The following is a 230,686-nucleotide window of genomic DNA, read 5'->3' as shown; positions in this document are numbered from 1 at the left end:
AAGAACATCCACGTTGAGGTCTACTCCTCTAAAAAGAATCTACACCCAACTGTCTTTAGAATAACTAAGGAGGTGGAGGTCAGACCTGCTGACCGTTACTATGCAAAAGAGAAATGAAAAGCATACGCAAACTAATAACTTTCGGAATTATCACACAACAGAACACGATAGCTGCGGAATTATCTGTATTATTGAGAAAACAGGAAAACCTACAAGAAAAAACGTAGATGAAACCATTCGTTCCCTCGTTCAAATGGAGCATCGCTCTGGATTTATTGATGGAGAAGGTGATGGATGTGGTGTTTTAACCGATATCCCACGCAATATTTGGGAAAAATATTTGGAAAAATCAATATTTGAAAGCGATCTGGCGTATGATCCTACCTTTGCTGTTGCCCATATTTTCGTTCCACGCAAAGGATATGAAGTAGAAAAAGTCCAAGAAGGAATTGGTTTGCTTATTAAAAAGCATGGACTAACCATTCTAACTGAGCGTGAAAATCAAGTCCATTCGGACGTATTAGGAAAAAACGGAAGGCAAGATGAGCCACTTTTTTGGCAAATCGCCTTAATGCCAAACCAAGCTACCCAGACGATTACTCTAACTCCAGAACAGTATGCTAGCAAATTATTTGACCTACACATTGAAATTGAAGATACCTATCATGTACATGTTGCTTCCCTCAGCAGTCGCACCGCTTCTTACAAACTAATGGGCGCAGCAAACATCTTGCCCCGCTATTTCGTAGATTTGGCTGATTCATCCTTCACCTCCACTGTTACGATCGGTCATAATCGCTACTCAACCAACACATTATCTAACTTTTTCCGAGTCCAGCCTTTTTCTTTATTAGGGCACAATGGTGAAATTAATACCATTAGTAAACTAGAAGAAGAGGCCAGTATGCTACAAGTTCCGTTAGTGGAAGGCGGTAGTGACTCTCAAAATCTAAACCGTACCATTGAAACCTTTATTCATCGCTATGGATTAACCCTGTTTGAGTCCTTAGAAGTTATTTTCCCACCAATACACAATGAAATGAAATTGTTATCTCATGATTTACAGGATTTATACACTTATTTACGACAGGCTTGGGGGCACTTTGCTCAGGGTCCTGCGGGAATCGTCTCTCGCTACGCGGATCAATGCGTATTTAGTGTAGACTCCTTGGGATTGCGCCCCGTCTGGATGGTAGAAAGCGAACAATCACTCTATTTCTCCTCCGAACAAGGCATTATTCCTGTCTCAGAGATGGTTAGCGAACCAAAATCATTAGCACCTGGGGAAAAAATTGGTGTCCAACTAAACCAACAAGGCATCACAATTCATAGTCATTCTTCATTACGAGAGCTTGTCGTAGCTAGCTTCCAGACAAAGATTGCCTGTCAACACTTCCGTCAGCACTTACATTATGCTTATCACAGTGAATCAGTCCCTGCCTCCTATGATTATGAGGCCCCCACCGCTCAAATATTCAGTGCTTTTGGCTGGGATCGGGAACAAATCCAACTGATTGAGCAAATGGCTTCTAATGGTGCGGAACCGATTCGCTCCCTTGGTTATGATGGACCACTCGCATCCCTTTCAAAAGAACGTCAGAATATCAGCGATTATATCAAAGAAAGTGTAGCGGTTGTAACCAATCCGGCTATTGACAGAGACCGTGAAATAGAGCATTTTTCAACCCGTGTGGTCTTAGGAAAACGCTCATTACTCTCACAGAAAGAGACAACACCACACACTCGTATGGAGATCGCTTCACCCTTACTAGTAGAAGGACAATCGTTTCAAGAGCTTGCTTCTCCTCAAGGAATGATGACCTTAGAACAAATTATTTCTACTTTTCATAAAAATCCACACAGTGTAGTCGTCTTGCCAACCGTATTCCGAGAAGCAGAACGTTTGTCAGAAGCATTGGAACGACTTGCACAAGAAGCCTGTCAAGCTGTCGAAAAAGGGGCATCCTTGCTGATTCTTGATGACTCAATGGCCCATCTAGACAACCAATATTTTATCGATCCTTTGCTAGTAACAGCCCAAATAGACAGAGCACTCAAACAAACGGAAGCACCTACCAAGAACCTGCGACGCCAAGTAAGTATCATCGTTCGCTCTGGTGCTATTCGTTCCTTGCATGATATCGCTCTTCTGTTGGGAAGCGGTGCAGAGGCAGTGGCTCCACATGTGTTGTTTGCCACTGTATATGCAAAAGGTGGCACAGCATCTGTTAGTAATCTATTTACAGCTTTAACCAAAGGTCTAGAAAAAGTAACGTCAACAATCGGTATTCACGAGCTACGTGGCTATGGACGCCTCTTCTCTGCCATAGGTATTAGTACAGAGGTTGCAAACATCTTAGAGATTCCAACCTTCTGTGGCTCGGATAAAGCTGGCTTGTCACTTGAGCAGTTAGAAATGGAAAGTCGTCAACGCTACGAATTGTATAGGGACGAAAAAGCGCGTGAGGCACGAACATTTCATTTATTCCCGCGTTTATGGAAAGCTATTGGTCAAATTGCCAGTGCCGAAATTCCTTATGCAGATTACGCGTTAAAGCTAGAAGAAAACGAACAGGAAAACCCCATTTCTATTCGTCATTTAACTGATATTGCTTATGAAAAAGGACATAGTCAGCAAGATTCGGCTCACATTCAGCCTAATCAAGTGGACAACAGCGTGGGTGAGCATTCGTTACCATTTATGATTTCTTCCATGTCATTTGGTTCACAGAATGAAACAGCCTTCCGAGCTTATGCAGAAGCAGCCGATCGCCTAAATATGATTTCCATGAACGGTGAGGGCGGAGAGATTAAAGACATGCTTGGTAAATATCCACGCACACGCGGTCAACAAATTGCATCGGGACGTTTTGGTGTAAATGTAGAATTGGCTAATTCTTCAAACTTATTGGAAATCAAGATTGGGCAAGGTGCTAAACCAGGAGAAGGCGGGCATTTGCCTGGCTCTAAAGTTACAGAAAAAATTGCAGCTGCCCGTAATGCTACTGTAGGGTCCGATCTAATTTCACCTTCCAACAACCATGACATCTACTCAATTGAAGATTTGGCTCAAATGATTACAGAACTAAAAACAGCCAATCATCAAGCAAAGGTATGCGTAAAAGTGCCAATCGTACCAAATATCGGGACCATTGCTGTCGGAGTAGCCAAAGCCGGTGCTGATTATATTACCTTATCAGGGTTTGACGGAGGTACAGGAGCTGCCCGTGTGCATGCCCTACAACACGTTGGACTGCCTGCCGAGATTGGTGTAAAAGCAGCTCATAATGCCTTATTGGAGGCTGGTCTACGCGACAAAGTAGAGTTATGGGCAGATGGTGGTGTCAAAAGTGCGCTGGATGTGGCTAAATTAATGATGTTAGGAGCCAATCGCATTGGATTTGCTACATTGGCCATGATCGCTGTAGGTTGTACCACCTGCCGAGGCTGTCATTTAGATACCTGTCATGTAGGAATAGCCACTCAAATTGACAATATGGAAGAAGCACATGAAAAAGGCTTACGTCGTTTTGTCCCTCGTCAATTAGATTTGGCAGTAGCTGGACTTACCAATCTGTTCACCCAATTGGGTCAGGAATTACAACGAATTACGGCTGTGCTTGGATTTACACATACACAAGATTTGGTTGGTCGATCCGATTTGTTGGTGCAAGCTCGCGGATTAAAACAAATGGATTTGGAGTCACTACTCTTAGTCCATCCTTTGTTTACTCCCAATCAACATCGTGAAGCTATTTATGAATCTACCGTTGCTAAGGTACTGGTAGCAGCAGGGTTAACGGAAAAAGCACAACAAAACCATGAAAAAGATCGTTATTTTAGTCCAGATCAACCCATTCTGGAAAAATTCTCTGCGATTTTGTCAGGAGAACGAGTACTTGGGAGTCGTTGGTCGGGGGCACGAGTCAAACCTTATTTGGACGGAAGCTATACGTCCTTGCCAGAAGTCTCTCTGCACCTTGATCAAGGTAGTGTTCCAGGAAACGGACTTGCAGCCTACAATGCGGAAGGAGTGCGAATTCGAGTGCAGGGTGGTGCGCAAGACGGCGTAGGTAAAACTAGCTTTGGAGGCATTGTTTCTATCCTCAAATCTAGGGGAGCCCACGGGCAGTATATAAACGGTTCTGTCGGTAAAAGCTTTTGCTACGGTGCGCAAAAAGGGCTATTCATCGTTCAAGGGAATGCCGACTCACGTGCCTGCATTCGTCTTTCCGGTGCAGATGTCGTGTTTGGAGGTGCCATTACTGAGCCCCTTCAGGATCAATTAGGAGGTTTAGGTGCTCGCTCCAATCTTAAAGGATTCGCTTTTGAATACATGACAAATGGGCGAGCAATCGTACTAGGTGATCCAGGTCCGTGGATTTGTGCCGGGATGACAGGTGGTACCGTATATGTCCGACTACAACCAGAATTAGGCTTTGATCAAGACGCCTTGGAACGCCGTATCGCCAAAGGAGCCAAAGTATTCATCTACAAGCTAGATTCCAAAGGTATCTCTGATGTGTCGGAGCTGTTAGGAAAATATAAAGAAGAGCTATTAGCCACAGAGCAATACGAGGAAGCAGTGCTTATTCAAAAATTATTGGAACAACCAGAAGCCCATTTTGTGCAAATTACACCAAAAAGAGAGCAAGCTGATCCGTCTGTGTCAACAGAGTAAGAAAAGAGGAGAGAAGAAGCAAGCCCTGTTCGCGGGCTTGCTTTTCTGGTTTCATCTTCTTTTTTTATGGTATTATCAAAATAAATGAAACCTTTCTTGATCTAATTCGTATGTAAATTAACGGATAAGACTGTATGACGCAACACAAGCAATTTCTTTAAATGTAAGATGTATTTTTGTGTCTTCTCACCATGTTTAGTGCACAATGAACATAGGATGAGAAAAGGACAAGAATTGATCATCATAGATAGGAGTGAATATACATGTTTTTTACCCCATGGACGCTATTAATTCTGGCAGCATTCGGTCTCACGATGTGGGCACAATTCCGTGTAAAAGGAACGTTTAGCAAATATTCGGAGGTACCTGTTTCCTCTGGAATGACCGGCGCAGAAGCCGCTCGACACATGCTCGATTCTAACGGCTTGTCTCATATTCCAGTCGAACATATACCAGGTACTCTTACAGACCACTATGACCCTATTTCTAAAACGGTACGCTTGTCGGACCCAGTGTATTTTAATGACTCCATCTCAGCAGTATCTGTAGCCTGCCATGAGGTAGGTCACGCGATTCAGCACAAGGTTGATTATCCGATGCTAGTTGCGAGACATCGCATTTTCCCGCTGGTAAATCTTACTTCTGGGATCGCTCCTTTCTTGCTACTGGGTGGTATCTTCTTGAAGGTTAGCGGTCTCTTCCTACTTGGGATCATTGCTTTTAGCGTGGCCGTTCTCTTCCAAGTCATTACATTGCCAGTTGAATTTAATGCTAGTAGCCGCGCCAAAGATCTTATGATTAAAATGGGCTATATCCGAAATTCAGAAGAGAGAGGAGTAAAGGCCGTACTTGGTGCTGCAGCTCTTACTTATGTAGCAGCAGCTCTCATGTCTGTGTTACAGTTGCTAGAGTATGTCTGGTTGTTTAGACGAGACAGCGACGACTAAATTGTACTTTGGTTGAATACACAAAAAGGCGTCCCATCAGGGGCGCCTTTTTTGTGTATTGGATGCATGTACTCTACTTCACACCAGGAATCGTATCAAGCTTCCATACGCCATTCTCTTGTTTAATACGTACAGAATAACCTTTAAAATCGACTTGATCGCCTTCTCCAGAAGGAACTTTAATCTCATACTCCCTGCCGTTTTGATTCTCTGTAATCATTTCTGCCTGTCCATTTGCCCATTGAAGCATACTACCTTTATCTGCGTTTGGTTGAGCAAGCTTTCCATCTTTTTCAATCAACTGAAGATTGGTCATTAGTTTATCACTTGTTGCTTTTGTATAGATATTCTCCAGATATTTCATCAATTTTTCTTTCGTATCAAGATCACTTCCTACATAACGATACTCCTTACCATCATGAGTAAAACTCTTGATTTCACCTGGTTCCATTTTACCACCTTGCAACACATACGCATATGCGTATGCTCCCTCTGCCGCCAACGCGACAGCTTCTTTTTCATCCATATTGGCATGCTTACTTCCAGCTGGTTTTGTAGGGTCAGTAGCTGGTTGAGTAGTCTCTGTCGATGTTGTTGGAGTTGTAGGCTTCTGGTCTGGCTGATTACCACTACAACCTGCCAAAGCTACTACTAGAGCTGATAAAAGTAGAAAGCCTGTCCATTTTTTCATGTTTGTTCACTCCTTTATCAGTAGGACGACGAAACGTATTAGCACGTTACGCCTTATCGCTCGACACCGCTTGAAATCCGTGTCGAACCACATATAAGAACCACAAAAAATTTAAAAAGAGGAGAATACTTGTCATTAAGAATACACCGTTCAGCCCTACATAGCCAGCCAAAAAGCCCCCCGTCATCGGTCCAAGCATATTGCCGAGACACAGAAAGCTATTATTATAGCCAAATACTCGACTAACCATATGACTTGGAGTAGCTTGTCGTAGCAACGAATTCACAGCTGGTAATAGACCACCTACGCATAATCCTGCCAGGAAACGTAAGATGAGCAACTGCCAGAACGATTGCACCATCGCCGTCGGAATATATACGATAGCAGATGCGAGTAAGCAGCCAAGCAATACCTTATGCGAACCAATGCGATCTCCCAGCTTTCCTAATTGAGGAGAGGCTAGCACATTAGCTACACCTGTCATAGCTGTAACCATCCCTGCAAAAAAAGCTACCTTATCACCACTGCCAATCAGCTCTTTAACAAAGATAGGCAAAATCGGAACAATTCCATTCAAAGCAAACTGAATGATTACAGTCACAGCAAACAGGACCGGCAACGTTTTGCTTGTAAACACCATCTTGAAGTCATCTCGCAGGCTTGTCTGTTCCGTTTTTGGCAAGGGTGTAAAATCTTCCTTTACAGTAAACGTAATGATGAGAGTAGCTATAAACAATAAACCACCTGTTACCATGAACACAGCACGGTACCCAACTAGATCGGCAAGCAAGCCCCCAAAGAAGGGCCCCATAATCGAACCAGATACAACGCAAGATTGCAAAATACCTAATGCCCAGCCTGAGCGCTCTTTAGGCACGCTAGAAGCTACTAAAGCATTACTGGCTGGGATGATTCCGCTAATCGTTCCGTTTAATAAACGCAGTAATAACAAATGCCACACATTACCTGCTAATCCGGTTAGACCAATTGTAATTGACATTAAAAAACCAGAGCGGAGTATCATAATTTTACGCCCATACTTATCTGCCAAGTTCCCCCATATCGGTGAAACTAGTCCAGCCGTCAAAAAGTTTGCACCAAATATGATCCCAGACCACAACGTTGCATCATTTGTGTCCGTGATATGTAATTCTTCTTGAATAAAGAGCGGGAGAAATGGCATAACCATACTCATTCCCACCATAACGATAAACAAAGCACCACAGAGAACAAACAAATTACGTTTCCAGATCTCCATACCCTCACTCCTTGCTTTAAGCCAGTGAAAAAGTCAGAGGCTGTTTTTTCTTTGTTGGATATAACTGGTCATGCTTTCATCGATATAGCTTCCTGATCCACATTGCCAAAATCCTGCACGTTCCACAAGGTATGATAAGCCCCTTGCTGCTGAAGTAATTCTTCATGTCTGCCCATCTCCACAATTCGACCATCTTTTAACACCACAATTTTGTCTGCATGGGTAATGGTAGATAAACGATGAGCCACAATAATAGTCGTTCTACCTTTTGCCAGATGAGCTAAGGATTCTTGAATCATGTGCTCTGATTCCAAATCTAATGCGGAAGTGGCTTCATCTAAAATTAAAATAGCAGGGTCCTTCAAAAAGACGCGGGCAATAGCAATACGTTGTTTCTGCCCACCAGAAAGCTTGACTCCTCTCTCACCTAATTCAGTGTCGTAGCCTTCCGATAGCTCACTAATAAAGTCATGCGCATTCGCCGCTTTAGCTGCTGCCAGCATCTCCTCTTCTGTTGCATCTGGATTCCCCATCGTAATATTGGTCCTAGCTGACTCACTAAACAGAATATTGTCCTGCATAACAATCCCAATCTGCTCTCGCAAGCTGTTTTGGGTAACGTCCCTTACATCTATGCCATCAATGAGGATACGTCCATGCGTCACATCCCAAAATCGTGGAATTAAACTAATAAGAGACGACTTTCCACCACCCGACATACCGACTAGCGCTACCGTTTCACCCGGTTCAATTCGTAAATGTACATCATGTAAAACCGGTTCATCTCCTTTGTTATAAGCAAATGTAACCTGTTCAAACTCTACACGCCCGCTAATCCGTTTGGTTTCAGAGTTCACGGGCAATGTACAAGCTCCAGGTCGATCTACGACATCATACTTTTCATCAATAAATTCAAACATGCGATCCATAGAAGCGATCGCTTGTGTCAATGTGGTCGATGAATTAACAACTCGTCTAAGTGGTGTATATAGACGCTCCAGATAAGCGTAAAAAGCCATTAGCGTTCCAATAGTCAATGCGTCTTGGATGACTTGATAACCTGCAAATCCAATAACTAAAAGCGGCGCAATATCAGTTATAGAGTTGACCACAGAAAACGTATAGGCATTCCAGCTAGTTTGCTCTAAGGCTTTATCAAGGAATCTTTGATTTTTCTTTTCAAATTGTTTGGCTTCATACTCTTCCAAAGCAAAACTACGAGTAACGGAAATTCCATTAACTCGTTCATGCAAATGCCCCTGTAATTCTGCTAGCCTCTGCGAACGATCTCTGGTTAATTGGCGCAATCTCTTGTAAAAATACTTAATCGAGAATCCATACAAAGGAAATACAACAATAGCAATCATAGTTAGTTTTACGTCCATAAATAACATAATGGAAAGCGTAATAAGAATAGTCACCAAATCTAGCCAAATGTTCATAAGACCCGTTTCAATAAAACTTTTGGTCTGCTCTACGTCATTTACCACTCGTGATATAATCTCGCCCACTTTATGATTGTTATAAAAACGCATGGATAATTTCTGTAGGTGGCTAAATAATTGATTACGAATATCAAACAAAACACGACTAGATATCCATTGTGCGTAATATTGGCGATAATACTCTACCGGAGCTCGCACGATTGTAAACAGAAAGAAAGCTGCACCCATTAACCAAAACAGTTGATTTAGCTTATCTTCCTTGGGCATTGTACCAGTAACTAAAGTGTCTATCACGTATTTGAGAATTAATGGCATTAGTAATGGGATTCCAAATTTTACAATACCGATGCCAATAGTTACAAAAATTTTCCCTTTGTAAGGTCCCACATAATGTAGATATCTGCGTATGCTACTCATAGCATCCCCCCTGCTGTCAGTGTGAAAGATGGATGCGCCTCTTTTTCCCGAAGCCTAAGTCTCTGTGACCCGATTTTACACTAGATAAAGGGTATTGTCTTGTTGCCAAGTATATGGTAACAGCCCTTTTACCCGGTTTCTTCCGTTTTCTAACTATTGTAGGCGTGTTTGATTGAAAAATACCCCTGTTATCGTTGCCAAATTTCGCTTGACCGATAACAGGGGTGTGTCCGTTACATATAATTGCTCAATCTTCATCATGGTGTTTCAACAGCTGGTAACGTTCATACCACCTCTGAACAAACCCGTTCTGGAAAGGCCCACGTCTCGCTTTGATCCATTCCAAAACCTCATCCAACGCCAAATGAACCCGTTCTTTCACATATGGCGGGTAATTCATTTGTCCGCTATGTAGGGCATATTCTTCTTCATCCAATACCGTATAGGTCATATCTGGGTAGATTTTCACATCCAGATCATAGTCAATGTAGCTGAGTAAATTTCCTTTTAAGCTGAAAGGAGAACCGATATTACAGTAATAGTAAATCCCGTCATCCCGCATCATGGCTAGAATATTAAACCATTGACCACGTCCAAATGTACAGATTGCAGGCTCTCTGGTACGCCATTCACGCCCATCAGACTCTGTGACTTTGACACGATCATTACCGGCTATCACCACTGCATCGCTTGTATGAATAAGCGTAGTGCGATCCCAAGTACGATGTAAGGACTGATTATGTTTGAAGCTTTCAATGCGTATAATGGATCCTGGTACTTGCGACGACATGACTCTCCCCTTTCTCAAATTTTGTACCCTCCAGAAATATTTCCTTAGAAAGAAATCTTTTTGGAAAGCGTAATATACTGTTGTAACTCATATCCCATAGTTTGGTAAAAGGGCAACACGCGTTCATTTGCCTGATTTACCATGATAAGAATCTGATTGACGCCACGTTGATGAAAACGATTCTCTAGAGCTTCCACTAGCTTACGACCTATGCCCAATCCTTGGGAAGAAAGCGAAACAGCTAAACGATAAAAATAAGCACGCGTTCCATCTATCGTGCCGACAATAACACCTACAACTTCTCCATCTTCCTCAGCCACCATAACCAAGTCGCTGTCCCAAGCCAATTGTTTGGCAAGAGAATCCATCGTTTCCATATCAGTCCGATCTAATTCTGTTTCTTGCCAAATACGAGTAATTGCCGCATAATCGCCCAGACGAAACGTCCGAATAATCATAATAGGCGCCTCCCTTAGACGGGCTTCATTTTTCTATTGTACACTACCGAGGAAAGTTTGTCCCCTTAAACACACCTAACATTGTAGCAGTTTTCTAACAGGAACTAAACCAGTAAAGAAATACCGCCATCAACAATAATTGTCTGTCCGCAAATCATTTTAGCTTGGTCTGATAACAAGAAAATCGCCGCATTTGCAAGATCCTCTTCTTCTACCATGCGACCTACTGGAGTGCGGTTAGCGGATGCTTCTAATAACTCTTCTCGGTTTGGGAAATGCTTTAATGCACCTGTATCAACAACGCCACCGGAAACAGCATTTACAGAGATATTATAAGGTGCTAGTTCTACAGCAAGATAACGCGTTAAAGCCTCTACAGCAGCCTTGGAGACCCCCACAGTTGTATAGTTTTCAATAACACGAATAGAGCCCAGACTGGACAAGCTCACAATTTTACCACCATCATTTGTCTTTTGCATCAATTTCGCTGCCTCTTGCGCACAGAATAATAAAGCTTTACTGTTAATTTCCATAGTCCAATCCCAGTGACTCTCTTCTAGTTCCATTAAAGGTCGTAGTACACCGGACGCTGCATTGTTAACGAGAATATCCAAACGACCAAATACCTCATCTATCTCTTTAAACATTTCTTTGATTTTTGCAACATCTCCAACATTGGTTTTCACCAAATGAACGCGAACACCTTTCGCTTCCAGTTCTGCTGCTGTTTCTCTAGCTGCTGTACGATTGCGTAAATAGTTAATCACTAAATCATAGCCTTGATCTGCTAACTGATGAGCAATTGCCTTCCCAATGCCCCTTGTTCCACCTGTAACTAACGCGACTTTACCATTTCGACTCATATATTTCTTCCCTTCCCTCTAGAAAAATAAAAAATGAACGTTCCATCTACCAGCTATTAACATCTGGTACTAATTGACTTCTATATTATACAGGCTATGTCAGCCTATCGCTACGTGCAAATGCAGGTGAGGTGTAGCCTCCATAACCCAATTATTGTAAACTATTTTATATTTTTTTCGGAATTTAATTTTTTTTCATAAATGATTGATTTTATACTTTACAAATTGAAAATAATACCATACTATTAAGAAATAACAGCAACCATTTGGAAAGGAGGTACAGAAAATGATGATTATGGGAATCTTAACACAATTAGTTGGCAACAATAGTGCTATGCATAATTTCATAACATCTTCTCTCCTTGCTTCCCGACAGGTGATGGTTGTTTAGCCATTCTTTATACCTGATAAGTAGATCGTAGGAGAGGTATCTCTTGCGGTGCTTATTCACTTTACACGCCCAGACCGTGAGATACCCATATCTTACGGTCTTTTTATGTTCTTATTTCGTACCTATTGAAAGGGGGTGACATGAATCATGGTATTTCATTTTTTAATGTTTTCCGTTCAGATTAAGCGCAACAAGCAACCTGTTGAACGACAAACAGAACTTCATTTTCAAGAGCAATGGATTAAGGAACGCGATGAAAAACGATACATGTTAGACGCTCAAACGCCGTATATTATGTAAGTATTCTTAATTTGAATGGGGGAATGTTGGGATGAGAAATGTTAAACGTAAACAACGCATGAAATTTGTAGGTGTAAAGGCGCTAGATGGGACCTGACTGGATGAACAAAAAATAAAAGGAGGATGTGCACTGTGCATATTCCAATGATCTTTTTTACTATTATCATTGAACGTAAAAAGAAATCACCAGAGAAAACATACCGAGATTATATCCAACTTAAACGTATTGAAAAAATTCGTGAAGATAACCAACAACGTTGCATGGAGCATCATTATTTAATGAATCGATTCTAAAAAATCAGAGTAGGCATGTAAAGCCCCCTTTTTTGTGAAGGGGGCTTTACCATTTATCAATTTTCTTACTTCTCCAATACCTCGGCTATTATCTTATTGTGTAATACTGGGAATGCGTATTGCTCCATTTCCACTGAGGTAACAAACACAGCATTCTCTTTTAGCAGCTCACCTGACATGTGCTCCATCACATAGACATCCACATTCCAATGCAAATGTGAGAAGGTATGCTGTACATTCATCAGATAATCCCCCAAAGCTACTTCAAGACCATACTCTTTTTCCAAGAAACGTAGCAATTGCTCCTCGTCATCGTTTGTACCTGCATGCTCTATCATTGGAAATTCCCATAATCCAGCTAATAATCCCTGTTCAGGGCGCTTTTGTATGAGGAATTGGGCTCCTCGTTTAACCACCACTGTTAGTAATTGGACCGGACGCGGCGGCTTTGCTTTTCCTTTGACAGGCAACGTATCCTGCACGCCTTCCCTTCTAGCCAGACAATAATCAAATACGGGACAGGTTAGGCATTGTGGATTCTTAGGTAGACAAACGAGTGCACCTAATTCCATAATTGCTTGGTTGAAATCACCTGCTCGTCCAATTGGAATCGTTTGTTTCACTAGTTGTTCCATTTTCACACGTGTTGCTGGTTTAGCAATATCATCATCCATAAGTAAAAGTCTGGAAAATACACGCATTACATTTCCGTCCACTGCTGGCACAGGCACTTCGTAAGCTATACTTAAAATAGCTCCCGCTGTGTATGGTCCCACACCCTTTAATTTAGAAATTTTTTCAGGTGTGTCAGGAACAACGCCTCCATAGGAAACTGTGACTTCACGAGCTGCGGCTTGTAAGTTCCTTGCTCGGGAATAATACCCTAGTCCCTCCCATGCTTTTAGAACATCTTCTTCAGGAGCGACAGCTAATGCTTCCACTGTAGGGAATTTTTGCATAAAATTTTGATAGTAGGGTTTAACGGTTTCTACACGGGTCTGCTGTAGCATAATTTCTGATACCCAGACACGATATGGATCTCGATTTATTCGCCATGGTAAGTCGCGCTTTTGGGCATCATACCAGTATAAGAGATCTTGAGCAAAATCAAATGCTTGAAATTCATCGGGCAGCGTATAAATGGTTGGTTGTTTTTTTCTTGTCATGCTTTTTCTCTGTTTCCCCTTTGCTCATTCAGGTTACATCTAATCAATATATTGCAATTCGTGCAAAGATCATCTATTCCCATCTTGCCAAAAAAAAGAGATTTGAACAAGCGATCTCCTACATTTGCCATCCTAAACGTATTGTTTATGCTATATGTAGAAAGAAAGTATAGCTTTTTTCTCGAAAGCATTGAAGAATCACGTTAGTTGTGCCATAATTTTTCCACCATCCCCGTGCGAAAGGAGAAATCTTCTAGTGGATACTGCCACGCATTTTGCCATCGGTTTTGGTTTAGCTGCTCTTGCTCACTTAGATCCTGTTGTAGCAAACGATCCTGGTTTAGCTGAAGCGGTAATGATTGGAACAGTCATTGGTCAACAAGCACCCGATTTTGACGGTTTTACTCGTCTACTCGGTAATGCAACATATATTCGCAACCATCGGGGAGCCTCTCATTCGATCCCCGCTATTTTTATCTGGACACTTTCCATTTGTGGACTTATCCAATTCTTTATGCCGCAACAACATTGGGGGCATTTACTTGGTTGGACATTCTTTGCTGTCTTTCTACATGTATTTGTCGATATATTTAATGCCTACGGAACGCAGGCACTGCGACCCTTTAATCGAAAATGGGTTGCTCTTTGTACTATGTTTATCTTTGATCCACTAATTTTTGCCTTGCATATCATCGGTCTGTTATTATGGGCTGCTGGTGCTGAGCCTGGGAAGCTGTTCCTGGTTATTTACCTGTTTATTGCCTTGTATTATGTAAAAAGATATCGGGTCCACGCACGCGAGGTAACCTATCTTCAATCCTCTTTGGGGCTAGAAGGAGAGTACACACTGATTCCTACTTATTCATGGAGTCAGTGGACGTTCGTAGTAAAAACGTCTCAGCAATGGTATGTAGGGGAGATGCATCAAGATTCAGAACCACTGGTGCTTGATATTTTTCCAATTCCAAAAGTGGAGCCAGATCTTATTACCATCACTAGACAGGATAAAAAAGTGCAGGCTTTTCTTTCCTTTACCCACCATGTGCATGCTGAAGTGATTCAACGTTCATTTGGCTATGAAGTAAAATGGAAAGATTTACGCTATCGTGCTAAGCATATGGGTAAATCCCACTACATGCTGGTAGCCGTGGTTTATCTAGATCAAGATAAGCAAATTCGTGATTCGTTTGTAGGCTGGATTCACCACAGTGAAGACCAATTAACAAAAAAATTAAACCCTAAAAAAGAGATTCAAGTTAATTAAGATGGAAAAAGCTCCTCGTCAATGAGGAGCTTTTTCTCTTTGTTCCTTCTATGGTCAGGATTTATTTTGTCTGCTCGTAGCTGGTTCTACATGAATCAACATACGTTCAATACCATTAAAACCTTTCAGATAATCTTCAATTTTATCCGTGACATCATGACTCTCTGCTACTGTCAGTGATGAAGGTACCTCTATGATACAATCAACATGAACAGCACTTCCGTGATAGCGTGCCCGTAAATCAGTCACTCGGCTAACACCATTCACTTCCAGGATTCGATCATGTATCTCTTGCCATTTATCTTCCTCAAAGGCATCCATCAAGCTGTCAACTGCTTGTTTTCCAACCACATATGCCGTCTTAATAATTAGTAAGCCCACAATGAGCGCCACCAAGGCGTCCGCCCATAACCACCCCAGTCGAGCTGCACCAATACCAATCAAAGTCCCTATACTGATGATCGCGTCGCTTCGATTATCATAAGCGGCAGTCATGACTGCCAAATTATCTGTTTCTTTTGCGATAGCCATATTGTAGCGAGATAAGAGATATAAAATGAGGGCACCACCCAAAGCTACATACATGGATAAAGAATCGGGAGCTATTACTTGCGCTTCTGGCCTCCATAATTTCATGAAAGCATCTCGTAACACTTCTATTCCTACCACTGCCATCATAAAAGCCGCTAATAGAGCTGCTGTCGTTTCTGCACGAAAATGTCCATATCGATGATTGTGATCGGCTGGCTTTTGGGAAATATACATACCGATCATCAGAGCAATTGACGCCAGTACATCTGAGACGTTATTCCATCCATCTGCTGTCAACGCCTCAGATTGTGCAAACATACCCGCCAAGATCTTACTGACAGACAGGATTAAATAAAGGAAGATGCTAATTTTAATGGCTTTGCTTCCCTTTTTGTATTTCAGGAGTTTGGTGCCCCCTTCTAAACTTTCCACAGTCAATCCTCCTCATACCAAACTTTCTATCTTTATGGTAACGACTGAAAACCGTGTTAGTCTAGAGAAACGTTTTTGCAAAAAGGCAGGATTGCATCTGTAAGGAAAAAAAATTGCCTGAGGGAAACTTTATATAAAAAATGAAATCGGATCATGCCTGAAAATCTCATACAGAGAGAAGTGGAAACGAAACCCTTCCTCCTTAGATTTATTTATATCTAGGAGGTAAGAAAAACGTGAGAAGAACAGTAGAAAATGATGGGTTCCATATGTGAATTTGTGCTGGATTCGTTTTATGGACGAACTCTCGCGTCTCTTATAACCTAGCCTTTTGAAGACATACGCTTACTTGTTATTACTTTACAAATCAAAAAAGGTAAGCATTCCTACTAGACATGTCTAATAGGAGGCTTACCTTTTGATTTTTTTACATGTATTAGCGAGCCGCTTGGAAGCGTTTGTTTACTTCTTCCCAGTTAATCAGGTTCCAGAAAGCACCGATGTAGTCTGGGCGTTTGTTTTGGTAATTCAAGTAATAAGCATGCTCCCATACATCTAGACCAAGAACAGGCTTTTTGCCTTCCATGATTGGGCTATCTTGGTTAGGTGTGGAAGTGATTGCTACTTTATCGCCGTCTACAATTAGCCAAGCCCAGCCAGAACCGAAACGGCCTGTAGCTGCTTTTGCAAATTCAGCTTTAAAGTTATCGTAGCTACCGAAAGCTGCATTAATCGCATTAGCAATAGCACCTGTTGGGTTTCCGCCGCCATTTGGACTTAGAATTTCCCAGAATAAGCTGTGGTTCGCATGTCCACCGCCATTGTTACGTACAGCTGTACGAATGCCTTCTGGAAGAGCATCCAGATTGGAAATCAATTCTTCAATGCTTTTTTCTTGAAGATCAGCATGAGCTTCTAAAGCAACATTTAAATTGTTAACGTATGTAGCGTGATGACGATCGTGGTGAATTTCCATTGTTAGTGCATCAAAATGTGGTTCCAATGCATTGTTTGCATATGGTAGTGCAGGTAGTTGATGTGCCATTACAAAAACTCCTCCTTTATGTAGGTAAAAAGTTTATTTACTCTTCTTTTTCTGTTTAATTATAGCGCAAACGACTGACTAATGCAACAAAAATGTTTTGAAAGTATAGTAAGGTGTTTAGTCCTACATTACCGAATGTTCAACCCTTGCAAACCCGATCGCTCATGTTAAACTGTACATTATCAAATATTTCACAATTGCATAAAGGAGTCTGACTGTCATATGGAACTCGACATATCCACCATTGTTTTACTTTCGTTATTAGGATTTTTAGCTGCATTCATTGATAGTTGTGTTGGAGGAGGAGGATTGATTTCCCTGCCTGCCTTGTTGGGTTTAGGTCTCCCTCCTCATTTAGCATTGGGTACAAACAAACTGGCAGGTACTATCTCTTCCCTAACCAGCTCCATCACCTTCATTAGCATGGGTAAATATGATAAAAAGCTAATGTTAATCCTTATGCCCTTTTCATTTATCGGTGCATGGATAGGTGCCCTGACTGTTTTAGATGTTCCTCAAGGCTTTCTTAACACGCTAGTAATTATTATGATGGGTCTTATCTTTGTTTATACTCTTTTAAACAAAAAGTTTGGCCATGAAGCAAACTTTAAAGGGTACACGACCTTTACTATTCCTTGGGGGATTTTGTTTGCTTTTTTGATCGGGTTCTACGATGGTTTTTTTGGTCCTGGCACAGGCTCCTTCTTTGTCTTTCTCATGGTATTATTGTTTGGTTATGATTTTGTAATCGCTGCTGGAAACGGTCGTATCCTTAATCTAGCCAGCAACATTGCTGCGCTTACTGTATTTACCTGGAATGGAAAGGTCTTCTTTTCAACTGGTTTAGTTATGGGGATTGCGATGATTATAGGTGCTACTTTAGGTGCCCGCGTAGCTGTCAAAACAGGTGTCCGTTATGTGCGCCCGCTATTTCTTATTATATCAGTCTCTCTCATTACAAAAATGGTGTATGAACTATTAATCAAATAAAAATAAGCAAAACGGCGTGCAACACCTGATGGTTGCACGCCGTTACTTTTTTACTAATAACAGGCGACTTACTCCTGTTTGGTTGCTGACACGTTTTTACCCGATCGGCACCTGTCTCCCCGTTATTTGCCATCTCTCTGTTGCTTTACACGGGCAATGATTCCGTCGGTTAATAAGCCGATGCCTGCCCCGTAAAAGGGAGCTGCCATTCGAAATCCCGTTGGTAAATCTTTAAGAAAGAACAGTATGACTCCAATGATAAAGCCTAACATCATAAAGCGAATACGCGAGGAGCTCAAGTTGCTTCCCTCCTATTTTGACTTAGGTTTAGGGAGTTTTGTGTTCGGCATTTTCATGTTTTTCATGTTGCGACTCATTTGCTTTAGCTGCTTTTGATTTAAATTCATACCCATAGAACGTGCCATGGTTTGAATTTGTTTTTCATCCATTTGCATGTTGGCTACTTGCTTTTTAAGATAGTGAACTCCACCATAGAACCCACCAGCTAAACCTGCGAGAAGCGTAACAATTGGAATAACCCAGTTGTACCACATGTTCCATTACCATCCTTTTTTAATATCTTATCCCGTCCATTTTACCATAAGAAGCTTCCCTGTCCATGCTGATTTGTGTCGTAAGGTATGAAATGAGGCTAACTTTTTGTGATAGGATCTGCATATACTGTGACGAGGTGAAGAAAAATGACTCCTTTCGTCATGATCGACCCTGGACATGGTGGCATTGATCCAGGAGGAGGGACCAACAACTTGTTTAAAGAAAAAGACCTCGTACTAAAAATGTCCCTTTATCAATACCAGCGTTTTTTAGAATTAAATATTCCGACTTTGCTTACCCGTTCTACAGACATGACGCTTGGAAGCGACCAGCGTGCATCACTAGTTCGTAACAGCGGCGCACGTTATTGTCTTTGCAATCATGTTAATTCGGGTGGCGGACACGGGGCAGAAGGAATCTACTCCATTCATGCTTCCTCAGCCATGGCTCGTTCTCTTTTTGAGGAAATCGAGACAGTTGGCATGCCCGTGAGACGTACCTATACGCGTACTCTTCCTAATAATCCCCAGCTTGATTACTATTTTATGCATCGGGACACTGGAAACGTAGAAACAGTCATCATCGAATATGGATTTGCAGACAATCCGACAGATGCACAGCTCTTAAATACAAAGTGGGAAAATCTTGCAGAAGCCGTTGTTCGTGGTTTTGCTGAGTTTACCAATCGTCCTTATACTCCCCACAAACCACTACACCTGATCCTGATCCTGATCCAAATCCTGATCCGCCAGCTGACTGGAAGCAGGAAGCAGTTAGCTGGCTTTACCAAGAAGGCATTTTAACTAATGAGGATTGGCGGCACAATTACGATAACCCCTTGCCGTTATGGGCAGAAGCCGTCGTGTTACGCCGATTATACGAAAAATTGACGAAAAAATAGGCCATTTATTACACAAGCACGGCTAAACAAAGGAGACGTTCCCATGAGCTTAGACATTGGTGCTATTGTGGCGATCGCCATGGCGGCCACCTCTACCCTATCTAGCTGGCTAGGTATTCCTACGAAGCTACGGGCCTGGACAACATTGGGATTTATTTTGCTATTAAAGATAGGTTACGATTGGTTATATGGCCCCGTACCTTTCATCTGGAAAGATTCCCTCATGCATGGAATCACAGCAGGCCTTGCAGCCGTAGGAATTTACTCTACTACAAAAAATACCCAACAGCATATGCGTTCGATTACCTTTCAACCTTCTGTGCAATCCCTAGAGCAAGAGCAATCCTCTACACAGATTCCTATACCATCCCAAACACAGTCACAAGCGCATACACAGCAGACAGCAATTGAAATCGCATTGAATCAATCCTTATCTCCTCCCACAGCTACCCCTTCTGCCCCTAATACCGATCCAGAACAACTGCCTCCTACTACCGACACACCGACTAGTGAAGCTCCCTTAGAATCACCTTCTCAGTTACCTAATGATTCCTCTCAAAAAAAGAATTTCTCATCCTACGAAGATTATGTCTAAAAGCGAGCCTATGTAATCTGGCTCGCTTTTTTCTGACAAAGCTATTTCCTTTTTACATAACGGGTGAGTGGTGTATCATCCAAGCCGGAATAATTAGCTTTAGCCATCACGCTGACTAGCTCATCCTCTGGGTAACGATAAGCGGATAGCTTACCTCCAAACACACACCCCTGGTCAATATTAATAGCATTCTGCTTTTCACTGCGTTCTGGTTCAGGTCGAGGGTCATGCCCCCAGATGATTAACATATTGGATAAATGCTCTACCGTCCAATCCTTGCGAATGGGCCTACCATCTGGCCCCAAACCTGCCACATCTCCATATCGACAAAAATTTTGGATGGCGGGTGAATCCGTCCCAATATAACTGTCTTTAATCCCAGCATGCACGGCAACTAGAACTTTTTCACCTCGGTATTTCACAATAATATGTGAAGGTGCCGACATGAGCAGTTGCAAACTCGCATAACGAAATTGAGCAGCAGGACGCGCTCCGCGTTCTGCCTCATAACGCGCAAACTGATGTTCCACCAACTCATCCCCATGCGCCAGCATTACACGTCTTCCATCTAGCCAACGTGCAATTTTCCAGCCATGATTGCTGTCTACCATCTCAGCTAGCCCCTCTTTAACATGCCTAATAAAAAAATCAAGTAACTTGAGGGACTCTGGTCCTCTGCTCGTAATATCTCCCAGTGACAGAAGCTTTCTTCCCCTAGGATGTTTATATAGCTGATCCTTTGCATCGAACGTGTAGCCGAGCACCGACAACAGTTCAATAAATTCTTCATAGCAACCATGTATATCTCCGACGACATCTACTCCATTATTTGCTGTGAAGAATTGGGATCGCTTCGGCATAAACTTTTTCATGCGACCAACTCCACTATATTCCATATTCTTTTAGTATTGCCCTAGTAAGCCGGTTTGATAAGCCATAAGCAGAAAAACCCGAAGAATAGCTCCGGGTTTTGGCGTTTCATCTATTTTTCTTAATGTAGCTGATGCTTATGTACATAAATAGCAGCTTGCGTCCGATCTTCTACACCTAATTTCGATAAAACATTACTTACATGCGTCTTAACCGTTTTAATTCCAATAATTAATTCATCCGCAATCTCTTGATTGGATTTTCCCTGCCCGATCAACAGCAGTACCTCCAGCTCACGAGGCGTCAACTGTTGATGCGCTGGTGTCTGTGCACCTGTACGGAAACGAGCCATGATTTTGCTCGCCACTTGCGATTCCAGTACAGGCTCACCTTCTACAGCGGCACGAATGGCTTTCACGATTTCAGAGGCACGGGAGGTTTTTAACAGATAACTGAATGCACCTGCTTCAATAACTGGGTACACTTTTTCATCATCAATAAAGCTGGTAAGTACAATCACCTTGGTGTGCGGCAACACTTCCCGCACTTTTCTTGTTGCCTCAATACCTCCCATACCTTCCATGACCAAATCCATTAGCACCACGTCTGGCTGCATTTCCTCTACCAGACGTACTCCATCTTCCCCACTTGAAGCCTCTCCTACTACTTCTATATCATCCTCTGTGGACAAATAAGAAGCGAGCCCCATACGCACCATCTCATGATCATCTACTAGTAATACCCGGATCATTTTCTCCATCTACTCCTTTTGGGTGAACGTCCAGCAGTAACGGGACGCGTATTTCGATCTGTGTGCCATTGCCCGGTGATGAATAAATCTCCATTGCTCCACCGATTTCATCAACCCTCTCACGCATGGACACCAACCCATATGAGGTCATTTTTTCTCCATCTGGATCAAAGCCAATTCCATCATCCGCAATGCGGAAACGTACATGTCCCTGTAGCGTAAACAATTTTATTGTAATGCTATGTGCTCTGGAATGACGCAAGGAGTTGGATAACGCTTCTTGCAAAATCCGAAATAATTGATCCTCAATACCACTCGGGATGTTGGCAATGTTACTAATTTCCCAGTTAATATCTAATGTATGCTTGATCTTCAACTCTTCTAAAAGCTCTTCAACCGCTTCACCTAGCGATTTATTTTGTAACGTAGCGGGACGCAAGTGTAACAGTAATGCTCTCATTTCTGCTTGAGCTCCTGCTGCCATCTCCTCTACCAGTTCAATCTGTTGAGCTGCTCGACTTGGGTTTTTATCAATCAATCGCTTGATAGCAGCTGTGGTCATCGCGATAGCAAACAATTGCTGACTGACCGCATCATGCAATTCACGTGCAAGTCGTTGTCGTTCTTCTGTCACGGCAGCAACCTTAACCTGATCATGCAATTCCGCATTGTGCGTGGAGAGTCGTTGTAATGATGCTACTTGACCTTCCCATTTAGCTGCAAGCCGATTCAACTGCCAGCCCAGTTCGCCAATTTCGTCTGATCCTAACTCAGGCACCCTATAAGATAGCATTCCGCGTTCTAGATTCATCGTCGCTTCCCACAGAGAATAGAGACGCTTTTTCAATAGATTACCAGCGATATAACCACTGACTAAGCCAACAGCTGTAGCTACTAATAATCCCACGAATAATTGAAAAAAGAAGACACGCCAGCTTAACTCAAAGTGCATGGATACATGTAGATATGTGGACAACCACTCATTAACCTCAGGACGATCCTTGCTATAATGACCGATCCATAAGAAAATACCGAACATCGTCAACACCGTGCTGTTTGTCCAGAACAGCGCTTGTTGAACCGCCTGCCATTGAATGCTTTTTAATGTCGAATAGGATTGTTTCATACGTTAGTACACCCTTTCATCAGATGTACTTTACATCAATATCGCCCACCCAGAGCGAAATGATGATTTTTACTTTTTCAGTAGCTTCTGCGTAGTTATGAGTGGACAACATCACCTTACGCGTAATGCCATTTTGACGATGGCCTAGTACTTCCAATTCTCCAATCGTTACTTCTGCCATCACCTGTACTGGCATGTCGACTGGTACATAGATCGTAACGTCTCCGATCCAGCCGTTGATAACCAGCGTCCCTTCTCTTTCAGGAATCACAGCACGAGAAAGATCAATAACCACATCACCGATGCCTTGCCATATCCGCATATTTTTCAGCTCAAAGCGACCCGAAATCAGTCGATAATCGCCGATCAGGGAACTGCGTGTGTCTTGTGGATTGTGAATATGCACATGATCATAGAACGTTTCATCAAAGCCTTTATTAAAGGTTTTATTTCTGGATTTCCGTTGTTCTCTTTGAGAGCCTTCTTTTGAAGTAAAAGGTTCATCAGGACCATCCGAAAAATAAGAGCCAGAATAGCGTTCGCCTTCAATCCTAGGTCCAAACTGTGTAAAAGGTTCTTTCTTCGCCTTTTGATCGTTCTGCTCGTTTGCAAAGGTTTCCTGTCTTGTCTGTTCTGCTTGGATACCATCTTCTATTTTTACTTGTGCTTCCTGCCATTGTTTCTCTTTTACCAACGCATCCATTGCAAGATCCAACTCATCTTGTTTTGTTGTTGGTTGTTGATATGGTGATGCCTCTCGTACCTTCTCTTCTGTATAAGTTAAGTCTTGGTCAAAGTCATTCTTATTTCGACCTTTGCGACGTATTAATCGAATGCCATAGTAGATAAAGAATAGCGAAAAGATAAAGCCAAACAAATTATGGATCGCAATGCCAAACCATTCTTGAAAAATATTAAGAACGCCAATGGTTAACAAGATACCCCCGGCAATTTTTCTTCCTCGTTTCCAGAATCGGTACCCCCAAAAGATAAGTAGCAGAGGCCATAAGGAAAAAATGCTGAAAAAAACCAGCCCTAAATTATTGAGGAAGAGGCCTAAACCAACAAAGATGATAATGGTACCTGCTACCATTTTTTCTACCCGAGAAAATTTCAAACGGAGCCTACTCCTCTCTCAACTGATTTTTTATCCTTTTTTACATACATATACAAAAGCTGGTGGAATATTGAGTGGGGTAAATTTAATATCCACCTTTGAAAAGCGAAATTCAAGTTCATTTTTAAGTTGCAAAGAGTACTGAAAGGTAACAAATACCCCACCTGGTTCAAGAGACTCTACCACAGAATCCAAGATGTCACTACGTAATTGTTCTGGGAAAACCGCAAAGGGTAGTCCAGAGATAATGGCGTCAAGTGAGGGAATGTTTAATTCATTCATATACTTCGATAATCTAACCGCCTCCGAGCAAATCGGAACTTTAGGGAAGCGATGATGCAGCATCTGTTGAAATTGCGGATCGCGCTCAACGATAAAAAACTGTGCATCTTCCTTCATCTGTGTAAGAATAGCACGTGTAAACACACCGGTTCCTGGCCCCAATTCGGCAATATGCCCCACTTGTTCCCATGGTACATTTTTCATCATTAAATTGCTTAAATAACGCGAACTGGGGATAACGCTCCCTACTTGTCCCGGCCGTGAGACAAAGCGTCTCAGAAACACAAGTAAATCTGACATCTAGTAAACCCTCCTAGGGGAAAAGCAGCCCTAAACAGGGCTGCTGTAATTGATAGTATCTAGTTCTTTATTGCTGACTCTACTTCTTCCCTATTTTCAACAGATTTTCCTGCCAGTTTCTCCTTTAATTTTGCTAATTCATTATCTAATTCATCTTTTTTATCCAGATTTTTCAATGAACGATGGTATTCAGAATCCTCATACATGCCGCTCATGCTTGCTTCTGCTTCCATTTGCATCACTTTTTCCTCCATGCGATGGAAACCGCGAGCTGCGTTTTCAACACCCATGCCTGTTACATAAGAATTGACTTGTTTTTGTGTACGAGCGACTTGAGCTCGGGACATTAACATGTATTTTTTAGCACGCATTTTATAAAACTCTTCTTTTAGCTCAGCCAATTTCTCACGCATTTGTTGAGCGGCATGACTGGATGAATCTAATAGTTCTTTTAATTCAACCGCACGTGATTCATATGTTTTTTGATCCAATAGGGCGCGTCTTGCCAATTCGTCTTCGCCTTCAGATAAAGCAAGCATCACTTGACGTTCACGTTTACCTGCTAGAGTATTAGCCTCTTCATATTGTTGACGGAACTTCTTCTCTTGCGCCACTTGGCGAGCAACCGCAATTTCTACTCGACCAATCTCAGCTTCCATATCACGCATGTATTGAGTAAGCATTACTACCGGATCTTCCATGGAATCAATCGCATTATTTACTGAAGCCACCGTTACATCACGCAGTCTTTTAAAAATACTCATCTTAAAATTCCTCCCTAGAGTTTATCATTTTTTGGTTTTTGTAATCAAAACAAATCCTTTTGTTGACGTTTCTTTAGTTCGTGTTCCCAACGATCTAGCTTATCTTCTCGTAGTACACTTTTTGCCCAGTCTCTTTCCCAAATCGGTGGAGCTTCATGCTGAGAAGTATGTCGTTGGCTTTTCATTACTTTAAAGCCAAAGTAGATGATCGCAATGGCTAACATGCAACCAAAAAGCAAGCTCAATTTATCTAAGAGCATTAATAGCCCGAAGAGGAAAACGAAGATTCCCCATCCCTTATTTCCTGTTGAGCCAGCGCTTAACACCTTTTTGCAACCATAAATCATTAATAGCCCTGCGATAAACATGGGGATTAACCTGTCGATTCCTAGCCCTAGTTTGTCAAGCAACACCAGTACCCCTACGACAATCAGCGTAAGCCCCAGAAATATTTTTCCGGATTGCCCTTGCAAATGTTTTCCCTCCTTTTTTTCAATCGCTTGTTGTTCATGACCTTATTGTAGTCGACCCGGAAACAATCTATAACGGGCGAGCGGATGGTTTTCGCCTCAGCCCTGAGTCGGAGAGAATGTCCATCCTTAAAAGGAACAATAGATTTTAAGGGAAAGTAGGTAAGAAATACGGTAAATCAATAGGAAATGATTGGAGGGTTTCAGAGGTGTTTCTACTATAAATATATAAAGGAAGTGACGTTGTTATCAGAATTAGATAAGACGGGTATTATCTAAAAAGATTACTTAGAAATATGTCGAAAATGTGAACTTTAATAAAAAAAAAAGGGGAATGGCGACGAAAGTAGAATTTAATTTCTCTGTAAAAAAAATCGAAAAATAGCCGAGTTCCAGACAATGGAAACGGGGGAACCATACTTTGGGGTGAATAGCTGTGTTATACCAAACAGCTTAGGGAAACCTTTCGACCGAACCCATCAGCTAACCTCGGAGGCTTAAAGGGAAGGGGCTCATTCGTTGCGTAAGTTTGTGTGTTCCATACTAATGACTGCATTACTAGCCGTGGGTGGAGGTTCTGTATTCGCATCTTCCAACTCACTAGGCGACACTATCAATTCTTTGTATGGCGTACCTTACAAAGCAGCCGGTAAATCTACTTCCGGTTTTGATTGTTCCGGTTTTACCGGGTACGTGTTTAGTTCCTTAGGAACAAAACTTCCAGCTTCTTCTGCTTCTCAGTTTGATATGGGCGAGTCAGTAGATCGAGAAGACCTAAAGCCAGGTGATTTGGTGTTTTTTAACACGAATGGTACAAACATTTCTCACGTAGGCATCTATATTGGAAACAATATGTTCGCTCACTCCGAAACAGGAATTGGGGTAACGAAGACAAGCCTAGACGATCCCTACTATTGGAGCAAGAGATACGTAGGTGCTAAACGTGTAGCAATCGCAGACCTGGAAGACTAAACATCTTTTTCAAATAAGATGAAAAAGAAGAATGACCTTTTTATACAAAAGCCAGGGACAAAAGTCTCTGGCTTTTTCTGACTACAATTAGTACCAGCTCACATGATAAGACTATATCTTTCCTTATATTTAGTTGTGCCAGACGCACTTATCCATGATATGATGAGACTAATTGCATTTCGTAGAAACTAGGAGGGTCTCCCTTGAAAGATCATATTTTTGTTGTGGACGACAACCAAGAGATTGTCGATCTGCTCCAAGACATCCTTGAGAATGAAGGTTTTGACGTTTCTCATGCTAATAACGGAGAAGAAGCACTTGCAAAACTAGACAGCGGGTTAAGCCCAAATCTCATTCTACTTGATATTATGATGCCACAAATGAGTGGCTATGAACTCTGTGCCCAAATTCGTCGCGAACGGGAAATGCCTATCATTTTCCTCAGTGCAAAAGGCAAACCAGTTGATAAAGTTGTAGGATTAGAGATTGGTGCTGATGATTATATCACCAAGCCTTTTGATACAGAAGAATTACTGGCTCGCATCCGCGCACACCTACGTCGCTATGATCGGTTGCGAAAATTAACTGCTCACACTGAACAACTAGATAAGGAAGCAGGAAATTCACCTCTTACTATCTTAAAATTTAAAGGCCTGGAAATTCATAAGGAAACCTACTCTGTTTATGTAGGTGAAAATAAAATTGATTTGTCCACAAAAGAATTTCAATTATTAACCTTCCTAGCAGAGAATCCAGGGATTGTTTTTACCCGAGAACAAATCTATGATCGCGTATGGGGCTATGGTTATGGCTCGCTTAATACTGTTACGGTACATATTAAGAACCTACGTGAAAAACTAGAAATAGAACGCACATTTATTAAGACGCAATGGGGAACTGGTTACGTCTTTATTGGGGAGCGTATCTAATTCGTGAAAATCAGCAATAAAATACTGCTCGCCTTTTTAGCTGTCATCGTGATTCATATTTTGGCATACCGCTTTGTCTTTCAAAACATTATTGTGGATCAGCTTAAAACAGATCGCCATGAGCAGTTCTTGCTGGGAAAGGAAGTCGCCGAGCGAGTCAGCTTTAATGAGGTGATTCGTCGTTCCTTGTTTAAAGATCCCAATGAATTAAAAGAATTGACTAAACAGTTGCCAGAAGACTTGATGTACACCATTGTAGTGGAAGATGAGAATGGCAATGCAATTACCACAAAAACTTCAGAAGCCTTTGAAACAAAAGGCAAAGGATTAAAAATGGTGGTAGCCGAGTATTTCATTGATCGTAGTGCTCCTGTTGAAGGTAGGACTGTTGTTCGATTTTATACTGATGATTATGATATTCTCGCTTCCAAAGGGGTCTCCATGACCATTATGTACATTTATGTCAGCCTGATTTTCATAGGTATTATCTTATTTATTGTTGTCATTCGCTGGATACTACGTCCTGTTGATGAACTTTCTCGCGTTACCCAGGAAATTAAGGCTGGTAAACGAGATGTTGCCTTTTCTTATCAATCGACGGATGAATTTGGGCAACTATTCCACTATTTCGATGACATGGTGGAAGAACTCAATTTTGTAGAAGATCGCCAACAAGAATTGATGGCAGCCATTGCTCATGATTTCCGTACACCATTAACCACCATTAAAGGTTATGCCTCTTATATTGCCTCGGGTCGTGTCACCGATCTTGAACGCATTCAGAAACAGATGGGGAAAATTGAGGAAAAGGCTCTTGATTTGGAAAATTTGTTGGATGAGTTGCAGGACCACAATCAATGGATGGGACGCTTTCCACTTAACTTAACTCGCATTCATATACGCACGTTCGCTATCAACATCGCTGAAGAGTACGCTACTCGTCTGGAACATAGTCCAATTAGCTTCTCTAGTAAATTCCGCATTTCTGATTCATTACATATGGAAGCAGATGAGCAAAAACTACGTCGTGTTCTAGAGAACCTACTAAATAACGCCATTCATTATAATAAACCAAATGGAAGTATCCTGTTCACCTGTGATATGGGGAATAATGAAGTTAGCTTCTCTGTCATCGATAAAGGGGAAGGCATCGCAGAAGAAGATCTATCCAAAATCTTCACCAAATTTTATCGAGCTGAAAAATCACGTAATCGCAACAATGGTGGTACTGGGCTCGGACTGACAATCTGCCAACGACTAGTTGAGCGACATGAGGGTAAAATTATTGTTAGCAGTCAGTTAGGAATAGGCAGTGCCTTTACGGTAGCCATTCCTCTTAAACAGAAAAACACATCTCTAGATAAACCTTTACCAAAGGATTAGGAGAATCATCCGGCCTTAGTAAAGAATACTGATCTAAAAGTAGATATAGAAATACCGCATCGGAGCGAGCTTCCAACTCTGACGCGGTATTTTTTGCTTGTCTCCTACTGTATCATCGTATTCATACTATCCTGTGGTGCAGGTTACATTTCTCGTTGCGCTAGTAATCGCAATGATTCAATACAGCATTCTACAATTTCATTCAAATCAGGAATATTCCCTTCGTCAATCTTACGATGGAAATCTAGTTGTATTCGAACCTTGAACTGTTCAGGTGGCCAGCTCCATTCTTGATGCTCATCTACTGTAAACATCACCTGTTGTGTAATATGCGGGCGATGTCCCCAAATTTCATTTAAAATATGTATCACTTGTGCAGATTCGTGAGGTACATCCCTCATAGATAAATCAAAATGAATACATATACGACAGCCCATCGGTACCGCAAGAGTTTGTTCTAACTGTTCACTTGCAATATCAGATAGTTCCGTCGAGAGCTGAATTTCAGCAGTAACCTTGTGTTTGTTGTTGTTCTCCTCGGGAGAAAGTAAGTGAAATTGAATATGAAAATAACGTCCAAATTTGGCTAAATCAACAGCATCTACTCGATTTGTAACCAAAATGTCGCCATCTAAATCATGGTCATAAACAGCGCCTTCCAGTACAACTTTAATATTGTCATAAATAATAGGATGAAACATCGAAAAGCTCCTCTCCATATTCTGTTCTTAGAATGCCCTGTTTTCTTTGCTGGTGCAAGTAAAACGTAAAGAAAAATTGGCGCTTGCACAACCTTACTGGTATGTAGTAGATGCAGCACTCATACATTTTTATCTCAAGAAAAAGAAGCCATTCTGCTCGATTTGCAGAATGACTTATCAAGGGTATCTATAGGGAGAAAAGAAAGGTTCCAACAAAAGGTAATTTATTACCTATACATTAAGCTTTCACGATCATGTATTTCTTTTCGGAGCAATCCAAGCATTCGGACATATAGGATTCCGCTTGTTCTGTAATTGGTTGACCACAGCATTCACATTGTTTTGGTCCTAATGTAGCAAAGAAATGACTCATTTTCTCCATGTTAATCGCCTCCGTATGTTTTTCCTGCTTCAAACTGTTACACCCATTGTACTACAACAGTTAATTAATAAAAAATGTTGTTATAGCACATTTTACGGCGATTATCCGTTATCTGGTTACCCTATCTCTAGAATGCTCTTTCTTTCTCTGTATTAATACTATTTTCACTAAATAACCCTGTTATAACACAAGAAATATTATCCAGTGATGAAAATGACTGGCGAAAATCCTTATGAACAGTAACAGATTACTCTATTCTTCATAAAGAAAACCCCGCAGTTATGACTGCGAGGCTACTCTAGACAACGTATTTCCATTTGTTTTTATGATAATTTTTTGTTTCAAAAATTCCTGCTCCTGCTTATTCGTGATATAGCCAAGCTTTTTCATTCTGCTTAGTACCACATGCTGACGCGTCATTGCCTTATCTGGATATTTAATTGGTGAATAGTTTTCAGGTGCTTTTGGTAAAGCCGCCAGCATGGCTGCTTCGCTCTCGTTAATCGTTTTGAACTTTGGATCATGTAGTCGTACAGTTTTACCAAAATAATGCTGTGCAGCTGCTTCAATTCCGTATTTTCCATGACCAAAATAAATATTGTTTAAATACATCTCTACTATCTCATCTTTAGTAAATTGACGTTCTAAATTCATCGCAATGAATGCTTCCTTCAACTTACGTGTATAGGTTTTTTCATTTGTTAAAAATAAGTTTCTAGCTAATTGCATGCTAATCGTACTGCCACCTTGACGCTTGCTCTCTGACATGGTGTTGATCCATAATGCACGTCCAAATGCAATATAATCAATTCCTTTATGGTTATAGTAGCGATGGTCCTCAATAGCTATAAAAGCATCCTTCAAGTAAGTAGGCATTTCGTCTGCTGCAACATACGTCCCTTGGCCTCCTAGACTGCTACCTACAGTCTTCGTTAAGATCTGTTGGTCAATCAAATAAGTACCCGCTATCGTTATAGTAGAATACACAATAACTTGTAAGAAAAGCGCAGCAACCAAAAAAATCACTAACCATTTTGGTACTTTGGTACGCCAGGTGTTATGTTTGCTTTGTTCTAACGGTTGTGCTGTTCCTTGTAAGACATGGTTCATGATTGCTGCCTCCCTTCCTACTTTATTGGACGTTGTTTTCTTTGACATGTTTCGACTTTTTTCACGTTGTGTATCTTATTGTAGTACAAGAACCTTTCCGTTACCTATTTAAAAGTCTTACAGAAACCTTAAATTTTTGTAAGGTTTCCTCATCAAAAGTGGGGCTTACAACAGAAAAAAGCCTGATTCCCTTAGGGAATCAGACCTCAACCACCCAGGCTTACATGCCGGTTTGGTTGGTAAGCTGTGTTTACCTACACTGCTTCGTAAATTGCTTCGTAACGCTTGCCGATCTCTTCGTCGTTTACACCGAATTCTTTCATGCGTTTAATCATTACTTGAGCCCAAATATTTGTACGCTCAGCAATTTTAGCGAATTTCTTGGCTTCTTTACCTTTGCGCTTAGAACGATCTTCGCTGTTCGCTTTTAAGTTATCCAGAATGAAGATCATACGCATGGTATCTTCTTCAGTCATGTTTGTCCATTCACTATCTAAAAATACCAATACTTCTTTATAATACTTATCAAACTCAGGTAAAGAGATTTCTGTATCCATATTTAGATATTCTTTCAATTGGTCAAACAATGCATCCATCGTTCGTAACACTCCCTTAATTGGCTTAAGCACCATTATAACAAAAATGAAGAAGACAGGGGAAGAAAAAAGCTGACTGTTAATAAGTAGTAACAATTTGTAAACAGAAGCTTCTTTATGTAGGAAGGCTTTTTTCAAGTATAACCTGTTTGCTAGTAGCATTGGTCCTTTCATTCCTCACATGTGAAGACCTACCTGTTATACTTGGTGGATCGTTTGTTATTTGTTAGTATAGAGACTATCGGTTACATTTCCTTGTAGCTCGTAACGTAGTTTCCAAGAAAGAGGTTTATCTCATGAATAAAAGAAGGAACCATCCCAACAAGCAAAACACCAAACACTTTACAAAAAACAATAACAAATCTACTAGCAAAAATCAGGCCCCAGCCAAACAATATACGGTGAAAGAACCGTCTGAGTTACTGCCTTTTTTATTACAGCATATTACAAATCTCAGCCGTAACTCTATTAAATCCCTGTTAACGCGTGGACAAGTATTAGTAAACGATCGAGTTGTGACAACCCACAATCATGCGTTGCATCCTGGACAAACCGTCTCCCTTCAGAACAAAAAGGTTTCTGAAACACCACCTATGATCGGAATCAAAATTTTACATGAAGATGATGATGTCATTGTTATTCAAAAAGAAGCTGGATTGCTATCAATTGCCTCTCCGCAAGAGAAAGAGTTGACGGTCTATCGTCAATTGACAGCCCATGTGCGTCTTGATAATTCTAACAATAGAATTTTTGTCGTGCACCGTCTAGATCGAGACACATCTGGTGTTATGATGTTTGCTAAAAGCGAGAGAGTTCAACAAGCACTCCAAAACTCTTGGAAGGACAGCGTCAAAGAGCGCCTATACATTGCCCTTGTGGAAGGAACCGTAAAAAAACAAGAGGGCACCATTTCATCGTGGCTAAAAGAAAGTAGTACATTAAAAATGTATTCCAGTCACTATCCAAATGACGGGCAACATGCTGTTACTCACTACAAAGTGCTTCAATCAGATCGAAATTTCTCAATGCTGGAGGTCCATCTCGAAACAGGCCGAAAAAATCAAATCCGTGTACACATGGAAGACATTGGACACCCAATTGTAGGTGATAAGAAATACAGTGCTAAGTCCAAACCAATTGGGCGATTAGGACTACACGCAAGAGTCTTATCGTTTATACATCCTAGTACGGGAGAATTATTACGCTTTGAATCAGAAATTCCTAAGACGTTTTTTCATCCATTTAAAAAGGATGAGGAATAAGGAAAGGAACGAAAAAATTGTAAGACTGAGGCTAATGTCAGGTGCGACGACTTCAGGTGTTCATAGTGCGTTTATCTTTACAATTGCCATAGTAAGCATAGCCAAAAACAAGAAAGGATTTTATAAGTAAAGTTGTTACTTTACCTTTTAGACAAGCTACATGTGTATATTTTTATCTGCCTACTATCTTGACATAACAACAGGTATTTACATATACTGTTAGCGTATAACGATACTAAGTGATAATGAGGTGTAGAAAAGGATATGATGATTTTATCGACTGTTCTTATCAGAGATTTGGCTTAATACGGGAGAAGTCTGCCCATTTTTCGTTAGCCAATCTGAGGACAGTAGATAAAGAATCTTATTCCTTTCTTACTAACATTATTTTGTAGTGGGTAAGGTACATTCGCCTTACCCATTTTTATGTTCAGCTAATTGAATATTATTTTTATCATGCTGTTCTCTCGTTTGGCTTTCCATGTGAAACAAAAAGGAGAGAGTGGAATGAGTATGTTAACAGTTGAAAATGTTACGCATATGTATGGAGATAAAATAATTTTTCAAAATATAGGTTTCCGATTACTTCGAGGGGAACACGCTGGTCTTGTTGGAAGTAATGGAGCAGGAAAATCAACACTCCTACGCATTTTAGCAGGCGAACTTCTTCCCGATGCAGGAAAAATCGAATGGTTTTCCCATCTAAATGTCGGTTACTTACAGCAACATATTGATTTACAGGCTGGTACAACCATTATGCAATACTTGCAAGGCGCTTTTGCTTATTTGTATGAGACAGAAAAAATGATGCTGCAAATAACAGAGCAAATGGCTAGTTCGGGTAATCACCTTGAACAATTGCTAGTACGCTATGGTGAGTTGCAAAGTATTCTAGATCACTCTGATTTTTATCATATAGAAGCTAAAATAGAAGAAATTGCTTCCGGATTAGGCATTTTAGAACTTGGTATGGATCGTGATGTCGAAAAGCTAAGCGGTGGCCAACGAACAAAACTATTGTTAGGAAAGCTTTTATTAGAAGAACCACATGTTTTATTACTTGATGAACCAACAAACTATCTTGATGATGTGCATATAGAATGGCTCATCAACTATTTGAAAAGCTATGAGCATGCCTATCTTGTAGTCTCACATAATGAAAGGTTTCTAAATCAAATAACAACTACCATTTATCATTTAGAACATCAGACAATCAAACGGTATACGGGTAACTATGAGAATTTCGTAAAAGGCTATGAGCAAAGTAGGCAACAACTACAAGAGACATATGAAAGACAACAAAGAGAAATTATCAGGTTAGAGAATTTCATTGATAAGAATCGAGTTCGTAAAGCCAAACAAGCAAAGAGTCGTGAGAAAGCACTAGAAAGGATCACCCGCGTTGGCAAACCAACCTCTGCGTCAAAGCCACGCTTTATATTTCATGTTCATTTGGAACCAGTCAACCAAATTTTGGAGGCAACTCATATTCAAATTGGCTATACAGAACCTTTATTGGGGCCGATTGATTTACAAGTAAAACGCGGTGAAAAAATTGCAATCGTAGGCCATAACGGCATTGGAAAATCCACCATGCTAAAAACACTACTGGGACATTTGCAACCGTTACGGGGTATTGTACAAGTTGGGGAACGAGTAAAGCCAGCCTATTTTTCACAGGAAGGATTTGCTTCGAATCAGACACCCCTTGAGCAAGTATGGTCATTACGACCTGATTTGACACAAAAAGAAATTAGACAGGAGCTAGCAAGGTCTGGTCTAAATGAACAACATATCAGGCAACCACTCTGCTCATTGAGCGGTGGAGAACAAGCCAAGGTCCGGTTATGCGAGCTCATGTTAACAAACAGCAACGTACTTGTCTTAGATGAACCTACAAATCATTTAGATGTTGGCTCAAAACAAGCGTTTAAAGAAGCACTCAAGCAATATAAAGGAACAATACTACTTGTTTCTCATGAACCTGCCTTTTATGAAGAATGGGTAACGCAAGTGTGGCAAGTACAGGATTGGTGTCAAAAGTAAAATAAAAGGTTTCAACAGGAGTTTGAACTCCGTTGAAACCTTTTTCGTTGTTTATTACAGCATTCCCAATCATTTGATATTATCAAGTCATTACACTACACAAGGATTGGCCATTTTAATCATGAAAGTTCTCGGCTTCGGACAAAGCGTGTCTTCTGACACGTTAATTGACCGACTACTTCTTTGAATAACTAACAAGAACAGGTATACTAATCTTGTACAGATTGCTCATTGAAAACGGAATGTATGGGGTTGCCATAAGGAATGCTTTGTGGCGTAAAACATTCAAGCACCTTCGTCCTCTCTGACCGAAAAGCGAAAACCAAGCAGTAGGTCAGAGAGAAGAGTCCAACGTACACTTTTTTTCAATAACCGTAGGGACTACGGGGATAGCCTGCTAATTCTCACTTCGTTGGATGTGATAGCGCAGGAATCTCGTGGCTTTAGCCATGAGAGGTTCAATTATTTACTTATTGAGCCAAGCTATGATAACCGGCCTCTCCATACGGTTGTAACTTTACCAACCACTTTTCGTGCATCTTGCTTAGTTCATCCGCAGGGTCAAAATACCCCTCTGTCTTTTCTTTTAGCTCTTCCAAAACTTCAAAAATAAAAGCTTCCTCCCCATATTCATTCCATTCCTGTTGTAGCTGTTTGTTTTGATGAGAACCAGTTTTTAATTGAAATAACCGACCGTTCATCATCTTTAGATTGAGGGTACTTCCTACAAATACCTTTTGGTTACGGATGTTTTTAATTTGATACACCCCACCTACTCGTTTTGTTTCTTTGTATTGTCGTTTTAATTCCGCTTTCCTGTTCGTAGACATTGTGATTTTCCTTTCTGTTGTAAGATTGTCTTCTCGGGACTATACAGCCAATAAAACTAAACGTTATTTTTATTTGTTTATATAATAATAGACAATAATCCTTTTTGTCTATACTTAAATATAAATCCCGATTTCTTTATTCCATTTTATAGCTTTATTACCCTTCGTCCTCTTCACAAGCTTATTGTTGTTTTACATGTTGACCGTTCCCCGGATTGGTAGTGGTGAAGACAAAAAACATTTTCCCGCCTTTCTAGCTGTAATTTTCGTTTTCCCCTTAACATGTAGGAGATATAATGGTATGGATGGACAGAATATCACCTAACGTAACAGGAGGTAGCATATGAAGCCGATTGTGGAAGTTGCAAAACACGTAGGTATTACAGAAGATGATTTGGAATTTTATGGGAAATACAAAGCCAAGCTCTCATTAGACACATGGGAAAAACGAAAGGATCAACCAGATGGTAAATTAGTGTTGGTAACTGCCATGAATCCTACACCAGCTGGAGAGGGCAAAACACTAACGACTATCGGACTCTCTCAAGCACTGAATCATATCGGTAAAAAAACGATTGCCGCATTACGTGAACCCTCGCTAGGTCCTTGCATGGGTATGAAAGGCGGAGCTACAGGGAGTGGCAATGCTCAGATATTACCAGCAGAAGAAATCAATCTGCATTTCACAGGTGATATTCATGCCATTACAGCAGCTCATAATCTGTTGTCTGCCCTTATTGATAATCACCTTTTTCAACATAATTCCCTTCGCCTTAACCCGAGCAAAATCGTCTGGAAACGGGCACTCGATATGAACGATCGTTCACTGCGCCACATTGTAGTTGGACTAGGTGATGCGAATGGTGTCGTTCGTGAAGATGGCTTCATGATTACTACAGCATCTGAGATCATGGCTATCCTTTGTTTAAGCGAAGGTTTGGAAGATTTAAAAGAGCGCCTAGGTAGAATCATCGTCGGTTATGACATGGATGATCAGCCAGTCACAGCTAAACAACTAGAAGCTATTGACGCTATGACCGTTCTTTTAAAAGAAGCGATCAAGCCCAACTTAGTACAAACTATTGAAGGAACTCCCGTCATAGTGCATGGTGGACCTTTTGCCAATATCGCTCACGGTTGCAGTAGCGTAATTGGCACGAAACTAGCTCTAAAACTTGCCGATTATGTAGTGACAGAAGCTGGGTTTGGGGCAGATCTTGGTGCTGAGAAATTCTTTGACATCAAATGTAGGAAAGCAGGGCTTACACCGCAAGCGGCTGTTTTGGTCGTCACTGTAAAAGCTCTCAAACATAACGGTGGTGTAAAAAAAGACGAATTGCAGGCTGCCAACCTTTCTGCTCTGGAAGCTGGCTTCTCGAACGTACAACGTCACATTGAGAACTTGCAAAAATTTGGTGTACCTGTGGTGGTAGCGATTAATCATTTTGCAACCGATTTACCTGAGGAGATCGCTTTTGTCAAAGAGAAATGTCAAACTCTCGGTGTAGAAGCGGCAGTATCCAATGTATGGGCAGATGGTGGCGCTGGTGGTGTGGAACTAGCTGAGAAGCTCGTCAGCGTACTGGAGGGAATCCCTTCTGAATATAAGCCATTGTATGAATTAAACAAACCCATAACAGATAAAATCAAGACGATTGTGGGAGAAATCTATCGTGGCTCTGATGTCGCTTTCTCACCAACGGCCTTACAGACATTACGTAAAATTGAAGAATTAGGCTTTTCTGACTTACCTGTTTGCATGGCTAAAACTCCTTATTCTTTCTCAGATCAAGCGAACTTATTAGGAGCTCCTACGGATTTCGTAGTGAATGTAAGTGAAATTCGTCTTTCCGCCGGAGCTGGATTTATCGTTGTTCTTACAGGAAATGTATTGACCATGCCAGGTTTGCCAAAAGTACCTGCCGCTCAGCATATTCGTCTAGACAAGAACGGACAAGTAACTGGACTGATGTAGTTTTAGGATGGCTTCGGTGGATAAAGAAATTCCTTACATACTTGCCTACACTCAGACAGATAATTGGAGACATACGAGTAAATGTACCTGTTATAAGCCACACTTGATTACTAACTTGTAATCCCTTATACAAATCCTCTCCTGCATGTAGGAGAGGGTTTTACTCTGTGTCCAGCACCAAGCTCTGTGTTATCATAAAGACCATCAAGATAGGAGTCTAGATAAAAGGAGATTACACAGATGAAACCTATATATGTCGCTCTGTTACTTTTCACAAGTTTTCTATGGAGTGGCAATTTTGTAGTGGGTAAATTTTTGGTGAATCATGCTTCATCAATGACCTTAACCAATTTACGCTATATGATTGCCGTGGTCGTATTAATTCCTATGGTGTACCTAGCGGAGAAACGTCTGCTACCTCCTCGGAGAGCTATCGTGCCGCTTATTCTGATGGGAGCAACTGGCGTTGTCTCTTTTAATTTATTTATGTTTTGGGCCTTAGAACACACTGCTGCCACTAATGTAGGCTTACTCTCTACACTTAATCCAATATCAATTGCTATTTTTTCATTTCTTTTATTGCGTGAGAAAATGAAGTTCTTGCAGATAGGCTCTATGATTCTTTGTTTTACAGGTGTGCTACTGGTACTTTCAAAAGGAGATTGGCATACTCTGTTGTCACTTCGCTTTAATGTGGGAGACCTTTGGATGCTAGCAGCTGTTGCTACATGGGGGCTTTATTCCGTGGCAGGTAGATGGGCCATGCGTGATGTCTCTCCATTGATGTCCACTTTGTACTCTGGATTCTTTGGAGTCATGATGCTGTTGCCCTTTAATCTCAGCAGCTTCACTATAACTAATTTTAATGCTGAGTTTATCTGGGGCATATTGTATATCAGTGTTTTTGCAACCGTTATTAGCATGGTGCTATGGAACATGGGGGTTAAACAGCTTGGTGGCACCACTGCGGGGATGTTTCTTAATTTTAATCCAGTTTTTACAGCGATCTTAGCCTTATTGTTGTTAAACGAACAGATGACCTGGCTACAGGTATGCGGAAGCTTGATTGTCATTCTTGGTTGTTTTTTATTCGCTCGCTTTCGAGATACAACTTTGTCTTTGGGAAAAAATATGCCCAAGCAAGATAGATAAGGCTCATAGATAGAACGCGGATGCCCCTTCAAATAACTAAGTGCAGAACAGACCTCCCCGATTTTCTGGATTAAGGGAGGTCTATTTTTTAAATCTTTACTTCCGATTAGCGTGGAAGCAACCCGTTTAACAAAATATCTAACGTATACCTTATATGCTCTTCGTCGCTATGCAAACGATATTCTTCTGGATCAATTGTGTTCTTAAATAACAAAATGCTTGCTACGCTTGCGATTAAAACGCGCACCACGATTTCTGGTGGTAAATCTCGCAATTCTCCTGTAGCAATACGCTGTTCCACAGCGATTTTAGCAAAACCTTTTAGTTCTCTGACAATCGATTGCAACAAAACCTCACGTAATTCTTCATGAAAAAAAGCTTCCTGAAGCAAAATTCGAAAGGTCTTCTGATTCATCTCCAGCAACTCAAACCGATTCTTAATGAGCTCCGTTAATAATTCGGCAATCGGTTTTTCAGCTCCATTCCCCACTATTTTATAAACATCTTTAAAAATATAGGGTTTAGCAAACTTGATAATGATCGGTGCTACGACAGCAATTAAGATATCTTTTTTTGATTTATAATGACGAAAGATCGTGCCTTCCGCTACTCCTGCTTCTTTGGCGATTTCCGCTGTGGAGCTTGCATGAAAACCTTTGGAGGCAAATAACTTGACCGCTGCTTGCATAATGCTGCGTTGTTTCTCCGTCATTTGATCATCCGTTTTATTCTCTTCCAAAAAGACTTGCAATACCTCATCAAATGACTGTTGTTCCAAGAACGTTTCCCTCCTCATCCAACATTAATCCATTCTTTTCCGAAACCGTAGCATCGCAATGCTGATAATGAGCATAAAAAATACGAGTAACCCCATCACATTCATCCATAATGCTTCTAAGCCAATTCCTTTTAAGAAAATGCCCCTCAATATTTCCAAAAAATAGGTTAGTGGGACAATCGATCCAATCCATTGTATCACGAGCGGCATCGTATCTCGAGGAAACATAAACCCAGATAACAGCACACTAGGTAAAATAAAAGCAAACGAAAGCTGCATCGCCTGCAATTGCGTCTTGGAGATGGTAGAAATCATGATGCCAAGAGTAAGTGTAGCGATCAAAAATAGCAAAGAGAGACAGACTAAAAGTAAAAAACTGCCTTTGACTGGTACCCCAAACCAAAACACCCCTAACGACAAGACGATCGTAAAAGAAAACAGACCTATAAAGATGTAGGGAGTTATTTTGCCTAGTAATAGTTCCAGTGTTTGGATCGGAGTGACGATTAATTGCTCCATCGTTCCGCGTTCTTTTTCCCTGACCATAGAGAACGCTGTTAAAATCATGATGACGTTTTGCATAATGAGCCCAATTAAACCTGGAATATTAAACACAATACTCTCCATATTGGGGTTAAACAAGACTCGTGTTTCCAACTGAAGTGGTAACTCCATTTTGCCCATACCCTGTTTTTGCAATAGTTGCTCCTGAATGTTCATCGCTTTATTTTGCACGATCAGAATGGCATTGGTGTACGCTGTACGAGCAACGTTTGGATCAGATCCGTTGATTAGCATTTGAATGGAAACTGCTTCATTGTTATCACGTTTATTGGCGTAATCTGGTGGAATGACAACTGCCACATCGGCTTCACCTTTGTCTATCACTGTTTCCAGTTCCTGATAGCTGTTAGCATAAGAATTCACTTGATAGATTTCTGTATTCTCTAGGTTAGCTATGATTTCACGGCTTTCTGCTGAATGACTTTGATCCCAAATGACAGTCTTCAAATGGGAAACGTCAGTATTCATCGCATACCCAAATAGAAAAATCATCATAATAGGCATCCCAAGCGCAATGGCAAAGCTGGCTTTATCTCGCCTAATCTGAATAATTTCTTTTTTTACGATCGCCCAATATCTGTTTAGCGAGAAACGTTTCATCGACGATCCCTCGCTTCCTCTTCATTATTAGAACTAACTGCTAGCCTATCTTCTTCTTGTTTTACTAGCTGGATAAACACATCCTCCAAATTGTCTTCACCTAGCTCCTCCATCAGCTGTTGTGGTGTGCCCTGAGCCAGTAAGTTGCCAAAAAAGATAAATCCAATCCAATCACATGTCTGAGCTTCATCCATATAGTGAGTGGTTACCAAAATGGTAATACCCTGTTCCGCCAACTCATGGATAACCTCCCAGAATATCCGCCGCGATACTGGGTCCACGCCAGCAGTAGGTTCATCTAATATCAACAATTCCGGCTCATGTAATAATGCACATGAGAGAGCCAGACGTTGTTTCCAACCACCCGATAAAGAACCTGCTAACTGTTTTTCCCTGCCAGCTAATCCCGCCATTTCTATCAGTTCTTGTTTTCGTTGTTTTTTTCGGTCTCCTTTGATTCCATAAATCCCTGCATAAAATTCTAGATTTTCATCCACCGTTAAATCTTCATACAAGCTAAACCTTTGTGACATATACCCGATCCGTTGCTTAATCTCTTCACTTTGGGTCATTACGTCATAACCAAGAACCTCCCCTGTCCCCGAAGATGGAGTTAACAGACCGCACAGCATGCGGATTGTCGTTGATTTACCTGATCCGTTTGGTCCCAAAAATCCATAAATGGAGCCTTTCTTAATGGAGATAGACAACTGATTAACTGCAACTCGATCTTTAAACCGCTTGGTCAATTGCTTGCAATGAATGGCAAATGTATGAGGGGTCATGGTTTTTTCACCTCTTTACTCACACTTGCCATCAGCACATCTGCTGGCATCCCCGGTTTTAAACGATCCAGCCCTTCCTCAGCGTATATAGTAACCGCAAATACTAGCTTCGTACGTTCATTTTTGGTTTGCACATTTCTGGGAGTAAACTCAGCCTTTTCTGAGATTGTATGAATTCGCCCTGCAAAAGTCTCATCAGGATACGCGTCTACTTTTATAGCTACCTGATCATTCACTTTCACTTTGCCAATCTCGGCCTCCGGAATAAACACTTTTACCTTTAGTTGATTTTGTTTCATCATTGTAAATAAACTTGCACCTGTCTTAGCCACTTCTCCCTCCGTCACATTTTTTCGAAGAATGATGCCATCTGCTGGTGCAACAAGCTTTGTTTTCTCTCTCTGTAATTGGGTACTCGCTAATTTTGTTTTAGCTTGCTTTTCTATTGCAAACAAGTTACGAAGTGTATAGTTGGTAGTACCTTCTTGTAGTAAATCTAAATCGGCATAAGCACCCTCTCGCTGTGCCTGAGCAGTAGCAATCTGCGCTCTAGCCGCAGCCTGGTCCTCCACCGCAGTAGCTATTTGTGTTTTTACCATAGCCACTTGTGTGTTCAACTGCTCTACCTGTGCCTTCGCTTTATTTGCTACTTCTTTTTGCACATCATATTCCCGCTTCGTGATGGCTCCTTTGTTGAAGAGTGCTTCCGATTCTTGCAGACGTCTTTGTTCAAAAGTAAGTGTATCCTTGGCCCCTGATAATTGTTGCTCCACCTGCTTTACCTGTTCTTCGACGCGGGCTACATTCGTTGTAGCTTGTCTTGAGCGAGTTTCGGCAAGGAACAAATTAGCATCTGCGGAGGCAACTGTAGAAGCTCCTTTTTTCACTGTTTGACTACGATTTCCTGCTTTTGCTTCATCTAGTTTCGCAGTAGCTTGCTGTACGACCGCCTCTGCTTCTAGAACAGCTAATTCGTAGCTTCTCGGATCTATTTGCGCCAAAATTTGTCCCTTTTGGATCGTAGCGCCCTCTGCTACTGAAATGCTCAAGATACTGCCACTCACCTCCGCAATGATAGGCAGTTCTTCCGCTTCCAACATCCCTGACATGACTTGTTCCTCTTTATTTGCAGAGCAAGCTGTTAATGAAAAGCCTAGACCTACACATAGGAGAACATACCCAATACGTTTGCGCATCAGATCGACACCCTCTTCTTTTTAAAGTGAGTACTCACTCATTTTATGTGTAGTATATGCCTTTTTTCTGTAACTGTCAGTACATTTTTTAGATTACTAGGCTCGAATATATCTTCGAGCCTAGTAATCAAGTGAAGAAACCATTCTGATAAAAATAAAAATGTTTATTCTAACGCAAAATCAACTGCTTTTGCCGCATGTATCCGCGTGGTGTCAAACAGTGGAACAGTTGCATCATTTGGGTCAACCAATAATGTAATTTCCGTACAGCCAAGAATAATACCCTCTGCTCCCGCCTTAACCAAGCCATCCATAATTTGCTGGTAGGCATGTCGTGATGCTTGTGTAATGACCCCTTTGCAAAGCTCATCAAAAATAACCTGATGAACAAGATCGCGATCTTTCTCTGCTGGTACAATAATCTCAATGCCGTGCTCTTTCATTTTTTCAATAAAGAAATCCTGCTCCATCGTAAACTTTGTGCCTAACAATCCTACTTTTTGAAGCCTTTTCTCCCGAATTTTTTCTGCTGTTGCATCTGCAATATGTAAAAAGGGTAATGTGCTGTGAGCAGATATTTGATTGGCAATCTTATGCATGGTATTGGTGCAAACAAGCAGACAATCAGCCCCCGCCTTCTCTATACGTTCTGCTGCTTCACCCAATATCTTGGCGGCATCGTCCCAGCGACCTTCTTTTTGACACTGAACAATCTCTTCAAAATTAACGGAGTATACAACACATGTAGCTGATGCAAGTGCTCCGACTCGTTGATTCACCATCTGATTGATGTGTTTGTAATATTCAGTAGTAGATTCCCAGCTCATACCACCTAACAGACCGATTGTTTTCATGCTGTATCCTCCTTATTACACTGTTTAATAGATTTTGCCCATCGTACCATGAACGTAGTGAGAGTAACAAGATAATCTTACATGTGATAAAGCAAAATACAGGGTTGAATGAAAACTAATACACGAGCATCTGAACAGTACCAAAGAGTCGGTATGTTTACATAGAAAAAAAGCAAGATCGCTAGGGGCTTGTAATCACCTATCAGTCGATCTTGCTTGTTACTATTAGTGCCCTTCTTCCACCTGCTCAGCTTTTTTCGGCAACAGAATGGTTACAAATATCCCAATAATCGCCGTTACAAATAAGGCATGGAATACCTTAAGCAATCCCGTTTCCATTTGTCCTTGCATCAAATACATATTAAATACGGCACCGAACATCGTAATCCCAACGGTTTGTCCCATAGTTCTCATGAATTGTACTGAACTAGTCGCTACACCGCGCTGACGCCAGCCGACGCTGCTTTGTACCGCAATCGTGATAGCAGTCATAGTAAGACCGAATCCTAGACCGAGAATAAACATCAAGAAGCCGATATAGAAAACGGACGTTGCTGGTGTGAGAAACGATAGTAATAGTTGACCAACCAAAAAGAAAAATCCACCAATCACGACCAACCATTTATACCCCAGACGACTGTAGTAACGTCCCCCTACAGAAGCTGCTAATGGCCAGCCTAGAGATAATGGCAGAACGACGATTCCCGCAAGCGTTGCGGATAGTCCGACAATGTTGATAAGCCAATTTGGCATATAAACCGATACACCAATTAACAAAGCCCCATGCAAAGCAGAAATAACTTGAGAAGTTGCAATCAAGCGTCGTTTAAATAAGGGTAACGGTAGCATCGGTTCAGGTGTACGCTTTTCAATAGCAATAAAGATACAAAATAAAATGAAACTGACAATAAGTAAGGAAATCGTTGTTGTATTTAAGTTGATTCCTTGTCCCTCTCCCTCTGCTAACAGCGTGTACAAGAATGTAACCAAACTACCGGTAAAGAACAACGCACCCCAATAATCTATGTGAACCTTTTTCGGAGTAAGCTCTTCTTGGAAGTGTTTTGAAATCATAAAAATACTAACAAGTCCGATTGGAATATTAATATAAAAAATCCATTCCCAAGCTACATAATCTACAAAAAATCCACCGACTACAGGTCCTACAATCGCTGCTACTCCCCATACGGCACTAAATAACCCCATCAATTTAGCGCGCTCTTCCTGCGTATACAAATCCCCAATAATTGTCATTGTGATAGGTTGAACAGCACCCGCTCCCAATCCTTGAATACCTCGGTACAGCATGAGCTGCGTCATCGAGCTAGACAAGCCGCATAAAAATGAACCTATCAAAAAAACTGTCGTACCAAATAAGAAGATTTTTTTCCGTCCAAACAAATCGGCAAGCTTACCATAAATAGGAGTCGTAACAGCCGTTGTCAGTAAATAAATGGAGAAAACCCATGAAATGAGCGTCGTTTGACCCAGATCATTTGCGATGGCAGGCATTGCTGTTGTGACTACCGTCGTATCAATGGCTGTTAAAAATGTTGTTACCATCAAGGCAGTCAAAATGCTTTTTTTAGAACGTACCATGTTCGTACCCCTTTTTTCTTCCTACTTAAATTCATATTTTCTATACATAATAGTTGATTATGTTTTACAAAAAAGGAATTGTCAACCTTTCTTTCTAAATCCTCTCCTCCTCCATTTTCCCTTATTAAAAGAAATAACCCCCCGCTAGCGGAGGGTAGGGAGCATGCATTATTATTCCCAAAAAGAGTACATTCTTTTACAAAAGCAATCGCTTAGGGAATCAGTTCTTCTTTCTGTACAGAAAGAAATAACTCTTTCAACTCGTCAGGTAGTTCAACAGCACGACGCTCCGTCTGATCAATCATGACCATCGTAACCAAGCCGTCTGCGACCAAGCCCTTTTTCTCATGATACAATTCATGCTTGATCACAAAGCTACGTTTGCCTACATTAACCAAGGTTGTTTGAATACTAATCTCATCGCCCATGATTAGTTCACTACGATAATTAACATTCATATTCACAACAACCGGGAAAATATGCCGTTTCTGTAGCTCTTCTATAGTATAGCCTTCAGTGATTAACCAGTCAAAGCGAGCCCATTCCATATATTCCAGATATTTGGCATTGTTCACATGACCAATGAAATCTACTTCGGTAGAACGAACCGTAAAGGCAAAGATATGTGCCATGTCTGTAGCCTCCTTATTTTCCCTTTTTTTGATTATATACGATTCTAATAGAACGTGAACATTTTTCTTTTTTTCTTGCGTGAAATTTCAAAAATTTTCCCCTATAATAAATGACAAGGCTTATGCATCATATGTTAAGAAAGGGTGTGTCTTATGATTGTACAAGAATTACTACCGCAGTACCATTCCGCTCATCAGAAACGATATCTAGCTTTATTGCAAGGAATCAATGAAGAGCAGCTATCGTGGAAGATTCCCCCTGCTACCAACTCAATTGGTTTTCTCATCAGACATATAGCTGAGGTGGAATATGCCTTTTCTCAGATGTTTTTTAACCAGACACCTACCAAAGAGGAAGGCATATACACCCTAGGAAAAGTCATAGACACAGGCGTCTGGACAAATCTGAACGATTTGATGGATTACACCGAGCGTGCCAGTCAATTTGTCCTAAAGTCAATGGAATTATTGCCTGAAGAAAGCTGGGATCAACCAGTCGAATCTCGTATTGGTGTCATAACCCCACGTGATGCTTTTGGCATGTTGATTTATCACAAAGGCTATCACGCTGGTCAAATTGGCTGGATCAAAAAATACGGAGCTCAAGCCTAATATGATCCTTACTTTTCTTAACGATGACTTACTCATCAATCCATTAGAACAGCAGGAACTTTCTCTCGCAGTTGATATATATAACAGCAATCCAAACTACAATGTAATAACAAACGGAGAGCCTATCTTGACTCTGGCTGAACTAAACCAAGAATATTCGGACACGAACAAATATGCATCCGGTCATTGGCTTGCCATTCGGCATTTAGGCAAGATAATTGGAATCTCTCATATCCTAATAGAAAATCCAAACGATCAAAAACCTTGGATTGGCTTGTTGTTAATAGATTCGAGCTACCAAGGAAAAGGCTACGGGAAAAAAGCCTATCTTATGCTAGAAGAATACTTTCGTTCATTGAAAAAAAACACTATACACATTGGTGTCATTGCCTCCAATCAATCCGCTCTAAACTTTTGGGGGAGATTAGGTTTCGAACAGTATCGACAAGTAACTGCCTCTGTAGGCAAACTGACGCAACCGATTATGTGTATGGCGAAATTCTTGTAAAGGAGATCTATGCATGCAACATTCTCGATTTGACCAAATAAATGAGTGATTCCTGTGATTTTCTGGGTAATCTCATTCTGTTTGGAGTGTAGGTAGAACGATAGAACAAGAAGTAAGCTACCATTGAAAAACCGACTTATCCGTTAAGAGGAGAAGTCGGTTTTTTGCCTGTTTTTTTTATTTTATTTACGAAGTTTGATTACCGTTTCTCTTAATTGTTCCGTATCAATCGGTAAAATTTCTACTTCATCTAAGGTTTTTACTTTGTTAATTAATTCATTCACAGACTTATCTGGAATGTCACGTCCTCTAATTTGACGCAGAAAATCAAGTTGAGAAAAGGTTCTCCATAATACGAACAAGCGTTGACCAGTAAGCTCCATTTCGTTTCTCTCCCCACAACTAGAATAATTATAATTATACTACATACATACCCCATTTTTCCTGCTTTAAAAAACTTCAATTTGCTTGTTTTAAAAAATTTTTCTGAACATTTTTATGTGCGTCTTCTGATTCCTTTTCCCCACAAGCTTTTGTATCATAGGAAAACAAAATAACTGAATTTTCACTCTTCATCTAAAAAGGGAGAGGAATGGTTCCTAATGGCACACACACCTTTGCGTCAAGAACCTTTTTATTGCTGTAGGGAGCACAAATTGCCTCCAATTATGGGCGATCAATTTTATCAATCGCGCTCCTTTGGTATTTATTAATAGCTACCCAATCACCTTCTACGTTAGTTAGATTAGTATGTCATTCAACTTCAACACGAAAAATAAAACAAGCCGAGTTCTCCAGCATAGACACAGGTTGATAGTACGTTCGTTTTGTGTGTATGCTATCCCTCGGCTTCAATAATTATATCCCTACGACATCATGTACCTGACTAGAATTTAGCGGCTAAACATTCCTTTAATTACAAAAGCTACATTGGCTGGACGCTCCGCTAGACGGCGCATGAAGTATCCGTACCAATCATTACCATATGGGACATACACGCGCATTTTATAACCCTCTTTCGCCAAATCTAGTTGAGATTGAGTACGAATGCCATATAGCATTTGAAATTCAAATTGATCGCGTGCAATTCCAAGCTCCTTCTCTAATTGCCTCACGTATTCAATAATAGAATCATCATGTGTTGCAACTGCTGCATAATTACCATTCTGAAGATGCTGCTTTATAATTTTTTTGTAATTCTCATCGACATCTGTTTTCGCCGGGTAAGCCACATCTGGAGATTCTTTATAAGCACCTTTTACTAAACGCAGATTGACCTGTTTGTCCTTCACACCTTCTACATCATTCTCTGATTTATAGAGATAAGCTTGGATAACCGTACCTACATTATCATAATCTTGTAACAGTTCATGTAGGATCTCCAAGGTTACTTGGTTATGGGCATAATCCTCCATATCAATACGAACAAAAATATTTCCACACTGCTTCGCTGTGTCTAAAATACGGCGCATGTTGCTTACACAGAGGTCACGACTAATGTCCAAGCCTAACTGCGTCATTTTAAGCGAAAGATTACAATCTACTTTGGACTCATAGATTGCTTCGATCGTTTTGATACAATAATCGGCTGATTCATTTGCTTCTTCCACGCTAAACACGAATTCTCCAAGGTGATCCAGCGTGCAAACCAGCCCTTTTTGATTCAGTTCACGTACACCACGAATAGCTTCTGCGATGGTTTCTCCAGCGACTACACGGCTGGCTCCAAAACGAAGTCCCCATTTTTTGGCGGCTTTATTTAATCCCTGGTTTTTAGAAAGGAATAAGAAAAAGTTCTTTAATATTTGTTCCATCGTTACATCCCCCTCAAGCTACTTTACCTGTACATTTGCTTTCTGCATTATAGTCAAAGCAAGTATTATGCCAACTTATCAAAATCAGAAAAAATCTCATGAAATCGTCAATTTCTAACCTTTCAGATGATCCATCGTATGAAAACACATAGTATTTTGACATTTATGTACACTTTTGTTCAAAATCATGTACACTAATGATTAAAGAGTGTCTTTTTTGTGAAATTATCATTCTAATGTCAAACAACACAGGTGATCTCATGAAATCCTTTTTTTCCTTACAAATGAAAGTAACAGCATGCATGTTGCCACTCTCGGACTCCGAGCTTTTACAGAACCAACTCGGAGCCGTGGAGGAAGTAACACGTTCTTACTTGCCTGAATATTGCGCCATCCCTAGTTCACATACACTTTGGCAAGCTTTTTTGTGTGTATCTAGCTTTCTTGCACAATCAGGAGATTCATCTTTTCATACAAAGCTGCTTGTACTGGATTCCCCTGATGGACACCCTATCGGCTTCCTACCTTTTGAGCAGTTATTTGAGATCATCGGTACAGTGGCTAACAATCAGGAAGCCCTCCTCCATACATTGCTAGCGACCATGAGTGAGGCCACTACAATTGTAGACTCCTCCAATCAGGTTGTTTACTGGAATCAGGCAGCAGAAGAGATGTATCAAATTAAAAAGGAAAATGTCGTGGGTACCTCGTTGGATAACCATTTTGCGAGTGAATCCATTCGTCTAAAAGTGGCTTTATCAGAAGGATCGGCCGTCCAAAGGCTGTACCATATCCCGCGCCCTAATCAGCACGTGTTAATTAACTCTGCGCCTATCACTCAATCAACTGAGATTATTGGAGCCATCTCGATTGAGCAGGACATTACTGAATTAGTCAAACTGCATGAGGAATTAACTCATACGACGGAGCACCTGCACAATTTGCAACAAGAGATGACACGCTATCAAGCACCTACTGATCCATTTTTCCCAATAAAGGGGTATTCGCCTGCTTTACAAACAGCTATGCAGACGGCGCGGAAAGTCGCAGTAACTGATGCTACTGTCCTCATATATGGAGAGAGCGGTGTGGGCAAGGAACTATTTGCTCAAGCCATTCATCAAGTAAGCAAACGTAGTAAAAAACCTTTTGTAGCGATCAACTGCGCAGCTATTCCAGCCGCCTTATTTGAAAGCGAGCTATTTGGATATCAAGGGGGAGCTTTTACGGGAGCTGAACGAAAAGGCAAACCTGGCAAGATCGAGCTGGCTCATGAGGGCACGCTCTTTTTGGACGAGATTGGAGAACTACCACTAGAATTGCAGGCTAAGTTACTACGTGCATTGCAGGAACGACAATTTTATCGTGTAGGTGGAACAGAACCCATTTTCGTGAATACCCGAATCATTGCGGCTACTAATAAAAATCTGGAGAAAATGGTGGCAGAGGGACGTTTCCGTGAGGATTTATATTATCGGTTAAATGTTTTTTCTCTTGAACTACCCTCGTTGCGGGAACGTTCAGAAGATATTTTAGAATTGGTACCAATCTTTTTACATGAATACTCCCTCGCGAACGACCAAGCAGTGCCTCGAATTATGCCAGATGTGATGCAGGCACTCATTGATTATCATTGGCCTGGAAACATTCGTCAGCTTCGTAACATCATCGAACGTTTATCTATTTTGCAGGAGAATGGAGTCATTACATGGGAACATTTGCCTGCCGCATTAAAGATCGCTCATGAACGCTCTGTAGATAAACAGACTCAATCAGGTAGCTTCTTATCATCGACAGAGATGTCCTCGACGTATGTAACGTCCACTGTCTCTCCCGTTGCTGTTCACCAGACAAAGCCTGACACGTATGGCGTACACAACGAATATGCTCCCCCTCGGTTTGGAAGGGAAGGCGATGTGGAAAAAACAAAGATAATCCAAGTCTTAGAACGCACATATGGAAATAAAAAAGCGGCCGCGCAACTATTAGGAATGTCACGCGGCACACTTTATAACAAAATGAGAAAGTATGGACTTGCAGAAGAGCCGAATAACCAATAAACGTAGCAACCTTTCTAAGACACATTTATGTCTCGTGCATACTCCTGCTTTCTTTGAGGCCATAGTCGTCGCTGCAACATAATAGCACCTATCCCTAAAAGGGTTAACACAAGACCACTGAGCTGGAAAGCGAGGTTTGGTCCCACCAAGGTCACCAAGCCTCCTCCCAACAACGGAGCAATCACCCAAACTATGCTACTCATGGATTGCACGATACCCATAACCCTTCCCACTGCCTCTTTTGGTGCTTCATTCATAAACAAATAATTAGAGGTTACCGACCAGAGTCCAGTACCAGCTCCTCCAATTAAACAGGGGAGGATCAGAAATACAAAACTTAATCCTCCGTCCAGACTACCCAGCCAAAAAAAGCAGCCGCCTATGAACATAGCGCTCATTCCAATTGCTAGACCATACCTTGTCACTGCTTTCCAACGCTGAAGAAGCCCTATCATCGTAATTGCACCTAAACCAAACAACGCGATGCCCCACCCCATCCATTCAGGGTGAAGAGGTGCTACTTCCCTGATTAGCACAGACATTTGCGAATCAACAAACTGAATTGTCATAGAAACAAGCAGCATAAAGCAAAGACTTACTAGAAGCACTTTGTTTCCTAATACGATGCTCCACCCATCCTTCCAAGCATAAATGAATGGTTGCTTTTTTGTTTCCTGATTGGTTTCTGATTTAGCATCTTGTATTTTAGGCTCACACATACTCTTTTTCTCTACAGAGCCTACCCAGCTTAGCAAAAAACAAGCAATCAACAGGCAGCTTCCATTCACAAGTAAACAAATTTTACTTGAGGTAACCGATAGTAGAGAAGCTCCTAGAAGTGGGCCAATGATTTTGGCTAATTGAAAAACCAGCGTATTAAGACTGGTTGCCTGCAATAGCTGGTCATCACTAACAACATGACGCGTCATGGCTTGTTCTGCTGGTAAATTAATCACCTCCAATACAGCCCTCATAAGTAAGATGCCATATAGAATCCATACCCCTGAAGCAAATAAAAGACTGAAGGTGAACATGGCTCGCAACAAGTTGCTTACGATCATTACCTTTCGTTTATCCCAACGATCAGCTAATACACCTGCTACTTGTCCTAATAATATACCTGGCAGGGCATAACTAATTGGCAACAAAGCAATTAAGAGCGGAGAAGATTTCCATTCAAATGTCACGATTGCTAAGATCGCAATGTAGTCAAACCATCCACCAAAGCTGGATATTCCGTATGCTGAAAATAGTTTCATAAAAGTGTGGTTCTTCCACACCGAACTTGTTTTTCCTGGTTTTATTTCCAAGCACTTCGCCTCCTCTTATACTTCACCATGTTATTCTTGGTTTATCAGAGGAGTATCAGAAGAAGATTTTTTAAGAATAGTGTTGAGCCAACTGAGCCTCTACTTGATCCAGGTATTGCTCCCAGCCTAATTTGTTCTGTAGCTGGCTCCACCATTGTTCTGCCAATTTACTAACTGTCTTCAAGGACGCTTGCTTAGTTCCCATGTATCTGGTGAATTGCAAAGCTATCAAAAGCGCAGGTAGGAATTGAGAGCGCTGTAGATCCTCTACTCCTTTCGTCCAACTAAGTGTTCCCTCACGCTCATTGCCGCTAATAGAAGTAAGCAATCCCTTCTGAATTTGCCACAGTCCCCTCTCGCGTAATCCTGGAAAATAAGGTAACAAATCTGCTAGCTCATTCAAGGTTTTTTCTGCTCGTACCCATTCAGATTGGTCTGTATAAATATTTACTTCTTCCATCACGAGTATGAAATAAAGCCACTCATTCCCTTCCTCTCTCGCCACTTTCCAGCAGTTTTTCAAATTTTGCGAAGCCTTCTCTATTTGATTTGTTTTTATATAGAAAGATAGCAGATTAATCGGTAATTCGGTTTGTCGAAATGGGGGAAGATACCCTGAGCGTAATGCTTGTTCACAGAAACCTAAGGCTTTCATTGTGTCTTTCGTTAAACTGATATACAAAAGTAGCAAAAAATAGGCACGTTGTTGAAATGATTGTTCACTTCCTTCTAACAATCGCTGTACATCTATTTTGGCAAAATAAGAAAGGTACTCGTAATCTTCATCAACTAGCAAACCCCATTTTTGTTGTTGAGTAATCGTAGCAACTAGCTGTTCTCCCAATCCTAGAAAGTGATAGGTATGTAAAAGCTCTCTGGTTTTCTGCTGAAGCATGGGATTTTCGGCAAACGAAGTAACTCTCATTCTCTTTTCCTTTACAAAAAATCGATAGCCTCTACCGCGAATTGTTTCTATTTCATATAAGTGAACATACTTCCCCAGCTTTTTTCTAAGACGATAAATATGGTCGTCTACTGTTCGATCAATAGGGGTTTCCCGAGGCCAGACATGATCCAAGAGTTGTTCTCGTGAAAAGCTTTGATTCTGATTTCGATATAAAAATTGCAAAAGAGCGTATTCTTTTGGTAAAAATGAGATAGAGTCTGATAATATTTCTACTGTGAAAGTATCATCATGGAACAGCAAGTAATCAGCCCCTAGTAGACGGAATGTTTCATTTATTATAATCAATAAGCTGTACTTTGCCGATCCCTCTTGTTAAAAAAAGACTTGGAATGGTTAATCTCCTGACACTACCAAGGCCTAAAAAAATAACCTTGTTGCAAAGCTTGGTTGTGGTATCTTCCACTCGTACCAGCCTATTATGCAACAAGGTATATCCTTTTACATGGGAATGCGGGCATTACGTAAATAATAAGATCCGATCGCTGCTAAAGCTCCTAGTGAGATGAATCCTGCGTAGTACGTAAATAAATCCTTCTCAATTACAAACGCGGAAAAAAGGCCACCAAGCAAGGCAAAACACAGAATAGCACCTCCATAAAAAACAGGTTCTAAAGCTGGGAACATAATAACCTTACCATTATTCTCCAATCGATTGCGTTGATATAAGAAGATCCCAAGTCCTAATGTAACAAGCAGATGTATGATCGGAATTAATAAAGGTGAAGATAGCTTTCCGAACATGTTTGCCATGACTATTGGACTTGTCAACAAAACGAGATTTATAGGAAATATATCAAAATCCAAATTTATACCAAAATTTATCGTTAAAAATCCATTAAGTAGCACTGCAATTCCGATGGGAAAGATACAAAAGATTAACGACAGCAAAGCTTGAACCATTGTTCCACCTGCTATGGTCCCGATCATCAGCACAAAGCTGTAAAAAGCGATTAGACCTAATGATGACTGAAGCAATGGATAAAGATGCTCTTTCAAAATGAAAAATTCTCTAAATGGAGATACCAAAATGACTGTCATATCAATCAAAGTATTTAACGTCAAGCTGATAACAATTGCTCCTGCTCCTAGCAACCATTTGGTCAAATAAATGTCTCTGCGTGTAAAAGGCATGGAGAAAGTAAAATCGTTTACTAGGCTTCTTCTCTCTGATCCTATCAAAGTCAAAGCAATTAATAAAAGTAATGGGAAGCTAGTAAGTATATACAAAGAAGAATTGCTGGTAAAGAGATAAAACATCTCTGCCCCTTCCTTCTTAAACCGAGCTACATCCATAATTACCTGATTTTCGCTCAAAAATAAGACATGCTGCATGCGGGAGAAACCCATACACAGAAAGGTGATAATTGGTAATAACCATAACATCGATTTTCCCTGTTTCCATTCCTTTAGCCACAACGCTTTATGAAACATAATTGTCACCACCTAGCTTAGTAATAAATAAATCTTCTAAACCCACAGGCAATTTTTCTAGTAACAACGGTTGTTCTGCTTGTAATCTAGCCCATGTTGAGCCTGTAGGGTCCTCCAGTAGCAAAGTATGTACACGTCCTACCTGATTAAGAAGATATACCTGTGGTAAGCCTAGCAGTGTCTGCGGAGCCTCTCCGTTAAAGACCACTTGAACCTTCCTAAATCGTTCTTCTGTATCGGATAGCGAAGTCGTTGCTTCAACACTTCCCTCTTTAATCATAATAATCATGTCAGCTATTCTTTCTAACTCTTCTAGCTGGTGCGAAGAGATGATAAAGCTTACTTCCCGTTCAGCCACTTCTTCTACAATCATGCCTAGTACCTGTTTTTTCACAATCGGGTCAATTCCGTTTGTCGGTTCATCTAGCAGAATGACGGAAACCTTTGACGAAAAAGCCAGGATTAGAGATACCAGTGCTTTCATTCCTTTAGAAAACTGACGTATTTTTTTTCGTCTCGGAAGCTTAAAGCGCTCCATCAACGTTACATAGTGACTATGATCAAAGTGAGGATACATAGCTCTGTACAGCTTTGCACATTCATCTGGTGTATACAAATGGATGGCTTCCGGAGAATCTGGAACAAAAAGCATGTCGCTTTTACACTCTGGGTATTTATGTATGGATCGACCATCTAGCTCTATGCTTCCTCCATCAGTATCCAAGATTCCCATGATCGTGCGTAGCAGCGTTGTTTTACCCGATCCGTTACGTCCAACAAGCCCGACAATTACACCCTTAGGGACTTCAAAGCTGATGTTGTGTAAAATCTCTTCTGCATCTATCACTTTGTTTACATTATACAAATTAAGCATTCGAATCACCTCGTAACTCTAACATGTACTTCTCAATCCATTCTTGTACTTGTTGTGTGCTGACTCCAAGATAACTAGCTTCAATAACGATTTGTTTTAACGATTGCTGGAATTTATCCAAACGTTCAGTTTCCATCCTAGGCACCTGTTGTTTAGCAACGAAGGTTCCTTTTCCACGCAATGTCTCGATTACACCTTGTCTCTCAAGTTCTTGATATGCCTTACTCACTGTATTTGGATTTACGACAATCATGCCAGACAACTCTCGTACTGATGGCAATTTTTCTCCCTCCTGTAATACCCCTTTTAGAATCAGCTCTTTCAGCTGTTGAATGATCTGCTCATAAATGGGCGAGGGACTTCGTTCATTAATCAGTATCATGGCAATCAACCACCTTTTACCGTTCGGTGTGTACTATATCATCTAGTACACTCAATACACTACTTCATTTTTTTATTGATGTCAATACCTTCCACATATGCTTTGATCTATCCATTTTTTTATTTTCCCATCATTCAAAAAAGCCTTTACCAACTTGATTAGATTGGCAAAGGCTTATATGAAATATAGTTTCCAGTTAAAACTGCTTTCAACGACACTTTCCATATTCAGAAAATGTAAAACAAACCGAAAAAATAAGGTATAATAGGAACACCGTCAACAAAGGAGGTATTCCCTAATGAATCAATATAAATTGGTAACTTTTTGTCTTGCGGTATTAGTTGCCTTCTGCTTGGTAGGAGTAGGTATCTTTATTGGATTACAGAGCGCGCTTGGCATCATTGGCTGCCTAGTATTGGCAACCTGTTTGATGGGCTTTGGCTTCTCCTACAAAAAGAAACATCTTCGCCCATAGGTTATGTTTCTTTCCGGCGAACAAATAGGCTGTTTACGTAAAATAAAAAAGACGTGAAACTACTTGCCTTTTTTAACAAACGCTTGGAAATCGTATATATTTGCGGCTGTCCCCGATTCACTTTCTGATCGGCCAAATAAAAAGCAAGCAACCCTTCAACGATCATGCGATGAAACGCAGGATGAGGCAATTGTTCAATGCTTAGTTTGGCCCGTTCGATAAAGTATTGCAGCCGCTCATACGCTTCTTCGTCAGACTGATAATAGCTGACAAAGTTCAAATCTCCACCTTCCCGATCCTCTTCCAGATCGATTAGATAATCTAGCAGAATATGTACACCGCCAATCCAAGGCAAATAGGCGCGATGTAATGCCTCAATTTCCCTCTGATCGACCACAGGCTCCGTTGCCAGGCAAAACAACGCAAAAATACCAATTGTAGAGCCAGTCGCTGCTGCAAATTCCTGCCATTTTATCTCTGGATAGTTCGCCTTATGCTGATCCCACCATGTTAATAAAGCTTCTTCCCGTTTCTCTTTGGCAATATGTTTATATACCTGCAAATCGCTATAGAGCGTAGATAAATTCACAATATGCTGTTGTACATCTCCGTAAGAAGGTAGCTTTTTCACCATCTCCTGACATCGCAAAACCAATCCGGACAAGAATCCTCCGTCGTCCTTTTCCTCACGAAATTCGTAGTAGTCTCTTAGTGGTGCATCAGGAGTTAGTGCATCCTGCATTGAATAATGCAACTGACGAAAATCAACTGGATCAAGTGATGTACTTCGATCACACAAATTATCTAGATAGTCACTGATAGTCTGATAAGCCACGATTAGCTTGACCAGCGTGTCTTTATAATCAATAACTTGAGAGGCATAAACAGAGCCACCCTGACAATGAAATTTCTTGGAATCCATACTAGCCATGGCCTGTTTGCGTAGTTCCATATCTGGAATGTTTTTTGCACGTTCGTACCAATAAGCGAACTCTTGCTCTAGCAAGGGCAAAATATGGCGATAAACACGAAAAAGTAGTTGCCAAGGCTTATGAATCGGTTTCGCTTGCAAGCTAAAGTCCCCCCTTTGGTTTTTTGCTATAAAACATCTTATCATATCTCGGAAGGAAAAATCCGCTTTATCCCAGTGTGTAACGAATTTGATATATCTAGAAGTAAATTCGCTTAAAAAATATGGCAGATTCTCAAGCTTTAGGAAGCTTGGTGATCTTACTATATAATCCTCAATTGATTACTATAGAAGAAATCGTTTTTTCCATATACTTGTGCATAGCATCTATCAGTGAATACTGTCCATTATGGATACACCAGTCAAAAATAATTCCTCTAGAAATGATAATTAAATATTCTAGTATTTCTTCCTCTTTTAAATCAGTCATTAATTCTTTTCTATCTTGCCCCTGACTAATAATTTCCTGAAGCTTTGTCCATGTAGAGGAATTTTTCAAAGTAAAAAGCCGATTATTTCCATGATATAGTTGCTTGTTAATGTGCAAACCCAATTCGGAAGTATGCGTTGCCAATTTCACAAAAAAATGCAAGAGCTGATCTTTTGTTGATTCTTTCTTTTCATAAGCTTGTATATCAAGAGCAAAGCGTTTATCAATTTCTTGAAATAAACAAAGATAAATTTCATCCTTCGAACCAAAATAGTAATAAAACGTTCCAACTGATACGCTTGCTTTTTTACTAATTTCCTCGATAGAGATACTCTCAAAATTCTTTTCCTTTATCAAATCCAGAGCTACACGATAAATGGTACGTTTTGTTTCAATTGCTTTTTCTTGCCGCTTAGTTAATTTTCTTTCCTGCATAGTTTTATTCTCCTAGCTAACTTGTATGTATTGGAAGAAAGCACAAAGGACACTCTGGGAACGCATTTGCCACCCCTAGAAAATATTGTATCAATTTTTTCCAATATACAGCGCTCAATTTTTAAAAGTTAAAAATTTACATTTATTCATTCATGATTTATACTTGCTTTATAAACTGAATGACATTCAGTGAATTATATTCAGTTTAACAATTTTCGACAATTTTAAAGGAGGAAACAGTTCATGAATGAATACAAACAATCTTTTATTATGATTCCTAACAATCATATTAGAGACGAAAAAGTTCAACGAAATCCTTATGATCCTTTTCTATGGTACGAAGAAATGAGGCAACAATCTCCCGTTTTTTATAATGAAAAAGCAGATATGTGGAATGTTTTTTTATATCATGATGTCAAACGTGTAATGGAAGACAAGAATTATTTTTCTAGTGTAATGCCAGAAAAAAGAGCATCTCCATTTAAGCGAAGTATAATCGGTATGGATCAGCCTATGCACACAGATATTCGTTCTATTGTCATGCATTCTTTTACTCCAAAAATGATGAGAACATGGGCACCACGTATTGAAGAAATCACGAAACAACTTCTGGATGCTATAAAAGATAAGCAAGAATTTGATCTTGTACAAGACTTTTCATATCCGTTGCCTGTCATTGTCATTGCAGAGATGTTGGGAGTTCCTTCGTCAGAGATGTCAAAGTTTAAAGAATGGTCAGACATCGTTGTGAGTTCCCCAGATACTGATGATCCAGAACACCTTGCACAATTCCTATCTGTTCGTACGCAAGCTGACAAAGATTTAACTATCTTTTTTACAGAGATTGTCGAACAAAAACGAAGAAATTCTCATTCAGAAAATGATATTATATCCATTCTCATTCAGGCTGAAAGAGAAGAAAGTAAGATTTCCATAGAAGAACTTGTTGCCTTCTGTAAATTACTATTAGTGGCAGGAAATGAGACGACAACAAACTTTATTTCTAACGCGATGTATAGTTTATTGGAATATCCAGAAGCTTATAGTCAAGTCAAACAGGATTTATCACTTGTTCCCCAAGCATTGGAGGAAACACTACGTTATCGTTCGCCAGCTCAACGAATCGTTCGTAGAGTAAAAGAAGACATACAAATCGGAACCCATACATTAAAACAAGATGAGATCGTGATTGCATGGGTGGGGTCAGCTAATCGAGATGAGACGGTATTCGAACACGCTTCTACATTTGATGTCGGGCGAAAACTAAATCCTCATCTTGCTTTTGGACACGGTATTCATTTTTGCTTAGGAGCACCTTTATCCAGATTAGAAGCAAAAATTTCTTTGACAGAATTATTAAAAAAATACAAGCGAATTTCATTTAACGAGCAGAATCGTCCTGTATCTATTGAAAATAGCTCTGCCATGTATGGATTGAAGAGTTTCCCAGTTATTGTTAGCTAAAATATGTACATGTTTTAACCTGTGTTACATGCTAAAACCCTCCACAGGGAGGGTTTTAGTTACTGCTATGTCTAAGCTTCCAGATTCTCTTCTAATTCCTTCTGGTAGCTCATATAAGCTTCTTTATTAAGATGGGTCCAGCCATCAGATTGCTCCACCAGACCTTCTTTTATGAGTTTACCCATAGCACGTTTAAAGGAAGCCTTGCTCATTTGAAAGCGATCTTTAATCTCTTCTGGCGTAGATTTGTCTGTGTATGGCATTGCTCCGCGTTCTTTTAACACGCTCAAAAGTACCTCGGCGTCAATTCCATAACGTACTTCTTTACGTTCCAGCATGGACCCGTTCAGGCGGCCATCATCGCGTACAAAGCTGATCCGTGCACGTACTCTTTGTCCCATGCGTAAGGTTTCTGTCATTTCATCTTGATGGATAAATAAGATATGCTTATCGTCAGTGAACACAAATACACCTTCCATAAACACACGGTATACGATACCTTCCACCCATTTATTTTTCATTTCACTAGATGCATTGCGGGACAGGTCCCAAATAATGTCTTCTGAGGCAGGTAGCCCTAAAAGGCGGCCGCGTTTATCTCGTTTCAAGGTAACCAACAGTTGATCACCAACTTGTGGCCACTCTTCCCATTCCTTTGGCAAATCATCTTTAAATACAAGCAGATCTTTCTGTATACCATTATGTAAAAAGACACCTACACGAGTAGAAACATCCACAACATCTAACCATTGATACTCGCCCTCTCTCACTAAAGGCATTTGCATGGTTGCTGCTAAGCGATTCTCATGGTCGTGATACAAAAATACTTTAACCGTATCGCCTGACTCCAGTTGATCTGTCGCTTCATTTTGATGCAACAAGATATCTACTTCGCCATCTGTTAAAAAGTATCCGTACTCTTCTACTCGGGACACGGGCAAAGAAACAATCATCCCTGCCTTATACTTGGTAGACTGAGCTGGCAGGGTCTTCTCAGAAAAGTTGGCGCCTCTGCTATCTCCTCTGTACCCGCCACGTGATGAGCCAAAGCGGCTTCCTTGTTGGCTGTATCCACTACCTCCGCCACTTCTTCCACCGCGTCCTCCTCTTCCTTGTCCATCTCTATTACCAAACTGTCGTTTATCTCTCATTTCGTCACTTCCTACTCTATTTCACGCTCAATATATTCGTAAGGTTATCCCTTCGTCCCCTCATTATACACAATCTGTAGGTGCGTTCCACGTGAGACTTTAAAGCTTGTATGGATTTCGTTAAAATTTGATTAGAAAACTTAGCTTTGTCAAGCCTCCAGCTCAGGCATTGCTCTAGTTGCACATAAATTTTTATCCATGAAAAAACAGCAAGTCCGTCTCCTTCTTCGCATACACTTGTCTTATCAAATAATAATCATGCTAAGAGGAGAGAAGGGCATGTTAGCGTATATCGAATCGATTATCCTTGGCATCATTCAAGGTTTTACTGAATTTTTGCCTATATCAAGTACGGGACATCTCGTCTTATTTGGCAAACTGTTTGGATTACGTGAAGCTGGTCTGTTATTTGATACCTTGCTTCATCTAGGGACACTTGTTGCTGTTGTCATTGTCTTTTGGACTGAAATCATCTATGTGATACGTCATCCATGTAGCAGATTAACTCGTTTATTGATTGTAGGTACTATTCCAACGGGATTTATAGGCCTTACTTTCAAAGATTATTTCGAGGAAATCTCACAGACTGGTCAAACGATCGGGGTAGAGTTTATCGCTACAGGGCTAATTTTATGGGCTGTGGAGTCCATGCGCAAAGGTACACGAAATTTTGAACAAATCAATTACATAGATGCCTTGTTCATCGGTACCTTGCAAGGAGCCGCTATTCTACCCGCTATTTCCCGCTCTGGTCTCACAATCGCTGGTGCGCTGCTTAGAGGTATTGATCGCAATGATGCCGCTCGTTTCTCCTTTTTGCTGTCTCTGCCAGCCATCTTAGGAGCTTGCGTTTTGCAGGTCAAAGATTTGGTGGAACAACCTGTGCTACCAAGCGGTATTGTTCCCATGTTGATCGGGGCCATCTTTGCTGCTATAACAGGGTATATCGCCATTCGCTGGATGATAAAACTACTCAGCAGAGGATCAATGAAAATCTTTGCCTACTATGTATTCGCTCTAGGTGCCTGCATTCTGGTGTTACAATTTTTAGGGAAATGGTAGCCTTCTCAACCCTGAACATAAGAGAAAAAGCGTACGCGAGCTATCCACTCATCTCATGTACGCTTTCTTATATTTACGAAACGTTGCTATCGAACGCAAGGATACGAAGCCTATTGGTTCCCTTCCCGTTCCCTCTCTATATAACGCTGGGCGACCATTTTCATCACCATAAAAAATACTGCATAAACAGATACTGCTAATAAAGAGGTAGCAAACCAAGTCGGGGTACCTAAGCTTACATACATCACAAGATGGGCAACAAATAGTCCAATAATCCACGCTAGCAAATTGACTCGCAGAAAAAAGTTCATTAGTGAACGCATCAATTATTCCTCCATCCTAGTGTTCCTAGGATTGGTATTGCCCAACAAATTAGTAAATATTCGTTGTAATTACTTCGAACTAGCAAACTCATCCTTATTTAGTAGAGATGTTAATTAATCAGGCCACCTGTGGAAATTTATTTTGTTTAAGGTTTTACTCTGGGAGTAGGTACAATCTCTCTCTGTAACTCATCACGTACAAAGCTCTTAATTTTTCCTTCTTCATCCACAGCAATACGTATAACATCTAGTTCAGATGGTATTTTGTTAATCAAACGCTGATACTTGATCACTCTCGTCCCCTGTAGTGCGCTATCAAATCCAATAGAAGCTTGGCTAACAGGTACACTATACGGTACATTAGATGCTAACTGGTATTCATTAGCATCTTTGCCCAGCATGCTCTCAAGAAATACGGTAGCCTGTTTCACAGCTTCCCCTTCTGAAGGCGAATGAATAAGTTTTCTTTTTTCATTTGTGGATAGTGCTCGCAACAGGTGCCCATTTTTCCCATTAATGGTAAGCGACAGCTTTTCATCTGTTCCACTCACCAGTTGGACGTCCCAATACTCCCGACTTTCTTCTCGGCGAAATTTCCCCACTACGATCTGATACTGACTCCATGGCTCATAGCTAGTTATCAGATGATCAATTCTTTCACGCCATTCTTTAGGTAAAGCTTTCTGGGGATTTTGCTGTTTCAATGGATTGGGTGCTGACTTCTCTCCACTTTTGCTTGTCGTTTTAGTAAACGGTACAGACGGTTTTACCATGTCAGTATGCGCCCAGGCCGGGGTCAGAACCAGTACATTTGTCATACAAGCAGCATATATCATTCCTACAATCTTACGTCGCGTTATCTTTATCTTCATAAAAAGCCTCCTCTCCAGTTGTAATTGATGTAAATTTCAGATAACAATTCCTTTATTAGACGTCTTGTAACTTCATTTGTTTCAACAATAAATTAGATATCATTCAAAGAAAGGCTGTTCGATCTTTGAAATAGAAATGTCTTTCTAACATGATGTCTAGATAAATAACTTGCCCATTTTTATCTAAATATTTACAATTAAAATACTATTTATCACCTGCTAAGAATACTCTATTTATTCCAAAATGAAGGAGGTTATCGCTATGAAATTACCAACGTGGGCCGAGTCTTATCTACACCAAATACACCTGAAACAAGAGAAGCCTTCATACGAATTCCTACAAAAAATCTGTCGTAATCACCTATCGACGATACCTTTTGAAAATATCAGTAAACTGATTTACTATCGTGAATATAACCGAAACAATTTCTACATTCCCCCACTTGATATTGTCACTCTCCACCTGCACACCATGCAGTTTGGTGGAACATGCTACGTGCTTAATTCAACGCTACAGCAACTGTTCGTAGAGCTTGGATTCAAAGCCAAATTGCTCCCGGTTGGCAAAACACACATTGCCATTCTGGTTGATCACCCTGAGATACCAGGCGCACCTTTATTTGTAGACTGTGCCTCGGCTGCTCCCTTTTTTGAACCAGTTGATTTTACACGTAACCCAGAAAATTGCAGTAAATACGCAGATACTGCAGTCCGTTTAGTTCCGGATACGGAAAAATCGGGACACTATGTCTACAACCGATACGTTAATGGTAAATTAATTACTCAAGATTGGACGTTTGACCCAACAGCCACGAAAAATCTGATCTATTTTAACGATACGATTGCTAAATCTTTTGAACTAAATGAGAGATTTATGTCTCGCTTGTTCATTCAATTATTTCAACTAGATCAACACCGGAAGCTAACGATTCACAATAATGAATTTAGTATCGCAGATGAAAGTGGGAGTGAACAGCTTATTCCTCTTTCCAATAGTAAAGAGATAGAAGAGGTAATACAAGAAGAATTCAAGATGCCGAAATTGCCTGTAAGAGAAGCTATCGAGGTACTTGCTGGATTAGGAATTAACATCTTTGAAACGGTAGAAAAAGTATGAAAATAATCTCGATTAAACATTTCCACACTATTTATCTTAGAGAAAACGATCGAATAGTTGTGTCCATAGGAGGAATATATGTCTAAACCACAATTTATTGATTTAAGTGTAACCCTTAGTCCTAACATAAAAGAGCCGTTACCAGCGAAAATTGATTACTCTTCACATGAAGAAGGCGCAATTCAGGGAGCACATATCCTAGGTCTTAAACCAGAAGACTTTCCTGAGAAAAAAGCCTGGGCAACTGAGACAGTCACGGCAAACACGCACTCAGGAACCCATATTGATGCCCCATGGCACTACTGGCCGACTTCAGAAGGAACCCCCTCAAAAACCATTGATGAGCTACCGCTAGAATGGTTTTTTGCTGATGGTGTTGTATTTGATTTCAGTGACAAGAAATCTGGTTATGAAATTACGACAAACGACCTGATTCAAAAACTAAAAGAGATGAACTATGAGCTAAAACCATATGATATTGTTCTGATCCGTTCCGATGCCTATAAAAAAATTGACGACGAGAATTATGCCTATATTCATGTTGGCGTTTCAGAAGAAGCAACTCGCTGGCTCATTGATCAAGGAATCAAGGTCATGGGTACTGACGGCTGGGGCTGGGATATCCCGCTCAATATTCAAGCGGCTAACTACAAACAAAACCCACGGGAAGGCCTCCTATGGGCTGCTCATTACGTGGGGAGAGATAAAGAATACTGTCAGATCGAAAAGCTTGCTAACTTAGATAAAATCCCTTTATCACACGGCTTCAAAGTTAGTTGCTTTCCCATTAAAATCGACAAAGCAAGTGGAGCTTGGACAAGACCTGTAGCAATTCTTATGGACTAGGTTTAACTAATTTACTCATGAAAAATCCCCTTTACGTAAACCATAGTGTTGTTTCTAAACACTGGCTACTTAAAGGGGATCAGATCACTATAGATGGTGTTTTTCGGCTACACCAGCTACATTTTCATTTTTTCGTAGGCACTCTTCTTAGTATACGTTAACCGTAATGTTTACGCTTTTGTTACCGAACTTGACGTTGACAGTTGCTTTACCAGCTTTGTGTGGCGTAATTTTTCCGTTTCTTACTGTCACGATATCCTTATTATTGCTGGTCCATGTTGCTTTGGAGGTAACATCTTCATTTAATCCTGCCTTGTATACGGCAGTGGCTTTTATCTCTAACTCATCATCACCTTTGAAAAAGTGAAGCTGCTGCGTCGTAACCACTAATTTATTCATCAGGTCAACTTGCACGCTTACAGTAGTCTTTTTATTGCCAAAGCTTGCTGTTACTGTAGCTGCACCCGCTTCTTTAGGCTTAATCAGACCCTTATCGACGGTTACTGCATTCCCTTTTACCTGCCAAGTTACTTTATCTGTGACATTTTCCTTAGATGAATCAGTATAAACAGCCGTCACGGTAACTTTCTTTGTATCATCTCGTAGCAAGTCTACTTTTTTCGAGCTTACTTCCAATGCTTTTAGCTTTTTGGTTACCGTTACAGTTGTGGTAACCGATTTGCCCATATAGTTGGCTGTAATATCTGCTGTTCCAACTCCTACAGCTTTTACTCTCCCATTCGTAACGGTTGCTACCGAGCTGTTTGAAGTGTTCCAAGCAGCTTTTGGAGTAACAGAAGTAGGTTTTCCTTCGGTGTATTGTGCGCTTAACGTAAGTGATTTTGCATCTCCAGCTTCAAGTGCCAAAGTATTGGCGGAAATCTTCAAAGAAGACAGAACCTTTTCAACAGGCTTGGTCGCAGACTTAGAAGCAGCTTCCAAAACGGAAGTAGTCGGCATACCGAAAGCCATACAAATGGCTAATCCCAATCCTAATACTTTGTATAGCCTATTTTTTTTCATTACGTTCACCCATCCTCTGATCATTTTTACATAAAATAGATCTCACATATACTATATCGGCGAAGAGGGAGAACCTGTAAAGGCAAAAAACCTTTTTTTGAAATATTACCCATTAATAAAAGCCTTGCGCACACGATCCCAAAATGTTAATCGCTTGTATCGAGCAAATTTGATCTTCTGTAGCCCCACACGACAGGTAATTGAATCAATATTTTTCCATACGCCTTGCTCTCGATCCATGCCAACCATAATTTCAGGATTCATGATAATAAGCTCTACTTGATGATGCTTAGGTAAAACTAGTGCGCTGTTAATCGTCCGATAGGATTGGTTATTGATTGAGGCAATTTCTGCTAATTGTATGGCCTCCAGCGAAGGATGTAACAAAGCCCCATCCACCGCTTTATTATAAGCCGTGCTACCTGAAGGTGATGAAATAATAAGGCCGTCCCCACGAAAATGTTCAAATTCTTCTCCGTTAATAAACACGGAGACCACCAAGGAAGAGAGGCTCGCATTGCGAATGACCAACTCATTTAGTGCCCACTTCTCCAAAAGCTGACCATCCTTGGTACGGATTTGACAGGAGACGATTGGGTATTCGGCTATTAAAGGGTCTACCTGTTCCATAGCCTCCACAAATTCATCCAATTGATCAGGATGCCAGTCCGCATAAAACCCCAAATGCCCCGTATGAATTCCGATATAATGTGGCTCAAATCCGTATTGATGAACAGCCTCCAGCATGGTGCCATCGCCTCCGATAGACAATACCATATCCGGTTTTTCCACACTGCTGGTGTTCAAAAATTGATAGGTACGCAAGGTGGAAGCAGTTAGCTTTTCACGCAACCGTATGTCCACCTCGCGCGTATGATCATCATCACGTAAAACCGTAGCGATTTTCATTTCTTTAAAATCCTTTCTCTTTTGCGATAACCTTGATCTATTATTTATCATACTATTGCAAGTAGCTATCAGCAAATGAGTTGGAGTCTATTTTAAGAAAGTCAGAGAATTTTTTGTCCTTCATTCTCCCGCAAATATCGTCTGCTCCAGTCTGTTCAACAATTCTTCTGCCTGTGTGATATATGGCGATTCAATATCAGCATCTTTATTAATCGGTTCTTGAAACTGATTAAACATCGAAGAAACGACTGGACCAGCTGCATATTCAATATCAGCATCAGTACCAGTTTGATAGATATGCTTTAACACAAACGGTTTCTCAAAACGTAAAACAGCATGCGGATGATCTAGTTCCCCACTCACCACCTGTACAGGTAAACGTAAGAAAACCATTCCTTTATCGTCTAGCTTTCGATCTAAAAAACCATTCGTATATTCCCAGTTTGACAGAGTGAAGCCCTCTACACCCAACGTCTCCATAACATCTCCGTATATCGCTTGTTTACCTTCAATTTGACTTGATATCAGTTTCATGGTAGGTGCCCCTTTCCATTTTGCTTATCCGTTTAGCCTTCTCCAAATGAACTAGATTTAGTTAACAACCATCATTTACCATCACTAACTTTTAAAGGAATCGGATGTTCTGTGTCGAAAGGGGAGTACAGGTAGAAATCTATCTAGAAAACATCATGTACCTACTCGGAAAGGAACTACATTCTGTGAAACGAATCCTGCTAACACTGTCACTACTTACGATTTCCCTAGGGGGAAGCCAAATAGATGCAGCACTTGTCTCAAAAGCATCAACAAATACAAAGATAACAGCTAAACCAAAAGTTCTTAGTTATTACGCCGAGAATTATCCGGGTGATCTAGCAGCATATACGTCCTTACATAATTACCAAGATAAAATATCTGACGTCGCCTTCTTTAACTATAATGCTACCAGGGACGGCTATCTGGTAGGAACGTTACCTCAAACAGCTCTACAGCTAGCCAAGAGCACAAAAAAAGGTAGCTTTTTAGTCATTACCAATCATGGAACAAAATTGTTCGATAAAGAAATAGCCCATTCCATCTTAACCAACGAGGATTATAAAAAACGATTTGTGCAACAAGTCCTCACTACCGTGCAAAAAAATGAATTGTCGGGAGCTAATCTTGACTTTGAAAATGTACCTGCTGGGGATCGCGAAGCTTTCTCTGCACTCGTTGGAAACTTAGCGGACCAGCTCCACGCTATCAAAAAGCAACTAATCGTCTCTGTACCAGCCAAAACAAATGATGACCCCGCTGTGTTTTGGGTATACGGCTTTGATTTAAAAGCATTGGGTAGCAAAGCCGATTATCTGCAATTGATGACTTATGATGAGCATGGTACTTGGTCGGAGGAGGGTCCTGTCGCTTCCTACAATTGGGTTGAAGATGTCATACGCTATAGTGTCTCTCAAGTGCCTTCTTCTAAGCTTTTAATGGGTATCCCAAGCTATGGCTACGAATGGAGTACAGAGAAAAAAAGGGCTATCAGCTTCCGCAATATCCCCGCCATCCTAAAAGAAAATCAGGCAGTCCCTGTTTGGCATGATACGTACAAATCACCCTATTTGCATTATAGTAAAAACGGTGTTTGGCACACCCTGTGGTATGAGAATGAATATAGTATCGCCGCCAAGCGTGGATTGGCTGAAAAATACAAGCTTGCTGGCTTCGCTGTTTGGCGGCTTGGCTATGAAAATGATACGTTCTGGACGGCGCTTTTCCCTAAGAAGTCGTAAATATAGTCGGTTTGCACATGATAATAGCCGTGAGCATTTTGCTGACGGCTTTTTATCCTTATATGGAAGTAAATGTAAACAAAATTACGAGATACCCTTGCTAGGCACATGCTTCATCTTGCTCAATTTCCAGCTCCCTAGCTCTTTAAGTAGAAAATAGACAATCTGACTTCCGTCTGATCTCTTATACAAGATATATCCGTCCCGTTTACCAAGAAAGGTCATCGGTAAAAGATACGATTGCTTTTGAATAGCCTCTTTTTGTGAAATTAATTCCTGATTAAACAAGAACAAAGCATTGTCAGGATCGTCTCGATATCGGTGAGCAATTTGGTAGTAACTCATTTGCTGATAGCCAGCCAGTTGGATATGAAAGTAATCTTCAAATTCTTTTTGTACTTGTTGCTCCTCCACCTTGCGTTTTGCCTCCCACTCGTCTCCTTGATGCGAGTAACCCGTCAATTGTACTCCATCTGGATGTACTGCTAGCTTGATCGTTTCAGTAGAAAAAGGTGGCGCATGATTTCCTTCATACGTTCTCACTTGAAAAACAGCTTCATAGGAGTGAGGCTGATTCATTGAACGCGATACACCTACGACTCTCACCGAGGATAAATCATACGCACGTGGATAGCCATAATAGTGAGTGATTGCTTTGATTACATGGGGATTCATCGTCAAGATAAGAGCACCTTGTATCGGTTCAGATGGTATGGGGGATGGTGGTTGAGCCCATGAGCTTTCTGAAGAGGTGGACACAGTAAAAAGAAGCACAGCAAAAGCAATTACCGCCATATGACCCCATCTATTTTTCCATTGCTTCATCTGCGATCATCTCCTTTTCTGTTAACCTGCCTCAAACCTCCTTGCTTTATGAAAAGAGTGAAAATCTCTTGCTCTCTTGCATGTTCTTTTTATCTAATCGTATGAAACAAGGCTAAATCTTTCAGGCAAAAAAGCACTCATATGCTTTGTTTCACCTGATCTAACATACTCTACTATCCACTTTGCTGTCAGAGGTGCTAAGAGAATCCCATTCCGATAATGTCCACAAGCTACCGTCAATCCAGTCCAGTCAGGCACAGGGCCCAAAATGGGGTGCCCATCAGCCGTAGCAGGTCGCAATCCAGCCCATGCTTGTAAAAATGGGGCTTGAGAGATTGCTGGTACGATTGACATTGCACCTTTCAATACTGTCGAGACACCATACACGGTTGTAGATCGCTCAAAGCCAGCCAAATCCTCCGTGGCACCAACAATGATACGACCATCTTGTTTAGGCACCAGATAACCATTTTTTCCAAAGACCACATGGGAAAGAGGCAAATTACTGGAGCCAACTGCTGCGATCTGCCCCCTCACTGGATAAACTGGTACATCCACTCCTACTTGACCCAAGATATCAGCAGCCCACGCTCCAGATGCTACAATAACGTGATTAGCTACCATCTCACCTTTGTTTGTCACTACACCAGTAATTTTATGTCCCGTCTGTTTTAATCCAATGACCGCTGTATTTTGTAGCAAATGAACATTTCGTTTTTCTGCTTGTATCACTAATGCTTCTAGTAACAAACAATTATTAATGTCTGCTTCGTGTGGGGAATAAATCGCCTGTCGTATCTTTTTTGATAAATGTGGTTCTCGTTCATGTACTTCTCTAGTGGATAACAATCGGATTTCATAACCTTCTGTCTTTTGCCACTGGTAGCGCTCTTGTAACCAATCCTCTTCCATTTCAGTCATGGCCACTGTCAGAATCCCTGCCGTAGATAGCTGGCAATCAATGCCCGTGGCTTCCCTCAGCTCTGAAACCCAATTATCATACAACTGCAAAGAACGTATACCCATATCAAGAAGCGGGCCCGGCTTAGTAAATTCTTTTAAAGGAGCAAGCATTCCAGCTGCTGCGACGGAGGCCTCTCCCCCAAACATACCCTGTTCAATGAGGGTAACAGCAATACCTGAGCTAGCGAGTTCGGTGGCAATCGATAAACCGATAATCCCTCCGCCCACCACAATAATATCTGAATAGCTCTTCATCATTCTTCACCCTTTCCTTTGTCTACTGAGTGGAGAAACAGTCGGCTGTCTACACAAAGAAATGAAAAAACCCACTTCTCCGCATAGGAAAAGTGGGTGAATAACCAACACCAAATCTAGCCACTTCCCTGCGCCAGCATGATCTGGATCAGGTAAAAAGGGTCAACAGACACGCTCTGTCCTCTCAGCCCTGCAAGTCAGGACTCCCCCAGTAGATCAATATGAAGTTATTAGTCTTCGTCTTTGTAATCATAGCTCTCGGGAATCGGCTCAAACTTCTCCGCCTCTTCAAAAGCCTTCAATCTCTCTAGCTCTTCCATATGGTAGGTAAACTGTTCTTTATTAATAAAGTAGTCCTCCCCATTATGGACGGCACGGATCCGTTTCTCTGCTATCTTTTCCCGTATAAACCATTCAGGCATATCTAGATAAGCAGCTGTTTCCTTAACACTTAAATACATGGTTTACTGTCCTTTTAGGCGGGCCTCCAGCTCAGCTTTCTGCTTTTCAAAACCTGGCTTGCCAAGTAGCGCGAACATGTTCGCTTTATAAGCCTCAACGCCAGGCTGATCAAATGGATTTACACCTAGCAGATAACCGCTGATGCCGCATGCTTTTTCAAAGAAATAAAGAAGCTCACCAATATGATACGCCGATAGTTCAGGCAATTCAACTACCAGATTGGGAACGCCCCCATCCATGTGCGCCAAGATAGTGCCTTCCATTGCTTTTTTGTTAACGAAGTCCATGCCTTTTCCACTCAGGAAGTTCAGACCATCCAAATTTGCAGCATCTAGCATGATTTCAACGTCAGTTGCTGGTTGCGCTACAGAAAGTACCGTTTCAAACAAATTACGAGAACCATCTTGAATAAACTGCCCCATAGAGTGCAGGTCAGCCGAGAAGTCAGCAGCAGCCGGGAAAATACCACGACCATCCTTGCCTTCAGATTCTCCAAATAGTTGTTTCCACCATTCGTTGAAATAATGGAATTGAGGTTCATAGCTTACCAGCATCTCTATTTGCTTGCCTTTTCGTAATAAGCAATTTCGGATAGCAGCATACTGGTAGCATTCATTTTCCCCAATAGCTGGGTTCATGTAGCGCTCACGTGCCGATTGTGCCCCACTCATCAATGCATCGATATCTGCTCCAGATACAGCGATAGGCAACAATCCTACTGCAGTCAAAACAGAGAAACGTCCACCAACGTTATCTGGAATAACAAAGCTCTCGTAGCCTTCTTCCATTGCTACTTGCTTCAAAGCTCCACGCGCTTTATCAGTTGTTGCATAAATACGCTTACGTGCTTCTTCTTTCCCATACTTTTTCTCCATGAACTCACGGAAAATACGGAAAGCGATGGCTGGCTCTGTTGTTGTTCCTGATTTGGAAATGACGTTCACAGATACTTCTTTGCCTTCAATGACCTGCATGAGGTGAGTCAAATAGACAGGGCTAATGTTATTACCCACGAAATAAATTTCAGGTGTTTTGCGTTGCTCTTTTGTCAAGGAGTTGTAGAATGTGTGCCCTAGCACGTCTATTACTGCTTTAGCACCCAGATAAGAGCCACCGATACCGATTACCAGCAATACATCAGAATCAGTTTTGATTTTTTCCGCAGCGGCTTTGATGCGTGCGTATTCCTCTTTATCGTATGTATCCGGTAAGTCTACCCAGCCTAGATAGTCGCTACCAGCCCCAGTACCCTCATGTAATTGCTGATGCGCTAGCTTTACAGCTGCTTCTAAATGGTGCATCTCGTGTTCTGAAACGAATGGCAATGACTTGTCATAACTAAAACGGATCGCTTTTGTCACTGTAATTCCCCCTGAATCGTAAGTTAAACATCTGAATGACTAGATGTTTCTATTGTACGCGATATCCTCTCTATTCTATCACGCAGATTTTAACGGAATCGCGTCATTTTGAAAATCAGTCTTTTCTTAAAATTATTATAATATTATCATTCTTTAAGATTTACAAAAAAAACCTAACTTTTTGTAACTATTTAGGACTTGATGCGTAAATCCTTTGTAAAGATATTTTTGAGGAGGCATTTATGAAGAAACGTTGGTGGGGTGTTATTGCAGCTGGAGTATTAGTAGTCGGCGCCTATGGTTATTTCAAATTTACCGCTGTCGACGCAACGGGCCTTCCTGTTTCCGTCACTTCTGTTGCAAAAGGAAGCATTGAAAATAAGGTAATGGCATCAGGAATGGTCAAAGCGAAACAAGAGGTTACTCTCTTCTCCCCAAATAATGGGACACTGTTGCAATTTAAGGTAGAAGAGGGTGACAATGTTACTGCAAATCAAGTGATCGGTAGTATTGATGTAACCGATCTGTCAAGCGAAATCGCATCCATTAATGCGCAGATCGCTTCGCAGCAAGCCGAATTAAGTCGTGTGAAATCAGGCAAAGAGCCAGAAACAATTGCACAACAAGAAGAGCGTGTTCGTCAAGAGAAAGACAAGGTTGCTTCTGCTGAGAAGGAATACAACCGTACAAAACAAATGGTCGAGGCTGGTGCTTCTCCAGCAACCGAATTGGACAAGGCTAAGGATTCCTTATCTCAAGCGCAATCATCTCTTAAAGTGTCCCAAAGCGAACTAGCCCTGAACAAAAAAGGTCCAAAGAGTACGGATATTGCTACTGTTCAAGCACAAATTAATCAGTTGAATGTAAAAAAAGCAGAGTTGGCTAAACAAAGCTCTCAAACCACTGTCGTAGCTCCATTTACAGGCACGGTTTTGAAAGTGAATGCTAAAAATGGTCAAGCTGTCACCAAAGGTACAGAAATTATTACGATGGGTGACTTGTCCAAATTACAAGTAGTAGCAGACATTAACGAGTCAGATGTAAAAGATATTAAAATAGGCCAAAAAGCATTAGTAAGTGGTACTTCCATGGGTAAGGAAAAAGCGGAAGCTACAGTAACCCGTATCTCACCTCTGGCAACCAAGCTTCAAAAAGGCGAAACAACCGGAAAAACCAAAGTAAATGTAACATTAGAATTAGATCAAGCCATCTCGGTGCTAAAACCTGGCTTTAATGTAGATGTAGACATTATGATCACGAACAAAGCCAACATTCTTGTTGTACCTTTCCAAGCTGTTGTTAATGATCCAAGCGGTTCATTCGTATGGGTAGTAGAAGACGGTATGGCGAAAAAGCGTCCTGTAAAAACAGGAACGGAAAGCGACTTGAATGTAGAAATCACTAGCGGTCTAAATGAGGGAGACAACGTGATCAGCAGTCCTTCTGTTGATTTAATGGAAGGCATTCCTGTTATGACAATGGAAGCTGGCATACCTGGAGCTGTATAGAAGGAGGGAGACTGATGTTAACCGTTACTGATATTCGCAAGACCTTTATGAACGGTGATTCTGAACTTCCCATCCTTAAAGGAGTTAATTTTACCGTTAATAAGGGCGAGTTCGTTGCAATCATGGGGCCTTCTGGTTCAGGTAAATCCACATTTATGAATATGCTGGGTTGTCTGGATCGTCCCTCTTCCGGTTCTTATGTACTGGATGGGGTAGAAGTCACCAAGTTAAATGAAAACCAACAAGCTGATCTTCGAAATCAAAAGATTGGTTTCGTCTTTCAGGCGTTTAATCTATTGCCACGTATTTCTGCGGCTCGCAATGTAGAATTGCCCATGCTTTATGCAGGCATCTCTGCTAGTGAACGTAAAAAACGTGCAGAAGAAGCTCTCATTAGTGTAGGTCTAAAAGAGCGCATGGATCACAAGCCACCACAGATGTCTGGTGGTCAAAAACAGCGTGTAGCCATCGCACGCTCTCTAGTTAACCGACCTGCTATTTTACTGGCGGACGAACCAACTGGGAACTTGGATAGCCGCTCTACAACAGAAGTTATGGCTATTTTTCAGGAATTACATGCACAAGGTGTTACCATCATTCTGGTTACGCATGAATTGGATACAGCTCAACACGCAGAACGTATTGTTGTCTTCAAAGATGGTGTGATCATTAAAGATGAAAAGGTAGAAGAACGACTCTTTGCTGTCGCAGATGAAAACGAGGTGTTCACTACATGAACCTCATAGAGAGCTTTCGAATTGCCATCGATGGTATCTGGTCTAATAAATTGCGTTCCATTTTAACAATGTTAGGTATTATTATCGGTATCGCTTCCGTTATTGCCATCATGACCATGGGTAAAGGCGGAAAAGCCATGATGACAAGTCAGTTTGGAAATGTTGCGGACGCAAAATTTACCGCGATGGTAAGCTGGCAGACTAACGAACCAACTAGTGAAGATGATTTGACTCTTGATGATGCCGATACGTTGGAAAGAATTAATCCTTACATAAAAAATGTCATGGCTCAAATCTATGGCGGTGGAACCATTAAGGATAAGAAAAAAGATATCAGCGCTCAAGTATTTGGTACAACAGCAAATCTTTTAGAAATAAATACAAGCTATAAGATTGAAAAAGGTCGTTTCTACACCAGAGATGACGACAAAGAGCAACGCGACGTCGTTGTATTAGACAAAGGTTTAGCTGATAAATTGTTTCCTCAAGGAAATGCTGTAGGAAATCGTATTTACATGTCAGATGCCTCCTTTGTAGTCATTGGGATACTAAAAAATGATATGCAAGGCTTTATGGGTGGTGGCATGCAGGATATCGTTTACATGCCTGCACGAACTTACTTGAATCATAATGAAAAAGCAGCCGTAAGCATGTTCCACATTCAAGCAAAATCAAATGCTACGATTGAATCCGCTATGGATTTCACCAAGCAATATCTAAATCGTGTTCATAAGCATGAAGATCATTATATGGTGAAAAACAGTGCGGATGACCTAAAAGAAATCACTAAAATGCTTGACATGCTAACGATGGTCTTCTCCGTTATCGCTGGGATTTCCCTATTAGTTGGTGGTATCGGGGTTATGAACATCATGCTAGTCTCTGTTACAGAACGTACACGCGAGATTGGGATTCGCAAAGCCTTAGGTGCCAAAAAACGGGATATTCTTACCCAATTTTTGATCGAATCCATTATTGTCTGCTTAATTGGTGGTAGTGTAGGGGTAGGTCTTGGTCTTGGACTAGCCTCCATTATTATCTCCTTCGCAGGTATGCCTCCTGTTACATCTTGGGAGAGTATTCTTATCGCATTTGGTTTTTCCAGTGCAATCGGGATTTTCTTTGGAATCTATCCTGCAAACAAAGCAGCCAAGCTGGATGCCATTGAAGCGTTACGTTACGAATAAATTCTTAGAGTAATTACAAAAATATAATACTGAACAGGCTGAATCCTAAGGGAAGCAGCCTGTTTTTTGTTGTTAATTTACAGATTTTTTCGATTTTTATAAAACCCCTTTACAAATTGGATAAATTAACTAAAATAAAGGTGTAAGGTTTTTGTACTGACCAGTCAAACTAAAAAGAGAGAAATGAAAAGAGGGACTCAACATGAAAAAAAGTATGTTAACTCTAGGAGTAGCTGTCGTAGGATCTTTAATGCTGGTAAGCTCTGCTTTTGCGGCAGAAGCAAATGAAGGGAACAAATTTTTGTTTCAATTACCTGCTAACACAGCTCAAACAGTAGCTGTACCAGTAGCTGACAAAGCTATCGAAAAATTCTTTCCAGCAATGACTCCAACTACTCAACAGCAAAACAATGTGATGGATTCAAACATCACGAAGTTTTACCCAGCTATGATGCCTGTGGCACCTCAAGCTGATCAGCCAGCGGCAGGAAGCATTCAAAAGTTCTTTCCAGCGATGATACCAGCAGCACAAGCAGCTCCAGTATCTGGCGATGATTCTATTAAAAAATTCTATCCAAACGTACTTCCAGAAACCACAAAAGAAGCTCCAACACAAAAACCAAGCCATATCATTTTTGGCTAATATAAATGGAAAAGCCCGCGAATATATGCGGGCTTTTTCTTATGAATGATAGGTAATCCTATTTTTTTGTGTCTTCCTCACGCATTTTTCGCGTATTTAGCCTGTCTACAATGGAGCGTCCTCGCTCACGTATAGATTCTTCCCGCACCTTTAGACTGGTCTTTTTCATCATTCCATTTTTAGAGGTGTCTGGACGTCGTTCTTCTGGTTTCAAGAGTACTTGCCGCCTCCCTTTTTTTCGTAATCCTGCAAAAGCTCGCCAAAGCTTTTATTTTTCTCTCGTTCTTCTAGTTCTTTACGACGTTTTTCTGCTTCTTCACGCGCTTGTCTTTCTTTTCCTTCCTTTAAATCCTTTTCCATCTGCTTTAACTTCCCTAAAGCATTTTCTCCTAGCAGCTCCTTTAAGCTGTTTCCTGATTTATGATCCGAACCCAAAGCATCTTGTGCTGGCTTCGTATGATTTTGTGTGCGATTCCCACGTTTTTTTGCCATAGTAAATACCACCCTTTCCAGCTTTATCTCTCATTTATTGTACCACTTTCGGTCATACTACAAGCGAGAAAATCATTGGAGGGATACAACATGGTACGTAACAAATCGAAAGACTTTGGAAAAACCGCTGACACACAAGGTCCTAAATCTCAATCCGAAGCTGTGCGCTCCGATGGTTCTATTAACGCCGAGCCACAAGAACGCATGAAAGAAAATCGATAACCTTTTTGACTACACATACAAGTCGTATAAAGGAGGTTTATCTATGAAAAGCAAGCCTCCAACTGATAGGAATCCACTTGCTGTTGATCAAACGATGCCCCATCAAATCAATGCACCTGATTTTAAGCAGGCCGATATTGCCATGCAGGCTCCCTTTGTTAACCAATACGGGATTACTATTGGCGATAGTGCCTATAATTCTGCCAATTCCCCTATAAACCATTGGTCTTGTAATATCGACCCTGCTATCATGGCAGGTCCAGAGTGGGTACATCCAACCAATGACATCGGTTGGAACACCAGTGAGAATCGTGAGCTATTGGAAAAGAAACAGCTTCACAAAGAAAAAGGTATGTTTGACCATTTGGATAAAGACGTAAGTTATTACACCGATTAGATAAATACCAGCATCTTTCCCAGCAAAGGAAAGATGCTGGTTTTTTATGCTACAATAAAGAAAAGCACCGGGAGCAACAGAAAGGAACGATAAAAATGAATGTACAACTAAAGATAACGCCTGAGTTCTCCCTGGCGTATCAAAAATATGCTGGGTTTACCCCTGGTGAAACCATCCGTCTTTATGTCAGAACCTCTGGGCCAGGAACAGGAGGATTGTTTTATGCTGTAGAAAAAGATCAGTATGAAGCAGACGATACCCTTTATGAAGTGGCAGGCCTACGCTTTATCATTCGCCCTAGTGATTTCTGGTATTTTGATGGTGGAACATTATCATATGATGAACAGCTAGGAGAATATGGATTTATGTTTACTAATCCAGGCTTGCAACCTTAACTGGAAACCATTCTGCTTGTTGAATCGTATTAATATGAAACCACGTATTTCCAGGAGGAATTAAAACCATGTCCGCCAAGTCCAAAAATGCAAATCGCTCCATTTTGGTAGCGATTGGAGTATTTTTATTGACGAAGTTTAAGTTTATTTTTCTTTTTTTAAAAGGATTTAAATTCACCGGAACCATTATCAGCATGGGATTTGCTCTTTATTTCTACGCTCTTGTATTCGGGTGGAAATTTGGAGTTGCTCTTATTTATTTGATTTTCATTCATGAATTAGGACATATAATTGCCGCGCGAATGAAAGGAATCAACACGGGCTTGCCGATGTTCATTCCTTTTGTAGGAGCATTCATTAATTTAAAAGAATTACCGCGCGATGCAAAAACAGAAGCTTTCCTAGCCTATGGAGGTCCGTTAGCCGGGTTAATCTCCTTCTTGCCTGCCATTCCGCTATATATCTATACGGAAGAACCGTTATGGGCACTAGTTATTCATTTGGGAGCGATTATTAATCTGTTTAATTTACTTCCTGTCTCTCCACTTGATGGAGGCCGTATCGTTGCGGTCCTGTCCCCTAACATCTGGTTTTTAGGCCTACTTGTTCTTGGGGCTTTTATATTCATTTCGCCAAGCCCTATGATCGTGCTTATTTTCATTTTTGGTATGTTTTCCTGGTGGTCCCATCTTACCGGCGATTACAGACATAAACGTCTCCAATATGAACGGGATAAATGGGCGCAGCTGTATCAGGAGATTTCACGTTGGATTCATCAACCTCTAACATCACAGGAGAGATATGATCTGCAGCGTGATTACATGCAAGCGCAACAACAACCTCATCAAAAAAAGCCCTTTATGTTTCCTTTGTTTCAGGAAGAAAAAAAGCTTGCTTATGAAAAAGTCCTGCTTACTCGCCAGTTCATTATGAAACGCTGGGAGTTGTTGGTTGCCCATGAGCAGGAGCAATATCGGAATGCCTGGAATCAATATGCAGATTCTACCGCATCGACTACAGAGGCTCAAGCCTTTAGTCAACACGATCAAGAGGCTGAGGGTCGTATTCACGATGCGGAGCAAGGTCCCTATCAGCCAGAGCCTGGAATCCTGCAACATACTATATCCATTACAGAAACAAAGCTCGCTGACATGGATAAAGAGTTGGAACGCCATGCTGGTTACTATGAGACGGACTCGGCTACCCGTTGGAAAGTGTTGATTGCTTATCTGGTCTTGGCTGGACTGCTAGCTGCTTTCTACTTCTATTCCGATCAAATGTTATTAGAATTAAGACAGGTAATGAAAACCACATAAGTAGATGCTGATAGAAAAAAAAAAGACAAAATCACCGCTTAATCGCAAGCAGGGATTTTGTCTTTTTGTTTGGAGAATGACCGAGTGAAGCAATGATCGGTCTATTGTTTCTTTTTAATGTGCGGTTGCATTTTTTTTACTAATTCTTCTTCATTATTTCCAATAAACCAACGTCCATTTGCATAAATAAAAGCTCGCTTTAAACAATGACCGCACATATTTTGACAGCCGATTTCTACTTTCGCACCCGGAACCATCTCTTTTAAACGTTCCGCGAATTCTTCGGCATTATATCCTTTGCACTCATCACAGATGCGTAGATCATTTGACATTCTACATGTTCCTTTCTACAGACGAAAGCCCAGTGTATCAGTAATCACTATAGCTGTTTTTTGCAATTGTCGCAACATCCTCATGGACATTCCACCAGGTTCCTGACTATTTGTGCCAGCTTCTTCATACCGACTTTCATGTGCTCGAAGCTGGCGTAGGAGTAAGAGAGTCGTAGATGAGTTTCGTCCAGCGGATCGTATAGATTACCTGGGTTTACTAATATTGATTGTTGCTGGAATTGACCAAGTAGCTAAATCTTTAAAATATTGTTCAAGCAAAGCTAGCATATAGTCTCTTCTATATCGCAATTGCTCTCTGACATAAAGTAAATGTTGTTCGTACAACCCGCTTGCCAGCCACTCGTACACGGTCCATTGTGATAAGGAACTTGACCTAGTACCTTGCCACTTGGGTTTTGAAAAGTAGGAATGGTTGTCTGTTGTTGTATACCTGCTAGTAGCGCCCGTTGGGATATTCCTTCTTCATCCATTTTTATCCCCTGCATTCGAATACCTGCAGAAGGAAGTAGATTTAACGAGTACAAATAAGAGGGTTTTTCCATCAACATGATTGCTCCAGGCTGCATCAACCCCATAGAAATCAACTGTAGCCCCTGTAAAGCCCCTGAGACGATCAAAATACATGAAGGCTTCACTTCTATTCCCTTATTAGCTAAATGCCTTCTGACCTCCATACGGGGCTTGTACAACCCTTTAGGCTCCTCATAACCAAGAGAAGGATTTTTTTTGCAACCTGTGCCAGCACCTGCTTCATTTTGACATGAGGATATAAATCACTAGATGGCTCTCCGGTTCCCAAACGTATCATGCCAGGAATAAATTCTGACCGATTAATTTCCTGAATCGTAGGAAGGTTAGGGACATGCCGGCATTCACATAACTAGGCCAATGAAGTGTAGTGAACGGATCTGGCTGTTGCACGACTATAGTGCCTTTTCCGCTTTTTCCTTGGATTAGCCCTTCCGCAGTCAATTCTTGAATCGCAGCGACAACAGTACTGCGATTCACTTGAAAGGCAAAATTGGATGCAGACATAAGTAATTCCTCTAGGTAAGATACATACAAAGAAAAAAAGAGGTGATGAAACATGGCACTCGCTTGGTTACATGGAATGATACTAGCATTTGGATTAATCTTGCCATTAGGTGTACAAAACATATTTATTTTTAATCAGGGGGCTACCCATAAGCAATTTACACGTGCTTTACCTGCCATTATTACAGCCAGTATTTGTGATATGGTTTTGATTTTACTCGCTGTCTTAGGAGTATCTATGCTTTTGTGGAAAATTGTATGGCTAAAGACGGCCTTTGTATTAGTGGGAGCTTGTTTTTTGCTATATTTGGGGTATATGACTTGGATATCTACGGCCAATGCGGCGACCGTGACCACCCACGCTTCGTTTACCTGGAGAAAGCAGGTCATGTTCGCAGCATCTGTCTCACTGTTAAATCCACATGCCATTATGGATACCATTGGTGTGATCGGAACCAGCTCAACAGCTTATACTGGTGATGAGAAAGTGGCCTTTACGGTTGCATGCATTCTTATTTCGTGGATTTGGTTCTTATCATTGGCATGGGCAGGTAGAATGTTAGGCAAAGTAGATAACACTGGTCGCATCATGCTTACAATTAATAAAATCGCAGCTATTCTTATCTGGCTAGCCGCGATTTATCTCATTTACTCTGGGCTCCCTATTTAGTGCAACACAGCAAATAGAAGAAAGATCATAAGTTGCAACGAACTTATTAAATAAAACAGAAACAACGCTTCTTTTGCAAACGTACTCTTCTTATTATGGCGTAACTGATAGAGATGATTAGCCATGCCAATTATGAATAGAAAGAGTAGCAAATACCAAATGCTGTTCATAATTCCTCCCCTATCAGTTGGACCACTTTAGTTGAACGATAAACTCTTCATGTTTTATAGAATAGCAGAAGATCGCTATCCGTATTCATAAAATTCCATAAAAGGTTATTCAAAAAGGTTTAGGAAAATGGGCCCTATCCGATCCATTTTCCTATCTCATTTTAACAAAACAAAAAGACCGTCTCTGGTATTATCCCCTTTGAGTAGACAGTGTAAAAAGCCCATCCACCTAGCGTTGGGTGCTACACTATCCTCGGAGGGGATTTTTCAGATCAAGAATTGGGTCAGGAAATACCGAGACGGAGATGGTCACGGGGAGGGTGGGTTTCAAAAGTAGCTCGGTTTTCGGTTTACCCTAACTTACTTAATCGAAAGTTCACAGCCGAAAAACCAAATCAATTGTATGTAACAGATATTACATTTGTAGCACTGAACGATCAATTTTATTACCTATCGGTAATCCAAGATCTCTTTAACAAGGAGGTTGTTTCCTGAAAGGTTTCCCATCGGAATGATTTAAAACTTGTTTTAGATACTCTGGAGCAGTTAGCAAAACAAAGAGACGTGCAGGAAGCCATCCTGCATTCTGATCAGGGCTTCCAATACACGTCTAAGCAGTCATTGAAAAGTACATATGGTTTTATAACCATGAACGATTTCAGAAAAAACTAAACCAGTGTGCCCCGGTCGAATACCGGAACACACTGGCTGCTTAGGCTTTTTTAATGCTGTCTACTTGACAGGGGTAAGTCCACTCTTGGCGGCCTTTTTGTTTGTTTTACTCAGATTTAATTCTTATACGATCTTATTTGTGCATTTCACTGCCTTTTTCCTTCTCAAAGTTACGCAGGATTGCCACTTCTACACGGCGGTTCGTTGCCCGACCATCATTCGTTTGGTTGGTAGCTACTGGCTGGAATTCACCAAAAGCACGCGCGCTAAACTTGCGAGGGTCCAGCTTTTTATTTTCCAATAGGATGGTCATAAAATTTAAAGCACGCTGAGAACTAAGTTCCCAGTTAGACGAGAATTGGCTATTTCTGATCGGTACAGTATCCGTGTGACCAGAAACTGTTACGCGTCTTCCATCTGGCTCCAATAACTTCGAAATCTCAGATGCCAAATTCCTTGCTTCCACTTTCACCTTTGCACTGCCTGATGCAAAAAGAGCATTGTCCATAATCGTGATTAATAAACCCTCATCTGTCACTTTTGTATGCAATTTGCCTGTAAGATTGTTAGATTCCAAGTAAGCGTCCAACTGTTTTTTAAGCTGATCCAGCTTCTCGGTTTCCTGCAGATATTTCATTTGTTGTTCATACTTATTCTTGTCAACAATCTGCTCATTTCCTCCAGGCTTCATGAGGGATTGCTCTTCTTGAGTAATTGGCTCAACCGGAGAAGGGAAATCTAGTACACTGACTCCGCCATTTAGAGCTGCATTAAACGACGCAGCCAATTGGCTAAACTTCTTGGCATCAACGGAGCTAGCCGCAAACAATACGATAAAGAGGGCTAATAGCAAGGTTAGCAAATCCGAATAAGGAATGAGCCATGTTTCATCAATATGCTCTTCATGCTTCTTTTTGCGTTTAGCCATTAAAGCCTACTCCCTCCTCGTTAGATCCCTCTTTCACTGCATGTCGTTCAACAACTGGGATATATACCAGCAGTTTTTGCTCGATAGCAGTCGGAGAAACCCCCGCCTGAATGGATAGCAATCCTTCGATCATGATTCGTTTTACTTCAACTTCGCGTTGTGATTTACGTTTTAATTTGTTAGCAAAGGGATGCCATAAAACGTAACCTGTGAAAATACCCAGCAACGTCGCGATAAAAGCCGCCGCGATAGAGTGTCCCAATGCCTCTACATCGGCGAGGTTTCCCAATGCCGCGATCAAACCAACAACCGCTCCCAGTACCCCTAGCGTTGGCGCATACGTACCTGCCTGAGTAAAAATAAGCGCACCACTTAAATGACGCTCTTCCATAGCATTAATTTCTTCATCCAGGACATCGCGTACAAATTCAGGTTCCCCACCGTCAATAATCATCTTCATACCATTGCGTAAAAACGGGTCCTGAATCTCATCTGCTGTATTTTCCAAAGCTAGCAATCCTTCACGTCTGGCGATGCCTGCCCACGTCATGAATTGGCTTATCAGTTCACGCTTATCGGGCTCCTTCTGATTAGTAAAAAGGATTTTCGTGATCTTGGGAATCCTTTTTATCTCTACCATAGGGAAGCCTATAAAAATAGTAGCAACCGTTCCGGCAATAATTATCAGAAAAGCAGCTGGGTTAATTAGAGCACCAAGACTAGCTCCCTTTAAGTACATCCCAACAAAGACAGCCAAGAACCCAAGAATAATTCCTATTACAGAAGACTTATCCATCAAGACACTCCCTATTCCCCGAAAATAATATCCCTATTTCTTATTTCGGTAAACAAGCCAGCAAGTATGAGTATAACTTGTCAGATAACGACATTTTTCCGTTATAAATAAACTCTCGTTCACGTTTCAGTCGTTTTTTAGCGTTTTTCAGACAAAAAACCCCAGGGATTTTGATAAAGCACCCTGGGCTTTTACGCATGTTCTTATTTTAAGAATTGCACTGTCGTACTTGTAGGTTCCAGAGCATCGAATGTAAATCCTTGCTTTTGCAAATCTGCAATCACCTGTGGCAAAGCTTTCAATGTACTCTCTTTTGCCTTAGTATCATGCATAAGGATAACAACCTCATGCTTGTTTGCACTACCATGCTTCACGTTATTTATGACTTCTTGCGGTGAATAGCTATTGGATCTGGCATCCCCCGAACTAACATTCCAATCAAAATAAGAATATCCTTGTTTCTTGACTTCTTTCACAATATCATTCATGACCCATTTGTTGGCTCCATAGACAGTAGCATCTTGTGCTTTCTTACTAACACCATTGTTGCTACCGCCAGGAAAACGAATCATACTTGGTTTTTGGCCGGTAATTTTCTGTATTTCTACTTCTGCTTGTTTTAAATCAGTAAAGAAAGCCTGAGGGTTTTTATAAATTTTGTTGTAATCATGGGAAAACGTATGGTTACCAATGGCATGACCCTCTGCCACCATTCTTTTCAAAATCGCTTCATTTCCTTTAACATTACGTCCTAAAACAAAGAACGTTGCTTTAATATTATGTTGCTTTAAAACATCCAGAATTTGAACAGTAACATTAGACGGGCCATCATCAAAGGTAAGATGCGCTACCTTTGGAGTAGATACCGGTTTCGTGGTTGTCGTGCCCGGATTTGGTGTCGGCGTCGTTGTATCTGGTTTTGGCTCCGGATTTGGTACAGGTGTCGTTACATCTGGTTTTGGCGTCGGTTTTGGTACCGGAGTCGTTGTAACTGGTTTCGGTTTCGGTTTGGTTACGGGTTTCGTTGTGTCTGGCTTTGGTTCAACCGTCGCTCTTTTACCTGAATCGACAATAGCTCCCATATATTCTTTGCCAATATCCTCGTAAATCAAATAAGGCAAGCGCTCCATTCTAAATGAATTGACCAAAGGAGCGTACAACGCTTCAAGTTCTTTCGGGGACGCCTGGCGTGCTAAGGCTTCTCTAAGTTCGCTACTCCCCATTATTTTGTCAAATTGAGCTATATTTAATGACTTATCATTACTTTTCACAACAGACGAAGTTAGTTGGTTCGCGTATGCCAAGACATAGATCCCTGTGCGCGCTGGATTGAAGGAATGGTAATCGGTAATTTGCAAACGAACACCACCAGCGGATCCTTTCATCTCTGGAACAAACATAACTCCTGGCAAATCTGCATCGTTTAGCATCTTAGCCAATTGATTTGCTGGAATGCCATCTGCTCCCACCCATTTAAAGTTGTCCGCGTTCTTTAATCCTATCCCTTCTCCCAGTCCCGTTGCTAGATAGCCAAAGGCAGAAGCTAGTCCCGGAACTCGTGGGGAGCTTTGCACCCATTTAAGTCCAGTATCCTGAAAGATCATACCTCTTGCATAGTAATCCATAGGGATAATGGTTAGATGAGCACCCGTTTTTCTGTTAAAGTACTGTGCTATTTCCCCTATCGTCATTCCGTGTGCTAATGGTAATTCATCCACACCAACGAAACTTGGGTAAGGAGGCTCTAGTACTGGACCATCAACAATTTTTCCACCTAACGGATTGGGACGATCCAGAACAATCAGTGGTTTGTTATTCTCTTTTGCCGCCTCCATCGCATCACGCAATGTGGATATATCCATGTAGGTTCTCGCTCCTATACCCTGCATGTCATACAACAAGACATCAACATTTTTTAGCATATTTGGGGTTGGCTTTCTGGTTTTACCATATAAGCTGTAGACAGGAATATTCCAATCTTTATGTATATAAGATTCCACATAGGCTCCAGCCGAAGCCTGCCCATCTATTCCATGCTCTGGTCCATATAAAGCCGCCAATGTAGCATTATGATAATTGGCCAGAACGGTAATAATGCTTTGTCCTTGACTGTTAATTCCTGTTTGGTTGGTAATCAACCCGATCCTTTTCCCGTCAATGAGATGATGATACTTAGTTATTAGTACATCATTACCCAGCCTGATACTTGGCGGATTCGCATAGGAATTTCGATCTGAGACGAGCATCAGCATAATCAGACATGTGAGAAAAAGTATACCTTTGCGCATAATTTATAAATTCCTTCCTACGAAATGATTGCGAAATATATGAATAAACTTCTATTAAATGAGACTCTATTTTTAACAAATAGTTTCAGTTAATGGGAAAAAATAAGTCGATTATTGTAAAACTTGGGTAAAACGTTTTATTTTGCTGAAAAATCCATTAGTAACGAGTAAAAAAACGACTGATCTTGACATCTAAGCCAGCCGTTTTTGTCCTTGTCACATATTGTCTATGAACAAGCGATACTGGAGATATAACCATATTTACAGCCCAATGACACAGCAGATAACCATTAAAATAACATAGGCAAATCGTTCATAGCGTTCTTCTAACATTGATAACACTCCTCTTTTGGAATAAACCAGTTTTTTTAGATGTAGACAACAGTTTTTCCCTTGGTAAAATATATGAAAGTAAGGGCAATATTGCTATAATTTTGGGCCATAGTCATGGCAAACCTTGAAAGGCAGGCGAGTGTATGAAACAAATTCCTTCCTTACGTCCTAAAATTCGAAGCAGATTACGTATTTGGCTTGGCACCACCTATTACCGTTTAAGGCGCTATGGGGAATGGTATCTTAGTGATACACGCTTTGCGTTGAAAAAAAGTCCTGAGCTTTTACCTGTACCCGTTTTCTCACATCAGACCCCGCTATTACGTAAACTCAAAAATGTCGATATGTGGCTTCAGCACAATAAAATTCATAACTTACGTTTGGCTATTCAATCGTTAGACGGTATACTTATTCAACCTGGGGAGACGTTTTCTTACTGGAGATTATTGAAGAAACCAACAAAAAAACGAGGCTATGTAGATGGGATGCAACTCTTTTACGGGCAAGTAAAACTAGGAGTAGGTGGAGGGCTTTGTCAATTATCCAATCTCATCTATTGGATGACACTACACACCCCTTTAAAAGTAACGGAGCGCTATCGACATAGTTATGATGTATTCCCAGATTCTAATAGGACACAACCATTTGGGAGTGGGGCCACCTGTGCTTATAACTACATGGATTTACGCATCAAAAATGAGACAAAGCATTCCTATCAACTGCATCTTTACATGACAGAAGACACTTTAGTTGGGGAGTGGAGAACCCTTTATCCACATCCGTACGTTTATGAAATCTATGAGCGATCCCATGAAATACAGCCAGCTTATTGGGGAGGATATACGAGGCATAATGAGCTTTATCGTCGTGTCTATACCCTGGATGGTACGCTTACTGACGATTTTTTTATCGCCGAGAATCATGCACTGATGATGTATGAACCACTTTTACCTCCAGCAAAAAACCCGACTCCTGAAGAAGCAGACGGGTCTTAGGTACGTTTAGGATTTTCCGATGGTTAAAAGATTCACACTTACAAAATCATTTTTTGTAGATGCAAATCTCGTCTGTTTCTCAAATCGAAATATTCTGTTCCCTTTCGCACAAATGGTCGCATGGGCTCGTCTGCATAAATGAGGACGATCTCTACTTCATCGCCATTACTAAGCAAAGCGCGACTTCCGATATACATCGAGATAATCGACTGCATGAATTTTGAAACAATTTTTGGGTTTAATTTGCCTTTGCATGCATCGTTCCATATGAATTGGGCTGCTTCAAACGGTGATGTACGTTCTTTATAAATCCGATCAGAACAAATAGCATCAAACATATCAGCGACTGCCACGATCTGACAGGATAAGGGGATTTCATCTCCCTGACGTTTCTCAGGATAGCCGCTACCATCCATTCGCTCATGATGAAGCAAAGCAATTTGAGCAAATATTTCAGGAAAATCTGCTGACTTCCTGAAAAGCTCGTATCCGTACACCGTGTGTAGCTTCATGGTATCAAACTCTTCATCTGTTAATCGATCTGGCTTCATTAAGATTTCTGAGGGGACCATCATTTTCCCAATATCATGCAGTAATCCAGCAACCCCCATCATGTGTACTTCTTCTTGAGACATGCCCATCAGATTAGAAATAGTTGCTGATAAAATACCCACATTGATTGAATGTCGATAGGTGTAATTTTCTGATCCTTCCAACAAATAGAGAGAGCGAAACAAGTCTCCTTGGCTCATCACTTGAGCACGCAGTGTTTCATATAATTGTTCAAATTCATTGATGGGAGGCATGTACTGGTGTGTAACAGAGGTGTATAAGTTCTTTAAGGTTTGCGTGGCGTCCATATAGGTTTCAACCAATTGCTTATTAGCGGAAACCTGCTGTAATTGCTTACGTAGATACCGATCATCTTCTTGATTGTGGGGAATCTCTCTTACGTTAACCGATTGAAAGCCGTTTCCTTTTAATTTGGCGATTTCTTTGGAGGTTAGCACTGTGCCTTTTGAGAGAAGAAGCACTCCATATGTGTTATAAATATCCTCCGCCAGCACTCTCCCTTCCAGACTTAAATCCATATGTACCTGAACCAACGCCCTTTCCCCCTTTTTTGTATCCTCTTTACAAATATCGGTAAAATATAGTAATAAGTGAAATATTTTTCTAAGAAGTAGGTCAAACAAAAACAAAAAGCTGGAGACTCTAATCGAGCTTCCAGCTTTCCTCTATCTAGCTTGTGGAATTGTCTCTTTTTCTTATCGACGAAGTATGCTCCTGCTCACTAGAATCAGGCAAACAGCACGCCGATAAGCATTTTTTCTCTTCACTGCATCCAGAGCATTTTCCCTTTTTACTCTTTTGAACATAACGCCACAGAGTCCATGCTGCATAACCAAAAATTAGCGTACCAATAACAAAATTAATTACCATGTTAAGCATCATTTTCAATCCCTTCTGTGGTTTCTATTCCGTATTAGGTAAACCCTAGCCATTTACCACCCTCATAGACGATAAATGATACTAAGTAGGCAATACACAAACCATATAACACCGAGAACCATGTCCATTTATTAGAACCAGTTTCTTTTTTAATGACAGCTACTGTCGCTAAGCATGGCACATACAAGAGGACAAAAACCATAAAGCTGTATGCGCTCAAAGCAGAGAATTGCGTTTGAATAACGGCTTGTAGAGTATCGTCATCTGGTGCTGCATAAATAATATTCATCGTAGAAACCACTACTTCTTTTGCCAAGAAGCCTGTAATGAGTGCGGCTCCAGCCTGCCAGGTACCAAAGCCCAGCGGTATCATCAGCGGCGCCAAGACGCCACCAACTATTGCAAGAAAACTATCATTCAGCTCTACATCAAGCCCAGCTGGACCGGCGTAGCTCAAGAACCAAATTACAACCGATCCTCCGAAAATAAAGGTCCCTGCTTTACGGATGAAGCCCTTTCCTTTTTCCCACGTGCTTCTAAAAAGCGTGCGACCTTGTGGTATCCGATATGGAGGTAGCTCAATGATAAACATAGAACCTTCATGCTTAAGTACAGTAGAAGAAAATAGTTTGGCTAATAAGAGCGATAAAACAATACCTAATATATAAATGGACAACACAATAATCGCTTGGTTATTCGCGAAGAACGTTCCAACAAACAAACTATAGATTGGTAAACGAGCTGAACATGACATAAGTGGAGTTAACAAAATGGTTAAGAGCCGTTCCTTTGGTTGTTCAATCGAACGTGCCGCCATGACTCCCGGTACGTTACAACCAAAGCCTATAATCATCGGGATAAAAGCTTTCCCATTTAACCCGATCATCTCCATAATTTTATCCATAACCATTGCTACCCGCGCCATATAACCAGAATCCTCGATTAGCGAGATAAGGAAGAACAGTACAAAAATCTGCGGGACAAAGACGAGCACGCCTCCTACCCCGGCAATCACACCGTCTAGCAAAGCCGCTTGTAAGAATCCAGAGACTCCTGCTCCTTCCATAGTAACACGTAGCCAATCAGTAAATGGCCCACCCAGGAAGTCATTAAAGGCATCCGAAATCGGTGCCCCAATCCATTCAAATGTTAATTTAAATGTGAGATACATAAACAATAAAAAGATAGGTAGTCCTAAGAATTTGTGTGTCAGGAAGTCGTCAATTCGATCAGTCCAGGTCTTCTCAACCAGTCTGACTTGTGCTTTACATGTAGAGATTATTTCATTGATGATGGTACTCCGAACCTTGCGTATATATTGCTGGAGCGTCCGGTTTTGGTAGCCATCACTTGTTTTTATGCTTGCTTCTGTTTGCTTGTAAAGCTTCTCTAGCTGTGCGGTAGGCACATATTTTGATAGCAATTCATGCACCAATTGATTGCCTTCTAAGAACTGAAGGGCCAGCCAGCGTTTAGGAGGTAGTTGCTCCATGCCTGCTGGCAATAATTCTTCAAGCAAGGAGATACTCTCCTCCAGTATCACTCCATAATTCACATAGAATGGGCTACTTGGCTGTTGTGCCACTTGCTTAAAACTATCAGCTAGTTGTTGACACCCAATTCCTGTACGGGCAACGATTGGCAAGACGGAACACTGTAGCTTCTCAGCTAGCTTTTTCTCATCAATGACAAAGCCTCTTGCTTTGGCTACATCCATCATATTTAGCCCGATAACCATTGGTGTCCCATATTCCAATAGTTGCAAGGTTAAGTATAGATTGCGCTCTAATTGTGAGGCATCTACGATATTTAAGAGCATGTCTGGGTGCTGATCCAATAAGTATTGAGTCGCCACACCCTCGTCCTTGGACAGAGGATTTAATGAATAGATTCCCGGTAAATCGATCAGGCGACCTTCTTTATTACGGAGCAATCCTACCTTTTTCTCAACAGTTACACCTGGCCAGTTTCCCACGTATTCATATGAACCAGTCAAGATGTTAAATAATGTGGTTTTCCCAGTATTCGGGTTACCTGCAAGAGCAATCGTAATCATTCACACACGACCTTTATCTGTTTGGCTTCATTTCGTCTAATCCCGATAATTTGACCTCCTGCTTCCAATGTATATGGTCCGCCAAACGGCAGGATTTTTTTTATACGTACAATCGTTCCTTCCATAATGTCCAAATCGACTAAGCGACGCCTCACTAGAGCACTCACTTGAGTAATATCTACGATTTGTGCAGAAGTCCCCGCTTTAATATCTGCTAGTACCATTACCTATCACCTCGTCCTTAAAGCTGTGTTTCCTATGAAGCTGAATTACGATCCAAAACGATAATCATTATCAATCTAGTTGTATTATAGTAGACATCTAGTAGATTTAATGTGAATTAAATCACTACATGTAACAGAATTTACTTTCCTAACAAGAAAGACTACTCTTCAGATAAAAGATAAAAGGCAGAATAGATATCTTGAAGGTGGATTTAAAAAAACTAGGCTTTACCAGCACGTAGGAGCTAGCAAACCTAGTTATATGTAGAGGGAAACAAGCTTATGATTTCTCATCCTGCGCATAGCGTTTTTGCAATTTTTCTCGATGAGACTGAAAAATATCCTCTAAGGAAATATCATACTTATTCGCAATGACGATGATGTTACCTAGCACATCGCCTAGCTCTTCTTTTAACTCTTGTTTTCTTTCTATCAATGTTCCTACCTTTTCATCAGGTCGATCTCTACCAATTTCTAAAGCTCTGATTGCTCTTGCTACCTCACCCATTTCTTCTGCAAGAAAACCTATGCGAATAAAGATATCTAGTTCTGACCATCCTCTTTCTTCATAATACTCCTTGACCCATTTCTGAAATTCTACGTTGTTCAATCTAGTACCCTCCTTACCTAAACTATTGCTTACGTTTCTCAAAAAAATTCTATATAATGTTACATGACAATACAACCCTACGTAATTGGTACGAACGAAAATGGAGGTACTTGCATTGAAACGTTTAGCTGTTTATTGTGGTTCAAGTAATGGAGCGTCATCAGCTTATAAAGAAGGGGCTGTCCAATTAGGAAAAGAATTAGCCAGACGAGACATTACGTTAGTTTACGGTGGGGCAAGCGTTGGGATTATGGGCACAGTAGCTGACACAGTTTTAGAAGAGGGCGGTAAGGTAATCGGTGTCATGCCCCAATTGCTGATAGATCGGGAAATCTCTCATCAGCATGTAACGGAGCTTTTAATCGTAGATTCCATGCATGAAAGAAAAGCCAAAATGGCAGATTTAGCAGATGGATTTATTGCGTTACCCGGAGGTCCTGGTACGTTAGAGGAATTTTTCGAGATATTTACATGGGCCCAAATCGGGATCCATCAAAAACCCATAGGTCTTCTCAATATTAATCACTACTATGATCCTCTACTTGCTCTATTTGATCACATGGTAACAGAGCAATTCTTACATGCAAAATACCGTTCTATGAGCATCGTAGATTCAGATGCGAAAGCTTTACTTGATCAGTTTGAATCTTATCAGGCTCCAACTGTTAAAACCTATTAGTTTCGAACCTTTAGTATCGAATCAAATAAAAAAGGGAGGGCTCAATCGCCTTCCCCTCTCCCTATATATTTATTCTTGATTTCCTTCCTACACTGCCTTCTTATTCCACTGTAATCTTCTTCATTACCGTTTCGTGCAGTTGTGGTGTATACACATGGACAGTAACATCGTACGTGCCAGGTTTAGAGAATTTTTGCTTTGCCGCATATACAGCCCTCTCACCCTGCTTGGCTTTAACTAGCTCACGAGTACGTTGCCCCTCCAATTTTAATTCAATATCCACGTACACTTCATCATAATTCTCTAGCCCACCCAATTTAGCAGTTAAAATCGTTTGCTCTCCTACCTTAGGTGGTGCTGGCTCACTACTAAATTCTGCTGTTATATCTGGTTTAGGCCCTCTTGCTCCACACCCAACTAGCGTTAATACGCATAGGCTGAGAATGAAGAGGGAAAGTAGGCTTCTTTTCCTCTTTTCAGGATGTCCCATCACTTTCAACCCTTTCATCCCTTCAGTACTCTTTCGCCGGCAAAGTGTGACTATCTTGGTTTTTTATCCTGCCCTACACGTTGTCCAAATGGAAAGATTTCTGCGAACGCTCCCTGTAAACCGAGAGTTCCATATTTTTGTTGAAAGTGCTCTACACTTCCTTGCTGAACAATGCGTCCTTTTTGTAAAAAGATAGCACGATCACAAGCCAGTTCCGCAATATTAAGCTGATGCGTAGAAAAAATAACGCTACTTCCCTCGCGCTTAATTTGTTGGACCAGTTGCACAAACTCTTCCATCCAATAAGGATCGAGCCCGTTGGTAGGTTCGTCTAGTACTACCAAGGCTGGTTTCGCTAAAATGGCCTGAGCAAACAGCAAGCGTTGTTGCATCCCTTTAGAAAACGTACTGACGCGTTTCTCTTGTACATCCGCAAGGCCTACCAATTCAAGTACTTCTTCGGTACGTGTCACATTAATTTTACGCAAGGAAGCATAGAATTGTAAAGTCTCCCGCGCCGTCAATCCATTGCCAAAATTAAATTGATCGGGCATATAGCCGATTTGATTAGAATACTCGGTGCGGTTTTCCTTCCAGCTCATACCATCTACTGTAATGTGACCTTCGGAAGGTTGCGTAATACCTACGATCATGCGTAAAATAGTACTTTTGCCTGCTCCATTTCCGCCACAAAGTGCCATGATCTCGCCTGCGCCCATCGCCAGTTCAACTGGCTCTACTAACGTTTGCTGTTTGATCCGTTTACTAACACCCTTGATGATCAAACGCTCCTTGTTCAAGGTAACAGCCTTTTGATTTACCCTATCAACTAGGTTATCTACTGCTTCGAGTCCTTTACCCACGGTATCGCCTTCTTTCCCAGGCCAAAATAGCTCCAGCCATCATCAATACCACCCACAGAAGACAAAAAACAGCGAACAAAATTGTACCCATACTGGTCTTTAACCAATCTACCCATTGGTAGTACTCAGGCCCGAAAATAGAACCTCCACCCATTTTGATGACCATAAAAATACGAACCAATTCAGCTGGATTCAATATGGTTAAAATCTGTACCGCAGGCTTAATCGCTTGATATGGCAACCAGCCTAGTACAGAAATCAACAACGTAGGCCATGCTAAAATAAATAAAAACCAGATGCTGACACCCACGGTCAAAGCCTGCCAGCGATTTTGACAAAAGGTACCGATCCAAACCGCGATACCTAAAAACAACAAGATCAATAAGATCGAAAAAAGGAAGAAAAAGAGTAATATCGACAGCGTAAATCCCTTGCCAAATAAGGCTCCCACCAATCCAGATAAGCCGTAACCAAAGCTGATAATCGCTATTAAAACGGCGGCAAGCCCCAGATATTTTCCACCCAAAAAGGCGGACGTAGAGAGCGGATACGTGGAAAGCAACTGCCAACTGCCTTCTTCTTTTTCAGACGTAATAGAAAAGGAGCCGAGTAATAACGTCATCAGCGGTAATAAATATAAGATTAAATTTAGCATAGCTCCTGTCGTATGCGTATAGCCCTCCATATAAGCTTGGGCTTGGATCAACAGGAGAGCTAGACTAAATAGAGAGAACAGGCCCAAGAATGAATAAGCCCACGGATTGCGAAATCCAATCTGTATCTCCCGCTTGGCGATATGGATAGCTTGCATATCAACACTTCCTCTATCTGTAGTCCATCGTGCAAGTGTGCGTTAATACGAGCGCTTTAGTGCCCTGTTCCACTTGCTGGTGTTTCAGTAGATGGAGCAGAACCACCATGATCCCCTGCGTCTTTACTTGCATCGTGTTCCTGTGTTGAATGATCACCTTTGCTTGCATCATGCTGCTGTGTTGAATGATCGCCAGCCTTTTCTCCCTCTTTATGCTCCTTATCGCCATGATGCATCTCTTTCATATTCTTCATTTGTTCCATATTCATTTCCCAATTATGGCTATTGAGCTGTTCAGCTGTCAGAATTTGACCTTTCCCCTGTTCTTTTACATAAGCTTCCGCAGATTGTTTATCTTTAAATGAATAAACTCCATACGCCATTGGTGTTTTAAATTCTTTGTCAAAAGCAAAAGTAGTATCGTTTAGATTCATCCACTCTTTGGTGTGGAAATCACGCACAAATTTAACGTCAATTTTTTCTGTTCCGTTCTTTTTAATCCAAGCAAACAAGTCGCCGATATCATCAAATTTAAGTGCTTTTCCATCTTTTAAAATAATCTCTGTTGCATTATGATCATCAGCAATTTGCATGTTACAGATATCACATTTATCAACGCTTTCATTAATAGCAACTGGTTGTACCGATTGTCCGCCACAACCTGTCATTAAAGCTGAAACCAATGCAATGCTTGCCCAAATCATATGTGTTTTTTTCATTTTGTACGAACCCCCATTAGATAGATAAAATTGATGCTACCTACCAACATAATTAGGCTGGTCACAATGATTACCAGCGAATTAGTTGCAGGTGCTTGGTTTTGTTGATTAATTGGCGCCATCAATGGCTGTGAATCTTGCAGAAATGTACCTGAGTGGTCATCAAACATACTTTCTAAAAACAATAGTCCCGGTGATTGAAAGAAAATTTGGAATGCCTCTACTTGATCTGTTAAAGCAAAGAAAAATGGATTAATGCGGTAGGATAGATCACTTTTGCCATCTCCTTGCAAATCTACACTTTGAGCACTGTCCCAATAATTGGTCTGCAAAAGATTATCTGTACTACCTTGAGCCTCTGCCTGAGTTACGTTTCCAATAAAATGATTGCCTGTAAATGAATTATCTTTTGATTCTTTCAATTGCAAACCGATAAAATTTTGCAATATTTGATTATGTGAAATCTCATTCTTTTCCGCTGATTCTACATAAAGCCCAACACGGTTTCCCTCTACATAATTACGTTCCACTTTTGCCTTTTGTACATCGAACAATAAAATGCCCTGCGAGTTGACGCTTTCATTTTGCTTGGTAAATCGATTATCTGTAACGATTGCATTGTCTGAGCCCATGACCATAGCGCCTGTTACATTTCGGTCCCCTTGATTGTGAGTCAAGGTACCTCCTTCGCTAAACATGAGATGGTAGCCATAACGGGAATCGTAAACCATGTTTTTCTCCACACGGTTGTAGTGACTAGACTCTACATATATCCCATCAAACATATTTTCTACCAGATTCCCCAAAATGGTATTGTTGTTGGACTCTGCTAGGTCAATTCCGTTCCCTTTTTTCCCTGGGCTACGTGTTTCATTTAAGCCAGTAGGAATAGCCTTTCCTGCCAAAAGTCCTTTGATCTTGTTGCCGATGATCTGGTTATGCTCACCCTTACGTAGCTGCAGACCTGTTCCTTTTGTTTCAATAGTGAGCTCTTTTAGTACATTTTCGCTTCCTTCCACTACAAGCGTAGCTGTCTCTGCACCTTGACGCTCATCTAACAAAGTAAGACCAATAAGACTTGCTTTATTAGATTTCAAAGTGACAACGGGAGCATCCCCTTGGCTACGTACAGTTACGGTACCGTCTGCCTCTAAATGAATCGGCTCAGTAATCAGAATAGGTCCACTGTACTCCCCTGCTGGCACTTTGAGGATCGTATCCTGCTGGGCTTGATCAATTAGTCGTTGTAATTCATTCCCCATCTTCTCGGCTTGTGCTGGTTGTGTGATGAAACCACTAGATACCAAACAGGCCAGCATCAGAACCAAGCAAACACTACCTATCCTGAAAGCTGTATGTCGCCGCATAAGTCCCCTCCTTTTTGGGGTATGGTAAGCGCAGTCATGATCCAATCACGCCATTATTATGATAAATATGCCTCTATAACACAACATGACTCGAAAGGGCTAGTAGGGTATATCAAATGTGCTTGTTTTTGTAAACATTTTATAATTTGGACAATATTTACTGATAAGGAAAGGAAATTTGCTAAAAAATAAGCCTGTCTCGGTTTCCCCCAGACAGAGCTTATTTCATAAATGTAAATTATTTCCTTTCCACTGCACGATAAGCAGAATGGCACGTTGGTCCTACATGTTGGTTTAACGGAAATGCTTGGCGAATGGCTTCGGTAATGAAAGCCTTTGCTGTTTTAACAGCTTCTTTCACTTCTGCTCCTTTTGCCAATTCAGCGGTAATCGCAGCTGAATACGTACAGCCTGCGCCATGTGTATAAGTGGTATCGAATTTTTCTGTCTCTAAGATTTCGAAAGACTCTCCATCAAATAGTAGGTCAACTGCTTGACTATCCTCAAGGCGACCGCCGCCTTTGATTAGGACATATTTTGCACCCATTTCGTGGATTTTCTTCGCAGCTGCCTTCATGTCTTCAACCGTATCAATCTTTAGACCACTAAGAAATGCAGCCTCTGGCAAGTTAGGCGTCACTACCATTGCTCTTGGGATTAATTTTTCACGCATCGCTTTAATAGCTTGTTCATCTAATAGAACCGTGTCTTCCCCTTTACAAATCATAACAGGGTCAACAACAACCTTTGTTACGTTATATTCAGCAATTTTGCGGGCAGCGAGTTCAATTACTTCTTTCGTAGCCAACATCCCTGTTTTCAAGGCGTCTACTCCCACATAATGCATCGTTGTTTCCAATTGTGCTTCAATCGCTTCAAGAGGTTGCGGATAAACTAGATGTGCCCAGTTCTCATCCATAGCTACCAACGCTGTAATAGAAGTCATTCCATAGACGTTGCGCTCCTGAAATGTTTTTAGGTCTGCTTGAATTCCTGCTCCACCGCTTGAATCTGAACCCGCGATAGTCAGAGCTTTATGCATAGTCATGTACTTATATCCCCCTTGTACTATTCCTGCTACATACCTGGTAGTATGATTGCTATTCTTCCTATATTGTAAACCTGAAGCCCTCAACATAACAGAATAATTTTTAGAGAAATATACTTTTTGCTCGTCGGTGTTGCCGTAGGTTCCGGCTCTTCCGCTAAAATGAAAAAACTCTCCAGCGCCTTCAAAAAGCGCTAGGAGAGTTTTATTGTTCATCTTATAGTTTAGCAAATTTCATTGTATCGCGAGCAATCATTACCTCTTCGTTTGTCGGGATAATGAAAGCTTTAACTGGAGAATGATCGAAAGTAAGATCTGTCTCTTTACCACGTACGTTGTTTTTGGAACGGTCGAAGTATACACCCATCCACTCCAATTTATCCAATACGCGACCACGAATGATATCACTGTTTTCACCGATACCAGCAGTGAAGATGATTGCATCTACACCGTTCATTTGCATTGCATAAGAACCAATGTAGTTACGGATTTTTTCTACAAAGATTTGTAGAGATAGTTCAGAGCGCTCGTCGTTATTTTCTGCAGCAGACTCGATGTCGCGAAGGTCGCTAGACAAGCCAGATACAGCCAAAAGACCAGACTTTTTGTTTAGTACATCTACCAATTCTTCAACGGTAAGTCCCGTTTTTTGTTGCAGGTAAGGAAGCAATGCTACGTCGATATCACCAGAACGAGTACCCATTGGCAAACCAGCAAGTGGTGTAAAGCCCATGGATGTGTCAATAGATTTACCACGGTAGATAGCAGCCAAGGAAGCTCCATTACCCAAATGGCAACTAATCAAACGTAGTTTTTCTGCTGGGCGATCCAATAATTCAGCCGCACGCTGCATCACATACTTGTGAGAAGTACCGTGGAAACCGTATTTACGGATACCGTACTCTTCATAGTATTCGGTTGGGATACTGTACAGGTATGATTTAGCAGGCATTGTTTGGTGGAAAGCTGTATCAAATACTGCTATCGCTGGCACATTTGGCAGAATCTTTTGGAATGCAGTGATTCCCATGATGTTTGCTGGGTTGTGCAAAGGAGCTAGTTCAGAAAGCTCTTCTAGTCTTGTAATTACTTCAGTTGTTACAAGTACGGAATCTTTGAAGGTTTCGCCACCGTGAACCACACGATGACCAACGCCGTCCAATTCATTAATATCTTTAATCGCCCCTTTTTCTGAATCAGTTAACAGAGCGATTAATTTTTTAACAGCTACTTCATGGTCTTTCAGATTAAGCGTTTCTTTTAGCTTCTCTCCATCGCCTACTTGGAATGAAGACATGGAATCCTCCATGCCAATACGTTCCATTAGACCTTTTGCCAACACACGCTCGGAAGGCATGTCGAATAATTGATATTTCAAAGAGGAGCTACCACAGTTTACGGATAGTACGATTGCCATATGATCACCTTTATCCTATCTTGTTGTTTGTCTTTCGTTGTCTCTCTCGATTAATGAGAAATCTGCATAGGCCGATTTCTTCTCAATCTCTAGTAATCTACTTTAGCATGAATCATCCTATCTGTGAATCTTATCACATGAAATTCAGACTCTTTCAAAAACTATTATTCTTAGTATGTCCAATACTGGACTATCGTACTCAGCGCTCGTTCATCATGGTTGATCGCGTACCTCAGTAATGCTCTTCCCACCACGAAAAGCATGCCCGCTTTTTACTTTCGCACCAAGGGTTTGAAAGCCACATCGTTCATATACTCGCTCTACCTGTTCCGTAATAGGAGAGACGAATAAGATATGAACGCCACATTCCAGCAGATCCCTTTGCATATATACAATCAGGTGACGAATGAGTCCTTTTCCTCTAAAATGTGGTAGGGTGGCAACATTTCCCAACATAACCGTATCCTTATGCAAAATCGTGCAGGCGGTAGATGCAGGTTCCCCAGCTACATACAGAACATAGTGCTGATAGGCAGAATTTTTTCGTTCATTTTCAAAGGCACGTCTGCGTAACTCTGCCCCTCCCATTTCTGGTGCTCCACACATTACTTCGCATGCATCCTGTTCATTTTTCTCCGTCACTTTTTCTATATGAAAGTGTTCGTCTGTTTCTATAGGAATGATTTCTCCCGTCCATACCTGCAAAATATCTTCAAATTCTTCATACAAGAAGCCGTGCTTTTGTACCAATGGAATGAACATTGGGTCGGCTTCCACATTTTTTACATAGAGTCTTGGAATCAGATTTCGTTGTTCGTAAAACGAAATGACCTCAGAAATAACTGTCTCAGGGTGTGCGAGTGGCAATTCAATGTGCGCATGATTAGCATCATAGTAGGTGGGATTCTGTTCATCGCAATACAGAATGCCCCAGTCACGCTCGTAACCAGTCGTTAAGCTATTATATTGGGCTTTTTCTAGCTCAATAAATTGTTTGTGCCAAATGTTCATGGATGCTCCTCCTGATTGATCATCATAGAAAAATTCATATAAAATCTTAGTAATCGAAACATAAGATAAGTAACCATTATGTTCATTATATAAAAATTTTCAAATTATTCTTTACATGCTCTATATCTTTTTAATATTACTATGTATTCCCAAATATTTATCCTCAGATGAGCTCGCCTAGTACCAAGCTCTCTCCTTCTCTACTCCCTTATAAAAATACATTTTCCTTTGTAAAAAACCTTTCTGCTTATTCATAAAATCTTCACCCCAGCTTAACCTCTTCTCCTGACAAGCTCTTTACAATGAAAGCGAAAACGAGCTTTTAACAGGAAAAGGAGCGATTCATCCAATGGAAGTAAATCGTCGTCAGTTTCTAACATTTATTGGAACAGGTACCGCAGCTCTTGCTTCGTTAGCAACGGGAATTCCAGCCCTAGCCAAAGGAGAATCCATTTCTGGAAAAACAGCGGATCATCTATTTGGCTTACAATCTCCTCCTACAGCCTTTCATCCTAAATTCACTCCCATTAAACCTAACACAAAGGATGATGTCATTCTTCCTCAAGGCTTCTCCTATGATGTAATTGCGCTCTATGGTGATAAAATTAACGCTTCCGGTGATACGTTTGGCTTTAATGCCGACTTTAACTGTTTTCTACCAATTGGCGGAAAGGCCGATCATGGCTTGATGTGGACGAACCATGAATATTGCGGAGAGCTAGAATACTATGTAAACGGGTATGACAACCTACACGCTGATCCTAAAAATAATAAACGCACACAGGAACAAATCAGTAAGTATCTGTACGCTCTCGGCGGTTCTGTCACGGAAATAAAAAACGAACATGGCAAATGGAAATTGATCCAAAACTCCAAATATGGCCGTCGTGTCAGTGGATTAACCAAGCATGTAATGACAGGCCCTGCTGCTAGCCTCGCGAAGGAAGTCGTCGGTACGTTTGCTAACTGCTCTGGCGGTGTCACCCTGTGGAATTCGATTTTATCCTGTGAAGAAAATTTTCAAGATGTTGTTACTGACTGTAAACTTGCCGATGAACGACACTATGGCTGGGTAGTGGAGGTTGACCCGTTCGATCCAAGCTCTACTCCTAAAAAACATACGGCACTCGGACGCTTCTCGCATGAAAATACTGCCATGACATTAGCTACTGGTGGGCAATTGGTTGTATATATGGGCGATGATGCTACTGATCAATATGTGTATAAATATGTATCTAAGGGCAAGTATGATGCGGCTAAAGGCAAGGCGAACAGCAAGCTGTTGGAAGAGGGCACGCTGTATGTGGCAAACTTTGCAAAAGGTAAATGGGTTGCTCTCGATTACAACAAGACAGAATCCTTGCAAAAAGCTATGGACAAAGAGAATAAACCGCAATTTACTTCCCAAGCAGATGTATTGATCAATTGCCGTATCGCAGCAAAAGTAGCTGGAGGAACACCAATGGATCGTCCTGAAGATGTAGAGGTTCATCCAATCGACGGCTCCATCTTTATCTCCTTAACTAATAATAAAAATCATAGCAACTTCTACGGTCATATCATGCGCATGTTTGAAAAGGATAACAATCATGCAGGTGTGGAATTTGATTTTGAGATTTTTGCTTCGGGTGGTCCACAAAGCGGTTTTGCCGCTCCAGATAACATGGCCTTTGATAGCGCGGGTAATCTGTGGGTCGTAACAGACATCTCCTCTGGGTCCATGAATGCAGGTATCTACCGTTCCTTTGGTAATAATGGTGTCTATTTTATTCCGACTTCAGGTGAGCATAAAGGTGTAGCTAGCCAATTTGCTTCAGCTCCAATCGGTGCAGAAATGACAGGACCTTGGTTTACACCCGATGAAAAAACGCTATTTTTGTCTGTTCAGCATCCCGGTGAAAATTTAGAAGCTTATGATAAGCCAACCAGTCACTGGCCGCGTGGAGCATCTTCTCTTGCCTTGCCAGGAGTAATTGCTGTTCATGGATTTTAAAAAACCATTGTTTATAGGAAAGGAGGAAACATCCACATGCTATCATCTATTGGTATTCCAGGACTGATCCTGATTCTAATTATTGCCTTGGTTATCTTTGGACCAAGCAAGCTACCTGAGATTGGTCGTGCATTTGGACGTACCTTGAGTGAGTTTAAAACAGCTGCCAAGGATTTAACCAAAGACGATGAACCAGACAAACCTGCGGAAGCAGCTAAGCCGCCTGTGGAAGCAGCAAAAAAAGAAGTTTCCTAATTGGTTCTTTCGAATAAAGTTGAAAGAGGTAGAAATTCGTTGAACCCTTCCAACACTCCAAGCAATATCATTGATCATCTGAGCGACATGCGAAAGCGGATTATTATTGTCATTGCTTCATTTTTACTTAGCTTTATTGTCTGCTTTCTATATGTAGATTTTATCTATCAGTTCCTCACCAATCGTTCTGGAGAAAAGTTAACAATCTTGGGCCCTACCGATGTACTAAACATTTATATGAAACTATCTGCTTGGGCCGCAGTCGCGATTACGATTCCGATTGCTGCCTTTCAGATATGGAAGTTTGTTATCCCAGCCTTAACCACAAGGGAACGACAGGTAGCATTGATGTATATTCCTGCTCTGTTTCTGTTGTTTATTATTGGAGCAACGTTTGCCTATTTTGTATTGTTTCCGATGGTGTACAAGTTCGTGCTAGGACTGTCCAACAATAACTTTCAGCTAATGATTACGGCAAGCGACTACTTCAGCTTTATGCTCGCTTTTTGTCTGCCCTTCTCGGTACTGTTCGAGCTTCCATTATTGGTGCTGTTTTTGAGCCATTTGGGCATTGTAAATCCGCATCGTCTAACAAAATTACGCAAGCCCGCTTATTTTGTACTATCGATCATTTCTATCTCAGTGACCCCACCAGATATCATATCGGATATCTTAGTGATTGTGCCATTGATTGGGTTGTATGAATTAAGTATAGGGATTTCTAGGATGGTTTATCGTAAGAAGATCGAGAGAGAGCAGATTACGCTGGGATAGTCGATATTGTAAAAAGAGGCGGTCTTTCTCCGATAGAAATTCGGAATAAGACCGCCTCATATGCTATATTTGCTCTCTACCGATTATCCACTTTTTCCGGATACATATCATGATTCATCATGCGATGCTCAGCCATCTCTTCATATTTAGTGCCTGGCTTCCCGTAATTACAATATGGATCAATCGAAATTCCACCACGTGGGGTGAATTTACCCCATACCTCGATGTATCTTGGTTCCATTAGCTTGATTAAATCATTCATAATAATATTCATGCAATCCTCATGGAAATCACCATGATTACGGAAGCTGAACAAATATAGTTTTAATGATTTACTCTCTACCATTTTCTGATCAGGAATATAACTAATATAAATGGTAGCAAAATCAGGCTGTCCCGTCATTGGACATAGACTCGTAAATTCAGGGCAGTTAAATTTCACCCAGTAGTCACGATACGGATGCTTATTATCAAAAACCTCTAGAACATCTGGGTTATATTCATAATGATACGCTGTCTGTTGATTTCCAAGCAGCGTTAAATCTTTTAATTGTGGGTTTGTTGATTGGTTTATATGGGACATATCTCTGGCTCCTTAGCTCTCATTTTCGGATGTGCAAGGCAAAACGTTGCGCAAATGTTGTTATACGCCCCGTTTATTGCCCCACAACAGGGTGTGAAGTTGCGGTAGCACTTTGGCGTTGTTAAACTCTTTGGTCATAGCCACTTTGTCTACTAACCATTCCAGTGATTGTAGTAATCGATCGCGCAAGCCTTCTCGATCGCTTGCGATGTCAGCTAATTCCACATTCCCTACCTGCAAATAAAATGGTACCTGTGGATAGCGCTGATGTAACTCTTTTGCGTACTGGAAATCCTCTTCGTCAAACACAACTACCTTGATGCTAACCTGTTGATTAGTTGGTTTAATAGAATGGTTAGTTAGCTTGGCAACAATCTCATCCAGTCGACTCATATTGGTCGTCATACCGGAGCTCGGTGGTTTCGGAGACAAGGTGATATCATCCACCTCAGCTAACCACTCCTGCCACTTGCTACCCTGGGTTTCCACACCAATGCGAATCTGTTGTGAATGTAGCAACTGGATTAGTTCTCCAAGTGGAGCGAGCAATAACGGATTGCCTCCAGAGATCGTGACATGCGAGAAGCAGTCCCCGCCAAGTTTCTGTAGCTGATGCCAAATTTCTTCTGCCGTCATCATGTTGATTTGCTCTTTAGCAGAGCCATCCCACGTAAAAGCAGAGTCACACCAACTGCAACGATAGTCACAGCCCGCCGTACGTACAAACATGGTTTTTTGACCAATGACCATTCCTTCACCTTGAATCGTAGGACCGAAAATTTCCAACACAGGAATGTTACTCATTGTACATCCACTCCCGACGCATTTCGGCATAGCTAGTTGGTGTCTCGAATAGCCGAACAAATTCCACACGCACGCCCTGTTCCTGATAAATAGAGCTTTTGGTAAGAGACTCTTCCATTTTTTCAAAAATCCACGCTACCATATTTTCCGCTGTGGTATTCATTTGTGGTAACGTTTCATTTAAATAACGATGATCTAAATAAACCTCGATTTGTTCTTTCCAGATGGTTTTAATGTCTCCAAAATCAACGGTAATCCCGATTTCATTTGGACGACCACTAATGCCAAACACTACCTTATAGGTGTGCCCATGTAAATTCTTACATTTGCCTTCGTAGGCATGCAAATGATGGGCGGCATCAAAGGTGAATTCCTTACTTACCAGCACTCGCTTTTGATGGTAACGAAGCTCCCCTTTTTGGATGTCCTGTTCAAATCGTTGCAAGCGGTCGACAATGCGAAAATCATAGAAGTTTCCCATTATGTGCTCGCTCCTCCTCATATGCTTTGAGCCCTGCCGCACGCAACTGGCAGGCTGGACATTCACCACATCCATCACCAATCACCCCGTTGTAACAGGTCAGTGTTTTTTCGCGAACGTACTCAAACGCTCCCAGTTCATCAGATAGCTTCCACGTTTGCGCTTTGTTTAACCACATGAGTGGGGTATGGATCACAAATGGATAATCCATTGCCAACTGCAAGGTTACATTGAGCGATTTGATAAAGGAATCCCGACAGTCTGGGTAGCCGCTAAAATCGGTTTCGCAAACACCAGTGATGATATGACGAGCACCGATTTGCTTGGCATAGACCGCTGCGAATGACAAAAAGAGCAGATTGCGTCCATCCACACATGTATTGGGGATTTCGCCTTCTACCTGTTCAATCTGTACATCATTGCGTGTCAATGCATTAGGAGCCAATTGGTTCAACAGACTCATGTCCATGATGGTCTGCTTTACACCTTGTTCTTTGGCAATTTTCTGTGCACATTCAATTTCCTGTTTGTGACGCTGACCGTAATCAAATGTGACTACTTCCACCTCACCAAACTGTTTTTGTGCCCAAAATAAACACGTCGTGCTATCTTGGCCACCACTAAATACAACCACCGCTTTGTCTTTTTTCATGTCGCTTCATCCCTTTCGTGTTCTTGAAGAATAATCTTCAAGGGTCTACGAAGAAAGAGCGTTCTTGAACTGTCATATGAAACTTGTCCCCAGGTAGTTTTTTATAGAGGGAGTTCGCGAACCTCTCCCATGCACCAAGGCATGGAATTCTTCTGGTTGTCTGTTTGCGGTAAACAGACTTCTCCATTATACGCTGTTTTTATAGAAAGCATAAGATTGTTTTACAAATTACAAATTTTGACTCTTTTAATCATGCTAGCTATAATAAAACGAAACTTTCACTATTACCCAAAGGAGAACCTCTATGTCTTTTCTCAAACAAAAACCATTATTGCGCTTGTTTTATGTAATGGTTCTTATGTCAGCGGGCTCCGCCTTTTTATGGATTTATCGCGTATTTGACACAGGTCGCCTAACTTTCCGTTGGCTGCTTATCCCAAATCTAGTGCTAGCTTGGATTCCCTTTATTTTGGCTTTGATTTTATTTGACTGGTACCAACGAAAGCAACGTTTTTCTATTGGGATGCTACCGATAGCTGGCATGTGGTTGTTCTTCCTTCCCAATGCGGCCTATATTGTGACGGATATTGTGCATCTAACCACGTTGAATATTCGCTACTTTATCTATTTTGATGTGACGCTAAACTTTTATTTTGCTTTAACTGGGATTATACTCGGCTTTTTATCTCTGGCCTTGTTACATGATATCTTGGCGCAACGCTTTGGTCCTGTGTTAGGTTGGCTCTTTGTTTTGATTACACAATTGTTAACAGGCATTGGCGTCTATCTAGGCCGTTTCCTACGCTGGAATAGTTGGGATATCATCCAGCACCCAGTAAGCATCATCGCTCATGCAATAGAGGCCATTTTTAATCAGGAAGCTGTTCTGTTTATTGTTCACTTTAGTATATTTGTAGCTTTTGTATATCCGCTGTTTTATGTTTTAATTCAACCTTATGTAAGCTCTTTACGTCATGATTCACTCAAATAAAAAGAGACAGCTATCTTCTCTCTGTGTAAAAATAGAAGTACCACCAACCACTTCTACACAAAGGAGAATCCAGCATGTCTCATACGTTTAAGGTAGCACACCAAGAAAAATTGAGCCATATCCTGCAATTGCCTCTGTGGTCAGTGATAAGACTGACTATACAAGATTCTTGATAGATATTTTGTAGACGACTTTTTTATTTGAGATATAATTTATTTTTTCTGTTTTTCTGGTACTAGCTCAGTTTCTATATTGACGACGATCTTATCATTTACAACAATACCTTTAACATTTATAATTTTATAAGAAGAATCTCTCTTTAATAATAACTCGAGCCAGCTATTATCCATGTAAATTGCAGGAGTCCCTTTTGGAAGTTTCATTTGTATCAGGATTGATTCCTGATTTCCACCTAAAGGAACATTATTAAGAGCTAGTGATGTGCTAATAAACCCTTTATCCGTTTTTATTTTACCTTCCAATTTCTTTAGTTTATTAATTGCATCGTGATTAACATTTCCATCCTTGGTGAATAGAGACCCAGCTGGAAGAGCAAATTCCCTCTCATCAGTTCTTCGATATACAATAAGATCATTAGGAAGCTTTGCTTCTTCTTTTTTAAAGAGACTATCGATCCCATGAATGAACATATCAATATCAGAAATTCCGGGATGTTTGTCAACCCCTCTTAAAATCCTATTTAACATTGGGCCATATGCTACATAACCGTCCATAAATTTTTTGTCTTCTTTTGTCACTACAGTATCCGAAAGTTTTATTGTAGCTCCAAATTCTTTAGCAGCATCTATATCACTTTTAAAGTCTAATGGAGTTGTTTGTTTTTCCTTTAATTGAGTATTAATTTCATTAAATCCTTTTTTGCTCATGTCATCCATGTACCTAAACATTTCTGGTGCATAAGCTTTTAATACAGGTTGATAACTAGGTTCATAATAATACGAAAAGGCCTGTGCAAACACCTCTCGAAATTCATTGGTGTGTTCTTTCACATATGTGGTATCATACTCACCTTCATGAGGAGGTAGATGTGAAAGGAGTAACGCGCTTGCATCTTCGTCTGCTTTTGCTTGATGTACAGCATCTAAAAACGTTTCATTTACAAAAGCACTTTCACCTAACGTGTCACGAGCGATTGCTTTTCCTACCTCATAATATACCTCTTTGCTTTTGGTGTGGCTTTCCGAATACTCTTCTGTATGTATAATCAGAGCTGGGTTTTTACCACCTATTGAAAATACAAAATGAGAATCTAAGGAAACTTCATTTCCTTCGCTATCTTTTATCTGTTTATCTTTTTCACTGATATCCTGGAGAGTAGAATTTTCTGCAATATTTTTATCTGTCAGATGAATTTTTCCTCCCACCTTTTCATACATCTCCAATACTTCAGGCGAAAGTTTGTTTAATAGTGCTTGGGTATCTTGTAATCGCTGTTTTTCTTCACTGCTAACCTCAGTTGTTACAATTCCTTTACTAATTTCTTTCATTCTTTCTTCTCTGGATTTTTTCTCTCTCTCTTTCTTTTCTTTATCCTCTTTATCTTTTTTTTCTTTATCCTCTTTCTTTTTATCTTCTACATCATGTATTCCATTTGCCGCATGAGTAATATAGGAAAACGCTGGAGAAGTGGCTGTTAAAGCCAACAGCATAGCAGTTGTACTCAGGACTTTTAGCATTTTATTTCTGTGTGTCATCTAAATTCCTCCTTACATGTAGTGGAACCCCCGAAGGTAGTAGAGTCTTTTGTATCTCCATCGAGGAATAAATCACTCGTTTATCAGTGTCCTCGACAAAGGAAGAAAACAGCCCTCTTTTTTAGTAAATCTATTATGTGATTACTATGGAAAAGAGGGACCATTTTTGACATCTATAGGATATCGGGAGGTTCAGCAATGACCTTCATGTTCATTTCCTTGTACAAATGTTGACTGACAACTTAATTTGCTTTCATTTGTTCTAATTTCCACTTTTGATTATCAGTGCCTTTATAATCACGTACCTGAATGTTGGACCCGTTTGAAGTAGCCGAACCATCTACATCTAACACTTTAGTAGGGTCTTTCTTGTTTTTTAAAATATAGAAACCATTATCTATCAATTCAGGAATCCAAAAATGTTCTGCCTTCCCTTCAAACTGTGTAGCAAATACATTAGTTGAATCCTGATAAGCATTCCAAGCCATAATTTTATCGTTATTTTCTAAACTTCTAATCACATAAGCTTTATGAGAGTTATCATATTCTAATTTCCATTTTTGATTACTTCCATTGCTCGTTTCCCACACAGTAATATTATTATCGCTTCTATTCCAATCAACTAGACTTGTATTCTTTACTGCTGTTTTTATTTGATAGGTACCATCCTCAATTACTCTGCTGGGTACTAGCACACCATTTTCCTTAAAATAATACTTTTTCCCATCTATCGTTTGCCAACCAGTTTGCATCTCATCAAATCTATAGTAATACTCTTCTCCATCTATTGTTTCCCAGCCAGATACCTCAACATCAACAATAGGTTCATCCTTCTTCGGTGAGATTAGTATATTCATTCGAGCATGTAATTGGACGTCATAGATATTTTCTGTTTCCATGTCTTCTAATTGTTTTTCTATATTTTCAGCTGTTTCTTCATCAAACACCAATTTAAAATCATCTATACTAGTATTTTTGTAATATAATTTTCCGTTCTTGTCTTCAAACCCAAAAGCTAATTTGAGCGCTTCTTTTAATGTAACATCTGGCTTCGTTTGTTCGATCATGTCATCAGGATCAACGGCGGCTACTCGTCTTTCTATCTCTGAATCGTCTGGTGTTTTTAAGATCAATCGAGCAGTTGTTTCCTCAATTTGAGGGATAATATGACTCCATTGCTTATCTTTATCGACTGATACCAATTTTGTTTTAGGATCAACCACTCCTACATAACCTGAGACTTGATCTGTTTCTAATCGCATCTGTCTTGTCTGCTCTAGTCTATCAAGTTGATCTTTATTGATTGTGATGGGACTAGAACCAAAATCGTCTTTGGTTTGTAGGGAAATGGCTGCTTGATCTTTACTTGGATAAAAACGGTCTGGTAACACTACATTTGCAAGTTGGTTTTCTTTTGCTTTAATTGTTGCAATGGTGTCGTTATTACCCAGTACGAGTGAAGTAGTTGGTGCTACTTCATAGATAGGGGCCGTACCATTATTAACATATCGGATATTCGCATTAAAATAGGCAGCTTCTCCTGCATTTAAGCCTATGCTCTTGGACCAGTTCTTTCCCAAACTCTCAGAACTCGAATGATCTATCGTTACTGTTTGTGAATTGCTGTCGCTAAAATTAGTGGATACACTTCCACCAAAGTCTAATAAGGAAACCTTAAGTTCAGCTCCAACAGAAGCTTCTGTTGAATGAGTATTGCTTGTAGAAGTACTTCCACTGATTGTGCTATTTGTATTCCCACCATTTTCAAGCGCTTCATTTCTATTTTTCGAGATAATGAATTTGTCCATATGGACCTGTAAATTAGGATACGCAGCAAGTAACGGATGTTTCACTTGTACCTTCTTATCAATGATTCCTGATACTTTCGCGAAATCGCTATATGGATCAGAAGCTGTGCTCCATTTCATAGGTGAGGATGTATATTTTGTTAACGGTTCTCCAAATTTCGTTACTTTTTTTCCATGGACCTTTTCAATCCAAGGCATTAGGAGAAGTTTTTTATTCTTGACATCTAAGGTATATCCCTCGATTTCTAACGAATCAGGGATGCCGTCACCATCACTATCTTCAACTCCGTCATCAGAAGTTGCTGTAATACTTCTTTTTTTTCTACTAGATTCATTCTCTGGTTGATTTTTTATGTCAGGTAGAAGTAAATTTCCCTCTGGAATTATTTCTTCAGTTCCTGCAGGAGTTATCCATTTTAACTGTAAGCCAAATTCGTTAGCTGAAGAGGATTCTGGCTGATAAGTTATTTTTACTTTATAAAGCTTCCCTTTTTCTAGGTTGATTTTTTGAGTAGAGGAGGATTGATCGATGACTTTTTGATTATCTATCCATAACATGGTGTGGTCATTATCTGACGTGGAGAAAGTGTATTTACCTGATTTTCCTGCTTTTATAAATCCTGTCCACATAGCGGATTGAAATTGTTTTAATTCATCAGGTAGCATATCATCGATTTGATCATTATCAACGGATAAATCACCAGACTCTGAATTCGAAATCAGAGCGGTTTCTTTTAACTCTTTATCATTAAAATAGTAGCCCAATAAGCCTTTAAAATTAGCGTCTTGTTCATTTATTACTTCTTTCTCGCTTGATGCCGCATGTGATATTTCTGGATAGGTGGTGAATGGACCAAGGAGTGCAGTTGCCAGTAAACACTTATACATTTTAGGTAACTTCATCGTATCGACTCTTTTCTATTGTAGATGTAATGAATTTTCCAACATAGAGCATATTTCTTTATGGCTGGAATTTTTTTCATTATTTTTTTGTAATATTACTTTATCATTCGTTTTTTTTTGAATAAATAGCAGAAAGTTCCTTAATCAAAGGAACTTTTTGCTATTTACAAAACCATTATAATTGTGATTTTTGGTACTAAATGATTTTAAAATGCAGACACAGAATATTAAGTGAATATAAAATTATTTTGAGTATATGAAGCGGCCCTTTTTAATAGTTATCCGAAAATTCTATATATATTTCTTCTTACCTTCTTGTACAAGTCTGAAAAACTCTGGACCACACTGACTGATCCACACTCTCCCAAACAAGAGGGTAACTGTCGATATGTATGCAATTCGGGCCTACAATGTCTTTTGATACAAGAGAATGACCATATTCATAAGTTATATCATCCAGGTTATCCACGTGGAATTTGCTTTACGGACGAGTACATCTTGTTGGGGGTCAGTCAGCCACGAACCCTGGTCACAGATAAAAATGCTAGTATCAATCGGTATCGTTTTGATCAAATTCCCCTTTAACAGCAAAAAACATTGCACGCTCCTATCTAAGGACACGTGAAATGTTTTTTTGTATATTGCACACTTATTTATAATCAAAATGATCGGGATCAGGTCCAAACCGTTGATTGCGATTCAAGCCGTCTAACATAGCCATATCTTCATCCGTAAGTTCAAAATCAAACAAATCCGCATTTTCAATGATCCGTTCTTTTCGTACAGATTTGGGTATTACCAATACCTTATGCTGCAAATCCCAGCGCAGTACGATTTGGGCAGGTGTTTTCTGATAGCGCTCTGCCAGTTCTTGCAGTTGAGGAACCTCTAGATTACCTCGCATCAGCGGGCGCCATGCCTCTACATAAATCCCATGCTGTTCGCAGTACTGACGTAGTTCTTTCTGGATCAAATATGGATGCATCTCTATCTGATTGAGCATTGGTTTCACTTCACACACTGACAGCAAATCTTCTAAATGATGAATGTGAAAATTGCTTACACCAATTGAACGGACAAGCCCATTTTTATAAAGAGTTTCCAAGGCTCTCCACGTCTCTTTATATTTCCCGGGAACTGGCCAGTGCACCAGATATAAGTCAATATAATCTAGGCCTAATTTTTTGAGACTCGTATCAAAGGCTTGCAAGGTTGACTCATATCCTTGCTCCGTGTTCCAAACCTTTGTCGTGACAAAAATCTCTTCACGTGGAATCTTACTGTCCCTAATCGCTTTTCCGACTCCTGCTTCATTTTCATACACTGCCGCTGTATCAATACTGCGATAGCCAGCCTCTAACGCCATATGAATAGCTTGTTCCACCTCAGTACCGTCATCTGCTTTATAGACGCCAAGTCCCAACCAAGGCTTTACAACTCCGTTTGCCAATACAGCTCCATCTGTTATGCGTAACGTCATTCTTTTCTCCTCCGCTCACGTAGTCTCATGGTTATGATAGCATACAACATCCTTTTAAAAAATTTTTTCAAAAAACGAACATCCTAGCAATCTTGTAACCTGGGAGAATTGGGAGGAAGCCCTTGTGGACATGGACATTCCACCTCTCTGTGAAACGTTTATCCAAGACGTAGAAAGACGCATGGAGCATATCACCCCATTAATGTGCATCGTTTATTTTCGGATAATAAAAAAGCTGACATAGGATTAAAAAATGCCGCTACACAGGGATATGTTCAAAAACTAAATAAAAAAGTAACGCAACTAGGGATTACTATAGAAGCAAAAGAATTAATGGCAGATACGTTGCGAGTCGCCGTTCTGTTAGATGCCACAGATAAAGAAGGCAAAAAAATACCTATTTTAAAAATTTTAAAGTGGATATTGAAGAGAAGAGTGCAATTATTGACATAGAAAGTGTTTTGGGAGAGAACGTTGTGAATACATCGATTTGGGGAGCAATTGATGAAATAGGGAAATACTATCCTATATATCAGTCATCTAAGGAAACTTTAACCATTCCTGACCTCACCAAGATGCCAAAAGAGCTGACTATAAAGTATCGCCTTGCGGAAAAGAAATATACAAATGTCGATTGGAAAGTAAACCTCACGGATAGTAAGCAGAAATAAACAAGAAGAAGGGGAAAAATAATAGACAAATTCTAACAAAAAAAGAGCCAGAACACCTGGCTCTTTTCCTTATATAAGTAGCTCTTCTTTGGTTTTACGCCAATACTTGCTTAATTCGCTCAATCGCCCAATCCAGCTCTTCCTTACTAATGACAAGAGGCGGGGCAAAACGTATAGTCGTATCATGTGTTTCCTTGCACAGCAAGCCCAAGGTTTTTAGTTTTTCACAATATGGACGAGCTTCTGTATCTAGCTCTAATCCAATAAACAAGCCTTTACCACGAACGTCTTTAATATGAGGGTTCTTAATCTCTTTTATTTTTTCCATAAAATATGCTCCAAGCTCTAGAGAGCGTTCCACTAGACCTTCTTCTTCCAACACTTCGAGCGCCGCCACTGCTACTGCACAGCCTAGTGGATTTCCTCCAAAGGTAGACCCGTGCGAACCTGGTTCAAATACGCCCAGTACCTCACGATCAGCTGCTACAGCAGAGATTGGGAATACTCCTCCACCCAATGCTTTTCCCATGATGTACATATCTGCTTTGATACCTTCCCAGTCTGTAGCAAACATTTTTCCTGTACGCCCAAAACCAGTTTGGATTTCGTCCGCTAGCAACAATACATTGTGCTCGTCACATAGACGACGCGCTTCACGTAAGAATCCTTCTTCTGGAATGATGATGCCCGCTTCTCCTTGAATCGGTTCCACCAAAAATGCAGCCGTATTAGGCGTAATCGCGTCTTCTAATGCCTTAATGTCTCCATACGGGATAATTTTGAACCCAGGTGTAAAAGGTCCAAAGCCCCGTTTGTATTCATCCGCAGAAGAAAAAGAGGTGATAGTAATCGTACGTCCATGAAAGTTCCCTTCACAAACAATAATTTCTGCTTGATTAGCTGGTACCTTTTTACTATCATACGCCCAACGACGTACTGCTTTTACTGCAGTTTCTACCGCTTCTGCTCCCGAGTTCATCGGTATAACCATGTCTTTGCTTGTCAAATTAGCAACTTTTTCATAGAAATGACCTAATTGGTCGTTGTAAAAAGCTCGCGAGGTTAAAGTTACCTTATCCGCTTGATCCTTCAGTGCTTGAATGATCTTTGGATGGCGATGTCCTTGATTCAAGGCAGAATACGCACTTAACATATCTAAATAGCGAGTGCCTTCAGGATCTTCTACCCAAACGCCCTCTGCTTTGGAAATAACAATCGGCAGTGGATGATAATTATGCGCTCCGAACTGTTCTGTCTGATCAATGATTTGCTTTGTTGTTGTCATATATAACCCTCCCTATATCTACCTGAGAATAACCTTATGCATTTTTTATGCCAGCAAAAAACCTGAAGAAACAAGCTTTTCTGGCACTAAATAATCTTATTATGCAAAAAAAATTTGCACAAATCATTTTCAAACAGTTTTTAAAGCCAAAATATTTTGCACCTCACTGCATCTATGATAGAATGACTACACAAATTGATGAAAATACTGAATGAGGTGAAATGCTATGTCCACGTCACCCTTGATGGACGGAACAACCTTTCTTGCAATGGTTGCTCATATTTTAGACGAAATGAACGAAGGTGTACACGTTATCGACGCGGATGGCACCTCTATTTTATATAATCGTAAAATGGCTGAACTGGAAGGCATGCAAAAAGAAGATGTCCTTGGCAAGAAGCTATTGGAGGTATTTCAGTTTCCTCCCGATCAAGAAAGCACCTTGCTTCAAGCTCTACAAAAAGGAGAGAGCTTGCGCCAAATCAGACAAACCTATTTAAATGGCAAAGGAAAAGAAATTACTACGATTAATAACACTCTTCCTCTACAACGAGAAGGAATGAATATCGGTGCGGTGGAAATTGCCAATGATGTAACCAAAATGGAGCGTTTGATACGTGAGAATTATCTAGCAAAAAAAGAACTCGGTAGCACCCGCTATACCTTTGCGAGCATTATTGGGAATAGCCCTGCCATTCGTGAAATGATTGATCATGCAAATCGAGTAGCACGTACATCTTCCTCCGTCCTCATCGTAGGCGAGACTGGAACAGGCAAAGAGTTGTTTGTACAAAGTATTCATAATGCAAGTATGCGAGCCAAATCCCCTTTTATTTCGCAAAACTGTGCAGCTTTACCTGACAGCTTAATCGAAGGACTATTATTTGGTACAACCAAAGGTGCCTTTACAGGAGCAGTAGAACGACCCGGCCTTTTTGAGCAAGCAGAAGGCGGTACTTTATTTTTAGATGAACTAAATTCTCTTAACTTGTCCCTCCAAGCTAAATTGTTGCGCGCCTTGCAAGAAAAAACCATCCGACGCATTGGTGATACAAAGGACCGAGCTTTCAACGTCCGAATCATTGCCGCCATTAATGAAGATCCCATCGAAGCTATCTCGGCTAACAAATTGCGGAAAGATTTATATTACCGTTTAGGTGTCGTTACCCTACTCATTCCACCACTGCGTGAACGACGTGAGGATATTCCTACTTTGACCAGTCACTTTATCCATAAATATAATCGTCTGTTTCAAATGGATGTAGAAGGTGTAAGCGAAGATGTCCAACGCTTTTTTGGAGATTATGATTGGCCTGGCAACGTTCGTGAATTGGAGCACTTCATTGAAGGTGCAATGAATTTGATGCTGACAGAAGAAACCTCCATTCAACTTGAGCATTTGCCTCTCCATCATATTCGCCGTAAACTACCTGGTACAACAACAGCTCCAATACCCGGGATTCCATTAACAACGGCTTCAAGTCATGAAGGAACTTCTTTATCATCCATCCATTCTACTAGGGCTTATACGACTGGAGCTTTTAACACTGAACTACATGTACATGAATCTCATGTTAAAGAAGCCCTGCACCTCCTACAGCAAGATTCTTTACCATTAAAAGAAGTGTTACACACCTTTGAGGGGATCTATCTCCGAAAAATATTAGATCAATTTGCAGGAAATATATCCCATACCGCAGAACATATAGGAATGAGTCGACAAAGTTTGCAATATCGCTTACGTCGTTTACAACAGGAAAATCTGTAAGTACCATATGCAAAAAAAATTGGCAGCAAAGTTTTTTATACATAATACGACAATTTTTTTTGCATATCCTCTTCATTCATCTTTATAATTCAGAAAATTTCAATTGGTACGAATGTTGCAGAATATTTTTGTGTAAACGCATACATCCCATTCTCACTGTGAGATCATAAAGAAAGGAGAGAAGAACATGTCCCAACAACGTTCCTCTCATGAATTACAACGCACGCTGAAAAGTAGACACTTATTTATGATCTCACTCGGCGGAATTATTGGTACAGGGCTCTTCCTGGGCTCTGGCTATACTATTAGCCAAGCAGGTCCGATCGGAGCCGTCATCTCCTATCTTGTAGGTGGTTTCATCATGTACCTCACCATGCTATGTCTTGGTGAATTATCGGTTGCCATGCCTGTATCTGGTTCATTCCAGACGTACACAACTAAATTTATAAGTCCAGCAATGGGCTTTACCATTGGTTGGTTATACTGGTTGGGCTGGGCTGTAACAGTTGCCTTAGAGCTTTTATCTTCTGGCTTACTAATGCAACGTTGGTTCCCAGATTCACCGGTCTGGATGTGGTGCGCTATCTTTGGTGTTGTCCTCTTTTTACTCAATGCCCTTTCAGCCAAAGCTTTTGGCGAGACCGAATTCTGGTTCTCTAGTTTCAAGGTTGCCGCTATTCTAGCCTTTATTGTGCTCGGGGGTGCAGCAATGTTTGGAGTGTTACCATTCCATAGTGGTGAAGCTGCTCCTATGTTGAGCAATTTTGCCGAAACCTCTTGGTTGCCAAACGGAATTACGGGTCTATTGCTCACGATGATAACGGTGAACTTCTCCTTTCAAGGAACAGAGCTTATTGGCATCGCTGCTGGTGAGAGTGATAATCCAGAGGAAAACATTCCTAAGTCAATTCGGGCTACCGTTTGGCGAACACTTATCTTTTTTGTTTTGGCGATCACGATTCTAGCTGGCTTGATACCCCATCAACAAGCAGGGGTCATTGAAAGCCCGTTCGTCATTGTATTCGACAAAATTGGTATTCCATATGCCGCCGATATTATGAATTTTGTTATCCTTACGGCATTACTGTCCGTAGCTAATTCTGGTTTATATGCAGCTACTAGGATGTTGTGGTCCTTATCAAAAACAGAAATGGCCAGTCCTACACTTGGCAAAGTAAACAAAAAAGGTGTCCCCATGAACGCGTTGTTTCTCACCTTTTCCATTGCCCTATTATCCTTATTATCTAGCGCGTTTGCTGAAAATACCGTTTATCTTTGGTTGATCTCTCTTGCTGGATTAGGGGCGCAAGTTGGTTGGATTTCAATTTCTGCCTCTCAGTTAGCATTCCGTAAACATTATTTAAAGAATGGCGGGAAATTAAAGGATCTAAAATTTAGGACTCCATTCTATCCGATCTTACCGTTAATTAGTTTGACGCTCAATCTCGTTGTACTTGCCAGCTTAGCATTTGATAAAAATCAGCGAATAGCCTTGTATTGCGGTGGAGTGTTCGCTCTGTTCTGCTTGATCTATTACTTCCTACGTATTAAGGGAAAGTCCATGACCAATGGCTCTTCAGATGAAGATAAGACTTACCACATCATCTAGATATCGATGCAATGCCCTCTAATGGTCAAGTTGGAGGGCTATTTCTTGTTCAAACTTTACTGATTTGGATTCATGTAAGATCAACAGCTCTATCAACAAAAAAGCCTTGCAACCGCTGATACTAAATCAGCAGGTTAAACAAGGTTGGATTATGATTAATTTCCATAAAAGGGAAGCCTTTTTGTCTCATCCGCTCCATTAACGCTTCGTAATCGTCTTTCTGTTTTAATTCGATACCAACTAATGCAGGGCCATTATCTTTATTATTTTTCTTGGTATACTCAAATCTAGTAATGTCATCTGTCGGTCCAAGTACTTCATCTAGGAACTCTCGCAGTGCCCCAGCACGTTGAGGGAAATTAATGATAAAGTAATGCTTGAGCCCCTCATAGATTAGAGAACGCTCCTTGAAATCTTGCATGCGATCAATATCGTTATTTCCTCCGCTGACGATACAGACCACATTTTTTCCTTTAATTTTATGCTGGTATTCATCCAATGCCGCGATTGAAAGTGCACCAGCAGGCTCTGCTACAATTGCATTTTGATTATATAAATCAAGGATTGTACTGCATACTTTGCCTTCTGGTACCGTGACGATGTCGTCAATAACTTCTTTGCATAGCTCATATGAGAGCTGTCCTACCTGCTTGACCGCAGCTCCATCCACAAATGTATCAATCTCTTGCATAGCAACCACTTGGCTTTCATTAAAAGACTTCTTCATAGAGGCTGCCCCTTGAGGCTCTACCCCAATGACATCTGTTAGAGGACTAATACCTTTGACACATGTTCCAACTCCTGCCGCTAGACCTCCCCCTCCGATGCCCACAAAAAGATAATCTAATGCTTCCGTCATATCATTTAAGATCTCCATTCCAACCGTACCTTGACCTGCAATAATTTTCTCATGATCAAAAGGGTGAATGAACGTCATATCATGTTCTTTCCCGTATTTCATCGCCTCAGAAAAAGAATCATCGAAGGTATCGCCGACCAAAACAATCTCTACTTGATCACCTCCGAACAGCTTCACTTGAGACACTTTTTGGCGCGGGGTTGTAGTGGGCATAAAAATCGTTCCATGCGCCCCTAACGCTTTACAGGAATAGGCAACCCCCTGTGCATGATTTCCTGCTGAAGCACAGACAACTCCACGTTTCATTTGTTCTTCGGTTAAAGTACGCATGAGATAATAAGCGCCACGCAACTTAAATGAACGAACGACCTGTAAGTCCTCCCGCTTAAGGAACACATTGCACTGGTATTTATTCGACAGAACCGCATTGCGTTGCAGAGGTGTTTTAACAATTACTTCTCGCAATAGATGGCTTGCCACCAGAATATCTTCTATGGTGAGTTTGCTGGTTGTTACATTCATCAGTTTCTCCGCCTCTCTCTTTTTCATATAACAAAAAAACTCGCCCAACATGAAAGCAGATTACTTCCATTGCTTAGGCGAGAGTCGCGATACCACTGAGCATTCTCCGTTTTTTCACAAAAACGGACTCCACAAGTCCTATCCCACCTCAATCCATGGTACTCACATAAAGAGCCGTCCATATTCACACGAGATAGAGGAAAATTGGAATAGACTTTGGTCCGATAACGTGGACAACTCGTTATTATGTACTGAGACTCTTGGGGCAGAGCGTCTGGTGTTTGATCTGACCCTACTCTGCTCCCATCTGTTCCACAACAAAGCTCCGAGGTGATTTTCAATGAAAGATAGCGACCATCTTTACAGCACACGAGACGGCTCTCTGACACTAGAGCTTTCCTTTACTCTTCCTCTTCACAGCTTCATTCTTCTTTTCGTAACATTCAAATACTTATTGTTCTGAATTATAGTAAGATGTCACATGCTTGTCAACCTAGCAAAAAAAGTGTCGTCAAGGACAAGGAGTTTGTCTCAAGACGACACTTTGTAAGTAAAAAGAGCGAAAACGCTGTAACTAGAGAGGTACTAGCTTATGCTTCTACTTGTTTTTGCATTTGATCATTATAAATTGAGGTGTCTAATTCTTTCGTTACACGACTAGTGATCACTCCAGCTGCCATACTACCGCTCACATTAAGAGCTGTACGCCCCATATCAATCAATGGTTCTACAGAGATTAACAAACCAGCTAAAGCTATTGGCATGTTCATTGTAGATAGTACCAAAAGAGCAGCAAAAGTAGCTCCACCACCAACACCTGCAACTCCAAAGGAGCTAATCGCTACGACAGCAATCAGAGTCAAGATAAAGGATGGCGTCAATGGATCAATCCCAACCGTAGGGGCAATCATAACGGCTAACATTGCTGGATAGATACCTGCGCAACCATTCTGACCGATGGATAAGCCAAATGATCCAGCAAAGTTGGCGATGCCTTCAGGTACTCCTAACTTATCACGTTGTGTCTCCACGTTTAATGGCAAAGCACCTGCGCTTGAACGTGAAGTGAATGCAAATGTTAGAACAGAAAACGTCTTTTTCACATAAGTAATAGGGTTAAGTCCAGCAATAGCGAGTAAGATCAGATGAATGACAAACATAATCAAAATCGCTACATAGGACGCTAGGACAAACTTACCTAATTTGAGAATTGCTAAGTAATCGCTGGTAGCTGTTACTTTTGTCATTAATGCTAATACCCCATAAGGAGTTAAGCGCAAAATAATGCTTACTACTCGCATAATGATCGTGTAAAACGTATCTACAATTTTGGCAAAGAATGCGGCCTGTTCTGGTTGTTTACCCTTTACGCCTAAGAAAGCAACGCCAAGCAAGGCGGCAAAAATAACAACAGCAATCGTAGAAGTAGAACGTTGTCCTGTTAAATCAAGGAATGGGTTAGCTGGTAATAATTCCACGATTTTTTGCGGAAGAGATAAATCTTCAATTTGGCCAAATGTTTTTTCTAATTGAGCAGCCCGAGATGTTTCCTGATCACCTTGTTGAATTTGCACAGCTTCTAAGTTAAAGGCAAGTGTTGTTCCAATCCCAATGGCAGCAGCTAAAGCGGTCGTTGCAATCAGGATACCGATAATCAACGAACTAATTTTACCAATATTGTTCGTTAGCTTTACTTTAGTAAAGGCTGCTAAAATAGATATAAATACCAATGGCATTACAATCATCTGTAAAAGCTTGATGTAGCCTTTTCCTACAATGTTAAACCATTCTATAGAAGCTGTTAAAATATCTGTTTTGGCCCCATATATGAATTGCAAGCCAACTCCAAAGACAATCCCAACCGCCAATGCAGTAAATACACGCTTCGAAAAAGAAATATGTTTCTTTTGCATGGTATATAGTCCAAAAATAATGAGTAACATGATAGCAATATTTAGTAAAATCCAAACTGTTGACAAAGGATTCCCTCCGTTCTTTCTGATAAATTCTCATGAAGGTGACTAAAGCATATTCAAGTTATAATACATTAATTCCTATATGTAAAGTAGGATTTAAACTTTACCATGTTTTTTTAGAAAATAACATATGGAAAGGCATGATCTCCATCTGTATACGTGATAGAAACCATGCCCTCTATTGTCTCGGTGCCCACAAAAAAATGACCACACCAACTATACAAATCGCTGCTCCTAGCCAGTCATACATATCTGGTGTTTTCTTGTCCACCAACCAGCCCCATAAAATTGCTAAGATGATAAATACGCCACCATAAGCGGCGTATACCCGACCAAATGTAGGGAATTTTTGTAAAGTAGGAATAACCCCGTAAGCGATAAGAACGATGCTCCCTACAAGGCCATACCAGACCGGTCTTGCTTCTCGCAACCATAGCCAGACAAGATAGCCGCCGCCAATCTCAGCTAGACCAGCTACGATAAATAAGAGAATTGCTATTATCAATAGTTTCCTCCTTGTAAAGAATGTTGATTTTATATGTTCATGCTGTATAATTGCATGGTCTTGTTCCATTTAATGATTTCTTTTTCCCACGTCATACCGACATGTTCTGCTACTCGTCTGGAAGCCGCATTTCTTTTATCAATGAGAGAAATCAAACGGTCATATCCCAGTTGGTGTAAACCATATTCTCTGCAAGCTATCGCACACTCCGTAGCCAATCCTTGTCCCCAATATTTTCGGACAACCAAATAGCCAATCTCAATTTCCTGTTGAAGATTAATTTCTTGAGGTACCAAGCCACATTGCCCTATAAATTCCCCATCCTGTTTTCTCTCAGCAATCCAAAGTCCTATTCCGTATTTTTCGTAGTTTCCCTGATTCCACTTAATCCATGCGATCGTCTCTTCTTCCTTTTTCGTAGAAGGATAAAATTGCATAGCGATGGGGTCGGTAAATATTCGGCTTAATCTTTCCACATCTGACAAATCCATTCGGCGTAAGATCATACTATTTGTTTCTAATTGAAACATAGTCGGCCACCTCTTTTCAATCATTTCCATTCTTTAATGTATTACGTAATAAAGCCTTAAAAAGATGCCTTCCAATGTTTATATCTCTTTCTATTATAATTGGCACTATATTATAATCATTTGCGATATTCAACTCTTCGCTACAATCATATATGCAAATAATTATATATTTATTTATAGAGATTTGAAGTAGATAGGTTCCCATAAAAAGGGTATTATAAAAATAACAAATTATTTATATGTAAACATTAGGAAGTTTCCCAGTACATTGAAGGTAACTATCTGTCTTATCAGGAAATACTTGTCCGTCTGCTCTTCATCTCACTTGCTTTATGTATGAAAGACCGTTGACAGCAAACTGATAGGAATTGGAATACGAGAGGAGTATAGTATGCCGTACATTTCTATTATTTCCCAATTGTGGACAAAAAGGCAACTACCTTTTAAAGATGGGTTTTACTTTGCAGATGGTGAATCAATTGCCTGTCATCTAAATGTTTTCCCCGAAATTTTTCTGACTACATTACGCCCATTTAACCTTGGTGATTTTTTATCTAAAACCCCTATGAATATTACGAATTTTCACTCATTATTTGAAACCTACAAAGAGGAACACCGAAGATTTTATTGTGTCGGAGCAGGTACCCTTGGTCATAATGGATTCGTAGCAGCACTTGATGAACATCGTCATTTACAATGGGTAGCCTGTTTTGAGAAATCGTTTGCTTTCAATGACCTTGTCTTTCAGGACCATTATTTAATCGCAGGTGCCACCGAGGGGTTCCAGTTGCAAATTCCCTTTCATTCTCCTGAAAAATGTGTGGTGATTAATCAACTGTTCCACTAAGTACGATTGTTTCCCTGGGATATGAAAAAGCTGCTCTTTCTGATTTCAGAAGAGCAGCTTTTTTTACAACCGTACCTTGTATTAGCTTAAACGAATGATCGTGATATTTGTTGGTAAATTAGCGGCTAGAGTTGCTACTGCTGCTAAACCAAATAATTGTACCTGAATGGTTCCTGCTGCAGGCACAGGAACAATTACTTGTGCTTCGAATGCAGTTACACCAGCTAATGGTGCAACAACACTACCCGCTACTGGAACTCTATTTACTAAAATCCGTGAACTAAAAAGAAGCGCCGCAGTAATGTTAATGGTATAAGCGATGAGATAGTTACCAGCGTTCGCTACGGTAAACGTATCGTTGGTTGCATTGACTGTAATGCCCGGTCCAATATCCTGAGCGTCAGGGAATGAAACAACCGTACCGCCCAACAATACAGTGATAATTGTACCACTTGTATTGGCCGCAAATGCAAAGTTTTGAGTAGCAAGTGCACCTGTAGGACCCGTTGGACCCGTTGGGCCAGTGGCTCCCGTTGATCCTGTTGATCCAGTGGCTCCGGTCGCCCCGGTTGATCCTGTCGCTCCAGTCGTTCCAGTTGATCCGGTTGTTCCGGTTGATCCAGTCGCTCCCGTTGTTCCGGTCGCCCCGGTTGATCCCGTTGTTCCGGTTGATCCTGTTGTTCCGGTCGCCCCCGTTGATCCTGTTGATCCGGTCGTTCCAGTGGCTCCGATTGATCCGGTCGCCCCCGTTGATCCGGTTGCTCCAGTCGTTCCAGTGGCTCCCGTTGATCCGGTCGCCCCCGTTGATCCAGTATCTCCCGTTGTTCCGGTTGGGCCAGTGGCTCCAGTGGCTCCGGTCGCCCCGGTTGATCCTGTCGTTCCAGTTGATCCAGTTGATCCGGTTGATCCGGTTGATCCAGTCGCTCCCGTTGATCCGGTCGCCCCGGTTGTTCCCGTTGTTCCAGTCGTTCCAGTGGCTCCGATTGATCCGGTTGATCCTGTTGATCCGGTTGATCCCGTTGTTCCTGTTGCTCCTGTCGTTCCAGTGGCTCCCGTTGTTCCGGTTGCTCCCGTTGTTCCTGTTGTTCCAGTGGCTCCGGTCGCCCCGGTTGCTCCGGTTGATCCCGTATCTCCCGTTGCCCCGGTTGTTCCAGTGGCTCCAGTATCTCCCGTTGTTCCGGTCGCCCCGGTTGATCCGGTTGATCCAGTCGCTCCCGTTGATCCGGTCGCCCCGGTTGATCCAGTTGTTCCGGTCGTTCCAGTGGCTCCGATTGATCCGGTCGCCCCGGTTGATCCTGTTGCTCCGGTCGCTCCCGTTGATCCTGTTGCTCCCGTTGTTCCGGTTGTTCCAGTGGCTCCGGTCGCCCCGGTTGATCCTGTTGATCCCGTATCTCCCGTTGCCCCGGTTGTTCCAGTGGCTCCAGTATCTCCCGTTGTTCCGGTCGCCCCGGTTGATCCTGTTGCTCCGGTCGCTCCAGTCGCTCCAGTATCTCCCGTTGATCCCGTTGATCCCGTTGATCCCGTTGTTCCGGTTGATCCCGTTGTTCCAGTTGATCCGGTCGCCCCGGTTGATCCAGTATCTCCCGTTGTTCCTGTTGATCCGGTCGCCCCCGTTGATCCTGTCGCTCCCGTATCTCCCGTTGTTCCAGTTGCTCCGGTCGCCCCGGTTGATCCTGTTGCTCCCGTATCTCCAGTTGTTCCTGTCGCCCCGGTTGATCCAGTATCTCCAGTTGTTCCTGTTGCCCCGGTTGATCCTGTTGCTCCCGTATCTCCAGTTGTTCCGGTCGCTCCGGTTGCTCCTGTTGCTCCGGTATCTCCAGTTGTTCCTGTTGCTCCGGTCGCTCCAGTATCTCCAGTTGTTCCGGTCGCTCCGGTTGATCCTGTTGCTCCAGTATCTCCCGTTGTTCCTGTTGCTCCGGTCGCCCCGGTTGATCCTGTCGCTCCAGTATCTCCAGTTGTTCCTGTTGTTCCAGTTGTTCCAGTTGCTCCCGTATCTCCCGTTGTTCCTGTTGCTCCTGTCGCCCCGGTTGCTCCCGTATCTCCAGTTGTTCCAGTCGCCCCGGTTGATCCAGTATCTCCAGTTGTTCCTGTTGCCCCGGTTGATCCTGTTGCTCCTGTTGATCCTGTCGCTCCCGTATCTCCCGTTGTTCCTGTTGCTCCGGTCGCCCCGGTTGATCCTGTTGCTCCCGTATCTCCCGTTGTTCCTGTTGCTCCCGTATCTCCAGTTGTTCCGGTCGCCCCGGTTGATCCTGTTGCTCCCGTACCTCCAGTTGTTCCGGTCGCCCCGGTTGATCCTGTCGCTCCCGTATCTCCCGTTGTTCCAGTTGCTCCGGTCGCCCCAGTTGATCCGGTTGCTCCTGTTGCTCCCGTATCTCCCGTTGTTCCGGTCGCTCCCGTTGATCCGGTTGATCCAGTATCTCCAGTTGTTCCTGTTGCTCCTGTTGATCCGGTTGATCCAGTTGTTCCTGTTGTTCCTGTTGTTCCTGTTGTTCCTGTTGTTCCGGTCGCTCCAGTTGTTCCTGTTGTTCCTGTTGTTCCTGTTGTTCCGGTCGCTCCCGTATCTCCCGTTGTTCCAGTTGCTCCCGTATCTCCCGTTGTTCCGGTCGCTCCGGTTGTTCCAGTCACTCCAGTATCTCCCGTTGTTCCAGTTGCTCCCGTATCTCCCGTTGTTCCGGTTGCTCCCGTATCTCCCGTTGTTCCGGTCGCTCCCGTATCTCCCGTTGTTCCGGTCGCTCCGGTTGATCCAGTCGCTCCAGTATCTCCCGTTGTTCCAGTTGCTCCCGTATCTCCCGTTGTTCCGGTCGCTCCGGTTGTTCCAGTCACTCCAGTATCTCCCGTTGTTCCAGTTGCTCCCGTATCTCCCGTTGTTCCGGTCGCCCCGGTTGATCCAGTCGCTCCAGTATCTCCCGTTGTTCCAGTATCTCCCGTTGCTCCTGTTGATCCGGTCGCCCCGGTTGATCCCGTTGCTCCAGTTGCTCCAGTTGCTCCAGTTGCTCCAGTTGCTCCAGTTGCTCCAGTTGCCCCGGTCGCTCCAATCGGCGTAATGATAACAATAATTATTTGAAGTTCTTGCAATAACCCCAAAATAAGCTGTAGTGTTCCAGGGTCTACTTGGAAGAGTAAAGTCAAACTTTGCAATATCTTGACCAAATCTTGAACCTCAGTAGCAAAAACACTTGGATTAAAAGGAGGATCTAATATCACTAGTAATCCATTAATGACCGAATTCAATTCAGCCAATTGAGCAGGGCTAAGACCAGCTTGAGCTCCAAACACACTCAATTCATTTAAGATTTCGGTTAATGCAGCAATATTAGCTGGACTTGGATCAGCTGCAACAGCAGGTATATTAGCTGAACTTAGATCAGCTGCAACAGCAGGTATAGTTCTAATTAAACCTTGTAACAGTGCAATAAAAGTAGGAATAAGTCCTGGTGGTATCGGAATTGGACCACTTCCTGGGCCTGTGGGGCCCATCGGACCTGTTGGACCTATTGGACCTGTTGGACCCTCAATAAAGGTAATAAAGGTTGAGCTACAACTGATAAAGGAATTAGAAGAAGATGAGCTACAATGTTTATGGGCAAATAATGGATCTCTTCTTAAATAAAGATCTAGTTCCGTTTGAATAATGCTCTCGTAAATCTTGTCAATATCAAAACGATTATCCAACGCAATAACACCTTCCTTTCTCCATTACAGTATTCATTTTTTGAAAAACGGCATTGTGAAAACAAACTTTTTTTTGAAAAATGTGCCTTTTATAAATTAATCAGCAAGTTGATTCATCTTTATCTCCAATAAAAGAAACGTCCAAATTTTAAAATTTGGACGTTTCTCAACTTTACGTAAATGGCACTGGCAATGTGACTATTGTAGTAGTGGGTGTAACCACACTACCCTTCACAGATAACTGACAAGTATCTATCAAATAAAGATAACTACAGCTAACGCAATGAAAATGAGACTTTGCACGAATATCTCTCCCACATACATCGACTACAAAGTTTTATAATAGTAAAACAATTAAACGTTATATTTATCCACAAAAGTCAATACACGTAAAATTTCTTCTTTGCAAAACAAAACAATTGCAGGTAAGCTCTCGAAGAGCTATACCTGTATTACGTAACACATCAAACATGTCTTTAGTTCGTTCGCTTTACGTTTTTTCGCAGGACATAATCTGTTTAATCGTCACTGCTGGATTTCCACCAACGACAACGTTATCAGGTACGTTTTTCGTTACCACTGCTCCTGAGGCAACAACCACATTATTTCCGATCGTAACGCCTGGATTAATGATAGCCCCCCCACCAATCCACACATGATCGCCAATGGTGACCGGTTTGCCATATTCCTTACCAGAAGCCCGCTCTAGAGGATGTAGAGGATGCATGGCCGTATAAATGTGAACACCTGGTCCTAGCATGCAATGCTTTCCAATATGTATTTCACAAACATCTAGCATGATGCAATCGTAGTTGGCAAAAAAATGTTCTCCTACATGAATATTGTACCCATAGTCGCATCGAAAGCTGGGTTGAATGACACAATCCTCCCCTCTCGTTCCAAATAATTGAGTTAATATGTCTTCACGTACTTCCTTTTCCGTTTCCAAAGACTGATTGTACAGCCTCGTCAATCTACTTGCCTGTTGACGTTCTTCGCTTAATACTGCATCAGATGCATCATATAATTCTCCGTCCAGCATTTTTTGTTTTTCTGGTTTCATATCAAAGCCCCTCCTTATTCCTTTTATTACAAGTATGATTACGAGTAATGTTATCACGAAAATGATGAGAAAAATGGCATAGCACACACAAAAAAACGGGTTATGATCTATATCTGGATCATAACCCATGCCTTTGCGCGATTCTCCAGCACTTCTTCATGTACTTTAACAATTGTTTCCTTATTAGCCAGCTCAGCTTGTCCAACGTTCCACCAGGATTCATATCCATGCGTCATGGTTTTCGGCAATATTTGAATAGTCAGTTGAAGGCGAGGAATTTCATATAAAAAATCCATCCCTTTTATTCCTGGGATGGATTTTAATGGTTACCCATTCATTTTGGATTGGATAAAATCATCGTCTTTTTCTGTATGCGAGGAGGTGAACAAGCCACCTTTTTACATGATCAAAATTCGATATTCATAAGGCACTATCCCAAGTTGCGAAAGGTACTTCTTTCTACATCTCTACAGCCTTCTGCATTTCCAAGTAAGTCGGCTGTCCAATCAGCCCTAATCGCCATAACGAAACACCTTTTAAACCGTGCCGCTTGGCTAGACCAATCTTGTTGTTAATAGTGCCAGCATTTTCACTACCCATCGAGATACCCAAGATCAATTTCTCTTTTGGCACCTGCTTTATGGCAAGCTGGATAGCCTGATTTACTTTGTCCAAGTTCTCTGGTTGTCCTTTTTCCCCGTAGTCATACGCCATGATAATCAAATCGTCTGCTAGAGAACCCAATTGCGCGTAATCGTAGCCTTTATAAGAACTGTTTAACGGATGTAACACTAGCGACAGCTTTTTACCTTCCTGATGCAAAACTGAAGCTAGTTGCCCAACAAATTCTGTGTACAAACGTTTCTCGCGAGCGATATCTCCGCTCAAGCCCAATCCTTCAAAATCCAAGGCAACACCTTCAAATGCTTGATTACGCACGGCTTGTAAAATTCCATCTATCGTTTGTTGGCGTAACTGTGCGGTTTGAAGCATGTTCATTAGTTCGCCTTTACCATCCGTAGCAAACACCATGAAATAGGGCTGTGTTCCGCCCGCTTTTGCCTCACTTATTATCCCCTCTGGTGTTACATCTCCTGCTGGTTTAGGCCAATAAAAATCGTTACCTTGAAGCGTAAACTCCCCTTTTTCGTTGATTCTTGCCCAGCCAAAGGCTACTGCATCAAAGGAAGGAATAAGTTGTCGCTCACCAAATGAAGAAATGGCATAGAAAGCCATGGTATATATATCTTTCGGTGGAGATTGTAATAATACAGATTGATTAGCCCCGTCCCAGTTAACTGTAGCCCCAAATTGCTCACTGAAGACCCGCAACGGGATTAACGCACTCCCCTTGTACAACGTAGGACTTACAGCCAATGTGATTGGTTGATTATTCACATAAGCAGTAGAATTGTTGATTTGTAAACGTAGCTGGGTTCCATCAGTGCCATTTTGTTTGGTTGCAACAATCGTCTGTGTTGCATTGTCCCATTGCACATGAATTCCCATCGATTCTGCAATCGCTCGAAACGGTACTAAGGTTGTTCCTTTTACCACTTGGGGCTGTACTGGAAACGTCAATGGATATCCGTCTAGTAAAATTTTTGAACCGCCACTTGCCAAGGATTCTGAGGGCTGTATGCTACATAGCAACAGCAGTAATCCAGATAGCAAGTACATTTTTAACCACATATTCATCTTTATTTTTCTCCCTGTCCTTATCTTTTTTTCTTTTTTCTTTCAGTTGAGCCATCATTTGCTCATTGTAGATCATATCAAATAAACTCCAATGTTACTTGAAAAATTTCTCATATGCATATAAAATTTTTCATCTTTCAAAGGAAATTTGCTTTTTATTGCCCAACATGTTATGATTAATATTGTGTTTTTCATATTAAGATGATTTTTTACCTTCACCCAACCAATTCTTTTTTCCTCGAAATGAATTACTCTCACCTGTTTTTCAAATCTCACGTCCAAAAACTATTTTTCCAAAGAAGAAGCAATTCATTTTACAGGCAAGCTTTTTGATTTACCCGATTCACACTGGCACGGTCATCGGAGCCGTAAGGACGGAAGAGAGGTAGGGCTTTCGTTGTTTTGAGGTTCAAAAACGCTATATCTATCTTTTCCCAGATGAAATGTCTTTAGGGAGAAAGAATTCGAATAAGGTTATAAAACCACCGACATGAAGTCATGTTGGACAAATACAATATGGAAACCATAACGGCCGCCTACACAGGTGGCTTTTTTTACTTTTTTCTAGCTTCTCTACTCTCTTGAGAAAGACATAAATCTTTTTACTGGAAATTTACTTGCCGTTACGCCCCTATGACTTTAAAATAGAGTTCCATGACAAGTTGAGCTGACGACTCCCACGGCAATTCATATGAACATGGGAATCTGGATCATACTACAAGGCAGTACACTTGTCTGGGTATGTTATCCAAGCTATTTTTATTGTGAAAGGGGTGCATCTCAGATGAGCCCAAGTATCTTGGCACCGTCAGAAACCGAACAACATCAGCAAATATCCTCTCAATTGTTACATTGGATTGAACAATTTCAGGAAGCAACTTCCCAAGGGAAGTGCGCCGACTATATACCTGCACTACGCGATATGAATTCACAGCAGCTAGGCGTTACCGTGATTGGCACAGATGGAACTATGATTACTGCCGGTGATTGTGAAGCACCGTTCACGTTGCAAAGCATCTCTAAAGTACTCAGCCTCATCGCGGTATGTATGGAGTATGGAATTCCTCATGTATTGCAACGAGTTGATGCAGAGCCTACTGGTGATGCTTTTAATTCTATTATTCGACTAGAAATGAGCAAACCAGGTCGTCCCTACAACCCGATGATCAATGCAGGAGCCATTACAGTATCTTCCATGCTAGCTGGTGATTCTGTTACACAAAAAATGAATTCGCTCAACAACCTGTTTGTCCAGCTAATTGGTACAGCACCCGTGCTCAATGAAGAGGTCTACGAGTCAGAATGGCATACCGCTCATCGTAATCGCGCCTTGGCTTATTATCTTAAAGATATTGGATTCCTAGATGGAGATGTGGAGGGTGCGCTAGAGGTATATTTAAAACAGTGTGCCCTAGAGGTAACAACCAAGGATACCGCCCTGATCGGCTTAATCTTGGCTCTAGACGGCTACCATCCGATTCGTCAGGAACAGGTTATCCCTAAGGACGTAGCTCGTTTCACTAAGTCCTTAATGCTAACATGCGGAATGTATAATGCATCTGGAAAATTCGCTGCCTTTGTTGGTGTTCCGACGAAAAGTGGCGTATCTGGAGGTATCCTCACCGCTGTACCACCACGCTATCGTTCCCGTGATTTACCTTTTTCCGATGGTTGTGGGATTGGAATTTTTAGTCCTGCCATTGATGATGTTGGCAATAGCGTTGCTGGTTCCCTATTGCTGAAGGAAATGGCTCAGCAATGGGATTTGAGTATTTTTTAGATGTAGATAGTGATAGGTTACAATGGACTCCGATAGATACGATCGGGGTCCTTTTTTATGCCTTATTGACCTAGCAAAGTGTCTTGCCCGCCCATTCATCCTGTATAATTGAGAGTAGAAGCTTTTATTCTCCTTTCTTACCTCTTCTTTCATAGAAACGATCAATTTGTATATAATCATCCAAAAGCTCACGTTATGGTTTACAAGTAAAGGAGATTGTTCCAATGAGTCAAGATAAACATGTAGAAATCTCTTCGGGTTCATTTATAAACTCGAACAAGCCATCCCCTCTATCATACAAACGCATCCTCATCGTCACTTCTGTATCAGCCGAACAAGAAGCGGTAATCCGTGGTTTAAACGGTGCAGAGGGCTTCGACGTTCTGATAGGTGGCGTTGGTGTAGCCTTTGCAGCCGCTAGTACAGCACGTATCTTGGCAACAACCAAGTATGATTTAGTCATCTGCGCTGGTATTGCTGGTGGCTTTGTAGGCAAAGCAGATGTGGCCTCCGTAGTGGTAGCAACCGAAATCTTGGCTGCCGATTTGGGTGCCGAGACCCCCGATGGATTTCTTAGTCTGGACGAACTAGGGTTTGGTTCTGCTAGAATCCCTGTAGACATTACTTTGGTAAACCGTGTAGCAGAAGCATTGCAGGTATCTGGCTTGCCAGCTCATACAGGCTCTGTTCTCACCGTCTCAACTGTAACAGGTAGTGCCGAGACAGCCACTGCTATAGCCAGCCGAGTAACAGGAGCGACTGCCGAAGCAATGGAGGGATATGGAGTCGCTACAGCCGCTCAGCAATTCGAAATTCCCGTTTTGGAAATCCGTACGATTTCTAATCCTGTTGGCCCACGGGATCGGTCTGCTTGGCGTATAAAAGAAGCTTTAGAATCTCTTGAAAAAGTAAGTTCAGTACTAGTGGAGGTGTTACGATGAAAATCGCTTTTTCCCCTTGCCCCAATGACACATTTGTTTTTCATGCTTGGACCCATGGATTAATTCCTGGCGCTCCTGCCCTAGATGTTATGTATGCAGATATTGATATCACCAATGGACTTGCTGCCAGTTTTACTGGTCCAGAAGTACTCAAAATTTCCTACGCCGCTCTACCTTGGGTATTGTCTGAATACGCACTATTGCCGTGCGGAGGAGCGTTGGGTAGAGGTTGCGGTCCCTTGGTCCTAACAAAAAACTCTTCTGATATTGATCAGCCAGCCAAACAACCAGCTGATCCGTCTGCCCTGTCTGGCAAACGTGTGGCAGTACCTAGTGAGCGCTCCACCGCCTATCTGCTATTCCGTTTGTGGGCAGCCCAAAATGTTCCCGGTGGGGTAGGCGAAACCGTTGTAATGCCTTTTCACGAAATTATGCCTGCCGTACGAGATGGCAAAATCGACGCTGGATTAGTAATTCATGAAGCGCGTTTTACCTACCCTTCCTACGGTCTTACACTCATGACCGACTTAGGCAATTGGTGGGAAACGGATACTGGCTTACCTATTCCACTAGGCGCGATTATTGCTCGACGCTCATTGGACTTGAATGCCATCGCTAGCTGGACTCGTGCATCTGTGGAGTATGCTTGGGCGCATCCAGAAGTGTCCCGAGAGTATATCATGCACCATGCTCAAGAGATGGACCCGGCAGTAACTCAAGCTCATATTAATTTGTATGTAAACAAATTCACTGCCGATTTAGGAGAAGATGGATATGCTGCCGTGACTGCCCTCTTGAGTCGAGCTGCTAACGAGGGACTTGTGCCGGAATTTGATCTGAAGTCATTACGATACGAACCCCGCTCTATCTAAGCATAAAACGCTTCAAGGCATAGACTGTCAACAATACAAAGCAACCCTTTGAGAGAATAGCTGGTTCCCCTTCTGAAAAGTCGTCAGTCATTTCAAGAAAGACTGCCCACCTGCAAAGAAATATGATAGTATTTATAGAAGGGAACAAAAGTTCTCTTTTTTCAAAAAAATGAAAGCTATTCAAAGAGAGGTATCACCTGTAGTACAAGTCATCCCTCTTTGTTTGCAGTAGGTAAGAGGGGGAGCATTTTGAAGTATAAAACACATATTGCTTTTTCAACGTTGGCTGGTATATGTGTGGCAAAGTTTTTAGATATTCCGTTTCAAACAGACTATGTAATAGGACTTGCTGTAGGAAGTTTATTGCCTGACATTGATCATCCTAAATCTTACATTGGTAAGAGGCTATCTAAAACCTCTCGTATGATGAGCAAAACATTAGGACATCGTGGACTGACACATTCTCTGCCGTTCTGGCTCTGTTTATTTGCTCTATCCTTCTTCATGAAAGAAAACTTGTTTCTGGGCTTGTGGATCGGGTACCTCTTTCATATCGTAGGAGATTTATTAACAGTTGCCGGAGTGCCGCTATTCTATCCTTTTAGCAAAGCTAGAATAAAATTGCCTCTAGCCTTTAAAACAGGAGGCCCTGTAGAAAAAGCCGTATGTATCGCCTGCCTGCTTCTCATTGTTGTATCGATGGACGGTAGCATGTTTGGCGAGCTAAGCAAGTCTTTGTCATATCAGCTTCAGTCCTTGGTAGAATTTGTTTCAGGTTTAATCTTTTCGCTGTTGGCGAATTGATTGTAAGCTACTATTTTCGAGTACATATGGTGTACGAACATGCACAAAGAAAAAGAGCGTCCTTCTTATTGAAGCGCTCTTTATTCTTTGTGTTGTTTTTTTTTTCACATGCTCAAGCATCAAGCTTATTTTCCAAGGAACTCTCAGACCCTATAATATTATTCAACTGTCAATAACTGCTCAAAGAACCCTCCGATTTCAAGCTCACGATCTATAAAATGCACCTCTAAGATCCAATCTCGCCGTCTGCCATCCTTATCAGGCTCTCTCATCTGAACCTTATTTTCAGAATGAATGTAATTCTCTACCTCGTCCCCTTGAATTCGCTCGTGTGGGAATTCTCCAATAAGGTGACCGGCGTGTGGACCTCCATATTCCCACCCATACTCCTCCGCGAGACGACACATAAATTCGAACAACTCACTTCCGGTGATGTTTGGTCTTGATTGAAAATAATCCTTTCCATTCTGCCAAGCTTGAGCAATATCATTTTGTAGCTTTATCTTATATGGATCATTTCCGAGAACGAAGGTCCGACCAAAATCGGCCTCCCACTCTTCAAAAATAGGGCCAAAATCGAGAAAGATAATATCTTCATCAGATATAGTTAAATCTGGAGGATTCTCTCGATAAGGATATAACGTATTTTTCCCCGTTCTTACAATCCGTTTATGCCAATATTTTTTGATACCAAACATCTGGAAAGCCAATTCATATATCTCCCGATTAACCTGCTTTTCAGTTACACCACCGCGTAATATTCCTTTCTCTTCTATCCGTATGAATAACTCCTCTGCTTTTTTCTCAGCATCACGCAAAGCCGAGTGTCTCTTCTCAAGTGATTGTTTCAAAGCTCCTACACCTCTCTATTATTAGATCAAATTTTCAAATGATTCCGATTAATATTTTCGTTTTTATTGACAGTTTTGAACTTTCATCCGCCAAATCACATATAATGTATTGTAAGAGATTGCTTTTTCTTTTTCCATATCATTAGACTTTTTTCTTACTTACTTCATATGAAAAGGAAGACAACTATGATCATTCGAAAGTTTAAAGAATCTGATACCGAGCAACTGGTTTCTCTCTTCTACGAAACGGTTCATACTAGTAACGCACAAGATTACTCACAAGAACAACTCGATGCTTGGGCTCCAGAAGACGAACGAGTCAGCAAGGTTATCAGTTGGCAAGAATCTTTACGTCATAATAGCACGTATGTCGCAGAAATAAGAAATACACTCGTTGGATTTTGTGACATGACGGCTCAAGGTCATTTAGACAGGCTTTATATCCATAAAGACTTTCAAAGACAGGGAATTGCTTCAGCTCTATTGGGTTTTATTGAAAGAGAAGCTAGAGAACGTGCACTTGTTACAATAACTACAGAAGCAAGCATTACTGCTAAACCCTTTTTCGAACATCATGGGTATCAGACCGTTCAAGCCCAAGCTGTAACACGACGAGGGATTCTATTAGTTAATTATCAAATGAACAAGGAAATCATGCCTATTCTAGATGAAAAAGCATGTAGTAACACACAAGTATACACTAGAAAAACGTCATTCTATCATGAATGACGTTTTTCATCCCCTATTCCCTCACAAGCATTCTACACCAAACTTCCTACACCAAATCGTGCTTCTGCCCTTACTTGCAATTGATTTCGATCGATCTTTCCATTAGCGAGGACCGGCAAATCAGCAATCACTTCATAAAAATTTGGTCGACACGGCTCATCTACTCTATCTTTTACAAATAAGTCAATTTCACTTTTCGTAATAGAGTCATCCCCAACCAAAAAAGCACACAATCGATTTCCACGTGTCGGATGCGAGATTCCCACAACAGCTACGTCTTTTATCCCCTTATGTTCTCTTATGGTTCTTTCTACATATTCCGGACTGACATTATATCCATTGACAATAATGATATTCTTTTTTCTTCCCAAGATGGTTACGTACCCTTGCTCATCTCTCGTTGCCATATCACCAGTAGGCAACCATCCTTTATCAAGCACAGAAGCATCTACTTGCCCATCCGCATAGTATCCTAGCATAACAGAAGGACTTCGCACCCACAGCTCCCCTTCCTTGGAAAAGGTAAGCTCTGTCCCAACAAGTGGTTTGCCAACCGTTCCTTGACAATAATCATACGGACGATTCAGTGAAACATTGGGGCCTGCTTCCGTCAATCCATAGCCGTCCAATATAGGGACTCCTGTCATCTCCACCCATTGTTGAACAAAAGCGTGGGTAAGTAAATCTCCTCCACATCCCCATCCTTTTACACCGACTTCTCCAATCTCTCTCTGTTGCTTTACTAGATAGGGAAGCATGGATTGATAGAAAAAAGGAGCACTTTCTACCCATGTGACCTTCTGTTCGTGTAATAAGGCAAGTATGGAGCGTGGTCGTAAATTAGCAGGGAGGACCAAATCCATGCTATTTTGTTCTAAAACTCCCACAATGCTTAATCCGTATGCTCCCCAAAGTGGCAAAGTGAAGAGGAGTCGATCACCTTTCATATACCCGAATACTCGTGTAGTCTCCCGTTTCTGATATTCAATCCCCTCTTTGCTCCACACTACATAGTTAGGCATCCCTAAAGTAGAGCCTGAGGTTCTACATATGAGTGCAGTGTTATTAGGAACATTCTTTTCCTGTACAAAGGAAAGCTTCTCAATTTGTATCTCATAATGATCGGTTGTATAGCAGACATAATCAGCTCGGACTATTTCCAGCTGTTTACCTAATTCGGCAACCTTTCCGATCATGATAGGAATGGCTCCCAACTCTTTGCAAGCATAATAGGAAATTAACCACGAGATAGGCTCATGGATAGCAATCGCAACCAGATTCCCGGCAGAGACTCTCAGACGATTCATATTCAGCATAAGCTGTTGCATTTCTTGTTTTACAAGGGCTGTATAAGGTGTACTACCAACAAAAACCTCATAGTTGATCAAGCAGCTTCCTCCCTTCCTTGGGAGATCATATTTGGATTGTTTTTATAGGTTCTAGTAAAGAAGTGTGAGAGTGCCTGTAAAGAAATTCAGTAAAGAAGTGATCCTCTTGCATCTCCACTTGCTTTACTGCCTCAATCGTTGTTACTAAAAACTTTTCAGGTGGGGATTGTCTCAGAATATGCTTCATCAGACCAATACTGATTACTTCCCATCGCTTTACAATTTTTTCAAAACGATCCAGATCTTCTTCATAGACATAACCGTACAACATGACCAAATCTTTAAGCAAATCCAGATAGTAATAACGCATCAGTTTAATTTCCAGTACAGCTTGTCCATAGTCAGCAAGATGATTTCCTCCTAGTTGATCCTCATGCATATGAATGAAACTAAAGTCCTCCAATAACTGATTAACTGCACTTTTGCCAAAGTAATGTATGTCGTTATCTTCGCTGATGATAACCCCACGTATATATTCAAAAGCGACGGTAACAGCCGTACTCTCCATTAGTTTACGTACGTCACATGGCTCCATTTTGCATGTTTGATATAGCTGTAGCATCCCATACTCTTTTTTGCCCTGTATCAGCGAATTGTTTGCCAATTCCTTAATACCTCGATCTCCCCGCCAGCACGCTTCAAAGTCCTGAAGTTGAATGGCCCCAACATAATCTCCTGGGACGCCGTCATAAATCCAAGCTCTTTGCTCATCCAGCCCATATACAGACACCCAATGCTTAATGACCCCAGGATGGAGAGTATTGTAATCCGTAAGATACTTGTCACTCTGATAATAAGAACTGTAAGGAAGATGGTAATAGGTTCCGGTAATCAACGAAAGCTGCTGCTTCTGAATGTTTTGAAGGATAGCAAGCTTCCCTTCTTCATAGGTTTCAAACGATATGTTCTCTACCCGATACCCCATATGCTCAGGGCTAACTCCATAGCCTAGCTTGCTTAAACGAAAAGAATCGATATATTCATCCCATAAACCATATTGCATGGTGATTACGTCTTTTTTCTTGGAATAAACCGTTACACCATACATCTCAAGATTAGGATGTAAGCTAAGAAAACTGGTCATCCCCTCATGCCTTAATCGTTCGTGCAGGATGACGTGCAGACAAATGGAATAATACGTTGCTTTCCTTTCAGGTGCAAATGGTTCCACTTTCATTGCTGTACGCTTCCTTTCCAAGGTTTAGACTCTAGACGTTACACAGAGTAAGAGCAATGACAATCAGGTAGGGATTGCTTGGCAGTATAACTTGCTTGATGTGCCCTGAATGTCGAAGAGCTACTTTCTGTAACCAAATGGTTCTTGGTAGTTCAGTAGGAATCATTTTCTCCACATAATAAGGGAGGGACATTGCTATATGCTCCCCAAACAATGGTGTTCCAGGTTTATACTGTTTCCAGTTAGTCAAACCAAATCGCACCTCTTCTTCTGTTCCATCAACATATTGAATTGTAAACTTGTCCTGATAGTCGCCGAAAAGAGAAAAACCTAGAAAAGCTAATGTTTGAAAAGAGCTTGGAGCGTTTACCGCAACGATTTGACCATCGCAGCCTATAACATCATAGTGAACTGTTTCAGTTAATGGGAAGGCAAAAGGAATTCCTTGATATGAAATGACTTCATCGCTCGGAAATATCTCCCCCGGAATGCTACTGCACACATGATCCAACTGGGCAGCTAGCGGTAGCTCTTGGGTTGATACTCCTTTTACATTAAAAACGGATGCCAAACCAATTATATGTGCTTCTGTCATACTCATTTGTTCAAGCACCTCAATCACTTATCGAGTCTAGAAATAGCTGGTTAGCTTCTTATACACTTCTTTTTCCTTCTCGATGATTTTATCCACCCAATCAATCTGTTTTTGAAAATTCGTGCTTCCTGTCAGCTTCGCCTTAATCAAATAATTTCGGAAAACAGCCCAAATATTTACCGTCTCTTCTACCAAAACAATAAGATCAGGGTCTATTTCATTGCGCACTGGACTTGTTTGATCCTGTTCTGCATATAAAACGAACTCCAGAAAACCATCCCGATAGTTCAATACTCGTTTTAACATTTCAAACATTTTATCCAAATGAAGCCCCAGATCTTTTCCGAGCAATCTCATATCTTGCTGACATGTAAGCAATGCTTGTTGTCCGCTAAGATAGCCAACATATCCGGTATCTGTACCAGTAATCTTGTCACATACGGAACGAAATTGCTGTAGAAGCAGTTCTTCACTGATTTGTAACGATGGCTCGGTCAATGCAAAGCTGTACTTTCCTTCCACTTCGTAGGATTGTTTGGTAGGATCAATCGGGAACCAATCTGAAAATTCGTATGGCCACAAATCAGTTATATAAAAACGCTCGGTTGTTGAATCATAATCCTGAATTAAAACAAAATGGGAGAAGATTTCCATATCCGTATACCACGGTAAAAACCTACCATCTACCACGGTAAAAAGATGTCGATTTTGCTTGATGGTCTCTATTACTACATCCAACAGCTCACGCTTTTCGTAATGAAGGAATTCTGCCGAATAAATTTTTTGTAACGTATCCGGAAAAGGCACCAAAACCTCTTCCTTTGCTGCTGTAAAATCATCCATGCTCCGATAATAAAATCCCCATCTGTCGGACAAAAGCCAGTGATATGGCACTCCAAATCCTTGAATATAAGAGCAAATCAGGTACTCCAAGCAGTCCAAGAATTCCTTACGCTTGTTATACATGACAGGGTGGTGTGTGGGAATAGCTAGATTCATTGGATTCCTCCTAGCTTATTGATACGTCTGAATGCATCATTTTCAAGCAAATACTCCCATGAGACATGATTAATGTTCCTTGTCTCCATACTGCAGCATCACCGTAATCGGCAAATCTTGATCCCAGGTAACTACCAGCTCTAACAAAGCAATCTTGTTTTGTTGCGTATATAGCCTTGATTCTTTCAATGCCTTCTGGTAATCATTTGGATGAGTCAATTTTGCATAATAGCCACCAACCGATCTCGTCAGAGCAGCATAATCATGCTCTATTTGAAAGGAACAACCTACTTCCACGTTGCTCAAGCTTTGCTGAAATCTTGGCCACGAGAAACCTCCATTATTGATCACAATAAAGGTGATACCCAGTTGATGCTCAGCGGCGCTACCGACAGCCGAGTACCCCATTTCAAATGAGCCATCACCGAGAAAAGCAACGACGTTGGCTTTTCTATCAGCAATCTTAGCCCCTAATGATATACCCATAGGCAAACCCAAGGCAGTTTGTTCACCAGGAACAACCGTACGACTTGGAGGCACAACCGTGTACACGGGATACGAATACCCCCACATGTCATGCAATCCATTATCTTGAACTAAGATGACATGCTCGCCAAATTCATGTTCGATTTCCTTCAACATGCTTCGAACAGGCGCCTCTGTATTATCAATTTCCCCCCACGCTGACAAAGCTTCCTGTTTTACTTCCTGCATTCTTTTCATCCAATCACTTTTGTTACTGGTACCACTTTTCATATACTCGCAAGACATATTCCATAGAAGTTGCAAGGAAAGCTGAGCATCCCCAAGTAACCTGCAATCGGCATAAACAGAACGCTCTAGCGACTCGTAATGACAATCAATATGTACAAAGAACGTATCGGATAGGGCTTCCTTCCAGCCCATCAAAGCTGTTTCCTCCAACTGGGTTCCGATCGCTACAATTAGATCTGCTTCAAAAAGGAGCTGCTTGATTTGGGGTAACGTATAAAGTCCTACATTTCCAAAAGCATTAGGATGCCTCTCATCTACGATTCCTCTACCAGATGCTGTAGTAAAGATTGCTACCCCATGAGCCTCTGCTAGGGAGATCGTCAGCTCAGACACTAGCGGACGATGTTGGCAGCCTCCTCCTAGCAGGAATACAGGACGCCTTGCGTTAGTTAGCTCAACGAATACATCACGCATCCTTTTTTCTTCCGGTTGAGAAAAAATGGGGCCCCATTCATGAAGGTTCTTTTTGTCAGCATCTGAGAAAGATTCATCAATTACATCCTCCCACGTAAGATCATCTGGAATTTCAATATAAACAGGACCAGGTTTTCCATTAACAGCTACAAAGAAAGCGCGTCGTAAAGCCCAAACTGCTTTCGATGAATGTTCCACACGATAGCTCCACTTAGTCACAGATTGCATCATAGCAATGGAGTTTGCCTCTTGAAATGCTCCTTCTCCACGCATGTTCCGCGCTGTGGCATTAGAGATAATGACTAAAGGTACAGCGGCCGAGTATGCCTCCAAAACACCCATGATGCAATTTGCAATTCCTGGCCCAGGGCTAGTAACAAGCACAGCTGGACTCCCTGACACCTGAGCATGCCCCATAGCCATGCCGACCGCAATCCGCTGATCACGTGCTGTAAAAATTTCTAGCCCATCTTTTTTATAAGCGGACTCAATTAATCCTGCACCATCTCCCACCATGCCAAACAGCTTAGTTATGCCTTGTTCAACAAGTACACTTGCATAAGCATCCCAGATCGTCCAACTTTTTGTCGCTTCCATAATCTTCACGCCCTTTTATGTTTTATGGATTATGTTGTTCTTTTTGTCCAAACAAAGCGGAAACTTCTTTGGAGATTAAAAGAGGCCGACTAGTAAATTGCCCTTGATGACACACGTAATTTGCTTGCAAACCATAACCACCAAATGGCTGATTTCCATTTTCAATATCATACAGGCTCAAATTCTCTGAAACGATATGTCTAGCACGTAATTGTTTTGCCAGTTCTGATTCTCCGAAAACAGAAGCACCAAGAGTGCTCTCTACACGCTCAGGAGCATGTAACCAATCCACCACTTCTTGTTCATCTCGATAGGTTACAACATGGAAGATCGGGCAGAAATACTCAATAACCTCACCAATTTTTTCAAAAGAGGACACGACAACTGTCGGCTCTACATAATTAATGGACAAATCCACTGTTCCCCCATAAACAATACGATCTTTTATGTGTGTTAGATAATCCTGTGCCTGTTCTGACAATCCCTCGTAAAATAAAGGAGCTATCGCATTACCTGGCTCGTTTCGCTTACCTATACGTAATTCTTTAATTTCCTGGATCAACGTAGCCAGAAATCTATCTTTGATGTTCTCGTGGACAAAATAAACATTAGGGCACATGCAGTCCTGTCCAGAATTATAGACACGGGCAGCCACAGCTCGCTTTGTAGCATCTACCAAATCTGCTTCTTGCCCAATGATAAACGGATTAATTCCTGCCCCGAAATACAAGAACAGAGACCTTGAATATGTTTCTTGCACCTTCAAACTATTCTCGTAGTTCCCAGTGAAGATAACCACATCCGGCTTCCCTGCCTGTTGTCTGAATTTCCGTTGTGAGATAGGGAGCAATTGAGACGGCATATCGGCCTGATTAATCAAGAAGTCATGAAGTTTTACCATCGTAGATAAAGCTTTTGTAGAAGGTCTGATTAAGATCTCTTTGCAATATAAACTAGGAATAGCGGCATATAACACGTAGGAGTACAATAAAACATTAGATGAATGATACACGGCGATTCGATTAATAGCAGGAGGATTGTAAAGAGCTATCTCGTGTTCAGCACCAAGCAAAGTAGAGATGGAGGATTCTATCTCAGCCTCCGCACTATCATAGGTGGCAATCTCCGTCAAAATATCAAGTAGTTCTTCCTTGTTTGTGCGCATTCCTGAAATAAGCTTGTCCAATCGTTTTAACTGCACGTCTCTTTCTTTTGTAGCAAAGACCATAAATAATAAGCCTCCTTATATTTACAAATATATAGCTAAATCGTCAGAATTTGCCGGATGTGAGCAGGCCACTCTTGGAGTTTCGTACCATATACAGCCAGCAAAGCATATACCCATCGGTCAACACCAAATGCAACACATCCAGAATGAAGAGTGAAACCATTTGGATCAGTAATGCCAAACTCTTTGCATAGCGTATCTTTCACATTATTAAAGGAAGCGATTGAAAAGTTGCCTGTGTCAGTCGAAACAATCAGCTCATATTTCATGTGGGCCATCAACTGATACTGACTTTTCTCAGCATGATGAGGAAAATAAAAAGGATCATGTGCCGTCTCTATATAACCATTAAATCCTACACTTTCAAATAATTGCCATATTTTATCTAAAAAAAAGAACCTTGTTTCTTCTACAAAGGATTCATTTCCCATAAAGACGAATTCTCTCATTCGAAAATTATGAAGTCGATGTTTTCCTAGACGCCATGGTGCTTCATGGCGAAAGCAAACTCCCTCTGTACTGATTAACAATGGTTCATGCAACGTTTGATTGGAATACTCCTCATAGCAATGAAAACATAGGGCTGGGGACAGCAGGTGTTCACTACAACGAATATGCTCCTCATAGTTATCTGTTTGACCAACCTGATTAAGTACCTCGTACTGATGAGGAAATTCGGCGACCACATACAGATTCTGTGGGAAGTTTTTCACATATTGACACTTTTCCAATGTCTGTCTTGGGATTAAAGACGAATAAATTCTTGTGCTCGCCTGTTTAGAAACCGCGTATTCCGCAAAAAGGCGTTGTAATGCCTCATATAGGGTAACAGCCGCCTCTTTTCGAACCAGCTCTGAAAACTCTGCTAGCATTTCTTCCTCATTGACTCGTACTTTTGTGATATCACCGTCCGTTTTTCGAATGATCCGATTGGGAAAGGCGCGGATACTCTTTTGTTCCTCTACCATGGTTTGAATGACTTGATCAATATGGGCTTCTTTACTTTTGTCAACGATATCAATTTCAATTTGCTTCGTTTCAGGATAAAAGGAGCAATGAGAAATTCCCTCCAGACTGTACACCAATTTGGAAGTAATAGCCTCCGCTTGCGATCGAGATAGGACTTCAGACACACGGTACTGTTTTTTCATAAGACCTCACTCTTTTCTGCATGAACTACTTTTTCGGCTTTTCGTTCATTAATTAAACCACTTATTTTCTCCACAGTTCGAAAATTTGCCAACAAGAGATCATCCTCGCTAAATTCCAGATCAAATGCTCGCTCTAGCGCTACAACTAAGCGGATTGTGGTCATAGAGTCTAAACCCATTGTTGTTAAATCATCATGTTCAGCAATGGGTTCCTTGATCCCAAGCATCTCTTGCAAGATTTCAAGAATCATAGCTTGTCTCATTTTCATTCATTCCCTTTCATAAAATAGTTTGTGCATTCGCCTCTTTTACAAGTGGAACCAAACGTTCTAAGCTCTCCATGATTTTCTGTTTTTCTAATCCAAAGTCAATCAGAGCCGCCACATGTGTAACACCTACCTCCTCCAGTTTTTTCAGTACAGTCGCACAAGTTTCTGGAGTACCCAGCAATGAATAATGAGGAGAATACTTCCTAAGCATCATCGTTTTTGCAATCTCCTCCTCGCGTTTACTTTCATAATGGGGAGTAGCCTCTGCCAAGGATAAGAAAGCATGCTGGTACTCAAAAAACGCATCCTTTACAATCTGTTCTACCACTTTGAGATCATGATCAAGATAGGTATGCAGTAGGATGGTTACATCTTTGCCTTCCACACTATGACCTCCATCCCGTAACCCTGCATGATACAAATCAATCTTTTGTTTTACATCATTCATGTCATTAAAAATAAAATGGGTTAGCAAATGGTATCCCTTTCTACCAGCTTCATAGCAAGTCTCTTTCGAGGAAGCCACCGTCACATAAATCGGTATTTGCTGCTGATAGGGTTTAGGAAATACTGTCGTTCCTGCTTCCCGGTCATTCCAGAGATCTTCAATCCGTGTCATTCCCTCCCACATTCGTTGTTTGCGATGTTCGAAATGCTCTGGATTTTCTTTGAAATCATTTGGATTCCAGCCAGAAGCACAGGAAATGCTTACTCGCCCTTTTGACAATTGATCTACCATTGCCCATTCTTCCGCAATGCGAATGGGCGAATGGAGAGGCAATATGACGCTTCCCACTTGAATGCGAAGTTTCTTTGTTTCTCTTGCTACCGCAGCGGCAAAAACAGATGGACTTGAAAATAATCCACCAAAGCTATGATAGTGCCGCTCAGGAAACCATACACCATACCAGTCATGCTCCTCCGCAAATCGGATTACTTCAAATAGAAATTCATAATGAGCTTGCATATCTCGAGGTGTATCATCATTCAAGTTGGAAAAGAAGCTAACCGAGAATTTCATCCATGTTCCACCTTTCTATGAAAGATCAACTGCTTGCACTGGAATAATTACGAATCGCTGCCTTCCACAATAAACGTGTCAAAAGTAACAATGCTAGTGGAGCAACAATACCCCACGTCATATTTACCAAGCTTAATTGGTTTAAGAGATACAGTGGTCCGAAGTTGCTCGCTAAAAACAGCGGAATAATGTAAATGCCAATTGTCTGGATTGTTTTGCTGTAGATTCTAGCTGGCATGTGCCCAAATTCCCAAATGTCATTGCTCAAATCGTTCACAGCGGATGTTTTTATAAACCAAAACGAGAATAGATGAGGAATTAACATGACTGTATAACTGATCACAATCCCTCCGATCAAGAATAGAACATAGCCTGCCACATTAGCCAAACTGATTTCAATCCCCAATCGACTCCATCCCATCACCAACAGCACACTTCCCACTAATAAGTTAGGTATCGCCAATCCGAAGTCTACATATCTCATCGTTGTAAGAAATTGTAAGGAAATTGGTTTTGTAATGTATAAATCGAGCTTTCCCTCATGTACATAATCATCTGAGATTTTGAAAAAGTTAACGACGAAAAGACTTACATAAACCCCTGTCACCAGCATAAATGTACCTGAGAATAATAGAATGGAATCTCTGCTTAACCCTTCAATGATCAGACCCGATTGATATATCACGAAGATATAAATCAGCTTCGCCAATACAAAACCACTCTCTACAATGACTCCAACAAAAAAATTAAATCGGTATTCCATCTGCGCCATCAGACAGTTTTTACAGAACAAATAGTAAATTTTTACTATTTTTTTCATTTCTTTAACCCACGCCATGTTTATCCACCTATAGCAATATATTTTTTAATACCGATACCCCACAATACCTTAGAGAGAAGAGCAAAAACCACAATCCAGAATACCTGTAGACCCATGCCTGTAACTAAATCAATTCCTTGGTACTTACCGATAAGCACATCTACTGGATAATTTACCGTATATTTAAATGGCAGGTAGTTCAGAAAGGCTAGAATAGTATCATCAAAGACATCTAGAGGAAAAATCCCTCCACTTAAAATCACAAGCAAAATCTTAGGGGCTTCAAAAATATAGGAAACATTCTCAAGCCAAAAAGCTATGGTGGTGATGCTAAAAAAGATAAAGAAGTTTAATACGAGAGCAAGGAAAAGTGTAATGAGGAAGTAGCCAATATTAACAAAGCTAATCTCTACTTGAATCAACCTATGTAGGATAAACAAAATGAGAAAAATTAAACAAAAGCTGACAACAATATAGATTAGCTTGGAACCAAGAAATGAATAGATTTTATATGGAAGATATCCAATTGGCCTAATTATAAATTTGTTAAGTCCGCCTTCTTTTATATCTTCCGCTACGTCATACTCAAAGCCAGCTTGTATGATCTTGGCCGTTACTGCCGCAATCAACGTATAGGTAATCATCTCCCGATAGGTATATCCAAAAACCGTAGAACCGGGACTTTGGCTCTCAAAAATAGCTGTCCACAAGTAAGTTAATATGGTGATGGAGAATACACTTCCCACAATTCCCAAGATAAAGTTAGCTCGATATTCAACCGCAGACTGTATTCCTAATTGAAAGGTATGGATGTATTTCCTAAAACTGCGCAACCTTCTCATTTTTCTCATCCTTCTTATACAAAATCGTAATACTATCTTCGATGGGGATATCCTCTACATTAATGTCACTTACGGGTAAATGTTCCAATATCAATTTGGAGTTTTGCTTTAGAAACTCACGGTCAAGCTCAATAAGACTTTCATATTCATTGTGTTCTCTCACAATCCCGTAAGTTTCTACAGCTGATTGTTGAACAGGAGAGGAAAATTGAATTTTAATTAGCTTCTTTTGGTTCAGCAATTCATTTACCTTATTTAAGTTGCCATCATAGACAATCTTTCCTTGATTGATGATAATAGCTCGTTTGCAAAGGTCCTCTACATCCTTCATGTAGTGCGTTGTCAAAATGATGGTAGCTTTCGTCTCTTCATTGTAATACTTCAAAAATTTGCGAATGCTTTTCTGAGAGATAAGGTCCAACCCAATCGTAGGCTCATCCAGCAAAATAACCTTAGGTCGATGAATTAAAGCAGCCACCAATTCCAGCTTCATTCTTTCACCTAAAGAAAGTCTTCTCACCTGTACGTCCAAAACATCCTTGACATCAAGTAATTCTGTTAGTTCCTCCAATGTTTTTTGATACTCACGATCTTCAACCTCGTAAATGAATTTATTTAAAAATAGGGACTCATTGGCGGGCAGATCCCACCAGAGCTGACTTTTTTGCCCCATAACAATAGAAAAATTCATTTTAAATTCTTTTTTACGTTCCCATGGAACATAGCCCATAACGGTTGCTTCCCCGCTTGTCGGATGCAATATGCCTGACAAAATTTTCAGAGTTGTCGTTTTTCCAGCACCGTTTGGCCCAAGAAAAGCCATCATCTCGCCCTCATCAATATCAAATGAGATCTTCTGTACCGCTTCTTTGACCAGCTTTTCCCGATGAAACAGATTTTTGATGGAATTGAGCAACCCAACCTCCTTTCTATAATAAGCATAGTCCTTCTGTAAGTTAGACACGTGTATAAAACTCATACTTCCTCCTACTTTCCGACACTATCGTATAAATTTTTTCACCATATAAATGCTTCATTTTCATGTTCTCACAACACCGGATAAGTGATTACCATAGACACATAGTTGCCGCAAAAACCAAAACTATTGATAAGAACAGACTCCACTTTTGTCTTCAATCCGTGTCCCATTACTGGCTTAATGGGGCACGCTGGATCGAGGTTTGTTAATCCAATAGTTGGTGGGACTACTTGCTTCTGTAAAGAAATAATGCCTGTAGCCAATCCCATTACTCCTGAACAACGTAGCAAATGTCCAATAGCACCTTTGTGAGAGCTAACTGGTATAGTATTGCCCTCTTTAATAGCCTCCGAAATTCCTATTGCTTCAATGAGATCTCCTTGTGGCGTACCTGTAGCATGAGCCTGAATGCAATCCACTTTTTCAAGCTGTGCTTCCTCCAGTGCCTCACGCATCGTTTGCATGGTGCTTTCCTTATCTAATTCAACCAAATTTGTTTCATACCCACTAACGATATGACTGATTCCATCTATCCATGCCAATGGCTGCTTTCCCCGATCTAGCAAGCATTCCTCCGATTCAAGCAGGATAACTCCAGCCCCTTCTCCTACTAAAATTCCATTACGCTTTTGATCAAAGGGACGTGCTGTCTCTGTTGAGATAGCCTTAACGATGTCGAGTGAAGCATATTCATACTCATTCAACAACTCTGCGCGTGCAACCATCACCATATCGAGCTGCCCTTGTGAGATAAGACTTCTAGCCATAGCAATCGCAGAGCTTACGGAAGAGCATGCTGCTGATACACGTAATACAGGTGTTTTCTCACGCCATCCATAAGGAAGAAACTCTAAAGGGTCTTTTACCCAAACCCCTGCCCTTTCTTCCAATACAGATGCAGACACACCACACACGACTGGCAAAATAATGGCTTTTTTGTAGCCACGCCATGTCTCTAGCTCGCACTCTGATTGTGCCAACGCCTCCTGCAAGGCTTTGTTTAACCAAGCTTCTGCTATCGATTCCTCCAACCTGTCACTTTGAAAGTCAACTTGTCCACCTACTTGGGATCGAAAAGCTTGAGCGTCAAATCTAGTCAAGGAGGTAAGCGCACTTTTACCTGCAAGCAGTCCTCTGGAAATTGTCTCTAAACCGAATCCATAAGGAGAAACGATACCAAGACCAGCGATGCCTACTCTCATACCCACGTTCCTCTCCTATGATTTTGTAAAACAAATCGCCCAATTTTCCTTATCCTCATAGCCAAACCGTTGCGATGAATTCGATGAGTCCAACCAAGTCATGACCTGTTCTAGCTTTCTGCCTTGTAAGCTATCTTTTCCCGGATGCTCGAATGCCCAGTCTGTTAATTTGCCAACTGGTTCTACCTCTCCTAGGGCAGACTCTTTCATCAACGCTGCAACGGTAATGCTTCCAACAAAGTCATCCGTTGAAGACAGCTCTCGATCCACATCAACTACCATCATCAAATCGGCACGGTTCTCCCTTATCAGATTGTATGCCCAGCCCAGACTGCTCAAGCCTCCATAAAGATCGGTCAATGTAGCAGAAGGTCCTTTAAAATCAAATTGCAAGGTAACAAGTGCGGTGGGAGAGCTTGAATCAATAGACAAGCTCTGATGAGGTCTAATTCTTCTTCGCTGTTGATGAAAGGCATAAAGATAGGAATCAATTTCTGCAAAAATCGCATTAGGCACATTCATAATGACTCCTCTTCGATCTGGAGCAGGTAAAAGATTTTTCTGTTCCAACAAAGAAACAACATTGGCAACAGATTGCAGGAGAAATGGTGTCAATTTTTGATGAATTTTGAACGGCTTTGGTGTGAGTAATGACGTGATGGCTGATTCATTTACTTTGCAAATCAATTTATTCGAGCTCCTCCGCTCTTTATCTATAAAGAAATGATATCCGGCCACAATCGCGATTGCTTCCCTATTCATCGAAAAACCTCTCTATTTTATTGAATAAATGTAAATTATTCCTAAATCGTCTATATGTTATCACGAGCTTCAAAAAATGACAAGATAGCATTATTCGACATTTTATTTTTCTATAACATACTTTTTTTGTAAATTTTCAAGTAACACGTTCATTTATTTATCCAAATTCAAACCTAATAAAATTTCTGGTTTCTTGCATCATTGTTACTATACTGGAGGTTTCGCAAATATCATATTTTACCAATTTATTGTGACCAATAAAAAGAACACCTGCAATAGTACAGGTGTTCATCTATCATAGCGTTACAATTACGCCCCAAATCTCTTTCTATATCCACATTTCCTACATAATTCCTCAACAGCTTCCCTTCTAGAAAATCCATAGAAAAGATTATTTGCTCTCTCGCTCTCTACGATTTCAGAAAAAGGCGTATCTTGGATATTTCCTAAATTAATAACACCTTCTCCATCCAAACAGCACGGTATCACGGTTCCATCTACGAGTATTCCGGCTTGACTTCTCAGGGCATGGCAAAAGCCTTTTCCATCGTCTTCCGGTGCGTGCAAGCTCGGCCATTCAAATTCATGATCCTGATTTATATAAATTCTTTCAGCAATCTTGACTCCGCTACCCGGAATCACTTTTTCTTCAATTTTGTAGTCTAGATTAAATTCTCTTTCCAGTACCTCTAATGTCTCTCTGTTTCTACTCTTTTGAATGTTCGTCGCGTTATCTTGGTCTAGATTCCATAGCCTAAACGATATGATAACGTTATGTTCTGCCGCCTCCCGAACAAAGGAAAGAATGTTAGCCAGATATTTATCTCGATCAACCGAGCCCTCGTGACCATCAAAACTATGCAGTGAGAAGTTCATTTGGCGCAACGCTGGCTTTCCCAATAACTTGGCCCGATTTTTTTGAATAAGCGTTCCGTTTGTAGTGATGTTGACCTTAAACCCTTTCGCATGGCTTGCATCCAACAGCTCATCAATTTTGGGATGAAGAAGAGGCTCGCCTTTAACATGAAGATAGATATGCTTGGTGTGTGGTTTAATTTGATCCAATATATTAGTAAAAGTGTCCAGCTTGATAAACTTAGCTTGTCGACTCGTTTGTGGACAAAAGCTACAGGCAAGATTACAAACACTGGTAACTTCGATATATACCTTTTTAAATGTCTTCAAAGCTTGTTCCTCATTCCGTATATTTCTGTAAAGATAACATTCATATTGTTTTACATATCTCCTAAGTGTCTCATAAACGGACCTTAGGTCATGTTGTCTCAGGACAAGAGTTCAATCGAGTTAAAAAATGTCAAGATAATCGAAACCTTCTCAACTTTACTCCCACTTCCGCTTATTATACATGAAAAAAACTCAAGCATGATTTCAACTTGAGCTTTTCCAGTATATACAGGTTGATGAATGTGCTATTTGCTAAAAATTTATTACTAGAACCAGACAGCATTCCATTTGAGAGGACGGCCAATCGTAGAAATTACAGTTAGATAGGTATTGTTTTTTTAATGGCTGTATACTGCGACACTCTTAGGTAGCCTAATTGGATACCCCCCATTCACGAGTCTCTTGTTGCACCCTCCACATTCGGGCATACATAAGCTTGTTTATCTGAACGAGTATCACTAGTAAAAAAATTCGAATTACAAAAGGCAATCAAATATAATATAAATCTTCTTGTTTCTTTTGCTCTTTTTATTCTGGAAGAAAAGTAAGATGGCTCATTTTCTCCGTTACGAATTCTCAAGGATTCTCTTAGGATTAGATGCCATTCAGAAGGAAATACTTGTAGTGCATATTCTACCGCTTTCCCTTTCGAAATAATTTCCTTAAACTTCAGCGTGTAATAAATTCGGCACAATGTTAATACAGCGTCCTCAACCCATCCATCAAACAAGAAATAGATACGGCTTTTTCCTTTTTTCGCCCAATATTCATTTACGTTATAGTTCATTGTCTCTTCAACATCCAACCATTGTGTAGCAATACGCAATTCTTCCAGACGTTTCCCCACAACTGTTACACCATGATGTTTTAACGTCCACCACGTCACGTGATTAATATCCCAGTATCCCATTTTTTTGAATGTTCCACTAGCACAGCATGGATACGGCTGTAAGGATTTATTATCCTTCCCTATGTCCTCCAGATTGATATACATACCGTCCAGTCTCTTTGCAAGTGAATTACCTTTCTTTAGCGTATGATGAAGCTTCCGAACTAATTCAGTTTCTGTATTTGTTAAGCTTCTTTTTAAGACTGTAATAAAATCTATATCACTTTTATGCTCATCAAATGCTGACAAAGCGATCGAACCATATAAATAAACTCCGTGTATTACATCGGGTAATTCAGACATTAATAAGTTAGTATAGTCTTGTAATAGCGGACTAATCTTTTCCGGTATGGTAACATCCATAGCTAAATCCTCATTTCTTTTTAGGTACCTACCTACCAATATACCAAATATTTGTAATATTTAACTCCCTATGCTACATTTATTTGATGTTCCATTTTTAGAAATCGTTTACAAACTAAGACGATTTATATTGTTGTTTGCTTCTGTTTACAATGTAATAAGAATGAATAGGACGCAGTAACAAGTGCAACAAATACGATCACCCCACTAAACCACCCAAAATGACGCACTGAGGTGTATTCAATCATCACGCCTTCTAAGCCCGCACCCAACGTAATACCTAGATTCAGCACTGCCGTATTATCAATAAAATTCCCTAATATTCTACATTCAAAAAATCAGATAGAATTGAATGGCTGGAGTCGTCGCCCAAGTAGTAGCCCCCCATTTATCTACCGCATAGCTTCCGAAACGAGACCCAATAAAGGCAGATATGCCTAATAGAAGTAGTGCAGGAAGGACTGGGCATTACAATCGGTCCAGAATTATTTCTTAAAAACCAGCCAAAAATTCGATCCAGACCTCTCAAGCGAATGCATTGGCGGTGTGTGGCATTAGCTTGTCCATCCATTCAATGTGCCTCCTCAGCAGTTCAAGCCTTCCTTAGTGTTGTTTCGGGAGTATTTACCAATAAGAATTAGTTACAGTCCACTAAACCATCAAAAAAGGGCGAAGCCAATTTTGGCCCGCCCTCCCTTTTCATAAAATCCAATCTCCCAATAGCTCACTTTAACAGGAAATCATATAGTACAAGAAAAAGTACGATAATAAAAGCTATGATATCAGTAACAAACTTTTGTTTCCTTTTAGTTATTTTGGAATATCTATATGAGACACCTGCATATGAAAAAGCTTATTTCTTATTTTCTTTGCTTCTCGCAAGTAGCATGTCAACAATTAGATCAATTTGTCCAGTAATTGCAATCGGATCATAACGATAATACGTATCAAAGTCGTTATAGAACAAGGTATTGTTCTTGGTTGCCTTCAGATTTTTCCAAACCGCTGAAGTCTGCAATTGATTTAACGCTTCTCCCTTTTTCTGAGGATCATAAGTCGTCAGGAACATGTAATCAGCAGCATACTGTGGTAGTATCTCCATGGACAGCTTCAAAGTTTGGTCCTCTGTACTATTCTTAGCATGTGGCATTTTCAGCTTCAACGCATTATAAACCGCTTGTCCACCTCGGCCAGCATTATCCCCAAATATCCACAGCTCACCCTTATCTGTCAGTTCATAAAGTCCAAAGGTAGCATTCTCGTCGATGACACCCTTTAGCTTCTCACGACCATCCGCGGCCTTTTGGTCATACGCAGCGATAAACTTCTCTGCTTTTTCCTTTTCCCCTGCAATATCGCCGAACAGTCTTACTGTTTCATAAATATTAGTGGCAGTGCCATAGGGGATGTGCAAAGTAGGAGCTATTTTCGACAAGGCTTCATAGTTTTCATCTTTCATAACAACAATCAAATCAGGTTTTAGCTGCAATGTTTTTTCCGTACTAATAGGCTCTCCGATATCAGTAACACTTTTCAGCAGATCGGTCAGGAACGGATTTTTGAAGGTGGTTGGCTCAACACCGACAACATTTGCTCCTACAGAAAGCAATTCACCACCATAAAAATCTGTAACGATTCGCTTAGGTTTTACTGGGATGTTCACAACTCCCTTTTTTGTTTCAAAGCTGCGGAATCCCTCAGCTGTTGCTTTGGTGTCCTTTTCCTTTGGTGTAGTAGCACCGCTGTTTGTGTTACTCGTTCCGCCACAAGCAGTCATGAGGACAGACAGCACAATGAAAATGGTAGTAACGAAGAAGAGTGATTTTTTCTTTAACATGTAAGTCTCCCCTATATGTATGACAGTGTAAATAAGTTTGATAATGATTCTCAATTTCGTAGTAAATGTATCAAACAACGTTATCTCTGTCAATATGAGGATGTTACTTTATTGGAGTAGCCTCATACAGAATTAAAAATATGAAATCAAAAGGTATTTTTTTAATAGACCTCATCGTTTCATTTAATTGAAATGATGGTAATATTTACAATTACATACTTAAAGAGGGCGTTTAATAATTTGAAGAAAAAAATGGTTATTCCCGTTATCGCTATCTTGTTAGTAAGCAGGTAAAGAATTTACCAAGGAAATTACCTATAACGTTCCAAGCGGAAAAACTTACAAGTATTTTATCTTCCCTATATATGACACATATTATCTTGATATCTGGGAAAAGCCCCTCCTTGGTAAAGAAAGGAAAGTAGATGTAGGAACCCTAGATCAGCCAACTGGTTTTTATTTCACTTGGCAAGAAGTATAATTTAAATAATTTAGAAGCAACACTATTTGCAAACTAGTTGAGTGTTGCTTCAATTTTTTTAAAAGGGGTGAATTCAATGAAACATTGGTTAGATAAAATAATCTATTTAATTTTAGGAATCGTTGGTGTGGTGTTAATTTTAAATAGTACAAAATTCGGCATTGAAAATGGAATAAAATATCACGAAGGTGACTTCGCTTCCTATTCAATCCCAGAAATGAACAACTATTTGTTTGTCTCTCTTATAGAGTCTTATCGCCTTTTAGGAATGATTCTGTTACTAATTTCAGCAATTGGGTTTATGATATGTACTTGGTTTACTTTAATAAAAACAGATTCCTACATTACTGACATTGAGCAATAGAACAACTCCACGTGACTTTTTTAAAGTGTCCAATAATCGTGTACAATCACAATGCAATGTGATTTATTTTTTGTTTTCAAATCAGTTCTGTATTTTGTCTATCTTGGTACACAACTCATATTACAGTTCTCTGGTAAGTAGCGACAAATTTTGGGCTAGCCACTACCAATCCTGCTAGCTCAAGTTCTGTTCAGCCAAGATGATCTTCAACAACCCAAATTTCACCATCATTCCACAACCACTAATTCGACATTTACTTTTGCTCAATTATTTCGCGTGAAGAAGGATGTTTGTTTAAATGAACAGTCCTCCAAAAAATTACAAATAAAAACCATTTTAAACTATATTCCCCGTATTAACTTCTCAGCCTTTTTATCCTTCTTAATTTCTCGATTTGTATCTGCATATTCAAACCACGAATCCAGAATTACTCTTGGCTCCGCCTCAATAATACTTTTTGCCTTTTCCACATTACCTTGTTTAAAAGCTTCAATGATAGAAATTAAATCTGTACGGTCTAATAATTTTACATTATTGATCCCAGCCAAGGTTTCGCATGAATCAGTATATCTAGTTGTTGCAATCAGAATTGACTTCTTTGCTTTATAGAATCTCATCGATGAATATACCTCTTGTACGCCACTAATACCTACTAGATTATCAATACTATAGCGTTTCGCTTGTACTACATTTCGAACTCCAGCTCGATCTGTAAAAACAAGGTCAGCACCAAAATCTCTACTACCCACCGTTTTATAAACTTCTTTATAGCCTAGTGCATGAAACAGTCTATATAAATATATCTCAAATTCTGAGCCATCAAGCATTTTATCTATATCATGGATATCTATAGACAATGGATCAATATCATTTGTTATTTGTCTCGTATTTGGAGATTTTTTGGGGAAACTCCCGAATTTCAGAAATATTGCAACACCTATAATCAGAATCAAAAGCAAGAAAAAAATCAATTCCATCTCGTATTCTCCTATCAATGATTTTTCATACTTAACTATAAGAAGTACCTGCGATCTGCTTCGAGGACTAGTATGCATCCACCAATAATCCCCATTTTAACCCTTGATTATTATATAACAATTGTAAAAATAAGTAACTTAAAAAAGAAAAGCACCTCAATGAGATGCTTTTCATCGTATATACATACCTACAGCCGTACCACAGCATCTATTACAATGCCGTGACAAACAGTCCTCCTAGTGAATGCAGGTCATTTCATTCTATAAATTATTCATTCTCCGTAACTTTAGAAATAAAGTCTCCTGATGCAAATGTTACATCATTTGGTCCGATTTTTTTATGCTCCCATTTCGACTTATTCGTTACTTTCACCTTGTCTCCTACTTTATAAGTGTGAGCCTCCGTAAAGGTAACATCAACCGTCTCCGTTTTTCCTTCATTGTTTTTGTATTCTACTGTAGCATAACCATAATCACTATCTGAATCTGTGACCGTTCCGAATATAAAGTCTTCCGCTTCTTTCTCAGCAACTTTAGAAATAAAGTCTCCTGATGCAAATGTTACATCATTTGGTCCCATTTTTTTATGCTCCCATTTCGACTTATTCGTTACTTTCACTTTGTCTCCTACTTTATAGGAGTGAGCTTCCGAAAAGATAACATCAACCGTCTCTGTTTTTCCTTCATTGTTTTTGTATTCTACCGTAGCATAACCATAATCACTATCTGAATCTGTGACCGTTCCGATTATAAAGTCTTCCGCTTCTTTCTCAGCAACTTTAGAAATAAAGTCTCCTGATGCAAATGTTACATCATTTGGTCCCATTTTTTTATGCTCCCATTTCGACTTATTCGTTACTTTCACTTTATCTCCTACTTTATAGGAGTGAGCTTCCGAAAAGATAACATCAACCGTCTCTGTTTTTCCTTCATTGTTTTTGTATTCTACCGTAGCATAACCATAATCACTATCTGAATCTGTGACCGTTCCGATTATAAAGTCTTCCGCTTCTTTCTCAGCAACTTTAGAAATAAAGTCTCCTGATGCAAATGTTACATCATTTGGTCCCATTTTTTTATGCTCCCATTTCGACTTATTCGTTACTTTCACTTTATCTCCTACTTTATAGGAGTGAGCTTCCGAAAAGATAACATCAACCGTCTCTGTTTTTCCTTCATTGTTTTTGTATTCTACCGTAGCATAACCATAATCACTATCTGAATCTGTGACCGTTCCGATTATAAAGTCTTCCGCTTTATTCTCAGCAACTTTAGAACTATATGAAGAATATATATCAACTGAATCGCCTATATTTATATTTTTCAGCACATTAGCAGGCACATTTTCAGTAAAGATTGTAAGCCCCTGATTTGTTTTTCCAGTAACAATTCCTGTATATTTCTCTCTTTGCTGTTCGAAAAGAGTTTGTTGTGAATTACCTTCTGCAATAGAAAGACTCGAAGGGATAGCTGCATGCGCTGATATAACCTCTAATCCTGGAAGATTTGCCCCCATTAAGGCTCCAACACTTAATACGCCTGTTAAAACTAGCTTTTTCATAGTTGCATCTTCTCCATTCATTAATTTTTTGCTAGATCTAGTCAAATTTTCATCTAATTTCCTCGAGGTTGTAATAATTATAGTTACACATTGTTTTTTAAGTCAACAAAAAAAACCTTACACTTTTGTAAGGGAAAAATGAATATATAGACACAGATATATATAGTTCATTCTTATTGATACATAACTTTCGCTTCTGCGTTTTCTTACTATTCTTCAAAAATTCCCTAAAAGTATACTCCATTTTCCCTATAGAAAAATCCCCTCCTAGTCAATACAGCAAGGTGTTTTGCTTCTTACTGTCTACTAAGAAGGGATAATATCAGAAACGATCTATCACTACTTATCCACCCTCATAGGTGATAGCTAGAAATGACTGGCTTTCTCCGTTTTATCTTTCGCCAGATCGTTCCCCTAGATTTTAAACTTGCCCAATAAAGTCTGAAGCTCCTCAGCCATACCTGCCAAGGAATCGGCTGCATGGGTTATTTCCTCCATAGTCGCAAGCTGTTCCTCCGTTGATGCAGAAACCTCCTGCGTGCTTGATGCCGCTGTTTCTGCGACCTCCGTAATCATTTCCATGGAACTGACCATTTCCTTCGATCCCTCTGACAATTGTTTAATCGCTGCTGTGACCTCCTGAATTTGGGCTGTCACCTGCTCTACAGTTACTTGAATCAGTTCGAAGGAATCTCCAGCCGTATTAATCAGGTTGATCCCCTCTTCCGCTTCTTGGGTGGCCAAATCCATCGAATGGACAGCTTGATTCGTCTCCCCCTGAATGCTCATAATCAGCTTATCCACTTGTTCAGCCGAATGAGTCGATTGCTCTGCTAATAATCGGACTTCATTCGCAACAACAGCGAATCCCCGACCATGCTCGCCTGCTCGTGCTGCTTCAATAGCTGCATTTAATGCTAACAGATTGGTTTGCGTAGCGATATTTGCGATAACGTCAACAATTTTACCGATTTCCTCGGAACGCTCACCCAAGCCTTTAATGACGCTTGCCACCTTTTTAACTGTATGATTAATGGAACTCATCTGTTCTACTGCTGTCTGAATCGAATGACTGCCTTCTGTTGCTTTAACAGATGCTTCAATCGCTTTAGCTGTTACCTCTTCAGAATGGGAGGCCATTTGCTCTACACCCAGTGACATACGTTGTACGGTTTCCGTGGTTTCTTCTACGCTATGAAATTGCTTTTCGACCCCCGTGGCTAATAATTGAATGGTCGTGCTGATTTGCTCTGTTGCTTTACTTGTTTGATCTGCATTTGCAGTTAACTCTTCAGCCGAAGCGGCAACCTGATTTGCACTAAAGCCTACCTGACCAATGAGAGTGCGAAGATTGGTCTGCATCTGTTGAAACGATTGAGATAGCATTCCAATCTCATCCTCCCCGTTCACGCTGATCGTTTCAGTCAGATCCCCTTCACTAATTTTGCGGGAGGCTTTTATTAATCTCATCAGAGGATTGGTAATGGAAAGAATGACGAAGATCATCAAAATTGTACCTGCCAATAAAGCCGCTACGATAACGACTAGGGTACGGGTAAAGATAGGCTGAACTGCCTCTTGAATCTCTGCGGAAAACATCAGACCAGCTATCTTCCAGCCCGTTATTTTATTCGTTTCATACGAGATGAATTCATTTGTTTCATCTAGCTCGATCTGACCTGACTTCTTCGCAAAAAGCTCCTCTTCCCACTTCTCCTTAAAATCAGTTCCGCTTTTTATCGTGGGATGAACCAAATATTTGCCTGTTTGATCCACGATAAATGCGTAGCCCTGTTGCCCAATTTTAACCTGCTGAACTACCTTTGCGATATTATCTAAATTTAAATTCATCGCTACTACACCGGAATTATCCTCAAGTGTTTTTGCAATGGTTACGACCACCTTGCCCGTCGATGCCGATACATAGGGCTCTGTAATAATCGTTTGCCCTTTCTTTGCTATTGCATCTTGATACCAAGGTCTATTTCTTGGATCATAGTCCTCAGTCATCTTCTGAACAGGTTCTTGAATCATCACTCCCTCTTTGGTCCCAACATACACACTAACCAATTCAGGATGAAGCGCATAATACTCTTTCAATCTTTCTCTTATGGGAGCTTGAGCTCCCCCTTGTAAAAACGGTTCGGTTATTTGCTTGGAAAAGTATGTGATATCATGGATTTTTGGATCAATCGTATCGTTGATAATCTGATCCAGCATATTTACGCTTCTTACACCAAAGTTGTTAATTTCCTCACGCATTTTGTCTGCTGCAATTTCATAAGACATCAAACCAATTACAATACTTGGAATGATTAAAATGATTGCAAAGGAAAAAATTAATTTCCTTCTAATCGTCAAAGTTAACCTGAATTTCCATCCCATATTATAATTTTCCTCTCCATGCGTTTTTTCGTTGTGTAATGTTTATCGGATAAAATTTTCACTGTGAATATAGCAGTTCCATATTTTTTATTATGGTAATTAATTACAAGCATAAAACCTTACAATTTCAGGCATTAACGGGTATTTTAGGCGGTAAATAGAATGAAAGAAATGAGCGAATTTTATTGATTGATTTTAAGAGAACGATACGATATAATTTTAATTAACAGAATATTAAGATAATTAAGGAGGTGGTCATTATGAAAATTCAAGCGAAAAAGGTAGAGCAAGTTTCTCCAACTCTTATGACCTCCGTATAGTGAATGAAAAGCTGACCCAAGCTTGGACTTACCCCTGTCAAGTAGACAGCATTAAAAAAGCCTAAGCAGCCAGTGTGTTCCGGTATTCGACCGGGGCACACTGGTTTAGTTTTTTCTGAAATCGTTCATGGTTATAAAACCATATGTACTTTTCAATGGCTTGAAAGAGCTCTTCATCTGTTTTACACTCAGAAAAGTACAATGTCTCTGTTTTGAGATGAGAAAAGAAGGATTCTATGCAGGCGTTATCGAGGCAGTTTCCTTTGCGAGAGTGGCTTCCTCTCACGCCAAACTCCCTCAGTCTCTTATTGTACTGCTTAGACGTGTATTGGAAGCCCTGATCAGAATGCAGGATGGCTTCCTGCACGTCTCTTTGTTTTGCTAACTGCTCCAGAGTATCTAAAACAAGTTTTAAATCATTCCGATGAGAAACCTTCCAGGCAACAACTTCGTTGTTAAAGAGATCTTGGATTACCGATAGGTAATAAAATCGATCGTTCAGTGCTACAAATGTAATATCTGTTACATACAATTGATTTGGTTTTTCGGCTGTGAACTTTCGATTAAGTAAGTTAGGGTTAACAATGGATGCAGTTTTACCAAAAAAGCGCCGTTTCTTACGAATGATGGACTGAACGTTCATCTCCTTCATCAACCGATATACCCTCTTGTGATTCACAATAAATCCTTTCTTTCTCAATGCAATTCGCATTCTTGGATAACCGAAGTATGGATGTACACGATGAATCGCCATCATATGTTCCTTTATGAGTTTATTATGTTGTTGCCTTTTTGCACGTTCTTCTTGCGTATGTTTCCACTTGTAGTAACCAGCGCGGGAAACTTTGGCTATCTCCACTAACCAAGTAACAGGGTACTTCCTTACCAACTGATCAATAACCGCAAACCGAGCTACTTTTGAAACCCACCCTCCCCGTGTAGATTTGGATAACGCTTTTTTAAGTATTCTACCTGCGCTTTTAAATAATCTCTTTCCTCTTCCACGTTAGTGAATTTTGTACGTGGACGCCCTATAAAAGGATTATCTCTTTTAGATGTTTTACCTCGTTGATCCTCTAAACCATCTCCGTCTCGGTATTTCCTGACCCAATTCTTGATCTGAGTAGGACTAGGCACTCCCAATTCTTTGGCAATCGCTTCATAGCTGATCCCTTTTTGTTCGTAAAGAGCAATAGCCTTCTGTTTAAATTCCATCGTATATCGTTGAAATGTTTGTCCTTTTTTAGCCATACGAAAAATCCCCTCCGAGGATAGTGTAGCACCCACCGCTAGGTGAGTGGGCTTTTTACACTGTCTACTCAAAGGGGATAATACCAGCTTTCTACTTAGGGTCAGCTTTTTCGTTTTTGCTTTCACGATAAATCTTTAACTTAAAATTCAAAACAAAAGGAAGGGGTACGTACATGGAGATACTGGATAAATATATAGAGGCAACGAACACCCACAACTTTGATGAAGTGAAAAAATTGTTACATCCAAATGCCCTTTACTACTTCTCAAATTGTACCTGTACTACTCACCAAGAAATACAGGCATACTTTGAAAACGCTTGGTCAATCATCCAAAACGAGATTTATAAAGCACAAGATATCCAATGGCTCCATAAAGGTAATGACTCTGCAACCTGTACGTATACGTATTGCTATGAAGGCTATATGAATGGAAAGTACACAAGTGGACAAGGAAGAGCCACCAATATATTCGTTAAGGAATCTACTGGATGGCTGCTCATTCATGAACATCTAAGTCCGTTACCCGCAAAAAAGATCTAGACTTCTAGATCTTTTTTGCATTACTTTAGCCTAATTGCCAACAGCGGCAGTTGTAGCCACATACTCTCTTTGCAGAACCCCCATGTGGAAAACGTCGCTCCACTTCCCGTCTCTAAAGATGTATTCACGCGAAATACCCTCGTGCTTGAATCCCATTCTTTCATATAGGGCAATGGCTTTTTTGTTAAAAGAAAACACTCGCAATGATACTCGGTGTAGATTTAATTCTAAAAAGGCGTAATCTAATAGAAGCCTCAACGCTTCCGTTCCATAGCCTTTTCCCCAATACGCCTTCTCACCAATGTCGATGATGCACTCCGCATTTCGATTTTTATAATCAATTTGGATAAGTGAGACGATCCCAATAGGGGTTTCCGACTCCTTATCGATAATCATATAACTTTTTGATGTGCTTGATCCTAAAATAACCTGATTAACAAATTCTTGTGTGTTATCTAATGTACACAGATCAATAGCTGGATTGGTAGTTCGCATGACCTCCATATCGTTTCTCCATGTATGATAAATCGTTACATCATCGGCAGTCATTTTTCTCAGATAAATTCTTGCAGATTGAAACAACATAATCTTGCTCCCCTTTTTTAGTTATTTTCTACTTTTATTTTTCTGGAATCGGACAAAGCAATTCCTTCAATGAAAATAGCAAAACCTCCATTTGCTCCTTCACCTTTGTTTTTTCGGGCCCCAAATGAGCGGTATCTAACATTAAACCATCGATAAATGAAATGAGATAAAGCGAAATGGATTCAACAGGAATACGCGGACGAATATCCCCCCGCTCTATTCCCTTCTGAAAAAAAGTAGTTACTACCTCAGCTATACGTTGGTAGCGTGCTGTTACATAGGGATAACTATCTCTATTTTTGCGGTAATTCGTTGATAGAAAAAACTCCGAATTAGCCAGCAAAAGAGATTGATCAAGCCTTTGCATTTCCTGCTGCTGCTGATTAACCCACTTGGTTATTTGTTGCCAGGACGTACCTTTATCATCTGTACCGAAAAAAAGTACATCCTTTTGATCCTCAGCATGAAGAAGTTCGATGTATACGTGCTCAATGTTATCGAAGTACGCATACAAAGCGCCTCTCGATACCCCTGCCTCATCCAAGATGTCCTGCATCGTCGCTTGGGTATAACCCTTTTCAATAAACACTCGTTTTGCCGCTTGTAACAAATCCATTTTCTTTTGCTTTTTGTATTCCTCGCTTACTCTTGGAGCCATAATGGTTCGCGCCTCCTGTAAAATATACATTTATGTCGTTTTTGTCGGTACGTTTATTATAAAAGACATTAATGTCGGTTTCAATAAAAGGAAACAAAAAGATCCCATTATCTCTTTTCATTTACATCACTTTATGAAAAGAAAAAAGCACCCAGATAGGTGCAAGTAAAAAAGAGCAGCTTTATCGTAGCCGCCCCAATTATCATATATTTTATCCTAAATGGATTATTTAGGTTGTCCCATAAATTCTGTAAGCTTTGCAAAATTTCCTTGATTCCCCATACCCTCAACCATTCGATCAATTGATTGTTTCGTAAACAGAAAGTTTGTTTCTAAGGTAGAATACACCAACTCCCGAGTGATTGCGGAAGCATCAAGAATATGTGCAAACTCTGAAACATTGTCGCGTATTTTTTTATCATACTCAGCGGTAATGAGATTCCCTGTCAATTTATCAGAAATCAAATAGAGAAAAATATGAAGCTTTGATTGCTGACCAGATGATAAGTTCTGTTCTGTCAGCCAATCATAGTAGGTATATTTCTCGTGCAAAAGAGTTCCTCCTCGTTCATTCCTAAGCAACGAACCAGAGTAGCCACTCAATAGTAACAACGATTTCCTGGATTGTTCCATCCGAAAGATTGGAGTTCGCTTTCAAAAAGTTCCTTACTTGATCTTTCACATAAACAATAGCGTATTCTTCTTTTTGTTCCCAACCCTTGACGAGGCCCTCCAAGAAATCTGCTATTTTACTAGACCATCTCTTAAATGATTGAGCCGCCGCAGGAGATAGCTTACTAATTGCTTGTTCTAACGTGGCGCCCCCTTTTCTAATGTGTGTAACAACTTTTTTTACACTTTCTTTCGTAATATGTGTTTTCCATCCATACGTCCCTACCTGTTGAGCTCCAACCTCACTGTTCGGTACTACTACAGCCTGCTGAGCTGAAGACACGGTCGACGCTGAAACTGGAATTGCTAGAGATACAGCCAATACTGACGTAGACAAAAGACTTAAAATCGTTTTTTTTGATAGTTTACGCATAAATCTACCTCCATCCAGCATTTACTTACATCATTATCATAATTAGGTAATAAATGTAAGTAAATGGGTCTTATCTACCAAATGTTAATCTTTTGCTATGATAGGTTAACATTTAGTATACATCCATTAGATATAGTATTAGTTAACTATACGATATGAATAGAATGATAGAGCTCTACCATGTTTTTTAGACATATAAAAACTCTGACAATTTTGCATCAGGGCTTTGTTTTTCCTAGATTTTCCCCGTTTATTGTTGCTACACCTATCATCATAATCTAGTAAAGAAAGGCTACACTATCCAAATAAAAAGGTAAATACGATACATACTAGTTCACCTGTAATAAAAAAATAACATTTTTTCCATAACCAGTTTTTAGCTTATACAAGATGTAACGAACATACTACACAGAATCTAAATACGATTACATCCCTATGGTGTTAGTTTGTAAATCAATTATCTAGGTGACAAAATGCATACAACTATGAACCATTATACCCAGTGAAATTAGGGGTAGGATATATTTTCGTGTCGTTTTTTGTCTAAATTTAAAGAGGGTTTCTAATTTTTTATTCTAAGGAAAATATTCAAGACGCGGTGCAAAATAATCATAAAGGGGAAAGAAAGCTGGTTTGCAAGTGCATGATGCTTTTTACTAACACAGAGGAATGTTCTAAAAGAAGACTAAACTCAAGATTATGCACTCACTTGAACTGAAAAACAAGCTAGAAGGAAATATTTTAGAAATTTTTGGTAATAAACAACGTTCTTAATTAGTTATTTTTGTAATTTTTGTTTAATAAAACAAAAAGGAGGGTGATTCTTTTGATGAAAAGATTTTTGTTAAGCTTACTTGCACTTCTTACCACACTAAGTATGTCCACATCTGCTTTTGCATCAATTGAGAGTAATACTAATTCTCCTATTGAACAAAGCGCAGAATATACTTACACCTACAATGGAATAACCCTTACTGGACTAAACCCATTGAGTGAGAATCAATTGGAAAGTATGTATGAGAGCTTGATGAAAGAAAATAGAACATCAGTCATTGAAGGACCTGGTGGAAGTACCGAAATTGTGTATGGTCCAAAATACGACCATTATAACCATAGTGCCCACAGAGAAATGGCCGACATCATTGTTTCTTGAGTAGCAGAGAAGATTCCAATTCCAACAAAAAAATTTAAAAAGGCACTCTTAGGTTGGACTATTGCGAAGCTTTCTGCATGGAGTAAGAAAGCATTAGCTGATACTTATGTTGGATATTGGGTTTGGAAGGTACAAGATTCCGATATAAAATCTGATATTTACTATGAGACTGTTGTTCACTACAAAGATGAAAATTTTAAGAAACCGAAACGCAGTTAAGAGCTTTTGTGAAAAATTCAAAATCAAGCTTTTTTATCTATATCTGGTCTACATTGTTTTATATTTGCTGGTGTTTGGATTGATAATCCCCTTACCAGCCTAGATAGCCAACTTAGGAAAAATATAAACTCTACATTTTACCCAAGTATGTAGAACCGGTGATTTTATTACCCTCTGCAAACGCCTGACCAGTAACAAAGTATACGCAATCGGAAAGTACATCAAGGTACTGTAAAAATAGCAGCCTGTCGTGTCTGTCTCACTATGCCAATACTCCCCCGGCACAAATCCATCCATTACTGATCTGCATAAAAGATCAATCTATCTCCCTGTTGATAAATGAACATGAATGAACATGAATTAAAATCATAATAAACCAACCCAATCCTATCCCTCCCTTAGTCCCCCAGCTTGTTTTCTCTCAACTCAGTATCTCATTAGTCTCGCTCCTTCTGTTTCTCTGATGATAAAATCCTTGTAAAAGTCTGCAATCTCTTTTACCACTTAATAGTCCCATACGTCGTAGATAGCCTTAGCGTGGTAAAATGAAAAAATGCGTGCAGAAAGGAGCTTATCATGGAAAAATCCACATGGAAGCCTATTGTCTAAAGCACCCAGGAGCGGTTCATGATTACAAAGTGGAATGGGAAGCAGATCGTTATCAGGTAGGAGGAAAAATGTTTGCAATGCTTGGTGGAGATTCAAACGGAAAGCCTATCCTATCCTTAAAATGTGATCCAGCTCGAGCCGAACAGCTAAGAGAAACATATGAGGGGATTATTCCTGGTTACTACTTGAATAAAAGTCATTGGAATTCTATTTATTTAGATGCCGATATTCCTACTGAATTGTGGGAGAAGCTGATTACTCATTCTTATGAATTGGTTTTTCATAAGCTTCCTAAAAAAATTCAAAAGGAATTAGTAAAATAGTGCTGCCAAAAGGACAAAAAAACTACTGACAAAGTATTCTAGTCAGTAGCTTTTCATTATTTACCAAACTGAGAGACCACTAACATTACCACCGTCCGATCTATCAATCGCTCTATCAGTAAGTATGGATACGGCTGGTTTCCCCGGACTTTGAAATAAATAGCCCCCCATATGATCACCGCCATCAACCTTGTACCCAGTAACATCTATTCCAGTTATGTTTTTTATGAGCGGTTTACCCACTGACATCGCTTCGTCTTTTGATTTGATACTATGATTGAGATTCCTAATTTTACTTGCCATTTTATAAAACATTTACTTAAATATAAGAGTGTGGTGTCGAAATGTGTCATTTAAAGCCATTTTAATACTATATTGTAATATTTTCATAATCTTCAATTTAATATATGTAAATGAAATATATAGGTTGAAGAATAGAATTCGCTTCTATAGCTAATAAAGCAGAACAAAAAAGGAAAAAGGAGAGAATTTTAGATGAATTTTTTAAAAAAGATATTCGGTGGTAAGAACAACGGAGAAAAGTCAAAGGACGGCACTACTATTTACAAGTATGAAGAAACATCTAGTTATTCACCGCCAGCTCCCATGGAATATGTAGAAGAAATCGTTGAACATTTTAAAACAGTATTTCCAGGAAGAGAAAGCAGTGTTTTTCATGAAATTATATCAGATACCATACATATTGATGTGAATATAATGAAACCTACTGAAGAAGAGCCATTTTGGGTCTTATATACAACTGGTATGAGTGATTTACAAATGACGATACCAGTTGAGATGCAAGAGCAGCTTGAGGATAAATTCGATCGGGCAGAAGTTATGATGTTTCTTCCTGCTTCTTGGGAACTGACAGAAGAATCGATACAGGATGAAAATAATTATTGGCCTATCAGACTTATGAAGCAAATGGCCCGTTTTCCTCATCAGTATAATACCTGGTTGGGTTATGGACATACCATCCCCAATTATCAGGACTATGAACCATATGCAGATGGAACTGGGTTAAATGGAGTTGTCATATTTCAGTTAAAGGATGAACTCAGCGTCATTTCAACAAAGGATGGTAATAAGGTTTATGCCTATTTCTTACTTCCTTTATATAAAGAAGAAATGGATTATAAATTAGAACATGGCATGGATGGACTGATGGAAAAATTATCGGAGTTAGGAAATGAAGTGCTGGTTTTACATCCGAATAGAAGGAATACTTGTGAGTAGTTGAGTTAGTTAGCTGTCAAGAGTAGGGGTTTTTTCAATTTTGATTTACATGTTGGAAAACTACTCAGGTTACGTTTGATAGTCATACTGTGGTTATTTTCTAGATTTATAAAAAAGGCAACACAAAAAGCCCTTGGAATTCAAGGGTTTTTTGTGCATTTATTTTGATGCAAGTGAGGATAGGCTCTCTTCATGTGTGGAACAATCTCTATATTTAGTTGGTGATAAACTGTCGGAGAACAACAGAGTGCAAAAGCATTTCACGATGATCCACAAGGTTAATAGTAAGAGGACATTATAAACTTATTTCTTTAAGAACCCTATACATACAACTTGATAGCAAAAAATAGAGGGTAAAGGTGTAAATGTGGATATTGTTTGATTACCAGTAGTTATCTCGATCTATGGCAGATCGTAATTACTATTAAAGATAGCTGAAGGGAGAGAATATACTGTGGGATCTTTTTTTACAGCTGTCGTCCTGTTTAGCTTATTATGTTACCTGTATTTAAATTCCGAAGTAAACCCAATGCTACTAATCTTATTAGGGATATCAGCTTTAGTAAATGTGTATCGTGGGTTTAGGGAAGTAAAAAAAGATCGTAGGAAATTGAAAATATGATCTACTGATCAGTACTGATAATATGTATCTAAACAGACGTCAGAACTTCTTGTATTCTGACGTTTGTCTTATTATTCGGGTTTTAGCTACACTTTTATCTACAAACTAAATTACTTGTTCTGCAGCTCCTGCCCGCTTGTAATACGTACCCGATCGGCAAGTTCTCCAAGGTATTTCGCTTGCTCCTTCATTCTCATTGCATCACTAACTTTCTATCACGTTTTCACAACCAAAATAAGTTCATCTGTTAGCATTTGATCCATAGTTGTAATTTTATACCATCATAAATATGGTATAATTGTTTTTCAGCAATGTAATAGTACTTATTAGAGGGGATGTAAATTTTGTCAGATAGTTTAACAATACGCAAAATCATTAGTAAGATTACCTCTGGACAAATACGTATCCCAGCTTTTCAAAGGGGATTTGTTTGGTCTCCTGAGCAAGTAGCCTTGTTGCTAGACAGTATTTATAAAGGTTTTCCTATCGGTAGTGTATTACTATGGAGAACTAGAGAACGATTAGAGGTAGAAAAAAATCTTGATAATTTTACTCTCCCAGAACCTCAAAAAGATTATCCTATTGATTATGTACTTGATGGTCAACAAAGACTTACATCTATTTTCAGCGTGTTTCAAACAGATTTGGAACCTGAAAACGATGAGGGATGGCTAGATATTTACTTTAGCTTCACAAGTGACAACGATATTCACGAGAGTAGATTTACCCCATTAAAAAAAGAAGATTTTGATAGAAACAAGTATTTTCCAATGAGTGTTATGCTTGATTCAGTAAAATATAGGCAGGCATGTTAAGGATTACCGTTAGAAATTGTTGAACAAATTGATAAAGTCCAAGAAAAGTTTAAGGAAGCTGTTGTTCCAATAGAAACAATGGAAACCGAAGATAGAACCCACGTTGCAATAGTCTTTGAACGAGTAAACAGAGCGGGTGAACCTCTAGATACATTCCAGCTTTTGTCTGCATGGAGTTGGAGCACAGAATTTGATCTTCAAGAAGAGTTTACGGATTTAGCAGAAGAACTAGAGCCTTTTGGATGTGGTGATATTTCATTAGATAAAGATTTACAGCTTAAATGTTGTAGTGGTGTTATCTTAGGTGAGGCACCCCCTCAAGCTATTATGAGTTTGAAAGGTGCAGATGTAAGAAGTAATTTTTAGAAAATAAAGAACGGTATAAAAGGCAGCATTGATTTTTTACAGAGGGAGTTTAAATTTTTTTCTTTGAGAACCGTTCCATATCCTGCCATGATTGTTTCATTAACCAGATTTTTTGCCTCTGAAAAAATAAATGGTATTTCTTATACTAGTAAACAAAGAGACACTCTAAAAAAATGGTTTTGGAAAAATTGTTTTGGAAAAATTGTTTTTCAAGAAGATACTCCAGTGGCATTACAGGTGTTCATAAGCAAGATCTTCTAGCGATGGATAAACTTAGAGAAGATGAAAACTATTCTATCGCCGACTTTAACTGTGAAATTGATGAAGGCTTCTTTAGAAATAATCAATTTTTTATTACTGCTGTGAATACTAAAACTTATATTGCATTATTAGCGAGCAATGATCCAAGATCATTTATCTCTGGAGCACCCATTGATTTAAGTAAAGTTCTAAAGAATTGTAATAAAAATGAATTTCATCATGTATTGCGTCTTGATGCTCCTTCATTTCCGCTTGAACAACTACGAGCTCAACTAACGTTAACCCCAGCACATTGCACAATAGACAACTGTGGACCTATATGTAATCCATACAATTCCTCTCCTTGTTCAAATGCTCAGAAAAATACTTGATAATACCATCCTCTGCATCATTCGAATATTCCCATACCATGGCACCAGCCAAGGTTTTTTCCTTCACGTAGATGACTTTTGTCTGCAATGCTTACTTATCCTCATACGTTATAAGCGTATCTCCACCATACAAGTAAGCTACCTTCGCCTTGCGTCTGACAGGCCACTTTAGAAAAATAATGAAACTGCCTACGGTTCCACGATAAAAAGCTTACACATACGACGCTTATGTTGCGGATGGGTCAGAATGTGAAGGTGGTTGCTGACCGCCTCGATCATACCAATGTCTATGATCCTGAATGTCTACGCTCATGACACTATCAATATACAACAAGAAGCTGTTGATCATTTTGATTGAATTAATGAAGCTTTCGAAAGCCAACAAGATAGCATGATTTCCATGTGATCAATCCGTGGTCAAAGTTAAAAATCAAGAGTTTGTGTGGTCATCACAACATTATATAGAGATGATAAAAGCCCTTGTGTTCCAAGGGTTTTCGTCGTTTCTATGGAGCTTATTCACAAATCGGAAGTGTCACACTCTCAACATGTCCCTTATGCGGTAAGCGTAGTTGAGGAGACAACTTTCTTAATTAAATTACACATCAACCTTCACTACATCCTAAACAGGTATCCACCAGAAATCCTCATCATTCTTCAACTTGATCTGTTTAAACGTTGAATCAAACTTATCTACCCATCCCCAAGCGGATTCTATCACGCCTCTGCCCTCTTTTGTCTCTTTCCCCAGCTAATTGTAAGAGCATAGTCATACTGACGTGAGTCAGATATCCGATAGCAAAACTCAGCTAGCTCATCCTCTTCGATGATAGGTTTCTCAATCAGTTTCTTATCCTCGTGATGCTGACGTATCTATCTCGGCGTGTTCGGGCAAGATGAATTTTGTTACAAGCGGATCAAGTAGTTTGCTAGCCATATAAACATCCCCTTAAATACGAATGTGTGTTTCTGTTTTATTGGACGATGGGGAGATTATGCAACGAAAAAATAATGACAAAAATACATAAGCAATATTGTATTATGACAGATTTATGGAAAAGTCTAGAAAAAAGTCGAAAAGTAGTCTATTGTTAAACTGTTAATTGGTATTTTTTTGCTAATAAGGCAGTTGATTGTAAGTATTTTTCATATGAACTAGGAGGACTATTATGCTAAAAAAAATGACAAGTTTAATGATGGTTTTTGCGCTAATTTGTAGCATGTTCGGCATTCAAAGTATTCAGTCCGTAAGAGCTGAATCAAGTAACCTGCTTTATGATGAAAAAAATCCGATACTAGATATCGAAGGCAATGAAATCGGAGAAGAAATTGAAAAGGTTTATAGGGAAGTAACGAAAGATTCAGAAGAAACCTTAGTAAAATTGATAACCATAACAGAAAATAAATACTATAATGATGAAAACGAAAACACTACTGACCGAAAAGTTACCGAGATTAAGATAACTAATGATAAAAAGTTTTTTATTAACGGTGAACAATTGTCTCAAGACTTTTTAAATCAACCAGTTACAGCAAGTGAAGATAGGGTTTCCTTTGCAAAAGCCTTTAAAGGTGAGAGTGGCGGTCGTGCGGGAGTAATCACTTATAATGAGATTAATGACGACTATTATTATCTTAAGGCTTTTCCAAAGGTAAATGATTTTTTAGAAGAGCCTAGCGGTAAAGGATTAGTAAAATATAGCAATGGTAATGGTAATGCATCCAAATTCATTAGATATGCAGACAAAGTTGATAGTAAACATGCAGATATAATAGATGCACAAGTCACAATTGCATCAATGATAGGTGCAGCTTTGGTAACTTGGGAAACCGTCATTTTGCTACTTCCAGAAGCAGGGGTAGCAGGCTGGAATGCAGTCAAACTCTACAATGCCTCGAATGCAGGTAAAGAAGCTCTTAAAGATGCGTATGACCTACTAAAAAATAAAATTACACCATACTAAGGATTAACTATGATAGATATTATTATCTGCTTACTTATACTAGCCTCAAGTATATATGCTTTATATAAGGTGTGGGGAAATAAAAAAGCAAGAGGAATAGCAGTGATATTGTTGGCTATAACCCTTAACATGGTTTATAAAGCAATAAAAGCTTATCTTAGCCAATAAAACCTTTAATCTGGATTGCCTGATTAGAAAAAAATTCAAAGGTTTTGTTATTTCCCCCCTTTCATATAGAACGCATTGAACAATTAATTAAGTTTGATTAGCACGTTTTATTGAAAGGGGGATTCCTCTAATTTTTAAGGTTATGGTTAAATATTTATTCTGTACGACTTGCCCACTAGCAACCCTCAACTCATCTGCCAACTGCCCAATCCTCACAGCCTTATCCTTCATGCCCATTTGATTGTAGAAAGCCCATTGCCCTTGTAAATGGCTAATAATTTCGTTTGCTACCCCTGGTTTCACTGTTATTTCCTCCTTGTCATATTTAGCTAGACTGTACTTCTCAATCAACCCACTTAGCTTAACCCAGATCAGCAACGTAGCCACCTTTACGGATGACATGGCAAGTCATTTTATCCAGAATCATTATATCTTTGGTTTCGAACTTTCTTAAAAAAGCACAAATTTGCGATATATTCGATTCCATGATTTGCGTCATACTTCTGCAACGATTCTAATTAATCAGGGAGTACACGCCAAGATAATTTCTGAAAGGCATTGTCACCTAAGTATTTCTACCACGAGGAATGTCTACGGGGACGCCCTCCAATCAGCAGATAAAGAAGCTGCTAATAAATTTGAATCCATATTTCAACCCAAAGCATCTGGCACCACAAAATAAGACACCAGATCAATTATCCGGTGCCTTTTACTCTTTTGTGATATAGTTTTATGAATTTGGTCAACAATCCATTATTTCGATACCTGTTATACTCAAATCCAAATCACTGTTATATAGCAAAAATCATTGTTATATCAACGTTTTAAGATACCTGTTCCTTTTTTAGCAAGCAAAGCCACACTCTCCACATGACTAGAGTAATCAAAATCGACAATTAAGATACGCTTACTCGCTAGTTAATTCCTTCACTGATTAGCCCAGGAAGATACAACTAAAGCACTATTTTTAAAATGAATTATTATGGTCCTTTTGACTTTTAATCTTCATTCGGACACTTTCTTTATTTAATTCATAATAATATATTACTAACTAGTTGAGTCTCTGGAACTATACTAAATACCAAAAATAGACGGTATGATTTACCAAAAGGAGTTGATGTTACTTGAGAATTCTAAACCGTTTAAAAGCAACAAAATTACTCATTTGCTTAAGCACAAGTTTATGCATTATTAATTATCCTTTTATTTCTTTTGCTGAAAAACCTAATACTAATGTAGACAGTGAAACAAGCAAGCCTATTGACATTGATACTGGAATAGCTAACTTAAACTATAATGTTCACGATATTTTAGCAGTAAATGGTGATCAAATAGATAGTTATGTTCCAACAGAAGGTGTTAAATCAAATGGTAAATTTATAGTGGTTAAACGAGAGAAAAAATCACTTACAACTTCACCAGTGGATATTTCCATTATTGATTCTATGGCGAATCGTACCTATCCAGGCGCAATGCAACTTGCAAACGACGCTTTTGTGGCAAATCAACCTACTTTATTAATGGCCAAGAGAAAACCCTTGAATATTAGTATAGATTTACCTGGGATGAAAAGAGAAAATACAATAACGGTTGAAAACCCAACATTTGGTAATGTATCTGGAGCAATCGATGAATTAGTATCTACTTGGAGTGAAAAGTATTCAACAACAAATACTTTACCTGCAAGACTACAGTATGCAGAATCCATGGTTTATAGCAAAGATCAAATAGCAAGTGCTCTTAATGTTAACTCTAAAATTCTTAACAATTCACTGGGAATTGACTTTAATGCTATTGCTAGTGGAGAGAAGAAAGTAATGGTTGCTGCGTATAAGCAAATATTTTATACGGTAAATGCAGAGCTACCAAACAATCCATCAGACCTCTTTGATGATAGTGTTACTTTTGAGGAACTGATCCGTAAAGGGGTAAGTGATGAAGCTCCACCTGTTATGGTGTCAAATGTAGCTTATGGCAGAACCATTTATGTGAAATTAGAAACAACCTCTAAGAGCAAAGATGTACAAGCTGCATTTAAAGCCTTACTCAAGAATACCAATGTAGAAGCTAGCGGACAGTACAAAGACATTTTTGAAGATAGCTCCTTTACTGCTGTAGTATTAGGGGGAGATTCAAAAGAGCATAACAAAGTTGTCACAAAAGACTTTGATGAAATACGAAATATTATTAAAGATAATGCAGAATTTAGTCTAAAAAATCCAGCATACCCTATTTCATATACTAGTATTTTCTTAAAAGATAATTCAATCGCTGCTATTCATAATAATACAGACTATATTGAGACTACCTCTACAGAATATTCTAAAGGTAAAATCCTTCTTGATCATTATGGTGCATACGTTGCTCAATTTGAAGTATCCTGGGATGAATTTTCATATGATAAAGATGGAAATGAGGTACTTACCCACAAAACTTGGGATGGAAACTACCAAAGCAAAACAGCTCATTTCTCTACCGTAATACCACTTCCACCTAATTCTAAAAACATAAGAATTCTTGCTAGAGAATGTACAGGTCTAGCATGGGAATGGTGGAGAACGATTATAGATGAATACAATGTTCCATTAACTAATGAAATAAAAGTTTCAATTGGAGGAACTACATTACAACCATCAGCTAGTATTAGCCACTAGAAAAGAGAAGTACCCATTGGAAAAACAGTACCTCTCCTTCTTTCAGAGGCTAGCTAGACATAAAAAAGGATTACATGATTATGATGTAAACCTAAAGCATACCAGGGCAATGAATCGTATTAGCGTAATGTAAATTGGTCAACACTCTCCTTACGCTTAATCATTTATCAGATTGAAGGATTGAAAACGGCTAAAATTCTTGCTACACAAGGACTTTAGCCGTTTTCTTTATCCTTATTTTCTCTCCAACAAGCAAACCGACTCCACATGCCCTGTATTGTAACATAGCTGTTCTACCTTGAATTACGTGCTACGGAAGTGCGGAAAACCAAGGTAGAATAAGCTTTGTTTTGTAACATCTCTCATTCTAGTTTACCTCAAAAACTTAATGGCGTTGTCAATTTGGTTGTCAGTTGTCAGTCCCCTTTCTATATGAGAGGGGCTTTCTTCATCCTTGTATCTTTTCTAATCTGGCACACAACTCATGCTGCCATTCTATGTCTTTCGTCAGGCTGGCAATTAAAGATAGGTTTTTGAGTTTCGCAATCTCCCAAGCTCTTGTAGCGTTCGCACTGAGACCTTGACTCATTTCTGTCATTTCCGAGCCAGTCAGCTCTCTTGTCTTATTTATAACCCAAATCTCTGCCATACGTTGGTGGACGATCCACATCTGCACCATCTCCTTAACCTTAATGGTACAGTGTATGCACAGTTAACTTTGATTTTGCATGTCCAACTATGATTTTTTTCTTTCCCAAATTTGTTCAACCGTCCATTGTTTTCCTAATCCCTGTTCAACGGCTTGGTCGTTCAATGCATCCACTATGTCATAAGCCAGCATTAGATTTGGCACTGACCTGTTTCTCGCTAAGCTTGTGATCGTATTCCGGCTAACTCCAAGTGTATCAGCTAACTCCTGCTGAGACATATCTAACATGACCAGGATTGTTTTCAGGTAACAGATCATAAAATCACCCCATTGCTCACTTCACTACTGCCCTTGTCGAATCCTTTAGCGAGTAAATGGAGGTTTTGACGAAAAAAAAGACCCTACAATTAAGTAAGAACTATATGTCAGTAATTTGACACGGTAGCAAATTGAATTGTGGAATCTTGAACGACTCTCCTTCGTTTTGTTATTTAATGGAATTAAATTGTAAATATAGGTAATTTTGTAATATAATAGAGTTGTAACTACAATTTCAAATTTTTGGGAGGTTCTACTTTGAAAAAAATCTTGATTCCAACCGTGCTATGTACTGCCTTGTTATTCTCTCAAAACGTATCACACGCATCTGAAATCAATAACGTTCAAACACACCAATCTCAATCAATCGAAACAATCGTAATAGAAGGTAAACAAATTACCTCCGAGGTTTTAGAAGATAATGAAGAGCTTCGTAAAGTAAAAGTGACATCAGGAGAAGAAGTCACAATAGCAACATATGACAAAGTCAACAATAAAATAAAAGTAGAAGAAGCAGAAAAAAAGGCTGTTACAATACAACCTGTTAACCAAATACAGTCTAGTAAAAATGAACTTAATCTAGACGCAGCAGCCAAAGATAATGTCATCGCAGAGGCAGAAGACGATTGGTTTGGATATGGTTACCAAATTAGCCGATCCGATAAAACCTTTAAATGGAAAATCTATTCTCCTAGTGCAAGTACAACGAAAAAAGAAAACTCTAATAATAAATCTGAATTAGTTGATTTCAGAAATTCTGTAGATACATTGGAGTCTTATCAAAAAGAAGCATATGCGGTACTTGGTACAACAGGAGCTGCTGTGGTAGCCGAGCTTTTAGCAGCTCCAGCAACCCTTGGCTCATCTGGAGTTATCGCTATAGTTACTGCTCTTGGCGGCTCAGCAACAGCAGGATACAAGGTTTGGCAAGCTTATAAAGCAAGACAGGATTGTGAATATAGGTTCGAATCAGCTTGGAATAATAAGTAGATATAGAAATTAAATTCCCCACATATACATCTAGAAACTGGAGTGTTTTTCCAGATTATAGTAAAGTGAATCGTAAATGATTCACTTTTATTTTTTAAGGAGGGGTGATATGGATAGTATTTATATAATTATTTGGACGACCACTATTTTTATAGTAACTCTGATTTTATTTAAAAATCTGTATATTTCAATAAAAATAACCAATATAAGATTGAGAGAAATTTCTCAAAAATTAGCTATTGAAAATCATTTAGATTTAGAAGTTCAATCATTGATTGAACAAGGAAAAAAAGCTGAAGCAACAAAGCTAGTCCAAGATAAACTCAAATTAACAGCCCAAGAAGCAAAACATTATATTGAGTTACTTTAAAAATCAAAAAGCCTTGCAATCAATGCGAGGCTTTTTGATTTTTAACTTTTTCTCGCCACGAAATCTACTTTTTAAAACAAGTAAGAGTGGGACCTTTTCAATTGTTTTCAATCTTCACTACATCCTCTACAGGTATCCACCAGAAATCCTCATCGTTCTTTAGCTTAATCTGTTTAAACGTTGAATCAAACTTCTCTACCCATCCCCAAGCTGATTCAATTACGCCCCTATCCCCTTTTGTTGCTTTCCACCAGTTGATTGTAAGAGCGTAGTCATGCTGACGTGAGTCAGAAATTCGATAACAGAACTCGGCTAGCTCATCCTCTTCAATGATCGGCTTCTCAACTAGTTTCTTATCCTCGTGGAGCTGACGTAACATCTCGGCATGCTCAGGTAAAATAAATTTCGTTACAAGCGGATCAAGAATTTTAGTAGCCATCAAAAAACATCTCCTATAAAGAACGTTTGTTCCTATTTTAGGCGAACAGATAGCGAACATGCAAACAAAATATATTGGTAATAATATGTAATAATCCGTTGTACTTTGTATAACAGAATGCTATAATAGTATTAGAAAGGAGGTGCAGAATTGGGATGGTTGAAAGATTGGCTTCCTCTTATCGTCTTCCTGTATACGATCTACAAAGACTTTATTCATCCAAAGATGAAAAAGAAGAAGAAAAAACAAAAACGGCGCCCCCGCCAAGGAAAACGCCGTAAGTAAGCTGGGGAGGGAAACCTCCCCCCTACATCCCAATTATACCATGAAAATCAAAAACTTAGACGTGAGAAATCTTGTATCTATCCGTGGCGCTTTAGCTCTTGCTCTCCTTGCTACTTACACACCAGATAGCGCTTGGTGGAAACAAGGAATACTACTCGTGACAGTCGCTTATCTTATTGTGACAGCTTTATTTGGACGGAGGAATTAACGTGCTTGTGAATGTAGATGATCTTGTTGGCTTCGGAGAAGTCTGTGAAATGACAGGTAAAACCAAGGGATACCTGCAAGTTTACATTAAACGCGGTCAGTTCCCTGAGCCGATAACGACACTTTCATGTGGGCCGATATGGTTGAAGGAACAAATTGAAGATTGGATGGAAAGTAGATCAAAATAAAAGGGTGGTTGCTATGAAGTTTGGAATCCGTAAACCAAGTTTCAAAAAGCGTGTAGCAGCTAGGACAAGCTTAAAACGACAGTTAGTACATCGGGCTGGGTTGAAGATGCCGAGAGGTTGGGGATGGCTCAGAAATCCTAAGAAGTATGCTTATAACAAGGCGTATAACAGAACCAATTTTGATATATTTAAGGTGATTAAGAAGTTGTTTAAATAGCTAATGTTTGGTTGCAAAATTCCGTGGAAATAAGCAAAATGGTTGCAGAGATGATTGTCAATAAAAAAAGAAGATTATCATTAGATGACATAGCAAGCTTCTTGACACGGACAGAGCCAAATTATCAGCCTATAAGGATGAATGTAATGGTATCTTACCTACGCGGAGAATGCCTATTACAGCCCGTTCTGAACTTTATTGGTATGAAGCAAGCTGAGTTAGCGAGGCGAACAGGTTTGTCGGCTAGAATGATATCGCATTATGCCACAAACACAAAACAAATGTCTCCAGAAGCTATGTATACCATTACTTGCATCATTCAGATGTACATGCCAAACTTCCGCATGGAACATCTCTATGAATGGGAACGGGAACAATAGGCATTGATGAGTAGATTTTCTACTCTCTCCTACGATATTTGAGAACCTATAGGTACTTAATATTTCTAAAAAAAATCATTTATTTCCTTTCATTATAGTTTACAATATTATCTAATTAAAGTATCATATGGGAAGTTACGTTTTTCCTTATATTTCCAAGACCAATAAGGGGGATAGGTAAATGCAAGCTTTGGAATACAGTTATCAAGAGGCACAAATAGAACTACGTCAGCATTTGCAAGATGCACTTGATAAAAAAGAATGGAAACAAAAAGATTTGATTCTCGCCACCGGAATTGATTCAGTTACTTTGAGTCAAATAATGAACAACAAACGGGGATTGACATTACCTCAATTAGACGCTATTACAGAAGCTTTAGGATTACCGAAAGACACCTTCTATGAGTATTTTATTGGGGAATGCTTTAACGAATCAGGAAAATTGTCACCTGTTAAAACTGCTGATTTTTTCACAAGTTGTATCAACGTAGAACGATATGACATTACAAAGAGGATCATAGAATTGATCAAAGATGATACAGATAGAAGAAGGCTTCTTGATAACACCTTTAAGATGGCAGAGCATATTTTTTCATCCGATCAAAGAAACTATAGTCTGCCCTTGTATGATATCGTGACCGCGAACAGTACAACACGTAATGAACGAGCAGCCATTTCTTATTTTAAACGATTTGTAATAGCTAGAGATATAGACCTTACTGTCTCTGGGTATCAAACTCTTCACCAACTTTTAGAATACCTTCCTATACTTCCAGAAGAATATAAACTAGAAGCGTATTATAAAATATTAACTTTTTATAATGCCGTAGAAAAATGGGGGGAATTATTAAAGTATGCAGCAGAATTGAAGGAATTGGCTATCACGTTAAACGATAACAAATTCATAGCGGAAGCCTTACTATATGAATCCTTTAGTTATCGAGAAATGAAAGATTATAATAAAGCATTGCTTATAACTAAAGAATATGCTAACTATGAAGGCTTTCAGCAAATTTCAAAATTAAACGAATTATTATTTTCAATAGAAATGGGCCATGTCGAATACATTGACAACTTTGCTAGTTTAGCTACTGATGTTGAAATATTTATGTTATTGCCAGTTGCTGTTGAAACATATTTACAGAATAAAGATATAGAAAGCATTCAAAAACTGATCTGTACCTTTGAAGAACAAATCAAAAAAATTGCTTGTCAAACAAGCATTCCTACCAAAAGACATAAGCTAAAACTTTATCAAGCATTAGCCTCATATTATTTTATAATTGAGGATAGCAATAAAGGGTTTGAATACATCTTTGAAGCTCTAGACCTAGCTATCATGTTTAAAAATGTAGAAAGAGTCCGTAGCATTATTTTGAAGTATTATGAATATGATTATCTTGCAACACCAGAACAAAAAGACAAATTTGTCGATGTCATGACAGAAAGGGACGGTGATTTACATGAAGCGAGGAATAATTTTCTTACTAGCGATTCTTTCCTTGTACGGCTTTACAGAAACGAATTTTGAGGTTAAGGAATTGGAAACAACAGCTTCTTCAAAAAGTGTAGGTGAAGGTTGGTAATTAGAGAGGGCATCCTCTCTTTTTTTTTGGAATGAATTAGGAAGAGAATCTACTTTCAAAAAGGAATGATCACTATAAAAAACACTTTATTAACAGGAGTTCTTTTGTTTTTATCCATTTATTTAATTAATCTAATTCCAAATGTGCCATTTTGGACACGATGCATCTTATTATTTATCACGATAATGGTTTCACTAAAATTACCAGATTTAATTTTTAAGAGAAAATAAGAGAATCAAACAAAAAGACTTAATTAATTAACACAAATTTCTATTAGGAAAATTTGTTCCTACTGATATATAATTAAGTCAACAAATGGTAATCCATGAAAAATATAGAAAAATAGATTGTTTTTATCATTTTTGTGGTTGCCAGAGAAAGGAGGGTAGTGAACAAGGAATACTCATAGAAAGGAGTTGAAAGATGTTAGCATGGGACGATGATAGATGTCCAGAGAAGGAAATAAAAACGGGGTGTTCCTATATGCCCTCAGAAAGCTTAGGAACACCCCATACCAAGCATCTAGAAAATGCTCCATTCAAGTTTATCATGCCCTTGCGTTCAAAGGGGAAAAAATATTTTTTATTAGAACAGTAGTTGTCGGATATGAGAATAAAGCTGTACGGAAAAACCTTTTAGAAAAAGACAGCCGTGTTTCAGCTTTTCCATTAAGACGCCAGAAGGATTGGTTTCATGAATATGTTGGTATGGGGTGACTCTTATCAAGAAATTGAAATTGCAAGAGCCAGCTAGAATATTACGAAAACAAGAACTAAAAGAAGAATGGTCTGAACGCCGTCTTGAGTGGAAACGTGAGGCTAAAAATATTTTGTTTATAAAGGTAACAGAAGAAAATCACAAATAGTTCGGAGGTTTAAATATGTTTAAGAAAAGATTACTTATGTTTTTGATGTCAGTCTCACTAATATTTACGGGAGCTTTAGGTGTGTCAGCTTCTGAAACAGAGAGTCAAAAAATCAATAAACCAGAGGATGTTCCCGTGGAGTCAACATATCCAAATTCAAGAGTTGAGATTAAGCCAGGAGATATTCTTATAACAAGCAATACCATTTCCAAAGGACTTACTGGTCATGCTGCCATTGTTGTAGATACAGAAAATGTTGTTGAAATACTAGGGCCAGGGTATAATCCAGAAAAAAATTCAATTAAGAGTTTTTTTAGAAAAAATGTAAGTAAAAAATATGGGACGAAAGTAGTTCGACATAATCGAACCAAGATTCGGAACCAGGCAGCAGATTGGGCAGACTGGTATGTAAGAAAATATTCAGATGTAGAATATGCCATCTCTGATTTATACAATTATAAGTCCAAAACATATTGCTCAAAAATTGTATGGAATGCATACTATTTTGGTGCTGATGTTCGATTGAATACATCTACGACATATGCACCTGGGCCAGGGGGTACATCTCCAATTAAACTAGAATTCGCTGCTCCTTACGATCTGGAAGACAGTTCAGATGTGACCACTGTACTTACTCAAGGCAATTTCTAAAAAAAGTACAAAAAGTTACCTGCAATTTGACAGGTAACTTTTTTATTATTCCTTATGTTTTGCTTCATCACTTAATTGACCTTTATTATACTTAGAAGCTCCATAACCTGTTTGTATGACCTCTCCATCAATAACGCTATAGCCATAAGTTTTATCTTTCTCGTCACTAAAAATGACTCTAGTACCATACGCAGCGAACTTCCTTTGATAATCAACGTTAATTTCTGTAATATCACTTTCTTTGTACTTTTTTTCATTTATTAAGTAGGTTTCTACTTGATTTTTTATTTCTTCTTTCTTTGATGAGTAACCGCCAATAAGCCACTCAAAGTTATAAATAACTAAGAATGCAATCAATAAGGCTATTATAGACAAATATAATTTTTTCAAAAACCATCCCTCCCTCTTACACTACAACATTACCTGCTTATTATACCAATAAAGATAATTTTATCCAAATATTCTTTTAACTCGAATTACATCCATTAATGTTCACAACATGAATCACGATACTATGGTATAGACCATTTTATACAACTTCCTCATATTCTGACATTTTTGTTGTTATTAGTGTATGATCCTTTTTTTATCATCAATCTAAATCACTTGTTCTGCGGCTCCTGCCCACTAGCAACACGTACCCGATCGGCAAGTTCACCAAGGTAATTCGCTTGCTCCTTCATCCCCATTGCGTCACTAACTTTCCATTGTGTTTTCAAAACCAAAATCAGTTCATTTGCTAACAGTTTATCCACCGTTGTTTCCTCCTTGTCATATGTAGCTAGTCCGTATTTTTCGATCAATCCAATAAGTTTACCTGAATAATCAGGATCAGTGGCATAACCGCCTTTATGGATAGCATAACAAGCAGTCTTATAATCAGCTCCTAACACGCCATGATAGCGTGTAGGCTTGTCTCTTGTACCGTTTAGTATTAGTTTGGAATGATCTGCAATAGACTCTCCCCAGTTGTTATAGGCTCGGAAATTAGCTGTTATGGTCGTCCATTGACCGTTGTAATTCTCCTTTGTAGGCATGGCACAAACACCTGCGGGACCTGTTCCTTTAATTCCGAACAAGTTATTCCCTTGCTTAGTTAGTCCACTCTCGCCCCAAGCTGATTCAAGAATAGCCTGAGCGATTGTAAGAGAGGCAGGTATCCTCGTTTTCTTCATGTCTGCTACAGCACCCGGTGCAATCTTATCTATAAAATCTTGTGGTTTCATTGCTCCACATCCCCCTTCTGAAATGAATTTTTTACTCCCGAATGAATCCCGATAGCAGCCGTTGCCTCAATAAAAGCAATCTTGCCAGCTTCGAGTAAATCGCCCCCGAATAGTAAAGCGTTGATCGCATTATAAGCTACTGCAATCACAACAATAGCAAGAGGAATGTACTACCCTCGTCACCTATTTCTACGTCTGGTATGAGCTGTCCACCATACACATAGCGCTTAACGCCCTGAGTGTCCCAGTATTCCACTTTTTTGATAGTCTTCTTCTTTTTACCCTCATACGTTTCAACCTCATAGACTCGGATAACAGCGTCCAACTCAGTGTGCGCGCTATCTTTCCACATAGGAATGACCTCTTCGCTAGGGATACGTTTGAATGATAGCTCTCCTGCCTCGTTGTAATAGACCTGGAGCCACGCCTTACCCTTATTGATAGATTCCTTGCCTACGTTTTTGAGAGTGCGCAAAAAAGCCTTGCCAATATAATCTCCTAGCAAGGTTTGGTATGTGTTGTTATTCGTTTGTACGCTCATAGGTTTAGAGAGTAGATAGCCAACCTTTTGATCTGCTAGTTTCCTTGCAAAGTTGTGTACAAGCTTGTTGTTGGCTAGGTTCTTATCTTCTACCTTACCGCCACCCTCGCCAATTACTTCTCGCTTACGGGTTAGAATGTCGCTGTCACCACGGTAGTATTTGTCGCCTTTGATCATAAGCTCTCGGACTTTTGATGTTTTCCATTCATCTACTTCACGTTGAATAAACTCTTCTAGCGTCATACCTGACTTAGCACCATCGGCAATGATTTTGTTAATCCGATCTGTTTCTGTTTGGACCATGCGCCCTCCTTTCTAGTCAAAAGAAACTGACCCGCCTCTTAAGTCTGATACCTCGTAATCATCTAGTGCATACCAAATTGCCGATAACGTGTGGGGGTCAATCGTGAACTCATCTTCGAGTAATTCCCCTTGTTTATCGACTGCAAATGTCAGTTCTTTCAATTCCTCAATCTTGTTTGGGCATTGATCGGAACATATAATTTTTTTAAAACGTTTGATCTTCTTTGTGTACTGCTCACGGGAGCCTTGAAACTTCTTGGCTGCCCTCATGTTAAATCCTTTTTGACGGAAGAAACGAATGGTTTTTGGTTCAGCACTATCAGCTTTGATAAGCTCACCAGAACGTTTAAACTCATCTATTTCCTCAACCGTCTTATCATCTGTCATTTGGTTTTTGTAATACTCCCAGTAGATGTAAAGAATCTTTTCGTTATGATCCACAGCAAGCCGTAACGAAGCGTTATATGAAGTCTGGAAACCAAAGTCCATGCCAGCACGCATGATCGGTTTTCTAATACTGCCTATGGCATTCATAACCACCTCATGTGGCTGTGTAACGAACTGAGGGAATACAACGATTCCATTAACTCCAAACTCACCTTTACGGGCAATCCTATGCAAATCTGGATCATGTATTTTCAACTCTTCTAGTTGCTCAATATAACTGCCGGGAAGAAACAAGTTATCATCTGCTTTAGAGTGATGGTAATACGTATCTTTGACTACCATAACCCTTTCTTGATACAAATCTCGATCATCCAGGACAAAATGCTTCGCCTTGGTGTTCTTGAAAAAGTGTTTGTAGCACCAGTTAGATGTACTTACTGGATTCGTTGACAAGATCATGTGTAGCTTCATAGTTGGATGCCGCAAGCGCCCAGTAAGCTCTTTGAACCCGTCATACTTAACCTCTGAACACTCTTCTATCCAGATGATTGAGACGTTATGAATGGATTTCAGTTTGGCAGGCTTGTCCATTCCTTTGAATATGATCTTGCTACCGTTAGGAAAACGAATCTGCATAGGTGATGTTACAAACCTTATCTTCTCATCAAGCCCTAGCTCTATGACGATATCCTCAAATAACGTGAAGCAAGAGTCTCGGATAGTGTCGTAAACTTCACGAATCACTAGAGCAGTTCGTTTTTCTTCTAGTAGCTTCAATACAAGCTTGAGAGCAACATGATAGCTTTTGGAAGAACCATAACCACCAACCAGAAAATAAAACTTGTGATCCCAGTTGAACAAAAACTCTTCAAAGTGAGGGTTAACCTCTTTCTCAACCATTACCCCTCACCCTTTCGCTTGATGAGGATTTCAATAGGTTTATCATCATCTTTAGAAGTCTTTTGTTCAAGGACGGCTATTTCACCTTTCAACTTCTCAACACGCAAGCGTTGTTCTTCGGTCGCCAGTGAGCTGTTAAGCATCTCTTCATAGCGTTTAATCAAGCCTTGTAGAGTTGTCATAGCCCTTGATTGGGCGTTTAGGAATGCAGCCTGTTTATCCCAGGCATGTTGGTATTCCCACTCTTCTTCTGTTCCGAACATACCAGGCTTTTCTTTTATTAATACCCTTGTCTCATCATCCTGATCACGCACAAACATAATACGTTGCGCTCTTACTATCGCTGTGTACTGGATAACAATGTTCTCCCAAAGCATATCAATAGGAGACTTTGATTCTATCTCTTCCATGATATCTGCTGTTTCCTCTGGGAAGTATTTGCGGAAGAAGCCGTGGGTAACTGCATTGCTATTTCTTTTCGGTGCGGTTCCTCCACGATTGCCTACGGCGTTTCTATTCCCCTCTGGCGCTCCAGCATTTGACTCAGTTTTCATTGTAGTACTACATTGACCTGTTTGTAGTACTACATTCCATTTGTCTCTGCTTTTCCAGTTACTTATTGTTTTTTCCTTCTCGCCTAGTTGCTCGGCAAGCTCTCGATTGCTAATGTTTCCGCCACTTTCGAGCCATAACTCCAAGGCCTTGTCGCGGTTTGGACTCCTTGCTTTTGCCATTACATGATCACCACCACCTATTGAGTTTGTTTTGCAAAAGAAAAAAGCGCCGCGTGGGCGCTTATATGTGTCGCATTAAACTATAATCCCTTTTAATCTTTTTTATCTCATCACTATACAAGAAAAGAGACTTATTCATCTCTTGGAGATACTCTATATATTTTTGATTGCGTTCATCTTGACTAGTTCCATCATGGTTAGTACTCCTCATGTAATGTTCTAGACTAAACGCTAAATTCAAAAAATCATTTGCATAATCATAGGCTTCAATACTTACAGTAGCAACCTTCTGCAGTAGCTCTTCACTCCTGCTTACTAAATTAGTTAGATGGATATGAAACTCATAATGATGATTCTGTCCTAGAAATTCGGAAAGTAATGAATAATAGTCAACCAGGATAGTCTGTACAAATACACCATGATGATAACGTAAAGGTATCGAATTAAAAAAATCTCTACGATTTTGATCTTTTATTGCCATTCTAACACCTAATAATGTAATTGCTCCTCCTATGATAGACCCTACAAATCCAATCATTGCAATAAACACATCTCTTTTAAGATCAATGAATAGGTCAATCCATTTAAAAACAACTGTGCCAATTAAAATCCACATTGCTATTAGTGCAGTATACCCTTTTAGCATTTCCATTGTTTTTTTTCTCACATTATCCCTCCTTATTGCCATTTTGAGGTAATAAAAGGAGGTTGTCCATTATAAAACCCCCACTTACTTCGGCAGGGGGTATCCACCGTGATCGCGACACTATAGTTTCTAAAGTACCTCTTAGGTTGAAGGAGATACCTACTTATTGAAGAATTTGATATAGTATTACTTCAAAAGGATGAACTGAGATGAAAAAAATTTTAAGAATTATTTTCCAAAATCCCATCGTTAATTTCATAGAAAAAGCATACCCTTTATTTTGGTACTTAATATTATTCCTTTTGTTATTTACTGATTTAATTAATAAAAGTACATATCCTCTTATTGTTTTGATTCTTGTCTTCATTGCAGTTGCACCCATTATTCACCTACGAGATCTGAATCTTAAAAAATTTATGAGTACAAACATATATTTCATGGCCTTTGTAACATTTTTCATACTACCTATTTCCGTGGTATTCTGGCCTTTCTTCTTGTTTTCGATAATATTCTTCGAAACCTCATCATTAATATTTTTATTTTTAATCTTTCTATCTTCCTTTCTTATCTTTTGGTTTTTATATAAGCAAAACGAAAAACATTCTACTAGAGAAATATTTTTAAAACACGTTAGGATATCCTTTGATATTTTGAGATGCTTTTCTGTTATTCTACTTTCTATTTCTGTCATATCTTCAAACTTTATTAATGATTTTACTACCTTTTTTGGTCCAACTTATATCCCAGATGAAACAAACATAGATAATTATAGAAAATATTTTATTTTCTTGATGCAATCATCTCTGCTTCCGTTTACAGCATCCTCAATGATTCTCAAAATATTTTCTGATATTTTGCTAATAAATAAGAAATAAAATTTCTATTTACCCCTGCCATAAATTACAGGGGTATTTTATGTGTACCCAAAAGGTAAACCTTTGCTTAAACCTTCTTTGTCTCATTTTTTAAATAAACTACTAGCTAAAGTTTCACTTACTAAAAAACCCTAGTATTTGCCGCCTATGACTTTTAAAGTTTCTGTAATCTCGTCACCTAGCAGACATAACGTTTTGGTAGAAACAGCATCTACACATTGGCCTGTTGTGATATTTACAGTAGGTGATAGCGTTACGTAATTACTTTTGTTCGTACATTTATTTAGCTTCTCAAGTGCTGTTACAACATCTTCTATCGCTTTTGTAAGCTCCTTTAGTTCCTCAATTCCATTAACTTTAACTGTGACTGAAGTAGATGCCATGTTATCCCTCCTACAGAATAAATTTAAAGATATTAACGTTTGCGAATTAGTTTAGGTTCCCAGTTATCCATTTTCTTTCTAACTTTATTCATCCGTTCCTGCATTTCTTCAAATTCACATTCGAACTTTCCGATCTCTCTATTAAGTTCTTTCAATTTCTCTAACCCCTCAATATCAATACTAATTGTTGCTTTTGCTGTAGTGCTTGCCACATTAATCATCCTTTCTACGCATACCATTTACTTGCTTTTTCAAACACTTCAACACCTGCTCCATAGCCAAGAGAACGGAGTAGATCACACATCAGTTCATCTGCTTTTTGATGTGCTATTTCCTCGTCGTAGTAACCTTTAGGAAATATCTCTTTCATGCGCTTTTCAAATTCATCTGGAGTCATGTTCCTTATCCCTCCTGATTTTCACTTATATGAATTAAATAGATTAAAATTGGTAACCACTCTATTAATAGCAACACCTTCTCTTTAAAAGAGAACTTAAAATCTGGTAGTAATGATGCTGGAATTAAGACCATACAACCAAGCATGAGGTAACACGATAGAAAAAAGAGAAACACTACTAAATCTTCAATCACCATTTACCTCCTCTGAATTTGTTTGGTTAAGGCTTTGCTCTAGCTTTAATTTAAGATCGTAATGACCTGAATCATCTTCATAGGTTGCAAATTCATAGTTTTGATAATCAAGAGCGCTAATGATTAATTCCATTTCTTTATCACTTAAAGAAACACTTTTCAATTCAGCACCTCCCATCGTTTTACCCTTCTACTTATAAGTGGCTTTTGCATGACAAAAAAGCCTATCCGAAAACGAAAAAGTTTGACTTCAGTTTATATTCCACATACATAGAGAAATTTACCATTTACCATGTTATACTTGAAAAAATTGGTTATATATGGAGGGTGGGCCTGTATGAAAGTAAGATCAGTTGGGTTATTTTCTCTTATTCTTTTAGGTATTCTTCAATACTTTGTAGCTTCTTCACCTATAGAAGAGCCTACCGTTGGAACAGGTGCACCTCCTGAATATTTATCTATACAAGACTTAGATAATATTACGTTTGAAGACTATAGCAGTAAAACAAAGACCATAAAAATACCAATCAAATCTATACCAGAATTTAATGAGATTTACTCAGAATTAGAAGACGATAAACAAAAAAAAGCTGAACTGGGTGTTGCTACCCGTGGGATAATCCTCTTAGAAAATAAGGATGCAACCTATTTACTCCTAAAATATCAATGTGGAGTTAAACTTTGTAACTCTCTTTTACTAAAAAAAGAGAATGAAAAAATCACAACACTACCCATAAATGAAACATTCCTTTTTGCAGATTATCAATTTTCATCAGATAAAAAATCGTTAGCTCTTTCCTATATTACTATTCATTATGTAGACTTCCATAATAGCGACAAGGTATATAAAACATATACCGTCTATTTAGTTGATCTGCCTACTTTCAAAATTAAGAAAACCTTAGAGATGAAAAAAGAGCCGGATTTTAATAAAATTTTAAACTAAGAAGAACGGGGGGATCATTCCCCCAGTTCCTATTTTTTAAAATGAATCGCTGTAATTTAATGATCCATACCCAAAATCCATGATATCATAACGCTTTCCTACATAAACCCCGTAGCCTTCTTTAATGAGAGATCGTCGGTCAAATTGATGTGCGGCATCATTAGGAATAAAATCTAAAATAATACTTAACCGATCTTCATCTGGCATTGCTCTATTATCATGTGCTTTACGATACTCGTCTTCTTTTTCTCGAATTTCAAGTAAAATTCGTTGCATATTATTAAAACTCCAACTTTGAACAACGTGATCAAAAACAAAGGCAAGCCCTTGTGTTGAAATAATACCAAATGAATCACAAAAACCTTCAGCTCGATTAATAAAATCCATCGCCACATCCTCTTGGTACTTTTGATTATTTCTATTTAAGAATCTATTCACCTTCTAATAAAAAATTATTTTCCTGTTTTTGGTTTACCTCGTCTTGCATCTTTTCAGTCTTTAAAACTTGATTCATTATCTGACTTCTTGTAATTTCTTCGCTACTTAGTTTAACTCGGCCAGGTAAGGATGTACTTCCTGTTGAATCTGACGTTTTTTTCATAGAACCTCCATGTGACTTTTAAGGTTTTCTTATACAATCTAAGTTCATTTATGCTATTCATTCTTAATGCCCTGACTCTGTCATTTGTATATGAAACAATGAAAAAATGGGCCTATTTATTATCGGAAGCCGTGGACTAAATTCTTTACATAATTTAAGTTAGGCAGTGTTAGTTGTAAAGTAGTGAAAAAATACTGTGCCCAGTTATGGTTGTAAAATAAATGCCTTATGGTACAAGTAGCACCCTTTGAGATTATTTCAAGGGTGCTGCTTTTTTGTCCAGTCTTCTTAGTAATGTCCAATATCATCTTATTTCACTTTTATTCGTAGCTTACCTCTTGTTCTATACCTGCTAATATATTCACTTCAAAAACTGCATGGGATTAACAAAACGAGTCTAAAGAACAATGTTTTCTATGTCCTACTTTTATGCTTTTCTTTCATAAATAATTCAAAAAAGGAGCTGTTACCAATTATTAACTGATCATCAAATTGATATATTTTTGTTTCGGGACCGATGAATGCCTTCATTTCTTGTGGCGAACCTACCGCTACAATTCTACTTGCGACGATCACAATGGAGGCTGGTTTGGGCTCATCCTCTAGGAATGTAAAAACTGCATTGCCAGAAAGAATCATATCTGCTTTTGTTTCTTTTTCCATTTTTCATTCAACACCCCAACTTCGCTTTATTTCCCATTTTTCAATCGATTCATAATGTTTCCATCCCTAATGGTCATAGTGGTGACTCGCTAGGTAGGATCTTGAGGTGGCTTCAACAGCAGACTGACAAATGCTCCGCCTAAAGCAATGCATGCTGTCAGTAAAAAGGTGTCAGAATAAGCAGCCATTTCAGCAGCAACCGGATTATCCTTATATTCATTTACTGTATGACTAAAGGTACGCATTGCTTGAAAGTTACTCAAGCAGGCAATCGCCACCGGTATGATTAGATTAGCTCCTGCTGCAGTTAAAGGTGTGATTCTACTGATCATCGAAGCCGGAGCTGATTGTAGAATATATGTGTTTAATGACATCATGCATAATCCCATTCCAATCCCAAGCAAACCGACTATTCCTGCAATTTGTAGATAATGTGCTATGTCACTTATCCGGGAAAGTAGTAATAAAGCCACAGCAATCGTTCCCATACCAGAGCAAGCTAATGGCCGGATCCCGAAACGGTCGTATATTTTCCCACCTACTGGCATCAGCAAACCAGAGGTTATAGCAAGCATGCTCATAATTATTCCCGCATCGAAAGGGCTGTAAGAACGATATTTTTGCAAAAATATCGGAATAAATACTAGCGACCCATTTAGAGCTGCATATTGAATTGTACTGACAATCATGCCCCTGCGAAAGCGATAGGCACGAAATGCCCTTAATTCTAGAATGGGATTTTCATGACGGAGCTCATGGATACACAACCAAATCAGCAATAAAGTTCCTGTCCCCCCATCACAATGGATCCCCACTTATTGGAACTATGCTGATTTATACTCAAAGCAAGAAGTACAAAAGCTGTTGGTGCAAACATAGCCCCAAGTCGATCAAACGGCTGCTGTTTATTGTGAGTTTTTTGAAGACGTACATGTTTACACAGATGGCGCAAGCCAAGCCAAACAGCAAGCGTTCCGATCGGAAGATTGATCAGAAAGATCCATTGCCAACCCATAGCCTCAAGAAACCAACCGGATAAAATCGGCCCTGTTGCTGGTGCAATCAGCATAGGTATACCAATCATCCCCATAATCTGTCCTTTTTTGTCTGGAGGCGCCAGCCTATAAATCATTGCCATGCCAATCGGCTGGATCATCCCCCCACCCAGTCCCTGAATGATACGGAAAGCGATAAGCTGTTCCGAATTTTGTGCCATCGAGCATAGCAGTGAACCAAAGATAAATAACATAATCATCATTAAATAAGCCCGGCCTGCGCCAATTCTGTCAGAAAACCACCCTGAGATTGGAACGGTAGCTGCCATCGCCAGCATATAACCGTTGATGACCCACTGTAATGTCTCAAATGAAACCTGAAAATCCTGTGTCAGGCTTGGAATAGCTACATTCATCGCTGTACTATTGAGCATAACCATCATCATGCCAGGAATAATTGCAATCATGGCATAAATAAACGATTTACGATTTAACGTAACTACAGTATTCATATTTGAAGTTGCAGCAGATGCGTCTCTTTTAAACATGTACCCCTCTCCAATTCATATTGAAATAATGAACACGGTGTTGATTAACATTGATAATAAAATTATAATTGATTGACTCGGATATCCAATGTTCATCCGCTATCCTTGTGTTCATTAATCAACGGCAACTAGAAGAATGATCAGTAAGTTACTGAAATTTTGGAGGAAAATAATATGACAAATAGAATTGATCGCCGAATTCTCAGGACTCGTCAACTGTTACGCGAAGTGTTTCTTGATCTGGCGTTAGAAAACGGTATAGACAACATTACCGTAAAAGAACTGACCGATAGAGCTGGCTTGAACAGGGGCACCTTTTATTTGCATTATCAGGATATACAAGATTTTGTTGAACAATTTAAGAACGAAATACTGGAAGGCTTTTATTCAATAATTAAAAAGCTTGGTCACGACATCGATCGGCAAGAGCCTTTTGCTGCCCCGCCACCTTATGGCTATGTTCGCCCCTTTGAATACGTGGTTGAACACAAACGATTCTTTCAGGTATTCATGAGACCAAATGGAGACACGTCCTTCGGATCTCGATTGACCCAATTAATACGTGAGCAGTTTCATGGTTCATATCGCTATTTCAAAACCGAAAACTTGAGTGAGATCCCCGTCAAACAGCAATATTTATTTGCCTACCTTGCCTCTGCCTATGTGGGAACCATTCACTTCTGGATACAGCGAGATCTCGACCTGTCACCAACAGAATTGACCATATTATTCTCACAAATCTCACGCCTCGGATCGGCGCACCTGAATTTTAATTTCTAAATCCAATCCCACATAAAGCTCTCAGAGTCTCCCTAAATCCAGGGAAGATCCATAATTCCACGGTGTGTCCAGATCACGAATAGTTCTTCCTTGCCTGCTTTCTCTTTTACAATTCGAATCCCATTTTTTGAACTTCCGCAATACCTCCTGTTCATTTGCGTAGGCTCGGCTACCCACTTAGTGGAAAAACGAAGTTCTGGGTGCTATTTCTTTCATATACAGAAAATCAAAACACTATGGAAAGGCAAAAGATAGTAAAAACCTTTAACGTTTGGAATAACTAAATCGAGCTTTAAAAAAGATTACAGCGATAATAAAGCAGCAGATGGTTTAGCCGGGAGGATGAAAATGCCCCGCTGCTGGTGATGGCTGAGGAACCAACAAAGTTGCAGCGAAAAACGTTTGATATCTTCTCGCTGATTAAGAAGCTGTTCAAATAAAAAAGCCCTCCCAGGATTTATTGTCCGAGGGAGGGTTTCCGCATTAGTTGAAATGGTTGTTGCTCCATGCAAATAAGGTGTTAATTTGACGGCAAGTTATTCAACTAACTGACAGGGTAGTTTAATATTATCTTGAAGGGGGCTTAACATTGGAATTGAAATGGGAACCTTATTGGTACGACCTTGACCAAACGATCATCGTAGGTGATAAAGACTTTTTTTATCTTAATAACAATGGAACAGGATTTGCAAATGGTTTTGTCTGCTGAAGATAAGGAAGTGCTTGCTGAGGTCGTGAAGATATCTCATAGTGATTTGGGCGAGGTATTAGGTATATTAGCTAATGGTCTAAGTTATAAATGCTTCTTGTTGCTGTAATCCAAATTCGATGTCTCTAAAAACCTCTTCTTGATATTTACCCTCAATATACGATTGAAATTGATACCTCACGTCATCGCCAATATCTTGGTACGGTCTTGATAGGATATTTGGCAACAGAACGTCATATCTCTGTAATTCATCGTCCCAGCTTTCTAATAGTTGCTTTATTCCAGGAAACTTTTCATTACTATAAGTGAGTCTTTTAGCACGTTCTCCCTCTTTTCTGAGCTGGGCTTTCGTTTTCCCTGCTAGCTTATCGTCCATTAAAAACTGATCAATGCACGTGCTCCTTACATTTATAATTTTATTACTTAACGTATTTTTAATATGGTAAATTTTTTTAGTGGATGCATTACACAATGAACAAGGAATACTATCCTTTCCTTCAAGTTCTTCATATGGAACAGGACTTCCCTCCCATTCGTTTTTGCAACGTCTACTATGATTCTCTCTATTTCTACCGCAGCCTTGGCAGTAGAACCCAACGGGTGTCCTTATAGACCTGGAAATCCACAATGTCCGTCATTTCTGTGATCCTATCCAAAGCTGATAAAACTTCGTGTCTTTTCAATCGTACTCACCCTCTCGAATTACAAATCGTGTGTTGTGTAAATTAACCTAGTAAGGAATTACACAATTTACCCATTTTTTTATATAATCGAAATGTCTCGCAAACTTAAAAAGCAGGTGATTTCTTTGATTAACATGGGCGAAGTTGGACAGAGTTTTTTTGCGTTACTGCCCATTTTCTTAAATATTTTCTTTAGTATCTGGGCCTATCGCGATTCAAGAAGTAGAGGTAATAGTAAGGAATTCTCACTCATTGCATTGATAGCTGTATTGGCTTTTCCTATCATTGGTTTGGTAATATATTTGGTCATTCGAAGAGATTAGTTTTTTGGGGTGTAAGGGGATGACGATGCCCCTTACACTGTTTCAATGATCTGCTGTTCGGTCACATTTGCCTCCCTAACTAACTATTCCAGTTCTCTAGCACACTCAATGCAGACCCGTTCGCTGTTTACTATCTCTGCATTGAGACACATTTTGCATATGCCCAGAACCCTTGTTTCCTTCTTTGCAGTTTTCTGCTGTTCGGTCATTGTGCTTCCCTCCTATCCAAAGCTAACATTCATGCCCAGATCATATGAACCGAGGACGTACATATCTTCGTGCTAACATCCCTCATCCTGATCAAATCGGTAGTAGAATATATCACCATCATCATCGACCATTGGTGCTGTATATGTGTCATAGCAAGGAGTACCTTCTTTCCAGTAAGTCATCTCTTCTTGACCTGTCATGAGACAGAATATTTCTCCCCACCCACTACCATTTGACCATTCTAAACGTTTCATTACTCTTTCCCCCAAACTAATTGGTATAAATTCCTTTCAATCACCAGATACTAAAAAAAATTAAAGGAGGTAGTTCAATTGACAACAGATAAAAATCTCAAATCTAATTCTGAGTGTCCACCAGATTGTAACTTACCAGATCCACATTTCCCGCCAACGGGTGAAGTCCCTCACCCACCAACCCCTTGGCCACCACACAGCCTCGATCCTCATCCACCAACCCCTGTACCACTCCCCCCAATCAATCCTCATCCACCAACGATACCACCCGTAAACAATCCTTCTGGACCACCACATCCTTGGTGAGACCACTCGATCCTATGGAGGATCGAGTGTGTTGTTGTCATAATTTGTAAACAATAAACAATTTTGAGATTGAAGCTATGCGAAACAGCAGCAACGTTCGTTTTGTGTTTCCTGATCTACCAGTGGAACAGTATCATTTCGTGCATTTGGTGTTTGGCCATTCCGGATCTGCATATTTGCAGCTGGATTAAGTACCAAACTCAAAGATGTTCATTTGTGCTGTCTCTCTCTTAATCCGATTTTCTGCTATTTTGATATATTCAGGGTTTAATTCTATCGCTATAAAATGCCGTCCTGAGTTTCTGGCCACTACTGGTGTGGTTCCGGATCCCGTGAATGGATCAAGCACTATTCCACCTTGAGGGCAACCTGCCAATATACAAGGTTCTATCAACTTTGGTGGAAACACTGCAAAATGAGCTTCTGCTGTTTTCGCTGTCGCTACCGTCCAAACAGATCGTTTATTTCTTGTGGATCCCTGCCAAGGGATACTACCTCCTAAGTGCGATCCAGGACGTCCCCTTTCTTCCCCATATTTTCGTTCCTTGTTTCCAGACTGCGGTGGACCAAATGCCCCTACAGAGCCGCCCACTGCTTTCATGTTTCCGTTCGTTTTGCTTCCTGCATTTGCCCGATTAGAACCATTTTGGTTCTCAATATCCTGAGACAGTCGCTCTATACTCGATTGGGTTAATGTCAGACCGTAAATACCAACCGTCTGCTTGCAAAGCTAAAGCTACACACCAACGGTATTCCAACTAAGTCCTTTGGCTTTAAGTATTCATGAGATTTACCACCTGCACGAACCATATAGTTTTTATGCTTATCGCTATCTTTCCAAGATAGTCCATTTTGACTTCTATTAGCCCAGTAACTGTCTCCTAGATTAAGCCAGAGCGTACCATCGTCTTTAAGAACCCTTCTAACTTCTCTAAAGACAGTAACCATGTTGGCCACAAATTCTTCTGGTGTTGGCTCCAGTCCTAATTGACCATCTACTCCATAATCACGTAGTCCCCAGTACGGGGGGGAGTTACACAACAGTTGATACTTTGATCTGGAAGCATCTTGAGTACTTCTAAACTGTTACCATGAATGATCTTGTCCACTTCCCCCATGCTTTCATCCATCAATCCCCACTCGCTTTCTCCGCCCACTGACGCAATGCCTGAGCATCGTCTATCTCAACCCATGTAAAGCCGTAGCTATTTTTCATTGACGGCCATCTCCTCACGAATCACTTTTTTCTGCCAATCCAACTGTTCTTTGTTCAATGATTGTTGAACCTTTTGATTGTCCTGTGTATTCATCTCGGATCGCTCCTCTATTTTTTATTGACCGAATGCTCTACCGGTGCCCTTTTTATAGTTGTTTACTGTGGCGTTTGTACTACTGTTCTTTGCCCATTCGCTTATATGTCTTGGTACATGAATATATGGTTTGCCTTTCTTATGGGCTTTGCTCTGGTCAAGCTTGTGTTCGCTCATGCTCTCCCTCCGTTTGCTCACTCTTGATTTAACAGATGTGGATGCTCGTATATATTGCCGATGACTTCTCCTGCGCTGTGAAAACCCTCATATCTATATCTGAGTTCTTTCCTTAGTTTTTCAGGCAATTCAAATCTCCAGTAAAATCCTCTCCAAACAACTACAAGCATTCTCCCTTTCCAATCTTTAAAAATATCCCCTTCATATATTTCCTTATCGTTTTTGTCGTGAAGTCCAGTACACTGCATGTAAACAGGTTTCTCTGTTTCAAAGTGTGAAAACCGAAACCCCATCATGCCATCGAACTGTTCGAAATTACTAAATGACATTACTTTACTGACATCATCCCAAGCACGAAACTTTATCTCTCGCATTCTTAAACCTCCAGTAGCTCTGGATTTTCGTAGATATTACCGATGACTTCCACTTTCGGTAATTTTCCGTCTTCCATCCATATTCTGCATTGATCAAACGGTCTATAGTGAGCTTTACTCGGAATGTACATGACTGATGTCACTACTTCTTGATCGATAAAATGTTGACTGTAACCACCTTGTATAAGTACTCGCACAATATCCCCCTCATAAATCTCCTTGCCGTTCTTATCTTTTAAGCCCGTATATTTCATGTAAATCAAATGCTCAAGCTTTTCACTCTCTGTTGCTTGATAATGAACGCCTTCAGGTGTATATACTTCGGATATAATGAACTTTTCAGCAACAATACCTGTACTATCAAAGTAAAAGTGAATGTAATTTTTAAAGTAGGTAATTTGTAGAGCTAATACTGCTTTATCGTCGTTCATCTAATCTTCTCCTATGCCCCTATATCTTTCCGATCAATTATTGCGGTAATGTTTCGTTTCTTGAGTAGTTCATGAATGAATAGTCGTCCTTTTTGCGTCCAGCGAGTATTCATTTTGACCTTTAGAGAACCGTTTGATCGTGGAATTGTTAGGGTCATAGACTTGGTATAGCCTTCGTTTTGATACTTGCGATATAAGAGCCATTGATCGTTCTGCTTGTACTGTATGACTCCTTCGTTAAGTAAACGGTTCAGCTCTGTTCCAGTCATGCCGTAATCCTTTGCGATTTGTGTAACGGTTACAGCATCCTTGCTTTGTAGAATCTGGTCCAGATACGTAATTTTTGGTTCGTACTCTGCTACTTGTTGTTCCAAGGCCAATGCTTTCATTTCGGCTGTTAAACGCTTATCCCGTTCATCTTTGAGCTTAGTGACTACATCCATCAACAAGTCAGGATTGTCTAAAATCTCGTCCTTGGCATACATACCGTGTTTGCGGATAGACTTTAGAATTTCTTTTACTTGTTTCTTGAACTGTTTAGCAATTGGTTTACGACTTTGCATTAAGACTTCGTAAACCCCATCTTCCGTGAGAAACCACTGTTCTTCCTCCTGGTACCCGCCGTAAGGATTGTTTACAGGGTAGGAGATTTTCGCTTTTTCACTCTCGTCAACCGTACGTAGCATTGATCTAGGATTACTATGTTCGATCCATCCTGCAACGTCCTTTGCCAAAAATAAAGGCTGATCCAAGTCTCCGTAAACGGTGAATCCTTTGCCTAATACCTCACGCTGCTCGATTACTTGTAATTGATTCATTCTTGATTCCTCCTCGTTATTTTCTGATTGTGATAATCCCTCTAATTCCACCTGCAATCGTGATTAGTAGCAACAAACTCCCTAGCCAATGCCAAAAGTCTTGGAAAATAAACTGGAGTATGTTTATCATGCTTGCTTCTCCCCTCTCAATTCATTTCTTGTCGTAGTTTTTCGAATCGTTCTACAGCCTGTTCTTTTCTGTAGCTGGTTGCCTTATTGTTTATCGGGATTGTTGTTTCCAAGATTCGATCGTAAATTCGACTACCTAACTTTTCGTCCAGCTCTGATAGCTTTAGATCCGATGTGTAGAAGATTGGTAGTTGTTTGCGATACCATCCGTCAATTACTCTGTAAAGAGCATCTCTAACCCAATCAGTGACCTTTTCAGCCCCTATATCATCCAAAATTAAGATCGCATGTTAGGAGTGCCTTCATGATTTGATGTTCTGACTCATCGTTGTTCTTGTTAAAAGTTTGCCTGATTTTCTGTAGTAACTCTGGCACGCTTTGGAACACAACGACCTTTCCATTTTGCTTCAAGCAATTAGCAACCGCGGCAGCTAGCTTGCTCTTCCCGTTCCCGTAAGTCCCCCATAGCAGTAAACTCAATTGACCATACTCATCAAAAGCAAACGCGTATTTCTTAGCTTGCTTCAGCGCCATCTCTGCACCTTCTCGTGGAATGAACGTTTCGAATGACGACTCTTCAAACCGTTTACCTAGTGCAGATATTGAGAATAACTTTTCTGTATCGCGGCGTTGTTGATGTTCTGTGAACCTTTTCATATCCTCCGCTTCTGCATCTGCCTCGCATTTACAAACAGGCTGGACCACTTTCCTCTTGCCAAGGATTTCAACCTCAATCCTCTCAACCACTCGATTGCAATGCTGGCACACATGATCTTTCTCAGAGGGAAAGCGCATCGAGTTCATCTGCACGACGTTGTTTATCACTTGTTCCACTGGATTCATTTCGATCACCCCAGGTCTTGTTAGGTCGTTGTCTTTGTTTCTGATTTTGGAGCCTCATCATTCCTTGTCTTGCTTCTGGCTCACTTGTATTGCGAATGATACCGAATGCATACTCAGCAGGCTTGTAACCGTAGTCCATGATGTATGTAGATAATGCATAGGTGACGACGGCTTTACGGCCACGCCCTCCAATCAGCAGATAAAGAGGCTGCAAATAAATTTGAATCCATATTTCAACCCAAAGTTTCTAGCAATACAAAATAAGACACCAGATCAATTCATCCGGTGTCTTTTACTCTCTTATGCTATAGTTTTAGGAATTTGGTCAACAATACGTCAACAAGTCATCATTTTGATACCTGTTACACCCTAAGTTCAATCGCTGTTACACAGCCAAATCCATTGTTATATCAACCTTTTAAGGTACCTGCTTCTTTTTTAGTAAGTAACGCTACGCTTTCTACATGCCCTGTTTTAGGGGGCTGTGTAACTTCATTAATTCTTTATGAATGGAGTACATTTGAAAGCAGAATTTTAAGGTAGTGTGTCATCCAATGCATTTAATTAGAGCATAGAAAATTGTAATGCGTGGTCATTTTAGTGGTCAAAGAAAAATGATTAACGCATGAAAAATCTCTAAGAATCTCCACTTTTCACCTATTCTAGATTCTCCAACCTAATTTCTCAGAACTAACTGGCTTTATAAAATAGAACTTTGATTAAGGCTGGTCTTAGCCAAGTGCTCTGTAGCTTTGATTAAATTTATAGGATTAATAGATAGGTTATATTAAAAATATGAGGTTGGACTGTCAACACTAAATTAGACAGCTTTTTTAAAGTGTTCAAGTTTATATTGAATGGGGCTCTTGTAATCAAGGGTCCCATGTTGGATAGGCTACACTAAGCTGGACAGAAAAAATGAGGGCTAGTCACTTATTCTAATAACTATAAGGAGCGTGCTACTATGCCACGTCAACGTTGAACTTTTACATCCCAGTATGTAAAGCATAAAGAGTAGTTTAGATACAGAATAAAACCTAGAGTTTACAGTCAAAAGGCTCTAGGTTTACGATAATTAATAAATGTTTTACAAACATACGTTTGGCGCGGTAGTTGACGCGCCATAATTAAAGTGCTAAAATAGTTATTGTGAATGTAAGAAATCAGATAAATTCTTTACGTTTGCCTTTTGGAGTTCTTCTTTGAGGTACTGATTACCAATAGTATCTAAAATGGCTTTATAATCATTTTCAAATGATGTCATACTTAATTGAACTCCTATTTCTTCCCAAGATTGATAGGCAAGAGTTTGGAATGCTGAATTAGCATTTATAAGAATTTCATGAATTTCTTCACTATGTTCATTTAGATTTGTAACAAACTTCGGAAAATGCACATCTTTATAAATATATTTGTTTCCAGCTGAAAAGAAGTCTCTGAAATCAGTAGCATAATAATAGTAAGTTCCAATTAAGTATTCAGCACTTCTTAAATACTTATCACGATTCTTCCCTTTACCATCTTTAATATGGTCTTGTGGGAACAATATTAGCACTTCTGCAAGTGTTCTATCTTGTTCTTCTTTTTTCAAACTTTTTATTAGTATTGGGCTTAAAGAATCTTCTGACTGAGGAACGAACCATTTAACACCTTTTGTATTATTCCGTAAATATTCTTGGAGAAAAGATACTTTTTGTTCTTCTGTCATATTACGAAGAGAATTATATTCATCGGCATTCTTGAATACACTCTCAGTAGTATCCATGCTTATCTTAAATCTAGGACTATGAGTTACCATAATATTTGAGGTTGTTTGCCAATATGGTCTATATTTTACTTTAATTTTAGGCTCGGGCTTGCTGTGAGTTCCGAAGAAGACATATATTTCTTTATAGTCTTCGTCACTTATACTTTCAAAAACAGAATTTCCGTTCGTATCCCAAGAACCATTATTTCTGCTTTTGAGTTCTAAACCGTAACGTACTCCATTTAGGATTAAATCCATATCTGGAAAGTGATGACCCAAATGAACTTTCTTTTCTAAAACATCAGAATCAGAAATCTCTTGTTTAACTTTATCTACAATTTTGGGAACTAATTTTTCAAATCCATTGTTATTACCTTGACTTACGAGATATTCAGAAGAAACTTCTTCAATAGCTTCTATTTCGTTCTTCATCATTTTTAAAATTTGTTCAATATTCATATTAACCACCGTTCTAAAATTGAAAGGAATTCTATTATGTCTAAAACATACTATTATGATAATTGTAACACAATAAAAGCTTTTGATGTTGAAGTTCCCAATAATGCAACTCCTCTAAATGTTGTTAGTTTATTTTCTGGTGCTGGAGGTATGGATTTAGGCTTTGTTGGTAATTTTGATTACTTAGGAGAACATTATAAAAAAATCCGTTTAATGTTGTTTTTGCTAACGACATTTTTCAGCAAGCTGCCGATGTCTATGAAGATAATTTTCATCATAAGGTTGAAAGAAGAAATGTGATAGATTTAGACATGGAAAAAGATATGCCTAAAATTGATGTTGATATTGTACTCGGAGGATTTCCATGTCAAACATTTAGTTATGCTGGAAAACGTGGAGGATTGAGCGACCCAAGAGGACAGCTTTATTTACAAATGATTAGGGTGATCAATCATTATCACCCTAAAATGTTCATTGCTGAAAATGTCGATGGTATTAGAAATTCAAGAAAGAATGAGGCTGGGGAAGCTATTGACCGTTCTGCTCTCGACACAATTCTTAGTGATTTTGATAATGCTGGTTATAATGTTCAATATCATGTACTTACTGCCGCAGACTATGGGGTTCCACAAATGCGTAGACGGGTTATTATTATGGGAATCCGTAAAGACTTAGGAGATATTTCTGATGAATATTATCCAGAAAAGATATATGATGAAACGGGAGAATTAACTGGTCAAAGGTGGCGTTCTTCTAAAGATGGTATTGATGATATTTGGAATAAAGTAAATGACCCAACAATTCCAAATCATACTTCTCGTGATATTTCCAAAGCTAAGTTTTACCCTGGGAAGAAAATGCAAGGTAACAACAAGATTTCTGAGGATAGACCAGCTCCAACGATAAGAGCCGAACACCACGGGAATATTGAAGCGCATTATAGAACAACTCTTGAAGATAGGGAAGATATGTCTGGTTGGCGTAGATTATCAGTAAGAGAATGTGCTAGACTTCAATCGTTCCCCGATAGTTATATTTTTACTACAAGTGCAAGTAGCGCATACAAAGCTATCGGAAATGCTGTTCCTCCAGTTATGGCATGGCATATTGCTCGCACAGTATATCATACACTTTCAAATTTAGATTTAGTGAACTCTAAAGATAAAGAACTTATTGCTATCAATAAATGACGCTAGAAATAATTTGGGATTGTTTGCATTTAGTATCTTTAAGGAAAGTAATAGAAACATTTTCTGTCTTCTTTCTTGATAGATGCCATTAGACTTTTTAAATTTTATTAATATAAACAGAATACTAGTTTATACGACCTGCACGAGATCGACCGAGAGACGCCCTTGGCGGCTCTCGTGTCTCGTGTATATTAATATAATATTTATATATGGTATCTAGAAAAACGTTTTAAAATTCTATTCTAGTAGCAGTTACCTTCCACATATGTTTTATTGCCTTTTTCTCTATTTCTTGAGCTTCATAATGAGATTTTTCACTGATTAGCATCACCTTATCTCCTAAATTGATTGCTCTCCTAATAAGATAATTTTCCTCGTTACTTTCTACAAGACTAACAAAAACTATATCTCCATTATTAATCACTTTCCTATAATCTATATTAACAATCGATCCTTTAGGTATTACTGGTTCCATAGAATCATCTTTCATTTCAAAGCCGACAAAAGATAACATTAGTTCAGGATCAAATAAATCTTGGACTCCATTTTTTATTTCAGCTAGATATTTTTTTGATATTTCCAGAATATCTAAAGCTGATCTATTATCTATTTCAGTTATTGATTTCTCTAATAGTTTTTCTGGAAAATGTTTCTTCAATGTAACCATAGACATTTCCTTAAGTACTATTGAAACCTCCTGTATAAAATCCTTGATGAAATCCGGAGCCTTTTCAATATATCCCTCGTATCGAAACTTTTCTACATCCCCACCACAAACTTTTGCTAACGCAACGTTAACTTCATCAGAAGCAGGCGCTTGCTTTCTCGTTTGTAATTTACTTATATAAGATCTATTAATTTTTACTCCATGCTCAACTTCACATCTATTTGCAATTTCTTGAAGTGTTAGGCCACTTTTTTCAATCATGTCTATTAGCATTTTATAGTAATCCATTTAATTCCTCCTACTTAAAGAGATTAATAGACAATGTTATTTTTTACTCACATTGTTGACAAACTCGTCAGAACATTATACCATGAACTTATTGATGATAATTAAATCACATATGATTACAATAAAGTAACTTAATTAGGAGGAATTAAATGGACAATAAAGAGTTAACTTTTTTATTTGATGATATTCAGAGTTACTTTCAAACACTTGCAAAAACTAGAGCAATACAAATTTCCTTAGAAAAAAAGATTCAAAAAAAGATAGAACAAGCCCGGCAAGCCATGAAATGAGCGCAGCCGATACCAGCGTGTAACGCTGGCTTGGCCTTGATATGGAGAGGCGAGATGTGCCAGGCTGGTTTAGCGGACAGGTCGCTTTTTGACCTGGCTGATAAGCCTTGTCCTGCACACTCGCAGAGGCTCCATGTCAGGGCTGAGGCGTTAGCCTCTTGGTTCCACCGAGGCTGCCCAGCACCCATATAATATGCTGGGCTGTAATTACAACCAAAGTGAGGTAGATGCCTTGATACTGAAAGCTATTGACACACTCGAATTTGGATTAATAGTAGAAGATTATCAATCTGCTTTTTCTTCTTATCTTGAAGAATTTGAAAAACTAAAGAAGGCTGCCCAAGAATCAATGAATATTCAAACCATCACAATTGGTAGTCTTGTATTAACCGTTGAAAGAACTGGTATCCCTTTTTATACCTATAAATTAACCAGTAAAGACTTTTCGATTTGTTTTGTGAAAACTGAAATGAATTCTAATCCGCCTATTGTAGTTAAATTCTTCTCTGAGTATTTATGGTCATATGGTTGCAATCAAGCTTATCAAAACTTTTTAGATTGGTTTTCCACCTTCGATGCAACTCTACTGACTAATAAGCTATCACGTACTGACATATGTGTGGACACTGATGAAGTTACTTTTAAACAAATTGATTCTAAGGGAGTAGTTTCTAGAGCAAGAAAAAAAGAAGAACGATTCGTTCCTAGTGAATTTTCTGAGGGTCGTGAATTTAGTGGATTAAAAATTGGAGCAAGAGGTAGTTTACACTGTCGTATTTACAACAAGCTAATTGAGTTAGCTGTATCAGGTAAATCATGGTTTAAGCAAATCTGGATCGATAATGGCTGGGATGAATCGAAGGTCGTTTGGCGAGTTGAATTTGAGATAAGAAGGCATGTCCTAAAGCAATTTTCTATTAACACCATAGAAGAATTACTTAAAAAGGAGGATAGATTGTGGGCATATCTAACTGGAGAATGGCTTTCTATAAGACAACCTTCAAAAGATAATGTTAGTAGATGGAAGGTTAAACGAAAGTGGAAAATCATTGAGAATGCAGGTCTTAATTATCAGCCTTCTCCATTAGTTAGAGAGGTAATTAAACAAGGAAACCTTTTGCAATTACTAAATCAAACTGCTGGGCTGATGCTCTCTGTAGCAGCAATTAGTAAACACGATACTATTGAAGACACAAGTAGAGTAATTCAATCATGGGTCGAATTAAAACTGTCTCATAAAAACTCGACTTTTAATCAAGAAATGCACCTGAGAAGAGATAGGTACTTGTTACCTAATCAAAATAAAATAGGAGAAATGGAATATGAACAATAATACTCAAACAAAAAAAATTGAAGATTATCCTTTGGTATTAAACGCTTCCGATCTATCGGAAATCATTGGAGTATCTAAGCGTGTAGCATACGAGATCATGGAGCTAAATAACTTCCCTCTTATCCGTATAGGACGATGCAAACGGGTTGCTAGAGACTCATTCTTTTCATGGCTCAATATGCAAGCTGGTAATACGATATGACAGGATACTTTAGAAAACGTGGTAACACATGGTCGTTCACTGTAGATATAGGAAGAAAACCAGATGGCTCCAGAGAACAAAAAACTAAAGGCGGATTCAAAACCAAAAAGGAAGCTGAAAAAGCATGTGCAGAATTAATTACCCTAGTTGGAAAGGATAATTACATAGAACCATCCAAAAAAACGATATCTGACCTTATGCTCGAATGGTTAGACTATCAGTTAAAGGCTACTCTACGTTTATCCACTTATGAAAATTATTCAAAGGCTATTTTAAAACGCCTAATCCCTGCATTTGGTCATGTTAAATTAGGAGAGTTAAAACCGATACACATCCAAAAATACTATAAAAGACTTCAAGATGAAGATCTTTCTCCTGAGTACGTTACATACCTACATGCAATTATGCGCAGTTTTATGAAGTATCAGATTAGGATACAGAATATTCAATCTAATATTTTTGATTTGGTTGATCCACCTACCATACGAAAAAAAGAAAAAGCAGTATGGTCAATTGAAGAAATTAATCGCTTTCTTAGTATTGCCAAGGAAGAAAAAAATCATAACTTTTACATGATTTATCTCATTGCGATCTATACAGGATTACGTAGAGGTGAAGTTTTAGCCTTACGTTGGAAAGATATTGATTTAGCGAATGGAAAGCTTAGTGTCTGCCAAAATCTTTATTATTCAAAAGGGTGTGAGTTTCATTTTTGGGAACCAAAAACGGGTCGCTCTAACCGTCTAGTATCTATACCTGAATCCTTAGTGAAAGAATTACATGTCCATAAAGAGTTACAACAAACTCATATCAACAAGGTTAGAGAAGTCTATGAGGATCATGGCCTAGTTATTGCGAATGAATTAGGAATCCCTGTTCATCCACGAAGCCTTACAGACAATTTTAGAAGATTAATCAAGAAAAGTAATGTTACTAAGATTAGGTTTCATGACTTACGTCATACTCATGCAACTATTCTTTTACAGTTAGGGGAACATGTCAAGATCGTTTCTGAGCGCCTTGGTCATTCAGATGCTTCTATGACTATGAATGTATACAGTCATGTCACTAGAGATATGCAAGAACATGCTGCAAGAAGATTTGAAAAGGCTATGCAAATAGATATTCAAAATAGGAGGATTGACAAATGAGCAAGAAAAAGAGAGATTTTAAGCCCTCTCAATCACAAAAAAGGCTCTTAAATTTATTAAATATTGAATATGATCCTGAACTTGATTACGATGCAGTTGGTGATCTACTTGTTTCACATGGCTTTCCTAAGAATGGGCTACCTTATGATACTCACTCCTCCAAAGTGAAAAAATGGTCAGATGAAAAGCTTTTTATGATGGCTATAAAAGAAAAGCTCATGAGAGAAGAACATGATATGGTTTGGGTTTGGTGTGCAGTTTGTAATAATTATCATGAATACAAAAAGGAACACTGAATTCTGTAAGTTATCGGATTTCTACTCATTTAAAAATAATAATGGAGGTTTTTTTTATGAAGAATAGATCAAAATTCCTTTCAACAATATCTGAATATGGATTTGATATTAATGAACCATTCGATATCAGATGCACTGGAAACGAAAACGGAGTAACCCTTTCTATATTGATTCAAGGTGATGAGAAACACTACTGGAATTCAGATATTAGACTTGCTGCAATAAAACAATTAATAGGGTCGTTAGACATAAAAAATGAATTTAACGGAGATTACGAGACGTTTCAAAAATACATGTTAACCATTCTAGACTCATTAGGAAATGTCATAAGTTGTGCTGCTCCCTACGATGAAGATCGTAATATTGAAACAGTAAAAAGTTTTATTGAAGATTCATTAGAAACAAAAATTGTGGAAGAAGCCCACCGAGAAAGCTTAATCGATACTTATGATGACGATGATATTGACCCTTCATATAAAAATTCATAAAAGGATTTGATTATAATGAATCGTGAGCAAGCTATATTTATAGAGTTAATGATGGATCTCGATTTTTTTGGAGCAACAGAAGCCATAATTTTTGCTTTTGATGATTTTATTAGAAACTTTGATATAAAGCAACTATCAGATTTAGAAGTTCATCAAAGAGCGAAAGAATGCTTATTACGATATCAATCTGTACTTTGGGAAGATGAGTTTCTTTATGAGAAACGACAAGATGTTTTAGAAAAACTAGATTTAGAAGATGCAGTTTGGGAGTTTTTAGATGAAATTGACAAATCTCCATCTGAACAAAATATTTTTGAGGAGTGTAACCAATGAATATAGTTAAAGTATTACGCAATGGAAAATGGACTGAAGTTGAAACATATGAAATAATTAAAGGTGAAAAATTTCGTATAATAGAGCCTTCTGGAAAGATTATCTCGGAGATGTTAGCAACTAGTGCTCCTATGTTAGAAGATGGAACATGGGTAATAGATGCTCAACTTATAAAATTCTTTTAACTGCAAATCTACATGCTAAAAAACTACAAATATAAAGCTTTTGTGGTCAAAATGTGGTCAAATCCTTCACTCCATCATATGCCCAAAACAAAAAACCCTTGTATACCAAGGGTTTTCGCCATTTATTTACGATTAAGCAAAGCCACACTCTCCACATGCCCCGTATGTGGAAACATATCCACCGGCTGCACTTCCACAACCTCATACTGCTCCGCTAGCACCTTCAAATCCCGCGCCAACGTAGACGGATTACAGGACACATATACCACTTTCTTCGGCTGCATCTGCAAAATGGTCGTTAGCAACGCCTCATCGCAGCCTTTACGCGGTGGGTCTACCACTATTACATCAGCCACAATACCTTGCTTGCGCCAGTTCGGGATAACTACCTCAGCAGGCCCCACTTCAAAGCTGACGTTCTCAAATCCATTCAGCTCTGCATTTCTTTTCGCATCCGCAATTGCTTCTGGCACAATTTCCACGCCGTACACGTGCTTAGCCTTTTGAGCTAGGAACAGCGAGATTGTCCCGATACCGCAATACGCATCAATAACGGTCTCGTCTCCCTCTAACCCTGCATATTCCAGCGTTTTGCTGTACAGCACATCTGTCTGTTCCGGGTTCACCTGATAGAAAGAGCGAGCCGAGATAGCAAACTTGATCGGTCCGATATAGTCATAAATAACGTCATCGCCCCACATCGTGAAGGTTTCATCTCCGAAAATCACGTTGGTTCTGCGCACGTTAATATTTTGTACCATGCTTTTCACACCTGGTAATTCAGCACGGATAAGCTGGATGAGCTGTTCTCTCTCTGGCAAGAATGCTTCTGTCGTAATGAGCACCAACATGAGATCTCCTGTTTTTGCACCTACTTTTGCCACCACATGACGTAACAATCCTGTGTGCTTTACCTCGTTGTAAGGCTCAATTCCTAGGCGTTCTGCGATCCGTTTCACCGTTGCTACTACTTCATCGTTGGATTGATGCTGGATGAGGCATTCGTTTATGTCGATAATGTCATGTGATTTTTCTGCATAGAAACCGCCGATTAACGCGCCGTTTTCCTCTCCAATTGGCACTTGTGCCTTGTTACGATAACGCCACGGGTCTGTCATTCCCAGTGTTGGAAGTACCTTTACAGCCTTTGCTGGTTCCACTAGTGCTACACCATTGCTGAGTGGTTCTTTTGTAATCTGCTCAGCGGTTACACCTTCACTTTTGTGTGCTTCATCTGTTACTAGTTCACTGTTACGTGGTGCAACTACGGTTGAACTAGTTGGGACTACGTCAAAGGTAGCAGTTTCATCATTCACCGAAGAGACAGCTTCACATTTCATACGCAAGCCTTTCTCTTCCTCACCCTCGATGCGGAACCCACCAATACGACGCAGATTATCCATGACGATCTGCTGCTTGTGGCGCAGTTGTTCGCTATATATCAGGTGTTGTAAGGAACAGCCGCCACAACGATCGTAGACCGGACAGGGTGGCTCCTCTCTATGATCGCTCGTAGTCATGATCTCGACCAACTGAGCATAGCCAAAGTTCTTTTTGGCATGGATGACTTTTGCTCTGACTGTTTCGCCAGGCAAAGCTCCTTTCACAAACAGCGTATAGCCGTTATATCTGCCGACCCCTTCCGCTTCATGGTTAAGACCGGTAATTTCCAAGTCCACCATTTGCTCCAGTTGCACAGGGTAATTTTTAGGTTGTTGCTCTCTAGATTGGTTCGGTTCTTTTCTCTGTTTGTTGCCGCGTTGTGATTTTCCTGTTCCTGATTTTCTCACTCTGTCTAACTCCTTTAATATTCCATAAATCTATGTCATGGTACAAAAATCTCTAGATGATTGGAGAGGGTGTAACACTCACAAGGCAATTCTCCGCCCAATTCTCCATCCAGATTTAATAGTACCTGTTGCTCATCATTGGTTGTTGCTTTAATGTAATCGGATTGAAAATATAACACATGGGGATCTTTTATGTGATCTCCTTTTATTGCCATACTAACGATACGAACGATCTCTGGTAACGTTGCCTTCTTTAATACAATGCAATCGAGCTTCCCATCTGAAAGACTAGCCGCAGGGGCTATCTTCTCAAAACCACCTACAGAATTACTGTTAGAAATGAGAAACAGCATAACTTCCTCATCCACCATAACCTGATTACGCGTCTCGATGCGGATATGTGTCGGGGTGATGAACGGAAGCTTTTCTATTCCCTTTAAATAGTAGGCGAGCTGGCCTACCATGGTTTTTAATTTACTGGGTACTTCATAGGTTAATTCAGTCAGTGTTCCACCGCCAGCAATATTAATGAAATAACGGTCGTTCATTTTGCCTACATCCATCTTTTGTGTACGACCGGCTGCGATGACTTGACTTGCTTTTTTTAAGGATTTAGGAATACCAAGGGCTCGGGCAAAATCGTTGGTTGTACCAGCAGGAATAATACCGAGCTTGGGTCTGTTTTTCTTTTCGGCCATCCCATTGATTACTTCATATATAGTGCCGTCCCCACCTGCTGCGATGACAAGGTCGAATTGTCTTGTTACGGCTCGGGCAGCCTCTCTGGTAGCGTCCCCTTCCCCTTTGGTAGCATGACAAGAAGTTTCATATCCGGCCTCTTCCAGCGTCTCTAGAATCTCTGGCAACTGACGGCGAACAGCTTCACGCCCTGAGGTCGGATTATAGATTAGACGTGCTCTCTTCATTCGCGTCCCTTCTTCCGTTACGTAATATTTTCGAATTTTATCATGATACCATACTCATCATATCCTGTATGACCATTTTTGGGAATCATTATGCGGCTTGTCACATGATTTTGCCTATTTTAGCCACTCTACTCATGGTACTATTAATGAAAGATGAGTTCTGGACAAGGGGTGTGTTGGGCTTGGCGAAACGTATGATTATAGGAGTAGACATCGGAGGTACCACCATTAAAGTAGCACTACTTGATGAATTGGGTAACATTATAGCAAAAACACAAATACCTACTCCTGTTCCTGAAGGAGAAGATGCAATTATTCACCAGATGGCAGCTACTATCGACCAACTGATGGAAGAGCATGGTTTCTCCAAAGAAGAAACCTATGGTATTGGCATCGGTGTACCAGGTCCGGTAGATATTGAAACCGGTTTCGTATATGAAGCTGTGAATCTAGGCTTAAAGGATACTGCGCTGAAAGCTAAAACAGAGGCCCTAACTGGTTTACCCACATATGTAGAAAATGACGCCAACGCAGCCGCTCTGGGTGAAATGTGGTGCGGCGCTGGGCGGGGAACAGATAACCTGATTGCTGTGACACTCGGTACAGGTATTGGCGGTGGTATCATTATCGACGGCAAGATCGTTCATGGTGTAAAGGGAGTCGGTGGTGAGATCGGTCATGTAACGGTTAATCCAGATGGCCCACTTTGCAATTGTGGCAAAAAGGGTTGCATGGAGCGATACGGTTCTGCGACAGCCATTATTTTGGGGTTGGAAAAAGCGGCAATGGAAGGACGCAGTATGTATTTAGCTAAACAGCTAGCAGAGAAAGGTTCCTTAACTGCCAAAGATGCTTTTGACGCAGCGGCAGAGGGAGATTCAGCCGCTCAAGAAGTAATTGACCAGGCTGCTTTCTATACCGGATTTGGACTTTCTCATATAGCTAACCTGCTGAATCCTGCCAAAATTGTGATCGGTGGTGGCGTATCTGCGGCAGGCGACGTCTTATTCAAGCTGATCCGCAAGTCTTTTGACACCTACACTTGGAAAATTGCCGCGGAGTCATGCGAAATTTTGCCTGCTACACTTGGTAATGACGCAGGTGTAATTGGGGCAGGTTGGCTAGTAAAACAAGCTCAGGTCATGTAAATCGAGTAGCTTTACCATACCAAGCCACTGATAGAGAAGCTTAGACTTCGTTATCTCATTCAGTCGTTTGGTTCAGTTGTAGTGCTTCGTTAAAACAAAAATACAAACTTGGCTCTTTGCGGAGCCAAGCTATTTTTTATTTCACTAACAAATTCTCCCGTTTAAAGAACTTCGCCGCCACCTTAATAGCTACAATCACATAACAAAGCGACGTAAACACCACTAGAATGGCATGCATAGCCTGTAACTCCCCATAGAAAATCTCTTTAAAGATCGCCACTCCATTAAAGATAGGCAACAAATAGTAGACGGATGGGATATCGATCGGATTGAGCGGCATCATCAGGTAAGCAGGTACCAATCCTACCAAAACAAGCGGGGTCATGTATGTCTGCGCTTCTTTAAAGGATTTGGCAAAAGAACTAATACTTAACATGATGCCAGCAAACATAGCGGCAAGTAAAATAACCACGATAAGCAACACTATAATGGAACTACCCGTGAAAAATTGCAGAGAGAGTCCTCCTGCATCATGATTAATTGGCGCAAATGTAAAAATCAGCGATACACTAATCACCGAGGCTAACGAACTGACGCCACTCATAATCATGACAGTAAATAATTTCGCTGTTAACACGCTGTTGGCTGTTATCGGAGCGCTTATCAGTGTCTCTAACGTGCCTCGTTCCTTCTCTCCCGCAATTAAGTCTGTGGCAGCTGGTAAGCCCCCAGAGATTAGAGAAGCAATCATGAGGATGATCATAACGCCGGATAAAATACTACCAGACACCTTCTCATCACTAGCTACGCTTTCAAACTTGGTATGGAGTGGCTCAATCGCCTCAATCGACAATCCTACATGCTGTAACCGCTTGGCGACAACGTCCTTTTGATATTCCTCCAGAGATTTTTCAATTAACGTTTTGGCATAGGTAGATTTTTGATTAGAGGGATCATACCAAATAGTAATATCGACAGCCTCACCTGCTTGTAATCTATTCTGCAACTGTTCAGGTAGTTTAATGAAAGCCCTCGCATCCCCATTCTTAATTGCCACCAGAGGATCTTCTGCCTGAATGATTTTTACACTATCATTTTTTTGTAAGATTTGTACAAAGGGATGCTGACTATTTGCATTAACAATCAGCGGAACGAAGGATTGAGCCTCTTTTGCGACCCCATTCATAGAAAAAGACATTAAAAATACAAATAATGGAACAACAACCAAAGGGATAACTAAGGCCCCGATCCAAGTTTTGCGATCCCGAATAAGATCCGTCATTTCCTTTTGAAAGACAATCCATACATGCTGTCTATTCATTCTCTTTCTCACCTCCGACCGCTCGCATAAAGATGTCGTCCATATCTTGTAGATCATAGCGTTTACGCAAAGCGGGGATCGTACCTTCTACAATCAACTTCCCTTTGTGCATGATTGTTACTCTAGAGCAGAGTTTCTCTACTTCGCCCATGTTATGTGTGGAAAACAGTATCGTTTTGTTTTGTTGTTGTAATTTTTTAATTAATCGTCGAAATACGCTTGCTGCCGTGATATCTAAACCAGTAGTAGGCTCGTCAAACAAGATCACTTCTGGATCATGTACTAACGACCTTGCAATCGCTACCTTCTGTCTCATTCCGCGGGAAAAAGGCCCCACCCTACGATCCAAAAATTCACTCATGTCCAACTGTTTGCTAACCTCTTCAATTCGCTGATCTATCAGCTTTTCATTCAACCCATGCAACTTACCTATGTATTTAATGTTCTCTCTTGCCGTCAACCTAGCGTAAAGTTCCACATCACCGCCAAACAACAAACCAATGCGTTTACGGACTTCCATTGGATGTGTTTTAACCGAGTAACCATCCATGATAATATCCCCGCTGGTAGGGGTCAAAATCGTTGCCATCATGCGCATAGTTGTAGTTTTACCGGCTCCATTTTCCCCTAGAAGACCCAGTACCTCACCCGGTCGACATAGTAGTGAAAGCTGATCCACAGCCACAACATCTTTAAATGCTTTTGTCACACACTGTACCTCAATCATAGATAACCTCTCTTTCTTAACGACAACAGCTCTACTCATCCTACTCGTTTTTTCCCAACTTCTTCATTTTATGTATGAATGCTTCTTCTTTGTGCCTACAACTTTTTTTAGAAAACTTGGGTTCCATCTAGCCTTTACTTGAACCATCGTTGCACTTCCCCTTATTTTACCTCAAGTTTCACCGGATGCCTTACACAATAAAAAAGAAGGCCCCTGTTGTTGAGCCTTCTTGTAGATTATTCTACCTTCTACACATTATGCACCTGTTCATCTACAACTTCTTGTAGCCATTTAGCAACATAAGGATGTGGAAGGTATGTTTTACCACTATACGCATAGTTTAAGCCATCCAGATTAGACGGAATGACCTTCTTTGTGAAATACCCTTCACTCAAAAATAGCGGGATAACAATCGTTCTACCTTGATTGGTTGCTTCTTCCGCCCGAGTGCGTAGATTATCTGGATGTAATGTGCCATAGGTAGCCTCAGAGAATTTCAAGCGTTCCTTCAGAGTCTGGGTCATACTCTGTAACACTTCTTCCCACTTTCGATGATTTTCCCCTTCATCCGCGCCGTGTCCAACTAGGAACAGTATCTCTTCTTTTGGGTCTGAGGAAAGCTCACGAATTCGTTCTTCCAAAATATCCAGAATAAATGGATGATCGTTCATTGGTGGACAATAAATCATTTCCATCGTTGTGTGTAATCTTTCCCACTCATCATCCAATTTATGATCGGTAGCACCTAACAAATAACCGATTTCATCAATATGTGTACTGCCTTCTGCAACAAAGAGGGGAATCGCTATGACTTTTTCTACACCGCGAGTCTCAAGCTCTCGTAGTCCATCTTCAATAAGGCGTCCTCCTACCATTTCCAGAAAACAGGTGGTGTAAGGTACCTGGATGTCTAAATTGGCAACAGCCTGATCCACTAGCTCCACCCATGCTGCACTGCTGGAACCATGACCTATAATGAGTACTCCGACTTGTTTCATTCCATGCTTCGCCCCTCTATCTATGTCGTTTCTTGTTCGCGATTGCATACATATATTCGCTAATTAAGAATAGTTATCAAATAATACAAATTCTATTATGCAAAACTTCGAGGGGAACTGCAATGATTCAATTGCAGTTAAAGGGTGTTGTCACAAAAATGTGATATTTGAGCCAGAGAGTTTCTTCCTATATTCTGTATCGACGGCAATTAAAATGCTCATACCAAAGAGGAGTATTTTTCTCTCCACTCTTCTATAGAAAACGCCTCGAACAACTTGGTGAAGGATTCCCCATCATTAAAATAGTGACGAGATTCTTTGGATTGAGGATGTTGTTCCAAAAAGAGAGTGGCAGCCAATTGATTTACAGGTATCCCTTCTTTCTCCTGATCGTACAGTCCTTGTTGGGCTAGAAGCTTCTCGAAATAACGTACATAGGTAATAGTAAGCGTTTTCGTTTCTTTTCCTACCTGATAAGTTACAACTGATCGCTCAAAGGTATCAGCAGGTGACCCACCTTTTCCAGCAGGCACGCCTTCCCCTGTAACAGACAAAATTTTCATCATCTCTTCCCCTTTTTCCATCACGTACTAGTAGGCCTCTACCCTTTATTATAAAATAGAGTGATTATTTCCACAAACTAGTTCAGTCATTTTTAGCCCATTGGAAAGACTTCTGAAAGCACAAATGCATCGTTTGAGCAATTTTTTTGTAGGTAATTTTTTAGAATAAGGAAAGCACCTCTTTGCTTATGAATCTAGTCGTTCCAAGTATGAAAGTTGTGATTTCCTGTCGTCAATTGCCCATGCTGAACAATCAATCCGACAAACAATGCTTCATTTGCAAAGCGTGTCATTTCTTGGGAAATAAATCTGTCATTTATTAAAACTATAGCAGGGATCAAGCGTTTGTCGTATAGGAAGGTTACTTGTTTATCCATAAGCTCATACGTAACACCGAAGGGCAATGGAAGTGGCTGCGGATTGTCCTTATACTCTACCTGTAACATACTAGGAATTCTATCTGTTTTAACCCTATTAGATAGTAGAAAAACCTGCTTCGCACAATACGAAGCAGGCTTTGTTATTCATAGATTTACGTGATAGGTTCCATAAAAACGCTAGATTAAATAACGGAAGTAAATATAAAACGTTGAAATGACGATCGACAGAATCATGAGTGGGAATCCAATTTTCAGGAAGCCCAGGAATGTAATTTTTTCTCCTTCTTTAGCCGCGATGCCAGCTACAATCAGGTTGGCGCTCGCTCCGACTAAAGAGCCATTACCACCTAGACATGCTCCTAGCGCCAGACTCCACCATAAAGGTTCTAGGTTGTCTATTCCCATGCGTCCCATCTCCTGAATCATTGGGATCATAGTAGCAACGAACGGAATATTGTCCACGAAAGCAGAGGCAATTGCGCTTAACCACAGGATTAACAGAGCTGTTGCAGTAACGTTCCCTTTAGTCAGGTTGATTGCTTCCTGCGCGAGCGATGCAATAATTCCTGTCTCCACAAGCCCTGAAACAAGTACAAACAACCCCACAAAGAAGAAGATTGTTGTCCACTCTACTTTGGTTAAGGCTTCTTCTAAATAATGCTCTCCTGTAATCAACAACAATAAAAAAGCCCCAACTAACGCTACTGTAGCTGATTCTAGATGCAGTACTTGGTGTAAAAAGAATCCAATAATCGTTAAGACTAAAACGGACAATGATTTTACTAATAAAGTTCGATCTGTTATCTCAGCGACCGCATCCAGTTGCATAAGCTTTTGGCGCAATTCTTCTCGCGTATGCAATTGCTTGCGAAACATAAAAGCAAGTACAACAATAGTGACCACCGCTATAAACATCGAGATAAGCGTCAAATTATTGATAAAGGCAACAAAAGAAAGTTCTTTGACAGCACTGCCAATCATGATATTAGGCGGATCACCAATCATAGTTGCCGTACCCCCGATATTGGACATCAGGATTTCTGACATCAAAAAAGGAAATGCAGGTACCTCTAATTTTCGTGTGATACTAAACGTAACGGGTACCATCAATAAGACAGTAGTCACGTTATCTAAAAAGGCAGAACCCACAGCTGTAATGAGTGATAATGCAATTAAAATATACAGTGGGTTTCCCTTTGCCTTTTTCGCCGCCCAGATCGCAATTGCTTTGAACAATCCAGTTTTAGCTGTAACGGCAACAATAATCATCATTCCGATCAATAACCCAAGCGTATTAAAATCAATGTGGTGAAGTGCAGTTTCTTGGCTGACAATTCCTAGCATAACCATAAACACCGCTCCCACCATCGCAATAATGGTGCGGTGAATTTTCTCTGAAATGATAATGGCATACGTAACCAAGAAGATTACAAGTGCAATGATTGCTTGCTGTTCCATATCTGCCTCCCCTAAGCATTCTTGTACCTTCTGATAAATGATTTGTTCATTTTTTAATCTGTCATCCATTTTACCTAATATCTACTATAATCTCTAGGTTTTATTTATCGGTAAAAAAAATCCTGCAAAGTCCCGTTTCTCTTTCCAAGAAAGAAAAAAACGAACTTTGCAGGCTAGATGTTCAAGCTCTAAATGAATTACATGTTACTTTCATCGTTACTGCCTTCTACATACCCTCTGGATTTGTGATCACAACTTCATCTCCAGCTTTCAATCCACTCACAATCTCCACGTATTCAGCACCCTCAATACCAATTTCCACGTCTTTTGGTACTGGATCTCCACTTGGACCTTTGACCATCACCATACCTTTGCCTTCTTCCACCACTTCTACTGCATTAACTGGCAAACGCATTGCATTTTCTTTCTTATGGATGTTGATGTCACAGTCACCGCTCATACCATGCTTCATTTGACTGCTATCTTCCACTGCGATTTTTACCTCGAAACGAACCGCTTTATCCTGCTTGGTTCCCTCTTTTGGTAGTTCCGTCACCGTACCTTTAAATGCTTTTGTTCCAAAGGCTGTAATATACACATCAACAGTTTGTCCCACTTTTACTTGTGGGAAATCCAATTCATCAACAGATGCTTTAAAAGTAACAGAAGAGGTATCCATGATGATAGCAGCAGGATCACCGCCTAGCGCTTCTCCTACTTTTACATTCAATTTCGTAATCTCACCGCTAATCGGGGCAACAACTCTTCGTTTGGATAGATCACGCACCTTTTGGTCCATGCCAAGCTGCGCTTCTTTCCAATTTAATTCTTTTTCTTCAATCTCTGTTTTGTCAGCTTCTTTATCCATTTTCGCCAAGAGTTGATTCTTTTTTAACGTGTCTCCTTTTTTAAACAAGACTTCACCAACTTTACCCGTGGTGCCCGCTAAAATCTCTATATCGTCTGCTTTGGTAAATGGCGTATTTCCCTGACTTGCGTATTTCAATCCTTTAGCATCCGTATATTCAACAGAACCAAGGTCATTTACATACAAGCCGCCTGTATTTTCGACCAATACGTCTACAGCATGCTGAGCCATTTTTCCGTCTTGCTTGGTTCCTTCCATATCAATACGGTCGATTTCACCATCTACATAAGTCATTGAGCTTGGTAAAAATACCTTCACTTTCTGTCCTTCGCGTAACAATTCAGCTTCGTAAGGGGAGAAGTACCCTGTAATCTTTATATAATTGGGATCGTTTACCTTGGCAATCACCGTCTCAGGTGTTACGTCGCCCCCCCTCTTAATCATCAGCTCTTTGACAACTCCACCTGCATTAGCCTCAATACGGTCTTTTCTATCTTTCAAATCCTTTATCTCTTTCTGGATACGGGCCATCGACAACTTTTGTTTCTCGATTTCGAAGCCAGCATCTGTAGCCTCCATCGTGAATAACAAATCGCCTTTTTTAACACGCTGCCCTTCCTTAACAGCCAGACTCTCTACTTTACCGCTTACATCTGGCTTCACTTCCTGACGAGCCGTAGCTTCAACTGTACCTGTCGAGTACACCGTTTTTTTAACTTCGCCCGTCTCTACAGCTACAGTCTGGAGCATCGGTGGTTCAACGATCTCTTGTGATACATCAGCTGGAACAAAATATTTATACCCTCCATAACCGCCACCCGCTAAAACAAGCACGGTGATGGCTGAAATAAGCACTTTTTTATTAATAGCCATGCGTTAATTCCCCACATTTCTTCCACATGTATTTAGAAAACTTATCCTTGCCAAGCCTTGATCCAAGTAAATCTTCTGCATACTTACTGAGATCGAATAGCCTCCAATGGGCTTAGTCGAGATGCCCTGATGGCAGGAATGATACCCGCTAGTAATCCGATGACAACAGAGAACAAAATAGCAAACAAGGCGAGAGACGGCGGTACCAAGGCAATTTGTGTTACTACCTCTTCTTCTGGCCCCATACCTCTTCCCATTCCCATCCCAACGCTACCTAAAACATCGCTGTTTTTTCCGAGGTAATTAATGATGGCTACAGCTCCATAAGCAAGCCCTAAACCAGTCAGTCCCCCAATTAAACCAATTGAGCCTGATTCAATCAAAAAGAGCCAGCGAATATTATACACGGTTGCGCCAATAACCTTCATAATACCAATTTCCTTGGTCCGCTCCAGAATGGACATGACCATGGTATTTACAATACCGATCGTTGCTACTAATAATGAAATAGCTGCTATACCACCAAGCACTAATTGAATGACAAAGAAAAACTTATTAAGTTGAGTAAGCTGACGTGCTGACGAATAATTTTCATAGCCGATGTTTTGTAAATCCTTGATGACCTGCTCTACTTTTTCTCTTGATTCAACTTTTACTGTGATCGAATCATATTCAACAGCTGGCTTCTGATTACGATTTATAGACCGATTCGGCTTCTTGCCTACCATTCCTGTATCATAATCGCTTTGTTCCCTATTTTGTTCCATCCAGACATTCAGCTCATTAACCATCTTCATAGGAACATAGATGGTGGGACCTCGATAGCTCTTTTCATCCTTTTGCATCTGACCGACTACGCGGACACGTATTTCCTTCTTTTCAAACTTAGGTTCGTTGTCTATAGAGTATTCTCGTCTCAGTTCCAGCATCGCCGTTTTCCCAACCATATCTATGGCTGCACCTTCGCCAGCTCCACCCCGTCCCATGTATTCATAACTCATATCGTTTCCACTCTGGTTAGCGTTACGCTTCCTAGCTTCACGTCGTTCCTTTTCCACATCTCGCATTTGGCGTGGTACTTCGTAGGAGATCACAATCTCATTGTTCGCTCCAGTTAAATACTCACCTTTTTCTAACTCTTTAGATCGCACAGGTGCTTCTTGTTGTGGATCAACCCCAACAATTCGGAAACTCCCCTCTCGACGCCCTAGCTTTAAGGTGGCATCTCCCCTATTAAATTCCTTGATTGGCATAACCGCCTGAACCCCGGGAACAGCCTTTAATTCCGGTATACTTTGGCTATTTAAACGTTTCATTTTGTCTGGCGGTCTCTCCGTTGTTCCATCTGGCATAAGATAAGCTGGGTACACTTCCAGTTCGGTTAAATTACCGAAGTTCTCTAGACTTTTGACCGCATTATCCTTTAGCCCAATACTAAGGGATAGCATGGTCACAATAGCAGCCGTACCAATCATAACTCCAATCGATGTCAATACCGTCCGAAGCTTCATACGCCAAAGATTGCGCCAGACGATACGTAGCGAATCAAGCAGTTTCACAAATTACACCTCATTTTTCCCCTTGCCTTTTTAACAGATAAGAGCAAATAAATTCATGTCTCTATTACGCGAAAGCCCAGGCTAGTCATTGTCGTAGGCCTGAGTATTGCCACTTCCCTTTATTGCTGAATGAAACCATCTCGCAGAAAAATGGTACGATCAGATTGACTTGCCACCTCTTGATCATGGGTGACAATCACGAATGTTGTGCCATTTTCCCGATTCATTTGCCGCATGAGTTGTAAAATTTCTTCCTCTGTTGCTGTATCCAGATTCCCTGTTGGCTCATCCGCAAGAACAATACCAGGTTCGTTGACCAATGCCCGCGCAATACTGACACGCTGTTGCTGACCACCACTTAGTTCATTAGGCTTGTGATGTTCTCGCTTTTCTAGTCCTACTTGGTTCAGTATCGCTATGGCTTTTTCACGTCGTACACGAGGACTTACTCCAGAAAAAACAAGCGGTAACTCCACATTTTCAACTGCTGTCAGGTTAGGCAAAAGATTAAACGATTGAAACACAAATCCTAAGCAACGCCGTCTAAACAAACAAAGCTGATTCTCGTTAAATGTAGATATTTCCTCTCCATTTACATGGATGGTTCCTTGTTCGGGACGTGTTAACCCGGCCATTAAGTTAAGTAACGTTGATTTCCCTGAACCAGATGTTCCGCATAACGAAATAAACTCCCCTTGTCCAATATGCAAGTTGATATCATGTAAGACGGGGATCTGAAGCTTTCCAGCCTTGTAACTATGATTGACATCTCGTACCGTTAATTCACCGATGCTATTACTCACTTTCTCTTCACCTCATAGCTTCCCTCTTCCTACAATTTGGATCATTTTTTTCCTTATATACAAAAACTTCATCTTACAAAATAAGATTGCAGTTTTTACTACATATTTACAGGAAAAAGTTTCTCATTGAAAAGACGCTTTTGAAAGCCAAAAAGTAACAAGTTTTTTCTTAAAATCTGTTGAGTGAGGATGAAAAATGTTGGAATTTACAAACCAATACCATTAGTTATAAATAGGACGATGGTAACAAGTTTTTGTTACAAAATACCAGTCTTTTTCTTTGACATGGTTACGTTTCATTGCTACACTGTATCAAATGATTGAAAATTCATGATACGGAGTCGATACCAGTGTAGAACTCTTTTCTGAAAAAGAAAACAAATAGAAACATAATTTGTTGAAGGCAGGAAAATCCTGTCTATCTTTCTCATGAAAAGAGGTTTTTTTGTCATGCTTACCAAACAAGTACGCTTTCTTTGGATTGGCCAAATGCTTGCCAACGCTGGCGACGTTTTTTATATTATCTCCCTGCTTACTCTCGTTTTTGAAACGACGCACTCCGCTGTCTATACCGGCTTTGTTCCGCTTACCATTATCTTAGCGCAAACGGTGAGTAGCTTTTTCGCGCCCCTCATGCAACGCCGCTTTTCTCTCTCTACCTTGCTGTTTTCCTCACAATGTGCCAAAACTCTTTTATTATGTCTACTTGTCTTTGTAACCAGATGGCCATCTCTGCCATTGCTTTTATTTTTAGGTCTTGCCTCTTTGATTGCTTTTTTGGACGGATGGGCCACTCCTGCACGCAATGCCCTGTTGCCACGAATAGCACAGCCTATTCATTTATTGCGATTAAATAGTCTGTTTGCCACCTCAGATCAAGTGATTCAATTTGCTGGTTGGGCGTTAGGTGGGATGCTTGTAGCTTTTCTAGGAATCTCACACCTTTTTTCCGCTAGTCTTGGATTGTTCATCATCTCTACGTTCTGCATGGCTAATTTACGCGATCCTTTGGCCCTAGCAACAACGAATCCCGATGATCCTTCCAAAAAAGAAGCCTTGCTTCGCGGGTGGCATTATATCCTGAAATCTCGCACGCTCCTTACACTCACTTGTATGGATGTGCTTGAATCATTAGCAGGAGCCATTTACATTGCTGCTATTATGCTCTTCTATGTGTCCGATGTTCTAGGAAAAGGCCAAGAATGGTGGGGCTATCTCAATGCTAGCTATTTTATAGGAATGATTGTCGGTGGCTTATTATTAATGGCAATTGCAACTTATGTATCTCGCTATTTTCTCCCGTTTCTACTAGGTGCTGGTCTATTCTCAGCACTAGTAACGCTTGGCCTCGGGCTTACTCATAGCGCTTGGCTTGCCTTGTTCCTCTCTTTTTTACTGGGTCCAGCCACACAGATTCAATATGTAAGCAAACAAACCTATTTTCAAAAGAGTGTGGATCCTCTCTATTTGCCTAATGTTCTATCGGCAAAAAGCACGGTGGAATACATGGGCTATGGCTTATCAGTTCTGATCCTTACCAACGTGGTTGCGGCATTCGGTGCAGCTATGGCTTATATAGTGGCAACTGTTATTCTTACTGCTAGTATGCTACTCGGGTTCATCATGCGTCGGGCATTTAGAATTGAGCTCCAGAAGTTACAGGGGTAGTTTTAACCTAGATACAACCAAACAAATAAAGCTCCTCTCCCAGCCAGAGTATGGTTATGGAGAGGAGCTTTCGTACAATTTACAATGCTTCCAGCGCTTCTACCAACAATTTATTTACCACACCTGGATTTGCTTTTCCTTTGGTCTGTTTCATAATTTGTCCTACTAAGAAGCCAATTGCCTGCTTTTTACCCGCTTTGTAATCTTCTACCGATTGCTGATTAGCGGCGATGATTTCATCGACGATGCGCTTCAATTCGCCTTCATCGCTAATTTGCACCAAACCTTTTTCCTCAACAATGGTTGCTGGGTCCTTGCCTGTCTCTAACATTTCTGTAAAGACCGTCTTGGCCATTTTAATAGAAATGGTGCCCTTTTCGATCAGCTTCACCATTTCCCCCAGACCCACAGGAGTCATTTTGACATCGGAGAATTCAAGATTGCCTGCATTTAGATATCCGAACAGATCAACCATTAAAAAGTTAGCAACTGTCTTGGGATCAGCACCTGTTGCTACTGACGCATCAAAGAAATCAGCAGACTCACGTGTCATGGTAATAACTTCTGCATCAGATGTAGATAGACCATATTGCTCGACATAACGTGCCTGACGAGCATCTGGTAATTCCGGAATTGAGGCTTTGATACGCTCAATCATTTCATCCGTAATCGTTACGTTCACCAGATCAGGGTCTGGGAAATAACGATAGTCATGCGCCTCTTCCTTAGAACGCATTACGATGGTTTTTTTGTTAGCATCATCCCAGCGTAGCGTTACCTGCTTAATTTCTCCACCGTCTTGAACGACTTCTTCCTGACGTTTCACCTCGTATTCCAAAGCAGCTTGTACGTTACGGAAGGAGTTCATGTTCTTCAATTCCGTTTTTGTACCTAACTTGGTCTCGCCTACAGGGCGAATTGAAACGTTGGCATCGCAGCGAAGAGAACCTTGCTCCATTTTCACATCAGATACCTCTGTATATTGAATGATCGCTTTTAGCTTCTCCAAATACGCTTTTGCCTCTTCTGGTGAACTGATATCTGGCTCTGTTACAATCTCCACCAACGGCACACCTACACGGTTATAGTCCATCATCGTACCACTTCCGTATTCGCAGTGCGTCAATTTACCAGCATCCTCTTCCAAATGCAGACGATTGATACGAATACGTTTGGTTTTTCCATTTACTTCAATATCAATCCACCCGTTCGTCCCCACCGGTTGGTCAAATTGCGAGATTTGATAAGCTTTAGGAAGATCCGGGTAGAAATAGTTTTTACGATCAAATTTTGTATCACGGGAAATTTCGCAGTTGATCGCTAAGGAAGCCTTCACCGCGAATTCTAATGCTTGCTGGTTCAACACCGGTAAAACACCCGGATGTCCTAAACAAATCGGGCATGTGTGTGTATTAGGTGGTGCACCGAACTCGGTTTTGCAACCGCAGAAAATTTTACTATTGGTAGATAATTCAGCGTGAACTTCCAAACCAATGACCGTTTCGAATTTTTGGCTCATGTTACACTTCCTCCCTTCCCAATTGTGGCTTGTTCGGGAACAGATTAGTTGATTGCTCGTACGCATGTGCCGCACGTAGAATCGTGGATTCGTCAAATGCTTTACCAATCATTTGCAAACCAATTGGCAATCCGTTATCGGAGAAACCACATGGAACAGAAATAGCCGGAAGACCAGCTAAGTTTACCGTTACTGTGCAAATATCCTCTAGGAACATTTGTACAGGATCATTCATTTTTTCACCAAGTTTAAAAGCTGGGCAAGGTGTAGTCGGATGTAACACAATGTCAAAGTTCGCAAAGATTTCTTCAAAGTCTTGAATAATCAAAGTACGCACTTGTTGTGCCTTTTTATAGAAAGCATCATAGTAACCAGAAGACAGGGCATATGTCCCTAGCATAATACGACGTTTGACCTCTGCACCAAAACCTTGGCTGCGAGATTCCATGTACAGATCCAACAGGTTTTCCGCATTATCAGCGCGTACACCATAACGAACACCATCAAAACGTGCTAGGTTAGAAGAAGCCTCTGATGAAGCCAACAGGTAATAAGCTGGTACGGCATATTTTGTGTGCGGCATAGATACCTCACTCCAAACAGCCCCCATGCTTTCCAATTGTTTTAAAGCCGCTAGTACCGAATCACGAACCTGTGGATCAATACCTTCTCCTAGTAATTCTTTTGGTACCGCGATACGCAGTCCTTTTACATCACCTGTCAGGGCAGATAGATAATCAGGGACTTCCACGTCAGCCGAAGTAGAATCGTAAGTATCATGACCTGCAATGGCTTGTAAAACAAAAGCTGAATCCTCTACGTTTTTCGTCAGCGGTCCGATCTGATCAAGTGACGATGCGTAGGATACCAGGCCATAACGAGATACACGTCCATAAGTTGGCTTCAAACCAACCACACCGCAGAAAGCCGCTGGTTGTCGAATAGAACCACCTGTATCCGATCCAAGTGTAAAGAAGAATTGGCGAGCTGCCATCGCAGCAGCAGATCCGCCGCTCGAACCACCCGGTACATACTCCAAATTCCACGGATTGCGCGTTGGATAGAAACCAGAGTTCTCGTTAGAGCCACCCATTGCGAATTCGTCCATGTTTAATTTAGCAAACACAAGTGCGTCGGCTTCCTTCAACTTTTGGCTAACTGTTCCATCATAGATAGGATCATAGTTGGACAAAAGCTTGCTCGCGCATGTCGTTTTCAACCCTTTTGTTACGATATTATCCTTCACACCAGCTGGAAGGCCGAACAAGAGGCCGAGGTCCTCTGTGCCTTGAGCTAGCTTTTCATCCATTGCTCTTGCTTGACTAAGAGCAGCCTCCTCATCAACGAGCAAGGTCGCTTGTACATCCTTGTCTACTTCACGGATGCGTGCGAGCGATTCATTAGCTAAATCTGTTACAGATAGCTCTTTCCTTTTAAGCTCGCTATGTATATCTGCTAAGCGTTTATCAAATAGGGACACAATGTCTCCCCCTTTCTCTCCTATTCAAAAACAGCTGGTACCTTGAACTGTCCTTCTTCTTGATCCGGCGCATTACGCAGTGCTTCTTCATTAGATACGGAAGGACGGTTAACGTCAGGACGCATAACGTTACGTACGTCAAATGCATGACTAGTCGGCTTCACATTGGTAGTATCCAATTCGTTTAGTTGGGCAGCAAAATTTAAAATCGCATCCAATTCACGTGTATAGCGCTCCGCTTCTTCTTCCGTTAAACGAAGTCGTGCCAATTTAGCCACGTGTTCCACTTCTTGTCGGGAAATCGTACTCATCTTTCTCCACCTCCAAATTACCTAGTTGTACGTTTCTACATAACATTGATATTACTTGAAAAATCTAAGGTTAGTCAATTTGACCAACCTTTTTTCTTTTTTTCTCTAAAGCACGAAAGTAGGTTTTCTCCTTTCTTATATCGTTTCCTATCCGTTAAAAAAACGCCGCTTGCTCTTCTTTCAGCAAAACGGCATTCTACCTTATTTATAATACCAAGTTAATCCAATAGCTCCTGGCCCTACATGAGTAGCAATAACCGGGCCAAAGTGACTTATCGTAACAGAAACATGTGGATAAGTAGATTCAATGTACGTTCTCCATTCCTCTGCTTCTCCTTGAACTTGCGCCTGGATGATGGAAAGCTGTATAGGTTTGCCCACTTTAGCATCCGCTTCGAACAATTCCATGATCCCAGCCTTTGCTTTAACGCGCGTTCTCACCTTCTGATAAGGAACGATTTTTTTATTCTCAAATGTAAGGATCGGCTTGATTTTTAGCATGTTGCCCAGCATCAATTGAGCAGTCGATAAGCGACCTCCTCGGTACAAGAAATCTAGATCCTCGACTAAAAAGTACGTTTTCATTTGCGCACGTATGTATTCAATACGCTCTAAAATCTCTTCTCTCGAATTACCTGCTTGTGCCATTCTAGCCGCTTCCACAACAACAGCACCCAACGCATATGTAGTAATCTCAGAGTCAATTACATCGATTGGAAAATCGTCGACCATAGTGGTTGCCGTTACTGACCCCTGATAGGTTCCACTAATACCACTTGACATATGAATAGCAATTACTCGCTTGTGTGTTTTAGATAAATTCATATAGGTTTCCAAAAATTCCCCAATAGGTGGCTGGGACGTCGTTGGTAACTGATCGCTCGTTTTTAGCTTTACGTAAAAATCAGCTTCCGTTAATTCTACTTCTTCGCGATACGCCACGTTTCCATATACTACTTGCAGAGGTACTACTGTAATCTGCAATTCTTCTTGAAGCTCTTTTGGAATATAACTGGTGCTATCTGTTACAATTGCAATTTCTGGCAAAGATAGTCCCTCCACTTTCTTCATTCAAATATGATGCTTAGAGAGGCACTCCCCATTCATCTCTTATTCAGGTTAATCGCTAGAAGCCCGATTGAATTTATATTCAATTATTGTAACATAAAATGGAGTGACATGATAAAGCCTATAATCAAGCATTTATCGCTATCTCTAAGCAATGTAATCTTTGTTGAAAGTAAAAAAATAGAAGACCCTGCCTATGAGTCTCCTATTTCAGCCTTTTCCCTGTATATAATTTACGTAACTCTTTTAATCCTCTGTGGGAAATCGTTTTGACGCTTGCTTCCGTTTTTCCTAAGATGTCAGCCACTTGTGCAATGCGCAGATCACCGAAATAACGCAAGGACAAAACATCACGCTGATCGCGCGTCAGCTTTTCTAATGTTTCACGAAGGAGGAGCGTCTCCTCATTTGAGAGAGCATGTTCTTCCGGATTCCATGTATTATCAATACTGCTCTCAAAGAATTCCGTGTGATCCATCGGCAATTCTTTCTTTTTGCGGCAAAAATCAATAAATGTATGATGGGCTATGCTAAAGACCCATCCGGCGAACGGACTGGTACGGCTATATTGTTGGAATTTCTCCAAAGCCTTAATAAATACTACAGTCGTTAAATCGTCGGCATCCCAGGTATTATGTACGCGGCAACGCAAATAACGATTTACTCGGTCAAAAAACTCATCATACAATTCATGGAATTCACGATCCTCATAGTATTCAGTTGTCAGAGTTTTAGCGTGCATCGGTACACCCATGTTCAACACCACTTCATCTAATTGTTGTTGAGGAGGCACTTAAGATTCTGGCATTCTGTTTGCCAAATCTCTCGTGCCGTCCTTACATGTACAATGATACATGGTTACTCTTTCACCAATCTTACACAAACCTTAAGATTATCTTAATTTAATGATAGGGATTTGCTAAACTTGAAGATTAGCGAGCAATTCTGCTTCCATTTGATGCAAAATTTCTGCTTTTACGTTGTTTATTTTACCGTATTTTTCCTTATAAACAGCTTGCACAAAACGATACCACTCTTCTTGTAAGAATCCATCCGTGTCCTTGGTCCATTTCACTAGTAAATGAAGCGGAACTTCCTTCGTATTCTCCCACAACGGTGGTTGTTTGTAAGGAACCCCTTTAACAGGTACTAATCCATTTCGGTTAAAGAAGCGTAAACGCCGCTGAGTCAGCACCTGCTCCTCTTCGTCGTGTGCATCCTCTTCTCGCTCTGTCTCCAGTACTAAACCAACCAGTTCTGTGCCATGGTTTTGAGCATCTTCTTTCAGAATCTTCTCAATCTGCATCATCATTTTACTACCAATGCCACCACTTTGGATAGCAGGATTAACCATCATGTATACGATAAAGCCAAGATTCCATGTTGCTAGGTAATGAAAGGTGCTAACAGCAATCACTTGTTGATTCTCATCCGTCCCTACCAACAGATGAAAGGTATCTGGTGCTATCGGGCCTTCATTGGTCAGCCCTTTGAGCAATATAGAATTCGGTTCGCGTAAATCTTCGGTAAACGTTTGTTCATACAATTCTAATGCGTGAGGCATTAAAGGTGATTCAATGTCCTTAATATCATGCCAAATGATCCCCATAGCTTATTAACTCTCCTTTTTCGCTGTGCTGTCCTATTTGGTAGATTCCATCAATGGGTAAGTTACTGCCGGTTTTAAAAGCTTTGTATTGTTACTTGAATGTTGGAACGAATTACATCTACTACCAGTATATCGAATTAAAATTGCATCAGCAAATATTGTAAGATTCGCTCACCACTCACAAACCTACACCAACCCACAAATGAACGAAATTGTAATATCAATTCCTTCTTTGTATGCTTATTGTAAAGGCAGATATCTAATAGCATTTATGTGGAACACTAAAAAATCCCTTTTGCTCTCTATCACAGGATAAGTAGCAAAAAGGATCTTTTTAATATATGTCTTATTCCACAGGTACAGTGCTAACCGCAATTTTTTGCCCCATTTTTACCACACTGCCTTCTTTAATTCCTTCTGCCCAATTCATTTCGCCTTTTTCAAATAGCAAAATAACAGTGGAACCAAATTCAAACCAACCCAGTTCTCTACCTTTTTCAAAGAAAGGCGTGCCACCAATCACTTCACAAACCTGCTTTCCATTTTTCACGTTTGTGGTTTGCGCATTATAAGTAACCTTTACACTACCCACAAATAATGCTCCTACTTTTACCACAGCTACATTTCCACATGCCTTACTCTGAACGTACGTAATCAGCCGTTCATTGCGTGCAAATAGCTTTTCTACATGTTCAACTCCCATATCATTAA

General features: G+C 40.2%; 227 protein-coding genes, 14 pseudogenes and 1 riboswitch (1 of these 242 only partly in view). Of the genes and pseudogenes, 79 read left to right on the top strand and 162 right to left on the bottom strand.

The window, feature by feature from the left end:
• Positions 1-100 precede the first annotated feature (100 nt).
• On the top strand, positions 101-4,681 hold the full coding sequence (locus EEL30_10070) for a glutamate synthase (protein QDX92639.1): 4,581 nt from the start codon (positions 101-103) through the stop codon (positions 4,679-4,681).
• A 263-nt stretch (positions 4,682-4,944) separates the two neighbouring features.
• On the top strand, positions 4,945-5,628 hold the full coding sequence (locus EEL30_10065) for a zinc metallopeptidase (GenBank protein QDX92638.1): 684 nt from the start codon (positions 4,945-4,947) through the stop codon (positions 5,626-5,628).
• A 73-nt stretch (positions 5,629-5,701) separates the two neighbouring features.
• Here the strand turns inward: EEL30_10065 and EEL30_10060 are convergent, their stop codons facing one another.
• The 8 genes and pseudogenes from EEL30_10060 to mutY form a co-directional block, all read right to left on the bottom strand.
• Positions 5,702-6,319 carry a hypothetical protein gene (locus EEL30_10060; GenBank protein QDX92637.1) on the bottom strand — a complete coding sequence of 206 codons (618 nt, stop codon included), beginning with the start codon at positions 6,317-6,319 and terminating at the stop codon, positions 5,702-5,704.
• Between the two features lie 46 nt (positions 6,320-6,365).
• Positions 6,366-7,577: an MFS transporter gene (locus EEL30_10055; protein ID QDX92636.1), complete on the bottom strand. Its 1,212-nt coding sequence runs from the start codon at positions 7,575-7,577 to the stop codon at positions 6,366-6,368.
• 68 nt (positions 7,578-7,645) lie between these two features.
• Positions 7,646-9,439 (bottom strand): ABC transporter ATP-binding protein, encoded by a 1,794-nt coding sequence (locus tag EEL30_10050; protein QDX92635.1) that lies wholly within the window; start codon positions 9,437-9,439, stop codon positions 7,646-7,648.
• A pseudogene (locus EEL30_10045) lies at positions 9,436-9,680 on the bottom strand (hypothetical protein). Before EEL30_10045 ends, EEL30_10050 begins: the two are co-directional and overlap by 4 nt.
• A gap of 6 nt (positions 9,681-9,686) precedes the next feature.
• Entirely contained in the window at positions 9,687-10,229 is a 543-nt protein-coding gene (locus tag EEL30_10040; GenBank protein QDX92634.1) for a DUF402 domain-containing protein, read from the bottom strand.
• Between the two features lie 44 nt (positions 10,230-10,273).
• Positions 10,274-10,687, bottom strand: coding sequence for a GNAT family N-acetyltransferase (locus EEL30_10035; GenBank protein ID QDX92633.1), 414 nt, complete (start codon positions 10,685-10,687; stop codon positions 10,274-10,276).
• 104 nt (positions 10,688-10,791) lie between these two features.
• On the bottom strand, positions 10,792-11,550 hold the full coding sequence (gene fabL, locus EEL30_10030) for an enoyl-[acyl-carrier-protein] reductase FabL (protein QDX92632.1): 759 nt from the start codon (positions 11,548-11,550) through the stop codon (positions 10,792-10,794).
• 1,050 nt (positions 11,551-12,600) lie between these two features.
• A complete protein-coding gene (mutY, locus tag EEL30_10025) occupies positions 12,601-13,701 on the bottom strand; it encodes an A/G-specific adenine glycosylase (protein QDX92631.1) in 1,101 nt (366 codons plus the stop codon).
• Between the two features lie 256 nt (positions 13,702-13,957).
• Between mutY and EEL30_10020 the strand changes: the two genes are divergently transcribed.
• A complete protein-coding gene (locus tag EEL30_10020; GenBank protein QDX92630.1) occupies positions 13,958-14,965 on the top strand; it encodes a metal-dependent hydrolase in 1,008 nt (335 codons plus the stop codon).
• Between the two features lie 54 nt (positions 14,966-15,019).
• On the opposite strand, the gene EEL30_10015 is transcribed toward EEL30_10020, so the two are convergent.
• Together EEL30_10015 and EEL30_10010 are read right to left on the bottom strand one after the other, a co-directional pair.
• Positions 15,020-15,928: a cation transporter gene (locus EEL30_10015; protein QDX92629.1), complete on the bottom strand. Its 909-nt coding sequence runs from the start codon at positions 15,926-15,928 to the stop codon at positions 15,020-15,022.
• Positions 15,929-16,364: 436 nt separating this feature from the next.
• Positions 16,365-16,973: a superoxide dismutase gene (locus EEL30_10010; GenBank protein QDX92628.1), complete on the bottom strand. Its 609-nt coding sequence runs from the start codon at positions 16,971-16,973 to the stop codon at positions 16,365-16,367.
• 222 nt (positions 16,974-17,195) lie between these two features.
• On the opposite strand from EEL30_10010, the gene EEL30_10005 reads away from it, so the two are divergent.
• A complete protein-coding gene (locus tag EEL30_10005) occupies positions 17,196-17,963 on the top strand; it encodes a hypothetical protein (protein QDX92627.1) in 768 nt (255 codons plus the stop codon).
• A 311-nt stretch (positions 17,964-18,274) separates the two neighbouring features.
• On the opposite strand, the gene EEL30_10000 is transcribed toward EEL30_10005, so the two are convergent.
• Entirely contained in the window at positions 18,275-18,517 is a 243-nt protein-coding gene (locus tag EEL30_10000) for a YneF family protein (GenBank protein ID QDX92626.1), read from the bottom strand.
• Positions 18,518-18,664: 147 nt separating this feature from the next.
• Between EEL30_10000 and EEL30_09995 the strand changes: the two are divergent.
• Positions 18,665-19,419: pseudogene (locus EEL30_09995) on the top strand (N-acetylmuramoyl-L-alanine amidase).
• A 43-nt stretch (positions 19,420-19,462) separates the two neighbouring features.
• Positions 19,463-20,014 carry a hypothetical protein gene (locus tag EEL30_09990; GenBank protein ID QDX92625.1) on the top strand — a complete coding sequence of 184 codons (552 nt, stop codon included), beginning with the start codon at positions 19,463-19,465 and terminating at the stop codon, positions 20,012-20,014.
• Between the two features lie 41 nt (positions 20,015-20,055).
• Here EEL30_09990 and EEL30_09985 read toward each other — a convergent pair whose 3' ends face one another.
• From EEL30_09985 to EEL30_09955, 7 genes are all read right to left on the bottom strand, one after another.
• Positions 20,056-20,886, bottom strand: coding sequence for a biotin transporter BioY (locus tag EEL30_09985; GenBank protein ID QDX92624.1), 831 nt, complete (start codon positions 20,884-20,886; stop codon positions 20,056-20,058).
• Positions 20,887-21,005: 119 nt separating this feature from the next.
• Positions 21,006-21,635: a DNA-binding response regulator gene (locus EEL30_09980; GenBank protein QDX92623.1), complete on the bottom strand. Its 630-nt coding sequence runs from the start codon at positions 21,633-21,635 to the stop codon at positions 21,006-21,008.
• Positions 21,610-22,761: a sensor histidine kinase gene (locus EEL30_09975; protein ID QDX92622.1), complete on the bottom strand. Its 1,152-nt coding sequence runs from the start codon at positions 22,759-22,761 to the stop codon at positions 21,610-21,612. The genes EEL30_09980 and EEL30_09975 overlap by 26 nt, the downstream gene beginning before the upstream one ends.
• Positions 22,762-22,780: 19 nt before the next feature.
• Complete coding sequence (locus EEL30_09970) at positions 22,781-23,878, bottom strand: hypothetical protein (protein ID QDX92621.1); 1,098 nt, start codon at positions 23,876-23,878, stop codon at positions 22,781-22,783.
• Positions 23,879-23,908: 30 nt separating this feature from the next.
• Positions 23,909-24,460, bottom strand: a complete 552-nt coding sequence (locus EEL30_09965) for a phospholipid methyltransferase (GenBank protein ID QDX92620.1) — start codon at positions 24,458-24,460, stop codon at positions 23,909-23,911.
• A gap of 59 nt (positions 24,461-24,519) precedes the next feature.
• Positions 24,520-25,224: a PspA/IM30 family protein gene (locus EEL30_09960; GenBank protein QDX92619.1), complete on the bottom strand. Its 705-nt coding sequence runs from the start codon at positions 25,222-25,224 to the stop codon at positions 24,520-24,522.
• Between the two features lie 44 nt (positions 25,225-25,268).
• Positions 25,269-25,697, bottom strand: coding sequence for a hypothetical protein (locus EEL30_09955; GenBank protein ID QDX92618.1), 429 nt, complete (start codon positions 25,695-25,697; stop codon positions 25,269-25,271).
• Between the two features lie 516 nt (positions 25,698-26,213).
• On the opposite strand from EEL30_09955, the gene EEL30_09950 reads away from it, so the two are divergent.
• The 3 genes from EEL30_09950 (at position 26,214) to EEL30_09940 (ending at position 28,978) form a co-directional block, all read left to right on the top strand.
• Entirely contained in the window at positions 26,214-26,666 is a 453-nt protein-coding gene (locus tag EEL30_09950; protein QDX92617.1) for an NlpC/P60 family protein, read from the top strand.
• Between the two features lie 203 nt (positions 26,667-26,869).
• Positions 26,870-27,595 carry a DNA-binding response regulator gene (locus tag EEL30_09945; protein ID QDX92616.1) on the top strand — a complete coding sequence of 242 codons (726 nt, stop codon included), beginning with the start codon at positions 26,870-26,872 and terminating at the stop codon, positions 27,593-27,595.
• 3 nt (positions 27,596-27,598) lie between these two features.
• Complete coding sequence (locus EEL30_09940; GenBank protein QDX92615.1) at positions 27,599-28,978, top strand: sensor histidine kinase; 1,380 nt, start codon at positions 27,599-27,601, stop codon at positions 28,976-28,978.
• A gap of 143 nt (positions 28,979-29,121) precedes the next feature.
• Here EEL30_09940 and EEL30_09935 read toward each other — a convergent pair whose 3' ends face one another.
• The 4 genes from EEL30_09935 to EEL30_09920 form a co-directional block, all read right to left on the bottom strand.
• Complete coding sequence (locus EEL30_09935) at positions 29,122-29,679, bottom strand: hypothetical protein (GenBank protein ID QDX92614.1); 558 nt, start codon at positions 29,677-29,679, stop codon at positions 29,122-29,124.
• A gap of 238 nt (positions 29,680-29,917) precedes the next feature.
• A complete protein-coding gene (locus EEL30_09930) occupies positions 29,918-30,061 on the bottom strand; it encodes a YhfH family protein (GenBank protein ID QDX92613.1) in 144 nt (47 codons plus the stop codon).
• A gap of 279 nt (positions 30,062-30,340) precedes the next feature.
• The gene (locus EEL30_09925; GenBank protein ID QDX92612.1) at positions 30,341-31,171 is read right to left on the bottom strand and encodes a penicillin-binding protein; all 831 of its coding nucleotides are present in this window, start codon (positions 31,169-31,171) and stop codon (positions 30,341-30,343) included.
• 254 nt (positions 31,172-31,425) lie between these two features.
• Complete coding sequence (locus EEL30_09920) at positions 31,426-31,767, bottom strand: hypothetical protein (protein QDX95726.1); 342 nt, start codon at positions 31,765-31,767, stop codon at positions 31,426-31,428.
• A 296-nt stretch (positions 31,768-32,063) separates the two neighbouring features.
• On the opposite strand from EEL30_09920, the gene EEL30_09915 reads away from it, so the two are divergent.
• A complete protein-coding gene (locus EEL30_09915; protein QDX92611.1) occupies positions 32,064-33,029 on the top strand; it encodes an RluA family pseudouridine synthase in 966 nt (321 codons plus the stop codon).
• Between the two features lie 507 nt (positions 33,030-33,536).
• Complete coding sequence (locus tag EEL30_09910) at positions 33,537-35,075, top strand: ABC transporter ATP-binding protein (protein QDX92610.1); 1,539 nt, start codon at positions 33,537-33,539, stop codon at positions 35,073-35,075.
• A gap of 470 nt (positions 35,076-35,545) precedes the next feature.
• Here EEL30_09910 and EEL30_09905 read toward each other — a convergent pair whose 3' ends face one another.
• The gene (locus EEL30_09905; protein QDX92609.1) at positions 35,546-35,905 is read right to left on the bottom strand and encodes a GIY-YIG nuclease family protein; all 360 of its coding nucleotides are present in this window, start codon (positions 35,903-35,905) and stop codon (positions 35,546-35,548) included.
• A 343-nt stretch (positions 35,906-36,248) separates the two neighbouring features.
• On the opposite strand from EEL30_09905, the gene EEL30_09900 reads away from it, so the two are divergent.
• Together EEL30_09900 and EEL30_09895 are read left to right on the top strand one after the other, a co-directional pair.
• On the top strand, positions 36,249-37,880 hold the full coding sequence (locus tag EEL30_09900) for a formate--tetrahydrofolate ligase (protein QDX92608.1): 1,632 nt from the start codon (positions 36,249-36,251) through the stop codon (positions 37,878-37,880).
• A gap of 240 nt (positions 37,881-38,120) precedes the next feature.
• A complete protein-coding gene (locus EEL30_09895; GenBank protein QDX92607.1) occupies positions 38,121-39,032 on the top strand; it encodes a DMT family transporter in 912 nt (303 codons plus the stop codon).
• A gap of 106 nt (positions 39,033-39,138) precedes the next feature.
• Here EEL30_09895 and EEL30_09890 read toward each other — a convergent pair whose 3' ends face one another.
• From EEL30_09890 to EEL30_09860, 7 genes are all read right to left on the bottom strand, one after another.
• Complete coding sequence (locus EEL30_09890) at positions 39,139-39,828, bottom strand: TetR/AcrR family transcriptional regulator (protein QDX92606.1); 690 nt, start codon at positions 39,826-39,828, stop codon at positions 39,139-39,141.
• A gap of 6 nt (positions 39,829-39,834) precedes the next feature.
• Positions 39,835-40,974: an ABC transporter permease gene (locus EEL30_09885; GenBank protein QDX92605.1), complete on the bottom strand. Its 1,140-nt coding sequence runs from the start codon at positions 40,972-40,974 to the stop codon at positions 39,835-39,837.
• On the bottom strand, positions 40,971-41,759 hold the full coding sequence (locus EEL30_09880) for an ABC transporter ATP-binding protein (protein QDX92604.1): 789 nt from the start codon (positions 41,757-41,759) through the stop codon (positions 40,971-40,973). Before EEL30_09880 ends, EEL30_09885 begins: the two co-directional genes overlap by 4 nt.
• Positions 41,756-42,955, bottom strand: coding sequence for an HlyD family efflux transporter periplasmic adaptor subunit (locus tag EEL30_09875; GenBank protein QDX92603.1), 1,200 nt, complete (start codon positions 42,953-42,955; stop codon positions 41,756-41,758). Before EEL30_09875 ends, EEL30_09880 begins: the two co-directional genes overlap by 4 nt.
• Positions 42,956-43,119: 164 nt before the next feature.
• On the bottom strand, positions 43,120-43,809 hold the full coding sequence (locus tag EEL30_09870) for an aspartate/glutamate racemase family protein (GenBank protein QDX92602.1): 690 nt from the start codon (positions 43,807-43,809) through the stop codon (positions 43,120-43,122).
• Between the two features lie 225 nt (positions 43,810-44,034).
• Positions 44,035-45,408 (bottom strand): DHA2 family efflux MFS transporter permease subunit, encoded by a 1,374-nt coding sequence (locus EEL30_09865; GenBank protein ID QDX92601.1) that lies wholly within the window; start codon positions 45,406-45,408, stop codon positions 44,035-44,037.
• 212 nt (positions 45,409-45,620) lie between these two features.
• Positions 45,621-46,040: an acyl-CoA thioesterase gene (locus EEL30_09860; GenBank protein ID QDX92600.1), complete on the bottom strand. Its 420-nt coding sequence runs from the start codon at positions 46,038-46,040 to the stop codon at positions 45,621-45,623.
• 153 nt (positions 46,041-46,193) lie between these two features.
• Here EEL30_09860 and EEL30_09855 point away from each other — a divergent pair, with 153 nt between their 5' ends.
• Together EEL30_09855 and EEL30_09850 are read left to right on the top strand one after the other, a co-directional pair.
• Positions 46,194-46,652, top strand: a complete 459-nt coding sequence (locus EEL30_09855; protein ID QDX92599.1) for a DinB family protein — start codon at positions 46,194-46,196, stop codon at positions 46,650-46,652.
• Position 46,653: 1 nt separating this feature from the next.
• Positions 46,654-47,160, top strand: a complete 507-nt coding sequence (locus EEL30_09850; protein QDX92598.1) for a GNAT family N-acetyltransferase — start codon at positions 46,654-46,656, stop codon at positions 47,158-47,160.
• A 182-nt stretch (positions 47,161-47,342) separates the two neighbouring features.
• On the opposite strand, the gene EEL30_09845 is transcribed toward EEL30_09850, so the two are convergent.
• Positions 47,343-47,543 (bottom strand): hypothetical protein, encoded by a 201-nt coding sequence (locus tag EEL30_09845; GenBank protein ID QDX92597.1) that lies wholly within the window; start codon positions 47,541-47,543, stop codon positions 47,343-47,345.
• Between the two features lie 510 nt (positions 47,544-48,053).
• Positions 48,054-48,974, bottom strand: coding sequence for a proline dehydrogenase (locus EEL30_09840; GenBank protein ID QDX92596.1), 921 nt, complete (start codon positions 48,972-48,974; stop codon positions 48,054-48,056).
• A gap of 260 nt (positions 48,975-49,234) precedes the next feature.
• Between EEL30_09840 and EEL30_09835 the strand changes: the two genes are divergently transcribed.
• On the top strand, positions 49,235-51,034 hold the full coding sequence (locus EEL30_09835; GenBank protein ID QDX92595.1) for a PAS domain-containing protein: 1,800 nt from the start codon (positions 49,235-49,237) through the stop codon (positions 51,032-51,034).
• 14 nt (positions 51,035-51,048) lie between these two features.
• Here EEL30_09835 and EEL30_09830 read toward each other — a convergent pair whose 3' ends face one another.
• From EEL30_09830 to EEL30_09800, 7 genes are all read right to left on the bottom strand, one after another.
• On the bottom strand, positions 51,049-52,344 hold the full coding sequence (locus EEL30_09830) for an MFS transporter (GenBank protein ID QDX92594.1): 1,296 nt from the start codon (positions 52,342-52,344) through the stop codon (positions 51,049-51,051).
• A gap of 70 nt (positions 52,345-52,414) precedes the next feature.
• Positions 52,415-53,596, bottom strand: coding sequence for a winged helix family transcriptional regulator (locus EEL30_09825; GenBank protein QDX92593.1), 1,182 nt, complete (start codon positions 53,594-53,596; stop codon positions 52,415-52,417).
• A gap of 153 nt (positions 53,597-53,749) precedes the next feature.
• Positions 53,750-54,742 (bottom strand): hypothetical protein, encoded by a 993-nt coding sequence (locus tag EEL30_09820; GenBank protein QDX92592.1) that lies wholly within the window; start codon positions 54,740-54,742, stop codon positions 53,750-53,752.
• A complete protein-coding gene (locus tag EEL30_09815) occupies positions 54,732-55,616 on the bottom strand; it encodes an ABC transporter ATP-binding protein (protein QDX92591.1) in 885 nt (294 codons plus the stop codon). The genes EEL30_09820 and EEL30_09815 overlap by 11 nt, the downstream gene beginning before the upstream one ends.
• Positions 55,609-55,998: a GntR family transcriptional regulator gene (locus EEL30_09810; GenBank protein QDX92590.1), complete on the bottom strand. Its 390-nt coding sequence runs from the start codon at positions 55,996-55,998 to the stop codon at positions 55,609-55,611. The genes EEL30_09815 and EEL30_09810 overlap by 8 nt, the downstream gene beginning before the upstream one ends.
• 476 nt (positions 55,999-56,474) lie before the next feature.
• A complete protein-coding gene (locus EEL30_09805) occupies positions 56,475-57,545 on the bottom strand; it encodes a tetraprenyl-beta-curcumene synthase family protein (protein QDX92589.1) in 1,071 nt (356 codons plus the stop codon).
• Positions 57,546-57,717: 172 nt separating this feature from the next.
• Complete coding sequence (locus EEL30_09800) at positions 57,718-58,308, bottom strand: TetR/AcrR family transcriptional regulator (GenBank protein ID QDX92588.1); 591 nt, start codon at positions 58,306-58,308, stop codon at positions 57,718-57,720.
• A gap of 243 nt (positions 58,309-58,551) precedes the next feature.
• Between EEL30_09800 and EEL30_09795 the strand changes: the two genes are divergently transcribed.
• Positions 58,552-59,772: a cytochrome P450 gene (locus EEL30_09795; protein QDX92587.1), complete on the top strand. Its 1,221-nt coding sequence runs from the start codon at positions 58,552-58,554 to the stop codon at positions 59,770-59,772.
• 71 nt (positions 59,773-59,843) lie between these two features.
• Here EEL30_09795 and EEL30_09790 read toward each other — a convergent pair whose 3' ends face one another.
• On the bottom strand, positions 59,844-60,923 hold the full coding sequence (locus tag EEL30_09790; protein QDX92586.1) for a DNA-binding protein: 1,080 nt from the start codon (positions 60,921-60,923) through the stop codon (positions 59,844-59,846).
• 279 nt (positions 60,924-61,202) lie between these two features.
• Here EEL30_09790 and EEL30_09785 point away from each other — a divergent pair, with 279 nt between their 5' ends.
• A complete protein-coding gene (locus tag EEL30_09785) occupies positions 61,203-61,985 on the top strand; it encodes an undecaprenyl-diphosphate phosphatase (GenBank protein QDX92585.1) in 783 nt (260 codons plus the stop codon).
• Between the two features lie 110 nt (positions 61,986-62,095).
• Here the strand turns inward: EEL30_09785 and EEL30_09780 are convergent, their stop codons facing one another.
• Positions 62,096-62,308 (bottom strand): hypothetical protein, encoded by a 213-nt coding sequence (locus tag EEL30_09780; protein QDX92584.1) that lies wholly within the window; start codon positions 62,306-62,308, stop codon positions 62,096-62,098.
• Between the two features lie 146 nt (positions 62,309-62,454).
• Complete coding sequence (locus tag EEL30_09775) at positions 62,455-63,180, bottom strand: hypothetical protein (protein QDX92583.1); 726 nt, start codon at positions 63,178-63,180, stop codon at positions 62,455-62,457.
• A gap of 262 nt (positions 63,181-63,442) precedes the next feature.
• Between EEL30_09775 and EEL30_09770 the strand changes: the two genes are divergently transcribed.
• Complete coding sequence (locus EEL30_09770; GenBank protein ID QDX92582.1) at positions 63,443-64,297, top strand: arylamine N-acetyltransferase; 855 nt, start codon at positions 63,443-63,445, stop codon at positions 64,295-64,297.
• A gap of 78 nt (positions 64,298-64,375) precedes the next feature.
• Positions 64,376-65,143, top strand: coding sequence for a cyclase family protein (locus tag EEL30_09765; GenBank protein ID QDX92581.1), 768 nt, complete (start codon positions 64,376-64,378; stop codon positions 65,141-65,143).
• Between the two features lie 147 nt (positions 65,144-65,290).
• On the opposite strand, the gene EEL30_09760 is transcribed toward EEL30_09765, so the two are convergent.
• The 3 genes from EEL30_09760 to EEL30_09750 all read right to left on the bottom strand — a co-directional run bounded on the left by EEL30_09760 (position 65,291) and on the right by EEL30_09750 (position 67,609).
• Positions 65,291-66,166 carry a hypothetical protein gene (locus EEL30_09760; protein QDX92580.1) on the bottom strand — a complete coding sequence of 292 codons (876 nt, stop codon included), beginning with the start codon at positions 66,164-66,166 and terminating at the stop codon, positions 65,291-65,293.
• A gap of 105 nt (positions 66,167-66,271) precedes the next feature.
• Positions 66,272-67,075: an NAD kinase gene (locus tag EEL30_09755; protein QDX92579.1), complete on the bottom strand. Its 804-nt coding sequence runs from the start codon at positions 67,073-67,075 to the stop codon at positions 66,272-66,274.
• A 120-nt stretch (positions 67,076-67,195) separates the two neighbouring features.
• Positions 67,196-67,609 (bottom strand): hypothetical protein, encoded by a 414-nt coding sequence (locus EEL30_09750; protein ID QDX92578.1) that lies wholly within the window; start codon positions 67,607-67,609, stop codon positions 67,196-67,198.
• Between the two features lie 185 nt (positions 67,610-67,794).
• On the opposite strand from EEL30_09750, the gene EEL30_09745 reads away from it, so the two are divergent.
• Positions 67,795-68,850 (top strand): glycoside hydrolase family 18, encoded by a 1,056-nt coding sequence (locus tag EEL30_09745; protein QDX95725.1) that lies wholly within the window; start codon positions 67,795-67,797, stop codon positions 68,848-68,850.
• Between the two features lie 84 nt (positions 68,851-68,934).
• Here EEL30_09745 and EEL30_09740 read toward each other — a convergent pair whose 3' ends face one another.
• From EEL30_09740 to EEL30_09725, 4 genes are all read right to left on the bottom strand, one after another.
• Positions 68,935-69,675 (bottom strand): DUF3888 domain-containing protein, encoded by a 741-nt coding sequence (locus tag EEL30_09740; GenBank protein QDX92577.1) that lies wholly within the window; start codon positions 69,673-69,675, stop codon positions 68,935-68,937.
• Between the two features lie 93 nt (positions 69,676-69,768).
• Positions 69,769-70,893 (bottom strand): glycine oxidase ThiO, encoded by a 1,125-nt coding sequence (thiO, locus tag EEL30_09735; GenBank protein QDX95724.1) that lies wholly within the window; start codon positions 70,891-70,893, stop codon positions 69,769-69,771.
• Positions 70,894-71,001: 108 nt separating this feature from the next.
• Positions 71,002-71,113, bottom strand: a riboswitch (TPP riboswitch).
• A 10-nt stretch (positions 71,114-71,123) separates the two neighbouring features.
• Positions 71,124-71,354 (bottom strand): DNA-binding protein, encoded by a 231-nt coding sequence (locus EEL30_09730; protein ID QDX92576.1) that lies wholly within the window; start codon positions 71,352-71,354, stop codon positions 71,124-71,126.
• Between the two features lie 3 nt (positions 71,355-71,357).
• Positions 71,358-72,716: a glucose-6-phosphate isomerase gene (locus tag EEL30_09725; protein ID QDX92575.1), complete on the bottom strand. Its 1,359-nt coding sequence runs from the start codon at positions 72,714-72,716 to the stop codon at positions 71,358-71,360.
• 242 nt (positions 72,717-72,958) lie between these two features.
• On the opposite strand from EEL30_09725, the gene EEL30_09720 reads away from it, so the two are divergent.
• The 4 genes from EEL30_09720 (at position 72,959) to EEL30_09705 (ending at position 76,791) form a co-directional block, all read left to right on the top strand.
• Positions 72,959-74,224, top strand: a complete 1,266-nt coding sequence (locus tag EEL30_09720; GenBank protein ID QDX92574.1) for an efflux RND transporter periplasmic adaptor subunit — start codon at positions 72,959-72,961, stop codon at positions 74,222-74,224.
• A gap of 14 nt (positions 74,225-74,238) precedes the next feature.
• Entirely contained in the window at positions 74,239-74,961 is a 723-nt protein-coding gene (locus EEL30_09715) for an ABC transporter ATP-binding protein (GenBank protein ID QDX92573.1), read from the top strand.
• Positions 74,958-76,148: an FtsX-like permease family protein gene (locus tag EEL30_09710; GenBank protein ID QDX92572.1), complete on the top strand. Its 1,191-nt coding sequence runs from the start codon at positions 74,958-74,960 to the stop codon at positions 76,146-76,148. Before EEL30_09715 ends, EEL30_09710 begins: the two co-directional genes overlap by 4 nt.
• 202 nt (positions 76,149-76,350) lie before the next feature.
• Complete coding sequence (locus EEL30_09705) at positions 76,351-76,791, top strand: hypothetical protein (GenBank protein QDX92571.1); 441 nt, start codon at positions 76,351-76,353, stop codon at positions 76,789-76,791.
• Between the two features lie 210 nt (positions 76,792-77,001).
• On the opposite strand, the gene EEL30_09700 is transcribed toward EEL30_09705, so the two are convergent.
• Positions 77,002-77,283 carry a DUF3886 domain-containing protein gene (locus EEL30_09700; GenBank protein ID QDX92570.1) on the bottom strand — a complete coding sequence of 94 codons (282 nt, stop codon included), beginning with the start codon at positions 77,281-77,283 and terminating at the stop codon, positions 77,002-77,004.
• Between the two features lie 90 nt (positions 77,284-77,373).
• On the opposite strand from EEL30_09700, the gene EEL30_09695 reads away from it, so the two are divergent.
• The 4 genes from EEL30_09695 (at position 77,374) to EEL30_09680 (ending at position 79,613) form a co-directional block, all read left to right on the top strand.
• On the top strand, positions 77,374-77,505 hold the full coding sequence (locus tag EEL30_09695) for a spore protein (GenBank protein QDX92569.1): 132 nt from the start codon (positions 77,374-77,376) through the stop codon (positions 77,503-77,505).
• A gap of 43 nt (positions 77,506-77,548) precedes the next feature.
• Positions 77,549-77,902 (top strand): DUF3905 domain-containing protein, encoded by a 354-nt coding sequence (locus EEL30_09690; protein ID QDX92568.1) that lies wholly within the window; start codon positions 77,549-77,551, stop codon positions 77,900-77,902.
• A gap of 95 nt (positions 77,903-77,997) precedes the next feature.
• The gene (locus tag EEL30_09685) at positions 77,998-78,297 is read left to right on the top strand and encodes a (Fe-S)-binding protein (GenBank protein QDX92567.1); all 300 of its coding nucleotides are present in this window, start codon (positions 77,998-78,000) and stop codon (positions 78,295-78,297) included.
• 68 nt (positions 78,298-78,365) lie between these two features.
• Positions 78,366-79,613 (top strand): site-2 protease family protein, encoded by a 1,248-nt coding sequence (locus tag EEL30_09680; protein QDX92566.1) that lies wholly within the window; start codon positions 78,366-78,368, stop codon positions 79,611-79,613.
• 101 nt (positions 79,614-79,714) lie between these two features.
• Here the strand turns inward: EEL30_09680 and EEL30_09675 are convergent, their stop codons facing one another.
• Both EEL30_09675 and EEL30_09670 read right to left on the bottom strand, forming a co-directional pair.
• Positions 79,715-79,945 carry a DUF1450 domain-containing protein gene (locus tag EEL30_09675; GenBank protein ID QDX92565.1) on the bottom strand — a complete coding sequence of 77 codons (231 nt, stop codon included), beginning with the start codon at positions 79,943-79,945 and terminating at the stop codon, positions 79,715-79,717.
• 80 nt (positions 79,946-80,025) lie between these two features.
• A pseudogene (locus EEL30_09670) lies at positions 80,026-81,124 on the bottom strand (PLP-dependent aminotransferase family protein).
• Between EEL30_09670 and EEL30_09665 the strand changes: the two are divergent.
• Positions 81,054-81,671 carry an amino acid transporter gene (locus EEL30_09665; protein QDX95723.1) on the top strand — a complete coding sequence of 206 codons (618 nt, stop codon included), beginning with the start codon at positions 81,054-81,056 and terminating at the stop codon, positions 81,669-81,671. The pseudogene EEL30_09670 and the gene EEL30_09665 overlap by 71 nt on opposite strands.
• A 790-nt stretch (positions 81,672-82,461) precedes the next feature.
• A complete protein-coding gene (locus EEL30_09660; GenBank protein QDX95722.1) occupies positions 82,462-82,557 on the top strand; it encodes a hypothetical protein in 96 nt (31 codons plus the stop codon).
• Between the two features lie 89 nt (positions 82,558-82,646).
• On the opposite strand, the gene motB is transcribed toward EEL30_09660, so the two are convergent.
• The 3 genes from motB to EEL30_09645 all read right to left on the bottom strand — a co-directional run bounded on the left by motB (position 82,647) and on the right by EEL30_09645 (position 86,525).
• Complete coding sequence (gene motB, locus EEL30_09655; GenBank protein QDX92564.1) at positions 82,647-83,441, bottom strand: flagellar motor protein MotB; 795 nt, start codon at positions 83,439-83,441, stop codon at positions 82,647-82,649.
• A complete protein-coding gene (motA, locus tag EEL30_09650; GenBank protein ID QDX92563.1) occupies positions 83,434-84,237 on the bottom strand; it encodes a flagellar motor protein MotA in 804 nt (267 codons plus the stop codon). The genes motB and motA overlap by 8 nt, the downstream gene beginning before the upstream one ends.
• Positions 84,238-84,440: 203 nt before the next feature.
• Entirely contained in the window at positions 84,441-86,525 is a 2,085-nt protein-coding gene (locus EEL30_09645) for a DUF1343 domain-containing protein (GenBank protein QDX92562.1), read from the bottom strand.
• 476 nt (positions 86,526-87,001) lie between these two features.
• Here EEL30_09645 and EEL30_09640 point away from each other — a divergent pair, with 476 nt between their 5' ends.
• Positions 87,002-87,853 (top strand): vancomycin resistance protein, encoded by an 852-nt coding sequence (locus EEL30_09640; protein QDX92561.1) that lies wholly within the window; start codon positions 87,002-87,004, stop codon positions 87,851-87,853.
• 38 nt (positions 87,854-87,891) lie between these two features.
• Here EEL30_09640 and EEL30_09635 read toward each other — a convergent pair whose 3' ends face one another.
• The 5 genes from EEL30_09635 to EEL30_09615 form a co-directional block, all read right to left on the bottom strand.
• Positions 87,892-88,959 (bottom strand): HD-GYP domain-containing protein, encoded by a 1,068-nt coding sequence (locus EEL30_09635; protein QDX92560.1) that lies wholly within the window; start codon positions 88,957-88,959, stop codon positions 87,892-87,894.
• Between the two features lie 136 nt (positions 88,960-89,095).
• Positions 89,096-89,296 (bottom strand): FeoB-associated Cys-rich membrane protein, encoded by a 201-nt coding sequence (locus EEL30_09630; GenBank protein ID QDX95721.1) that lies wholly within the window; start codon positions 89,294-89,296, stop codon positions 89,096-89,098.
• Between the two features lie 43 nt (positions 89,297-89,339).
• On the bottom strand, positions 89,340-91,361 hold the full coding sequence (gene feoB / locus EEL30_09625; protein QDX92559.1) for a ferrous iron transport protein B: 2,022 nt from the start codon (positions 91,359-91,361) through the stop codon (positions 89,340-89,342).
• Positions 91,358-91,585: a ferrous iron transport protein A gene (locus EEL30_09620; protein ID QDX92558.1), complete on the bottom strand. Its 228-nt coding sequence runs from the start codon at positions 91,583-91,585 to the stop codon at positions 91,358-91,360. The genes feoB and EEL30_09620 overlap by 4 nt, the downstream gene beginning before the upstream one ends.
• A 280-nt stretch (positions 91,586-91,865) precedes the next feature.
• Positions 91,866-92,195 carry a hypothetical protein gene (locus EEL30_09615; GenBank protein QDX92557.1) on the bottom strand — a complete coding sequence of 110 codons (330 nt, stop codon included), beginning with the start codon at positions 92,193-92,195 and terminating at the stop codon, positions 91,866-91,868.
• A gap of 115 nt (positions 92,196-92,310) precedes the next feature.
• Here EEL30_09615 and EEL30_09610 point away from each other — a divergent pair, with 115 nt between their 5' ends.
• A complete protein-coding gene (locus EEL30_09610; protein QDX92556.1) occupies positions 92,311-92,874 on the top strand; it encodes a TIGR00730 family Rossman fold protein in 564 nt (187 codons plus the stop codon).
• Positions 92,875-92,974: 100 nt separating this feature from the next.
• Here EEL30_09610 and EEL30_09605 read toward each other — a convergent pair whose 3' ends face one another.
• The 8 genes from EEL30_09605 to EEL30_09570 all read right to left on the bottom strand — a co-directional run bounded on the left by EEL30_09605 (position 92,975) and on the right by EEL30_09570 (position 100,600).
• Entirely contained in the window at positions 92,975-93,364 is a 390-nt protein-coding gene (locus EEL30_09605) for a hypothetical protein (GenBank protein ID QDX95720.1), read from the bottom strand.
• Positions 93,365-93,414: 50 nt separating this feature from the next.
• Positions 93,415-94,164, bottom strand: coding sequence for an ABC transporter ATP-binding protein (locus EEL30_09600; protein QDX95719.1), 750 nt, complete (start codon positions 94,162-94,164; stop codon positions 93,415-93,417).
• 55 nt (positions 94,165-94,219) lie between these two features.
• Positions 94,220-95,038: an ABC transporter permease gene (locus tag EEL30_09595; GenBank protein QDX92555.1), complete on the bottom strand. Its 819-nt coding sequence runs from the start codon at positions 95,036-95,038 to the stop codon at positions 94,220-94,222.
• A gap of 56 nt (positions 95,039-95,094) precedes the next feature.
• Positions 95,095-95,757, bottom strand: a complete 663-nt coding sequence (locus EEL30_09590; GenBank protein ID QDX92554.1) for a nitrous-oxide reductase — start codon at positions 95,755-95,757, stop codon at positions 95,095-95,097.
• Entirely contained in the window at positions 95,754-97,124 is a 1,371-nt protein-coding gene (locus tag EEL30_09585) for a copper-binding protein (GenBank protein QDX92553.1), read from the bottom strand. The genes EEL30_09590 and EEL30_09585 overlap by 4 nt, the downstream gene beginning before the upstream one ends.
• 238 nt (positions 97,125-97,362) lie before the next feature.
• The gene (gene pdxK / locus EEL30_09580) at positions 97,363-98,172 is read right to left on the bottom strand and encodes a bifunctional hydroxymethylpyrimidine kinase/phosphomethylpyrimidine kinase (GenBank protein ID QDX95718.1); all 810 of its coding nucleotides are present in this window, start codon (positions 98,170-98,172) and stop codon (positions 97,363-97,365) included.
• Positions 98,173-98,389: 217 nt separating this feature from the next.
• Positions 98,390-99,589 (bottom strand): acetate kinase, encoded by a 1,200-nt coding sequence (locus EEL30_09575; GenBank protein ID QDX92552.1) that lies wholly within the window; start codon positions 99,587-99,589, stop codon positions 98,390-98,392.
• A 213-nt stretch (positions 99,590-99,802) separates the two neighbouring features.
• Entirely contained in the window at positions 99,803-100,600 is a 798-nt protein-coding gene (locus EEL30_09570; GenBank protein ID QDX92551.1) for a GNAT family N-acetyltransferase, read from the bottom strand.
• Positions 100,601-100,949: 349 nt separating this feature from the next.
• On the opposite strand from EEL30_09570, the gene EEL30_09565 reads away from it, so the two are divergent.
• The 3 genes from EEL30_09565 to tatC are packed head-to-tail and all read left to right on the top strand — an operon-like array spanning position 100,950 to position 103,622.
• On the top strand, positions 100,950-102,593 hold the full coding sequence (locus EEL30_09565; protein ID QDX92550.1) for a DUF839 domain-containing protein: 1,644 nt from the start codon (positions 100,950-100,952) through the stop codon (positions 102,591-102,593).
• Positions 102,594-102,629: 36 nt separating this feature from the next.
• On the top strand, positions 102,630-102,848 hold the full coding sequence (gene tatA, locus EEL30_09560) for a twin-arginine translocase TatA/TatE family subunit (protein QDX92549.1): 219 nt from the start codon (positions 102,630-102,632) through the stop codon (positions 102,846-102,848).
• A 39-nt stretch (positions 102,849-102,887) separates the two neighbouring features.
• Positions 102,888-103,622, top strand: coding sequence for a twin-arginine translocase subunit TatC (gene tatC, locus EEL30_09555; protein QDX92548.1), 735 nt, complete (start codon positions 102,888-102,890; stop codon positions 103,620-103,622).
• 76 nt (positions 103,623-103,698) lie between these two features.
• Here the strand turns inward: tatC and queF are convergent, their stop codons facing one another.
• The 4 genes from queF to queC are packed head-to-tail and all read right to left on the bottom strand — an operon-like array spanning position 103,699 to position 106,142.
• Positions 103,699-104,205 carry an NADPH-dependent 7-cyano-7-deazaguanine reductase QueF gene (gene queF, locus EEL30_09550; GenBank protein QDX92547.1) on the bottom strand — a complete coding sequence of 169 codons (507 nt, stop codon included), beginning with the start codon at positions 104,203-104,205 and terminating at the stop codon, positions 103,699-103,701.
• 60 nt (positions 104,206-104,265) lie between these two features.
• Positions 104,266-105,009, bottom strand: coding sequence for a 7-carboxy-7-deazaguanine synthase QueE (gene queE / locus EEL30_09545; protein QDX92546.1), 744 nt, complete (start codon positions 105,007-105,009; stop codon positions 104,266-104,268).
• Positions 105,002-105,490 (bottom strand): 6-carboxytetrahydropterin synthase QueD, encoded by a 489-nt coding sequence (gene queD, locus EEL30_09540; GenBank protein ID QDX92545.1) that lies wholly within the window; start codon positions 105,488-105,490, stop codon positions 105,002-105,004. The genes queE and queD overlap by 8 nt, the downstream gene beginning before the upstream one ends.
• Positions 105,474-106,142, bottom strand: a complete 669-nt coding sequence (queC, locus tag EEL30_09535; protein QDX92544.1) for a 7-cyano-7-deazaguanine synthase QueC — start codon at positions 106,140-106,142, stop codon at positions 105,474-105,476. Before queC ends, queD begins: the two co-directional genes overlap by 17 nt.
• Positions 106,143-106,446: 304 nt before the next feature.
• On the opposite strand from queC, the gene EEL30_09530 reads away from it, so the two are divergent.
• Positions 106,447-107,133: a DUF1361 domain-containing protein gene (locus tag EEL30_09530; protein QDX92543.1), complete on the top strand. Its 687-nt coding sequence runs from the start codon at positions 106,447-106,449 to the stop codon at positions 107,131-107,133.
• Between the two features lie 212 nt (positions 107,134-107,345).
• Here EEL30_09530 and EEL30_09525 read toward each other — a convergent pair whose 3' ends face one another.
• Positions 107,346-108,848 (bottom strand): lethal factor domain protein, encoded by a 1,503-nt coding sequence (locus EEL30_09525; GenBank protein QDX92542.1) that lies wholly within the window; start codon positions 108,846-108,848, stop codon positions 107,346-107,348.
• A 242-nt stretch (positions 108,849-109,090) separates the two neighbouring features.
• Positions 109,091-111,559 (bottom strand): peptidase, encoded by a 2,469-nt coding sequence (locus EEL30_09520; protein QDX92541.1) that lies wholly within the window; start codon positions 111,557-111,559, stop codon positions 109,091-109,093.
• Between the two features lie 288 nt (positions 111,560-111,847).
• Between EEL30_09520 and EEL30_09515 the strand changes: the two genes are divergently transcribed.
• Positions 111,848-112,144, top strand: a complete 297-nt coding sequence (locus tag EEL30_09515) for a DUF4915 domain-containing protein (protein ID QDX92540.1) — start codon at positions 111,848-111,850, stop codon at positions 112,142-112,144.
• Between the two features lie 64 nt (positions 112,145-112,208).
• On the opposite strand, the gene EEL30_09510 is transcribed toward EEL30_09515, so the two are convergent.
• The gene (locus tag EEL30_09510; protein ID QDX92539.1) at positions 112,209-113,039 is read right to left on the bottom strand and encodes an aldo/keto reductase; all 831 of its coding nucleotides are present in this window, start codon (positions 113,037-113,039) and stop codon (positions 112,209-112,211) included.
• Between the two features lie 198 nt (positions 113,040-113,237).
• Here EEL30_09510 and EEL30_09505 point away from each other — a divergent pair, with 198 nt between their 5' ends.
• Both EEL30_09505 and EEL30_09500 read left to right on the top strand, forming a co-directional pair.
• Positions 113,238-113,492 (top strand): DUF4179 domain-containing protein, encoded by a 255-nt coding sequence (locus EEL30_09505; GenBank protein ID QDX92538.1) that lies wholly within the window; start codon positions 113,238-113,240, stop codon positions 113,490-113,492.
• 23 nt (positions 113,493-113,515) lie between these two features.
• Positions 113,516-113,710, top strand: coding sequence for a hypothetical protein (locus EEL30_09500; protein QDX92537.1), 195 nt, complete (start codon positions 113,516-113,518; stop codon positions 113,708-113,710).
• 94 nt (positions 113,711-113,804) lie between these two features.
• Here EEL30_09500 and EEL30_09495 read toward each other — a convergent pair whose 3' ends face one another.
• On the bottom strand, positions 113,805-114,995 hold the full coding sequence (locus EEL30_09495; protein QDX92536.1) for an ornithine--oxo-acid transaminase: 1,191 nt from the start codon (positions 114,993-114,995) through the stop codon (positions 113,805-113,807).
• A 226-nt stretch (positions 114,996-115,221) separates the two neighbouring features.
• Between EEL30_09495 and EEL30_09490 the strand changes: the two genes are divergently transcribed.
• Positions 115,222-116,763 carry a PAS domain S-box protein gene (locus tag EEL30_09490; protein QDX92535.1) on the top strand — a complete coding sequence of 514 codons (1,542 nt, stop codon included), beginning with the start codon at positions 115,222-115,224 and terminating at the stop codon, positions 116,761-116,763.
• A gap of 187 nt (positions 116,764-116,950) precedes the next feature.
• Positions 116,951-118,372, top strand: a complete 1,422-nt coding sequence (locus tag EEL30_09485) for an amino acid permease (GenBank protein ID QDX92534.1) — start codon at positions 116,951-116,953, stop codon at positions 118,370-118,372.
• 121 nt (positions 118,373-118,493) lie between these two features.
• On the opposite strand, the gene ilvA is transcribed toward EEL30_09485, so the two are convergent.
• The 4 genes from ilvA to EEL30_09465 all read right to left on the bottom strand — a co-directional run bounded on the left by ilvA (position 118,494) and on the right by EEL30_09465 (position 122,764).
• On the bottom strand, positions 118,494-119,753 hold the full coding sequence (gene ilvA, locus EEL30_09480; GenBank protein QDX95717.1) for a threonine dehydratase: 1,260 nt from the start codon (positions 119,751-119,753) through the stop codon (positions 118,494-118,496).
• A 590-nt stretch (positions 119,754-120,343) separates the two neighbouring features.
• Positions 120,344-121,732 (bottom strand): L-cystine transporter, encoded by a 1,389-nt coding sequence (locus tag EEL30_09475; protein ID QDX92533.1) that lies wholly within the window; start codon positions 121,730-121,732, stop codon positions 120,344-120,346.
• Between the two features lie 175 nt (positions 121,733-121,907).
• The gene (locus tag EEL30_09470) at positions 121,908-122,234 is read right to left on the bottom strand and encodes a YnfA family protein (protein ID QDX92532.1); all 327 of its coding nucleotides are present in this window, start codon (positions 122,232-122,234) and stop codon (positions 121,908-121,910) included.
• A 29-nt stretch (positions 122,235-122,263) separates the two neighbouring features.
• Positions 122,264-122,764, bottom strand: a complete 501-nt coding sequence (locus EEL30_09465; GenBank protein QDX92531.1) for an N-acetyltransferase — start codon at positions 122,762-122,764, stop codon at positions 122,264-122,266.
• Between the two features lie 391 nt (positions 122,765-123,155).
• On the opposite strand from EEL30_09465, the gene EEL30_09460 reads away from it, so the two are divergent.
• The gene (locus EEL30_09460) at positions 123,156-123,611 is read left to right on the top strand and encodes a hypothetical protein (GenBank protein ID QDX92530.1); all 456 of its coding nucleotides are present in this window, start codon (positions 123,156-123,158) and stop codon (positions 123,609-123,611) included.
• Positions 123,612-123,692: 81 nt separating this feature from the next.
• Here the strand turns inward: EEL30_09460 and EEL30_09455 are convergent, their stop codons facing one another.
• The 5 genes from EEL30_09455 to EEL30_09435 form a co-directional block, all read right to left on the bottom strand.
• Positions 123,693-127,283, bottom strand: a complete 3,591-nt coding sequence (locus EEL30_09455; GenBank protein ID QDX92529.1) for a collagen-like repeat preface domain-containing protein — start codon at positions 127,281-127,283, stop codon at positions 123,693-123,695.
• Between the two features lie 490 nt (positions 127,284-127,773).
• Positions 127,774-128,346: a sugar O-acetyltransferase gene (locus tag EEL30_09450; GenBank protein QDX92528.1), complete on the bottom strand. Its 573-nt coding sequence runs from the start codon at positions 128,344-128,346 to the stop codon at positions 127,774-127,776.
• A 107-nt stretch (positions 128,347-128,453) separates the two neighbouring features.
• Complete coding sequence (locus EEL30_09445; GenBank protein ID QDX92527.1) at positions 128,454-128,642, bottom strand: hypothetical protein; 189 nt, start codon at positions 128,640-128,642, stop codon at positions 128,454-128,456.
• Positions 128,643-128,805: 163 nt separating this feature from the next.
• Positions 128,806-130,044, bottom strand: coding sequence for a glycosyl hydrolase (locus EEL30_09440; protein QDX92526.1), 1,239 nt, complete (start codon positions 130,042-130,044; stop codon positions 128,806-128,808).
• 72 nt (positions 130,045-130,116) lie between these two features.
• Positions 130,117-130,326: a hypothetical protein gene (locus EEL30_09435; GenBank protein QDX92525.1), complete on the bottom strand. Its 210-nt coding sequence runs from the start codon at positions 130,324-130,326 to the stop codon at positions 130,117-130,119.
• A 502-nt stretch (positions 130,327-130,828) separates the two neighbouring features.
• Between EEL30_09435 and EEL30_09430 the strand changes: the two genes are divergently transcribed.
• From EEL30_09430 to EEL30_09420, 3 genes are all read left to right on the top strand, one after another.
• The gene (locus EEL30_09430; protein QDX92524.1) at positions 130,829-131,824 is read left to right on the top strand and encodes a glutaminase; all 996 of its coding nucleotides are present in this window, start codon (positions 130,829-130,831) and stop codon (positions 131,822-131,824) included.
• Positions 131,825-132,048: 224 nt separating this feature from the next.
• Entirely contained in the window at positions 132,049-132,765 is a 717-nt protein-coding gene (locus EEL30_09425) for a futalosine hydrolase (protein ID QDX92523.1), read from the top strand.
• Complete coding sequence (locus EEL30_09420; protein ID QDX92522.1) at positions 132,762-133,637, top strand: 1,4-dihydroxy-6-naphthoate synthase; 876 nt, start codon at positions 132,762-132,764, stop codon at positions 133,635-133,637. Before EEL30_09425 ends, EEL30_09420 begins: the two co-directional genes overlap by 4 nt.
• Here the strand turns inward: EEL30_09420 and EEL30_09415 are convergent.
• A complete protein-coding gene (locus tag EEL30_09415; GenBank protein QDX92521.1) occupies positions 133,630-133,821 on the bottom strand; it encodes a hypothetical protein in 192 nt (63 codons plus the stop codon). The two genes, EEL30_09420 and EEL30_09415, sit on opposite strands and share 8 nt — an antisense overlap.
• 65 nt (positions 133,822-133,886) lie before the next feature.
• On the opposite strand from EEL30_09415, the gene EEL30_09410 reads away from it, so the two are divergent.
• Positions 133,887-134,441, top strand: coding sequence for a metal-dependent hydrolase (locus EEL30_09410; GenBank protein QDX92520.1), 555 nt, complete (start codon positions 133,887-133,889; stop codon positions 134,439-134,441).
• Positions 134,442-134,599: 158 nt separating this feature from the next.
• Here the strand turns inward: EEL30_09410 and EEL30_09405 are convergent, their stop codons facing one another.
• Positions 134,600-135,292: an aminopeptidase P family protein gene (locus EEL30_09405; GenBank protein ID QDX92519.1), complete on the bottom strand. Its 693-nt coding sequence runs from the start codon at positions 135,290-135,292 to the stop codon at positions 134,600-134,602.
• Between the two features lie 186 nt (positions 135,293-135,478).
• Between EEL30_09405 and EEL30_09400 the strand changes: the two genes are divergently transcribed.
• Complete coding sequence (locus EEL30_09400) at positions 135,479-136,021, top strand: GNAT family N-acetyltransferase (GenBank protein ID QDX92518.1); 543 nt, start codon at positions 135,479-135,481, stop codon at positions 136,019-136,021.
• Positions 136,022-136,053: 32 nt separating this feature from the next.
• Here EEL30_09400 and EEL30_09395 read toward each other — a convergent pair whose 3' ends face one another.
• From EEL30_09395 to EEL30_09315, 17 genes are all read right to left on the bottom strand, one after another.
• Positions 136,054-137,409, bottom strand: coding sequence for a long-chain fatty acid--CoA ligase (locus tag EEL30_09395; GenBank protein QDX92517.1), 1,356 nt, complete (start codon positions 137,407-137,409; stop codon positions 136,054-136,056).
• Between the two features lie 25 nt (positions 137,410-137,434).
• Positions 137,435-138,586 (bottom strand): hypothetical protein, encoded by a 1,152-nt coding sequence (locus EEL30_09390; protein QDX92516.1) that lies wholly within the window; start codon positions 138,584-138,586, stop codon positions 137,435-137,437.
• Between the two features lie 31 nt (positions 138,587-138,617).
• Positions 138,618-139,187: a hypothetical protein gene (locus tag EEL30_09385; GenBank protein ID QDX92515.1), complete on the bottom strand. Its 570-nt coding sequence runs from the start codon at positions 139,185-139,187 to the stop codon at positions 138,618-138,620.
• A 30-nt stretch (positions 139,188-139,217) separates the two neighbouring features.
• Positions 139,218-140,180 carry a hypothetical protein gene (locus EEL30_09380; GenBank protein QDX92514.1) on the bottom strand — a complete coding sequence of 321 codons (963 nt, stop codon included), beginning with the start codon at positions 140,178-140,180 and terminating at the stop codon, positions 139,218-139,220.
• A 69-nt stretch (positions 140,181-140,249) separates the two neighbouring features.
• A complete protein-coding gene (locus EEL30_09375; protein QDX92513.1) occupies positions 140,250-141,965 on the bottom strand; it encodes a thiamine pyrophosphate-binding protein in 1,716 nt (571 codons plus the stop codon).
• Between the two features lie 22 nt (positions 141,966-141,987).
• A complete protein-coding gene (locus EEL30_09370; protein QDX92512.1) occupies positions 141,988-143,193 on the bottom strand; it encodes an aldehyde dehydrogenase family protein in 1,206 nt (401 codons plus the stop codon).
• 35 nt (positions 143,194-143,228) lie between these two features.
• Complete coding sequence (locus EEL30_09365) at positions 143,229-144,344, bottom strand: amino acid--ACP ligase (protein ID QDX92511.1); 1,116 nt, start codon at positions 144,342-144,344, stop codon at positions 143,229-143,231.
• Entirely contained in the window at positions 144,341-144,607 is a 267-nt protein-coding gene (locus EEL30_09360; GenBank protein QDX95716.1) for an acyl carrier protein, read from the bottom strand. The genes EEL30_09365 and EEL30_09360 overlap by 4 nt, the downstream gene beginning before the upstream one ends.
• Before the next feature lie 16 nt (positions 144,608-144,623).
• A complete protein-coding gene (locus tag EEL30_09355; GenBank protein QDX92510.1) occupies positions 144,624-145,634 on the bottom strand; it encodes an LLM class flavin-dependent oxidoreductase in 1,011 nt (336 codons plus the stop codon).
• A 25-nt stretch (positions 145,635-145,659) separates the two neighbouring features.
• The gene (locus tag EEL30_09350; GenBank protein QDX92509.1) at positions 145,660-146,472 is read right to left on the bottom strand and encodes an ABC transporter permease; all 813 of its coding nucleotides are present in this window, start codon (positions 146,470-146,472) and stop codon (positions 145,660-145,662) included.
• A gap of 2 nt (positions 146,473-146,474) precedes the next feature.
• Positions 146,475-147,296 carry a hypothetical protein gene (locus EEL30_09345; protein ID QDX92508.1) on the bottom strand — a complete coding sequence of 274 codons (822 nt, stop codon included), beginning with the start codon at positions 147,294-147,296 and terminating at the stop codon, positions 146,475-146,477.
• Positions 147,274-148,275, bottom strand: a complete 1,002-nt coding sequence (locus tag EEL30_09340) for an ATP-binding cassette domain-containing protein (protein QDX92507.1) — start codon at positions 148,273-148,275, stop codon at positions 147,274-147,276. Before EEL30_09340 ends, EEL30_09345 begins: the two co-directional genes overlap by 23 nt.
• A gap of 68 nt (positions 148,276-148,343) precedes the next feature.
• The gene (locus tag EEL30_09335; GenBank protein QDX92506.1) at positions 148,344-149,477 is read right to left on the bottom strand and encodes a ketoacyl-ACP synthase; all 1,134 of its coding nucleotides are present in this window, start codon (positions 149,475-149,477) and stop codon (positions 148,344-148,346) included.
• 15 nt (positions 149,478-149,492) lie between these two features.
• The gene (locus EEL30_09330; protein ID QDX92505.1) at positions 149,493-150,239 is read right to left on the bottom strand and encodes a hypothetical protein; all 747 of its coding nucleotides are present in this window, start codon (positions 150,237-150,239) and stop codon (positions 149,493-149,495) included.
• A gap of 309 nt (positions 150,240-150,548) precedes the next feature.
• Entirely contained in the window at positions 150,549-151,424 is an 876-nt protein-coding gene (locus tag EEL30_09325; GenBank protein ID QDX92504.1) for a radical SAM protein, read from the bottom strand.
• 391 nt (positions 151,425-151,815) lie between these two features.
• The gene (locus EEL30_09320) at positions 151,816-152,676 is read right to left on the bottom strand and encodes a DUF4111 domain-containing protein (GenBank protein ID QDX92503.1); all 861 of its coding nucleotides are present in this window, start codon (positions 152,674-152,676) and stop codon (positions 151,816-151,818) included.
• 853 nt (positions 152,677-153,529) lie between these two features.
• Positions 153,530-154,513 carry an iron(3+)-hydroxamate-binding protein yxeB gene (locus tag EEL30_09315; GenBank protein ID QDX92502.1) on the bottom strand — a complete coding sequence of 328 codons (984 nt, stop codon included), beginning with the start codon at positions 154,511-154,513 and terminating at the stop codon, positions 153,530-153,532.
• 557 nt (positions 154,514-155,070) lie between these two features.
• On the opposite strand from EEL30_09315, the gene EEL30_09310 reads away from it, so the two are divergent.
• On the top strand, positions 155,071-155,358 hold the full coding sequence (locus EEL30_09310; protein QDX92501.1) for a hypothetical protein: 288 nt from the start codon (positions 155,071-155,073) through the stop codon (positions 155,356-155,358).
• 341 nt (positions 155,359-155,699) lie between these two features.
• Here EEL30_09310 and EEL30_09305 read toward each other — a convergent pair whose 3' ends face one another.
• The 4 genes and pseudogenes from EEL30_09305 to EEL30_09290 all read right to left on the bottom strand — a co-directional run bounded on the left by EEL30_09305 (position 155,700) and on the right by EEL30_09290 (position 161,852).
• Complete coding sequence (locus EEL30_09305) at positions 155,700-156,335, bottom strand: restriction endonuclease (GenBank protein ID QDX92500.1); 636 nt, start codon at positions 156,333-156,335, stop codon at positions 155,700-155,702.
• Positions 156,336-157,098: 763 nt separating this feature from the next.
• A pseudogene (locus EEL30_09300) lies at positions 157,099-157,896 on the bottom strand (hypothetical protein).
• A 414-nt stretch (positions 157,897-158,310) separates the two neighbouring features.
• Positions 158,311-160,281: a HAMP domain-containing protein gene (locus EEL30_09295; GenBank protein QDX92499.1), complete on the bottom strand. Its 1,971-nt coding sequence runs from the start codon at positions 160,279-160,281 to the stop codon at positions 158,311-158,313.
• Positions 160,282-160,662: 381 nt separating this feature from the next.
• Positions 160,663-161,852 (bottom strand): IS3 family transposase gene (locus EEL30_09290; protein ID QDX92498.1). Its coding sequence is split into 2 segments (ribosomal slippage): positions 160,663-161,552 and positions 161,552-161,852, totalling 1,191 coding nucleotides; the frame shifts between segments, so codons are not numbered across the junction.
• A 173-nt stretch (positions 161,853-162,025) separates the two neighbouring features.
• Between EEL30_09290 and EEL30_09285 the strand changes: the two genes are divergently transcribed.
• Positions 162,026-162,394 (top strand): DUF4440 domain-containing protein, encoded by a 369-nt coding sequence (locus tag EEL30_09285; GenBank protein QDX92497.1) that lies wholly within the window; start codon positions 162,026-162,028, stop codon positions 162,392-162,394.
• 30 nt (positions 162,395-162,424) lie between these two features.
• Here the strand turns inward: EEL30_09285 and EEL30_09280 are convergent, their stop codons facing one another.
• From EEL30_09280 to EEL30_09265, 4 genes are all read right to left on the bottom strand, one after another.
• Positions 162,425-162,979, bottom strand: a complete 555-nt coding sequence (locus EEL30_09280) for an N-acetyltransferase (protein QDX92496.1) — start codon at positions 162,977-162,979, stop codon at positions 162,425-162,427.
• A gap of 34 nt (positions 162,980-163,013) precedes the next feature.
• Positions 163,014-163,637 carry a TetR/AcrR family transcriptional regulator gene (locus EEL30_09275; GenBank protein ID QDX92495.1) on the bottom strand — a complete coding sequence of 208 codons (624 nt, stop codon included), beginning with the start codon at positions 163,635-163,637 and terminating at the stop codon, positions 163,014-163,016.
• 225 nt (positions 163,638-163,862) lie between these two features.
• A complete protein-coding gene (locus EEL30_09270) occupies positions 163,863-164,189 on the bottom strand; it encodes a hypothetical protein (protein QDX92494.1) in 327 nt (108 codons plus the stop codon).
• Positions 164,190-164,211: 22 nt separating this feature from the next.
• A complete protein-coding gene (locus EEL30_09265) occupies positions 164,212-164,682 on the bottom strand; it encodes a hypothetical protein (protein ID QDX92493.1) in 471 nt (156 codons plus the stop codon).
• An 829-nt stretch (positions 164,683-165,511) separates the two neighbouring features.
• Here EEL30_09265 and EEL30_09260 point away from each other — a divergent pair.
• Together EEL30_09260 and EEL30_09255 are read left to right on the top strand one after the other, a co-directional pair.
• Positions 165,512-166,054: pseudogene (locus EEL30_09260) on the top strand (hypothetical protein).
• Between the two features lie 590 nt (positions 166,055-166,644).
• The gene (locus EEL30_09255; protein QDX92492.1) at positions 166,645-166,986 is read left to right on the top strand and encodes an MmcQ/YjbR family DNA-binding protein; all 342 of its coding nucleotides are present in this window, start codon (positions 166,645-166,647) and stop codon (positions 166,984-166,986) included.
• A 60-nt stretch (positions 166,987-167,046) separates the two neighbouring features.
• On the opposite strand, the pseudogene EEL30_09250 reads toward EEL30_09255, so the two are convergent.
• Positions 167,047-167,262 (bottom strand): annotated as a pseudogene (locus EEL30_09250) (hypothetical protein).
• Positions 167,263-167,481: 219 nt separating this feature from the next.
• On the opposite strand from EEL30_09250, the gene EEL30_09245 reads away from it, so the two are divergent.
• The 4 genes from EEL30_09245 (at position 167,482) to EEL30_09230 (ending at position 170,660) form a co-directional block, all read left to right on the top strand.
• The gene (locus EEL30_09245) at positions 167,482-168,225 is read left to right on the top strand and encodes a suppressor of fused domain protein (protein QDX92491.1); all 744 of its coding nucleotides are present in this window, start codon (positions 167,482-167,484) and stop codon (positions 168,223-168,225) included.
• A gap of 963 nt (positions 168,226-169,188) precedes the next feature.
• Positions 169,189-169,662, top strand: coding sequence for a DUF262 domain-containing protein (locus tag EEL30_09240; protein QDX92490.1), 474 nt, complete (start codon positions 169,189-169,191; stop codon positions 169,660-169,662).
• 78 nt (positions 169,663-169,740) lie between these two features.
• On the top strand, positions 169,741-170,028 hold the full coding sequence (locus EEL30_09235; GenBank protein QDX92489.1) for a hypothetical protein: 288 nt from the start codon (positions 169,741-169,743) through the stop codon (positions 170,026-170,028).
• A 173-nt stretch (positions 170,029-170,201) separates the two neighbouring features.
• Positions 170,202-170,660, top strand: coding sequence for a hypothetical protein (locus EEL30_09230; protein ID QDX92488.1), 459 nt, complete (start codon positions 170,202-170,204; stop codon positions 170,658-170,660).
• A 622-nt stretch (positions 170,661-171,282) separates the two neighbouring features.
• Here EEL30_09230 and EEL30_09225 read toward each other — a convergent pair.
• Positions 171,283-171,597: pseudogene (locus tag EEL30_09225) on the bottom strand (YolD-like family protein).
• Positions 171,598-171,829: 232 nt separating this feature from the next.
• Between EEL30_09225 and EEL30_09220 the strand changes: the two are divergent.
• Complete coding sequence (locus tag EEL30_09220; protein QDX92487.1) at positions 171,830-172,624, top strand: hypothetical protein; 795 nt, start codon at positions 171,830-171,832, stop codon at positions 172,622-172,624.
• Positions 172,625-172,945: 321 nt separating this feature from the next.
• Here the strand turns inward: EEL30_09220 and EEL30_09215 are convergent.
• Positions 172,946-173,198 (bottom strand): annotated as a pseudogene (locus tag EEL30_09215) (mannosyl-glycoprotein endo-beta-N-acetylglucosamidase).
• Here EEL30_09215 and EEL30_09210 point away from each other — a divergent pair.
• Both EEL30_09210 and EEL30_09205 read left to right on the top strand, forming a co-directional pair.
• Positions 173,195-173,474: pseudogene (locus tag EEL30_09210) on the top strand (site-specific integrase). The pseudogenes EEL30_09215 and EEL30_09210 overlap by 4 nt on opposite strands.
• A 442-nt stretch (positions 173,475-173,916) precedes the next feature.
• Positions 173,917-175,446, top strand: coding sequence for an alveolysin (locus tag EEL30_09205; protein ID QDX92486.1), 1,530 nt, complete (start codon positions 173,917-173,919; stop codon positions 175,444-175,446).
• Between the two features lie 448 nt (positions 175,447-175,894).
• On the opposite strand, the gene EEL30_09200 is transcribed toward EEL30_09205, so the two are convergent.
• Both EEL30_09200 and EEL30_09195 read right to left on the bottom strand, forming a co-directional pair.
• A complete protein-coding gene (locus EEL30_09200; protein QDX92485.1) occupies positions 175,895-176,116 on the bottom strand; it encodes a hypothetical protein in 222 nt (73 codons plus the stop codon).
• A gap of 66 nt (positions 176,117-176,182) precedes the next feature.
• Positions 176,183-176,413: a helix-turn-helix domain-containing protein gene (locus tag EEL30_09195; protein QDX92484.1), complete on the bottom strand. Its 231-nt coding sequence runs from the start codon at positions 176,411-176,413 to the stop codon at positions 176,183-176,185.
• A gap of 258 nt (positions 176,414-176,671) precedes the next feature.
• On the opposite strand from EEL30_09195, the gene EEL30_09190 reads away from it, so the two are divergent.
• Both EEL30_09190 and EEL30_09185 read left to right on the top strand, forming a co-directional pair.
• Positions 176,672-177,403 (top strand): hypothetical protein, encoded by a 732-nt coding sequence (locus EEL30_09190; protein QDX92483.1) that lies wholly within the window; start codon positions 176,672-176,674, stop codon positions 177,401-177,403.
• Between the two features lie 109 nt (positions 177,404-177,512).
• Positions 177,513-177,773 (top strand): hypothetical protein, encoded by a 261-nt coding sequence (locus EEL30_09185; GenBank protein QDX92482.1) that lies wholly within the window; start codon positions 177,513-177,515, stop codon positions 177,771-177,773.
• 97 nt (positions 177,774-177,870) lie between these two features.
• On the opposite strand, the gene EEL30_09180 is transcribed toward EEL30_09185, so the two are convergent.
• Positions 177,871-178,212: a YolD-like family protein gene (locus EEL30_09180; protein ID QDX92481.1), complete on the bottom strand. Its 342-nt coding sequence runs from the start codon at positions 178,210-178,212 to the stop codon at positions 177,871-177,873.
• A 494-nt stretch (positions 178,213-178,706) separates the two neighbouring features.
• On the opposite strand from EEL30_09180, the gene EEL30_09175 reads away from it, so the two are divergent.
• The 5 genes from EEL30_09175 to EEL30_09155 all read left to right on the top strand — a co-directional run bounded on the left by EEL30_09175 (position 178,707) and on the right by EEL30_09155 (position 182,591).
• Positions 178,707-178,892 carry a hypothetical protein gene (locus EEL30_09175; protein QDX92480.1) on the top strand — a complete coding sequence of 62 codons (186 nt, stop codon included), beginning with the start codon at positions 178,707-178,709 and terminating at the stop codon, positions 178,890-178,892.
• 13 nt (positions 178,893-178,905) lie between these two features.
• Positions 178,906-179,109 (top strand): hypothetical protein, encoded by a 204-nt coding sequence (locus EEL30_09170; GenBank protein ID QDX92479.1) that lies wholly within the window; start codon positions 178,906-178,908, stop codon positions 179,107-179,109.
• Positions 179,110-179,255: 146 nt separating this feature from the next.
• Complete coding sequence (locus EEL30_09165; GenBank protein ID QDX95715.1) at positions 179,256-179,489, top strand: XRE family transcriptional regulator; 234 nt, start codon at positions 179,256-179,258, stop codon at positions 179,487-179,489.
• Positions 179,490-179,670: 181 nt separating this feature from the next.
• The gene (locus EEL30_09160; protein QDX92478.1) at positions 179,671-181,020 is read left to right on the top strand and encodes an XRE family transcriptional regulator; all 1,350 of its coding nucleotides are present in this window, start codon (positions 179,671-179,673) and stop codon (positions 181,018-181,020) included.
• 956 nt (positions 181,021-181,976) lie between these two features.
• Positions 181,977-182,591, top strand: coding sequence for a hypothetical protein (locus EEL30_09155; GenBank protein ID QDX95714.1), 615 nt, complete (start codon positions 181,977-181,979; stop codon positions 182,589-182,591).
• A 45-nt stretch (positions 182,592-182,636) separates the two neighbouring features.
• On the opposite strand, the gene EEL30_09150 is transcribed toward EEL30_09155, so the two are convergent.
• From EEL30_09150 to EEL30_09095, 12 genes are all read right to left on the bottom strand, one after another.
• Positions 182,637-182,981 (bottom strand): DUF3139 domain-containing protein, encoded by a 345-nt coding sequence (locus tag EEL30_09150; GenBank protein QDX92477.1) that lies wholly within the window; start codon positions 182,979-182,981, stop codon positions 182,637-182,639.
• 212 nt (positions 182,982-183,193) lie between these two features.
• On the bottom strand, positions 183,194-183,817 hold the full coding sequence (locus tag EEL30_09145; protein ID QDX92476.1) for a mannosyl-glycoprotein endo-beta-N-acetylglucosamidase: 624 nt from the start codon (positions 183,815-183,817) through the stop codon (positions 183,194-183,196).
• Between the two features lie 145 nt (positions 183,818-183,962).
• A complete protein-coding gene (locus EEL30_09140) occupies positions 183,963-184,661 on the bottom strand; it encodes a phage portal protein (GenBank protein QDX92475.1) in 699 nt (232 codons plus the stop codon).
• Between the two features lie 12 nt (positions 184,662-184,673).
• Positions 184,674-185,948: a PBSX family phage terminase large subunit gene (locus tag EEL30_09135; GenBank protein ID QDX92474.1), complete on the bottom strand. Its 1,275-nt coding sequence runs from the start codon at positions 185,946-185,948 to the stop codon at positions 184,674-184,676.
• Complete coding sequence (locus tag EEL30_09130) at positions 185,948-186,682, bottom strand: hypothetical protein (GenBank protein ID QDX92473.1); 735 nt, start codon at positions 186,680-186,682, stop codon at positions 185,948-185,950. The genes EEL30_09135 and EEL30_09130 overlap by 1 nt, the downstream gene beginning before the upstream one ends.
• Positions 186,683-186,743: 61 nt before the next feature.
• On the bottom strand, positions 186,744-187,349 hold the full coding sequence (locus EEL30_09125; protein QDX92472.1) for a hypothetical protein: 606 nt from the start codon (positions 187,347-187,349) through the stop codon (positions 186,744-186,746).
• Between the two features lie 142 nt (positions 187,350-187,491).
• Entirely contained in the window at positions 187,492-187,710 is a 219-nt protein-coding gene (locus EEL30_09120; protein ID QDX92471.1) for a hypothetical protein, read from the bottom strand.
• Between the two features lie 3 nt (positions 187,711-187,713).
• A complete protein-coding gene (locus EEL30_09115; GenBank protein QDX92470.1) occupies positions 187,714-188,019 on the bottom strand; it encodes a hypothetical protein in 306 nt (101 codons plus the stop codon).
• A 315-nt stretch (positions 188,020-188,334) separates the two neighbouring features.
• Positions 188,335-188,586, bottom strand: a complete 252-nt coding sequence (locus tag EEL30_09110) for a hypothetical protein (protein ID QDX92469.1) — start codon at positions 188,584-188,586, stop codon at positions 188,335-188,337.
• 32 nt (positions 188,587-188,618) lie between these two features.
• Entirely contained in the window at positions 188,619-188,798 is a 180-nt protein-coding gene (locus EEL30_09105; protein QDX92468.1) for a hypothetical protein, read from the bottom strand.
• A 190-nt stretch (positions 188,799-188,988) separates the two neighbouring features.
• Positions 188,989-189,177 (bottom strand): hypothetical protein, encoded by a 189-nt coding sequence (locus EEL30_09100; protein QDX92467.1) that lies wholly within the window; start codon positions 189,175-189,177, stop codon positions 188,989-188,991.
• On the bottom strand, positions 189,170-189,355 hold the full coding sequence (locus EEL30_09095) for a hypothetical protein (GenBank protein QDX92466.1): 186 nt from the start codon (positions 189,353-189,355) through the stop codon (positions 189,170-189,172). Before EEL30_09095 ends, EEL30_09100 begins: the two co-directional genes overlap by 8 nt.
• Positions 189,356-189,514: 159 nt before the next feature.
• On the opposite strand from EEL30_09095, the gene EEL30_09090 reads away from it, so the two are divergent.
• On the top strand, positions 189,515-190,123 hold the full coding sequence (locus tag EEL30_09090; GenBank protein ID QDX92465.1) for a hypothetical protein: 609 nt from the start codon (positions 189,515-189,517) through the stop codon (positions 190,121-190,123).
• A gap of 36 nt (positions 190,124-190,159) precedes the next feature.
• Here EEL30_09090 and EEL30_09085 read toward each other — a convergent pair whose 3' ends face one another.
• The 3 genes and pseudogenes from EEL30_09085 to EEL30_09075 all read right to left on the bottom strand — a co-directional run bounded on the left by EEL30_09085 (position 190,160) and on the right by EEL30_09075 (position 192,930).
• Positions 190,160-190,510, bottom strand: coding sequence for a hypothetical protein (locus tag EEL30_09085; GenBank protein QDX92464.1), 351 nt, complete (start codon positions 190,508-190,510; stop codon positions 190,160-190,162).
• Positions 190,511-191,138: 628 nt separating this feature from the next.
• Positions 191,139-191,387 (bottom strand): hypothetical protein, encoded by a 249-nt coding sequence (locus EEL30_09080; protein QDX92463.1) that lies wholly within the window; start codon positions 191,385-191,387, stop codon positions 191,139-191,141.
• Between the two features lie 89 nt (positions 191,388-191,476).
• A pseudogene (locus tag EEL30_09075) lies at positions 191,477-192,930 on the bottom strand (DHA2 family efflux MFS transporter permease subunit).
• A gap of 174 nt (positions 192,931-193,104) precedes the next feature.
• Between EEL30_09075 and EEL30_09070 the strand changes: the two are divergent.
• Entirely contained in the window at positions 193,105-193,710 is a 606-nt protein-coding gene (locus tag EEL30_09070; GenBank protein QDX92462.1) for a TetR/AcrR family transcriptional regulator, read from the top strand.
• A gap of 788 nt (positions 193,711-194,498) precedes the next feature.
• On the opposite strand, the gene EEL30_09065 is transcribed toward EEL30_09070, so the two are convergent.
• The gene (locus tag EEL30_09065) at positions 194,499-194,795 is read right to left on the bottom strand and encodes a hypothetical protein (GenBank protein ID QDX92461.1); all 297 of its coding nucleotides are present in this window, start codon (positions 194,793-194,795) and stop codon (positions 194,499-194,501) included.
• A 441-nt stretch (positions 194,796-195,236) separates the two neighbouring features.
• Between EEL30_09065 and EEL30_09060 the strand changes: the two genes are divergently transcribed.
• Positions 195,237-195,425 carry a hypothetical protein gene (locus EEL30_09060; protein ID QDX95713.1) on the top strand — a complete coding sequence of 63 codons (189 nt, stop codon included), beginning with the start codon at positions 195,237-195,239 and terminating at the stop codon, positions 195,423-195,425.
• Positions 195,426-195,706: 281 nt separating this feature from the next.
• Here EEL30_09060 and EEL30_09055 read toward each other — a convergent pair whose 3' ends face one another.
• The 9 genes and pseudogenes from EEL30_09055 to EEL30_09015 all read right to left on the bottom strand — a co-directional run bounded on the left by EEL30_09055 (position 195,707) and on the right by EEL30_09015 (position 202,483).
• Complete coding sequence (locus EEL30_09055; GenBank protein QDX92460.1) at positions 195,707-195,889, bottom strand: hypothetical protein; 183 nt, start codon at positions 195,887-195,889, stop codon at positions 195,707-195,709.
• Positions 195,890-195,992: 103 nt separating this feature from the next.
• Positions 195,993-196,211: pseudogene (locus EEL30_09050) on the bottom strand (hypothetical protein).
• Positions 196,212-196,382: 171 nt separating this feature from the next.
• Complete coding sequence (locus tag EEL30_09045) at positions 196,383-196,796, bottom strand: site-specific DNA-methyltransferase (GenBank protein QDX92459.1); 414 nt, start codon at positions 196,794-196,796, stop codon at positions 196,383-196,385.
• A gap of 95 nt (positions 196,797-196,891) precedes the next feature.
• Positions 196,892-197,239 (bottom strand): hypothetical protein, encoded by a 348-nt coding sequence (locus EEL30_09040; GenBank protein QDX92458.1) that lies wholly within the window; start codon positions 197,237-197,239, stop codon positions 196,892-196,894.
• A 460-nt stretch (positions 197,240-197,699) separates the two neighbouring features.
• Positions 197,700-198,056 carry a hypothetical protein gene (locus EEL30_09035; GenBank protein ID QDX92457.1) on the bottom strand — a complete coding sequence of 119 codons (357 nt, stop codon included), beginning with the start codon at positions 198,054-198,056 and terminating at the stop codon, positions 197,700-197,702.
• Positions 198,057-198,058: 2 nt separating this feature from the next.
• Positions 198,059-198,487 (bottom strand): hypothetical protein, encoded by a 429-nt coding sequence (locus EEL30_09030; protein QDX92456.1) that lies wholly within the window; start codon positions 198,485-198,487, stop codon positions 198,059-198,061.
• 11 nt (positions 198,488-198,498) lie between these two features.
• Entirely contained in the window at positions 198,499-199,305 is an 807-nt protein-coding gene (locus EEL30_09025) for a phage antirepressor protein (GenBank protein ID QDX92455.1), read from the bottom strand.
• 146 nt (positions 199,306-199,451) lie between these two features.
• A pseudogene (locus tag EEL30_09020) lies at positions 199,452-200,238 on the bottom strand (AAA family ATPase).
• Between the two features lie 1,183 nt (positions 200,239-201,421).
• Entirely contained in the window at positions 201,422-202,483 is a 1,062-nt protein-coding gene (locus tag EEL30_09015; protein ID QDX92454.1) for a hypothetical protein, read from the bottom strand.
• A gap of 36 nt (positions 202,484-202,519) precedes the next feature.
• Between EEL30_09015 and EEL30_09010 the strand changes: the two are divergent.
• Positions 202,520-203,673: pseudogene (locus tag EEL30_09010) on the top strand (DNA cytosine methyltransferase).
• Between the two features lie 229 nt (positions 203,674-203,902).
• Here EEL30_09010 and EEL30_09005 read toward each other — a convergent pair.
• Positions 203,903-204,628: a S24 family peptidase gene (locus EEL30_09005; GenBank protein QDX92453.1), complete on the bottom strand. Its 726-nt coding sequence runs from the start codon at positions 204,626-204,628 to the stop codon at positions 203,903-203,905.
• Positions 204,629-205,150: 522 nt separating this feature from the next.
• On the opposite strand from EEL30_09005, the gene EEL30_09000 reads away from it, so the two are divergent.
• The 7 genes from EEL30_09000 to EEL30_08970 are packed head-to-tail and all read left to right on the top strand — an operon-like array spanning position 205,151 to position 208,906.
• A complete protein-coding gene (locus EEL30_09000) occupies positions 205,151-206,251 on the top strand; it encodes a replication initiation factor (protein ID QDX92452.1) in 1,101 nt (366 codons plus the stop codon).
• Complete coding sequence (locus EEL30_08995; protein ID QDX92451.1) at positions 206,241-206,453, top strand: DNA-binding protein; 213 nt, start codon at positions 206,241-206,243, stop codon at positions 206,451-206,453. The genes EEL30_09000 and EEL30_08995 overlap by 11 nt, the downstream gene beginning before the upstream one ends.
• Positions 206,450-207,604, top strand: coding sequence for a site-specific integrase (locus EEL30_08990; protein QDX92450.1), 1,155 nt, complete (start codon positions 206,450-206,452; stop codon positions 207,602-207,604). Before EEL30_08995 ends, EEL30_08990 begins: the two co-directional genes overlap by 4 nt.
• Entirely contained in the window at positions 207,601-207,900 is a 300-nt protein-coding gene (locus EEL30_08985) for a hypothetical protein (GenBank protein QDX92449.1), read from the top strand. The genes EEL30_08990 and EEL30_08985 overlap by 4 nt, the downstream gene beginning before the upstream one ends.
• A gap of 56 nt (positions 207,901-207,956) precedes the next feature.
• Positions 207,957-208,388 (top strand): hypothetical protein, encoded by a 432-nt coding sequence (locus EEL30_08980; GenBank protein QDX92448.1) that lies wholly within the window; start codon positions 207,957-207,959, stop codon positions 208,386-208,388.
• 15 nt (positions 208,389-208,403) lie between these two features.
• Positions 208,404-208,721 (top strand): hypothetical protein, encoded by a 318-nt coding sequence (locus EEL30_08975; GenBank protein QDX92447.1) that lies wholly within the window; start codon positions 208,404-208,406, stop codon positions 208,719-208,721.
• A complete protein-coding gene (locus EEL30_08970) occupies positions 208,718-208,906 on the top strand; it encodes a hypothetical protein (GenBank protein ID QDX92446.1) in 189 nt (62 codons plus the stop codon). Before EEL30_08975 ends, EEL30_08970 begins: the two co-directional genes overlap by 4 nt.
• A gap of 122 nt (positions 208,907-209,028) precedes the next feature.
• On the opposite strand, the gene rlmD is transcribed toward EEL30_08970, so the two are convergent.
• Together rlmD and EEL30_08960 are read right to left on the bottom strand one after the other, a co-directional pair.
• A complete protein-coding gene (rlmD, locus tag EEL30_08965) occupies positions 209,029-210,696 on the bottom strand; it encodes a 23S rRNA (uracil(1939)-C(5))-methyltransferase RlmD (protein QDX92445.1) in 1,668 nt (555 codons plus the stop codon).
• A 35-nt stretch (positions 210,697-210,731) separates the two neighbouring features.
• Positions 210,732-211,622, bottom strand: coding sequence for a diacylglycerol kinase (locus EEL30_08960; protein QDX92444.1), 891 nt, complete (start codon positions 211,620-211,622; stop codon positions 210,732-210,734).
• Positions 211,623-211,768: 146 nt separating this feature from the next.
• Between EEL30_08960 and EEL30_08955 the strand changes: the two genes are divergently transcribed.
• A complete protein-coding gene (locus EEL30_08955) occupies positions 211,769-212,770 on the top strand; it encodes an ROK family glucokinase (GenBank protein QDX95712.1) in 1,002 nt (333 codons plus the stop codon).
• A gap of 136 nt (positions 212,771-212,906) precedes the next feature.
• Here EEL30_08955 and EEL30_08950 read toward each other — a convergent pair whose 3' ends face one another.
• The 9 genes and pseudogenes from EEL30_08950 to EEL30_08910 form a co-directional block, all read right to left on the bottom strand.
• Positions 212,907-214,091, bottom strand: coding sequence for an ABC transporter permease (locus tag EEL30_08950; protein QDX92443.1), 1,185 nt, complete (start codon positions 214,089-214,091; stop codon positions 212,907-212,909).
• Positions 214,084-214,818, bottom strand: coding sequence for an ATP-binding cassette domain-containing protein (locus EEL30_08945; GenBank protein ID QDX92442.1), 735 nt, complete (start codon positions 214,816-214,818; stop codon positions 214,084-214,086). The genes EEL30_08950 and EEL30_08945 overlap by 8 nt, the downstream gene beginning before the upstream one ends.
• Positions 214,819-215,066: 248 nt before the next feature.
• Positions 215,067-215,816, bottom strand: coding sequence for a cobalamin biosynthesis protein CbiX (locus EEL30_08940; GenBank protein ID QDX92441.1), 750 nt, complete (start codon positions 215,814-215,816; stop codon positions 215,067-215,069).
• Positions 215,817-216,034: 218 nt separating this feature from the next.
• A complete protein-coding gene (locus EEL30_08935; GenBank protein QDX95711.1) occupies positions 216,035-216,379 on the bottom strand; it encodes a hypothetical protein in 345 nt (114 codons plus the stop codon).
• A gap of 317 nt (positions 216,380-216,696) precedes the next feature.
• Positions 216,697-216,834: pseudogene (locus tag EEL30_08930) on the bottom strand (ABC transporter ATP-binding protein).
• Positions 216,835-216,936: 102 nt separating this feature from the next.
• Complete coding sequence (locus EEL30_08925) at positions 216,937-218,217, bottom strand: hypothetical protein (protein QDX95710.1); 1,281 nt, start codon at positions 218,215-218,217, stop codon at positions 216,937-216,939.
• A 226-nt stretch (positions 218,218-218,443) separates the two neighbouring features.
• Complete coding sequence (locus EEL30_08920; GenBank protein QDX95709.1) at positions 218,444-219,952, bottom strand: HlyD family efflux transporter periplasmic adaptor subunit; 1,509 nt, start codon at positions 219,950-219,952, stop codon at positions 218,444-218,446.
• Positions 219,953-220,041: 89 nt separating this feature from the next.
• Positions 220,042-221,517, bottom strand: a complete 1,476-nt coding sequence (locus tag EEL30_08915; protein QDX92440.1) for an ABC transporter permease — start codon at positions 221,515-221,517, stop codon at positions 220,042-220,044.
• A gap of 119 nt (positions 221,518-221,636) precedes the next feature.
• On the bottom strand, positions 221,637-222,320 hold the full coding sequence (locus tag EEL30_08910) for an ABC transporter ATP-binding protein (protein ID QDX92439.1): 684 nt from the start codon (positions 222,318-222,320) through the stop codon (positions 221,637-221,639).
• Positions 222,321-222,770: 450 nt separating this feature from the next.
• On the opposite strand from EEL30_08910, the gene EEL30_08905 reads away from it, so the two are divergent.
• The gene (locus tag EEL30_08905; GenBank protein QDX92438.1) at positions 222,771-223,988 is read left to right on the top strand and encodes a hypothetical protein; all 1,218 of its coding nucleotides are present in this window, start codon (positions 222,771-222,773) and stop codon (positions 223,986-223,988) included.
• Between the two features lie 79 nt (positions 223,989-224,067).
• Here the strand turns inward: EEL30_08905 and gatB are convergent, their stop codons facing one another.
• The 7 genes from gatB to psd form a co-directional block, all read right to left on the bottom strand.
• On the bottom strand, positions 224,068-225,507 hold the full coding sequence (gene gatB, locus EEL30_08900; protein QDX92437.1) for an Asp-tRNA(Asn)/Glu-tRNA(Gln) amidotransferase subunit GatB: 1,440 nt from the start codon (positions 225,505-225,507) through the stop codon (positions 224,068-224,070).
• A 1-nt stretch (position 225,508) separates the two neighbouring features.
• Positions 225,509-226,987 carry an Asp-tRNA(Asn)/Glu-tRNA(Gln) amidotransferase subunit GatA gene (gene gatA / locus EEL30_08895; protein ID QDX92436.1) on the bottom strand — a complete coding sequence of 493 codons (1,479 nt, stop codon included), beginning with the start codon at positions 226,985-226,987 and terminating at the stop codon, positions 225,509-225,511.
• Positions 226,988-227,007: 20 nt separating this feature from the next.
• Positions 227,008-227,298 (bottom strand): Asp-tRNA(Asn)/Glu-tRNA(Gln) amidotransferase subunit GatC, encoded by a 291-nt coding sequence (gene gatC / locus EEL30_08890; GenBank protein QDX92435.1) that lies wholly within the window; start codon positions 227,296-227,298, stop codon positions 227,008-227,010.
• Positions 227,299-227,499: 201 nt separating this feature from the next.
• Complete coding sequence (locus EEL30_08885; protein QDX92434.1) at positions 227,500-228,345, bottom strand: DegV family protein; 846 nt, start codon at positions 228,343-228,345, stop codon at positions 227,500-227,502.
• 226 nt (positions 228,346-228,571) lie between these two features.
• Positions 228,572-229,120, bottom strand: a complete 549-nt coding sequence (locus EEL30_08880; protein ID QDX92433.1) for a sigma-70 family RNA polymerase sigma factor — start codon at positions 229,118-229,120, stop codon at positions 228,572-228,574.
• Between the two features lie 165 nt (positions 229,121-229,285).
• On the bottom strand, positions 229,286-229,975 hold the full coding sequence (locus EEL30_08875; GenBank protein QDX92432.1) for an N-acetyltransferase: 690 nt from the start codon (positions 229,973-229,975) through the stop codon (positions 229,286-229,288).
• Between the two features lie 346 nt (positions 229,976-230,321).
• Positions 230,322-230,686, bottom strand: partial view of a phosphatidylserine decarboxylase gene (gene psd, locus EEL30_08870; protein ID QDX92431.1) — the 3' end only. Its footprint extends 484 nt past the window's final position; the window shows 365 of its 849 coding nt (coding positions 485-849); its start codon lies beyond the right edge, outside the window; its stop codon occupies positions 230,322-230,324.

Source organism: Brevibacillus laterosporus (assembly GCA_007833815.1).
Taxonomy (GTDB): Bacteria; Bacillota; Bacilli; order Brevibacillales; family Brevibacillaceae; genus Brevibacillus_B; species Brevibacillus_B laterosporus_D.
This window is presented reverse-complemented; position numbering and strand designations above follow the sequence as displayed.

Coding starts and splice junctions, on each gene's coding strand:
- EEL30_09590 (QDX92554.1), bottom strand. CDS start 95,757: ATGAAAAAAACACATATGATTTGGGCAAGCATTGCATTGGTTTCAGCT.
- EEL30_08935 (QDX95711.1), bottom strand. CDS start 216,379: ATGAAAATTTTGTCTGTTACAGGGGAAGGCGTGCCTGCTGGAAAAGGT.
- EEL30_09755 (QDX92579.1), bottom strand. CDS start 67,075: ATGAAAATCGCTACGGTTTTACGTGATGATGATCATACGCGCGAGGTG.
- tatA (QDX92549.1), top strand. CDS start 102,630: ATGCTATCATCTATTGGTATTCCAGGACTGATCCTGATTCTAATTATT.
- EEL30_09975 (QDX92622.1), bottom strand. CDS start 22,761: ATGAAACAATCCTATTCGACATTAAAAAGCATTCAATGGCAGGCGGTT.
- EEL30_09055 (QDX92460.1), bottom strand. CDS start 195,889: ATGAAACGTTTAGAATGGTCAAATGGTAGTGGGTGGGGAGAAATATTC.
- EEL30_09285 (QDX92497.1), top strand. CDS start 162,026: ATGGAGATACTGGATAAATATATAGAGGCAACGAACACCCACAACTTT.
- motA (QDX92563.1), bottom strand. CDS start 84,237: ATGGATAAGTCTTCTGTAATAGGAATTATTCTTGGGTTCTTGGCTGTC.
- EEL30_09400 (QDX92518.1), top strand. CDS start 135,479: ATGATCATTCGAAAGTTTAAAGAATCTGATACCGAGCAACTGGTTTCT.
- EEL30_09865 (QDX92601.1), bottom strand. CDS start 45,408: ATGGTACGTTCTAAAAAAAGCATTTTGACTGCCTTGATGGTAACAACA.
- EEL30_09870 (QDX92602.1), bottom strand. CDS start 43,809: ATGAAAACAATCGGTCTGTTAGGTGGTATGAGCTGGGAATCTACTACT.
- EEL30_08880 (QDX92433.1), bottom strand. CDS start 229,120: ATGGGTGTACCGATGCACGCTAAAACTCTGACAACTGAATACTATGAG.
- EEL30_09385 (QDX92515.1), bottom strand. CDS start 139,187: ATGAGTATGACAGAAGCACATATAATTGGTTTGGCATCCGTTTTTAAT.
- EEL30_09795 (QDX92587.1), top strand. CDS start 58,552: ATGAATGAATACAAACAATCTTTTATTATGATTCCTAACAATCATATT.
- EEL30_09310 (QDX92501.1), top strand. CDS start 155,071: ATGAAACATTGGTTAGATAAAATAATCTATTTAATTTTAGGAATCGTT.
- EEL30_09780 (QDX92584.1), bottom strand. CDS start 62,308: ATGCGTTCACTAATGAACTTTTTTCTGCGAGTCAATTTGCTAGCGTGG.
- EEL30_09165 (QDX95715.1), top strand. CDS start 179,256: ATGGTATCTTACCTACGCGGAGAATGCCTATTACAGCCCGTTCTGAAC.
- feoB (QDX92559.1), bottom strand. CDS start 91,361: ATGATTACGATTGCTCTTGCAGGTAACCCGAATACTGGGAAAACCACA.
- EEL30_09875 (QDX92603.1), bottom strand. CDS start 42,955: ATGCGCAAACGTATTGGGTATGTTCTCCTATGTGTAGGTCTAGGCTTT.
- EEL30_09930 (QDX92613.1), bottom strand. CDS start 30,061: ATGGAGAAAATGAGTCATTTCTTTGCTACATTAGGACCAAAACAATGT.
- EEL30_09765 (QDX92581.1), top strand. CDS start 64,376: ATGTCTAAACCACAATTTATTGATTTAAGTGTAACCCTTAGTCCTAAC.
- EEL30_10050 (QDX92635.1), bottom strand. CDS start 9,439: ATGAGTAGCATACGCAGATATCTACATTATGTGGGACCTTACAAAGGG.
- EEL30_09135 (QDX92474.1), bottom strand. CDS start 185,948: ATGGTTGAGAAAGAGGTTAACCCTCACTTTGAAGAGTTTTTGTTCAAC.
- EEL30_09900 (QDX92608.1), top strand. CDS start 36,249: ATGAAGCCGATTGTGGAAGTTGCAAAACACGTAGGTATTACAGAAGAT.
- EEL30_09195 (QDX92484.1), bottom strand. CDS start 176,413: ATGATCTGTTACCTGAAAACAATCCTGGTCATGTTAGATATGTCTCAG.
- EEL30_09110 (QDX92469.1), bottom strand. CDS start 188,586: ATGGCATCTACTTCAGTCACAGTTAAAGTTAATGGAATTGAGGAACTA.
- EEL30_09530 (QDX92543.1), top strand. CDS start 106,447: ATGTCTTTTCTCAAACAAAAACCATTATTGCGCTTGTTTTATGTAATG.
- EEL30_09730 (QDX92576.1), bottom strand. CDS start 71,354: ATGTATTTAAGTGTTAAGGAAACAGCTGCTTATCTAGATATGCCTGAA.
- EEL30_09855 (QDX92599.1), top strand. CDS start 46,194: ATGATTGTACAAGAATTACTACCGCAGTACCATTCCGCTCATCAGAAA.
- EEL30_09960 (QDX92619.1), bottom strand. CDS start 25,224: ATGAGTATTTTTAAAAGACTGCGTGATGTAACGGTGGCTTCAGTAAAT.
- EEL30_09355 (QDX92510.1), bottom strand. CDS start 145,634: ATGAAATTCTCGGTTAGCTTCTTTTCCAACTTGAATGATGATACACCT.
- EEL30_09860 (QDX92600.1), bottom strand. CDS start 46,040: ATGGCACATATCTTTGCCTTTACGGTTCGTTCTACCGAAGTAGATTTC.
- EEL30_09910 (QDX92610.1), top strand. CDS start 33,537: ATGAGTATGTTAACAGTTGAAAATGTTACGCATATGTATGGAGATAAA.
- EEL30_09140 (QDX92475.1), bottom strand. CDS start 184,661: ATGGTCCAAACAGAAACAGATCGGATTAACAAAATCATTGCCGATGGT.
- EEL30_08945 (QDX92442.1), bottom strand. CDS start 214,818: ATGATTGAGGTACAGTGTGTGACAAAAGCATTTAAAGATGTTGTGGCT.
- EEL30_09675 (QDX92565.1), bottom strand. CDS start 79,945: ATGTCAAATGATCTACGCATCTGTGATGAGTGCAAAGGATATAATGCC.
- EEL30_08955 (QDX95712.1), top strand. CDS start 211,769: ATGAAAGATGAGTTCTGGACAAGGGGTGTGTTGGGCTTGGCGAAACGT.
- EEL30_09510 (QDX92539.1), bottom strand. CDS start 113,039: ATGACGTTACGCATAACAGATGGAGCTGTATTGGCAAACGGAGTTGTA.
- EEL30_09295 (QDX92499.1), bottom strand. CDS start 160,281: ATGGGATGGAAATTCAGGTTAACTTTGACGATTAGAAGGAAATTAATT.
- EEL30_09685 (QDX92567.1), top strand. CDS start 77,998: ATGAATGTACAACTAAAGATAACGCCTGAGTTCTCCCTGGCGTATCAA.
- EEL30_09445 (QDX92527.1), bottom strand. CDS start 128,642: ATGGATTTTTTATATGAAATTCCTCGCCTTCAACTGACTATTCAAATA.
- thiO (QDX95724.1), bottom strand. CDS start 70,893: ATGAAGAGCTATTCAGATATTATTGTGGTGGGCGGAGGGATTATCGGT.
- EEL30_09145 (QDX92476.1), bottom strand. CDS start 183,817: ATGAAACCACAAGATTTTATAGATAAGATTGCACCGGGTGCTGTAGCA.
- EEL30_09280 (QDX92496.1), bottom strand. CDS start 162,979: ATGTTGTTTCAATCTGCAAGAATTTATCTGAGAAAAATGACTGCCGAT.
- EEL30_09710 (QDX92572.1), top strand. CDS start 74,958: ATGAACCTCATAGAGAGCTTTCGAATTGCCATCGATGGTATCTGGTCT.
- EEL30_08905 (QDX92438.1), top strand. CDS start 222,771: ATGCTTACCAAACAAGTACGCTTTCTTTGGATTGGCCAAATGCTTGCC.
- EEL30_09705 (QDX92571.1), top strand. CDS start 76,351: ATGAAAAAAAGTATGTTAACTCTAGGAGTAGCTGTCGTAGGATCTTTA.
- EEL30_09740 (QDX92577.1), bottom strand. CDS start 69,675: ATGAAGCAATGGAAAAATAGATGGGGTCATATGGCGGTAATTGCTTTT.
- ilvA (QDX95717.1), bottom strand. CDS start 119,753: ATGAATGTAACAACCAGCAAACTCACCATAGAAGATATTCTGGTGGCA.
- EEL30_09485 (QDX92534.1), top strand. CDS start 116,951: ATGTCCCAACAACGTTCCTCTCATGAATTACAACGCACGCTGAAAAGT.
- EEL30_09815 (QDX92591.1), bottom strand. CDS start 55,616: ATGCTTAATTTGTATAATGTAAACAAAGTGATAGATGCAGAAGAGATT.
- EEL30_09565 (QDX92550.1), top strand. CDS start 100,950: ATGGAAGTAAATCGTCGTCAGTTTCTAACATTTATTGGAACAGGTACC.
- EEL30_09440 (QDX92526.1), bottom strand. CDS start 130,044: ATGAATATGTGGTTAAAAATGTACTTGCTATCTGGATTACTGCTGTTG.
- EEL30_09835 (QDX92595.1), top strand. CDS start 49,235: ATGAAATCCTTTTTTTCCTTACAAATGAAAGTAACAGCATGCATGTTG.
- EEL30_09155 (QDX95714.1), top strand. CDS start 181,977: ATGTTTTTGATGTCAGTCTCACTAATATTTACGGGAGCTTTAGGTGTG.
- EEL30_09265 (QDX92493.1), bottom strand. CDS start 164,682: ATGCGTAAACTATCAAAAAAAACGATTTTAAGTCTTTTGTCTACGTCA.
- EEL30_09350 (QDX92509.1), bottom strand. CDS start 146,472: ATGGCGTGGGTTAAAGAAATGAAAAAAATAGTAAAAATTTACTATTTG.
- queF (QDX92547.1), bottom strand. CDS start 104,205: ATGTCCCATATAAACCAATCAACAAACCCACAATTAAAAGATTTAACG.
- EEL30_10005 (QDX92627.1), top strand. CDS start 17,196: ATGGAACTCGACATATCCACCATTGTTTTACTTTCGTTATTAGGATTT.
- EEL30_09750 (QDX92578.1), bottom strand. CDS start 67,609: ATGAAACTGATATCAAGTCAAATTGAAGGTAAACAAGCGATATACGGA.
- EEL30_08980 (QDX92448.1), top strand. CDS start 207,957: ATGAAGAATAGATCAAAATTCCTTTCAACAATATCTGAATATGGATTT.
- EEL30_10055 (QDX92636.1), bottom strand. CDS start 7,577: ATGGAGATCTGGAAACGTAATTTGTTTGTTCTCTGTGGTGCTTTGTTT.
- EEL30_09715 (QDX92573.1), top strand. CDS start 74,239: ATGTTAACCGTTACTGATATTCGCAAGACCTTTATGAACGGTGATTCT.
- EEL30_09775 (QDX92583.1), bottom strand. CDS start 63,180: ATGAAGATAAAGATAACGCGACGTAAGATTGTAGGAATGATATATGCT.
- EEL30_09085 (QDX92464.1), bottom strand. CDS start 190,510: ATGGATTTTATTAATCGAGCTGAAGGTTTTTGTGATTCATTTGGTATT.
- EEL30_09115 (QDX92470.1), bottom strand. CDS start 188,019: ATGACAGAAATAGAAAGTAGAATAACAGAAAAGCATCTCAAAATATCA.
- EEL30_09810 (QDX92590.1), bottom strand. CDS start 55,998: ATGATACTGATTAATGAACGAAGTCCCTCGCCCATTTATGAGCAGATC.
- EEL30_09180 (QDX92481.1), bottom strand. CDS start 178,212: ATGGCTACTAAAATTCTTGATCCGCTTGTAACGAAATTTATTTTACCT.
- EEL30_10060 (QDX92637.1), bottom strand. CDS start 6,319: ATGAAAAAATGGACAGGCTTTCTACTTTTATCAGCTCTAGTAGTAGCT.
- EEL30_09130 (QDX92473.1), bottom strand. CDS start 186,682: ATGGCAAAAGCAAGGAGTCCAAACCGCGACAAGGCCTTGGAGTTATGG.
- EEL30_09030 (QDX92456.1), bottom strand. CDS start 198,487: ATGAACGACGATAAAGCAGTATTAGCTCTACAAATTACCTACTTTAAA.
- EEL30_09365 (QDX92511.1), bottom strand. CDS start 144,344: ATGAAAAAACAGTACCGTGTGTCTGAAGTCCTATCTCGATCGCAAGCG.
- EEL30_09645 (QDX92562.1), bottom strand. CDS start 86,525: ATGCGCAAAGGTATACTTTTTCTCACATGTCTGATTATGCTGATGCTC.
- EEL30_09595 (QDX92555.1), bottom strand. CDS start 95,038: ATGCAAGCTATCCATATCGCCAAGCGGGAGATACAGATTGGATTTCGC.
- EEL30_09880 (QDX92604.1), bottom strand. CDS start 41,759: ATGACCCCTCATACATTTGCCATTCATTGCAAGCAATTGACCAAGCGG.
- EEL30_09895 (QDX92607.1), top strand. CDS start 38,121: ATGAAACCTATATATGTCGCTCTGTTACTTTTCACAAGTTTTCTATGG.
- EEL30_09620 (QDX92558.1), bottom strand. CDS start 91,585: ATGGTACTAGCAGATATTAAAGCGGGGACTTCTGCACAAATCGTAGAT.
- EEL30_08940 (QDX92441.1), bottom strand. CDS start 215,816: ATGAAACAAGTCGGAGTACTCATTATAGGTCATGGTTCCAGCAGTGCA.
- EEL30_09820 (QDX92592.1), bottom strand. CDS start 54,742: ATGTTTCATAAAGCGTTGTGGCTAAAGGAATGGAAACAGGGAAAATCG.
- EEL30_09680 (QDX92566.1), top strand. CDS start 78,366: ATGTCCGCCAAGTCCAAAAATGCAAATCGCTCCATTTTGGTAGCGATT.
- EEL30_09990 (QDX92625.1), top strand. CDS start 19,463: ATGAGCTTAGACATTGGTGCTATTGTGGCGATCGCCATGGCGGCCACC.
- EEL30_09375 (QDX92513.1), bottom strand. CDS start 141,965: ATGGAAGCGACAAAAAGTTGGACGATCTGGGATGCTTATGCAAGTGTA.
- EEL30_09495 (QDX92536.1), bottom strand. CDS start 114,995: ATGACAACAACAAAGCAAATCATTGATCAGACAGAACAGTTCGGAGCG.
- EEL30_09245 (QDX92491.1), top strand. CDS start 167,482: ATGAATTTTTTAAAAAAGATATTCGGTGGTAAGAACAACGGAGAAAAG.
- EEL30_09185 (QDX92482.1), top strand. CDS start 177,513: ATGGATAGTATTTATATAATTATTTGGACGACCACTATTTTTATAGTA.
- EEL30_09315 (QDX92502.1), bottom strand. CDS start 154,513: ATGTTAAAGAAAAAATCACTCTTCTTCGTTACTACCATTTTCATTGTG.
- gatB (QDX92437.1), bottom strand. CDS start 225,507: ATGAGCCAAAAATTCGAAACGGTCATTGGTTTGGAAGTTCACGCTGAA.
- EEL30_09160 (QDX92478.1), top strand. CDS start 179,671: ATGCAAGCTTTGGAATACAGTTATCAAGAGGCACAAATAGAACTACGT.
- EEL30_09885 (QDX92605.1), bottom strand. CDS start 40,974: ATGAAACGTTTCTCGCTAAACAGATATTGGGCGATCGTAAAAAAAGAA.
- EEL30_09370 (QDX92512.1), bottom strand. CDS start 143,193: ATGGTCTTTGCTACAAAAGAAAGAGACGTGCAGTTAAAACGATTGGAC.
- EEL30_10000 (QDX92626.1), bottom strand. CDS start 18,517: ATGTGGTACAACTGGGTTATTCCAATTGTTACGCTTCTCGCAGGTTTA.
- EEL30_10070 (QDX92639.1), top strand. CDS start 101: ATGCAAAAGAGAAATGAAAAGCATACGCAAACTAATAACTTTCGGAAT.
- EEL30_09430 (QDX92524.1), top strand. CDS start 130,829: ATGAGCCCAAGTATCTTGGCACCGTCAGAAACCGAACAACATCAGCAA.
- EEL30_09305 (QDX92500.1), bottom strand. CDS start 156,335: ATGGAATTGATTTTTTTCTTGCTTTTGATTCTGATTATAGGTGTTGCA.
- EEL30_10035 (QDX92633.1), bottom strand. CDS start 10,687: ATGATTATTCGGACGTTTCGTCTGGGCGATTATGCGGCAATTACTCGT.
- EEL30_09695 (QDX92569.1), top strand. CDS start 77,374: ATGGTACGTAACAAATCGAAAGACTTTGGAAAAACCGCTGACACACAA.
- EEL30_09425 (QDX92523.1), top strand. CDS start 132,049: ATGAGTCAAGATAAACATGTAGAAATCTCTTCGGGTTCATTTATAAAC.
- EEL30_09845 (QDX92597.1), bottom strand. CDS start 47,543: ATGGAGCTTACTGGTCAACGCTTGTTCGTATTATGGAGAACCTTTTCT.
- EEL30_09360 (QDX95716.1), bottom strand. CDS start 144,607: ATGAGACAAGCTATGATTCTTGAAATCTTGCAAGAGATGCTTGGGATC.
- EEL30_09080 (QDX92463.1), bottom strand. CDS start 191,387: ATGGAAAAAGAAACAAAAGCAGATATGATTCTTTCTGGCAATGCAGTT.
- EEL30_09465 (QDX92531.1), bottom strand. CDS start 122,764: ATGTTTCAATTAGAAACAAATAGTATGATCTTACGCCGAATGGATTTG.
- EEL30_09255 (QDX92492.1), top strand. CDS start 166,645: ATGGAAGCCTATTGTCTAAAGCACCCAGGAGCGGTTCATGATTACAAA.
- EEL30_09390 (QDX92516.1), bottom strand. CDS start 138,586: ATGAAAGTGGAACCATTTGCACCTGAAAGGAAAGCAACGTATTATTCC.
- EEL30_09120 (QDX92471.1), bottom strand. CDS start 187,710: ATGGGTGCAACTGCAATGAAGACAAGAATCAAAACAATAAGAGGATAT.
- EEL30_09965 (QDX92620.1), bottom strand. CDS start 24,460: ATGTCAGATTTACTTGTGTTTCTGAGACGCTTTGTCTCACGGCCGGGA.
- EEL30_09770 (QDX92582.1), top strand. CDS start 63,443: ATGAAATTACCAACGTGGGCCGAGTCTTATCTACACCAAATACACCTG.
- EEL30_09665 (QDX95723.1), top strand. CDS start 81,054: ATGGCACTCGCTTGGTTACATGGAATGATACTAGCATTTGGATTAATC.
- EEL30_09785 (QDX92585.1), top strand. CDS start 61,203: ATGTTAGCGTATATCGAATCGATTATCCTTGGCATCATTCAAGGTTTT.
- EEL30_09460 (QDX92530.1), top strand. CDS start 123,156: ATGCCGTACATTTCTATTATTTCCCAATTGTGGACAAAAAGGCAACTA.
- queC (QDX92544.1), bottom strand. CDS start 106,142: ATGAAAAAAGACAAAGCGGTGGTTGTATTTAGTGGTGGCCAAGATAGC.
- EEL30_08990 (QDX92450.1), top strand. CDS start 206,450: ATGACAGGATACTTTAGAAAACGTGGTAACACATGGTCGTTCACTGTA.
- EEL30_09985 (QDX92624.1), bottom strand. CDS start 20,886: ATGAAAAAGTTTATGCCGAAGCGATCCCAATTCTTCACAGCAAATAAT.
- EEL30_08925 (QDX95710.1), bottom strand. CDS start 218,217: ATGGAACAGCAAGCAATCATTGCACTTGTAATCTTCTTGGTTACGTAT.
- EEL30_09235 (QDX92489.1), top strand. CDS start 169,741: ATGGAAACCGAAGATAGAACCCACGTTGCAATAGTCTTTGAACGAGTA.
- EEL30_09980 (QDX92623.1), bottom strand. CDS start 21,635: ATGATCCGGGTATTACTAGTAGATGATCATGAGATGGTGCGTATGGGG.
- EEL30_09490 (QDX92535.1), top strand. CDS start 115,222: ATGTCCACGTCACCCTTGATGGACGGAACAACCTTTCTTGCAATGGTT.
- EEL30_09095 (QDX92466.1), bottom strand. CDS start 189,355: ATGGGAGGTGCTGAATTGAAAAGTGTTTCTTTAAGTGATAAAGAAATG.
- EEL30_09005 (QDX92453.1), bottom strand. CDS start 204,628: ATGGATTACTATAAAATGCTAATAGACATGATTGAAAAAAGTGGCCTA.
- EEL30_08985 (QDX92449.1), top strand. CDS start 207,601: ATGAGCAAGAAAAAGAGAGATTTTAAGCCCTCTCAATCACAAAAAAGG.
- EEL30_09330 (QDX92505.1), bottom strand. CDS start 150,239: ATGAATAGGGAAGCAATCGCGATTGTGGCCGGATATCATTTCTTTATA.
- EEL30_09720 (QDX92574.1), top strand. CDS start 72,959: ATGAAGAAACGTTGGTGGGGTGTTATTGCAGCTGGAGTATTAGTAGTC.
- EEL30_08970 (QDX92446.1), top strand. CDS start 208,718: ATGAATATAGTTAAAGTATTACGCAATGGAAAATGGACTGAAGTTGAA.
- motB (QDX92564.1), bottom strand. CDS start 83,441: ATGGCTAAACGCAAAAAGAAGCATGAAGAGCATATTGATGAAACATGG.
- EEL30_09170 (QDX92479.1), top strand. CDS start 178,906: ATGAAGTTTGGAATCCGTAAACCAAGTTTCAAAAAGCGTGTAGCAGCT.
- EEL30_09220 (QDX92487.1), top strand. CDS start 171,830: ATGCTAAAAAAAATGACAAGTTTAATGATGGTTTTTGCGCTAATTTGT.
- EEL30_09840 (QDX92596.1), bottom strand. CDS start 48,974: ATGGAACAAATATTAAAGAACTTTTTCTTATTCCTTTCTAAAAACCAG.
- EEL30_09935 (QDX92614.1), bottom strand. CDS start 29,679: ATGTTTCATCCTATTATTTATGACAATATTAAAGTTGTACTGGAAGGC.
- EEL30_09275 (QDX92495.1), bottom strand. CDS start 163,637: ATGGCTCCAAGAGTAAGCGAGGAATACAAAAAGCAAAAGAAAATGGAT.
- EEL30_09630 (QDX95721.1), bottom strand. CDS start 89,296: ATGGTAATTAATTTTGTTATTGGTACGCTAATTTTTGGTTATGCAGCA.
- EEL30_08960 (QDX92444.1), bottom strand. CDS start 211,622: ATGAAGAGAGCACGTCTAATCTATAATCCGACCTCAGGGCGTGAAGCT.
- EEL30_09060 (QDX95713.1), top strand. CDS start 195,237: ATGGGCGAAGTTGGACAGAGTTTTTTTGCGTTACTGCCCATTTTCTTA.
- mutY (QDX92631.1), bottom strand. CDS start 13,701: ATGACAAGAAAAAAACAACCAACCATTTATACGCTGCCCGATGAATTT.
- EEL30_09905 (QDX92609.1), bottom strand. CDS start 35,905: ATGTCTACGAACAGGAAAGCGGAATTAAAACGACAATACAAAGAAACA.
- EEL30_08950 (QDX92443.1), bottom strand. CDS start 214,091: ATGAATAGACAGCATGTATGGATTGTCTTTCAAAAGGAAATGACGGAT.
- EEL30_09035 (QDX92457.1), bottom strand. CDS start 198,056: ATGCGAGAGATAAAGTTTCGTGCTTGGGATGATGTCAGTAAAGTAATG.
- EEL30_09575 (QDX92552.1), bottom strand. CDS start 99,589: ATGGCAATCGTACTATCCGTAAACTGTGGTAGCTCCTCTTTGAAATAT.
- EEL30_09015 (QDX92454.1), bottom strand. CDS start 202,483: ATGAATATTGAACAAATTTTAAAAATGATGAAGAACGAAATAGAAGCT.
- EEL30_09925 (QDX92612.1), bottom strand. CDS start 31,171: ATGAACCATGTCTTACAAGGAACAGCACAACCGTTAGAACAAAGCAAA.
- EEL30_09790 (QDX92586.1), bottom strand. CDS start 60,923: ATGAGAGATAAACGACAGTTTGGTAATAGAGATGGACAAGGAAGAGGA.
- gatC (QDX92435.1), bottom strand. CDS start 227,298: ATGAGTACGATTTCCCGACAAGAAGTGGAACACGTGGCTAAATTGGCA.
- EEL30_09335 (QDX92506.1), bottom strand. CDS start 149,477: ATGAGAGTAGGCATCGCTGGTCTTGGTATCGTTTCTCCTTATGGATTC.
- EEL30_09850 (QDX92598.1), top strand. CDS start 46,654: ATGATCCTTACTTTTCTTAACGATGACTTACTCATCAATCCATTAGAA.
- EEL30_10065 (QDX92638.1), top strand. CDS start 4,945: ATGTTTTTTACCCCATGGACGCTATTAATTCTGGCAGCATTCGGTCTC.
- queD (QDX92545.1), bottom strand. CDS start 105,490: ATGGGAAACTTCTATGATTTTCGCATTGTCGACCGCTTGCAACGATTT.
- EEL30_09380 (QDX92514.1), bottom strand. CDS start 140,180: ATGAATCTAGCTATTCCCACACACCACCCTGTCATGTATAACAAGCGT.
- EEL30_09340 (QDX92507.1), bottom strand. CDS start 148,275: ATGAGTTTTATACACGTGTCTAACTTACAGAAGGACTATGCTTATTAT.
- EEL30_09890 (QDX92606.1), bottom strand. CDS start 39,828: ATGAGGAGGGAAACGTTCTTGGAACAACAGTCATTTGATGAGGTATTG.
- EEL30_09090 (QDX92465.1), top strand. CDS start 189,515: ATGAAAGTAAGATCAGTTGGGTTATTTTCTCTTATTCTTTTAGGTATT.
- EEL30_09585 (QDX92553.1), bottom strand. CDS start 97,124: ATGCGGCGACATACAGCTTTCAGGATAGGTAGTGTTTGCTTGGTTCTG.
- EEL30_09045 (QDX92459.1), bottom strand. CDS start 196,796: ATGAAAGCAGTGGGCGGCTCTGTAGGGGCATTTGGTCCACCGCAGTCT.
- EEL30_09920 (QDX95726.1), bottom strand. CDS start 31,767: ATGGATGCATTGTTTGACCAATTGAAAGAATATCTAAATATGGATACA.
- EEL30_08875 (QDX92432.1), bottom strand. CDS start 229,975: ATGGGGATCATTTGGCATGATATTAAGGACATTGAATCACCTTTAATG.
- queE (QDX92546.1), bottom strand. CDS start 105,009: ATGAGTAACATTCCTGTGTTGGAAATTTTCGGTCCTACGATTCAAGGT.
- EEL30_09605 (QDX95720.1), bottom strand. CDS start 93,364: ATGGGACATCCTGAAAAGAGGAAAAGAAGCCTACTTTCCCTCTTCATT.
- EEL30_09800 (QDX92588.1), bottom strand. CDS start 58,308: ATGCAGGAAAGAAAATTAACTAAGCGGCAAGAAAAAGCAATTGAAACA.
- EEL30_09320 (QDX92503.1), bottom strand. CDS start 152,676: ATGGATGTTACCATACCGGAAAAGATTAGTCCGCTATTACAAGACTAT.
- EEL30_09070 (QDX92462.1), top strand. CDS start 193,105: ATGACAAATAGAATTGATCGCCGAATTCTCAGGACTCGTCAACTGTTA.
- fabL (QDX92632.1), bottom strand. CDS start 11,550: ATGAGTCGAAATGGTAAAGTCGCGTTAGTTACAGGTGGAACAAGGGGC.
- EEL30_09420 (QDX92522.1), top strand. CDS start 132,762: ATGAAAATCGCTTTTTCCCCTTGCCCCAATGACACATTTGTTTTTCAT.
- pdxK (QDX95718.1), bottom strand. CDS start 98,172: ATGACTATGCATAAAGCTCTGACTATCGCGGGTTCAGATTCAAGCGGT.
- EEL30_08995 (QDX92451.1), top strand. CDS start 206,241: ATGAACAATAATACTCAAACAAAAAAAATTGAAGATTATCCTTTGGTA.
- EEL30_09450 (QDX92528.1), bottom strand. CDS start 128,346: ATGAAACCAGAAAAACAAAAAATGCTGGACGGAGAATTATATGATGCA.
- EEL30_09520 (QDX92541.1), bottom strand. CDS start 111,559: ATGAAGTTACCTAAAATGTATAAGTGTTTACTGGCAACTGCACTCCTT.
- EEL30_09345 (QDX92508.1), bottom strand. CDS start 147,296: ATGAGAAGGTTGCGCAGTTTTAGGAAATACATCCATACCTTTCAATTA.
- EEL30_09570 (QDX92551.1), bottom strand. CDS start 100,600: ATGAACATTTGGCACAAACAATTTATTGAGCTAGAAAAAGCCCAATAT.
- EEL30_10040 (QDX92634.1), bottom strand. CDS start 10,229: ATGTCGTCGCAAGTACCAGGATCCATTATACGCATTGAAAGCTTCAAA.
- EEL30_09700 (QDX92570.1), bottom strand. CDS start 77,283: ATGGCAAAAAAACGTGGGAATCGCACACAAAATCATACGAAGCCAGCA.
- EEL30_10010 (QDX92628.1), bottom strand. CDS start 16,973: ATGGCACATCAACTACCTGCACTACCATATGCAAACAATGCATTGGAA.
- EEL30_09230 (QDX92488.1), top strand. CDS start 170,202: ATGGTTTTGGAAAAATTGTTTTGGAAAAATTGTTTTTCAAGAAGATAC.
- EEL30_08975 (QDX92447.1), top strand. CDS start 208,404: ATGAATCGTGAGCAAGCTATATTTATAGAGTTAATGATGGATCTCGAT.
- EEL30_09025 (QDX92455.1), bottom strand. CDS start 199,305: ATGAATCAATTACAAGTAATCGAGCAGCGTGAGGTATTAGGCAAAGGA.
- EEL30_09065 (QDX92461.1), bottom strand. CDS start 194,795: ATGGACGATAAGCTAGCAGGGAAAACGAAAGCCCAGCTCAGAAAAGAG.
- EEL30_09690 (QDX92568.1), top strand. CDS start 77,549: ATGAAAAGCAAGCCTCCAACTGATAGGAATCCACTTGCTGTTGATCAA.
- EEL30_09640 (QDX92561.1), top strand. CDS start 87,002: ATGAAACAAATTCCTTCCTTACGTCCTAAAATTCGAAGCAGATTACGT.
- EEL30_09525 (QDX92542.1), bottom strand. CDS start 108,848: ATGACACACAGAAATAAAATGCTAAAAGTCCTGAGTACAACTGCTATG.
- EEL30_09760 (QDX92580.1), bottom strand. CDS start 66,166: ATGAAAAAAAATAGGCTATACAAAGTATTAGGATTGGGATTAGCCATT.
- EEL30_09200 (QDX92485.1), bottom strand. CDS start 176,116: ATGTGGATCGTCCACCAACGTATGGCAGAGATTTGGGTTATAAATAAG.
- EEL30_09915 (QDX92611.1), top strand. CDS start 32,064: ATGAATAAAAGAAGGAACCATCCCAACAAGCAAAACACCAAACACTTT.